The sequence below is a fragment of the Citrobacter telavivensis genome (genome assembly GCA_009363175.1).
Taxonomy (GTDB): Bacteria; Pseudomonadota; Gammaproteobacteria; order Enterobacterales; family Enterobacteriaceae; genus Citrobacter_A; species Citrobacter_A telavivensis.
Genome location: CP045205.1, coordinates 4,429,869 through 4,660,554 on the forward strand (window position 1 = coordinate 4,429,869; position 230,686 = coordinate 4,660,554).

The following is a 230,686-nucleotide window of genomic DNA, read 5'->3' on the forward strand; positions in this document are numbered from 1 at the left end:
GCGGAGAAACGGATACGTTCAGCCAACGAACCGACAATCAGGCCGACGGTAATGCAGGCAAACGATCCCTGGAAAGCAACATGAATATACTGGTAAATGCTGCCCATCACGGCGGTCAGCTCAATGTTTTTCAGCATCACCCAGTTGAAGTTACCGAAGAAGCTGTTCCCTTCGCCGAACGCTAGTGAATAGCCGAACACCACCCACATGATGCACACCAGCGCAAAGGTGACGGTAACCTGCGTCAGCATCGACAGGACGTTCTTCCCGCGGATCAAACCGCCGTAGAACAGGGCGATACCCGGTATGGTCATAAACAGCACCAGCGCGGTACAAATCATCATAAAGGCGTTATCGGCTTTATCTGCCACTGCCGGAGCAGCCATCGCGAGACCTGGCAGCAGCGCCAGCGAAGCAAGGCCCGTTTTCATCGTTGCTATCTTCATTTTGTCGTTTCCCGTTACTGTGTGCCAGGCTTTACAGCGCCGCTTCGTCGGCTTCGCCGGTGCGAATACGAATGACGCGTTGCAGCTCCGCGACGAAAATTTTGCCGTCGCCAATTTTTCCGGTATAGGCCGCCTTGCTGATGACATCGATCACTTCATCCAGTTGGTCGTCGGCAATGGCCACATCAATCTTCACTTTAGGCAGGAAGTTGACGCTGTACTCTGCACCCCGATATAACTCGGCATGACCCTTCTGACGTCCGAACCCTTTTACTTCGGTGACGGTCAGCCCTTGAATACCAATAGAAGAGAGCGCTTCGCGAACGTCTTCCAGTTTGAACGGTTTGATTACCACGGTAACCAGCTTCATAGATCCCCTCCAGTCAGAATTCGGCATGTGGTGCGACTACACGACAGAGGTATTGCAAGGGGTATGCCAGAATTGAAAAAGCGGAGTCAGTGTCTGTTCTACAGGCCGTCTGGCGGGCGATTCAGAAAGGGAAATGGAGCGGGAAAAGAAAAACGCACCATGACAGTGCATGATGCGTTACATTTTTGCACCACCGCCGAAGCGGCCCGGCAACGCCGGTGCATCAGGCGGGAAGCGATTCCTCACGCACGCTTGCCGCCAGCTCTTCGCCGGCAAGCTGGAGCTGATACATCTGCCAGTAGCGCCCCTGCGCCGCAAGCAGCTGTTGATGGGTACCGCGTTCTACGGCCTGTCCACGATGAAGCACCAGAATGGTGTCTGCCTCCACAATGGTCGACAGCCGGTGCGCAATCACCACCAGCGTGGTGTGTTCACGCACGGCCGCCAGCGCGTGCTGAATGGCCTGCTCGGTGCCCGAATCGATGCTGGCGGTCGCTTCGTCGAGGATCAGGATCTGCGGCGTTGCCACCAGCACTCGCGCCAGCGCCAGCAGCTGTTTCTGCCCGACAGAGAGATTATTCCCCTGCTCACCAAGTTGCGTATGAATACCTTCACTCATCCCGCGCGCCAGTTCCGCCAGTTGCACCGTCTCCAGCGCCTGCCACACCTGCTCTTCGGAGATATCTCGCCCCAGCGTCACGTTCGCCAGGAAGGAATCCGCCATTACCACCGGATCCTGCTGCACCATTGCTACACTCTGACGCAGTGCGCTGTGGCTCAGCGAACGTAATGGACGCCCATCAAGGCGAATTTCCCCCTGACTCAGCGGGTAATAGCCCATCAACAGGCTGGCGAGAGTACTTTTACCGCTGCCGGTATGCCCCACCAGCGCGACAAAACTGCGGGACGGCACGGAAAGGCTGACATTTTGCAGCACCAGATTATCGTCGCGATAGGCAAACGACACATCCTCGACGTCAATCTGCCCGGACGCCAGCGGACGCGAGTCCTGCCCATAACGCTGGCGCGGCCCGTCCATCAGTTCAAACACGCGCTCCCCTGCTACCACCGCCTGTTGCAGCATCGACTGTTGAGTGGTCAGTTCGATCAGCGGTTCATTCAGGCGTCCCAGGTAACTGATAAAGGCGTAGAGCACCCCGACTTCAATTGTCCCTGCCGACGTAAAACTGAACAGCATCAACAGGCCACAGAGAATGAGCGCGGAAAACAGGCTCAGCAGAGGCCGCAATAAAAAACCGTCTAAACGCAGCGTCTGCATGCGCGCCAGATAATGTGAGCGGCTGGCTTCTCCCATACGTTCACCAAATCGCGCCTGCTGGCGAAACTGCTGGATCACGCTCATACCGTTGATGACTTCGTTGAAGCCGTCGTTAATATCGGCGAGATAAGCCCGCACGCGGCGGACAATCGGCGTGCTGTAACGCTGATAGATAATCATCACCACCAGCACCGCCGGGAAGATAAGAATTGCCACCAGCGCCATGCGCCAGTCGAGACTGAACATCGCCACCAGCATCGCGCCAATCAGCGCTGCGCTGCGCAGAACCGTCGCCACCACCGTGACATACAAATCGCGGATCACTTCGGTATCGTTCGTCACGCGCGAAATAAGCTGCCCGACGGGCTGAATGTCAAATTCACTCAACGGCTGGCGCAGCGCGGCATCCATCACGTCGGTACGCAATTGCTGCACCACACCGACCGCCGCGCGGTTAAACAGCAGCGACTGAGCATAGTGCAGACTGGCAGCGAGAACCTGCAGCCCAAGATAGGCGGCAATCAGCCCGACCACCATCCCCAGCGGCAGGTTATTTTTTGCCACCATATTGTCGATAAAGTAGCTGATCAGCAGCGGACCACTGACTTCCGCAGCCGCCGCGACCCACAGCATAATCACCGCAATGCCTAACGGTTTTCGCCACACAGAACCATAGGCCAGCAGGCGTTTGAGGGTCGGCCATAACTGCCCAAAACTACGCATTTGCCGCCTCCTCGTCTTTTTCCGGCACATCATCGAGCGCCGCTTCCAGTTGCTGATAGCGGTACATATCGCGATACCAGCCCGTCTGCTGCACCAGCGCTTCGTGATCGCCGCGCTGAGCGATATGCCCATGCTGCATCACGATAATTTCGCTCGCTTCGGTCAGCGCCGAAAGGCGATGCGCGCTGATGATCACCGTTCGCCCTTCTCCCCACTGGCGCAGATTGTGCAGGATCTGGTGCTCCGTTCGCCCGTCCACCGCCGACAGTGCGTCATCCAGGATCAGGATTTCGGCATTCAACAGTAGCGCCCGCGCAATCGAGATACGCTGTTTCTGACCGCCGGAGAGCATCACGCCGCGCTCGCCAACTTCGGTGTCGTATCCCTGCGGCAGGCGGAGAATATCCTCATGCACGCTGGCTAAGCGCGCCACGTGTTCAATATCCTGCTGTGTGGCGCTGGGGCAGCCCAGCGCAATGTTGTTGGCCACGGTATCCGAAAACAGAAATGGCGTTTGACTAACTACCGCCAGCCGGCTGCGCCAGCTGTCCAGTTGCAGGCGTGACAGGGGGATATCATGAAAGCGGATCTCCCCCTGGGTGATATCGAAATGGCGCTGAATCAACGACAACACGGTACTTTTACCCGCGCCGGTTGGCCCGCAGATACCCAGCATCTGTCCGGCTTCAAGTCGAAAGTTGACGTTTTCCAGCGTCGGATGTGTGGTTTGCGGGTAGCTAAACTCACGGATCGCCACCGCCAGTTCCCCCCGCCCTTCCGGCACCGGTTCGCTACCATCGTCCACCACCGGCGCTTCGGCCAGCATCGCGCGAATACGACCGTAAGCCGCACTGCCGCGCTCCACGATGTTAAACATCCACGCCAGCGCCAGCATCGGCCAAATCATCAACCCGAGGTACATCATAAAACTGGTCAACTGTCCCAGCGTCAGCGAACCTTGCACCACCATCCAGCTGCCGCCGCCGATAGCCAGCAGGTTCGCCGTCCCGATGGCGATATAAATCGTCGGATCAAAGCGGGCATCGATGCGCGCCACGCGCATGTTTTTCTTCCCCGTATCTTCCGCGTCAGCGGCAAACAGCGCGGACTGCCGATCCTCCAGACCAAACGCTTTGATCATGCGAATGCTGGTCAGGCTCTCCTGAGTACGATCGTTGAGACTGGAGAATGCCGCCTGCGCTAATCTGAAACGGTCATGCAGACGATCGCCGTAGCGCTTGATCATCAGCGCCATCACCGGCATCGGCAGCAGTGCAAACAGCGTGAGCTGCCAGCTGATCTGCGTGGACATCACGATCAGCACCGCGCAGCCCATCACCAGCGAATCCACCAGCGTTAAAACCCCTTCCCCTGCGGCAAAGACCACGCGGTCGACGTCATTGGTGGCGCGGGCCATTAAATCACCGGTGCGGTGGCGCAGATAAAATTCAGGATGCTGACGACTGAGCTGGCGGTAGTAATCTTCGCGCAACTCTACCGCCAGTTGGTAAGAGGCGCCAAACAGCAGCACGCGCCAGACGTAGCGCAGCAGATAGACCACGACGGCAATCAGAGCGATGGTGCCAATCCACATCATTATCTGTTGCGGCGTAAAGTGTTGCGTGGACACGCCATCCACCACAATACCGACGACTTTTGGCGGAATGAGTTGCAAAATAGCGATGATGATAAGCAAGGCAACCGCCCCGAGGTAGCGACGCCACTCCCGGCGAAAATACCAGCTTAATTGAGCAAATAATCGCACGTAATATGTCCTGACCTGATTTTCCGGCAAATCGTGCCGGGAGAGTTATTCGATTGGCAGTGCAGTTGTGTATTTAATCTGTTCCATGGCAAAGCTCGATGTGACGTCCGACAGACCGGGAACGCTGTTTACCAGACGTTTGTAGAAGTCGTCATAGCGCTTCATGTCGGCAACCTGAACCCGCATCAGGTAGTCGTACTCCCCAGCCATACGCCAGAAGCCCAGCACCTCCGGCATCTCACTGACCACCGTCACGAAGCGGCAATACCAGTCACTGCTATGATGCTGGGTTTTGATGAGCACAAAGGCCGTTAACCCCAGGCCCAGTTTTTCCGGGTCCAGCAGCGCGACTTTGCCAACCAGAATGCCATCATCCTCCAGCCGTTTGAGGCGCTTCCAGCAGGGGGTGGTGGTCAGATTAACGGCATCCGCCAGCGCCTGCAAAGAGAGGGTGCAGTCCTGCTGCAACAAGGAGAGCAGCTTACGGTCAATTTTATCTAGCATACCGGCACCTCAGAGAAGAATTTTCTCCTTCTATTCTATTTTAAAGGCTAAATGGCAACAATTTTTTCCGTGCTTTTCGTTACTCTTGGCACAAAATGACAAATGGATATTAATGATGAACAGCACCTGGGTAAAAAATGCCATCAATGAGATTAACGCGGATTATCAGCGCTCGGCTGACACACATCTCATCCGCCTGCCGTTACCCGCATTTCCGGGTATCCAACTCTATCTGAAAGATGAAAGCACCCACCCGACCGGTAGCCTGAAGCACCGGCTGGCGCGTTCGCTGTTCCTCTATGGGCTGTGCAACGGCTGGATTAAAGAAGGAACAACCATTATCGAATCCTCTTCCGGGTCAACGGCCGTGTCCGAAGCCTATTTTGCCCGCCTGCTGGGACTGCCGTTTATTGCCGTCATGCCCGCCTGCACGGCAAAACGGAAAATCGAACAGATTGAATTTTACGGCGGTCGTTGCCATTTCGTGGACAGCGCCTGCGAGATTTATGCCGCCTCAGAACAGCTGGCGCGCGAGTTGAATGGTCATTATATGGATCAGTTCACCTATGCCGAACGCGCCACCGACTGGCGGGGTAATAACAATATCGCCGACAGCATCTTCCGCCAGATGCAGTGCGAGCCGCATCCCGTCCCGAAACACATTGTCATGAGCGCCGGAACCGGCGGGACCTCTGCGACCATTGGTCGCTACATTCGCTGCCAGGGTTACGATACGCAACTGATGGTGGTGGACCCGGAAAACTCGGTTTTCCTGTCTTTCTGGCAGTCGCGTGACGCCACGCTGCGTAGCCCTGTCGGCAGTAAAATTGAGGGGATTGGGCGTCCGCGTGTTGAACCGTCATTTATTGCCGACGTGGTCGATGAGATGCTGCGCGTACCTGATGCCGCCAGCGTGGCGACCGCGCACTGGCTGGAAACGCAACTGGGCCGCAAAGTGGGGGCCTCAACGGGCACCAACATGTGGGGCATGCTGCAACTCGCCGCCCGTATGCGTGAAGCCGGGCAAACCGGTTCGCTGGTGACGCTGCTGTGCGACAGCGGCGAGCGCTATCTGGACACCTACTACCATGCCGAATGGGTGAGCGCCCATATTGGCGATCTCACAGCGTGGAAAGCGGAGCTGGCCCGGTTGTTGAATGTGAATTAAATCAAATAAAAAAAACCGGGCATACGCCCGGTGCTGGTAGGGTCTCTCATTCGGGGGAATAAGGTAGATTTGGATAGTCCAGCCAATGTGTCAAAAAGTGTGATACCGCCTGATTGCGACAATGACCAATCACCGGTAAATGGGGAAGTTCAGCAATAAGTTGCGGCATGGCATTGCCCATGATCAGGCCACGGCCGACGCTACCGAGCATTTCGCGATCGTTCATGGCGTCGCCAAACGCCATACATTCGGCCAGCGACAGGCCCAGATGTCCGCTCAGTACCTCCAGCGCAGAACCTTTGTTACAGCCTACCGGCAGCACTTCCAGGCAATCGACCGCCGAGAAGCAAAGATGGGCTCGCGCGCCTAACACCTCTTCAAGCTGAATTTTCAACCGCGTCAGATCGTCGTGATCGCCACAGAAGCAGACTTTGGTCACCCGATCAGCCGGGATGCGCGCGACATCCACGATCTGATAGCGAAATCCGCTGTAAACGTGAGCATGTAGCATCTCGGGGATCTCTTGCCCGGTAAACCAGCCATTATCGTTAAAGACATGCATGCTCGCCCGCGTGTCCCAGCGCTGATGCAAGACTATCTCCGCAACCGCTGGATCCAGATCCTGACGATGCAGTACCTCGCCTTCCAGCGAGTGGATGCGCGTCCCGTTACCGGTAATCAGAAAAGCATCGAGTGAAAAGGTGCCGAGAATATGGCGCATTTCCAGCACATGACGCCCGGTGGCAAACGTCAGGGTAATATCGCGTTCGCGTAAACGCGCCAGAGTCGAAAGCGTTTCATCACCCAAAAGGTGATTCGGCATCAGCAGGGTGCCATCCATATCAAATGCAGCCAGGCGTGCCATCTCTTTCTCCACTCTGTGACGGATTAACTTGTGATTGAGTATCACCTGATATATACGGAAGTAATAGTGAATAGATAAAAGGAATTGTTCCGGGTTTATATGCGACTTCTCAATCGGCTTAATCAATACCAGCGACTCTGGCAGCCGTCTAACGGCGAACCGCAGAACGTGACCGTCGGAGAACTGGCTGAACGCTGCTTCTGTAGCGAGCGGCACGTCCGCACGTTGTTACGCCAGGCGCAGGAGTCTGGCTGGCTGATCTGGGAAGCGCAGTCCGGACGCGGAAAGCGCGGACACCTGCGATTTCTGGTGACCCCGGAATCATTGCGCACCGCGATGATGGAACAGGCGCTGGAAAAGGGTCAACAGCTTAGCGTACTGGAACTGGCGCAACTGGCGCCCGGTGAACTGCGGGCGATGCTGCAGCCCTTTATGGGCGGTCAATGGCAAAACGATACGCCAACGCTGCGTATTCCCTATTACCGCCAGCTTGATCCGCTACATCCCGGTTTTCTTCCAGGGCGTGCCGAGCAGCATTTGGCGGGGCAGATTTTCTCCGGTCTGACGCGCTTTGACAGCCAGACGCAGCTTCCCTGCGGGGATTTAGCCCACCATTGGGACATCTCCGCCGACGGCTTGCGCTGGGACTTCTATATTCGCTCGACGCTGTTCTGGCACAATGGCGACGCGGTAGAGACCGCACAATTGCATCAGCGGCTGCTGATGTTGCGCGAACTCCCGGCGTTGAACCGGCTGTTTATCAGCGTAAAGCATATTGAGGTGACGCATCCTCAGTGTCTGACGTTTATCCTGCACCGCCCGGATTTCTGGCTGGCGCATCGGCTGGCAAGCTACGGCAGCCTGCTGGCGCATCCAGAGCACCCCATCATAGGAACAGGTCCTTTTCGCCTGACTCTATTCACGCCTGAGCTGGTACGTCTGGAAAGCCACGACCATTACCATCTCGCACATCCGTTGTTGAAAGCCATTGAGTACTGGATAACCCCCCAGCTTTTTGCGCAGGATCTGGGTACCAGCTGTCGCCATCCGGTGCAGATAACCATTGGCAAACCCGAAGAGCTCGCGACGGTAAGCCCGGTGAGCACCGGCATCAGCCTCGGTTTTTGCTATCTCACGCTGAAAAAGAGCCCTCGTCTGACGCCACTACAGGCTCGTCGGCTGGTAAGCCTCATCCATCGTTCTTCGCTGCTGCAAACGCTGGATGTGAGGGAAAACCTGATTACGCCCTGTAATGAACTGTTGCCTGGTTGGGCCATCCCGCAGTGGGAGGGGCTGGAAGAGGTTGAGCTGCCGAAAAAAATGACGCTGGTTTATCACCTGCCGGTGGAACTGCATACCATGGCAGAACGTCTGCGCCATACGCTGGCAACCCTCGGTTGCGAACTGACGCTGGTTTTTCATAACGCGAAAACCTGGGATGGCTGTCAACAGCTTGCCGAAGCGGATCTGATGATGGGAGACCGACTGATTGGCGAAGCGCCCGAATATACTCTCGAACAGTGGTTGCGTTGCGATTCGCTCTGGCCGCACGTGCTTGATGCACCGACGTTCTCGCATCTTCAGGCCACGCTGGATGCGTTGCAAAACAGACCAGAAGAGGAACATCGTTTTGCCGCACTACAACAAGTTTTCGCCAGCCTGATGAATGACGCCACGCTGACGCCGCTGTTTAACTATCACTATCGCATCAGCGCGCCGCCGGGCGTGAACGGAGTGCGCCTGAACCCGCGTGGCTGGTTTGAGTTCACTGAAGCCTGGCTGCCGCCACCGGCATCGTGAAGAAGCTGGTCGAGGCGCAACTCTGGCGCTACCATAACGTTTTTGTGAATGATCAGGACAAACCATGAAACGTGCCGTCGTAGTATTTAGTGGAGGTCAGGACTCCACCACCTGTCTGGTGCAGGCGCTGCATCAGTATGATGAAGTGCATTGCGTGACCTTTGATTATGGTCAACGCCATCGCGCAGAGATTGATGTTGCACGTGATCTGGCTCTGAATCTGGGCGCGCGCGCGCGCAAAGTACTGGATGTGACGCTGCTGAGTGAACTGGCCGTCAGCAGTCTGACCCGTGACAACATCCCGGTTCCGGATTACGAACCGGATGCCGATGGGATCCCTAACACCTTTGTCCCTGGACGCAATATTCTGTTTCTGACTCTGGCGGCGATTTATGCTTATCAGGTGAAAGCGGAAGCGGTGATTACCGGCGTCTGTGAGACCGACTTTTCTGGTTACCCTGACTGCCGTAATGATTTTGTCGAAGCGCTGAATCATGCGATCAAACTAGGGATGGCGAAGGATATCCGCTTTGAAACGCCGCTGATGTGGCTTGATAAAGCTGAAACCTGGGCGCTGGCAGACTATTGGGGCAAGCTGGATCTGGTGCGTGAACAAACGCTGACCTGCTACAACGGCATTAAGGGTGACGGTTGCGGCCACTGTGCGGCCTGTAATCTGCGTGCAAATGGCCTGAATCATTATCTGGCGGATAAACCGGCCGTGATGGCCGCAATGAAGCAAAAAACCGGGCTGAAGTAGGTGTGGGTTTCGCCGGATGGCGGTGCTGGCACCTTATCCGGCCTACTCGCAACACGCGATGAACATGTCGGCCTGATAAGCGCAGTGCCATCAGGCAATAAGACGTTACTTCACCATCTGTTCCAGTTTTTCGCGTAACTCCCCTTCCAGCGGCAGCGCTTTTTGCGATTTCAGATCGATACAGACGAACGTAATGAGCGCATCGGCCACCACCTGCCCTTCAGGCTCCAGCGTAATCACCTGACTCAAAATACCGCTTTTCCCGTTTAGCTGTTGTACCTGACTGGTGACGGTCAGCAGGTCACTCAGCACCGCCGGGCGACGATAGTTGATATTAATATTGACCACCACGAAGGCGATATTGTGGGCAGTCATCCATTGAAAGCTATCGCTGCTCTCCAGGCCATCCCAGCGCGCTTCCTCCAGGAACTCAAGGTAGCGGGCATTATTCACGTGCTGATAGACATCAAGATGATAACCACGAACTTTAATCTGTGTTTGCATAGCGCAGAAACCTTACGTTTTTTATAAGAATGTACTCTATGGATTTCCAGTTGCAAAAAGGCGGCAAGTCAGTGAGTCCCGATGAGCTTACTAAAGTAAGTGACTCGCGAACGAACGTAGCCAACGCATCTGTAGCTTGAAAGACATGAGTAGAGAGGCCATAACTGGTATGACCTCTCTTATCCTGGCAAATTTTTGCCACTGCGCAAGTTATTAAAGTGTTAAAATTGACAGATTACGTTCTACCAGCGAATTTCCCATCCCCGGCACCTGCTTGAGATCCTCCACCGTTTTAAACGGGCCGTATTCCTCACGGTAGCTGACTATCGCCTGCGCTTTCTTCAGACCAACGCCATTCATCGCCCGTGCCAGCTCCTCTGCCGACGCGGTATTAATACTAACCCTGGTGCCCTCCTCGGCGCCGGCTTTCGCCGGAACAGCGGCTTTGTTTTGCCCTGCGGCCGGTGCTTGCGCGTTAGTCTCCACCACCGCGCTTTTCGCAGCCGCTGTCGATGTCGCCGCCAGCGAGCTTTGCGTCATACCTGCGCAGGCAAATGAAAGAGTGATAAGCAACGCTTTGATTCCATGTTTCATACTGTTTTCTCCTTGTTTGTTAACAGTGGAATCACGATAGCGAGGCGAAACCCAACGAACAAATGGCAAATTTCAGAAATGGAAAAGGCCGCGAAAGCGGCCTTCAGGAGTTGCAACGGTAGTGCAATGATTTGCGAGAAGCCTCGACGATTACGGCTGCTGATCCATTGCATCGCCGATTTTAATTTTCGCCGCTTTGCGCAGGTTACTCATCAGCGCTTCAAAGACAATCTGCGCATTGTTCTGGGTGATCCCCTGAACCATCGCTTTCTTCTGCTCTTCCGGCATCGAACCCGCTTTCACGTCGTCCAGCGCCAACAGAACCACATTGCCCTGCATATCGTTGGCAACGCCATAACTCGGCTTGTCCTTCGCCGGCAGGCTCAGACCAAACGCCGCCTGGCTAACCGGATCCTGACCCGTACGACTCAGCGTTTTAGACTCGCCAAAGCTCAGACCTGCGGCTTTCATTGCTTCAGCGCCTTTACCGGCCTTCAGCTCAACCAACAGTTTTTCCGCATCCAGTTTAGCCTGCTGCTCTGCTTTGTTGTGCTTAACCAGCGCCGTAACCTGATCTTTCACTTCAGACAGCGGCTTCACGGCTTCTGCCTTGTGCTCACTGATACGCAGGACAAACGCGCGGTCACCATCCACGGTGATGATATCGGAGTTTCTGCCCGGCGCGCCGTTTTCCCCCAACAGAGCACCATCAAAAATGGCGTCAGATACCGGTTTGAAATTCAGCTCTTCCGGCAGGTTGTCGTGGCTGAACCAGCCAGTTTGTACCGCTTTCGCACCAGCCGCCTGTTCGGCACCGGCCAGAGATTCCGTGTCATTGTTCGCCGCGTCGCTCACTTTCTGCTGTAAGGCAAAGTAAGCATCCAGCGCTTTTTCCTGTTTCACTTTCGCGGCGATATCATCGCGAACGTCGTTCAGCGGCTTCACAATTGCCGGCTGAATGTCGTCCAGACGTACGACCAGGAAGCCAACAGAGGATTTAATGACGCCAGAAAGCTGACCTTTCTCTTTCAGTCCAGCATTTTTCAGTTCATCCGGGGTGGTGGCTTCTTCCAGCCAGCCCATATCGCCGCCGTTGCGGGCAGAGATGATATCGGCAGATTTTTCTTTCGCCAGAGCAGCAAAGTCACCGCCTTTGTTCAGCGCGTCCAGCACCGCTTTCGCTTCATCTTCCGTTTTGGTCTGGATGATGCTGTAACGGTTACGCTGCGCCTGCGTGAACTGATCCTGGTGCTGATCGTAATAAGACTGAATATCTTCATCACTCACCGGCTTTTGCATCGACGCCGCATCCAGCTTGATGTAGCTGACGCGGAACTGTTCCGGGGTCATGAAGCTATTTTTGTTCTGCTCATAATAGCTGGCCACTTCCTGGTCCGTCACCGACTGCTTTGCAGCAAGCGCGTTAACGTCAATCGTGGCTTCACGGACGATACGCTGCTGAGAGACCAGCGCCGCCAGTTCATCGGTCTCGCCTTTGAGCATGAAATCGGTGCCTGCGACGCCGCTGATGAGTTGTTGAGTGGTCAGTTGATTACGTAGCGCCTGCGCATACTGGTCAGCGGTCATCCCCATCTGATTCACAATCGCGTTGTAGCGGTTGTTATCAAACTTGCCGTCCACCTGGAATGCCGGCGTGGAGAGAATGGCCTGTTTCACCTGTTCGTCGCTGATACTCAGTTTGAGTTCGCGGGCATACTGGTCAAGCAGCGCTTCATCAATCAAACGATTGAGCGTCTGCTGGCGCAGCGTTTTCATGTAACCTTCGTTCGCCGCGAGCTCAGAATACCGATCGCCCAACTGCTGCTGCATGCGATTACGTTCGCTGTTGAACGCATTCTCAAACTGCCCACGGCTGATTTCCTGGTCATTCACTTTAGCGGCGTAGTTGTTGCCTCCGCCAATCAGGTAACCACTCACGCCGGTCAGAATGAACGACACGATAATGATTCCGAAAATAATCTTGAGCACGAGACTGTTTGCAGCCGTGCGTAAGCTGTCCATCATGGTGTAACCACACTCCGCTGTAGGTGACTATACACTGCATCATTCAGGCTGCTTCGTCATGAACTGGCCCGATGCAACGTGAATATCTTTGTGTATATACGCATTACGCAGCATAGCGTTTCCTGAACACTGCGCATAAAGGTCTATTGTGACAAGAAACGGGGGCAATTGTCAGCCCACAACGTGTATAAAATCGCTGCAAAAATAAAAAAGGCACATCAGTTGATGCGCCCTTGTACTGAGTCCTGTCCCCGGAAGGGGATCACGCTTAGTTTACTGCGTCTTTCAGTGCTTTACCTGCACGGAAACCAGGTACTTTGGCGGCAGCAATGGCGATCTCTTTACCTGTTTGCGGGTTGCGACCAGTACGGGCAGCACGCTCTTTAACAGCAAAAGTACCAAAACCTACCAGCGCAACGTCATCCCCTTCTTTCAGAGATTCGGTAACAGAAGCAATAATTGCGTCTAACGCACGCCCAGCCGCAGCTTTGGAGATATCAGCCCCTGCAGCAATTTTGTCGATCAGTTGAGATTTATTCACTCTTCTCTTCCTCATTATAATTTATATCGCACCTGAGTCCTTCAAAGTACGACCGCGCAGCAGTTATATCAGGCCTGCCATGCCCTTACAACACCCGATAATGATGGCAAGCCCAATCCGTCATCTAAATTAGCTATACAAAAAAAGGCTGGCAAGTACGAAATGGCCTGCCAGCCCTGTTTTTATTAGTGCTCTTTGCGCGAGGTCACTATTTTGCCGTCACAACCTGCATTCCAGAGGGTTCATTTTGCAAAGCGAGGGTCAAAACCTCTTCAATGCGTTTCACCGGATGGATGTCCAAATCGGCAATAACATTGTCCGGAATCTCTTCCAGGTCGCGTTTGTTTTCATCTGGAATTAAGACCGTTTTAATACCACCACGGTGTGCAGCCAGAAGTTTTTCTTTTAACCCACCGATCGGCAGTACCTGACCACGCAGGGTGATCTCACCGGTCATCGCCACATCAGCACGCACCGGGTTGCCGGTCAGACAGGAAACCAGCGCGGTACACATCGCAATACCAGCGCTCGGACCGTCTTTCGGCGTCGCCCCTTCTGGTACGTGAACGTGAATATCGCGTTTTTCGTAAAAGTCCGGATTAATACCCAGTTTTTCCGCGCGCGCGCGTACTACGGTCAGCGCTGCCTGGATGGATTCCTGCATCACTTCACCCAGCGAACCGGTGTAGGTCAGCTTGCCTTTGCCCGGTACGCAGGCGGTTTCGATGGTCAACAGGTCGCCGCCCACCTCCGTCCACGCCAGACCGGTCACCTGGCCGACACGGTTTTCATTATCCGCACGACCATAGTCAAAGCGCTGTACGCCCAGGTAGTCGTGCAGGTTATCGCCATTGATCACAATATGTTTCAGTGACTTATCCAGCAGCAACTGCTTAACCGCTTTACGGCACAGTTTGGAGATTTCACGCTCCAGACTACGCACGCCAGCTTCACGGGTGTAGTAACGAATAATGCCGATAATGGCGCTGTCGTCGACCGTCAGTTCACCTTTCTTCAGCGCATTACGTTCGATCTGTTTCGGCAGCAGATGCTGCTTGGCAATGTTCAGCTTCTCGTCTTCGGTATAACCGGACAGACGGATCACTTCCATACGATCCAGCAGCGGTGCCGGAATGTTCATGGAGTTGGAGGTCGCTACAAACATCACGTCGCTGAGATCGTAGTCCACTTCCAGGTAATGATCGCTGAACGCCACGTTCTGCTCAGGATCCAGCACCTCAAGCAGTGCGGATGCCGGATCGCCACGCATGTCAGAAGACATTTTGTCGATCTCATCAAGCAGGAACAGCGGGTTTTTAACGCCCACTTTGGCCATTTTCTGGATCAGTTTACCCGGCATAGAACCGATATACGTCCGACGGTGACCACGAATTTCCGCTTCATCACGCACGCCGCCCAGCGCCATACGGATGTATTTACGCCCGGTCGCTTTAGCGATGGACTGACCCAGAGAGGTTTTACCCACCCCCGGCGGTCCCACCAGGCACAGGATCGGTCCCTTGATTTTGTTTACACGGCTTTGTACCGCGAGATACTCAAGGATGCGGTCTTTCACACGTTCCAGACCGTAATGGTCGGTATCGAGGATTTCCTGCGCCTGACGCAGGTCTTTTTTGACCTTGCTACGCGCATTCCACGGCACCTGTACCATCCAGTCGATATAGCCACGCACGACGGTCGCTTCAGCCGACATCGGAGACATCATTTTCAGCTTCTGTAGTTCAGCTTCGGCTTTCTCTTTCGCCTCTTTCGGCATTTTCGCCGCGTCGATCTTACGCTTCAGCGCTTCGTTTTCGTCCGGCGCGTCGTCCATTTCACCGAGTTCTTTCTGAATCGCCTTCATCTGCTCATTCAGATAGTACTCACGCTGAGATTTCTCCATCTGCTTTTTCACGCGGTTGCGAATACGCTTCTCAACCTGCAACAGATCGATTTCGGACTCCATCATCGCCATCAGATACTCCAGACGCTCGTTCACGTCTGACATTTCCAGCACGGACTGTTTATCCGCTAACTTCAACGGCATATGGGCCGCGATGGTGTCCGCCAGGCGCGCCGGATCGTCGATGCTATTGAGCGACGTCAGCACTTCTGGTGGGATTTTCTTGTTCAGCTTGATATAGCCTTCGAACTGACTAATAGCCGTCCGTACCAGCACTTCCTGTTCGCGCTCATCAATAGCAGGCGAATCAAGATATTCCGCTTTCGCAGAGAAGTGCTCGCCGTTATCAGACAGCGCAGAAATACGCGCACGCTGTAACCCCTCGACCAGCACTTTGACGGTGCCGTCAGGCAATTTCAGCATCTGCAAAATAGAGGCCACGGTCCCGACGGTGAAAAGATCGTTTACACCCGGCTCATCCGTTGATGCTTCTTTCTGGGCGACCAGCATGATTTTTTTATCATGGTCCATAGCCGCTTCCAGACAACGGATAGATTTTTCCCGCCCTACAAACAAGGGTATGACCATGTGCGGATAAACCACCACATCGCGCAACGGCAATACGGGGATTTCAATGCGTTCAGAACGCTCAGGATTCATAGAGCTCTCTCTTAGTTTAGTGTCCGCCAGGTAATCAGATGGCATAGCTGTGCTTCACGCCACCTTTAACATGTATGTCAGTATATGGGGATGTTTCCCACACATTCAACGCCATGTTTACGGAAAAATAAAAGGGGAGATAAAATCCCCCCTTTCTGATTAACTGATTGTATGAATTGGTTAATTATTCACCAGATGCCTGCTGCGCTTCCGGCTTACCGTAAATCAGTAATGGCTTGCTCTGACCGCCGATCACCGACTCATCAATCACCACTTTTTCGACGTCTTCCATTGAAGGCAGATCGTACATGGTATCCAACAGCGCGGCTTCTACGATGGAACGCAGACCACGGGCACCGGTTTTACGCGCCATCGCTTTGCGGGCAATCGCATCCAGCGCTTCGTCGCGGAATTCCAGGTCAACGCCTTCGAGGTTGAACAACGCCTGATACTGCTTGGTCAGGGCGTTTTTCGGCTCTTTCAGGATCTGGATCAGCGCTTCTTCGCTCAGTTCACTCAGCGTCGCCACGACCGGCAGACGACCGATGAACTCAGGAATCAGACCGAACTTGATCAAATCTTCCGGTTCTACCTGCGAGAGCAGTTCGCCTTCGCTGGCCTTGTCGGATTTCGCTTTCACCGTCGCGCCAAAGCCAATGCCGGAGCCGGTTTCAACGCGGTTGGCGATCACTTTATCCAGACCGGCAAATGCGCCGCCACAGATAAACAGGATCTTAGAGGTATCTACCTGCAAGAATTCCTGTTGCGGATGTTTACGTCCACCCTGCGGCGGAACGGCGGCAACCGTCCCTTCGATCAGTTTCAGCAGCGCCTGCTGTACGCCTTCGCCGGAAACGTCACGGGTAATCGACGGGTTGTCAGACTTGCGGGAAATCTTATCAATTTCATCGATATAGACGATACCACGCTGTGCCTTCTGCACATCGTAGTCGCACTTCTGCAACAGTTTCTGAATAATGTTCTCAACGTCTTCACCCACGTAACCCGCTTCGGTCAGCGTGGTGGCATCCGCCATCGTGAACGGGACGTCCAGCAGACGCGCCAGCGTTTCCGCCAACAGCGTTTTACCGGAACCGGTCGGGCCGATCAGCAGAATGTTACTTTTGCCCAATTCGACGCCATTGCTGGTGTCGCCATTGCGCAGACGTTTGTAGTGGTTGTATACCGCGACCGCCAGCACTTTCTTCGCCTGTTCCTGACCAATGACGTAATCGTCAAGGTGGTTACGAATTTCGTGTGGCGTCGGCAGCGCACTGCGTTCACGATGCGGTGCAACTTCCTTAATCTCTTCGCGAATGATGTCGTTACACAAATCGACACATTCATCGCAGATATACACGGATGGACCGGCGATGAGCTTACGCACTTCATGCTGGCTTTTGCCGCAAAAAGAGCAGTACAACAATTTGCCCGAGCCATCTTTGCGTTTATCTGTCATGAGTCAAAACCTCTTCTTTGTTCTTTGTGCCGCACACGACGACGCAAAATGCCATTCTCAGGCGCAACTCGCTTTGTCGCGTTGTGCCGCCCCTGGTAAGTATAGCGGCAGAGTTGCGCCCCGGGCATCAATTACGATGGGTCAAAATCGAGTCGACTAAGCCATACTCAACTGCCTCAGCGGCAGAGAGGAAGCGATCGCGCTCAGTATCACGTTCAATCTGCTCAAGAGATTGACCCGTATGGTGTGCCATAAGTTCGTTCATACGCCCTTTTACTTTCAGGATTTCACGGGCGTGAATTTCAATATCTGTTGCCTGACCCTGGTAACCACCCAACGGCTGGTGAATCATAACGCGGGAGTTCGGCAGGCAGAAACGTTTACCTTTCGCCCCGGCTGTCAGCAAGAACGCGCCCATCGAGGCCGCCTGGCCCATACAGATGGTGCTGACGTCTGGCTTAATAAACTGCATGGTGTCATAAATCGACATGCCTGCGGTGATCACGCCACCCGGAGAGTTAATGTACAGGTAGATATCTTTTTCCGGGTTTTCCGCTTCCAGGAACAGCATCTGCGCCACAATCAGGTTAGCCATATGATCTTCGACCTGGCCGGTCAGAAAAATGACACGTTCCTTAAGTAGACGAGAGTAGATATCAAAAGAGCGCTCACCACGTGAGGTCTGTTCAATGACCATCGGCACCAGCGCCATATGGGGTGCAAAGTTATCTCGTTCGCCGCTGTATGACATTTCCGTCTCCTGGATAAAAAATGAAAAAACCTGCTGTACCGATTGTAACCTTATGGACGGATTATCAGCTAGTCCCTCTGTTATGGGTACGGCATCGCCATAATTCAAGCATAACAATCTTTTGCTTTAACGCTAACACCGAAAAACGCTTTTTCGCACTCTTCCATGCAAAAGTCGTGACAAAAAAAAGACCCGCCACCTGACGGTGACGGGCCTTTGTGCGAATTTCGCGCGATTAAGCGGAATTACGCCTGCTGGTTCATCAGCTCATTGAAGGTCGTGGCTTTTTCAGTCACTTTCGCTTTCGCCAGAACCGCTTCAACAGCCTGTTCTTCCAGAGCGACGTTGCGCATGTTGTCCATCAGCTCTTTATTTTTGCTGTAGAACTCGATCACTTCTTTCGGATCTTCGTAAGCAGAAGCCATCTCTTCGATCAGGCCCTTCACGCGATCTTCATCCGCTTTCAGTTCATTGGTACGAATCACTTCGCCCAGCAGCAAACCAACCACTACGCGACGCTTAGCCTGTTCTTCGAACAGTTCACGCGGCAGTTCCAGAGCTTGTTTCTCGTTACCGCCGAAACGCTGAGCAGCCTGACGACGCAGAACGTCGATTTCGCTGTCGATCAGAGCAGCAGGAACGTCGATGTCGTTCGCTTTCACCAGACCGTCGATGGCCTGAGTTTTAACACGGTTACGCACTGCGCCTTTCAGCTCGCGTTCCATGTTTTTACGCACTTCAGCACGCAGACCGGCAACAGAACCATCTTCAACGCCGAAACGTTTGATGAATTCTTCAGTCAGTTCCGGCAGCTCACGCTCTTCCACTTTCTTCAGGTTAATGGCAAATTTCGCCGCTTTACCTTTCAGGTTTTCAGCGTGGTAGTCTTCCGGGAAGGTCACGTCGATGGTGAACTCTTCGCCTGCTTTGTGACCTTTGATACCGTCTTCAAAGCCCGGGATCATACGACCCTGGCCCATTGCCAGTACGAAATCAGACGCTTTACCGCCTTCGAACTCTTCGCCGTCTACAGAACCAGTAAAGTCGAGGGTGACGCGGTCTTCTGCATCCGCAGCGCCGTCTTTATCTTTCCAGGTCGCCTGCTGCTTACGCAGAGTGTCCAGCATCACGTCAACATCGGCGTCGGTAACGTCAACAACCGGTTTTTCAACTTCGATTGCGTCCAGACCGGTCAGTTCAACTTCCGGATAGACTTCGAATTCAACCGCGTAGGTGAAGTCTTCACCCAGTTTGTATTCGCCCGGAACGTAGTTCGGTGCACCCGCTGGATTGATTTTTTCTTTGATGATGGCATCAACGAAGTTGCGGCTCATCAGGTCACCCAGAACGTCCTGGCGAACAGACGCGCCATAACGCTGAGCAACAACATTCATCGGTACTTTGCCTTTACGGAAGCCGTCAATACGTACTTTCTTCGCTACGTTGACCAGCTCGCTTTTAACAGCGGTCTCGATGCTGTCAGCAGCGATAGTAATCGTTACACGGCGGCCAAGGCCTTGAGTGGTTTCAACTGAAACTTGCATCTTGTTACCTCAAAAAATCACAGTGCTCGGTCAACTCTACTCCGCAAGCACAGATTATTAGCTTCGCGGAACCGGGATGTTCTCTTAATCAATCACATTCCCTGTCGTCAGAATCATCCCGAAGACATTCAAATAAGACGCGGCATTATAGCGGCATCACTTTTATGAGTCGAGAACGGTTATTGCGCGTTGCTGCGGCATTTTTCACAATTCCCGGCTATTTTTGCCCTGAAAAGGGTCTGACCAGTGCAAAATTCAGACAAAACAAAACGGCCCGCAGGCCGTTTTCACATAATCTTTAGCAACATACTGGAAAAACGCCAGCGGTTGCAAATGCGTTTTTAAGCGATGCTTCCCGCTCCACGACACGGTGGCGACGCAAAGATCGTATCCTGCAATCCTTCCCATTCTTTAATGGTATAGGTATGTAGCGCCAGCGCATGGACCGTTGTGGACAGTTCTGCGGTTAACGTACCGTAGATCATCCGATGACGATTCAAAAAACGCTCGCCGGTAAAGCGATCGCTAACCAGAACGACTTTAAAATGGCTTTCTGAACCAGCCGGGACATTGTGACGATAGCTTTCATCCACGACTTCGAGGAACACGGGTTGGAACGCTGCCCTTAATTTTTCTTCTATTTGCTCACGTATCATCATGATATATCTCCTCAAACGGCGCTGAGATGTCACCCATCCCTTTAAATATTAGCCGCTTTTACCGGTTCCATTACACCATTACAACAAAAATTTAGCCTTCGTCTGATTTTCGCTGTCAAAGCGATGAAGTTTACTGATTCAACCCTTTGGTCGATGGCATAAACCCCAAATTTAATCCCTGTCACCTCATTATTCGGACAACATGATGAATTTACATACGTTACCCACTTCCCCTCGCCGTTGGCGATGTTATGATGGCGGAAATTATTCTCTATCCATATGATTCAGAGTTACTGAGAACACGAACATGCTAAAAAAAATCCTCTTCCCGTTAATCGCGCTTTTCATGCTGGCAGGCTGTGCGACACCGCCAACCACGATTGACGTTTCGCCTAAAATCACGCTTCCGCAGCAGGATCCCAGTCTGATGGGTGTGACCGTCAGCATCAACGGCGCCGATCAGCGTCCGGACCAGGCGCTGGCGAAAGTGACCCGCGACAATCAACTGGTCACGCTGACCGCTTCTCGCGATCTGCGCTTCCTGTTACAAGAAGTACTGGAAAAACAGATGACCTCCCGCGGTTATATGGTAGGCCCGAACGGTGCGGTCAACCTGCAGATTATCGTGAACCAGCTGTATGCCGACGTATCTCAGGGCAACGTTCGCTACAACATCGCGACCAAAGCGGATATCGCTATCATCGCCACCGCAGCGAATGGCAACAAGATGACCAAAAACTACCGTGCCAGCTACTCTGTTGAAGGGGCTTTCCAGGCCACCAACAAGAATATCGCTAACGCGGTTAACAGCGTCCTGACCGACACTATCGCTGACATGTCTCAGGACACCAGCGTCCACGATTTCATCAAGCAAAACGCGCGTTAATTCCGTCTACTGACCCGGCACCTCGCCGGGTCAGTTTTCATGCCCATGTCCAATCATTACTTACGCATTTTTCAGCAACCGAAATCAGCCATTTTGCTGATGCTAGGCTTTGCCTCCGGTCTGCCGCTCGCACTCACCTCCGGTACGCTTCAGGCGTGGATGACCGTCGAAAATATCGACCTGAAAACCATCGGTTTCTTTTCGCTGGTCGGTCAGGCCTATGTCTTTAAGTTTCTCTGGTCTCCGGTCATGGACCGTTACACGCCGCCCTTTTTAGGCCGTCGGCGCGGATGGTTACTGACGACACAATGTCTCTTACTGATTTCCATCGCCGCAATGGGCTTTCTGGAACCGGGAACCCAGTTACGCTGGATGGCAGCGCTGGCGGTAGTGATTGCCTTTTGCTCGGCCTCGCAGGACATCGTGTTTGACGCCTGGAAAACGGACGTCTTAACCGCAGAAGAGCGCGGAACCGGTGCGGCAATCAGCGTGCTCGGCTACCGTCTCGGGATGCTGGTGTCCGGCGGACTGGCACTGTGGATGGCCGACCGCTGGCTCGGCTGGCAGGGCATGTACTGGCTGATGGCGGCATTTCTGATCCCCTGCATTATTTCCACGCTGCTCGCTCCCGAACCGACTGACACTATTCCAGTGCCAAAAACGCTGGAACAGGCAGTGGCCGCCCCGCTGCGCGATTTCTTTGGTCGCAACAACGCCTGGCTGATTTTGCTGCTCATCATCCTTTATAAGCTGGGTGATGCCTTCGCGATGACCCTGACCACCACCTTTTTGATTCGTGGCGTTGGCTTCGACGCCGGTGAAGTCGGCGTCGTCAATAAAACGCTGGGATTGATTGCCACCATTATTGGCGCGCTGTACGGCGGGGTATTGATGCAACGTTTGACGCTGTTTCGCGCGTTGCTGCTTTTCGGCATCCTGCAGGGCGTCTCTAACACCGGATACTGGCTCCTTTCGGTGACGGACAAACACATGTTCAGCATGGCTGCCGCCGTGTTTTTCGAAAACCTGTGCGGGGGAATGGGCACGTCGGCGTTTGTCGCGCTGCTGATGACGCTGTGTAATAAGTCGTTTTCCGCCACCCAGTTTGCCCTGTTGTCGGCACTTTCTGCCGTGGGGCGCGTCTATGTTGGTCCGGTTGCCGGCTGGTTTGTCGAAGCCCACGGCTGGTCGACATTTTATCTTTTCTCGGTTGTGGCGGCCGTTCCGGGTCTGCTATTGCTGTTGGTGTGTCGGCAAACGCTGGAGTACACGCGACAGAGCGAAAGTTTCCTGCCGCGCACAGAGTTCCGTTCAGCCTACAGTCTGGCATTATGGATCCTGATGACAGGATGTGCGTTGCTCGCCGTCTGGCTGCTGCTCCTGTCGATGAACGCGCTGGACTTTACTAACTTCTCCTTCCTCGCAGGATTACTGGAAATCGCGTTATCTGTCGCCATTTTCGGCATCGTGTTTGGCGGATTGCTCGACTATCTGGCGCTGCGCAAAACGCGACTGGTGTAAACTGCCGCTCTTATTTAGCCGTTGTAATCACCCTGCGTAATTATATCGACTAAATAAACAGCAACTGAAAAAATTAATATTTGTTGTTTTGTGCGCAATAGAATCTGGAAATTATTGACGCCTTTTATAGGTTTTATTTTCCTTGATCGATTCAGCCTGAACACATTTATATTTTGTATTTAATTTGTCTCTTTATTGATAATCAGTTGTTAAGCAATTGTTTTATTTTCGCATTGGTTATACCAATTGCCCTCCTGTCACCTCCCTGAAGTCTCCTTTCGTTATAACGTGATGTTGCAACAGGTTCTTAATGTAGTGGCGACACATCTTGCAACATATGTGACACGGGCGGCAGAACCCGGTAACACAGATCCAATGATGTTTACAGTAATGTAACCTTCCCGTAAAATGCCCACACACTTTAAACGCCACCAGGTCCCGTGGAATTGAGGTCGTTAAATGAGACTCAGGAAATACAATAAAAGTTTGGGATGGATGTCATTAATTGCAGGCACTGCATTACTCAGTGGCTGTAATTCTGCGCTGTTAGATCCCAAAGGACAGATTGGACTGGAGCAACGTTCACTGATACTGACGGCATTTGGCCTGATGTTGATCGTCGTTATTCCTGCAATCTTGATGGCTGTAGGTTTTGCCTGGAAGTACCGTGCAAGCAATAAAGATGCGAAGTATAGCCCGAACTGGTCACACTCCAATAAAGTGGAAGCTGTGGTCTGGACGGTGCCTATCTTAATCATTATTTTCCTTGCGGTGTTGACCTGGAAAACCACTCACGCTCTTGAGCCAAGCAAGCCGCTGGCGCATGACGAGAAGCCCATTACCATCGAAGTGGTTTCCATGGACTGGAAATGGTTCTTCATCTACCCGGAACAGGGCATTGCTACCGTGAATGAAATCGCCTTCCCGGCGAACACTCCGGTTTACTTCAAAGTGACCTCCAACTCCGTGATGAACTCCTTCTTCATCCCACGTCTGGGTAGCCAGATTTATGCCATGGCCGGTATGCAGACTCGACTGCATCTGATCGCCAATGAAGCCGGTACCTATGATGGTATCTCCGCAAGCTATAGCGGACCTGGCTTCTCCGGTATGAAATTCAAGGCTATCGCTACACAGGACCGCGCCGCATTCGACCAATGGGTTGCTAAAGCGAAACAGTCACCGAACACCATGAGCGACATGGCTGCGTTCGAGAAAGTGGCTGCGCCAAGCGAATACAACCAGGTGGAATACTTCTCCAACGTGAAACCCGATTTGTTTAAAGACGTTATTAACAAATTTATGGCTCACGGTAAGAGCATGGACATGACCCAACCCGAAGGTGAGCACAACGCACACGAAGGCATGGAAGGCATGGACATGAGCCACGCGGAATCCGCTCACTAAGGGGCCGAGGAAGAATACGATGTTCGGAAAATTGACGCTGGATGCAGTGCCGTTCCATGAACCCATTGTCATGGTTACGATCGCTGCCATTATCATCGGTGGTGCGGCCTTACTGGGCCTAATCACTTACTTCGGTAAGTGGACCTACCTGTGGAAAGAGTGGCTGACTTCGGTTGACCACAAACGCCTTGGCATCATGTATGTCATCGTCGCAATCGTCATGTTGATTCGTGGCTTTGCCGACGCCATCATGATGCGTAGCCAGCAGGCGCTGGCTTCTGCAGGTGAAGCGGGCTTCTTGCCACCTCACCATTACGACCAGATCTTCACGGCTCACGGCGTGATCATGATCTTCTTCGTGGCAATGCCGTTCGTTATCGGTCTGATGAACCTGGTGGTTCCGCTGCAGATCGGCGCACGTGACGTTGCGTTCCCATTCCTGAACAACCTGAGCTTCTGGTTCACCGTTGTCGGCGTAATCCTGGTTAACCTGTCTCTGGGCGTAGGTGAATTCGCACAGACCGGTTGGCTGGCGTATCCGCCGCTCTCGGGAATAGAGTACAGTCCCAGCGTCGGGGTCGATTATTGGATATGGGCAGTCCAGCTATCCGGTATTGGTACAACGCTGACCGGTATCAACTTCTTTGTGACCATCATTAAGATGCGTGCGCCAGGAATGACCATGTTCAAGATGCCGGTATTTACCTGGGCATCACTGTGCGCGAACATCCTGATTATCGCTTCTTTCCCAATCCTGACGGTTACCGTCGCGTTGCTGACCCTGGATCGCTATCTGGGTACCCATTTCTTTACCAATGATATGGGCGGCAACATGATGATGTACATCAACCTGATTTGGGCCTGGGGCCATCCGGAAGTGTACATTCTGGTTCTGCCGGTCTTCGGGGTGTTCTCCGAAATCGCGGCAACCTTCTCACGTAAACGTCTGTTTGGTTACACCTCGCTGGTGTGGGCAACCGTGTGTATCACCGTTCTGTCGTTCGTTGTTTGGCTGCACCACTTCTTCACCATGGGTGCAGGCGCTAACGTAAACGCCTTCTTCGGTATTACCACCATGATTATCGCCATCCCGACCGGGGTGAAGATCTTCAACTGGCTGTTCACCATGTATCAGGGCCGTATCGTATTCCACTCAGCAATGCTGTGGACGATTGGCTTTATCGTGACCTTCTCAGTCGGCGGTATGACCGGCGTACTGTTGGCGGTTCCGGGTGCGGACTTCGTACTGCACAACAGTCTGTTCCTGATTGCGCACTTCCATAACGTTATCATCGGCGGCGTCGTATTTGGCTGCTTCGCAGGTATGACCTACTGGTGGCCAAAAGCGTTTGGCTTCACGCTGAACGAAACCTGGGGTAAACGCGCATTCTGGTTCTGGATCATCGGCTTCTTCGTGGCATTTATGCCGCTGTACGTGCTGGGCTTTATGGGTATGACCCGTCGTCTCAGCCAGCAGATTGACCCTCAGTTCCATCCAATGCTGGTCGTTGCCGCCTGCGGTGCCGCGCTGATTGCACTGGGTATCCTGTGCCAGCTGATTCAGATCTACGTCTCTATTCGCGACCGCGAGCAGAACCGTGACCTGACCGGTGACCCATGGGGTGGTCGTACGCTGGAGTGGGCAACCTCTTCTCCACCGCCGTTCTACAACTTTGCCATTGTGCCACACGTTCACGAGCGTGATGCCTTCTGGGAAATGAAAGAAAAAGGTGAAGCGTACAAGCAGCCTGCGCACTATGAAGAAATTCATATGCCGAAGAACAGCGGTGCCGGCATCGTCATTACCGCCTTCGCAACACTGTTTGGTTTCGCCATGATCTGGCATATCTGGTGGCTGGCGATTGCAAGCTTCGCAGGCATGATCATCAGCTGGATTGTGAAAAGCTTTGACGAGGACGTGGACTACTACGTACCAGTCCCGGAAGTCGAAAAACTGGAAAACCAGCATTTCGATGAGATTTCTAAGGCAGGGCTGAAAAATGGCAACTGATACTTTAGCGCACGCGACTGCCCACGCGCACGAACACGGGCACCACGACGCAGGCCAGACCAAAATCTTCGGATTTTGGATCTACCTGATGAGCGACTGCATTCTGTTCTCTATTCTGTTTGCAACCTATGCCGTTCTGGTGAACGGCACCGCAGGTGGCCCGACAGGTAAGGACATTTTTGAACTGCCGTTCGTTCTGGTTGAAACATTCCTGCTGTTGTTCAGCTCCATCACCTACGGCATGGCGGCGATCGCCATGCACAAGAACAACAAAAGCCAGGTGGTTTCCTGGCTGGCGTTGACCTTCTTGTTCGGTGCCGGATTCATCGGGATGGAAATCTATGAATTCCATCACCTGATTGTTAACGGTATGGGTCCGGATCGCAGCGGCTTCCTGTCAGCGTTCTTTGCGCTGGTCGGCACCCACGGTCTGCACGTGACTTCCGGTCTTATCTGGATGGCCGTGCTGATGGTGCAAGTCGCCCGTCGCGGCCTGACCAGCACCAACCGTACCCGCATCATGTGCCTGAGCCTGTTCTGGCACTTCCTGGATGTGGTGTGGATCTGTGTGTTCACTGTTGTTTATCTGATGGGGGCGATGTAATGAGTCATTCTAACGTGAACAGCGGCGCGTCCCATGGCAGCGTAAAAACCTACATGACAGGGTTTATCCTGTCGATCATCCTGACGGTCATTCCGTTCTGGATGGTGATGACGGGTGCTGCCTCTCCGGCCGTAATTCTGGGGACTATCCTGGCAATGGCAGTGGTGCAGATTCTGGTGCATCTGGTGTGCTTCCTGCACATGAATAGCAAATCTGATGAAGGTTGGAACATGACGGCCTTTGTCTTTACCGTGCTGATCATCGCCATCCTGGTTGTCGGTTCCATCTGGATCATGTGGAACCTCAACTACAATATGATGATGCACTAAGAGCGGCGGTTATGATGTTTAAGCAATACCTGCAAGTAACGAAACCAGGCATCATCTTTGGCAACCTGATCTCGGTGATCGGGGGATTCCTGCTGGCCTCGAAGGGCAGCATCGACTATCCCCTGTTCATCTACACGTTGGTCGGAGTGTCACTGGTTGTGGCGTCGGGTTGTGTATTTAACAACTACATCGACAGGGATATCGACAGAAAGATGGAAAGGACCAAAAACCGCGTGCTGGTTAAAGGTCTGATTTCCCCTGCGGTCTCGCTGGTGTACGCCACCCTGCTGGGTATTGCTGGCTTCATGCTGCTGTGGTTTGGCGCGAATCCTCTGGCCTGCTGGCTGGGCGTGATGGGCTTTGTGGTTTATGTGGGCGTTTACAGCCTGTATATGAAGCGCCACTCGGTCTACGGGACGCTGATCGGCTCTCTCTCCGGCGCGGCGCCGCCGGTGATCGGCTACTGCGCGGTAACCGGTGAGTTCGACAGCGGCGCGCTGATTCTGCTGGCGATTTTCAGCCTGTGGCAGATGCCGCACTCTTATGCCATCGCGATTTTCCGCTTTAAGGATTATCAGGCGGCTAACATCCCGGTTCTGCCGGTGGTGAAAGGCATTTCGGTCGCGAAGAACCATATCACGCTGTACATCGTGGCATTTGCTATCGCCACGCTGATGCTAACTCTGGGCGGCTATGCAGGTTATAAATACCTGATTGTTGCTGCGGCGGTGAGCGTCTGGTGGTTGGGCATGGCGCTGCGCGGTTATAAAGTGGAAGATGACAGAGTCTGGGCGCGCAAGCTGTTCGGTTTCTCCATCATCGCCATTACCGCGCTCTCCGTGATGATGTCCGTCGACTTTATGGTCCCGGATTCGCACAATCTGCTGACCTACGTCTGGTAAGTTAATCGTCACATCTTCTATGCCGGATGGCGGCTGACGCCTTATCCGGCCTACAAAAAAGCATATTGCTAGTAGGCCGGATAAGATACGTTAGTATCGTCATCCGGCATTTTCGTCTCTAGCCGACGCCACTCACAACCCCAACATTTGTTAATAAAGCGCATATTTACCCCGCCTGCTTAGCGCTTTACACTAGGCGCGAAATTGAGACAGAGGTGGGAATGAACGATTATAAAATGACGCCGGGTGAGTTGCGCGCCACCTGGGGTTTAGGGACCGTATTTTCTTTGCGCATGCTTGGCATGTTTATGGTCCTGCCGGTTCTGACCACATACGGCATGGCGCTACAGGGTGCCAGCGAAGCCTTAATTGGCCTCGCCATCGGTATCTATGGTCTGGCGCAGGCCATTTTTCAGATCCCTTTTGGGCTACTCTCCGACCGCATCGGTCGCAAACCGCTGATTGTCGGTGGACTTGCCGTGTTTATCCTCGGCAGCATCATTGCCGCGCTGTCGGACTCCATCTGGGGCATTATTCTGGGCCGTGCCTTACAGGGGTCGGGCGCGATTGCCGCCGCGGTGATGGCGCTACTGTCTGACTTAACCCGCGAACAAAACCGCACGAAGGCGATGGCGTTTATTGGCGTGAGCTTTGGCATCACCTTCGCGATAGCGATGGTGCTCGGGCCGATAATCACCCACGCCCTGGGGCTCAACGCCCTCTTCTGGATGATTGCCGTTCTGGCAACGGCAGGGATCGTCCTGACGCTGTGGGTCGTGCCTGACAGTGCCAACCACGTGCTCAATCGCGAATCGGGAATGGTCAAAGGCAGTTTCAGCAAGGTACTGGCGGAACCGAAACTGCTGAAGCTCAACTTCGGCATCATGTGTCTGCACATTTTGCTGATGTCCACCTTCGTTGCCCTGCCCGGCCAACTGGCTGATGCCGGTCTGCCTGCGGCAGAACACTGGAAAGTGTATCTGGTGACCATGCTGATTTCGTTTGGCTCGGTCGTCCCGTTCATTATCTACGCCGAAGTAAAGCGCCGGATGAAACGGGTGTTCCTGTTCTGTGTGGCGCTGATTGTGATTGCCGAGATTGTTCTCTGGGGCGCGGGCGCCCATTTCTGGGAACTGATTATCGGCGTACAACTGTTCTTCCTCGCCTTCAACCTGATGGAAGCGCTCCTCCCGTCGCTAATCAGCAAAGAGTCGCCGGCGGGTTACAAAGGGACGGCCATGGGCGTTTATTCCACCAGCCAGTTCCTCGGCGTCGCGTTGGGGGGATCGCTGGGCGGCTGGGTTGACGGAATGTTTGACGGGCAAACCGTTTTTCTTGCCGGCGCGTTTTTAGCCGTTGTCTGGCTCGCCGTCGCCAGCACCATGAAAGAACCGCCCTATGTCAGCAGCCTGCGAGTGGTCATTCCGCCGGAGATTGCGGCCGATGACGTGCTGAAACAGCGTTTGCTGGCAACAAAAGGCGTCAGTGAAGTGTTGATTGCACAACAGGAACATTCCGCTTACGTGAAGATCGACAGCAAACTGACCAACCGCTTTGAGGTTGAGCAGGCCATCAGTCAGGCGTAAAGGCGTAAAAAGGAAAACGGTCCGGAAAACCGGACCGTGAAAGATTAATCGCGGAAGTTTTTAAACTGGAACGGCTGCCCCAAATCGCCACCGCGTACCAGCGCCATTACGGACTGGAGGTCATCACGGGATTTCCCGGTCACGCGAATCTCTTCGCCCTGAATCTGTGCCTGCACCTTCAGCTTGCTGTCTTTAATCAGCTTAACAATTTTCTTCTGAACCGCACTCTCAATGCCCTGCTTCAGTTTCGCTTCCACAAACCAGGTTTTCCCGCTGTGAACGAACTCTTCTGGCACATCGAGTGACGTCCCTTCAATGCCACGTTTAAGCAGCTTGGCACGCAGAATGTCCAGCAACTGGTTGACCTGGAAATCGGATTCGCTCAGCACTTTGATCGTTTTATTGGCATCGTTGAGCTCAAATGTCGCTTCAACGCCGCGAAAATCAAAGCGTGACTCAACTTCACGAATGGCATTATCTACGCCATTACGCGCTTCCTGAAGATCAACTTCAGAAACAATATCGAAAGATGGCATCTTTTCCTCTCCCTTCATTTTTGATGCGAAGCATAATACCTGCAAAGTCTCTCAACAGACAGCGCTATACTATGTTAGCAAACACCTGGTGCTGTTGCGGGTGAGGAGGAAGAATGAAAATTACCGTACTGGGGTGCGGAGCCTTAGGGCAATTATGGCTTTCAGCACTGTGCAAACAGGGACATGACGTACAGGGTTGGCTACGCGTGCCGCAACCCTATTGCAGTGTGAATGTGATTGAGACGGATGGATCGATATTTAACGAATCCCTGACGGCAAACGATCCGGAGTTTTTAGCCACCAGCGATCTGCTGCTGGTAACGCTGAAAGCGTGGCAGGTTTCCGACGCGGTCAAAGCGCTGGCGTCGACGCTGCCGGAAACAACCCCGATCCTGTTGATTCATAACGGTATGGGAACGATTGAAGAACTGCGAAATATCCACCAACCGCTGTTGATGGGGACAACCACCCACGCCGCACGTCGTGATGGCAACGTCATTATCCATGTTGCGAACGGCACCACGCGCATTGGCCCGGCGCGCGAGCAGGATGGCGATTTCAGCTACCTTGCCGATCTCTTGCAATGCGTACTGCCCGACGTCGCCTGGCATAACAACATTCGCGCCGAAATGTGGCGCAAGCTGGCGGTGAACTGCGTGATCAATCCCCTGACCGCGCTGTGGAACTGCCCGAATGGCGAATTGCGTAACCATCCTGACGAGGTGAATCTGATTTGCCAGGAAGTTGCGGCGGTCATTGAGCGCGAAGGTCACCATACATCGGTCGACGATTTACGTTATTATGTTGAGCAAGTCATTGACAGTACGGCGGAAAATATCTCATCCATGTTGCAGGACATTCAGGCTCTGCGTCATACCGAGATAGACTACATTACCGGATACCTGCTGAAACGCGCCCGTGCCCACGGGATTGCGGTGCCGGAAAACAGCCGTCTGTTTGAGTTAGTAAAGCGAAAGGAGAGTGAGTATGAGCGCTCAGGCACTGGTATGCCTCGCCCCTGGTAGTGAAGAGACCGAAGCGGTCACCACTATCGATCTGCTGGTTCGTGGCGGAATTAACGTAACCACCGCGAGCGTTGCCAGCGACGGCAGTCTGACTATCGTCTGCTCGCGCGGTGTAAAACTGTTGGCGGATGCGCCGCTGGTTGCCGTGGCCGATGGTGATTACGACATCATCATCTTGCCGGGCGGTATTAAAGGCGCCGAGTGTTTTCGCGACAGCACGCTGCTGGTCGAAACCGTTAAGCAGTTTCACCGTTCCGGACGGATTGTCGCTGCCATTTGCGCGGCTGCCGCCACCGTACTCGTTCCGCACAACATTTTCCCGATCGGCAACATGACGGGCTTTCCGGCGCTGAAAGACAAAATTCCCGCTGAACAGTGGCAGGATAAACGCGTGGTATGGGACCCGCGTGTGAAGTTGCTCACCAGTCAGGCCCCGGGCACCTCAATCGATTTTGGTTTAAAGATTATCGACCTGTTGGTTGGGCGCGAGAAAGCCCATGAAGTTGCGTCGCAACTGGTGATGGCGGCAGGCATTTATAACTACTACGAGTAATTTCAAGGCCACTCCAGCGGCCGACTTAATCTTAATAAAGGAATAACAGATGAAGGGATGTCTGACCGGAGTGGCGTTATGGTTATTTTCTGGCTGTGTGATGGGGACGCAGTTAGACATTAAGAACCTTAGCTTCAACTATCCTGAGAGCACGGAAATTCAGTATCGTCTCCCCTGGTTTACCTCAGCGGATAACCCACAAGCCGCAAAACGCATCAACGATTTTATCTTCTCCCGTTTTCTGAACCAGTTGCCGGGTAACGATCCGCAGGCCACGTTGAATAAACTGGCAAAAAGCGGCATTGATGCCACCGCCAATCTGGACTACTCCGTCGAATACCGTGACAGCAAAATACTGACATTAAACCTTTTTGTGGAAGGCTGCGGCGCCTATTGCGAGTCTTACAATGTTCCACTGAGCTTCGATTTAGCGAGCGGCGCGAATATCACCCTCGACGATCTGTTTTCCCCGGCCACCATTGCCCAGTTAAACACCCGCGTCAGAAAAGATATTCGCTCCCAGATAACCACCTTTGTTGATAAGCATAAGTCCGAGTCGTCAGAGCAAATCAAAGCGGAAAAAGGTGAAGATTTTAATTACGAAGAGTTCTATGCCTCATGCGCGACGTATGAGGGCGGGCTGTACTATGTTGATAATTTCTCGCTTCAGAAAGGCGATCTCGTCTTCATTAATGGACGTTGCAGCAACCATGCAAGCCGCGCACTGGATGAGCTCGGTGATTTCACGACGAAAATCACCGCCGCAACGTTACACGACCAACTCACTCCCTACGGGAAGTCACTGATTTCCCCTAACAGCGAAAAGCCCCTCTCCCCTGCCCCCTCGCTTAACGGCAAGTTAGTCTACGGCACGTTGGGGAAAAGTATGCGCATCGTGATGAATATCACCTGTAATGAAGCATCGGCCAGCGGAGCCTACTTTTATGAAAAATACGGCTCACCTATCGAACTTACCGGTAAATGCGGCACGGAGAATCACCCGCACTATGAGTTGAGAACGAGCGTTTCTGCTGAAACCGAAGAGAAGATCACGCTGGATTTAAACGATGGCGTCTATCAGGGTGTCTGGGAATCGAACGGGAAAACGCTCCCCATTCGCTTTGAATAACAGTGTCAGATTGCCGGATGGCGGCGTAGTACTTCGTCATCCGGCCTGCAAAACACGGGGTTTGAAGAGGGAAAAACATACCCGCTTAGAACCATGGCGCTCCGCTCATGACATTACTGTAAAACAGCATTCTGCCCGCCAGTTCTCCCGTGATGATTAATATCACCCATACCCAACTGCGCATCCCGCTGTTCAGACGCGATATCCCCCACACCGCGACGCACACGCTGGCGAACAGTTGCCACCAGAGCAGAGGACTGGAAGCATCGGCACCCGAGACCTGATAGCGGAGAACCAGCGCACCGGCGCTCAACGCAATACCCACCACAATGCCCGCGTTACAGATCGTTGAGGATGGCAGATGCCAGCAAGCTCTGGCGACGGCGACGCTCATAAATCCCGTCAGAAACGCCGTACCCAGAAAAGCGACAGGCGTCGCGACGTTGTGCCAGAGCGGGTGTAGCGGCATCTGGTAATACACCTGAGATGTCACCAGAATGGTGCCCAGCCCCACCAGCGCCGTTACCCCACCCAGCAGTATCACCCCGCGCTGTACGGGTTTGAACCGACACAACAATAGCCAACAAAACATCACGCCATTAAGCACGATAAACGCGACCACTTCCCGGCTGAGCCAGGAGTTCCCCAGCCCGGCAAGGGAGCGGTAAGCGCCTTCAGGCGATCCCAGATGCGCCAGCGACGCACAAGAGCCCAGCACGGTGATGACCCAGAACCGCAGCGCCAGCATACGGTACTGCACGGCACTGAACTTCCGCTTACGACCAGACTGACACACGGTAAGCGCCAGCACGCCGCCAATACCCCACTGGGCGAAGACGGTAAAGAAGACCAATGGCAATTCATAGTGTTCCATTTCGTTCCCCTCAATCCCTCGGCGGAATAATGACAATATTAGGCTGGCTGATCGTGTGATCGGGCAGGTTGTAGCGTTTTTCCAGCACCGCCCACTGCGTCGTATGTTCCTGACGCAGCTCAGCTATCTCGCCAAAACGTAATACGCCTGCCGGACAGGACTCCACGCAGCGCGGCTGTAATCCTTCATCAAGACGTTCAGCACACAGATTGCACTTACTGGTTTTCCCCTCGGCGGGATCGTACACCGGGGCGCTCCACGGACAGGCCATGATGCACATCCGACAGCCAATGCAGCGATCGTGATCCTGAACGACGATGCCGTCCGCGCGTTTGCTATACGTTCCCGCCGGGCAGACTTTCATGCACTGCGGGTCATCACAATGGTTGCACGACATGCTGATGAAGGCCTGCGTGTTGGGTTCATCCGTATGACGTTCGCGTACCCGACGCCAGAGCACGCCCGTCGGCGTCATGTTTTCTGATTTGCAGGCCATGCTACAGGTTTTGCAGCCATAGCAATTTTGCATATCAATAAGAAATCCATACTGTTTCATCGTGATTAAGCCTCCCTTCTCACATCCACCAGCGTACTGTTACAGCAGTGTCCATTCCCCAGCACCTCCACCTGATCGTTAGTGACATGGCTGCTGCTTCCTCCCTGCTGTTCCCACCAGCCGTTATCCAGACTCACCACCCCGCGTTTAATATGGGTAGTCACGTCGGCAATCGCCCGATGCTGGCCGCGATGATTGAACACCACGACCCATTCTCCTGGCTGAATCTGTCGCTGGCGGGCATCTTCCGGGTGGATCATCACGTTCGGACGGTTACGCTGAACCTCAAGGATCCATTCGTTCATGCCATGGCTGGAGTGCACGCTGCGTGCCAGTTTGCGCTGCACCGCCATTAACGGATAGGTCTGCGCCAGTTCAGGCGAGCCTTTGACCGACTCTTTCACCTGCTTCCAGGTCACCACCGGCAGGAACGCTTTTTTGCTCCACTCCTCGATATACAGGTGCGCTTTGCCGGTCGACGTGAGGAACTTACCGTCTTTAAACGGGATCCAGTCATCCTCGACAGGACATACCGGCCCCTTTTTCAGCATGTCGCGGGTGATGCCTGAACCTTTCAGACAGGTGTCAATATAGTGCTCAATCGGCTGATTAAAGACCTCGCCAAAACCAAAGCGCTCGGCCAGACGGGCAAAAATCCAGTAATCGGGTTTGGCTTCTCCCGGCGGTTCCACCGCTTTTTCCATCAGTTGCACATAGTGGCTGCGCACGCCCGCCATAAGGCTGACATCCTCAAAAATGGTCGTGACGGGAAGCACCAGATCGGCATACAGCGCGGACGAGCTCATCAGGTTGTCAGCAACCACCACAAAGGGCACTTTTTTAAAAGCCTCTCTGACCTGGTTGGTATTGGGCAACTGGGTCATCGCGCCCAGCGTCATGTTCCACCAGAACTTAATGGAATGCGGTTTTTCGTGAGCGACCCAGTCGCCGATTTTGGCAATCGGAATGGGTGGGATTTTGGCAACATTCGGCGCGGGAGGAACAATGGGCGAGAATTTTGCCATCTGTCTGACGCCGCCAGCATCGCAAACGCCAGCCCCGGCTTTGCCGATATTGCCGGTGATCAGTGCCTGATAGAACTGGCTCGCGGCAACGTAAGTACCAAACTCGGTTCTCTGTGCCCCGGACATGTTCTGCACAATCATCGCCGGTTGTGTTGAGGCGTAATCTCGCGCCAGACGCAGCACCGTCTGCGCGGGCACGTCGGTCTCTTCCTCCACCTTCTGCGCCGTCCAGGGTTTTGCCTGCGCCCAGACGTTATCCAGCACGGTGGTGAACTCGCTGTTGGCGGGCAACTCATCACCGAGCAGTGCCGGCATCACGCCGGGGGCATCATGCCGTTTCAGGGTCTGGCTTTGGGTATCAAACACCAGGTAACTGTCCGCGTCCTTAGGATCGGCCCGCATCAGTTGCTGCTGTGAATCCACCAGGTAGACCGCCCCGGTATGCGCCCGCAGGAAATCGGCGTCATAGCGTTTTTCCTGCATGATAATGTTGATCATCCCTAGCGCCAGGGCAATGTCGGTGCCGGGTACGATCGGCACCCACTCGTCGGCTTTGGCCGCCGTTTCGTTAAACCGCGGGTCAATCACCACCAGTCGTGCGCCGTTTCTCTGCGCCTGCGAATAGTTTTTAAAATAGGCATGCATAGTGACTGCCGGATTATTCCCCCAGCAGAGGATGTAGCGACTGTCCGCAATGGTGTCGCGGGTATCGGCATAGCGCAGGCCAACCATCGGCATCATAGCAGCGGTCACCGCCGCGCAGCATAGCGAACCTGCGGTTTTGGTACTGCCGCCGAGATAATCGAAGAAGGCTTTGCCCATATCATTCTTGATGGAGTCCATGTTCCCCGACGCAGCGGTGAGCAGTAAGCCTTTATTGCCCTCAGTGGCAATGGTTTCCCGGATGTTCTTTTCAATGAGATCGAGTGCTGCGTCCCAACTAATCGGCTGAAATTTCCCCTCGCCTTTTTCCCCTATGCGCAGCAGCGGTTGCGTCAGGCGTAACGGGTGATAGACCCATTTGGTGCGGCTAATTCCCCGCAAACAGCACTTCACATTGAAGCCCTTCGTCGCTTCAATTTTCATTAAGCGGTCTTTCCAGACGTACGCCGTCAGGTTGCAGTGCAGACACTCCATTGCGCAGGTCGAGCGAAACGTCTGGTAATCCGTTTGCTTAAGACGAACCCGTGGCAACGGTGAACCGTTGGCCTGGCGGAGCGTCAGAAACGTTGGCAGCAGTGACGACAGCCCCACTACGCCGAGCCCTTTTAGCAGGGTTCTTCTTTTTAAATGAATATTGCTCAATGCGTCCATGTTCTTGCCTCTAAAAAAGTTCATTATTAGTTAACCCAGGTTCACCAGTAATTAACTTGAGAGAGGTCAAGATCGCCCCATTTAGGCGTAACGGTCATTTTGAATTGCGAAGACAGTCAGGATTTCTGCCGCAATGGTATAATCGTGGAGAATTATTCAAGAGAACGCATATGGCTGAAACATCACAAGGGGTCAATTCGGTTGATATCGCCGTCAACATTCTGACGTTTGTTGCCAGTCAAAATGGTCAGGCGCGGGCCATCGATATCGCCACGGGATGCAACCTGTCCAAGAGTCGTTTACACAAGTATCTGGTCTCACTGTGTCGAACCGGCATGCTGGGGCAAAACGAAAAAGGACTCTACTGTCTTGGATCGACCCTTTTGCAGATAGCGGGCAATCCAACGGCTGCGCGCGATCCGGTCAGTGAACTCAATGCGGTGCTGATCGCCTTTCGCGATACCTTTAACCATTCCACCGGCGTCGTGGTTGCGACGGACGGCAGACTAGTGCTGAAGCACTACAATCGCAGCTTCCGGAATGTGGATATCGATTTTCTGCCCAATACCCCCGTTCCGCTTCACGCCAGTTCGGCAGGCCAGGTGTTCATGAGTTTTTCCGGCTACCAGCCGCAGAATCAGGCGCAGGAACAACTGATTGCACAGATACAGTCTCAGGGCTATGCGGTGCGCCACAATCCGACGCAAGGGATCCCAGGCGCACAGTCGATTGCCTGTCCACTACGCAATGAAAAAGGAGATCTGGTGGCGATTGCCGTGACGATGGGGTTCTTCAGTACAGACGTCATCCCGCAGATTGCCGGGCAGTTAGTGAGAAGCGTCGCGGCGCTTCATCCACAGGAGTAAGTTTCCCCCAGCGCGGATGGCCGGGGGAAATCGCAGTTACGGGCGATACACCTTCACATTCTCAAAGCCCTGCTCGCGCAGATACAGCGCCTGAAGTCGACTCATCACGCCGCGCTCGCACCACAACAGCCAGGTTTTATTCTGGTCGAGATCGCCGAATTGCGTGCTCAGCTTGTAGAACGGCAGTGAAACCACATCCACACCTTCCACCTTCAGCGGCTTGTCATCCTGCTCGTCGATAGCGCGGATATCCAGAATCACGTCGTTCGGGCCAAAACCGCTGACGGTTTCCACTTCCACCACGTCCTGCTGAGTCTGCTGTGCGATTTCGCGAATATCCACGTTGCTGGCTTCTTCAACCACCTTATCGAGGATGCTGAAGTCAAAATTCTCTTCTTCCGCTTCAATCTTCGCCTTGATAGCTTTCACCGTCGGGCTTTTTGAAATCACGCCGCAGTATTCCGGCATGGTGCGGGCAAAGTCTTCCGTCCCAATCTGGCGCGCCAGGTTGATGATGTGCTCTTTATCGTAAGCAATCAGCGGACGCAAAATCAGCGTATCGGAGACGTTATCGATCAGACGCAGGTTGGTCAGCGTCTGGCTGGAGACCTGACCCAGCGCTTCGCCGGTGACCAGCGCCTGCACGCCGTAGCGTTCCGCCACTTTCGACGCCGCGCGAACCATCATACGTTTGAGCACCACCCCCATCTGGCCGTCATCAACTTTCTCGAGGATCTCACCGACCACCGGCTCAAAGTTGATGGCGACAAAGCGCACGCGATGCGAGCTGCCGAAGCGGTTCCACAGATAGTGCGCTACCTGACGAACGCCGATTTCATGCGCCGCGCCGCCGAGGTTAAAGAAGCAGTAGTGAACGCGGCAGCCGCGACGCATCAGCATGTAGCTGGAAACGCCGGAGTCAAAGCCGCCGGAGATCAGCGATAGCACGTCTTCCTGAGTACCGATCGGGAAACCGCCAATCCCTTCGTAACGCCCTTTAATCAGCAGCAGACGGTCATCTTCCACTTCCAGATGGACAGTGACATCCGGGTTAGTCAGCTTCACGCGCGCCGATTCAATATGCTGGTTTAAACCGCCGCCTACGTAACGTTCTACATCGATAGAGCTAAACTCGTGTTTACCACGACGTTTAACACGCACGCAGAAAGTTTTACCTTCCAGCCGATCGCGGTATTGCACCAACGCCTTCTCGAAAATATCGTGCATGTCGGTAAACGGCACGTCTTCGACTTCGAGAATGTGGTGAATCCCCGGAATACGGGTCAGCGCGTCACGGATCGCCAGACGCTGGTTTTCATCTTTCGCGCGAACTTCGATGTTGTCCCAGTGACGGACAACGGCGAGAGTCTCATCATAGTGCTTTAAAACGTTACGAATGTTCCCGGTCAGCATTTTTATAAAGCGCAAACGCACAGATTGGCTTTTGATGGTGATTTCCGGGAACAATTTAATGATAAACTTCATGGCGGCAATGGTTCTTTAGCAAGCCAGTTACGGCTTGTATTGGAGAAAGAGTACAGCAACCCCGTTAAGCGGTTGCATCCAGGCGCGGGAGTATACCACTATCAGGCGATTCCTGTGCACATTGCGCGTTATACCCTTAATAATTCGCGTGCAGCCAACGTACTGGCCGCCTGAAGTATGATGGGCGAATTTGATAATTGCTCTGAGTCCGTTACCATATCAGGGCTGAAAATACTGAGAGTCAGACATTTATTATGGCGAAGAAAAATGAGGCGCCGGTCAGCTTTGAAACGTCGCTGAACGAGCTGGAGCAAATTGTAACGCGTCTGGAAAGTGGCGATCTGCCGCTGGAAGAGGCGCTGAACGAATTCGAACGTGGCGTGCAGCTGGCACGTCAGGGTCAGGTGAAACTGCAACAGGCTGAACAGCGTGTGCAAATCCTGCTGTCTGACAATGAAGACGCATCCCCTACGCCTTTTACAGCGGATAATGAGTAAATGGATTTTTCGCAGCAGCTTCAGGCCTGCGTTGAGCAGGCCAACCAGGCGCTGAGCCGTTTTATTGCCCCACTGCCCTTTCAGAACACTCCCGTGGTCGAAACCATGCAGTATGGCGCATTATTAGGCGGTAAACGTCTGCGCCCGTTTCTGGTGTATGCAACCGGTCAGATGTTTGGTATCAGCCTGAACACGCTGGATGCCCCGGCAGCCGCCGTTGAGTGCATTCATGCGTACTCGCTGATCCATGACGATCTGCCCGCGATGGACGATGACGATCTGCGTCGTGGCCTGCCGACCTGCCACATCAAGTTTGGTGAGGCCAATGCGATTCTGGCAGGTGATGCCCTGCAAACGCTGGCATTCTCGATTATCAGCGATGCTCCGATGCCAGAAGTCGCTGACCGCGATCGGATCGCGATGATTTCCGAACTGGCGAGCGCCAGCGGAATCGCCGGAATGTGCGGCGGTCAGGCGCTGGATCTCGCAGCCGAAGGTAAACAGGTGCCGCTGGAGGCGCTGGAGAAAATCCATCGTCATAAGACCGGCGCACTGATTCGCGCCGCGGTTCGCCTGGGTGCGTTAACTGCCGGAGAAGACGGCAGAAATGCCCTGCCGATACTCGACAGATACGCAGAAAGTATCGGTCTGGCATTCCAGGTTCAGGATGACATTCTGGATGTGGTGGGCGATACTGCAACGTTGGGTAAACGTCAGGGTGCCGACCAGCAGCTTGGCAAAAGTACCTATCCTGCACTTCTGGGTCTTGAGCAAGCCCGAAATAAAGCCCGGGATTTAATCGCAGAGGCTCGCCAGTCGTTAAACCAACTGGCCGCACAGTCACTCGATACCTCGGCACTGGAAGCGCTAGCGGACTACATAATCCAGCGTAATAAATAATTGACTACCCTGAGCAATAAATTGCAGCGGATACACTGTAATTTGGGTAAACAAACGATGAGTCTCTGATGAGTTTTGATATAGCCAAATACCCTACCCTGGCACTGGTCGATTCCACCCTGGAGTTACGACTGCTGCCAAAAGAGAGTCTGCCGAAACTCTGCGACGAGCTGCGCCGCTATTTACTCGACAGCGTCAGCCGTTCCAGCGGACACTTCGCCTCCGGGCTGGGCACGGTCGAACTGACCGTGGCGCTGCACTATGTCTATAACACCCCGTTTGACCAACTGATCTGGGACGTGGGTCATCAGGCTTATCCGCACAAGATTTTGACCGGTCGTCGCGATAAAATCGGCACCATTCGCCAGAAAGGCGGCCTGCACCCGTTCCCGTGGCGCGGTGAAAGCGAATACGATGTCCTGAGTGTGGGTCACTCCTCAACTTCTATCAGCGCCGGAATCGGAGTGGCGGTTGCCGCCCAGAAAGAGGGTAAAGATCGCCGTACCGTCTGCGTCATTGGCGACGGGGCGATCACCGCCGGGATGGCATTTGAAGCGATGAACCACGCGGGCGATATCAAACCCGACATGCTGGTCATCCTCAACGACAACGAAATGTCGATTTCCGAAAACGTCGGCGCGCTGAACAATCACCTCGCGCAGTTGCTCTCCGGTAAGCTCTACTCTTCCCTGCGCGAAGGCGGCAAGAAGGTGTTCTCTGGCGTACCGCCGATTAAAGAACTGCTCAAGCGCACCGAAGAACATATCAAAGGCATGGTGGTGCCCGGCACGCTGTTTGAAGAGCTGGGCTTTAACTACATCGGCCCGGTCGACGGTCACGATGTGCTGGGGCTTATCACCACGCTGAAGAACATGCGCGACCTGAAAGGCCCGCAGTTCCTGCATATCATGACCAAGAAAGGCCGGGGCTATGAGCCGGCGGAAAAAGATCCGATCACCTTCCATGCGGTGCCAAAATTCGATCCGTCCAGCGGTTGTCTGCCGAAAAGCAGCGGCGGCCTGCCGAGCTATTCGAAAATCTTCGGCGACTGGCTGTGCGAAACGGCGGCGAAAGACAGCAAACTGATGGCAATCACCCCGGCCATGCGCGAAGGGTCTGGTATGGTCGAGTTCTCGCGTAAATTCCCGGACCGCTACTTTGACGTGGCGATTGCCGAGCAGCACGCGGTGACCTTTGCCGCCGGACTGGCGATTGGCGGTTACAAACCGGTGGTGGCTATCTACTCCACCTTCCTGCAACGCGCCTACGATCAGGTGCTGCATGACGTCGCAATTCAAAAGCTGCCGGTCATGTTTGCTATCGACCGTGCGGGGATCGTCGGAGCCGACGGACAAACCCACCAGGGGGCGTTCGATCTCTCCTATCTGCGCTGCATTCCGGAGATGGTCATCATGACGCCGAGCGATGAAAACGAATGCCGCCAGATGCTGTTTACCGGCTATCACTACAGCGATGGCCCAACGGCGGTGCGCTATCCGCGCGGAAATGCCGTCGGCGTTGAGCTGACGCCGCTGGAAAAACTGCCGATCGGGAAAGGCGTGGTGAAGCGTCACGGCGAGAAAGCGGCGATCCTCAACTTCGGTACCTTAATGCCGGAAGCGGCGAAAGTCGCGGAATCCCTCAACGCTACGCTTGTCGATATGCGCTTTGTGAAACCGCTGGATGAGGCGCTGATCCTTGAAATGGCGGCGCGTCATGAGGTGCTGGTGACGCTGGAAGAAAACGCCATTATGGGCGGTGCCGGTAGTGGCGTGAACGAAGTACTGATGGCGCACCGCAAACCGGTTCCGGTGCTTAACATCGGCCTGCCGGACTTCTTCATACCGCAGGGAACTCAGGACGAAGCCCGCGCCGAATTGGGTCTGGATGCCGCAGGCATTGAGGCCAAAATCAAGGCCTGGTTGGCATAATCCCCTCTTCGCTCCTGCTATGCTTAACCGATAACGAGCATAACAGGAGCGAAATAATGCAATACAACATCTTAGGAAAAACGGACCTTCGGGTTTCCCGCCTTTGTCTGGGCTGCATGACGTTCGGCGAACCGAATCGCGGCAACCACGCTTGGACGCTTCCCGAAGAGAGCAGTCGCCCTATCATCCAACGCGCCCTTGAAGGCGGCATTAACTTTTTCGATACCTCGAACAACTACTCAGCCGGCAGCAGCGAAGAGATCGTCGGTCGTGCACTGCGCGATTTCGCCCGCCGTGATGAAGTCGTCGTCGCCACCAAAGTGTTTAACCGGGTGGATGACCTGCCAGAAGGATTATCCCGCGCGCAAATTCTGCGTTCTATTGATGACAGTCTGAGACGACTGGGGATGGACTACGTCGATATCCTGCAAATTCACCGCTGGGATTACAACACGCCGATTGAAGAAACACTTGAAGCGTTAAACGATGTGGTCAAAGCCGGTAAGGCGCGCTATATCGGCGCGTCGTCAATGCATGCGTCGCAGTTTGCCCAGGCGCTGGCACTGCAAAAACAGCACGGCTGGGCGCAGTTTATTAGCATGCAGGACCACTATAACCTGATCTATCGTGAGGAAGAGCGCGAAATGCTGCCGCTGTGCTATCAGGAAGGCGTGGCGGTGATCCCGTGGAGCCCATTGGCCAGAGGACGTCTGACACGTCCGTGGGGAGAAACCACGGCACGTCTGGTCTCTGATGAAGTGGGGAAAAAGCTGTACAGCGAAAGCGACGAAAACGATGCGCAGATTGCCGCACGACTGGCAGGCGTGAGCGAAGAGCTTGGCGCGACGCGTGCTCAGGTGGCGCTGGCGTGGCTGTTAAGCAAACCGGGCATTGCCGCGCCGATTATCGGCTCATCGCGGGAAGAACAGTTGGATGAGTTGCTGAATGCCGTGGATCTCACGCTGAAACCCGAGCACATCGCCGAACTGGAAACGCCGTATAAGCCGCACCCCGTGGCCGGATATAAATAAGGAAATGAGCCCGATGGCGCAACGCTTATCGGGCCTACGAACACTGCAAACGCTGTATAAGCCGCATCCCGTGGCCGGATATAAATAAGAAAACGTGCCGGATGACGGCGTAACCGCCTTATCCGGCCTACAAAATACGGACATCATACCGGGTAGGCCGGATAAGCGCAGCGCCATCCGGCATCGTCATCAAATAACCCCAATCGGCCAGTGATGTCCGATGAAATAGAGGATCCCGGCGGAAATCACCCCGGCGACAATATCGTCCACCATGATCCCCATCCCGCCATGCACATTGCGATCGAACCAGCGGATCGGCCACGGCTTCCACATATCGAGAATACGGAAAATCACAAACCCGGCGGCGACCCACTGCCAGTCGTTGGTCGGCAACGCCATGAGCGTGATCCACATTCCGATGAACTCATCCCAGACGATGCTACCGTGATCGTGCACGCCCATGTCTTTCGCCGTTTGATGGCAAAGATAGACGCCGATACAGATCCCCAGCATCACCACCAGCGAATAGAGCTGCCATGGCAGAAAGGTCATCAGATACCAGAAGGGGATCGCCGCCAGCGATCCCATCGTGCCGGGAACAATCGGGCTGAGGCCGCTGCCAAATCCGGTAGCCAGTAAATGCCACGGGTTGAGCAAATTCAGACGGCTTTTGGCGACATCTTTATGGCGTGGCAAAATGGTCATATCCTTTCCAGTCAACAGTGACAGGCTTTCCGTTGCGCATGAAATGAATCCCTTCTACATCCGCGCTCATCTGCCCGATACAGGTAAAGGGGACGCCAAGCTGGCCCATTGCCACCTCCAGCGCGCCGCGATTCAGTTCCGGTACCGTGAAGCATAACTCGTAGTCTTCGCCGCCAGACAGCGCCCAGCGCAGCGCCTGTTCGGATTCGACGTGACGAGTCATCGCGCCTGACCAGGGTAACGCATCGAGATCGACGCGCGCGCCGCAGGCGCTGGCGTTAACAATGTGCCCAAGATCGGAAATCAGCCCGTCAGAGAGATCGATCGCCGCACTGGCCAGATCGCGCAGCGCCTGGCCCTGTAGAATACGCGGCGTTGGACGCAGATGGCGTTTGAGCAGATATTCGCGGTCGGCCGCATCGGCGACCTGCAAGCGGTTCAGCAAAATTGCCAGACCCGCGGCGCTATCGCCCGGCGTACCGGTCACGTAGATCCAGTCGCCCGGCTTCGCCCCGGCGCGTTTCAGGGCGCGCCCGGCAGGAACAAAACCGTGGATACCCAACGTCATCGACAGTGGACCCCGCGTGGTGTCGCCGCCAATCAGTTGCATACCGTAGTAATTCAGGAGATCAAACAGACTGTCGCTGAAGGTTTCCAGCCAGCGTTCGTCCACCTCAGGCAAGGTGATCGCCAGCGTCAGCCACGCCGGATCGGCACCCATTGCGGCCAGATCGCTTAAGTTCACCGCCAGCGCTTTGTAGGCCAGATCGGCAGGATCAATATCAGCCAGGAAATGGTTACCCGCCACCAGCGTATCGGTGCTGATCGCCAGCGTCTGTTTATCGGGGATGTTCAGAAGTGCACAGTCGTCGCCAATACCGGTTTCGACGTCAAGACGAGAGCTTCTGACACGGTCAAAATAACGGGCAATCAGGGAAAACTCGCCGCATGCCATACGTTATGCCTCAGCAGAAAAAATGAAAAAGCCGCCAGAGGAGAGGAATCGCTTCCACTTCGCTGACGGCCTGGTGATTACTTTTTGTTGGGGCGAATCGCAGGCGCTGCTTTATCCAGAACGCCATTGACGAACTTGTGGCTGTCTTCCGCGCCGAACGTTTTCGCCAGTTCGATCGCTTCGTTAATGGCCACTTTGTATGGCACATCACTGCGTTTAGACAGCTCGAACAGCGCAATACGCAGTACGGCTTTTTCCACCTGACCCAACTCTTCCAGCAGACGAGACAGATAGGGTTTCATTAAACCATCCAGGTACGCGCTGTTAGTCGCCACCCCGGACAGCAGTTCACGGAAGTACATGACGTCAACATCTTTCACGTCCTGTTCTGCCAGGAACTGGTATTCAACATCAGCGATGTCGTTCTGGGACAACTGCCAGGAGTAGAGCGCCTGAACGGCACACTCACGGGCGCGGCGACGAGCAGCAGGTTTCACGGATTTCCCCTTACAAAAATCAGGCCTTAATGGCTTTCAATACATTAATCATTTCAAGTGCGGTCAGTGCAGCTTCCGCGCCTTTGTTGCCAGCTTTGGTGCCAGCACGTTCGATAGCTTGTTCAATGCTTTCGGTGGTCAGGACGCCAAAGGCGACCGGAATTTCGCTGTCCTGAGCGACATGCGCCAGGCCATAGCTTGCACCGCCAGCGACATATTCGAAGTGAGCTGTGCCGCCACGGATTACCGTGCCCAGCGCAATCACCGCGTCATATTTACCGGTTTTCGCCAATGCGCCCGCTGCCAGCGGCAGTTCATAGGCACCAGGAACCCAAACGACGGTAATGTTTTCATCTTTGACCTGACCAATGCGTTTCAGGGCGTCAATCGCACCTTCCAGCAGGCTGTCATTGATAAAGTTGTTGAAACGCGCAATGGTGATGGCGACGCGAGCGTCCGGAGTAGCAACGTTAGCTTCAATAATGTTCATATTCTTCCTTCGGGTTCGATATGGCCCCGTAAGGGGGGCGGATTTTATCATAATATTCTGTGCGCTGCTTCCTCTAATTAGGAAAGCCTCACGCAGGGGTTAAATGCAGGCAAACGTCCGGGCCCACCTGTCGTATCTCATTGAATTTGAAATGGGGGGCGTCAGCCAGTTTCTCAAGCCCTGGCAACACACATAATCCCCTGGCATCACTGCCTAACAGTGTAGGCGCAAGATAAACGATAAGCTCGTCAACCACGCCGGCCTGCAAGAGCGCGCCGGCAAGCGTAGGCCCGGCCTCCACCCACAGACTGTTAATCTGCTGTTTGCCCAGCAGCATCATCAGCACCACCAGATCCAGATGACCGTTATGCTCCGGCACCATAATCGTGCGGACCGAATCGGGCCAGGCGCGCCCGTCTTCTTTCGTGCGCGCAATCCAGGTTTCTCCTGGCTGCTGAACCAAACGGTGTTCCGGCGTCACGCGGTTCTGACTGTCGATAACCATTCGCACCGGCTGGCGCAGGGCATCCTGTGGGTAAACCGACTGCGTCGCCTCGCCCAGTTCCGACCAGCGCACGGTGAGCTGCGGGTCGTCTGCCAGCACCGTCGCGCTGCTGGTCAAAATAGCGTGGCTTTGCGCACGCAGACGCTGAACATCGCGTCGCGCCTGCGGCGACGTTATCCACTGGCTTTCGCCGCTGGCCATCGCCGTGCGACCGTCCAGCGAAGCGCCGAGCTTCAGTTGCACATACGGAAACCCGGTGCGCATCCGTTTAAGAAAACCTTTATTTAACGCTTCGACTTCGCTCATCATCAGCCCGTGGCTGACCTCGATCCCCGCCTGTTGCAGGCGATACAACCCGCGTCCCGCTACTTGCGGATTGGGGTCCTGCATCGCCGCAACCACACGGGAGACACCAGCGGCGATCAGCGCGTCGCAACACGGCGGCGTGCGGCCATGATGGCTGCACGGTTCAAGCGTGACGTACGCGGTGGCCCCTTTGGCCTTTTCGCCAGCCATACGCAGGGCATGTACTTCCGCATGCGGTTCACCGGCACGGTGATGATAGCCTTCGCCGACAACTTCGCCTTGATTGACGATCACACAGCCGACGTTAGGGTTGGGATGGGTGGTAAACCGCCCGCGCTGCGCCAGCTTCAGCGCTCGCGCCATGTATAACTCATCCTGCATGGCTTAATCCTGTAGGCGAGCGATCTCTTCGCCAAATTCTTTGATATCTTCGAAGCTGCGGTAAACTGAGGCAAAGCGGATGTAGGCGACCTTATCGAGTTTTTTCAATTGTTCCATCACCAGATTGCCAATCATTTTACTGGGGACTTCACGCTCGCCGGTGGCGCGCAGCTGCGACTTAATGTGATTCAACGCCATTTCGACGTCGTCGGAACTCACGGGACGCTTTTCCAGCGCGCGTTGCATTCCGCTGCGCAGCTTTTCTTCATTAAACGGTTCGCGCACGTCGTTGCTTTTTACAACGCGTGGCATCACCAGTTCCGCCACTTCAAACGTGGTGAAACGTTCATTACAAACCAGACACTGCCGACGGCGGCGTACTGAAGAGCCCTCGCCCACAAGACGAGAGTCAATTACCTTAGTGTCTACGGCGAAACAGAATGGGCAATGCATACGGCGTCCTGACCAGGTGGTTAACAGAAATCTATTTTAACCTGAACTGACGTGACAACAAAGGCGCAACGCTTTTGAGACAATGGATCGATGTCTTTGTCCCTTTTACGATCTACCATTAGGTCATCGCCACAATTCAGGAAATAAGAGAGATGACAAGACGTTACCTAAGAATTATCCTGGTGGGAAGCCTCTTTAGTTTGAGCGCCTGCGCGCAACAAAGCGAAGTGCGCCAGATGCATCAAAGCGTTTCGACGCTCAATAAAGAGATGAACCAGCTTAATCAGGAAACCGTGAAGATTACCCAGCAAAACAGTCTGAACGTCAAATCAAGCAGCGGCGTTTATCTGCTACCGGGTTCCAATACGCCAGCGCGTCTGAACAGCCAGATCGGTACCCTGCGCATGTCACTTATCAACATTGCGCCAAACGCGGCTGGCACCCGAGTGACGCTGCGTATTCAGGGTGAGTCAAACGATCCGCTGCCAGCGTTTAGCGGCACCGTTGAGTATGGGCAAATTCAGGGAACAACTGACAATTATCAGGAAGTAAATGTCCAGAATCAGTTGATCAATGCCCCGGCCAGCGTGCTGGCGCCTAGCGATGTAGACATCCCGCTACAGTTGAATGGCATAACCCCCGATCGGTTAGGATTCGTTCGTATTCACGACATCCAGCCTGTTACGCAATAAACCTTCCTGCGGAACGTTTTGTGCGTTCCGCAACATCCATCCCCTACCTTTTGTTACTCCTCTGACATCCACGTCGTTTTTTGTCAACGTTGGCAATCGGCATGAAAGTCAGTACAATCGCCGCGCTAAAGTACGCAAACGTGAACGCAATCGATTACGTAAATGATAGAACTGTGAAACAAGACATATTTTTGTGAGCAATGATTTCTATAATAGGCTCGCAGAAACACGAAATATTCAGAAACGCTATTTGCGCCTTTTTCACTCCCGTCAGGGATTTCAAACAGTGGCATACAATATGAAAAAAACATTACTTGCAGCCGGTGCCGTGCTCGCGCTCTCCTCGTCATTCGCCGTCAACGCTGCGGAAAATGACAAACCGCAGTATCTTTCCGACTGGTGGCACCAGAGCGTCAACGTCGTCGGGAGCTACCACACCCGTTTCGGACCGCAGATCCGTAACGATACCTATCTGGAATATGAAGCTTTCGCGAAAAAAGACTGGTTCGACTTCTATGGCTACATGGATGCGCCGGTATTCTTCGGCGGTAACACCGACGCGAAAGGGATCTGGAACCACGGTTCTCCGCTGTTTATGGAAATCGAACCGCGTTTCTCCATCGACAAACTGACCGGTGCTGACCTGAGCTTTGGTCCGTTTAAAGAGTGGTACTTCGCCAACAACTACATCTACGACATGGGTCGTAACAAAGATGGCCGTCAGAGCACCTGGTACATGGGTCTGGGTACGGATATCGATACCGGCCTGCCGATGAGCCTGTCTCTGAACGTGTACGCCAAGTACCAGTGGCAGAACTACGGCGCAGCAAACGAAAACGAATGGGACGGCTACCGTTTCAAAGTGAAATACTTCGTGCCGATTACCGAACTGTGGGGCGGTAACCTGAGCTACATCGGCTTCACCAACTTTGACTGGGGTTCCGATCTGGGCGACAACGACTTCTCCGATCTGAACGGCAATAAAGCGCGTACCAACGACTCCATCGCCTCCAGCCATATTCTGGCGCTGAACTACGACCACTGGCACTACTCGGTTGTGGCGCGTTACTGGCATAACGGTGGTCAATGGAACGACGACGCTGAGCTGAACTTCGGTAAAGGCAACTTCAACGTTCGCTCTACCGGTTGGGGTGGTTACCTGGTTGTCGGTTACAACTTCTGATAACGCCCCTTCCCCTGCAAAAGCCAGCCTGACCGCTGGCTTTTTTATGCGTGCGTTTCGTCGCGGATTTTACGTAAAAAATCACTGAGCGAACGGTCAGCGCGCTCGCAAAATCGCCTGTCGAGCGGCGTGATGCTTAAACAACGATCGACACGAAAACAGCGATAGTCTTCGCGCCGCTCGCACCAGGCCACCAACAGCCAGAACTTCCCTTCGAAGAAGATCCCTAACGGTTGCACATCCCGCCAGGAAAGTTGCCCCGCTTCGTCGCGGTAATGCAGTGCCAGCACCTGCTGAGTGGTCACCGCCCGGTGGATCACATCGAACGCGCTGCGTGAATGCAGTTGTCTGCCAAAGTCCGGCGCGAAGATGCGCGCCTGCTCGGCTTTGCGCCGGCTTTCTTCCGGCAATATCGCCAGCACCTTTTCCTGCGCTGACTCCAGTTCTCTGGAGAGCAAATCGCCGCCCCAGGTGTGCAGCAGACGAATGGCGGCAATCAGCGCTTCAGACTCCCGGTGCGTCAACATCAGCGGCGGAAGATCAAACCCCGCCATCAGACGATAACCGCTCCCCGCCTCCCCTTCGACAGGCACGCCAGAGAGCGAGAGGTCACGGATATCACGATAGATAGTCCGCTCCGAAACCTCCAGCCGCTCCGCCAGCAGCGCTGCCGTTGTCAGCCGCCTGCCACGCAGGATCTGTACTATCTGGAACAAGCGGTCAGCGCGACGGGTCATAATTGCTCTCTGTGATTAAGCCGGTTGATGTAAACCCACACGGTTACCTTCGCTGTCGGTAAACAGCGCAATGGTGCCGATCCCTTTACCGAGATCGTGCGGGCCAAACACGCATTTTCCACCCGCGCTGGCAACGCGATCCAGCGTGGCATTGAGATCCCCGGTATGCAGATAAATAATCGCCCCCTGCAATGAAGGTGTAATGCCGTCAAACTTCGCCAGCGCACCGCCGGTAGCCGGTTCGTCATACGGGAAAACCGCCAGATCGGCGACGTCCATTTTTTCACGACGCAGCGACAGCCCCATGACCGGCTCGTAAAACGCAATCGCGCGTTCCATATCCGTAACGGGAATTTCAAACCAATTGATAATGCTTTTCATCGTTCCTCCTGCCTGTGTGGGTAAATTCAGGAAGAGGATAAAACAGGGCTCCTGACAGCATAGTGTCAGTAGGGTTTGCGGAACAAGAGAAAGGTAGAAAAGAAAAATCCCGATCGAATGACCGGGATTTTACGCATTGGCTGAACGTCAGTTTACGGCAGAATAGACGGCTGGTCCGCCCCTTCTTTCTCGACTTTCTGCTGCAGCATATGCTCACGCTTCATGCCGAGCTTCAGCGCCAGCGCCGATGCTACGTAAATGGATGACGCCGTACCGATGGACACCCCGATCAGCATGGTCAGCGAGAAGCCTTCCAGCACCGGACCACCGAACAGGAACAGCATCAGGATTACCATTAACGTCGTACCAGAGGTAATCAACGTACGATGCAGCGTCTGGGTCAGTGACACGTTAAAGATTTCATAAGGCGTCCCGCGACGAATTTTGCGGAAGTTTTCACGAATACGGTCAGAAACCACGATGCTGTCGTTAAGCGAGTAACCGATAACGGACATCAGCGATGCCACGATTGTCAGGTCGATCTCGATATGGAATAACGACAGGATCCCCAGTGTGATGATGACGTCGTGCGCCAGCGCGATAACAACGCCTGCCGCCAGTCGCCATTCAAAACGGATCCCGACGTAGACCAGGATTGAGATCAGCGCCGCCAGCAGCGCCATCGCACCGGTTTGCGCCAGATCGGCACCCACGCTCGGTCCGACGAATTCAATGCGCTTCACTGCTGCGTTCTGGTTGGTGGATTCGTTAATCACACTCAACACTTTGCTACCCAGCACCTGACCGCCGTTTGCCCCTTCGGTCGGCGGCATACGCACCATGATGTCGTGGCTGCTGCCGAAGTTCTGTAAAAGCGGATCAACAAAGCCCGCTTTTTCCAGTGCGTCGCGCATCACGTCCATCTCAGCCGGTTTTTCCAGCGTGATTTCAATCACCGTACCACCGGTGAAATCGAGACCCCAGTTAAAGCCGCGCACGCCCATCACGATGATGGCCAACACCAGCAGCAGACCTGAGATGCCGAAAGCCCAGTAGTCCCAGCGCATAAAGTCGATGACTTTACGGCCGTGGTTCAATTGTTCAACAGTATATTCCTGTGCCACTTCGCACTCCTCAGATTGACAGCTTTTTGACGCGCTTGCCGCCATACAACAGGTTTACGATGGCACGAGTACCGACGATCGCGGTAAACATCGACGTCGCCACACCGATACCGGTAGTAATCGCGAACCCTTTAATTGCCCCGGTGCCGACGGCGTACAGGATGATGACCTTAATCAGCGTCGTAATGTTCGCATCAAAGATGGAACTGAACGCGCCCGCATACCCTTCGTTGATCGCCTGCTGCACCGAACGTCCGTTACTCAACTCTTCTTTGATACGTTCGTTGATCAGGACGTTCGCATCGACGGCGACGGCAAGGGTTAAGACGATCCCCGCAATCCCCGGCATACTCAGCGTTGCCCCCGGCAGCAGCGACATAATGCCGACAATCAGCACCAGGTTAGCAACCAGCGCGCTGGTCGCAATCAGACCAAATTTCTTGTAGAACAGAATCATGAACAGAATGGATACGGCCAGACCGGCCAGACACGCTTCCAGACCCTGCTTGATGTTCTGCATCCCCAGAGTTGGACCGATGGTCCGTTCTTCAACAATCTGAATCGGCGCAATCAGCGCACCGGCACGCAGCAGCAGAGAGAGCTGACGCGCTTCGTTCGGGTTGTTGATCCCGGTAATACGGAAGCTGTTACCCAGACGAGACTGGATGTTGGCGATGTTAATCACCTCTTCCTGTTTCACCAGTACCGCACGACCGTTCGCATCTTTTTTACCGCTGTCTTTATACTCCACAAACAGGGTCGCCATCGGTTTACCGATGTTGTCCTTAGTGAAGTTAGACATGATGTTGCCACCTGCGCTATCCAGCGAGATGTTCACCTGCGGTTGGTTGTATTCGTCCTGGCTTGAAGTGGAGTCAGTGATATGGTCACCGGTCAGGATCACGCGTTTGTACAGCACGACTGGCTGACCTTCGCGCGACTGTTTCACTTCGGAATCGCCCGGTACGCGACCAGAGGCCGCCGCAGACTGATCAACGTTAGTGTTGACCAGACGGAACTCCAGCGTTGCCGTCGCGCCGAGAATCTCTTTCGCACGCGCCGTGTCCTGAATACCCGGCAGTTCGACCACGATACGATCCGCGCCCTGGCGTTGTACCACCGGTTCGGCAACGCCCAACTGGTTCACACGGTTACGCAGGATGTTGATGTTCTGTTGTACCGCGTATTCACGCGCTTCGCTCAGACGGGCATCGGTCATCACCGCACGCAGCGCATTGCTGCCCTGGCTTGTGATAACCAGATCCTGGTGACGCTTGCTGAGGTAAGCAATCGCTTTATCACGCGCACTGGCATCACGGAAGTTAATGCTCAGACCGTAATTGTCTTCTTTACGAACGGTGGTATACGGGATGCCTTCTGTACGCAGATCGCTGCGCAGGCTGTCGATATTTTGTTCCTGGAGTTTACCCAGCGCGGTATCCATATCCACTTCCATCAGGAAGTGAACGCCGCCACGCAGGTCAAGACCGAGTTTCATCGGTTCTGCTTTGATGGCCGCTAACCAGCGCGGGGTTGCCGGAGCAAGGTTAAGCGCCACGACGTATTTATCACCCAGCACGTCCACCAGCGCTTCACGTGCGCGCAGTTGGGTATCGGTGGTGTCGAAGCGCGCAAGAATCGCGCCCTCTTCCAGTGCCACAGACTTAGCGGTAATTTTTTCTTGTTGTAACGTATTCTGGACCTGGATCAGCGTTTGCTCACTGGCGGCGACACCGCGCGCGCCAGTGATTTGAACGGCCGGATCCTCACCATACAGGTTGGGAAGCGCATACAGCAGACCGACGACAATAACGACGATCAGCATGATGTACTTCCACAAAGGATAACGGTTTAACACGGCAGTTCCCTTAGGGAAAAGTTACTATTACAGCGCCTTCATGGTGCCTTTCGGCAGAACGGCAGCTACGAAGTCACGCTTGATAACCACTTCAGTGGTATCGTTCAGTGCGATAGCGATGTAACCAGATTCTGCAACTTTGGTTACTCGACCTACCAGGCCACCGTTAGTCAGGACTTCATCACCTTTCGCGATGGAGGCCATCAGATTTTTATGCTCTTTGGTGCGCTTCTGCTGTGGGCGCAGGATCATGAAATAGAAAATCAGACCAAACACCACCAGCATCAGAATCAGAGACATCGGGCTGCCCTGCGCCGGAGCACCTGTTGCCGCTACCGCATCAGAAATAAAAAAGCTCATTCAAATTCCCTCATTATTAAAATTAATCAACGTTCAAAGGTGGAACCGGTCGACCCTGACGTTGGTAAAACTCGGTCACGAAGCTCTCTAATTTACCCTCTTCAATAGCCTTGCGTAAACCCGCCATCAAACGCTGGTAGTAACGCAGGTTATGAATCGTGTTGAGTCGCGCGCCCAATATTTCGTTGCAACGATCAAGATGATGCAAGTAGGCACGTGAATAATTGCGACAGGTGTAGCAATCACACTCAGCATCGAGTGGGCCGGTATCGCTCTTATACTTCGCATTGCGAATTTTCACCACGCCATCCGTCACGAACAGGTGACCATTACGGGCATTGCGGGTTGGCATCACACAGTCAAACATGTCGATGCCGCGACGCACGCCTTCAACCAGATCTTCTGGTTTACCGACGCCCATCAGGTAACGCGGTTTATCTGCCGGAATTTGTGGGCAAACATGCTCCAGAATACGGTGCATGTCCTCTTTGGGCTCGCCCACAGCCAAACCGCCGACAGCGTAGCCATCAAAGCCAATCTCTACCAGACCTTTCACCGAGATATCACGTAAATCTTCGTAAACGCTGCCCTGAATGATGCCGAAAAGCGCATTTTTATTGCCCAGGCCGTCAAAACGGTCGCGGCTACGCTTCGCCCAGCGCAGTGACATCTCCATCGATCGTTTAGCATAGTCCCAGTCCGCCGGGTACGGCGTGCATTCGTCAAAAATCATGACAATATCGGAACCGAGATCGTACTGAATCTCCATCGACTTTTCTGGATCGAGGAAAATCGGATCGCCGTTGATCGGGTTGCGGAAGTGCACGCCCTGTTCGGTTATCTTACGAATATCACCCAGGCTGAAGACCTGGAAACCACCGGAGTCGGTCAGAATCGGGCCTTTCCACTGCATAAAGTCATGCAGATCGCCGTGCAGTTTCATGATCTCCTGACCAGGACGCAGCCAGAGATGGAAGGTATTACCGAGGATAATTTGCGCGCCGGTCGCTTCAACTTCTTCCGGCGTCATGCCTTTAACGGTGCCGTAGGTCCCTACGGGCATAAAAGCAGGCGTTTCCACTACGCCACGATCAAACACCAGGCGGCCACGGCGGGCACGTCCGTCGGTGGTATCCAGTTCGAATTTCATTTTTTCTCCAGTACGTCAGAAAAACAGTCCAACGTGTCAACCAGCGCTGCGGATTTATTCCCCAACGCGTTCATTCAAAGCTTGCGGATTGTACGTGATAAACATCGCGTCTCCGTAGCTAAAAAAGCGATAATTTTGTTCTACCGCCGCCTTGTAGGCATTCATCGTATGCTGATAACCAGCAAACGCCGAGACCAGCATAATCAATGTCGACTCAGGCAAATGGAAGTTGGTCACCAATGCATCAATCACGTTGTATTGATAACCTGGGTAGATGAAGATCTGTGTGTCGCCAAAGAACGGTTCAATGAGCGCGTTCTTTGCCGCCTGCGCTGCGCTCTCCAGAGAACGTACCGAGGTTGTGCCCACCGCAATCACCCGATTTCCGCGCGCTTTCGCCGCCAGCACCGCGTCCACCACCTCTTGCGGCACTTCCGCATACTCAGAGTGCATGATGTGGTCTTCAATGGTATCCACACGCACCGGCTGGAACGTCCCCGCGCCGACGTGCAGCGTCACAAACGCCATCTCAACGCCTTTCTCGCGCAGTTTGTCCAGCAGCGGTTCGTCAAAGTGCAGGCCTGCGGTCGGCGCGGCTACGGCGCCGGGTTTTTCGCTGTACACCGTCTGGTAAAGCTCACGGTCGGCGTCTTCATCCGGACGGTCGATGTACGGCGGCAGCGGCATATGACCGATAGCATTGAGAATATCCAGAACCGGACGCGCGTCGTTAAATTCGACTTCAAACAGCGCGCCGTGGCGGGCCGTCATCGTCGCATTGATACTTTCATCATCGCCAAGCAGGAGTTCTGCGCCCGGTTTCGGCGCTTTGGAGGCGCGAATATGCGCGAGGATACGTTTATCATCCAGCATGCGCTCAACGAGGACTTCAATCTTGCCGCCGCTGGCTTTACGACCAAACAGACGTGCCGGGATCACACGGGTATTATTAAAGACCAGCAGATCGCCAGGGTTGAGCTTATCGAGCAGATCGGTGAAAGTACCATGCGTCAGCGCGCCCGTCGGCCCGTCCAGCGACAGCAAACGGCAGCTACTGCGTTCCGGCTGTGGGTAGTGGGCAATCAGGGATTCGGGTAATTCAAAGGAAAAATCGGTAACGCGCATGACACTGACTCGGACTAAAATAAGAGGCGGGTAGTCTAGTGCCGGGGCGCTCTCCCTGCAACCTTTACCCCGCAGTAGAGTTATAATACTCTAAATAATTCATGTTGCAGGAAGGCGGCAACTGAGAGAATGCCCGGGAGCTTAGTAAACTAAGTGACCGGGAAGAACGAAGGAAGCCAACACACCTGCAACCTGAAGTATGACGAGTATTATGAATTTTCTAGCTCACCTACATCTTGCACATCTCGCTGACAGCTCACTTTCCGGCAATCTGCTGGCCGATTTTGTGCGGGGAAATCCGCAATCGAACTTTGCGCCTGATGTGGTGGACGGTATTTTTATGCATCGTCGAATCGATGTGATGACCGACAACCTGCCGGAGGTCCGCGAGGCGCGCGAATGGTTTCGCAGCGAAACGCGTCGCGTCGCACCCATCACGCTCGACGTGATGTGGGATCATTTTCTCTCACGCCACTGGGCGCAACTCTCCCCGGACTTCCCCTTACAGGCTTTTGTGCGTTACGCCCATGCCCAGGTCGAGATTATACTGCCGGAGTCGCCCCCGCGTTTTGTGAATCTGAATAACTACCTGTGGTCGGAAAAGTGGCTGGAGCGTTACCGTGATATGGACTTCATACAGGATGTCCTTAATGGGATGGCCAGTCGCCGCCCCCGCCTTGATGCCCTTCGCGACTCCTGGTACGACCTGGATACCCACTACGATGCCCTGGAAGCGCGCTTCTGGCAGTTTTATCCGCGCATGATGGAGCAGGCGAAAAACAAGCAGCTTTAATTTACACGTCATCCTTCAAACCGCCTCTGCGTTGGCTGCGTCGGCTCACCCCCGTCACTTACTTGAGTAAGCTCCTGGGGGTTCTCAGACTTGCCGCCTTGATGCAACTTGAATGATTTTGTGTAGAGAGGCCAGATTGATAGGCAAAAGCTCACTGAACGATTGTCAGCGCCTCTTTGTCTTATTCGCCATCACCTTCTATACTGGCCCGCGTTGCGTTCCAAAACCCCTTAACTTTGCAGGAGAATAATATGGTACTGGTGACTCGTCAGGCTCCGGATTTCACAGCAGCTGCGGTACTCGGTAGCGGTGAGATTGTTGAAAACTTCAATTTCAAACAGCACACCAACGGCAAAACGACCGTTCTGTTCTTCTGGCCAATGGACTTCACTTTCGTTTGCCCGTCTGAACTGATCGCGTTCGACAAACGTTACGAAGAATTCCAGAAGCGCGGCGTTGAAGTGGTTGGCGTTTCTTTTGACTCCGAATTCGTCCACAACGCATGGCGTAACACCCCTGTCGACAAAGGCGGCATCGGTGCAGTGAAATACGCAATGGTTGCTGACGTTAAGCGTGAAATTCAGAAAGCCTACGGCATCGAGCACCCGGAAGCGGGCGTTGCGCTGCGTGGTTCTTTCCTGATCGACGCAAACGGCGTGGTTCGCCACCAGGTCGTTAACGACCTGCCGCTGGGTCGTAACATCGACGAAATGCTGCGTATGGTTGATGCGCTGCAGTTCCACGAAGAGCACGGCGAAGTTTGCCCGGCACAGTGGGAAAAAGGTAAAGAAGGTATGAACGCGTCTCCGGACGGCGTTGCAAAATACCTGACCGAAAACGTCTCCAACCTGTAATCGATATGAATTAAAGAAAAGGCTCGCCACGGCGAGCCTTTTTTGTTTTCTGACCGCCAGGCCTTACCTTCTCGCAACACCTTTTTAACCCATCGTCCTACAAATATTGATATCGTAAATGACTAAAATCGCCATTCGGCCTGTTTTTTGCCAACTCGTTCAAACTTTGTGAAAAAAACACCTCATTATTTGTGATTAAGGCCACATTACTTCATTTTAAATTCAGACATTTGACGGCTTATCTTTACTTTCCGTTTCTTCCGCGAGAAAAGAAATCAACGCAACTCATTGATATAAAACAATATAAAAAATAATCCGTTTGTCGATAAAATAATTCCAACATTCCTCTGGTGTGATCGACTTCAACATTTAAAAATCCATATGTGATCTGACCCATAATTTTTGTTGATATATTTGGCCATGATCGAGTTCAGAAATATGAACGCATTAAGGATCGGATGATGGACATTATTTTTAACCCTGGACTGATTACGCTTAAGCAGAATATTTCCAGCCCCGAACAGGCTATCGAATTGGCGGGCTCGTTACTGGTCCGGCAAAATATTTGTCGCCCGGAATATGTCGGTGAAATGGTTAAGGTCTACCGGGATTTCGGTTCCGCCATTGTTATCGACTCAGGCCTGGCGATGCCCCATGCCCGGCCAGAAAAAGGCGCATTGCTAACCGGATTTTCTTTAGTCACCAGTCAACAACCGATCGCCTTTGGTCATGAGGAGTTTGATCCGGTTTATGTCATCATCGCCATCGCTGGCGCGGATGCCGATAGTCATATAAGAATGATCCAACTGATAGCCTCGCTGATTGAGTCCGATATCGTGACCTTTCTTCAACAGGAGAATGACATTAATTCAGTATTACATTTCATCCAAAAACAAATGGAGTAGTCATTATGTTAGTTATCAGAACGGTTTGTGGTAACGGTATTGGCAGTTCATTAATGGCTGCGAATAATGTCAAAAAAATATGTGATGAATTAGGCATCAAAGCCGACGTTGCTTCCGTTGATTTCGCAAACGCCGTAGGAGAAAAAGCCGATCTTTATGTCACGATCAAAGAGCTGGCAAACCAGTTTCCTGCGCACTGTAACGTCGCCATTATTCGTAGCTACGTGCACAAAGCGAAAATTGCTGAAGATATTACCGAAGCACTCACCAAAATTGCTGCAACTCACTCTTAATCATTATTGAGGGAACGATCATGCAGGCTATTCTTAGTTTCTTATCAGAAATATTTAGCCAACCCGCATTCCTGATGGGGATTATCGCATTTGTCGGTTTAGTGGCGCTGCGCTCCCCGGGGAATAAATTGCTCACCGGTACCTTAAAGCCTATTTTAGGGTATTTAATGTTAAGTGCAGGTGCTGGTGTTATCGTTGCCAACCTGAACCCGCTTGGCGGAATTATCGAAGCCGGATTTAATATTCGCGGCGTTATCCCCAACAACGAGGCCATTGTTTCCGTCGCGCAGAAGGTGCTGGGTGTGGAAACCATGAGCATTTTGCTGTTAGGCTTTATTTTTAACCTCATTATTGCTCGCTGTACTAAATACAAATATATCTTTTTGACCGGCCACCACTCTTTCTTTCTGGCGTGTCTGTTCTCTGCGGTACTACAGGCAGCAGAATTCCGCGGCTGGATGTTGGTGTTAATTGGTGGTTTCCTGCTCGGCTCATGGTCTGCCATTTCCCCGGCAATCGGTCAGCGGTATACCAAACAGGTGACTGAAGACGGTGGTATTGCGATGGGGCACTTTGGCTCCCTGGGCTATTACATCTCCGCCTGGATCGCCACGAAAACCGGTAACCCGGCAAACTCATTCGCTGATACTGAAATCTCAGAAAAGTGGGGCTTTCTGCGCGATACCACGGTTACTACCGGGATTGTGATGTTCATTATCTACTTTGTATGCAGCGCCGTCGCCGGCACTGAATATCTACGTACGATAACGGACCAGAACATGTTGATCTTCTCTATCCTTACCGGTCTGCAGTTCGCGGTTGGCGTCGCCATCGTCTACAACGGCGTGCGACTGATCCTCGGCGATCTGGTTCCGGCATTCCAGGGGATTAGCCAGAAGCTGATACCTGACTCGATCCCTGCCGTTGACTGCGCGGTCTTCTTCACCTTTAGCCCAACCGCAGTCGTCGTGGGCTTTATCAGCTCATTCGTTGGCGGTCTGGTCGGTATGCTCATGCTGGGCGGACTGGGGATGGCGCTGATTATTCCGGGCATGGTCCCGCACTTCTTCTGCGGCGGGACTTCCGGGGTATTCGCCGACAAGCTTGGCGGTAAACGCGGCTGCATCATCGCTTCCTTTATCGGCGGCATATTCCTTGCATTCCTGCCAGCCATGCTGCTTCCGGCCCTGGGTAACCTGGGTTTTGAAAACAGCACCTTCGCTGACTTTGACTTCGCGGTGTGGGGAATTATTATCGGTAACGCCTTCACCCAGTTTGGACAGATCACTATCTATCTGATTTGTCTGGCGCTTATCATCGCACTGCTGGTGCCATTCTGCTTCCGTTCGGTTCGCGTGGTCGGTGACACACTCAGCTATGAGGAGCTCACTGCGGATAAGAAAAATGAATAAGCAGTTTCATTTTTCCCTGCGGGAAGGGATCTCTTCCCGCAGCTGACAAAATAATCAGGAGTTGTTATGGCTATCTTGTCCATTGGGTTTTCATGTTTTGATCAGTTTTTCTTTTTGAACGAATGGCCGCAGGAAAATACAAAGAATTTCTGCCATGACTTTATTGAAAGTGGCGGCGGTCCGGCAGCAAACGCAGCGTGGCTACTGGGATTATGGGGCGAAGATGTTTATTACATCGGTCATCTGAACCAGGACCTTTACGGCCGGCGTATTATCGATGAGTTTGCTGAAGCGGGCGTCGATACCAGCCAGGTCGTCTTCTCAGATGAAATGATCACGCCGCTGGCATCGGTGTTGGTGAACCGTTTAACGGGGTCGCGGACGATTATTACCCGTAAAATGCAGACGCCACCGTCACTAACCTATGACCAGAAGCTCAAGCTTGACGATCTGGCTGAACGGTTGATTGCATCAGAAGAGCCAGTAACGCTATTAATTGATGGTCATGAAGCAGAAATCAGTGAGTATTTAATTAAGAAACTCCCCTCGGCGCGAGTGGTTATGGATGGCGGTTCATTGCGTGACAGTAATATTAAACTCGCGGCCTGGACCGATTACTTTGTGGTCAGCGAGCATTTTGCCCGTGACTATATGGGATACCACGCGCTGAGTACCGAAGCGGAAATTAAAGCAGCACTTATCGAGTTAAATAAAATTTGTCGCGGGGAAGCATTTATTACGCTCGGGGAAAAGGGTTGTGCACTATTAAAAAATGGGATGCTGCAAATTGTACCTGCCTGGCTGTGCAACGCCGTTGATACCACGGGGGCAGGAGATGTATTCCACGGAGCCTTTACCTACGGTGTTCATTACTCATGGCATATTGATAATATTATTTTATTTGCCAGCCTGACTGCCGCAATTTCAATAGAAAAAAAAGGCGTACGCGAATCAATGCCGGACCTTGCCGTTGTCCACAACTCGTTAAATAGCTACGAAAGAAACTTAAAGCAATATTATGGCGAGTGATTGCTTTTAATTAATATCAAGAGGTGATTATGTTAGTTTCTATGAAGGACATGCTTCAGCATGCCCTACGGGACGGTTATGCCGTAGGGCAATTCAATATCAATAATCTTGAATGGGTCGGTGCCGTATTAAGCACCGGACAACAGCTGCGCTCTCCGGTTATTTTAGGTGTTTCCGGTGGTACGGTTAAACATATGCTGGGATTAAAATGTATTCATGACATCGTGGTTAATGCGATAGATTATTTAAACATTGATATTCCGGTCGCCCTGCACCTGGATCATGGGACCACCCGCGAAGCTTGCGAAGCGGCTATCGACGCTGGATTCAGTTCCATTATGTTTGATGGTTCGCATCTGCCGTTTAACGAGAACCTGGCCATCACCCGTCATCTGGTGGAACTGGCCCACAGCAAAGGTGTTTCGGTTGAGGCTGAACTCGGCACCATCGCCGGCAGCGAAGACGGTATTGTCAATTCCGAGGTGATTTACGCCGATCCCCAGGAGTGCTACACCCTGGTCAAAGAAACCCAGGTTGATTGTCTGGCCGCCGCGCTGGGTTCAACCCATGGGCTGTATAAAGGCAAAGCTAAACTGGGGTTTACGGAGATGAAAACCATTTCCGGGCTGGTACAAGTGCCTCTGGTATTGCATGGCGGCACCGGTATTGCCGACGACGACATGCGTAAAGCCATTGCCTGCGGTACAGCAAAAATTAACGTCAATACCGAAAATATGTACGCCTGGTGCCAGGAAGTGAAAGCGATATTTGCCGCCGATACCGGTCACGACGTGAATGATCCGCGTAAAGTGATCAATCAGGGGCTGAAACCGGTACGGGAGATGATTGCGCGGCGCATCGAGCTTTTTGGCTCGCAAAACCGCTATTAGACACGTGTTGCGTTATAGACTGACGTCCCGTCAGGAAGAAACCCGCCGCCGGTCACCGCCGGGGCGGGCTGATGATGGGCTCGCCATGACGAGCCTTTTAACGACTTACTGCGTGCCATCCTTTTTGACTTCCCGCCAGATGCGCCACGCCATGAGCGCCAGCACGGCGACGCCGAGTATCAGCGCCCCCCACACGAGCACCGTTTTCCACTGGCTTTGCTGCTCAGCGGCCGACGTTGCCGTCAGTCGCGCCTCGCCGCCGAGTGCAACATCCCCCTGGGGCACAGCCCCCGGCAGAGAGTCAATTTCCTGCGTTTTACGCAGCGATGCCGGGATCAGCAGATCAAGACCAATGTCCGCCTTTTGCGCAGCCCGATTTCCCCAGGCCAGCATGTAAGGCCCTTTCCCCTGCGTATTGAACACTAGCTGATAGCTGTCTCGCGCCCCACTCAACGCAGGCATTCTCTCCGGCAGGCGGGCGTTAATGGTCGTCATCCGAACGGCCTCAACCAACTGACCGGAAAGACGAATATCCTCCGAACGCTTGCCGTTCAGGCGGTAAAGCACGGTTTTTGTCAGCGGTTGCCAGGGCGCTTTTTCAGCGCTACGCCATGACAGCGCTACTGGTAAAACCCCTTCATCGTCCAGATCGATTCTGAGCGAGGTCAGCGGCTGCGGCTGCGCCCAGTGCCAGACCGCTTCGTCATTTGACACCTTCTCTTCTTGCGCGCCGATCTCGATACGTGCGGATTCCGGTTCTCTGCTTTCGGCAATAGCGCTCACGCTGTTTATCGTCAGCGCCGGGCTTTGCGAGTCGAGGATCACCAGCAGGTAGCGATTGCCATTGGCAGAAAGCGTCAGGCTGGTGCCAATGGTGTCCATTTTCAGCCGATCGTTATCACGCGTCAGCTCCATCAACGGCGCCTCTTCCTGCACGGTCCGCCAGTAGCGTAGATCACGACTGACATAGACCGAGGCTTTCCCCTGCCAGTTGCCCGTCGGGGTATTCCAGTTCAGACGCAATTGCTCCAGGGAAAAACTGTCTTCCATCTCCTCCGGCAGCATCAGTAAATAGCTCTGTCCGACGGTCTTAACGTCATCACTTTCCAGGTGAATTTCAATGCCTGTCTTCGAGCGTAAGACAAAAGATTCCCCATTACGTCTCCCCTCCTCATGCGGCGGGACGGGTGACATATCCAGAGGAAAAAGGCGCAATGCGACCGTTTGCGGCGTAACGGGCTGGGTTTTCTGCGCCACCAGCGTAAACGGCACCGTCTCGCCGGCATGGTTAAAGACACGAACATCGCGTAAATCCGGCCAGGCGGTCCCCTGATACACGGTTTGCGGGAGTGACACGCGATACCACGGCGATGCGCCGAGGGTTTCCAGCATAACGCCCGTCGCGTAATCCATCGGGGACTCCGTCACGTCATCACTACTGACGGCGGTTCCTGCTACGCCCAGCAGCACGCTACATAATACCGCTTTCATCCATTTCATTTTTCTTCTCCAGCTTTGGGCGGTAACGGTGAAAAATACCCGACAATGAGCACCAGTATAGCCACACCGATAAACGCGACCGCACGCGCCAGGCCACCGCCGCCCGCGCTGTCCACCAGCATCAGTTTCACAATCACAATCCCTAACAATACCGCCCCGCACAGCCATTCGCGACGAGAGCGATAGCGGGTCGCGCGCAGCATCACCACCAGTGCAACCAGCATCCAGAACAGAGCAAAGCAGGTCTGAATCAGCCGTGAATCCCACAGTGATTCCATGCTCCACGCCACGTCGCCATACCAGGCCAACGCGCGCAGCAGCATACCATTCAGCCACCAGAAGCCGAGGGCCATCAGCGCAACCACAGGCCATGGGCGACATACCGAGAGTTGCACCGGGAAAAAGCGCAGGGAAGCGCGATAAAACACCATCAATCCCAGCAGCGCAAAAGCCGCCCCTTCTTCCAGCGGGTTGATCAGCGGCAGATATGTCTGACGATAGACCACGCCGTCCTGCAAATTCGTCAACACTAACAGACCGGCCAGCGTTGCTGCGACGGGAATCAGCGCCTGACAGGCATACAACGCGGGCCAGACCCGGAACGGCCAGAACTGACGACGAACGGCCATCGCGACGAGGAAAATCAGTCCCCCGCCGGCCGCCATTGCTACACCGCTTCCCCAGGCTGCCATTCCCCACGGTAGATCGCGGGCAAACCAGAACAGTTCCGCCGACAGCGCAAACAGAATTGTCCAGAAGAACGAGAGATGCACCAGTCTGGAAAGACGCGGTGGTAACGCCTCAGCATCGCGCCAGAGCAACGCCACCGCAGCCGGTAATGCCAGACACCAGGCCAGATTCTGCCAGCCTGCGGCAAAAATCTGCTGCTGGGAAATCTGATACAGCAGAGCCACCAGCATCATCGGCCACAGGAGCCATTTGCTGACATCCAGTGCCTGCCACGTCAGGCGCGCGGCGGCAAATCGCCAGCACCAGACCGACACGGCCATCAGCGCCAGCACGCCCGCCATCACCTGCGAATCGGTGGTCAACAGCCACTGCGCTGCGCCAACGAGCGCCACGATCCAGAAGATCACGCCCCCCGCCAGCAGTCCCATGCTGCCGCGCAGATCAATCTTGCGCCACAGCCACGCACCCGCCAACCAGCAGACGCTGAGTACGGCAAAGATAAGCATCAGCGAAAGCGCAGTAGTGTTGTTCGCCTGCGCCCACAGTGCGCTGCCGAGCGCCAGCACCAGCAGCGCGGTGCCGCTGTAACTCATGCGGCGCTGCTGCTGTTGCACACCCAGCCACAAAATCCCCAATCCTTCCAGCGCCCAGGCCATGGCCGTCCACTGCGCCGACAGCGCCAGCGGGATAGCAAGGGTGGTAAACGCGCCGCCCAGCGCCAGCGCGGCCAGCACCAGCGGACGCCCCAGTGACGGATAGCGGCGTAATGCCAGCCATGACAGCACCAGATAAAAACCGCCGTAGCCCAGCGCGCTGAGCGCCGGACCATATTCCCAATGGCGAGTGATGGCGTACTGCATGCCAAAACCAATGAGCGGCGGCGCAAACAGCAGCACTCCATCAATAATCTGTTTGCCCTTCGCCTGCGAGCGCAGCGACAGCGCCACGCTCAGCACGCCAAAAAGCAGAATATTGGCAATCAGGAACAGCTGGCAGTTCAGGTAAAACGCCGGCTGATAGTCATTCAGCCCCCAGAGACCGCCCACGCCGAAGGTAAAGATCAGCCCGAGCAGATTAAGCTCACGCCAGTGTTGCCAGACGCTGATCGCCAGAATGCCGACCGACAGCAACAGATAAAAGGAGAACAGCGCCACGTAGTTGCCGCTTCCCGTCGAAAGCAGTAATGGCGCAAGATAGCCACCGAGGCTCGCCAGCATCGCCAGACTGAGCGCTTTTTGCAAAATCGCCAGCCCAACGCTCGCCGCGCAGATGACCACCAGCAGCACAAAGGCCAGCGTCATTGGCAGCATCTGCCAGAGGCGAAACGCGCCAAAGACGGTGAGGTAGAGCGCGCCCGTTGCCCCGCCCTGCAAAATGAGGGCATAGACCGGCTGTTTATGCCGCAGACGCCAGCCTATCGCCAGCAGGACAATCGCAAACAGCGCCGCCGCAACCAGGCGCAGTTCAAGCGGGAACAGGGAGTGCTCAACCGTATAGCGCAGCAGGAAAGAGAGGCCGAGGAAGAGAAGCAGGATCCCCAGTTTTGCCAGCGGGTTGCCCTGCATAAACCAGCGCACCAGCGACGACATCACGCCGCCAAAGGCAGAAGGTTGCACGCCCGCTTCAGGGGATGCTTTTTCGACGATAGTCTCTGCTTCGACAATAGTCTCGGCGATTGCCGCGTCCTGCGGCGTATGCGAGCGCCAGGGGTTAGCGGGAGTCGGCTTCGGTTTGGGTTCTGGCACCGCCACCGGGATCGGGGCCGGTTTAGCCTCCATGACCGTCTCTGCGGGCTGAACCGCTGCCGTCGGTGTTATCGCGGGCGCAACGACGCCGCGTTGTTCCAGGTCTTCGACCCGTTGGCGTAACCGGGCAAGCTCACCGCGCATCGCCGAACTGCGATTGAAAGCGACAATCGACAGGATCGGCACCACCACCAGCGCGAAGAACAAAAAGACGCAGCCAAGGATTAAAAGGTCGTCCATGTATCCACCTTCACTGTATTAGGACAGTCCAGAATGACATAAATTGTTGCATTTGCGCCATATCTGTTAGCAGAGTGAACCCCTTTTCAGACAATATATTCAGCCTCTGCACATAAGCAGAGGCCGTAAGACAGGATTAAAACGCGAAGCACGAGCAGCCGAGTGCGCCCCAGAAGGCGCGATCGTCAGACACCGGGATCCCCGACTGACGGGCGATATCATGCTGATGGCCGTGCACGCCACAGCTACCGCAGCACTGGTGCATCTGCACCACCGCGCCCACTTTCGCCGCGGTCGGCGGTGCCGGGCGGTAGTGTCCCGGAACGTTCACTACCGGAGACCAGTCCGGTACGACCGGAATCGACGGCGGCGCCAGCGGCGTGAACTGACCGGCGGCATACACCACTTTGCCATCGACAACCGTCATCACCGACTCAATGCCTTTGATCTCCTCTTCCGGCACGCTGAAGTAGTCTTTTGACAGCACCACCAGGTCGGCCAGTTGATCTTTGGCAATGCGCCCTTTTTTACCCTGCTCGCTGGAAAACCACGCGCTTCCTGCCGTCCACAGTTCCAGCGCCACGTCGCGCGGCAGACGGTTGTTGTCGTCATACATCGCCATCCCGCCGACCGTCCGCCCGGAAACCAGCCAGTACAGCGCCATCCACGGGTTATAGCTGGCGACGCGAGTGGCATCGGTTCCAAGCCCCACCGGCACTCCGGCGGCCAGCATTTTCGCCACCGGCGGCGTATGTTTCACGGCCTCTTTCCCGTAGCGGTCGATAAAATATTCGCCCTGGAACGCCATGCGATGCTGTACCGCAATGCCGCCGCCCAGCGCTTTCACGCGATCGATATTGCGCTCGCTGATGGTTTCGGCGTGATCGAAGAACCAGTGCAGGCCATTGAACGGAATATCACGGTTCACTTTCTCGAACACATCCAGCATCCGGCTGATGGACTCATCGTAAGTGGCATGCAGACGGAATGGCCAGCGGTGTTCCACCAGATGGCGCACTACGCGCTCCAGCTCATCCTCCATCCCTTCCGGCAAATCCGGGCGCGGTTGCAGGAAATCTTCGAAGTCCGCGGCGGAGAAGACCAGCATCTCACCGGCACCGTTCGCACGATAGAAATCGGTTCCCTGGCCCGGCTTGAGCATATCGGTCCAGCGTTCGAAATCGTCCAGTTCCTGCTTCGGTCGCTGAGTAAACAGGTTATAGGCAATACGCACCGTCATCTGGTGATTAGCATGCAACTGCTCGATGATCTCGTAATCTTCCGGGTAGTTCTGAAAACCACCGCCTGCGTCAATGGCGCTGGTCAGCCCGAGACGATTCAGTTCGCGCATAAACTGGCGGGTGGAGTTCACCTGCATCTCCAGCGGTAGCTTCGGCCCTTTGGCCAGCGTCGAATAAAGGATCATGGCATTCGGTTTGGCGATCAGCATCCCGGTGGGATTACCGTTGCCATCGCGGACGATCTCGCCGCCCGCCGGATCGGGCGTTGCTTTGGTGTATCCCACGGCTTTCAGCGCCGCGCGGTTTAACAGCGCGCGATCGTACAGATGCAGAACGAAAACGGGGGTATCCGGCGCGGCGTCATTGAGCTCTTCCAGCGTCGGCATCCGTCGTTCGGCAAACTGAAATTCGCTCCAGCCACCCACCACGCGAACCCACTGCGGCGACGGGGTGCGGTCAGCCTGTTCTTTCAGCATACGCAGCGCATCGGCCACGGACGGTACGCCTTCCCAGCGCAGCTCAAGGTTGTAATTCAACCCACCACGGATCAGATGCAGGTGGGAATCATTAAGTCCCGGAATCACAGTGTGACCTTTCAGATCAACCACCTGCGTACCGTCAGCGGCAAAACGCATTACCTGATCGTGCGTTCCCGTGGCGAGAATTTTTCCATCCTTGATGGCCACGGCGTCAGCCTGTGGGCTGTGACTGTCGAGGGTATGTATTTTTCCGTGGGTCAGAATCAATGAGGCAGTTTGAGACATAACACTCTCCTGACGAACCGATCAGGCTTTTTTCAGCCAGCCGGCAAACAAACGGGTCACGATGGGCATCCACAACCAGACCACCAGCGCAACCACACAGGCATCGTTAATCAGATGCAGTAACAGCGTTCCCTTCAGCGAGGGCAATAGCATGCCGGTCAGCCACGGCACCAGATTGGTGCTGGGGAAGATAACCAACAGGGTGATCAGAAACTGCTTCCAGCGCAGCGGTTGACGAACATGCGGGGCGGGAGGCGTAAACCAGAACGCCGCTTCGGTGTGGATCTCGGTTTTATCGCCTTCCGCCAGCAGCGGGGCTATCTCCTCGACCAGAAGTCGCCGCGTATCCGACTGCGTCCAGTTGTAGAGATGCTCAAGCGTGTCGAAACGAATAATGATGTTCCACAGATTTTGCCCGTCCGTCGGACGAATCACATTCGCCCCGAGATGACCGGGAAACGAGGCGGCAATGGGCATAATTTTCCCTAGCCATAGCTCATAGCGCGCTGCCTGGTCAGGCTGCAGCGTATGCGTAATCACCAACGTCACATGTGTATTTTGCGCCATGACAGATTCCTTGCTGAAGGTTAATGACGGGTTGCCCCGCCATAAGCCATACGTTCACTACACAAAATCATTCATGATGCGTCGAGGCGGCAAGGTTGCGCATCCTCGGGAGCTCACATAAGTGAGTGACCGGGGTGCGCAAACAAAGCCAACAAAGAGGCAGCGTGAAGGATGAAGTGTATTTATGCTTTGCGTTCCGGTGCGCCATGTACCATGGTGTAGGCATAATCCACGCCCATACCGTAGGCGCCGCTGTGTTCACGAACCAGACTCATCACCGCGTCATAGGTCTCTTTACGCGACCAGTCACGCTGGTACTCCAGCAGAACCTGCTGCCAGGTCACCGGTACGGCACCGGCCTGCACCATACGGTCGATGGCGCGTTCATGCGCATCAACAGAGGTGCCGCCGGAAGTGTCTGTTACGACATACACTTCGTAACCGGCTTCCAGCGCCATCAGCGCCGGGAAGGTCAGGCACACTTCGGTCCATAGCGCAGAGATAATCAGTTTTTTACGTCCGGTCGCCGCCACGGCTTTCACAAATGCCGCGTCTTCCCAGGAGTTCATGGAGGTACGTTCGATAGGTTTCACATCCGGGTGCACAGCCAGTAACTCAGGCCAGATGTAACCACTAAAACTTTTTGTTTCGACTGAAGTATAAATGACCGGCACATTAAATATTTTGCCTGCCTTCGCCAACGCAACGGTATTATTTTTCAACGTCTGGCGATCAATATTAGCCACCCCAAATGCCATTTGCGGCTGATGGTCAATAAAAATGAGCGTCGAGTTTGATGGATTAATCAGTTCCCGAATAGACATAATATACTTCCTTAATTAATCAGTTAGAAATTAATGTTTGTATCTGTCGTCAACCATCAAATCCTGAATCAGAAAGCCTGTTTAGTATAGTTGGAAATTTCTAACAACTTATTAAAGAAAACTTACCGTCGTGTGAAATAAGCCTTGTCCGGACGATATATCTTTACACTTTCAAAAAAATGCGCATCTTCCATCTAATTTCTTCACTGGTTTTGTTTCTCGCCATTCGGTACAACAGAGGGGTTTACTTTCAGGGATATTTTCAGCCATGCGCATAAATCTGGACGTTCTGCTTATCCTGGACGCCATCGACAAATACGGTACTTTTGCCGCCGCAGCCGAATCGTTGTTTAAAACGCCTGCAGCACTCAGCTATATGATTCAGAAGCTGGAAAAAGACCTGAACATCGAACTGCTTGACCGCTCCGGGCATCGGGCCAAATTCACCGATACCGGGCTGATGATGCTGGAAAAGGGGCGCTTGCTGCTCAGTGCGGCAAAAGATCTGGAAAAGCAGGCGCTGCAGTTGAGCTCCGGCTGGGAGAAAGAGCTGGTCATTGCGCTGGATGTCTCCTTTCCCTTTGAGGTGCTGTTACCCCTCATCGACGCCTTTCACGCGCAGAACAAACAGACGCAGCTTAAATTTTCGTACCACACGCTGGCAGGGTCATGGGAAGAGTTAACGCATAATGGCGCGGATATCATTCTTGGCGCGATTAACGAACCGCCGACCTCCGCCGCGTGGTCCTACAAAATGTTAGGCACTCTGGATAATGTCTTTGTGGTGGCGCCCGATCATCCGTTGGCCGCAATCTCTGACAAATTGACGAATGAACAACTCTGCCTGCACCGCGCCATTGTCATTAGCGACAGCGCACGCTTTTGCCACCCGATACAAACCAACCTGATGGAAGAACAGCCGCAGATTCATGTCGATGATTTTCACAGCAAAGTGGCGCTACTGCGCGCCGGGATGGGCTGCGGGTTTCTGCCGCGGCATATCGCCAGCCCGTGGCTTGCCACGGGCGAACTGGTCGAAAAAAGCGTCATCTCTTTTCGTGAAAAAGATGTCGCCTATATGGCATGGCGCGATGGGCGAAACGGGCTGGCGCATCGTTGGTGGCGGGAAACGCTGCTTGCCAGCCACGACATCGCGCGGCTGTATCAGTGATTCAGCCAGAGCGTGGCGGAAATGGCCGGCAGCGTCAGTATGTCGTCAGACAACTGCCCTTTCCCTTCTTTACAGCCCCATTCTGTCACGTTCAGCAGCGGTGAGGCCGGGAGCACCACTTCACAGGCCTCGCCGCGGTTAATGGCCACCAGCACGCGCTGCTGCTGGTAGACGCGCAAAAACACCACCACGTTATCTTCTGCATAGATAACCTGACATCCGCCGTAACGCAGCGCCGGGATGCGATGTCTCAACTTCGCCATCCGCTGATACAGGGCAAGCAATGCGGCATCCTGTTTTTCCGCCTGCCAGGGAAACGTCTTGCGGCAGAACGGATCGTTATCGCCATCCAGCCCCACCTCATCACCGTAATAGATACAGGGCACACCGGGCCAGCTAAATAGCCAGACTACCGCCAGCGGCAGGCGGGCGGCATCTTTGCCCAACAGCGATTTGAAACGCGCGGTATCGTGGCTGTCGAGCTGATTGAACATCCGCAACTGCTGTTGATGAGAGAGACCGGCGCGGTAGTTATCCATCCACGCCATACAGGTTTGCGCGTCAATCTGCTGGGGATCGTAAGAGATATCGGTATTGGCAAGAAAGCCCCATAGCGGGAAGGTGAAGCCACGGTAGTTCATGGCGGCATCTTCAGCATCCGCCTGTAGCCACTGTCGCGCATCGCCAAAGTGTTCACCAAAGACGTAAGCTTCCGGCTGCGTTTCCTTTGCCGCCTGGGCGATCCCCGCGACGTGCTGAAGGTTATTACGCGCGCCGCCCGCTTCTCCCAGCATATGCACGACGTCAAGACGCCAGCCGTCCATGTTCCACGGCGCTTTCAACCAGTGACGAACGATGCTGTCTTCACCGCGATACATTTCATTGACCAGACTTTCGGACTGATAATCCAGCTTCGGCAGACTGGGGTAGCCCAGCCAGTCCAGCGCGACGCCGTCCGGCGAGAAGCTGTACCAGTCGCGCCAGGGGGAATCCGGATGGTGGCACGCGCCGCCAGAGCCACGATGATGACGATCGAACCACGCGTGGGAATCACCGCTGTGGTTAAACACGCCGTCCAGCACCAGGCGCATCCCCTGCTGTTGCGTTTTCAGCCGCAGTCGCATCAGCGCCGGGTCGCCGCCAAACTGCGGGTCAACGTGACGGTAATCCTCGGTATCATATTTATGCACGCTCGGGGCGGTGAATACCGGGTTCAGGTACAGCGCGGTGACGCCCAGCTTTTTCAGATACGGCAACTTTTCGCTGATACCGTCGAGATCGCCGCCATAAAACGTGGATCCGCCGGCCTGCGCGGTCAACGGTTCGTCCCACTCTCGCAGCACAATCTCCTGCCCGGCCGCGTGATGGTAATAGACCTTATCCTGCTGGGCGTCGCGTGACGAACTACGAGCAAAACGGTCAGGAAAGATCTGGTAGAAAACCTGATCGGCAACCCACTGCGGTCCACTGTCCGGCGCATCCACGGCAAATTGCTCCAGACGGGCAGGTGGAAAGCGGCTGAACCCTTGCGGCGTGAACCACAGCTGACGATCGAGCCAGAGCAGCTTGAAGCTGTAGCGTCGACGCGGCTGTCCGCTGCGAAGATCGATCGCCGCACGCCAGGCGGTCACGCCCGGAGACGGCGGCGTGCGCAGTTTGTGCATCGCCAGCGCGGTTTCTTCGTTGTCATTTTCCGCACGTAGCGTAACGCGCTGCGGCAGGTTCTCCCCCGTCAACCAGAGCGTAATGGTCAGTTGGTCTTTGTTTTGCTTAACAAATGGGGCAACCGGTAGGTGCCAGGCGTTCAACATCACGTATCCCCTTTGATGAAAATGAGCTCACCTTGCCATAGCGATTTACAGGATAACTCATCATCTGAAGGTTTATTGGGGGAGGAGTTCGGGGGAGGAGAAATGACCGGATGGCATTCATGCCACCCGGCACAACATTACTGCGCTTCGGCGACCTGACGGTCACGACGGCGCTTGAACATCCAGCCAATCATCAGCAGAACAATCCAGCCACAGCCAACGTACAGCGAAATGCGGGTGTCCGGATGATAGCCAATCAGCCCAATGATAAATACGAGGAAAATCAGGCCCACAATGGTCGTTGCCACACCGCCCGGCACTTTAAACTTCAGCGCCTTCACCTCTTCCGGCGGCAGACGACGACGGAAAGCAATTTGCGACAGCAGGATCATAATCCACACCCACACCGTCGCGAAGGTCGCCAGCGACGCAATCACCAGGAAGACGTTTTCCGGCATGATGTAGTTCAGATACACCGCGAACAGCAGGGCGATAGTCATCACCATCACGGTGACCCATGGGATCCCCCGGCGCGAGGTTTTAGCGAACACTTTTGGCGCACTGCCCTGCTCTGCCATCCCGTGCAACATGCGACCGACGCCAAAGACGTCAGAGTTGATCGCCGATAGTGACGCGGTGAGCACCACAAAGTTGAGAATGCTGGCAGCAAACGTAATGCCAAGATGCTGAAAGGTCAGCACAAACGGGCTGCCGTCGGTTCCCACCTGATTCCACGGGTAGATAGACATAATGACGAACAGCGTCCCCACGTAGAACACCAGAATACGCATCGGCACCGAGTTAATGGCGCGCGGAATGGATTTCTCCGGGTCCTTCGCTTCCCCGGCGGTGATACCGATGATTTCAATACCGCCGTAGGCGAACATCACCATCTGTAGCGACATCACCATCCCCAGCCAGCCATTGCTGAAGAAACCACCGTTGCTCCACAGGTTATGGATCCCGGTCGGTTGTCCGCCGTTGCCAATCCCCCAGATGATGATGCCGAAGCCGGCCACAATCATGATGATGATGGTGGCGACTTTAAAGAAGGAGAACCAGAACTCCAGTTCGCCAAACACTTTTACGCTCATCAGGTTGATGGCGCAGATGATCAGCACCACGCTAAGCACCCAGATCCAGTGCGGAACCGTCGGAAACCAGACGCCCATATAGATACCGAATGCGGTCACATCGGCAATGGCGACAATCAGAATTTCAAAGCAGTAGGTCCAGCCGGTAATGTAACCCGCGAGTGGGCCGAGGTTTTCCTGCGCATAGCGTGAAAATGAACTGGCAGAGGGATTGTGTACGGACATTTCCCCCAACGCGCGCATAATGATATAGGCCGCCACCCCGCCGATAATGTAGGCCAGCAGCACGCTCGGCCCGGCCATTTTGATGGCGTCCGCAGAGCCATAAAACAGCCCGGTGCCGATTGCTGAGCCCAGGGCCATAAAGCGAATGTGTCGGGTGCTTAGCCCACGCTTCAGCTTGTTATTACTTTCCATCGATTCCTAACCCATCAACACAATAAAAAACCACGGGGCCAGTAATAGCCCCGTGGTTAAAACAGATTTTCCGCAATCTTAGTGTGCGCTGGAGGTCACCTGCCGACCCGCCGCGCGATCCCAGACAACCGCCAGGACCACCATCACAACAGTGGGCATTAACCACGCCAGACCTTGTTCCGCCAGCGGTAAGCGCTGGGTCCAGGCCGGTAACACGTCGCCGATTGCCGATGCTTTAATACCATCAAGGATACCAAAAATCAGGCTGATAAACATTGCCGGTGCAATGACGCGGGTCGAATTATGCCACCATGAGCGGGTAAAACTTAACACAACGAGTGCGATACACGGGGGATAAATCGCCGTCAGCACCGGAATAGAGATCTGGATCAGATGGCTGAGCCCCAGGTTGGAAACCACCATCGAGAACCCACCAAGAATGAACACCAGCGTGCGGTAAGACAGCGGCACATACTGAGCGAAGAACTCTGCACAGGCGCAGGTCAGGCCGACCGCCGTCACCAGACAGGCGATAAAGATCAGCGCCGCCAGCAGCAGGCTACCCGCACCGCCAAAGGTGTGCTGGACATAAGCGTGCAGAATCGCTGCGCCGTTCGCCGACTGATCGACCAGCGTAGCGCTGTCTGACCCGAGGCGGAACAGCGCCAGGTACAGCAGCGTTAATCCGACGCCCGCCATCAGTCCCGCCCAGACGGTATAGCGGGTCAGCAGACGCGCTTCGGTCACACCGCGAGAGCGCGCCGCGTTAACAATAACGATACCAAAGACCATCGCGCCCAGCGTATCCATCGTCAGGTAGCCGTTAACGAAGCCATTGGAAAATGCCGCCGTCTGATAAGCTTCCATCGCATGACTGATCGGGCCAGCAGGCCAGATGATTGCCGCAACGGAAAGCACAATCAACGCCAGAATCTTCAGCGGCGCCAGGAAGTTCCCCACGGTATCCAGCAGTTTACCCGGATACAGCGACACCAGAATTACAATTGAAAAATAGACTACGCTGTAGATAAACAGCGGCAGAGTCGAGTCGCCGGTCAGTGGGGCAATGCCCACTTCAAAAGAGACCGTTGCGGTGCGCGGCGTAGCGAATAACGGACCGACGGCCAGATAGCAGACGGTCGCCAGCAGAACGCCAGCCACTTTGCCGATAGGCGTGCTCAGACTGTCAACACCACCACCGACTTTCGCCAGCGCGACAACCGTCAGCACCGGTAGCCCCACGGCCGTGATCAAAAAGCCGACAGCCGCCATCCAGACGTTTTCGCCAGCCTGCAAACCAACCATTGGAGGAAAGATGATGTTCCCTGCGCCGACGAACAGCGCAAAAGTCATAAAGCCCAGCGCAATAATATCGCGCGATTTTAACTGATGGGTCATAAAGCTTACGGCCTGTGGATGTGGTGTTGATTAAATTAACGTAATGTCTTTCCCTGTGGGAAGAAACAGCGGTTTTTTTAAGCAATTCCAGCGGGATATGCTCCTGGGCTGGGACTGCGAAGAATAGTTTTTCGATTTACCGCCTGAATGCAGTCAGTCTGACAGCATCTGGGGCGCAATTTAAACGCTTATAACGTTTTAAAGCAAGGAGGGATCTAAAAACTGGAAGATTATAGTGGTATCAAATAAAGAACCAGTGCAAAACACTATGTTAAAGAAAAAGTCATGGCTTATCATTCGAACAAAAAACAACCAGGCGCGGATAAATTCAGCAGACTTATCTTAGCCGCAAAGAAAATAAGCCAGCATTGGCTGGCTTATGGAAAGAAAACCTTACGATTGTACTTTAAGCACTTTTTTTGGCAATTAATCGTTCCGGCAGCACAAAACTAAAGCGCGTGCCTTTGCCCAGTTGACTCTCGATATTCAGGCGACTTTCATGATGATTCAGCGCATGTTTTACGATAGCCAGTCCCAGTCCACTGCCGCCCGTTTGCCGCGATCGCGCTTTATCAACGCGATAAAACCGCTCCGTTAACCGCGGGATATGTTCCGGCGCAATGCCTGGCCCGTTATCTTCCACGCTAAACTCCGCGCCGTACGGCGCCGCGTGCCAGCGGACGGTGATATGGGTTCCCGCTGGCGTATGATTCACTGCGTTATACACCAGGTTGGACATTGCGCTACGCAGTTGTTCTTCATTCCCCAGCACTTTGAGCTGGTTATCCACCTCAAAGCTGAACGTGTGCTTCTGCTGGCTGAGCGTCTGCGCTTCACGTTCGACCATACGCAGCATCATCGGCACATCGACCTGTTCATTGAGCAGAAGCGTCGGTGCGGCTTCAATTTTCGACAGCGTAAGCAACTGTTTCACCAGTCCTTCCATGCGCGAGGTTTGTTCACGCATTGTCAATAGCGCTTTTTCGCGCGTTGCCCCTTCCAGCGTCTGTTCGTGCATCATCTCGAGATAGCCCTGCAACACCGTTAGCGGGGTGCGCAGTTCATGGCTCACGTTGGCAAAGAAATTGCGTCTCGCGCCTTCAAGCTGGTGCATCTGTGTCATGTCGCGCGCCACCATCAGCAGTTGCTTATCGGTGTACGGCATGACGCGAATTTCCAGGTGTCGACCGGTATTGAGTACCAGATTTAACGGTCGGCTAAAATCCCGCAGCTTAAGGTACTGCGTAAACTCCGGGTAGCGCAGCAGGTTCAGGATGTTTTGTCCGCTATCGTCCGGCCAGCGTAAGCCCAGCACCTGTTGCGCGAGGCCATTACACCAGAAGATCCCACCCTCTTCAGTGGTCAACACCACCGCATCGGGCAGTGACTCTGCCCCGCTGCGAAAGCGTTTAATCAGATTGCCCAGCTCGCGACGGCGCTTTTTATTGCGCAGTTGCATCTGATGCAAACCGTACAGCAGCGGTTCCCAACTGCCTCGTCCCGGCGGCGGCGTCATGCTTCTGTCGACCCACAGCCACCATGAGAGGCGTAATAAATTCCAGAAATGCCAGATCAGCAGTCCTGTTACCGATGCCAGTAAAAACCACGGCAGGTAACCAAAAAATGCACTTAGGATCAAGGCCGGGATACAGCAAAGTATCAGTTCCAGCACCAGCCTTTTCCATGACAGCCGTTCCAGCACGGGTCACTCTCCCTTCAGAGCCAGGCTCTTATTTATTCTTGTCTTTCAAAAACGGGTCGAAAAACGATACCCTGTCCCGCGAACCGTTTGTACCATCCGATCGTGGCCGCTGGTTTCCAGCGCCTTGCGCAGACGGCGAATGTGCACATCGACCGTACGATCCTCAACGTAGACGTTGGTGCCCCAGACGTGGTTCAGCAGCTGTTCGCGGCTGTATACCCGTTCGGGGTGGGTCATGAAGAAATGCAGGAGTTTAAATTCCGTCGGCCCCATATCAAGCGGATTTTCGCCGGTCATCACGCGGTGCGATGTGGGATCCAGGCTTAGCCCCTGCATCTCGATGACTTCTTCCACCGCCATCGGCGAAATCCGGCGCATCACCGCTTTGATACGGGCAACCAGTTCTTTCGGGGAGAACGGTTTAGTAATGTAGTCGTCCGCACCGGTTTCCAGGCCACGTACGCGATCCTCTTCTTCCCCTCTGGCGGTCAACATCATGACCGGAATATCCCGGGTCATCGCTTCACGCTTGAGGTGTTTAATAAACTGTAGACCAGAACCGCCGGGCAACATCCAGTCAAGAAGGATCAAATCCGGCCAGGGTTCATTAAGCTGGTTCACCGCACTGTCATAATCTTCAGCTTCAACGGGCTGAAAACCATTTTGCTCAAGCACGAAACAGACCATTTCGCGAATTGGAGCTTCATCTTCTACGACCAGAATACGTCTCGCCATGATTTGCCCTGTTATATAAGTTGCTTATCATCATCTGTCTTAATGCGGCGTCATTATGCGTCAGTTTTATGACAGATTTATGAAAATGCGTGCTGACGTTAACCTTAGGTTGTTGATTTATGACACCCGAGAAACGAGATATTACAGCCCACGAATGGTTATAATCCCCTTTATGCTTTTTTGCCATGGAACCGTTATGCGCATCCTTCACACCTCTGACTGGCATCTGGGACAAAATTTTTACAGCAAAAGCCGCGCCGCTGAACATCAGGCCTTTCTCGACTGGCTGCTGGAAACGGCGGTCGAACAGCAGGTGGATGCGATAGTCGTTGCAGGCGATATCTTCGATACCGGCTCACCGCCAAGCTATGCCCGTGAGATCTACAACCGTTTTGTGGTCAACCTGCAGCAAACGGGCTGTCATCTGGTGGTATTAGCAGGAAACCATGACTCCGTCGCTACGCTGAATGAATCCCGCGAGATTCTGGCGTTTCTCAATACCACGGTTGTGGCCAGCGCTGGCTGCGCGCCGCAAATACTGAATCGTCGCGACGGTCAACCTGGCGCAGTGCTGTGTCCGGTGCCGTTTCTACGCCCGCGCGACATTATCAGCAGCCAGGCGGGCCTGTCCGGTCAAGAAAAACAGCAGCATCTGCTGGGTGCCATCACCGACTATTACCAACAGCAATACGAGGCTGCCTGCGCATTGCGCGGCGATCTCGCCCTGCCGATTATTGCCACCGGCCACCTGACCACCGTCGGCGCCAGTAAAAGTGACGCCGTTCGTGACATTTATATTGGCACGCTGGATGCTTTTCCGGCACAGAACTTCCCGCCCGCCGATTACATCGCGCTGGGCCACATCCATCGGGCGCAGAAGATTGGCGGCACAGAGCATATCCGCTACTGCGGCTCCCCCATCGCGCTGAGTTTTGACGAATGCGGCAAAAACAAATACGTGCATCGGGTGGACTTCCTGGACGGCAAGTTAGCCAGCGTCGAAGAACTCACCGTTCCGGTCACACAACCGCTGGCGGTGTTGAAAGGCGATCTCGCCGCGATTACCGAACAGCTGGAGCAGTGGCGCGATAGCGAGCAAAGCCCTCCGGTCTGGCTGGATATCGAAATCACCACCGATGAATACCTGCATGATATGCAGCGTAAAATTCAGGCGCTGACGGAAACGCTGCCCGTTGAGGTGCTGTTAGTCCGCCGCAGCCGGGAGCAGCGCGAGCGCATGTTGAGTAACGAACGCCGGGAAACGCTGAGCGAACTGAGCGTGGACGAGGTATTTTCACGCCGCCTGGCGCTGGAAGAACTTGAGCCGCCTCAGTGCGAACGTTTGACATCACTTTTTCACCGCACGTTACAGACACTTTCCGGGGAGCATGAGGCATGAAGATTCTCAGTCTACGCCTGAAAAACCTCAACTCACTGAAAGGGGAATGGAAGGTCGATTTCACAGCAGAGCCGTTTGCCAGCAACGGTCTGTTTGCCATTACCGGTCCCACCGGGGCCGGCAAAACCACGCTGCTCGATGCGATTTGCCTGGCGTTGTACCACGAGACGCCTCGCCTGAATACCGTGTCGCAATCGCAAAACGATCTGATGACCCGCGATACGGCGGAATGTCTGGCGGAAGTGGAGTTTGAAGTCAAAGGCGAAGCTTATCGTGCGTTCTGGAGCCAGAACCGCGCGCGCAACCAGCCCGACGGCAATTTACAGGTTCCGCGCGTTGAACTGGCGCGCTGCGCCGATGGGAAAATCCTTGCCGATAAGGTGAAGGACAAACTGGAGATGACGGCGGATCTGACCGGGCTGGATTATGGTCGCTTTACCCGCTCAATGCTGCTCTCGCAGGGGCAGTTTGCTGCGTTCCTCAACGCTAAACCGAAGGAGCGTGCGGAACTGCTGGAAGAACTGACCGGCACGGAAATTTATGGCCAGATCTCCGCCCAGGTTTTTGAGCAGCACAAAACCGCGCGCACCGAACTGGAAAAATTACAGGCGCAGGCCAGCGGCGTTACGCTGTTAGCGCCAGAGGCGTTGCAGACGCTGACAGAAAGTTTGCAGGCGCTCACTGACGAAGAGAAACAGCTGGTCGCCCAACAGCAGACCGGACAGCAGCAGTTAAACTGGCTGACGCGTCAACACGAACTACAGGCCGACGCAAACCAGCGTCAGCAGGCGCAGCGGGTTGCGCAGGAGGCGCTGGAAAACGCCCAGCCACAGCTGGCGACGCTCAGCCTGGCACAACCTGCCAGAGCGTTACGCCCACTGTGGGAGCGCATTCAGGAACAATCGGCTACCGTCACCCGCACCCGCCAGCAGATAAACGAAGTGAATGCTCGCTTACAAAGCAGATTCTCGCTGCGCGACCGCATGCGCCGCCAGGCTGAGCGGCAGTCCACCGCCCTGCTCGCCACGCAACAGACGCTGAACGAATGGCTAATCGCGCACGATCGCTTTCGCTTATGGAGCAACGAGTTAGGAGGATGGCGAGCCCTGTTTGCTCAGCAGGCCAGCGATAAGATTCAACTGGCAAAATGGCAGCAACAGCAGGTAAACGATAGCCGTAAGCTGGAAGCACTGCCGCCGGTGACGCTCAATATGACGGCAGATGAGGTTGCGACGGCGCTGGCGCAGCATGCGCAGCAGCGTCCTCTGCGCCAGCAATTGCTTTCGCTACACGGTCAGCTCGTTCCCCGGCTGGCGCGTCTGAGTCAACTTCAGGCAGCGATTGCGCACAACAAGCAAGAGCTGGCCCGGCGCAATACCCTGCTGGAGGCAAAGCGTCAGCAGTATAAAGACAAATATCAGCAGTATCAGGATGTTAAAACCCTTTGCGAACAGGAAGCGCGGATCAAAAACCTGGAAAGCCAGCGTGCGCTGCTACAGTCCGGTCAGCCCTGCCCGCTTTGCGGTTCAACCGCCCATCCCGCAGTCTCGGCGTATCAGGCGCTCGAGCCAGTCGTTAATCAGGCGCGACGCGACGCGCTGGAAAAAGAGGTTAAAGTGCTGGCTGACGAAGGTGCCGCCCTGCGTGGACAGTCAGAAGCGCTAAACCAGCAGCTACAGCGTGACGAAAGCGAAGCGCAGACGCTGGCTAAAGAGGAGCAAGCGCTCACTCAACAGTGGCAAACCGCGATCGGCGCACTGAACGTCACGTTACAGCCGCATGAGGATATTCAGCCCTGGCTGACGGTACAGGACGAGCACGAGCAGCAGCTCTATCAGCTCAGCCAACGCCATGAGCTACAGGCACAAATCACCGCCCATGCGCAACAGGTGGAGCAGTTCCGTCAGCAAATCGATCGGCGCCAGGCAACGCTGTCGGCGCAGTTAAGCCACTATACGTTGTCACTTCCTGAAGAAGGCAGCGAAGAAGCGTGGTTAAACGCCCGTGCGGCAGATGCACAAACGTGGCAGCAGCGGCAGACGGAGTTGACGGCGTTGCAGGCGCGCATCGCGCAGCTCACCCCGCTGCTCGAGACGCTGCCTGCCGCCGGTACCGACGCAGAAGATGATGAGAGCGTGACGCTGGAAAACTGGCGTCAGGTTCACGATGAGTGTGTATCGCTGCACAGTCAGTTACAGACGTTACAACAGCAGGAGCAGCAGGAGACTCAGCGCGCCGCCGATGCGCAGGCGCAGTTCGATACCGCGCTTGCGCACAGCCTGTTTGCCGATCGGGCGGCATTTCTTGCCGCGCTGCTGGATGACGAAGCGATCGCGCGTCTGGAACAGCTTAAGCAGTCGCTGGAAAACCAGCTTCAGCAGGCACAGACCCTCGCCGCGCAGTCAGCCCAGGCGCTGGCGGCGCATCAGCAACAGCCGCCTGCGGGACTGGATCTCACGCAGTCGATTGAACACATTCAGCAAGCCGTGGCGCAGCTAAATGACCGGGTGCGAGACAATGCCACACGTCAGGGTGAAATACGCCAACAGCTAAAACAAGATAGCGATAATCGCCAACAGCAGCAGACGTTGATGCAAAAAATCGACAACGCGATGCAACAGGTTGAGGACTGGGGCTATCTGAATGCGCTGATCGGCTCTAAAGAGGGCGATAAATTCCGCAAATTCGCCCAGGGGCTGACCCTGGATAACCTGGTGTGGCTGGCGAACAATCAGTTGACCCGCCTCCATGGACGCTATCTGCTGCAGCGCAAAGCCAGTGAAGCGCTGGAACTGGAGGTGGTCGACACCTGGCAGGCCGACGCCGTGCGTGATACCCGTACCCTTTCCGGTGGCGAGAGCTTCCTGGTCAGCCTGGCGCTGGCGCTGGCACTCTCCGATCTGGTCAGCCACAAAACGCGCATTGACTCGCTGTTCCTTGACGAAGGCTTCGGCACGCTCGACAGTGAAACGCTGGATACCGCCCTCGATGCGCTGGATGCGCTCAATGCCAGCGGAAAAACCATCGGCGTGATTAGCCATGTGGAAGCGATGAAAGAACGTATTCCGGTGCAGATTAAGGTGAAGAAAATCAACGGGCTGGGCTACAGCAAACTCGACAAAATGTTTGCAGTGGAATAGTGGGTGACGTCATGTCTGCGGGTGCCGCAGGCCGGATAAGGCGCACTGGCGTCGCCCTCCGGCCTCCCCCTGCCACTATTTCTGTGGCCACAGCCACGCGGCGCCACGCACGCCGCTGGAGTCGCCGTGCAGGGCTTTGCGCACCGGCGTTTCGCACTCCCCGCCGAACACAAACTGTTTAATCAGCGGCGGAATCGTTTTGTACAGGCGATCAATGTTGCTCATCCCGCCGCCGAGGACGAAAACATCGGGGTCGAGAATATTCACCACATGGGCCAGCGATTTCGCCAGACGCCGTTCATAGCGGCTGAGCGCCAGTTCAGCCAGCGCGTTTTGCGCCTCCACCAGGCGGATAATCTCACTGCCTTTAAGCGGATTGCCGCTCAGGCGATGGTAATCGGTGGCGAACCCGGTGCCGGAAATAAACGTCTCAATGCATCCCTGTTTTCCACAGTAACAGGGGACTTCTTCACGATAGCGAAGCTCATCCTCATCCATCCACGGCAAAGGATTGTGCCCCCACTCGCCCGCCGTACCGTTGCCGCCGATGTGCGCCCGACCGTTAAGCGCCACGCCCGCGCCGCAACCGGTACCAATGATCACCGCAAAAACCGTCTGCGCCCCGGCAGCGGCGCCATCGACCGCCTCAGAAACCGCCAGACAGTTCGCGTCATTCGCCAGACGTACGTCACGTTGCAGACGTGCGCTGAGGTCTTTATCAAACGGCTGACCGTTCAGCCACGTGGAGTTGGCATTCTTCACCACACCGGTATAGGGCGAAATGGAACCGGGGATGCCGATCCCCACCGTGCCCGTTTGCCCGGTGGCTTTTTCCGCCATCGCCACCAGCGTGGCAATGGTTTCGATGGTTTGCTGATAGTCGTTTCGCGGCGTCGGCAGACGATGGCGGAACCGTTGCTCCCCGGCCTCACTGAGCGCGATGACTTCCGTTTTGGTGCCGCCTAAATCAATCCCAATACGCACACGGTGTTCCTCATTTTTTAGGGAATATCAACAGAGTAGAGCGAGGCATTGGGAATGGCAATGCAAGCCCGCCGACAATTCGTTACTATACGCGCTGAATTTAACGACAAGGCCGTGGAAATTATCATGCTGTGGTTCAAAAATTTAATGGTTTACCGTCTTAGCCGCGATATTTCATTGCGTGCCGAGGAGATGGAAAAACAGCTAGCCTCGATGACGTTTACCCCTTGCGGTAGCCAGGATATGGCAAAAACGGGCTGGGTGCCGCCAATGGGATCGCACAGCGATGCGTTGACGCATACCAACAACGGCCAGATTTTGATTTGCGCGCGTAAAGAAGAGAAGATCCTGCCCTCTCCGGTGATCAAACAGGCGCTGGAAGCGAAGATCGCCAAACTGGAAGCCGAGCAGGCGCGCAAACTGAAGAAAACCGAGAAAGACTCGCTGAAGGATGAAGTGCTGCATTCGCTGCTGCCACGCGCCTTTAGCCGCTTTAGTCAGACCATGATGTGGATCGACACCGTGAACGGGTTGATCATGGTGGACTGCGCAAGCGCGAAAAAAGCGGAAGATACGCTGGCGCTGCTGCGTAAGAGCCTCGGTTCTCTGCCAGTGGTTCCGCTGGCGCTGGAAAACCCGATTGAGCTGACGCTTACCGAATGGGTGCGTTCCGGCACCGTGGCTCAGGGCTTCCAGTTACTCGACGAAGCCGAACTGAAAGCGATGCTGGAAGACGGCGGCGTGATCCGGGCGAAAAAACAGGATCTGGTGAGCGACGAAATAGCCGTCCACATTGAAGCCGGTAAAGTGGTGACCAAGCTGGCGCTCGACTGGCAGCAGCGTATTCAGTTTATGATCTGCGATGACGGTTCGATCAAGCGTCTGAAATTCAGCGACGAACTGCGCGATCAAAACGAAGATATCGACCGGGAAGATTTCGCCCAGCGTTTTGACGCGGACTTTATCCTGATGACCGGTGAACTGGCGGCGTTGATTCAGAATCTGGTAGAAGGGTTAGGCGGCGAAGCGCAGCGCTAAACAATATTCCCTCTCCACACGGAGAGGGAAAATCATTACAGATAGCGGCAAAGATATGAGGTCGGTTCGGCGACCTGTAAGTGAAACTCGCTATGACCCGGGACGTTGAACACCTCTCCTGCGGCATACACCTTCCATTCGGTAGCATCCGGCAACAACACATTCAACGCGCCGCTCACCACCGTCATCTCTTCAGGCTCTGCGGTGCCGAAGGTGTATTCCCCTTCCAGCATCACGCCCACACTGGCACGGCCAGTACTGCTGCTGGTAAAGCCGATTGATTTTACTTTGCCGGAAAAGTATTCGTTACTTTGAAGCATAAACGGGCCCTGTCTCGTTGGTAAATTGACAACCAATATAGGGGCCAGCCCTTTGGCCTGTCACGTAAAATTAAACCAGCAGTTCTGAAGCCAGCCGCGCGATCAGCACATTAGAGAGCAGCACCGGAACATCCAGCGATTTTTGCAGGACATCGCGGTGGTGCTGATGAAAACCAAGGCAGTCGAGCATAATGACATCCGCCCCTTGCTCCAGCAGCGCTTTGCCGGCATCAATCAACTGCTGCGTGCTTCCATGTACCGGATTTGCCAAAGAATAGACAGGAGGAGACTGCAAAACCTGCCATTTCTCCGTCTGGGCCGCCATCAGCTCTTCCACCGGCACAATCACCCCCACCTGATGCCCATCGACAATCGAGGCCACCAGCGGCGGAATAATGCGCAGCGGCTCCAGCAGAATACTGTTACGCGCCGTCATGCTGTTAATTGAAGCTGTACTCATCAACAGAATGACATCGTAGCCCTGGTTATCCAGCACTTCGACGACGCTTTGCAGGTCGCGTTCCACTTTCTGGCGCGAGACATAAGCCAGTTGATTATCGTTAAGCAGAGTGAGCAGCGGCTCCTCGCCGGAATCGATTGCGTACTCAGCCAGAACGTCATCACGGCTCATTTTTCCCAGCAGGCTGTGATGGGTGATATGTTGTTCGTCGATGTACTCGGTCAGAAGCGGTAAAACTTCACTCATGGGTACAACACCGATGGTGAGGATAGCCAACGACGCACTCATTTTTTCCACCTTCTTTTTTACTTCGTCGTTTATTCCCGGGTAAATGCGCTGCACCACTGCCGACACTTACCTTTGCAAATGCAAAAAAGCGTAGCAGGTGCAGCACAAATCGCTGTGTAAAGATTCCAGATAATTCCAGTAATAGATTGTTATTGTTTGATGTTAGTTTTCAGGTACAACGATTCTTCGGTGAAAAATGTGATGCTGGTAGGGTTTGCACTCACTCAGATTCCATTCCGAGCCGTTCAGTCATCAGGTTTTATCGGGATCTTCGTAACGGGCTTTCGCATCCATCGCTTCCTGCGCGCTGGGATGCTCGCTGATTAACGAATCCGGTTTCGGGTGATCGGCGCGCAGCTGATACCAGGTGACCGTCTGCCCCGGCGTCCCTTTCTCAATGGTGACAATATACGCTTTACGTGGATAAGGCGGTTTGGTTGGCATAGTGCTTCCTTCTGTCGAATGAAGTTTAAGTATAGACCCCGCCTTGTCTGCGCAGCGCGCACTGCGCCAGCCTGCGCTGAATTTCAGAAATCACCTGGCTGGGTGATTTCGCTGCATCAATGATGAAATGGGCCGCCTCGCGATACAACATGTCCCGCTGTTGCAGCACCTCCTGCACCTCTTCGCTCAGGGGTTTACCGGTCAGCGTGGGACGCAGCTCCTCTTCAGGCGACGCCTCAAGACGATTAACCAGCGTTGGGACCGGCGCGCTTAAATAAATGACGATGCCGTTATCACGCATAAAATGGCGGTTATAGTCGGTGAGAATAATTCCTCCCCCCGTCGCGACGACCGTCGACGGCGCGGTCACCGCCTCCAATGCGGCCGTTTCTCTGGCGCGAAATCCCGGCCAGCCTTCACGCTCGACGATTTCCGCCACGGTCATTTGTACCTGCGACTGCAGCCATTGATCGGTATCCACAAACCGACAGCCAATTGCCGTAGCCAGCGCCATGCCAACCGTTGTTTTTCCACAGCCGCGTGGGCCAACAAGATAAAGCGGTTGCGTCATAGTGGGCGTTCCCCAGAAAGCCGCAAAGCTGCGGGATCAGATGTCATTAAAGGAATAATCATACCATCAAACTAGTACAGCGTTAAGTGTAAAGAATTTATTCCACTCAAAGTAGAAACATCAATGCATGCCCTACTATATCAAGAAATGGCGCTGAGGAAAGTGTAAAAAATAAATTACATTCACGCTTTTCTGCGCTGAACTTCCAGCCACCACTTTTCCAGCTCCGCCGCAAAATGCTGGCGATCGCGCGCAGAGAGGCTATCCGGCCCACCCGTCTGGATCCCGCTGGCGCGCAACGTATCCATAAAATCGCGCATCGTCAAACGTTCACGAATGGTCGATTCGGTGTAGCGTTCACCACGCGGATTGAGCGCAGATGCGCCTTTCGCCAGCACCTCAGCGGCCAGCGGGATATCGGCAGTGATGACCAGATCGCCTGCCGCGCACTGACGCACAATCTCGTTGTCCGCCACGTCAAAGCCCGCAGGAACGCGCAGCGTACGGATATACGGTGACGGTGGCACGCGCAGGCTCTGGTTCGCTACCAGAGTCAGCGACATTTGCATGCGCCCGGCAGCACGATAGAGGATCTCTTTAATTACGTTCGGACACGCATCCGCATCCACCCATATGGTCATACTGTCTCCCGTTTCTTGTGCAATCGGCTATTGTCTCGTGCTTTTGCGCTGCGGCAAAGTGCTGTTTATCCTTCATGCGTCTTTCAATCCGCGCTAAGCTAGGCTTTATCAAACAAAACAACAACTATCACCCATAGGGAGTGACGAGATGGAGAAGAAAATCGGTTTTATCGGCTGCGGTAATATGGGGAAAGCGATCCTCGGCGGCCTGATTGCCAGCGGTCAGGTGCTTCCCGGCCAGATCTGGGTCTACACCCCTTCCCCCGATAAAGTCGCCGCGCTGCATGACCAGTACGGTATCAACGCCGCGCAGTCCGCTCAGGAAGTGGCCCAGGTGGCGGATATTGTTTTCGGCGCCGTGAAGCCGGGCATCATGATCAAAGTACTCAGCGAAGTCACCTCCAGTCTCAATAAAGAGTCGCTGGTGGTCTCTATTGCAGCAGGCGTAACCCTCGATCAACTCGCCCGCGCGCTGGGGCATGACCGGAAAATCGTACGTGCGATGCCGAATACGCCATCATTGGTTAATGCCGGGATGACGTCGGTGACGCCAAACGCGCTGGTTACCCCGGAAGATACCGCTGACGTGTTGAATATTTTCCGCTGCTTTGGCGAAGCCGAAGTCATTGCCGAGCCGATGATTCACCCGGTGGTTGGCGTCAGCGGCTCCGCCCCGGCGTATGTTTTTATGTTTATCGAAGCAATGGCCGATGCCGCTGTACTGGGCGGGATGCCGCGCGCGCAGGCTTACAAATTTGCCGCTCAGGCGGTCATGGGTTCGGCAAAGATGGTGCTGGAAACCGGCGAGCATCCTGGCGTACTGAAAGATATGGTCTGTTCGCCTGGCGGCACGACGATTGAAGCAGTCCGCGTACTGGAAGAGCGAGGATTTCGCGCGGCAGTGATTGAAGCGATGGCGAAGTGTATGGAGAAGTCAGAGAAACTCAGTAAGTCCTGAGTGAACAACCGGACGTCAGGCCGCCACTTCGGTGCGGTTACGTCCGGCATTCTTTGCTTTGTAGAGTGCCAGATCGGCTGATTTCAGCCATTCCCGATAGTGACCGAACTGCGGGGTTAACGGTGCAACGCCGACGCTGATATGCAAAATAACCTGCGGCGCGCAGGCCAGGCGTAGCCCTTGTAACCCCTCATGAACCCGCGACATCGCCGCTATGGCGCTCTCCGCTGGCGTACCGCACATGATCACCGCAAATTCATCACCACCAAAACGCCCGATCACATCGCTCCCGCGCAGGGTCATTCTCAACTGCTGGGTCAGCGCCAGAATGGCTTCGTCGCCAACGTCATGTCCCCAGGTATCGTTAATGCTCTTAAAGTGGTCGATATCGATGATCAGCAGCGTGGCATCCCGATGCTGGCGACGACTGTGCTCAAATTCATTGCGCAGTAATATTTCCCAGTGCCGCCGGTTGTAGACCCCCGTCATGCCGTCACAGGTGCTCATCACCTGCAACCGACGCTTGTGCTGCGCCAGTTTTGTCGCGGCCTGATAGCTGACCCAGGAGAATAACAGCGGGTATATCACCATGACCGGCAGCGTCAGCCCTCCTTCCAGTGGTGCGCTTCTTAAGGCCAGAGAGACGCCCGTCAGCTGCAGCGTGACCAGACAAGCGATCACCATCAGGGCAAGCCCGGTGATAAACAGTCGCGCGCCGCCTGCGCCCATCAGATTCATGCACATGATCATCAACAGCGCGGTGGAGGGCAGTGCATTGGCCCCCATCAGACCTATCCACATTCCGGCGAGGACCGCATCCGTTTTTAAATTGGCAAATTCCCGACTCAGCGGATCGACGGCCCTGCTGGCGATTTGCCAGGCCAGGTGCGGCCAGACGAACGCCCATCCCACCAGCAACAGCCACCAGACGCCGGATACGGGATTCGCGACCAGCGCTGCGGCGACAGGGAAAAACATCCCCCCCAACGCCACTGCACGCGGCACTCTCACTCGCCGGGCGAATCGCAGTCCAGAGCGTTGATGGTCATTTTGCTGCGATGAAAAAGACTCTTCATCCAGGTCGACCGCTTTTTTGTAAAAGTTTTCGTCATTCATTATTTTTTGGGAACATTCTGAAACAATTTTCCCAAATTATAGAGACGGGTCTGGCGGGGAAAGTATGATATTTCGGGTGAGCGTTTTTCTTTGCTCACCCGTTAGCACTACGTCGGGGCTACGCCGCTTTCTTCAGGCAGGCACTCATAAACTTACTGCGGTCGTCACCTTTCAGCGATTGTTCCGTCGCCTTGACGTTGCATTCGCGCATTTTTTGCTGTTGCGGCGTCAGGCTTTTTTCACCGGGAGCTGACTGACTGTTTTTAAGGCAATCGCTCATGTATGTCTTACGGGCATCGCCTTTCAACGTCTTCGCCGTCGCCTGTTGATTACAGGTGGTCATGCGCTGCTGCTGCGGCGTTAATGTTTTCTCCGCCGCACCAACGGTCGTTAAAAAGATCAACCCAAACAATAGGGTAACCAGTAATGTTATTTTCATAGCACCATCCTTTTTGAGTATTCACTCGACTATCTCCCGCAGGTAAACGCGGGGATATTCAGATAAGTCTGGCTGCTAACAATAAAAAAACCACCCGACAGCAAACGTTATCCTGCCGGGGGCTGGATTATTTCAGGCCTAACGCCGCTTTCATGGTATAGAACAGATCGGTTTGATCGGTCAGCCCGACCACGTTGGCCGCATGAGGACCGTAGGCCGCAATGCGCAGCTGGCTGCCCGTATGCTCCTGAGATTCCTCTTCGGAGTTACCGTAGCTGATTACCATCACGGCGCCATCTTTGGTGTTTAACGCCTGGGTCAGACCCGGCGCTTTTGTCTCCGGCGCGACGATCTGGCTGGCGTGGGCGTGATCGGCGGTGACGATCACCAGCGTGTTACCCTCTTTCTTCGCAAAGGCCAGCGCGCGCTGTACGGCTTCGTCCAGATCCACCGTCTCGCCAATCTGTCCGCAAGGATTGGCGGCGTGATCCTGTTTATCGATAGAGGCCCCTTCCACCTGCAGGAAGAATCCTTTCTCATTTTTACTGAGCAACTCAATGGCTTTGTCGGTCATTTGCGCCAGCGTCGGCACGGTATCGTCGCGTTTTGGATTCGGCGTACAGGTCACGGCGGGCTTATCAATATTGCCGTGATAAGACGCTTTAGGGCCTTCCCAGCGCACAGGCATGTTGCCGTCAGAGAACAGTCCCAGCAGCGGTTTGTCCTGGCTGGCTTCGCCGATTGCCGCCAGTGAGGCCGCGTCGCCGACCAGTTGGTAACCCCGGGCCAGAGCCTGTTCACGCAGCGTTTTCCCCTGCCACTCGCCCGCCGTCGCGGTTTCGGCGAACGTTTTCGCGCCGCCGCCCAGCGTCACATCCGCACGGGCATTCAGCAGTTGTTCGGTTATTGAGCCTTTGCCACCTTTTTCCAGCGCATTCGTCGGGCATTTCTCGCTCGTTACGCTCGGGCCATAGCATTTACGTGACGTGACGTGCGCCACCAGCGCGGCAGGCGTGGCATCCTGCAACTCTGCGGTTGAGACGTTACCCGTCGCCAGCCCCGCCGCTTTCGCCATTTCCAGCAGCGTCGTGTGATCTTTTTCGTGAATATCGACGCCCAGCGCGCCGTTATAAGTTTTCACGCCGGTTGTCCATGCGGTTGCCGACGCAGCAGAATCTGTCACGTAATCCGGCTTACCGGTTTTTTTATTCAGCGCATAATGGGTGTATTGACCGGTCAGCGGTAAGGCATCAATCCCTTTAAAATAACCACCTGCACCTTCAGCATAATTTCGCGCAGCGGTAATTTCTGAATCACCCATACCATCGCCAATCAATAAAATAATATTTTTTGCTGGTTTATCATTCAGTGATTCGCGCAATGCTTGTGTTTGATCGGCCGATAATCGGCGTGCTCCGCCTGGCGTTGTAATATCACCCTGCGCGGCACGGTTTTCCAGTACCGACATTGATGATGTTTCAGAATGACTAACGGGGATATACAGCAGCGGTAACAATGCAAGAGCGATAGCGCTTTGTTTCACTTTATTTTCTCCATGTACTTAATACACTTAAAATAAAAAACAAAGCGACTATAGGTCTCTGACATGACAGGTATATGACAGCGTAGAAGCTGAATAAAACTAGTAACGAGGATGCCTCAACAACTTCTGTACATACTGGCGCAGCAGCTCCGTATCGTTATCCGGAACGCTGGCATCGGGCTTTACGCCATCAAGTGCGCCCTCAACCTGATGAATCAACAGTTGCTGCTCGTTCTGAGCCATATTGCGCAGCATCGCTGTAACGATAATCTCTAATGCTTCTACCTGAGCAACCAGTTCTTTTGACTCTTCCTCTTTCTGGGCAAGCTTAAGCAACAACTCAGCTATTAGATTTTTCATGACCGCATTTCCTTATCTAAAGAAGGCTGACGGTATCACTATGAATCCATGCTGCCTAGAGGCTGAAAGTAGTATTTTTATAAGAAAGGAAAGACTTTGCGTAAATAATCACAGAATACGGTGAGCGAAACGTTTCTCGCAGAAAAACAGAACCCGAAATTAAAAGTCATGAATAAAATAGTCACCCCCGGCCATAAGTTAAAGTTATGATAAAAAAAATGACCAGTTTTACTTAAGTCATTTTTTAATCGTTTTACACCTGCTTACGGATATTTCGCCGCTGGCGCAGGACAAGGGCTAACTGACAAATGTTAATCATCACAATGACCGCAGTGGCAATAAATACCCAACGAAATCCCGCCATTGCCGACACCGTTGCCCCCATTAGCGGACCCGCGACATTACCAAGATACATAAACGATTGGTTATAACCAAAAATACGCCCGGTTATTTGGTCGCTGGAGTATTTGACCAGCAGCGTCTGGACGGCAGGCAGCATTGCGCCATCGGCAAAACCGAGCAGAAAACGTAAAACCCCAAGCTGGAAAGGCGTCGTGACCCACGACATGGCAAAGAACAGCACGACCGCACAAATCAGCGTCGCCATCAGGATCCTTTCGGTGCCGATGCGATCCCCAAGCTTACCAAGCCGGGGCGCAGAAATCAGTGCCGACACCCCAGGCACCGAGGCGATTAACCCACTCAAAAAGGCAATATTGTTACTGTCCGGGGCCATCGACTTAATAAATAGCGCCAGAATCGGGCTGATTGAACCATTGCACAACTGAATCACCAGCGTGGTGAAAAACAGACTGACAACCAACGCCGGATATGGCAGAGAAGCAAATACGGCTTTCCCGCTCAACCGCTCGCTCTTTTTCAGCGTCGGGCGGACACCTTCTTTAATCAAAAAGAGGGTGACCAGAAAGCTGACGACCAGCAGTATTGCGGTGATAAAAAAGACCGGGCGTAAGCCCACATGATCGGCAATAAAACCGCCCATCAGCGGGCCGCCAATCACACCGCTGATTTGCGCAGTCGCCAGAGTACTGAGTGCCCATCCGCTACGTTCACGAGGCACCTGAGACGCCACCAGCGCCATCGCATTTGGAATATAACCGGACGTTAAGCCCATGATGCCGCGCAGCAGAAAAAGCTGCCAGACGTTGGTGGCAAAGGCTTGCAGCAGTATCGCAATGGCCATGCCAAGCGAAGCGCGCAGCAGCATCAGCTTGCGACCTTTGCGGTCTGCCAGGCTCCCCCAGAGCGGAGAGACTATCGCGGAGATTAAGAATGTGACACTGAAAGTCAGACCAGACCACATCGAGAGCGCTTCATGGGAGGTCACCCCGAGCTGCGAAATATACAGCGGCAAAAATGGCAGGATTTGACTGATTGCCAGACCGGTAAAAAAGCAGCCGAACCAGACGGAAATGAGATTAACTTTCCAGGATTCCATAAACGCTCATCGTGATAAATAGCAGAAAACGCCGGTTAGTTTAACAATCTCCGCGTCTGTCAGGGGATCCAGAGGTGCGCTGTCGCGCAATTTACTATTTTATCTTCCCGTTCACCATTTTTGTGAAATACATCACATTAAAACCCAACAAACCACAGGGCTTTATGCTTAGCGACAGAGGCCAACTCCCCGCATTCCCAGATGAAAATGGTTGGCGTGGGCGGCGTTGTAGTCCGGTCCTAAGCCGTTGCCATAGTACTGACAGCTCACGCTGAGCAGTGCCCGCAGCCACGGTGCGCTTTCCTCCTGCTTCCAGCCGCGCAGAACGGTGAAGTGCCGGCCGTCGGCAAGGCTAAAACCGCTGATATCCAGGGCCTGCGCGCTGGCGTGCTCGCTACGACGCGCGTCAGGGCGATGGTAAATATTACGACAGGCGAAGCTGCCGAGATGCTCGATCCGGGTCAGTCGGCTCATCATCAGACGTTCCGTCAACGGCACAGCCTGTTGCCCGACATACAGCGCAGAACTCAGCGCTAACGAACAGGAAGCAAGGAAGCTGCTGCTCAGTTTGACGGCGCCGAAATCCCGCACCCGTACCACGTCGGTTAAGGGGCATTCGCCGGTACTGTCGGCCACGGGCTGTGACGTAATCAGCTTCTGCTGGTTTGCCTGCAGCAACAGCGCCTGGCAACGCGCTGGCGTCAGACGCTTAAGCTTAAATTGAGTGAGCCAGTTTGGCGGGTCAGATAACTCAAGAGGGGTGAGCGGGTTGTAATAAGACGGCAGATAGCGATATCCCACGCCGCACGCCACGCCCAGAAGCATCATCAACAGCCAGCCTTTTCCTTTCACGCACCCTCCCGTGCAATTCTCCCTAACATTATGGCAGAAGCCCGCGAATCCCTCGTTTTGTCGTGGTAATGTATACGCTTTGCGTTCGGGGGAATGGGTTTAAGATGGCAAAGTTGCGGGTAGGAATCGTATTTGGTGGTAAATCAGCGGAACATGAAGTGTCATTGCAATCGGCAAAAAATATTGTCGATGCCATCGACAAGACCCGCTTTGATGTCGTGTTGTTAGGCATTGATAAACAAGGGCAGTGGCACGTCAGCGATGCCAACAATTACCTGCTCAATGCAAACGATCCGGCGCATATTGCGCTGCGTCCTTCTGCGACCAGCCTGGCACAGGTTCCAGGCAGACACGAGCAGCAGTTGATTGATGCGCAGAATGGCCAGCCGCTGCCAACCGTGGACGTGATTTTCCCGATTGTGCACGGCACGCTGGGTGAAGATGGTTCATTACAGGGGATGCTGCGCGTGGCGAATCTGCCCTTCGTCGGTTCCGACGTACTGGGCTCTGCGGCGTGCATGGATAAAGACGTCACCAAACGTTTGTTGCGGGATGCCGGACTGAGTATCGCGCCGTTTATTACGCTGACGCGCGCCAACCGCAATACGATAAGTTTTGCAGAGGTGGAAGCCCGTCTTGGTCTGCCGCTGTTCGTTAAGCCGGCTAATCAGGGATCGTCCGTCGGCGTCAGTAAGGTCACCAGCGAAGCGCAGTACGCGCAGGCTGTCGCTCTGGCGTTCGAGTTCGATCACAAAGTGGTGGTAGAACAAGGGATCAAAGGGCGTGAGATCGAGTGCGCGGTATTGGGCAACGATCATCCGCAGGCCAGCACCTGTGGCGAGATCGTGCTCAACAGTGATTTCTATGCCTACGACACCAAATACATTGATGATAACGGCGCGAAAGTGGTGGTCCCTGCGGCGATTGAGCCTCAGATCAACGACAAAATCCGTGAGATTGCCATTCAGGCGTATCAGACGCTGGGCTGTGCCGGCATGGCGCGCGTCGATGTCTTCTTAACTGCCGATAATGAGGTGGTGATTAATGAGATCAACACCCTGCCAGGTTTTACCAACATCAGTATGTATCCGAAACTCTGGCAGGCCAGCGGTTTAGGTTACACCGATTTGATCACCCGTTTGATCGAACTGGCGCTGGAACGCCACGCTGCAGATAATGCGCTGAAAACGACGATGTAATCAGCGCTGTCCCGGTAAGCCTGATGGCGACTTTACTCATCAGGCTTATGCCGCTTCATCCTCCACGCGACGACGAATAATCAATCCTGCCAACCAGAAGCTGATGACCCAGGTCACCAGACCCACGGCATAGGTTTGCCAGCCTTTGGCTTCAAAGCCCAGCAGCCCAACAACACCGTTCAGAATGAAAATCAGTCCGATAGCAAAGGCATAGTAATGCCAGTCACGGCGTATTTTTACAGGCAGGTTCATGGCAACTCCCGAGCGAAAAAAAGCATCATTGCATATTACGGGAAACCGGTCTGTGTCGTATGCGGAATTTCTTAAATGTTGCAAAATTTAATTTAAGGTAACCAATTTGTGACAACCAACAAGAATCTGCAATCCAGGATTCATCCCAGACTGAAATTACCATCATTCTGATATTGACAAACGCGATGACCTGTCAGACTCACGGTAAGTTACTGGCATGGTGTCAGAGATGCAGAATTACTCGCGGAGGTCATTTATGGCTGATTTCACTCTCTCAAAATCCTTGTTTAACGGGAAACATCGAGAAACCGCCTCTACGCCAGGCAACATTGCTTACGCCGTGTTTGTTCTGTTCTGTTTTTGGGTCGGGGCGCAGATCCTGAACCTGCTGGTTCATGCACCGGGCGTATATGAGCACCTGATGCAGGTACAAGAGACGGGACGCCCGCGCGTGGAGATTGGGCTGGGCGTCGGGACCATCTTTGGTCTGGTGCCGTTTCTGGTCGGCAGTCTGATTTTCGGTGTCATCGCCGCCATCCTGCGCTGGCGCTACCGCCGCCAGTAATGGCCCGGCGATTACTGCCCCATACACGTCGCCCGACGATCGTCGACCCGTTTTGCAAACCAGGCCGTGGTGAGATTACGGGTGATTTTCGGGCTTTCCAGCTGAATACCTGGCAGCATTTCACGCGGTAACGCTTTCCCCGTTTTTGTCTCAGCAAGCTTAAACACGTTTTCGTAAAGCGCCGTTTCTTCAAATGCGAGACTGTCGCCTTTCTCCAGCTGCCGGCGGATCTCGCTCTCACTGAGACTCAGTTTGCCCGCCAGTTTACGCACCGCCAGCTCCGTTTTACCGGCTTCTTTACTGCCGTAAGCAATCAGATCACCATCCAGCGCCAGTTTGACGCCGCTGGCTTTACTGACCGCATTCTGAAATGCGGCGTTACGACTGGCATACCATCCGGCGTTAAAGTCGGCAAAGCGGAAAATCGGCGCGCTGTAGTTGGCCGGGTAATTGAGCAGATGATAGGTTCCGAACCAGAGTCCACCGCGACGGCTGAACACTTCCTGGCGTACCGTTCCCTCCATTTTCCACGGATACCCTTTGCTGTGCTGCTCGGCAAACGCAATGCTGACCTGCATCGGGCCGCCGGTGTGTACCGGATTGAGTGAACCAAACAGCGTCTGCCCCATTGGCACCATATTGATAAAATCATCAAAAATGGCACTGAGCTGTTTTTCCGTTTTTACCGTATCCAGCCGCTCGCTGTAGCTTTTCCCGTTCGGGGACGTGATTTTCAGCGCGGTATGCACGAGGAAAACCGGGATGTGCATCCGCTCGGCTCGTCGGTCTATTTCCCGCCAGGCAATTTTGCTCAATCCCGGAACGGCCGGATCGGCCTGATAGTTGGACTCCTGCTGCGCGACCGCCAGCACCGAACAGATATTTTCCACCGTGGGCGCCAGCTTCTGGCTTTCAAAGGTTTTGGCAATATCCTGCGCCCAGCCGTCCCGATCCTTCACGCTGGCCGGCATTTTCTGGCGCACCACGCTCGCGACGTCTACCGGTTTCTCGCCTTTCTTCAGCGGTTGCGAGGGCTGACTGCTACATCCGGCCAGCACCAGCCCGGCCAGCAATGACAATGGGAAAAGACGAGACACCGCCGACATAACGTTTCCTTTTGTTAACCAAGAGTGTGGGTGACAGCCTGAATATCCTGCTCGTCCAGTTCGCGCTCAAAGCTGCGCAGACGTTTATAGATAGACATCAGTTCGACCAGCGTCGTCCACGAGTTGATCAGGTACTGGAACGCGCCCCGCACCTGGCTAAAGACGTTGTTAATTTGCGTCATCAGACCCAGGGTAATCGTACCGGCAACAATCGACGGAAACAGCAGGAACAAACCGAAAACGTTGTCCACCTGCAGGTAGAGAATGCGCGCGATATTAAAATACATGTAGTGAAAATAGAGGCGGAAATAGTTCTGGCGCACCGCACTGAACAGCTCACGAACCGTCGGCGGGGTGGCGCGGTTGGCATCGTCTTCCCCGTATACCAGCTCTTTACGATAGGCCGCTTCCACTCGCTGATTTTTAAATTCCAGCCCCGGAAGTTTGAACCCGACCGCCGCCAGCATACCGGTGCCCATCAGCGACCAGACGATCGCCGCAATCACCAGGCCGTAAGGCACATGGCCGACAATCGGCAGCTCAGGCACGTGCGGAGAAAGCGCAACCAGCACCGGCAGGAAGGCGATCAGCGTCATGATGGCATTGATAAAGCCCACGCCCATGCTTTCCAGCGTTGAAGCAAAACGCATGGTGTCTTCCTGCACACGCTGCGCTGCCCCCTCGATATGGCGCAGATGCTGCCACTGCGCCATGTAATATTCGTTCATCGCCGTACGCCAGCGGAACACATAGTGGCTGACAAAAAAGTTGTTCAGCACGCTAATCACCACGGCAATCAGCGCGATGCCAAGGAAGATCCCCAGTTCGTTATAGAACTGGCTCATGGTGACTTTATGCGGCGCGCTGAGGGCGGTCTGGATCAGATCGTAGAACGGCGCGTACCAGGCGTTGACGGCCACCCCCACTTCAACCAGAAACCAGGTGACAAAGATAATCAGCGAGGTGCCAAGAATCGACCAGTACTGCCAGCGATGCGGACTGTAGAGAAACCAGAACAGCGCAAATAACCCGACACAAAGCACATAGTAGGCATAAAAAATCAGGTAGCTCAGCGACCAGAAGCGGGCAGCGCTAATAGGTACAGTGCCTGCGGCGCCAGTCAGTCGTGCAATCCAGTCACCCCCTCCAGCCTGCCAGAAAATAACCGCAACTAATGCCCAAATAAAAGCCGAAAGGAAAAAAGGACCCGGCTTTGGGAAAAAAGACTTAAACATGATGCTCTCCTGCTAACTTCTTATCGTTATGACAACTGCTGTGTTTTTCCACCGCGCGGGTTGAAAATAAACGGTCACAACAGGCGAAACCGCCCATTGTGACCAACATGGTGGCGCTTAGTTCGTTTTCCAGTCCTGAATAATTGTTTCGACGGGTTTCACCCACACCGGATTGTCCGGTACGATCAGATTGCGCCAGACATCATTATGGTGCGCAATCAGCGTCTGGGCCGGTGCGGCCGGACGATGGGCGGTGGTATGGGCATCTTCCGCAACCGTAATACGATAACCCCGACTGGCACCGTTTCTGATGGTGGTATCGACGCAATAGTCCGTCGCACAGCCGCAGATGACAAAGTGCGAAATCGCCTCATCGTGCAGTAACTGTTCGAGGGCCGTTTTGTAAAAGGAATCGCACGCGGTTTTCGTGACATATTTTGCATTCGCTGGCGTGTTCAGTTCTGGCAGCAGTGCGAACCCCACACTCCCCTCTTCCAGCCCTCCCGCCTCGGTATGCTGAATAAAAATCGTGAGATCTGCCGCCTGCGTGAGCTGATTAATGCGTTCCACGCACGCTTCCCGGCGAATACGCGGCGTGGCAAACACGCCGATTTGCATATCAACAACCATCACAACCCGTTTTTCAGACATCGTCAGCCCCATCAAAGAGTGGTAATGAAAGATTATTGCACGCCCAGGATCACAAAAGCGGACTTTCTTTCGCGGCAAAAATGGCGCGTTTACGTGCCGTTACGTTTTTCTCACTATCCTTGCTCTAATTAGCGCTTTGCAATGTGCCGTTGCGTAGTATAAATACGCATACACATCATCCTTCAGGCTGTCTCTTTGTTGGCAATGCTCATAACCCCCAGTCACATAGTTTACTATGCTGCTGGAGATTTACTCGCTTGCCGCCTCGAAGCATCCCGAATGATTTCGTGTAAAGGTTTTCACTTCATCTCATTCATGGACATCACCGTTGAAACGTAGTCTGCTTTTTTCTGCCGCGCTGTGTGCGGCGTCATTGACCTCAGTCCAGGCGGCTCAACCTGTCGCCGACCCAGTTTTTGCGTCTGATATTGTCGAGCGTTATGCCGATCATATTTTTTATGGCAGCGGTGCGACGGGGATGGCGCTCGTCGTGATCGACGGCAACCAGCGCGTCTTTCGCAGTTTCGGCGAAACCCGACCGGGCAATAACGTGCGCCCACAACTGGATTCGGTCATTCGTATTGCGTCACTCACCAAGCTGATGACCAGTGAAATGCTGGTGAAACTGCTCGATCAGGGTACGGTTAAACTGGACGATCCGCTGAGTAAGTATGCCCCCGTCGGCGCGCGCGTACCGTCATATGAGGGAAAACCGATCACGCTGGTCAATCTGGCGACGCACACCAGCGCGCTGCCCCGTGAACAACCTGGCGGCGCGGCAAAGCGTCCGGTGTTTGTCTGGCCGACGCGGGAGCAACGCTGGAGTTACCTCTCCACCGCGACCCTGAAAGCCGCACCGGGGTCGCAGGCGGCCTATTCCAACCTGGCGTTCGATCTGTTGGCCGATGCGCTGGCAAATGCCTCCGGCAAACCTTATACCCAACTGTTTGAAGAGAAGATCACCCGCCCGCTGGGCATGAAAGACACCACCTATACCCCTTCTCCCGATCAGTGCAAACGTCTGATGGTAGCGGAAAAAGGGGCCAGCCCGTGTAATAACACGCTGGCAGCCATCGGCAGCGGCGGCGTTTACTCAACGCCGGGTGACATGATGCGCTGGATGCAGCAGTATCTGTCCTCTGATTTTTACCAGCGCAGTAATCAGGCCGACAGAATGCAGACGCTGATTTATCAGCGCGCGCAGTTAACGCGGGTAACGGGCATGGATGTTCCCGGCAAAGCCGATGCGTTGGGATTAGGCTGGGTCTATATGGCACCGAAGAATGGACGCCCGGGAATTATTCAAAAGACCGGCGGTGGCGGTGGGTTCATCACCTATATGGCGATGATTCCGCAAAAAAATGTGGGCGCGTTTGTCGTCGTCACTCGCTCTCCGCTCACCCGTTTTACCAATATGAGTAACGGTATTAACGATCTGGTCGTCGAACTGAGCGAAAATACACCGCGCGTGGTTCCGGCATCTTAATCAATATTCAGAAGGCAAACGGTTGATACCCATCAGTTTGCCTTTATTCATTTCGATATAGCCGCCTTTACGCAATGCAGCCAACACCTCAGCCACCACGGAACGAGAAATGCATGTGCGCTGGTGAATATAATTCATGACGCCAATGCGGGAACGTAATCCGTCCTCCCATTCAATCATTGAAATCAGTGTCGAACGGATCTGTTCATAAGAGTTTTTACCGATTAACTGCCAATCTCGTTGTTCCATCATACGGTTCTGCCATGTCAACCAGTAGAATGCTTCACGCCACAACTGGCATTCTTCAATAATTGCAACGGTTTGTGAGGAAGAGAGGTGATATCCCGAACATATCCCCTCGCTAACGAGATCGTACTGAACATCATTTTTCATCACCCCATTGGTCAGTCCCATAATGAAAGGAGCCTGCCCAATACCAACCAGAATATGTTCATTACGTCTTAACGAGATAATCCCTTCCAGAATCACTAATGTCGTATCAGGGTTCTTTTCCGTGGAATAAAGAAGATGCTTTTCATTAGCATATGAAAAACGGGTGCCATATTTAGACAAGGACTTATCGAGCTGACCAAATTCTTTTAACGGTTTATTCAGAGATAACATCTGCGCGTTCCTTGCATTAATGCCCGTCAAATCCTTGACGGGCATTTTTTAGATTAACTACGCTATATCCATTTCCGTAAGGGAATGATTACCAGGTATATTTAACGCCCGCGTTGGCCGCCCAATTCTGATCAACATCGCCACCACCGAGGTAGTTCGCATCGGTATAGGCACTGAAGTTCTTGGTAAAGCTGAACTGCGTACCCAGACCAACACGAACCGCTGAACCTTCGGTGCCGTTGTCGATAGAGTCGCCGTTGACATCAGCATTGTTGTTCGCATCGTCATACACATAGGCCAGTTTGAAGTAAGGCGTCAGCGCCTGATCCTGGCTGTAGGTGAAGGTATAACCGGTATCTACACCCAGTTCATAGCGCATGCTGTCGTAAGACTGACCATCAGCCTGCATGTTGTTGCTCAGGCGATAACCATCGTCAGACTGGAACAAGCCAGACACGCTGCCGTATGGAGTAACATAACCCGCATCACCCACTTTCCAGTCGTAACCCAGTTTCAGACCGAAGCCCCACGCATCCGCAGAGGTGCTGCCATCAACATACTGACCGTCGCTCATATTGGCAGACAGATCGTTGTTAAAGTGAGAGTAGCTCAGGTTGCCATCTACAAAGATGTCATTGGCAAAGCGAGCTGAAGAGTAGAGGTAGGCAGACTGGCTGTCCTGATCCACTTGACCGGTATGGTCGCTCATGTCGCCTTTCGCGAAGCCCGCCGCTGCACCGACAATCCACTTCGCGTTATTACCATCAACTTTGGTATCCACACCCACCATGATGCCGTTGACATCCTGATCGTAGTTAATGGTGCCGTTATCGCCGTTGAAGTTGCCGCCAAAGTAACTGACCCATGCGCCGCCGTTATCCGCCAGACCATGACGAGAGTTGGTCAGACGCGTCCCAACCGTATCTTGCTCCAGGTTCCAGGTATTGGTATTCGCAGACGGAATGCTCAACGCCATGTTAGCGTAGTCGGTCAACTCCATCTGTTGCATAACAACGGTGTTGCCCTGCTGCTGGGCCTGATAGGTGTACGCGCCCAGGTCTGCTTTGTTCGCGGCAGAGAAGGTAGCGGTGCTGTTCTTATCGTTAACGTAGATCAGCTCTTTGTCTTTGTAATCTGCGATAGCGCCTTCACCGGTGGCGTTGTTGATACGCACTTTGTAGTTGCCGGTTGCCGCAGCAACATTGTCGCCCGCATTGTCCACTTCAGACTGGTCAGCGCTGTATGCATCACCGTTACCGTTAATGGTCAGGTGACCATCGGAATTCATGGCGATCACACCGTAACCATAGTTAGACTTCGTGGTGTCTGCGGTACGATCGTTGGTCAGATCGGCATCCAGCACATAGTTGTTACTGTGAATATCAAATACACCGGCATGCACATTGCCATTCGTATCGGTCGTGCTGGTCAGATTCAGGGTATCCGTCTGCAGCGCATAGTCCGCACTGTTACCGACATCCAGAACACCGTCATTTGTGACCTTAATGGTGTTGGCATACAGTGCAGCATCACCTACGCTCCAGCCTGCAGCCACATCATCAGCGATGGTGACAGTACTGTTGTCGACAGTCAGAGTATCCGTTGCCACATGACCGTCCTCGCTGATGTTCAGCGCTGCGCCACCGGTCAACGCAATGGTGTCAGAAACCAGTGAAGAATCGGCAACATTCACCACAGAACCGCTGTTGATGCTCAGAGTATCAATCAGAGAGGCTTTAGTGGTATCCCACTCAGAACCGCCGTTCAGCGTAACATTGAACAGGCCGCTTTGATAAACCTCGTTGCCAACAACGTGGCCATCTTCATCATAAGCGGTGTCGCCATTGTCAATACCATAGGTAGACGATGGCCACAGGCTATTCGCGGTAATGTCGATCAACGTAGCGGTAGCATCGGTACCCGCTGCAACACCGTCGTAAACGCCGTCACCATCGGTGTCCACCTGATGCACAGACATCGCCGCACCAACCCATTTGCTACCGTTATTCAGGGTAACATCCATGCGGTCAGTACCATCCCAGCCGTTAGTATCGACAGCAGAGTCGGTATCACGATAGCTGTCCGCGCCGTTCGGGAAGAAGTTTTCATCGAAGTTGCTGGAGAAAACCACATCGCCCATCAGGGTCGAATTACTGAGATTAACCGTCGTCTGCATTGCATTATCTGCAGACGGATTCGCAATGGCGGAAATCGCAACGTCATCAGCCGTCGCAGTATTGCTGTAGTCGCTTGCGTTACCGTTATTGCCAAACCAGCCTGAAGTCCCTTCATCTGACCATGAACCAGAGGTCACGGTAGAGTCCTTCACCGTAATGGTGTTATTGAACACTTCATTGCTGTTTACGCCCGTGCTAACGGTGTTGTCGTCAACATCACTCCACTCGTAACCCTGAGTCAGCGTAATGCCTGCCACGTGAGAGTTGTTAGTGATAGACAGGTCAACTTCCTGATCCAGGGTGATCGCGGTGCCCATGTTGTAGACATCAACAACGTGCGTATCTGCGGTGCCGTCAGTATTGGTACCGTTGTAGGTATAATGTTCGTAGTTATCGTCGATCGTTGAGTTATCAACGGTGAGCGCCAGACGATCGTAAACATAGCCCGTATCACGACCATCAGCACATTCGCTCGTCATGCACTCAGACGTAATCATTCCGTGTACAGTGCTGTTTTTAATCGTCAGACTGTTGCTATTGGTGTTGGTAGAAAGACCATCATCCAGATAGTAAGTTGAAATCACACCGTTTACGGTTGCGTTATTGATTACCGGATAGATATCTCCGTTATACACGCTGTCGGTGCCGTAGTTATTCCAGCCGACGTAACCATCGTAGTACACACCATCGGGGTTCGTCGCATCGTTATAGTGGTCAAATGTGGTGTAAGTCTTGCCAGAAATATCCGTTGAAGCATTCGCCTGAGAAGTGATTGCCAAAGTGCAGGCTAATGCTAATTGTGAGACTACAAGTTTCTTTTTCCAGGAGTGCATTTGTCATCCCTCCTCAGGGACGTAATAGTGTTGATCCATCAAATATCAATGCATAGAAAACATTATGTTTCGCAAGGAGGATTATGCGGTGTCTCCAGTGAAAGGTTCAATTATTCTTTCCCTTCAGTCCGAAACCGGACAATAATAAAAACCAGGAAAACGCTTAATTGAAAAACACATAAAACCATATAAATCAATGCAGTAGATTAAAAATAAAAGTAGAACTCATATAGTAAATCAATACTTAACACAGCGATAGATAACAATAATTAATAAATAAACACTCAATAAATTTAAATGCCAGCACATTTAAATAAATAGATATTTCAAATAAACAAAAAAAATGAATAAAATATCAAAATATAAATATCTAGCTATTCATATCAAAAAATTGCCAGGTCATCCCATTTATTTATCAATAAAACAAAATCATAAGGCCCATTTTCGTAAAACACTCGCACACGGCTTCAGGTATACTATGGCCTTCAATTTCACAAACATCAGGCATCTCATGACAGACTTAATCCATCGCCCTCGCCGTCTGCGCAAATCTGCAGCGCTGCGCGCCATGTTTGAAGAGACAACACTCAGCTTGAACGATCTGGTGTTGCCGATCTTTGTTGAAGAAGAACTCGACGACTACAAAGCAATTGAGGCCATGCCCGGCGTCATGCGCATCCCGGAGAAACACCTGGCGCGCGAGATCGAACGTATTGCCAACGCCGGCATCCGCTCCATCATGACCTTTGGCATCTCTCACCATACTGATGACACCGGTAGCGACGCCTGGAAGGAAGACGGTCTGGTGGCGCGGATGTCGCGCATTTGCAAGCAGACCGTACCGGAAATGATCGTGATGTCAGATACCTGCTTCTGCGAATATACCTCCCACGGTCACTGCGGCGTGCTCTGCGAGCACGGCGTGGATAACGATGCAACACTGGCAAACCTCGGTAAGCAAGCCGTTGTCGCAGCAGCAGCAGGCGCAGACTTCATCGCCCCTTCCGCCGCAATGGATGGACAGGTGCAGGCGATTCGTCAGGCGCTGGATGCGGCAGGCTTTACCGACACGGCCATCATGTCCTACTCCACCAAATTTGCCTCTTCGTTCTATGGTCCGTTCCGTGAAGCGGCAGGCACCGCGCTGAAAGGCGATCGCAAAACCTATCAGATGAACCCGATGAACCGTCGTGAAGCGATTCGTGAATCGCTGCTTGATGAAGCGCAGGGCGCGGACTGCCTGATGGTAAAACCGGCGGGTGCCTATCTGGACGTGCTGCGTGATATCCGCGAGCGCACGGAACTGCCGCTCGGCGCGTATCAGGTCAGCGGCGAGTACGCGATGATCAAATTTGCCGCCATGGCGGGCGCCATTGATGAAGAAAAAGTGGTTCTGGAAAGTTTAGGTGCCATCAAACGCGCTGGCGCGGATCTGATCTTCAGCTACTTCGCGCTGGATCTGGCAGAGAAGAAACTCCTGCGTTAATTTTTCCGTTACCTTGCCGGATGGTCTCGCCATCCGGCCCTTCCCCAAAACGTCACCCAAACGTCATACAAGCGACACTTGCCGCTTCTACTGTCAGCACAGAACAGAAGGAGATGCGGCTATGTTTAGTCTCGATAACGTACTCAACGACCTTTGGCCTGAGGCGAGGACCGCGCCCTGGCAAAAAAAGATGCTTCAGCGCGTATTGTATGAAAAAGAGTTCCAGCAGTTTGCCGCCCGCCACCGTCATCTGAAAGGCGTCGATATGGTGGAGCAGGTCCTGGAGCATCTGCAAATACGCTGTGAAATCCCCGAGCATCACATCGAAAACATCCCCGAAAATGGCCCCCTGGTGATTATCGCCAACCACCCCACCGGCGCGCTGGACGGACTGGCGCTCATCTATGCCCTCTCCCGCGTGCGTCGTGATATCAAAGTGGTGACCAACCGACTGCTTTCTCATCTGGAACCCCTGCGCTCGCTGTTCATCCCGGTAGACAATATTCAGGGACGGACGCCGAAATCGTCGTTACAGCAAATGGATAGCCACCTGCAGGCTGGCGGCGCGCTGGTTTTCTTCCCGGCGGGTGAAGTCTCACGGCTGACGCTGCAAGGGATCGCCGAGCGCCGCTGGCATTCCGGGTTTATCCGCATGGCGGAAAAGTACCGGACGCCGCTGCTACCGGTGCATATCCAGGCTTACAACAGTCCGCTGTTCTATGCCTGCGGGCTGGTTTCTTCCAGCGCCACGCTGCTGCTGTTAATGCAGCAAATGTTTCGCCGTCGCGATAGCACGCTGCCCGTACGCATCGGTCAACAGATTGCCTGGACACAGTGGTCCGCGAGCAAAAGCAACGTTCGCGAACAGGCGGAAAAGTGTCGAAAGCATGTAATTGCGTTGGGCAAAGGCCGACCTGGCGTTTTTCGCACCGAATCGACGATCGCCCCACCGGAAAACAGAGCCCGACTGAAACGCGAACTGGCACGAACGGAATGTCTGGGGCAAACCGCCGATGGCAAGCAGATTTACCTCTGGCAGCGCAACGGGCAGGAGGAAGCGACGATCCTGCGCGAGTTGGGGCGACTGCGTGAAATCGCTTTTCGCGCCGTTGGTGAGGGTAGCGGCAAACGCAGGGATATCGATCGCTACGATGATGACTATCTGCATCTGATCTTATGGGACGAGGAAGACCTTGAGATCGTCGGTGCTTACCGGTTCATTCCCTGTGCGCAGCAGCAGAAAAAGCAGGGGCTGGAGGGACTCTACAGCCACAGTCTGTTTGATTACGACGAGCGGATGTCGGACATCATGCAGTACGGTATTGAACTGGGACGCAGCTTTATTCAGCCGCGCTATTGGGGACGTCGCGGGCTGGATTATCTCTGGTCCGGAATCGGTGCCTGGCTGGCACGTAACCCGCAGTATCGTTACCTGTTCGGGCCGGTGTCTATCTCCGGGGGATTGCCGCCGGATGCGCGCGATCTGCTGGTGGCCTTCTATCGACTATGGTTCCCGCCGACGCATCCGCTGGCCGTTTCGCGCCAGCCGTATCCCGCTTCGCTGCCAGATGTGCTGGCACAGTTTGCGGGCAACGATTATCACGACGATCTGACGCGGCTGAAGTCGCTGCTGGGCAATCTCGGCTGCGGCATTCCACCGCTCTATAAACAATACTCAGAGCTCTGCGAACCCGGCGGCGTGCAGTTTATCGATTTCGGCAGCGATCCGGATTTTAACCACTGTGTAGATGGTCTGGTGCTGGTGGATTTAACGTATCTGAAGGCTAACCGCTATCAGCGCTATATTGGTGAGCACCTGTGATTTTTGCCGGGTGGCGGCTTCGCCTTACCCGGCCTACAGTTCGTAAGTCTGATAAGCAAAGCACCATCAGGCAATCAGCCCTACCGTTTCACAGGCCTGATAAGCAAAGCGCCATCAGGCAATCAGCGCTACAATTTCGTAGGCCTGATAAGCAAAGCGCCATCAGGCAATCAACGCTACAATTTCACAGGCCTGATAAGCAAAGCGCCATCAGGCAATCAGCCCGCGCGAAAATAAGGTTTGTCCCCCAGGATCGTCGCCCGGTGCATGATGCGCCGCTGTGGCAGGTAATCCGCATTTGCATAATGCTGCGTCACGCGGTTATCCCAGATAGCCACGTCATTTGGCTGCCAGCGCCAGCGCACCTGAAACTCTGGTTTCGTAATATGCGCAAACAGGAAGCCGAGCAGCGCCTCACTTTCTTTTTCCGTCACATCGACAATGCGTGTGGTGAAACCTTCGTTGACAAACAGCGCCTGCTTACCACTCACCGGATGGGTTCGAACCACCGGATGCAACAGCGGCGGATGCTTCGCCACCGCTTCACGCCAGCGCTGATGCTCCTCTTCTGTCTTACGGTACTTGTATTCCTGGAAGGATTTACGGAAGTCATGTTCCGCCCGCAGACCGCTCAACAGTTGGCGAAACGGTTCCGACAGCGCCTCATACGCCGCAATGCCGCTGGTCCATAACGTATCGCCGCCGGTTGACGGTAACGCCTTTGCCGCCAGGATCGCCCCGGCAGGCGGTGTCTCAATAAAGGTGACATCGGTGTGCCAGTTATCGTTATCCGGTGGATTATCGTTGTGCGTATCCAGCACGATAATCTCCTCCACGCCTTCGGCATGGGGATAGACCGGATGAATGTGCAGATCGCCAAAGCGCTGAGCCAGCGCGCGCTGCTGCTGTGGCGTGATAGCCTGTTCGCGCAGGAACACCACCTGATGTCGCAGTACCGCATGGTAAAGCTGCTCAAACTGATTGTCGCTCAGCGGACGGGTCAAATCCGCCCCCGCGATCTGCGCGCCGATGTACGGCCCCAGCGGGGTAATGCTCAGACGTTCACTCATTGGACTTCTCCATGCCAGGGCGTCAGGCGGCGCTGAAGCGCGCGCAGACCCAGTTCTAAAATAAAAGCGATAATCGCAATCACCGCGATCCCTGCCAGTACCACATCGGTCGCCAGAAACTCACCGGCCGACTGCACCATAAAGCCTAACCCTCTCGTTGCCGCAATCAGCTCCGCCGCCACCAGCGTTGACCAGCCCACACCGAGTCCAATGCGTAATCCTGTGAGGATCTCCGGCAGCGCGCCCGGCAGGATAACCAGCCACAGCACCTGCGCCCGGCTCGCGCCCAGCGATCGGGCGGCGCGGATCCGCACCTGCTGGGCGCTCTTCACGCCGGCCAGCGCAGACATCGCGACCGGGGCAAAAATTGCCAGGTAGATCAGCAGGATCTTGGACGTTTCACCAATCCCGAACCAGATCACCATCAACGGCAAATAGGCCAGCGGGGGTACCGGACGATAAAGCTCAATTATCGGATCGAGAATGCCGCGTAGCGTCGGGCTGAGCCCCATCGCAATCCCGACCGGAATGCCGAAAGCCACCGCGGCCAGCAGCGCCAGCACGATGCGGGTCAGACTGGCGGCCAAATGCTGCCACAGCGTGGCATCCATAAATCCTTGCGGTCCGGCGATGGTGATAAGCTTTTGCAGCACCTGGTCCGGCGGCGGCAAAAACAGGGGGCTTATCAGTTGCAGCGCCGCAACCGTCCACCACACCGCCAGAATCACCGTCAGCGTCGCAAGGCTCAGGGTTATCTGGCGCGAGAACGGCCAGCGCCACTTCAGCGGCCGTTGGCGCGGTTTGTCGTTGATCACCACACTCATGAGAAGGCCTCCCGTTGTTCAAAGACACGGCTTAAGACGTATTCGCGGGTCGCGATAAACTGTGGATCGGACTTAATGCTGCGGCTCGCTTCACCTGCCACAAAACGGCGGGCAAAGGTCAGCGGCAAACGCTCCAGTACCCGGCCAGGTCCTGGGGACAGCAGCACGAGTTCGGTCGCCATAAACACCGCTTCTTCAATATCATGCGTAATCAGCAGCACCTGCTTGCCGGTCTCATGCCAGAGTTTCAGCAGCAGGGTTTGCATCTGTTCGCGGGTAAAGGCATCCAGCGCGCCAAAAGGTTCATCCAGTAACAACAGCTGCGGATTCGCCGCCAGCGCGCGGGCAATACCAACGCGCTGGCGCTGACCGCCGGAAAGCTGCCAGATAAAACGTTTTCCCGCCCCCTCCAGCCCCACTTTTTTCAACATTTCCTGCGCGATGCTGACACGCTGCGCTTTCCCGATGCCGGCCAGTTGCAAGCCCAACGCGACGTTATCCTGCACGTTGCGCCACGGCAGCAGCCCTTCATGCTGAAACACCACGCCGCGCTCCGCCCCCGGTCCGTCGACGCGTTTACCTGCCAGTTGAATACTGCCGTGCTGATACGGCACAAATCCGGCAATCAGGTTCAATAGCGTCGTTTTGCCACATCCCGACGGCCCCAATACCACCAGCAGTTCACCGCTGTCGAGCGTCAGATTAATATCTTCCAGCGCCGGTTTACCGCCGTAATCGGCATACAGATGAGAGAGTTGCAGCATCAGCGCCTCCTTTATTGCACGAAGCGATCGGTGACGTACTGGCTGTAATCGCTTGCCACCGCAGGCACCTTGCCCTGCTCTTTCAGAAACTGCGCGGTGTCGATAATCGCTTTGTTCACCGGGCCGGTCAGTTCAGCCGTCTGCTGCTGAGGTGTGAGATAGGTATTACCTTTCACCAGCCCCGGCACATCGGCTTCCGGCACGCCGCTCAGGCGCGACAGCTTGCTGATGTTCTCCGGCTGTTTCAGCCATTCGTCGGGATTCGCAATATAGGGCTGCTGCGCGTCGATGGCGCTTTTCGCGAAGGCTTTCACCACCTCCGGATGCTTCTCGGCAAAGTCTTTGCGCACCACCCACACATCAAGGGTTGGAGCTCCCCACTCGCCAACTTTTTCCGAGTCGGTCAGCACCTTGCCGTCTTTTTCCAGAGCGTTAACAGCGGGAGCCCAGACATAAGCCCCGTCAATATCCCCGTGCTGCCAGGCGGCGATAATCGCCGGCGGCTGCAGGTTCACAATCTCCACCTGACCGGGTTTGATCCCCCAGTGTTTCAGTGCCGCCAACAGGCTGTAGTGGGTGGTGGAGATAAACGGCACGGCGATGCGTTTGCCGATCAGGTCCTCGGGTTTGCTGATACTTTTCTTCACCACCAGCGCTTCGGAGTTACCAAGTTTTGATGCCAGCAGGAAAACCTCGATCGGCACCTGCTGACTGGCGGCAACCGCCAGCGGACTGGAGCCGAGATTGCCGATCTGCACATCGCCGGAGGCCAGGGCGCGCACAATGCTCGCGCCGCTGTCGAATTTACGCCAGTCGACGGTAGCCCCGCTCTCTTTGGCGAAGGTGTTATCCGCCTGCGCCACTTTCGCTGGCTCGGCGGAGGTTTGATACGCGACGGTGACGTTCACCGCCTGCGCCTGAAAGGTGATGAATGCCAGTGCGGCAAGAAGTGTATTACGCGATGAACGTGCCATATTGTCTGCTCCCTTGTCTTGTTATGGAGGCAGTATTTCGTTGCGGTCGGATTTGATAAAGGAATTAAAAATTCTTGCTAAGAACAAAGCGTTTTTAGAAAAAAAGCGGGAATGGTTAGCGATTTTGCGCATGTTGAGACAGATGTAGTGTCGTAGGCCGGATAAGCGTAGCGCCATCCGGCATGGGCTGTTGACATGCGTCATGTCGTTTCTGGGAAGTGTTCCGTTCGTCTTATGTTTCTTACCGTGGGTCAGGTGTTTTCATGTCACTTCATCAAAGGGTTCCGTTCGCCCTACGAACCGTGATTCTCTGGACGTAAATTTCCCGCGAACGTGTTAAGGAGGCTCGTCGCCGCCTCCTTAACAATCCTGGCTCCCGGCAGGAAAATTGTCGCTTCGCGATACCCTCCGCTTATTCCTTCAGGCTACCGGGCCGGGCACGACTCAGCATCCCTGCTTCGCGCGCCCTGAACCCGCATCCTTGCGGGTTCTCCCGGCCTTACGGAAACGCGTCGGCAATTTTCAGCCGGCCCCATCCACACCTGTCCCTCTCTGCGGTTTGCTTTTTTTACAGCGAAATGAATTTTCCTGAAAGGCAGAGAATCGAAGCGATGCCGTTGGTCCGGCGTGAAAATCGATGAGCCGTTGACGGCTGACCGGGTCCGCCCGCAGGGAAGCGGGCGGAGGGGACGGCCTGCAGGGATGCAGGCTCGGCACCGACCCGAAAGGCAGACGGCATAAGGCGAATGGACCACAACGTGGCGATTTTCCTCGCCGGGAGCCGGGATTGTTAAGGGCGTGGCGGAGAACGCCCTTAACACGTTCGCGGGTGAGTGAGTTCCAAAGAAACAATGAACACAAGGCGAACGAAACCCTTTGATGAAGTGACATGAAAACGCCTGCCCCCTGCGCCCCCAAATATTGCCATTTTGTTACATTCATTCCATAACTGTACCTGATTGATTGCCAGCGCAGCGGCGCCAGGCATCATAGAGTCATTATCCGGCAAGAGAGCAAAATCATGATACGTGTGGTGCTGGTGGACGACCATGTGGTGGTGCGTTCTGGCTTTGCGCAATTACTCAGTCTCGAAGAAGACCTCGACGTCGCAGGCCAGTTCAGCAGCGCAGCGGAAGCCTGGCCTGCTTTACTGCGCGACGACGTTAACGTTGCGGTGATGGATATCGCCATGCCGGACGAAAACGGTCTGAGCTTACTGAAACGCTTGCGGGCACAGAGGCCGCAGTTTCGCGCCATTATTCTCAGTATCTATGACACGCCGACCTTCGTGCAGAGCGCGCTGGATGCGGGTGCCAGCGGCTATCTGACCAAACGCTGCGGGCCGGAAGAGTTAGTGCAGGCCGTTCGTTCCGTTGGCCTGGGCGGGCATTATCTCTGCGCCGATGCGCTGCGGGCGTTGCGCGGCGGCGAGCCATCATCACCCGTGCTGGCGGAACTGACCCCGCGCGAACGGGAAGTGTTTGATTTACTGATCAAAGGCGACAGCGTTAAGGAAATCGCCTTTAAACTCGATCTCAGCCATAAAACGGTGCATGTCCATCGTGCCAACGTGCTGGGCAAACTGAACTGCCACAGCACCATTGAGCTGGTCCATTTCGCCCTCGACCACCAACTGCTGGCGGGACATTGATGTCACGCAACCTCCGCCACGCCGTCATCTCGCTGTTTATTGTGCTGGCATGGGGCACCGGCTGGCTGATGCTGTGGACGCTCGGTTTTTATCTGACCCATAACGGCCAGCAGGCGGCGCTGTTCCTGCCGCACGGTGTCTATCTGGCGCTGTTGATCCTGCTTTCACGCCGCTATTGGCCCGCGCTGGTGCTGCCGCCGATGCTGATGCTGCTCTGGCTGCACAGTGAGCAACTGCTCAATGGCTATATTCTGCTGGCCACGCCGCTCATCAGCGTGATCCCTGCCAGTCTCGCGCAGACCTTCTGGTACCGTTTCCCCCTTTACTGGCAGCGGCTGACGCTGCTGCTGGCCACGGTAACGGCGGCCTCATTGCTCAACGCCGCCCTGCTGTCACCGTTTGTCAAAAGTCCGGCGATGCTGCTCGGCCTGGCGTCATTTACCGGTGGGGTACTGCTGACGCCGTTTGTCTATCTGATCTTCGAGTTTCTGCGCCAGCAGCATCGCTATCACCTGCTGGGGCTGGACACCAATAATCCGCCGTTGCGTACCTCGTTAATCATCTGGTGCAGTCTGTTTTTTATCATTGGCATTGGTACCCAGATGGTGCTGTCGCCAGAGATTGAGCGCCTGCTGCTGATCGTGGTGTTTCTGCCCAATGTAGTCATGGCGTGGAAGTTCGGCTGGCAGGGCGGCGTGCTCTCAGGGCTGCTGGGCAGCATGATGATCACCATCGCCCGCCAGGTCGGCGTGGGGTTCAGCAACCTGGTTGAACTGGAGATCTTTCTCGCGACGCAGTCGCTGCTCGGCATTGGTCTGGGGATCGCTATCAGTCGTCAGCAACATCTGGCGCAAAACCTGCACCATTACCGCCAGCGCCTGGAGGCGGAACTGGCGGCGCGGCGGGCGCTGGCCGAGAAGCTGGTGCATACCGAAGAAGATACGCGCAAGAGCCTGGCGCGCGAGCTGCATGACGAGATTGGACAGAACATCACCGCCATTCAGATCCAGTCGCAGCTGGTGAAACGGGCGCACGATCCGGCGCAAGCCCAGGCCGCCGCCAGCCAGATCAACGATCTCGCCCGACGGATCCACCACTCTACCCGCCAGTTGTTGCGCCAGCTTCGCCCCCCCGCGCTGGACGAACTGTCGTTCAAAGAGGCGTTGCTCCATCTGCTCAACGAGTTTGCCTTTACAGAGCGCGGTATTCGCTGCCAGTTTGATTATCAACTCACCGCCACGCCCGAAAATGAAACGGTGCGCTTCACTCTCTACCGGTTGTTACAGGAGTTGCTCAACAACGTCTGTAAACACGCCAGAGCCAGCGAGGTGCGGATTGTCCTGCGTCAGCAGGGAGATGTGCTGCATCTGGACGTGACCGACAACGGTGTGGGGATCAGTGCCGACAAAATGGCCGGTTTTGGCATTCAGGGGATGCGCGAGCGGGTCAGCGCCCTCGGGGGCGAACTGGCGCTGGAGTCGCGGCACGGTACGCGGGTAAGTGTTAACTTGCCCACAAATTTGCAACAAATCGCCTTCTGACCAGGAAAAAGTCCTAGTCACTCCGGACTTTCTCTCATCCCCTTTTGATTTCTCTTTCTTATAGTCAGCAAAACGGAGACGGCTATGCACGCAGGCGCAGCATCTGAAATCAATCAACGGTACCGCACGCTGCGTCCGCGACTGCTGATGTGCATGGTCATCGGTTACGCCGCGTTTTATCTGACGCGTAAAAGCGTGAACTACGTGCTGCCAGCGCTGCAAACCGATCTCGGGCTGGATAAAAGCGACATTGGGCTACTGGGTTCCCTGTTTTATCTGACCTACGGCCTGTCGAAATTTACCGCCGGACTATGGCATGACAGCCACGGACAGCGTGGGTTTATGGGCGTAGGCCTGTTCGCCACCGGCCTGCTGAACGTGGTGTTTGCCTTTGGTGAGTCGCTGACGCTACTGCTGGCGGTCTGGACGCTCAACGGATTTTTTCAGGGCTGGGGATGGCCCCCCTGCGCTCGCCTGCTGACCCACTGGTACTCGCGCAACGAACGCGGCTTCTGGTGGGGCTGCTGGAATATGTCTATCAACATTGGCGGGGCGATTATCCCGCTAATCAGCGCCTTCGCCGCTCACTGGTGGGGCTGGCAGGCCGCGATGCTGATGCCAGGGATAATCAGCATGGCTCTGGGAATCTGGTTAACGCTGCAACTAAAGGGCACGCCCCAGGAAGAGGGGTTACCGTCCGTCGGCAACTGGCGTAACGATCCGCTGGAATTGCGCCAGGAGCAGCAAAGTCCGCCGATGGGGCTGTGGCAAATGCTGCGTACCACGATGCTGAAAAACCCGATGATCTGGCTGTTGGGCGTTTCGTATGTGCTGGTCTATCTGATCCGCATTGCCCTCAACGACTGGGGCAACATCTGGCTGACGGAAAGTCACGGCGTCAACCTGCTCAGCGCCAACGCCACGGTGATGCTGTTTGAAGTAGGCGGTCTTCTCGGCGCGCTGTTTGCCGGCTGGGGTTCGGACCTGCTGTTTAGCGGTCAGCGGGCGCCAATGATTTTGCTGTTTACGTTGGGACTGATGGTCTCCGTCGCCGCGCTATGGTTGGCGCCGGTTCATCATTACGCCCTGCTGGCAGTCTGTTTCTTTACGGTGGGCTTTTTTGTCTTTGGCCCACAAATGTTGATTGGCCTGGCGGCGGTGGAATGTGGACACAAAGCGGCGGCAGGTTCAATCACGGGTTTTCTCGGCCTGTTCGCCTATCTGGGGGCAGCGCTGGCGGGCTGGCCTCTGTCGCTGGTCATTGAACGCTACGGCTGGTCGGGAATGTTCAGTTTGCTCTCGGTCGTCGCGGTACTTATGGGTTTACTGCTGATGCCGCTGCTGATGGCGGGCATCACCACCACTCTCAGTCAAAGGATAAAACAATGAAAATGACCCTTACCTCTACTCTGATTGCCTCCGCCGTTGCGCTGGCGACCTTATCGGGCGCGGCGCACGCCAAAGGTCGTCTGGTGGTCTATTGCAGCGCCACCAACGAGATGTGCGAAGCAGAAACCAAAGCCTTTGGCGATAAATATGACGTGAAAACGTCGTTTATCCGTAACGGCTCCGGCAGCACGCTGGCGAAGGTCGATGCCGAGAAGAAAAACCCACAGGCTGACGTCTGGTACGGCGGCACGCTGGACCCGCAGTCGCAGGCCGGTGAAATGGGTCTGCTGCAGCCGTACAAATCCCCGAACCTGGAACAGGTGATGGAGAAATTCCGCGATCCGGCGAAAGTGAAGGGCAACCTCTCGTCGGCGGTCTACGTGGGGATCCTCGGTTTCGGCGTCAACACCCAGCGCCTGAAAGAGAAAAATCTGCCGGTGCCGAAATGCTGGAAAGATCTGACCAAACCGGAATACAAAGGCGAAATTCAGATTGCCGACCCGCAAAGCTCCGGCACTGCCTACACCGCGCTGGCGACGTTTGCCCAGCTGTGGGGGGAAGATCAGGCCTTTGATTACCTGAAACAGCTGAACGCCAACGTCTCGCAGTACACCAAATCCGGTATTGCCCCGGCGCGTAACGCCGCCCGCGGTGAAACGGCCATCGGCATCGGCTTCCTGCACGACTACTCGCTGGAAAAAGAACAGGGCGCGCCGCTGGAGCTGATTTCTCCGTGTGAAGGTACTGGCTATGAGATCGGCGGCGTCAGCATCCTGAAAGGGGCACGCAACCTCGACAATGCCAAACTGTTCGTCGACTGGGTACTGTCGAAAGACGCACAGGAACTGGCATGGAAGAAAGGTAAGTCCTATCAGATCCTGACCAACACCACCGCCGAAACCTCGCCGAACTCGCTGAAACTCGACGACCTGAAGCTTATCAACTACGACATGGATAAATACGGCTCAACAGACGTCCGTAAGGCGCTGATCAATAAGTGGGTCAGCGAAGTGAAGATGGGTAAATAAGCTCACACGATGACTTCCTGACGTTAAGGTTACGCAGGCCGGGTAAGGCAACGCCGCCACCCGGCAATCATCGTCACCCTGAATGCCGGATAGCGCTCACGCTTATCCGGCCTGTTCGGGATTGAACAGCGGAAAACGTATGTCACACACACTTGCACTCCATCCCGTGAAAAAGCGGGATGCGATATTCCTTTGGGTCTTACTCGGCTGGCTGGCCTTCGTCCTGCTGCCGAGCTGGAGCCTGGATTACGGTCTGCTGGAGTCCACGGGCGATGAAATCCTCGAGGCCTACGGTTGGTCACAGTTCAATATCAGCTGGCTATGGTATCTGCTGCCAGGCCTGCTGCTGGTGCGCCCGGTCCACGAAGCCAGACGCGAACAGCGTAGCCGCCACTACTTCGATGCCAGTTGGGCCTTTTTGTGCATCGCTTTTATCGTCATCAGCGCGACCGTTGAAGGGCGCGGTTTAGGCTACGCCACCATCGTGCTGTTTGTCGCACTGGGCGCAATCATGACCCTGGCGCTGACCCGTCTCGAATGGCTGGGCGGCGACCGGTTTGTGATTGGTTCGCTGGTCACCATCGTGGCGCTCATCGGTATCTTTATCGTCTGGCCGAGCATCGCCATTTTCATCCCGATGTTCACCAATGACGCGGGGGCGTTCGCGCCGCTGGCGTTTATGAATGTGCTATCGCAGGCGCATATCATTCAGGTGATCCTCAACTCTATCGCCCTGTCGATTGCCGTGGGCGTCGGCTGTACCTTCTTCGGCCTGGTGCTGGCCATTTACACCACCCGTATCGCCCAACGCAGCGCCGTTATTGGCCGTATCTTCTCAATCCTGCCGATCGTCACGCCGCCGTTTGTCGTGGGGCTGGGCGTTACGCTGATGATGGGCCGTTCTGGCTACGTGACCGAATTGATGGTGGAGTGGTTCGGGCTGACCAATACCAACTGGCTGTACGGGTTTACCGGCATCTGGCTGGCGCAGGTGCTGGCGTTTACCCCAATGGCGTTTATGATCCTCGACGGCGCGATCAAAACCATTCACCCGTCGCTGGAAGAGGCGTCATACACCCTGCGCGCCAGTCGCTGGCAGACGTTTAACGGCGTGTTTGTCCCCCTGCTGAAACCGGCGCTGGCGAATGCGTTCTTAATTGTTATTGTCCAGTCGCTGGCCGACTTCAGTAACCCGCTGGTGCTCGGCGGCAACTTCGATGTGCTGGCGACGCAAATTTACTTCTACATCACCGGTTCACAGCTCGATTACCAGGCTGCCAGTACCCTCGGTGCCTTCCTGCTGCTGTTCTCGCTGTTGGTGTTCTGCGTACAGTACATGTGGATTGGCAAGCGCTCTTACGTCACCGTCTCCGGGAAATCATACCGTGGCGACGTGCAGCCGCTGCCGGTCACCCTGGTCTGGAGCGTGGTCGCTATCCTGGCGATATGGATTGCCTTTAACGCCCTGCTCTACGGCAGTATTTTCTACGGCAGTTTCACCGTGAACTGGGGCGTGGACTACACCCTGACGCTGGATAACTTTATCAAGCTGTTTGGTCAGGGGATGAGCGACGGCGCATGGCCTTCGCTGCTCGATACCCTGTTGTATGCCGGAATTGCCGCGCCGATCACCGCCGCCTTCGGCCTGCTGATCGCCTGGGTTGTGGTGCGCCAGCAGTTCAAAGGCAAAAAGACCATCGAGTTCACCACCATGCTGTGCTTTGCCGTACCGGGCACCGTGGCGGGCGTCTCTTACATCCTTGCCTTTAACAGCGCCCCGGTGTACCTCACCGGCACCGCGGCCATTGTCATTATCTCGATGGTGATGCGTAACGTGCCGGTCGGCATTCGCGCCGGGATCGCCGGACTCGGCCAGATCGATAAATCACTGGATGAAGCCTCGCTCAGTCTGCGTGCCGGGAGCTTACGCACCATTACGCACATTCTGCTGCCGCTACTGCGTCCGGCTATTCTCTCGGCGCTGATCTACAGCTTCGTGCGCGCCATCACGACCGTCAGCGCCATTGTCTTCCTCGTCACGCCAGACACCCGCGTGGCAACGGCCTACATCCTGAACCGCGTGGAAGACGGCGAATACGGCGTGGCGATAGCCTACGGGTCGATTCTGATCGTGGTGATGCTGGCGATTATTTTCATCTTTGACTGGCTGATTGGGGAAGCACGTATCTCCCGGTCTAAAGCCAAAAACCAGGCGTAATGGAGCGCACTATGAGTCAGAAAAATTTCGTTGAACTGCGCAACGTCACCAAACGATTCGGCAGTAACACGGTCATCGACAATATCAATCTCACCATCCCGCAAGGGCAGATGGTGACGCTGCTTGGTCCGTCCGGCTGTGGCAAGACCACGATTCTGCGCCTGGTCGCCGGTCTGGAAAAACCAAGCGAAGGGCAGATTTTTATTGATGGCGAGGACGTCACCCATCGCTCTATTCAGCAGCGTGATATCTGTATGGTGTTCCAGTCGTATGCCCTGTTCCCACATATGTCGCTGGGAGAAAACGTCGGCTACGGTCTGAAGATGCTGGGCGTGTCGCGCGCCGATGTGAAGACGCGGGTGAAAGAAGCGCTGGCGATGGTCGATCTGGAAGGATTCGAGGACCGCTATGTGGATCAGATTTCCGGCGGCCAACAGCAGCGCGTGGCGCTGGCGCGCGCGCTGATCCTCAAACCGAAGGTGCTGCTGTTTGACGAACCGCTGAGTAACCTCGACGCCAACCTGCGCCGCAGCATGCGCGATAAGATCCGTGAGCTGCAAAAGCAGTTTGATATCACCTCGCTGTACGTTACCCACGATCAAAGCGAAGCCTTTGCGGTTTCCGACACCGTGCTGGTGATGAACAAGGGACATATCATGCAGATCGGGTCGCCGCAGGATCTTTATCGTCAGCCTGCGTCCCGCTTTATGGCCAGCTTCATGGGCGACGCTAACCTATTCCCGGCCCATTTTAGCGATGACGCGGTCGATATCTACGGCTATCGCCTGCCCCGCCCCGCGCACTTTGCGGCCCAGGGTAAGGGTACCGTGGGCGTACGCCCGGAAGCGATTACCTTAAGCGATCGCGGCGAGGAGAGTCAGCGCTGTGTGATTCGGCATGTGGCCTATATGGGACCGCAGTATGAGGTGACGGTGGAGTGGCATGGGCAGGAAATTCTGTTACAGGTCAACGCCACTCGTCTGCAACCGGATATTGGCGAGCAGTATTTCCTCGAAATCCATCCGTACGGGATGTTTGTGTTAGCGGACGCCGCGTAGGTTTTCGATGTTTTCGATGCCGGAGAAGCGTAAGCGCCATCCGGCAACCGCTGTATATGTTTACCAGGGAGATCTTTCCGTTCACCTTATGTGCGTCGCCTCTCTGGAATTATCGTGTACGTGAACGGGCAAGGGAGGCTCGCCGCCGCCTCCCTTGCAACCCAGGCTCCCGGCCGGGAAAATTGTCGCTTCGCGATACCCTCCGCTTATTCCTCCGGGCTACCGGGTCGGGCGCGACTCAGCATCCCTGCTTCGCGCGCCCTGAACCCGCATCCCTGCGGGTTTCCCCGGCCCTCCGGAAACACGTCGGCAATTTTCAGCCGGACCAATCCACACCTGACCACCTGAGCGGTTTACTGGTGCTCAAAGCGAAAAGAACTTGTTTGTAGAGCAGAGAATTGAAGCGATGCCGTTGGTCCGGCGTGAAAATCGATGAGCCGTTGACGGCTGACCGGGTCCGCCCGCAGGGAAGCGGGCGGAGGGGACGGCCTGCAGGGATGCAGGCTCGGCCCCGACCCGAAAGGCAGACGGCATAAGGCGAATGGACCACAACGTGGCGATTTTCCTCGCCGGGAGCCGGGATTGTTAAGGGCGTGGCGGAGAACGCCCTTAACACGTTCGCGGGTGAGTTGTTTCCAGAGAAGCAATGAACATAAGGCGAACGGAACCCTTCTTTGAAAGGGCATAAAACATGTCTGATGGCGCTACGCTTATCAGGCCTACGTTGATCCCGTTAACCCTGAACCAGCCGCAGCCGTCCGCGCGGCGCGCTTAATAGCGGGAATGGGTTAACAATAAGGAACAGAATAGGTCGCCAGCTCATAACGCCTCCAGATCAGGGGGTTATCTATACTCTGGCAGTGGCAAAGCAGAGCGACACTAAGACGAAAGTAGGAATGCCGCGCAATTGTTCATACAACGGAGTGATAACAGAAAGGTATTCGCAAATTTCAGTGAATATTTACCGCGCAACGTGGCGGTAAGAATAAAACGTCAACCCGGCTTCTCAGCCGGGTTGACGGGAGGCATATCGGACGGTTAGAACTGGTATTTTATCCCCAGCACACCGCTCGTGTCGTGAAAGCCGTTATTACCCATTTGTTGAGCCACGTTGCCCCACACGCTGAGATCCCGGGTCAACCGCCCCTCGACGCCCACTTTCACCTCAGCGACGTTTCGACTTCCCTGCAGGGAAGTACTCGTGTCATTCATCCTGACGCCGTACTGCTTCGTGTTGTGTATCCAGTTCGCCTCGATAAAGGGTTCAAACTCGCGTACGGTTCCTTTTTCCGCGGCGCTTTTTCCATTAGCGTAAAGGCGCATGCCCAGACGGGTCTGAATATTATTGTCACCCTGGCCCTGAACCCGCGTACCATTTTTCTCGGTATGGTCGTTAGCCTTCACCCCCATCCAGGTGACCTGCGCCTGTGGGCGAAGATAGACGCTACTTTCTATGTCGCCTGCCGTCGTGAATGACCCCATGTGGAAAGCGTAACCCGACTCCAGCGACGCCGTCAGCCCCTTGCTTTTATAGCGCTCCTGAGCAATCTCATCGCCTTTAACCGTATTATCAAACCAGTTATAGAGTACCCAGGAATCGACATACAGCCCGGTTTTATCCACGGCGTTCTGGTACCAGGTTCCGTACAGACCGGCGCTGTAGCCGCTCACCTCGCCACGAGAACCGTAGCCTGAGAGCCTGTTATGGGTGTCGTTATCCTGCTTACCATAGCCCGCCATTGCGCCCAGTTGATAGCTATCGGTACCGTTCGCGCTGCCCTGGAGCAACGCGCCGCCGACCTGCACGACAACGCGGTTGGACGAGGATGTGTTCTGATCGTCAGACATCCGGCTCTTGTTGCGCCCGCCTGCCGTGCGCAGCCACAAGCTGGTCATATGGCGTTCCCCGGTAGCGGGGTCGGTATACCATGCTCCTCCCTGACGGTCCTGCAGCCGGGTGTTAAACAGCGTATTCGCTGCCGCCAGGTTGCTGGCATAGCTTCCTGCCTCAGGGCGATAGATGTGGACTGCATCAGAAGAATCGCCTGGTGCAGGCCGATCGTTGTTAACAACCTCAGAGGAGTCGTCAGGATCAGGAGTGTCCGTCAGACTGGTTAAATACCAGTTATTCCTGTCACTACCGGAAGCCGTTCCCTGCTTCACGTGATATTCATAGCTTCCCGCCACGATACGACCTCGTTGTACAAAGGCATCTGCCGTAGAACTCCCGGTCTCAATGATTTTAATCCCTTCATGTAGCAACGCCCCTGAGCCATTCTCATTGCTAACCTGCACATAGGTCGTACCGGTCGCGTTGCCGGTAACCACCAGCTTATCCGTCAGGCTACTGTCGCCGCCGAGAACGGTGCCCAGCGAAAGGTTACCGCCGTTACCCGTATAGTCGCCATCGATGGTCAGCGTATTCCCGGCGCTGGTTGCGCTGTTGTTGAGAATAATATTGCCGCTGTTAGTCACGTCGCCAGTCAGCATGACGCTAAGAGGGGAAGAAGGCGGAACACCATCATCATCAATCAGCAGAGTTCCACGGTTATCCAACGCGTTGACGGTCTGGCTGTTGCCGTTCAGGTTAAGCGTCCCTTCCTCACCGACGGTTACGCCGGAGGTATTGGCGAATGCATTCGACGTCGTCGTCTTCAGCATGCCTTCGCTGACATAGGTCGACCCCGTATAGGTATTTTCCGCTGACAGTATCAGCGTGCCTTCTCCTGCTTTGGTCAGGCTTTTACCGTCCCAGGCCGGGTTGACGTGCGCCGTATTGTCAGCCAGGGCAACGCCGAGATCGAAGGTTCTGCCCTCATCAAGCGTGAACGTCCCGTGCGCATCGGCGTCCAGACCGTTCCAGTACAGGGAGTATTGAATGATCCGAGAACCGGCGTTGATATAGGCAAAGTCAGGTTGGCTCATGCCCGCGACGAGGGCATTACTGTAAGAAAACGCGCCCGTAATACCGTTCGTGGTTTCAACCAGAAGAATGTCGTGCATATCCCAGTGGGTGATATTGGCATTAAGCGACGCGTTATCGCCAACCGAGAGAGACGCCGCCTTGAGGCTGACGCCTTCGCCAAGGGTGAGCGACGACTCGTCGGCAAACGACGCGTTACCGGAAAATTCAATCGGTTGTTCTGCCAGCGTTACGCTTGCCGCCTGACCCACCGTCAGATTACCGTTGATGGCCCGGTTTGCCGCATCATTACTGACTACCTGCAACGTTGTCGCGCTGTCGCTTGTACCGTCGGCCAGCCGGATATCACCAGTGATAATCGAGCCGGTATTCAGCGTCAGCGTGTTGCTGCCGCCGGTAAGACTGAGAGCCGCCCCCGCTTCGCCACCGCTCCGGTAGGGAGCACCGCCGGTGATAACGCTGTTATTAATGAGCCAGATTACTGCCGGATATCGCTGCGCCACCTGCACCGTTAGCGCCGCCGTTGCTGCCGAAACTGCCTCTGCCCCCAACGACAGAACCGCTGTTGTTAATCCTCAGGCTGTCACCGAATATTCCGACGCCGCCGTTGCCGCCGTCGCTGGTGTTAGTATTATCTCTGCTGCCGCTGTAATTGCCCTCTCCGCCAGTGATGACGCCGCCAGCCAGATTGCTGATGGTCAGGTTGTGACCGGATATAGCCGTGCCGCCGTCTGCGCCGTCCGGGCTTGTCGTATCGCCGCCGGCATAGGCGCCTTCGCCACCGGTGATGGAACCACCGTTGGTGATGGTCAGATTATCGCCAAGTATTCCCGTGCCGCCTGCGGTAGGCATTCCGGCGCCACCGAGGCCGTCCGAACCGCCACTGCCGCCTTCACCGCCGGTAATAGAACCTCCGGCTAAATTATCAAGGATGATCTCGCTACCAGATATTGCAGCGCCAGCATTTCCGCCATTGCCTCCATTGCCTCCGCCGCTAAACCCCCCTTCGCCACCGACAATGGATCCGCCGTTGGTGATTCTCAGACTGGTACCCGATATTCCCGCCCCGGCATTGCCACCGAGCGCTCCATAGCCATATCCCCCTTCGCCGCCGACAATGGATCCGCCGTTGGTTATGGTCAGAGCGGAACCCGATATGGCATCGCCCCCTAAGCTTCCGGAATTGCCTCGGCCACCCGTAATTGACCCACGGGCAATATTGTCAATGACCATATTGCTGCCGGTAATTCCGGCACCGGCATTGCCACCTTCAGCTCCATCGTAACCATATCCCCCTCCGCCGCCGAGAATAGCGCCGCTGTTGGTGATGGTCAGCGCGGAACCCGATATGGCATCGCCTCCCTCGCCACTGGAATCACCGTCACCACCGGTAATACGGTAAGTATTAATAATTGTGAGATCGGTACCTGATATTCCAGCGCCGCCAATGCCGCCCGTACCACCGTTGCCATCAAATCCGAAACTGCCATCGCCTCCGGTAATCGCACCATCGTTGGTTATCATGAGACGGTCACCAGAGATACCCGCACCGCTAGCGGAATATCTATCCCCTTCGCCACCGGTGATGGAGCCGGTACGAGAATTGGTTATCGACAGGTCAGTACCCGATATTCCCACACCACCGGCACCAATGCCGCTAACGCCATAGCTACCTTCACCACCAATAATCTTTCCGCCGTTAGTGATTGTTGCATTGTTACCGGACATTCCGTCGCCGCCGTCGCCGCCCGCGTCACCATCACCGCCGGTTATTGTGATGCCACTACCGACGCTTACGCTGTTATCCGCTGCGGTAGTTTCCGGGTTCGGCGATAAGACATACCCAGCTCCGGCGCCTTCACTGCCCCCACTAGTCCCGTGAGTCCCTGTGTTGGATTGCGCCGCATAAGGAAATGAACCATCAACATGAATCGTGGCCCCTGTTGCTGGTCCGGAGGATATGAAGATCGATGCGATCAATAACGCTATTTGGTTTCTGCGAAAATATTGCATTAATAACTCCCTTGCTAATTTTCACAAAATTCAGTTAATTTCTTACTTTTGTTAAGTCAGTAAACAAAGTAGAAAAAAACAGGAAACAAAAAATTAGCAATAAAAATTAAATTAAATTCAAAAGGAAATAAAGATTGTATTGAAAGCTATCAAAACCATATCGAAGAGTAAACGCAGTAAATCATTTCAAAAAAAATCTTAAATTGTTCACCTCTAACCATTTCACATTATTAAATGAATAAAAACAATAACATAAAAGACACTCATACAACGATGTATTTAATATAAACGTGGCTATTTAAAAAACAGATAAATTAATTTATGATGAAAACAAGGCGTTACCCTCGTCGTCAACGAGATAAATCCGTCAATGTTTAAACTTTTATATTTTTCTTTATTTCATCTTAAAACTGCTTAATAAGATGAGATATTTAAGAGTGATGTTCAGATTTTTATTATCATATCGTAAAGGATGCTCAATTACGGTTCCTGACTAAAGATATGCCGTCTCCTGGCTATCGCGCGGTAAATATCTCTGCGACGCCACGGAAAAGCCACATTGCACTCTTCTGTTTTACTGCGGGGTCTGGTCTACCCTGTTGGCCCAATCCCATCGTTATTCGCCCATTTGCCCCTATTCAGTTTCTGGTCAACACTCCAGGATGAGACCACTGGCCCCTCACGTGGAGTATCACCATGAACATCACCCATATTCGCAACGCCACCCAGTTGATTACCTTTGGTGGTAAAACCTTTCTCGTCGATCCGATGCTTGCCCCGAAAGGTGCGTATCCCGGCTTTCCCGGCACGGCGCGGGCGGAGATCCGTAATCCAACGGTTGAACTCCCCTGCGATCTCAACACCCTGTTGCAGGCCGATGCGCTGATCGTCACCCATCTCCATGCGGACCACTGGGACGACGTCGCCGCAAAGGTCGTGCCGAAAGAGAAGCCGATTTATGTACAGAACGAACAGGATGTACAAATCCTGCGGGCGCAGGGTTTTAGTCAACTCACGGTGCTGACGGACAATACCCGGCTGGGTGAGATCACGTTGCGTAAAACAGGCGGCCAGCACGGATCCGACCGGCTGTACGCCATTCCTGCCATGGCTGAGCGAATGGGCGATGCCTGCGGGATTGTGTTCCAGCATCCACAGGAAAAAACGCTGTATTTGGTCGGCGATACTATCTGGCGCGATGAGGTCGAAGCCAACATGGTCACATTCCAGCCTGATGTGGTAGTACTGAACGCCGGGTTTGCACACGTGATCGGTTTTGGTGCCATCATCATGGGGGCAGAAGATGTGCTGAAAACCCACTTCGTACTGCCCGATGCGCAAATTGTGGCGATTCACATGGAAGCGATAAACCACTGCCTGTTGACGCGTACCGCGCTCAGGGAATACGCCCGCGATAACCAGATTGCAGAATGTGTCCGGGTACCGGAAGATGGGGAAACCCTGACGTTCTAACCCCCAGCCGAGGAAAAGTATGCGCCCTGTCACCGTCGCGATCGTCGCCGTTGAAGATTTCAGTCCGTTTCACTTCTCGGTGCCGTGCATCATGTTCAGTGAAAAAGCGGCTGCAAAGAAACGCTTTGAGGTGCAGATTTGCGCTGAAATCCCAGGTGTTGTCGCCTCCCGGGAAGGCTTTTCCGTCACCGCACCCCAGGGACTGGAGGCGGTGACCGCAGCCGATATCGTGATTGTCCCCTGGTGGGGAACGACCGACCGCCGCCCGCCGCAGTCGCTGCTCGATGCGCTGGTTCAGGCCCGACAAAACGGCGCGCAGGTGGTTGGATTGTGCCTGGGGGCATTTGTCCTCGGCTATGCAGGACTGCTGGACGGCAGGCGCGCCGCCACCCACTGGGAGTTTGAAGCCGATTTTCAGGCGCGTTTTCCGGACGCGCACCTGGATATCAACGCCCTGTATGTCGACGATGACGGTATCATCACCTCGGCAGGCACCGCCGCCGCGCTCGACTGCTGTCTGTATCTCATCCGCCAGCGGTTTGGCAGCACGGTGGCGAATCAGATTGCGCGCCGGATGATTGTGCCGCCGCATCGCGAGGGCGGTCAGGCGCAGTTTATTGCCCAGCCGGTGGCGAAAAACACCCAGGATCAACGGATTAACAGCCTGCTGGACTATCTGCGCCAGCATAGCCATGAACAGCACGACCTGGATTCGCTGGCGAAAAAAGTGATGATGAGTCGCCGCACGCTGAGCCGTCATTTTATGCAAGCAACCGGCTCAGGCGTCGCCCAATGGTTGATCAATGAACGCCTGCGCCGTAGCCAGGAACTGCTGGAATCCACCTCGCTTCCCGTTGAGCGTATCGCCGGGGAGGTCGGTTTTCTGTCCCCGGTGACCTGGCGTCAGCATTTTAAGTCTCGCTTTGGCGTCAGCCCGGCTGAATGGCGAAAAACCTTTCAGGGTGTGGCATCATAGCGCGCAGAACATATTGAATTCAGGGGAAAGGATTGTGAAACCGGTAACGCTATACGATGTTGCAGACCACGCTGGCGTCTCCTATCAGACGGTATCCCGCGTGGTAAATCAGGCGAGCCACGTTTCCGCGAAAACCCGGCAAAAAGTTGAAGCCGCCATGGCGGAGCTGAATTACATCCCCAACCGCGTCGCCCAACAACTGGCCGGAAAACACACGCCGCTTATTGGCGTAGCAACGTCCAATCTGGCACTGCATGCCCCTTCGCAGATTGTCGCGTCCATCAAGTCGCGCGCCGACCAGTCCGGCGCCAGCGTGGTGATTGCGATGGTTGAACGCAGCGGTGTCGACGCCTGCAAAGCGGCAGTACATAACCTGCTGGCGCAGCGGGTAACGGGGCTGATTATTAACTACCCCCTTGATGAAGAAGATGCCATCGCCGTCGCCGCCTCCTGCGGTACGGTACCCGTTTTGTTCCTCGACGTGTCTGATCTTTCCCCGATCAACAGTATTATTTTCTCGCACGATGATGGTGCCCGACTGGGTGTTGAACATCTGGTCCAGCACGGACACCAGCGCATTGCTTTGTTAGCGGGCCCCCGCACTTCCGTTTCGGCGCGCCTGCGCCTGGCGGGCTGGCATAAATACCTTGCTCGCCACCAGTTGCAACCGGTCGCAGAACAAGAAGGCGACTGGAGCGCGATGTCCGGTTTTTTGCAGACGCAGCAAATGCTCAGTGCAGGCATCATCCCCGGCGCAATGCTGGTGGCAAACGATCAAATGGCGCTGGGCGCGATGCGGGCCATCAGCGAATTTGGCCTGCGCGTGGCAAGTGACATTTCGGTAGTGGGTTATGACGATACCGAGGACAGCGCCTGCTACATCCCGCCGCTCACGACCATCAGGCAAGATTTTGCCCTTCTCGGCCAGACCAGCGTCGATCGCCTGCTGCAACTTTCCCGCGGCGAATCGACCCTCGGAAATCAACTGCTGCCGGTCACGCTGGTGGAGCGAAAAACCGTTCTGCCCCCTGAAAAACAGCACACCTCCCCGCAGGCGCTGGCCGACTCGCTGATTCAACTGGCGCGTCAGGTCGCGTTGTTAAATCGGCCGTAATAATGTGAGTCAGTTCACTCATTAGGCTCCTCAGGCTTTACAGCTTTCTGGCTTCCCTCGTATGTTGAATAAAATTGTGAGCGAATAACAATTATCAACAGGATACAGCCATGACATTCACTACGGACTCACTCGCCGCCGTACTGGCTCGACGCGACTGGGAAAATCCCGGCGTCACACAGCTTAACCGTCTGGAGGCACATCCTCCTTTTGCCAGTTGGCGCGACGCGACTGAGGCGCGAGACAATCATCCCTCATCATCGGTTCGTAGCCTGAACGGTGCGTGGAAATTTAACTGGTTCGCCTCGCCGGAAGCGGTGCCGGAAAGTTGGCGACTGAGCGATCTGGATACTGCCGATACGATCGTTGTGCCATCAAACTGGCAGATGCACGGCTATGACGCGCCAGTTTATACCAACGTAACCTATCCGATCCCGGTCAATCCGCCGTACGTGCCTCATGAAAATGCAACGGGTTGTTATTCGCTCACATTCAATATCAACGAAGCCGAACGTCGCGATGGACAGACGCGAATTATCTTTGATGGCGTGAATTCCGCCTTTCATCTCTGGTGCAACGGGCGTTGGGTGGGCTACGGTCAGGACAGTCGCCTGCCGTCCGAATTTGATCTCAGCGCGTTTCTGGTCAGCGGTGAGAACCGTCTGGCGGTGATGGTGCTGCGCTGGAGCGATGGCAGCTATCTGGAAGATCAGGATATGTGGCGGATGAGCGGCATCTTTCGCGATGTCTCCCTGTTAAATAAACCCGCCACCCAAATCAGCGATCTACGCATCACCACCCACCTCAACGAAGATTTCAGCCGGGCAATATTGGCAGCCGACGTCAGCATGCGCGGTGAGCCGCGTGACTGTCTGCGGGTGACCGTTCAACTATGGGATGGCGACGTGCTGATGGGCGAAAGCACCGCGCCTTTTGGCAGTGAGATTATTGATGAGCGCGGTGCCTACGGCGATCGCACGACTCTGCGTCTGAATGTTGACAATCCTTCACTGTGGAGCGCCGAAACGCCGCATCTTTATCGCGCGGTCGTACAACTGCATACCGCTGACGGCACACTTATTGAAGCCGAGGCCTGCGATGTCGGCTTCCGCCGGGTGAGCATTGAAAACGGCCTGCTGTTGTTGAACGGTAAACCTCTGCTGATTCGCGGTACCAACCGGCATGAACATCACCCTGAAAACGGCCAGGTGATGGACGAAGAAACGATGGTGCAGGACATCATTCTGATGAAACAGAATAACTTTAATGCCGTGCGCTGCTCCCACTATCCGAACCACCCGCGATGGTACACGCTCTGCGATCGCTATGGTCTGTACGTGGTGGATGAGGCCAACATCGAGACCCACGGCATGGTGCCGATGAATCGCCTGAGCGACGACCCGACCTGGCTGCCCGCGATGAGCCAGCGTGTGACGCGAATGGTACAGCGCGATCGCAACCATCCGAGCATTATCATCTGGTCACTGGGGAACGAATCGGGTCACGGCGCCAACCATGACGCACTGTACCGCTGGCTGAAATCAGAAGACCCGTCACGCCCGGTGCAGTATGAAGGCGGCGGCGCGGACACTGCGGCGACGGATATCATTTGCCCGATGTATGCCCGTGTCGATCAGGATCAGCCGTTCCCGGCGGTACCGAAGTGGTCAATCAAAAAATGGCTGTCGCTGCCCGGTGAGCAGCGCCCGCTCATCTTGTGCGAATACGCTCACGCGATGGGCAACAGTCTGGGAGGGTTCGCCAAATACTGGCAGGCGTTCCGTCAGTATCCACGCTTGCAGGGAGGTTTCGTCTGGGACTGGGTCGATCAGTCGCTGATTAAATACGATGACAAAGGCAACCCCTGGTCCGCGTACGGCGGCGACTTTGGCGACACGCCTAACGATCGCCAGTTCTGTATGGATGGACTGGTGTTTGCCGACCGGACACCGCATCCGTCGCTGTATGAAGCGAAGCACGCGCAGCAGTTTTTCCAGTTTACGCTTCTACCGGGTGCCGAACGTAAGATTGAGGTCACCAGCGAATACCTGTTCCGCCATAGCGATAATGAGATCCTGCACTGGTCGATTGCGCTGGAAGGCAACCCAATAGCCACCGGGGAGATCCCGCTTGATATCGCTGCGCAGGGCCGTCAGGTTATCACCCTCCCCGACATCGCGCAGCCTGACAGCGCGGGTCAGCTCTGGCTAACGGTGCGCGTGGAGCAACCGCAGGCAACCGCATGGTCGCCCGCCGGTCATGTCAGCGCCTGGCAACAGTGGCCGCTGGAGGAAAAACTGAACATCATCTGCTCGCCGCGAGCCCGTACTGCGCCGCAACTCAGCGTCACTGATGCGGCCTTTCACGTGGCACTTCACACGACGCGTTGGGAATTCTGCCGTCAGCAGGGCACGTTAACGCAATACTGGATTGGCGATGAAGCCCAGTTACTGACACCGCTGAGCGATCGGTTCACCCGTGCGCCACTGGATAACGATATTGGCGTCAGTGAAGCGACCCGCATTGACCCCAATGCCTGGGTCGAGCGCTGGAAAGCCGCCGGGCATTATCAGCTCCAGGCGGTACTGCTGCAGTGCGATGCCGACGCCCTTGCCGACGCGGTACAGATCGCCACCGTCCACGCCTGGCAGTATCAGGGCAACACTTTGTTTATTAGCCGTAAAATCTGGCGTATTGACGGCCACGGCGAAATGCAGATTGCCGTTGATGTCGATGTCGCCAGCGGTACGCCGCATCCGGCACGTATCGGCCTGACCTGCCAACTGGCGCAGGTAGCAGAACGGGTCAACTGGCTGGGGCTCGGTCCACATGAAAACTACCCGGACCGCCTGTCTGCCGCCTGTTTTGACCGTTGGGATTTGTCACTGGATGAGATGTATACGCCGTATGTCTTCCCGAGCGAAAACGGCCTGCGCTGTGGTACGCGGGAACTGAAGTACGGTGCGCACGTCTGGCGTGGCGACTTCCAGTTCAACATTAGTCGCTACAGCCAGAAGCAACTGATGGAAACCAGCCACCGTCACCTGCTGCAACCGGAAGCCGGGAGCTGGCTGAATGTTGATGGTTTCCATATGGGCGTCGGTGGAGACGACTCCTGGAGCCCATCGGTGTCGCCGGAATTCCAGTTGAGCGCCGGGCGTTATCACTACCAGATTGTCTGGGGCCAAAAATAATAAAAGCCGGGCAGGTCAGCGCCTGCCCGTTAGTCGCGTAAGGAAGTCCACATGTATTATTTGAAAAATACTAATTTCTGGATGTTCGGCTTTTTCTTCTTCTTTTATTTTTTCATTATGGGAGCCTACTTCCCGTTTTTCCCGATCTGGTTACACGATATCAACCATATCAGCAAAGGTGACACCGGCGTCATTTTCGCCTGCATCTCACTGTTTTCACTTCTGTTTCAGCCCATCTTTGGCCTGCTCTCGGATAAGCTCGGTCTGCGTAAACATCTGTTGTGGATCATTACCGGGATGCTGGTAATGTTCGCACCTTTTTTCATTTACGTTTTTGGTCCGTTACTTCAGTTCAATATATTACTCGGCTCGATCGTCGGCGGGATTTATCTTGGTTTTATCTACAACGCCGGGGCCCCTGCTATTGAGGCTTATATTGAAAAAGCCAGCCGCCGCAGCCATTTTGAATTTGGCCGCGCACGTATGTTTGGCTGCGTAGGCTGGGCGCTATGCGCCTCTATTACCGGGATTATGTTCACCATCAATAACCAGTTCGTTTTTTGGTTGGGTTCCGGCTGTGCGGTGATTCTGGCGATACTGTTGTTTTTCTCAAAAGCGGATGCGCCCTCTTCTGCAAAGGTTGCAGATGCAGTAGGCGCCAACCAGTCCGCCTTCAGCCTGAAGCTGGCGCTGGAACTGTTTAAGCAACCGAAGCTGTGGTTCCTTTCGCTGTACGTGGTCGGTGTATCCTGTACTTACGATGTGTTTGACCAACAGTTCGCCAACTTCTTCACCTCATTCTTTACGACGGGCGAACAAGGTACACGCGTTTTTGGCTACGTCACCACGCTGGGAGAACTGCTGAACGCTTCCATCATGTTCTTTGCGCCGCTGATTGTTAACCGAATTGGCGGAAAGAACGCGCTGCTGCTGGCGGGTACCATTATGTCAGTACGGATCATCGGTTCCTCGTTTGCCACCAGCGCGCTGGAAGTCGTCATCCTGAAAACGCTGCATATGTTTGAGATCCCCTTCCTGATCGTCGGCTGCTTCAAATACATCACCAGCCAGTTTGAGGTGCGTTTCTCGGCCACAATTTATCTGGTGTGCTTCTGTTTCTTCAAACAGTTGGCGATGATTTTCATGTCCGTCTTTGCCGGCAACATGTATGAAAGCGTGGGTTTCCAGGGGACGTATCTGATACTGGGGCTGATCGCACTGAGCTTTACGCTCATTTCGGTCTTTACCCTGAGTGGGCCGGGGCCATTTTCCCGCGTCTTCGCACAGGCGAGTAAACAAGTTTGAATATAAATAACAAGGATGGAATATCTTCAATGAACGTTTCGATAAGAGACCGAATAAAAGCTGGAAAACTGTTTACCGATATGTCCGAAGGTCTGCCACAGGAGAGGCTGTGCGGAAAAGAGTTAATGTACGAATTTAACCATTCGCGCCCCTCCGAGATTGAAAAGAGGGAAAAACTGATTCGTGAAATGTTTGGCACCGTGGGGGAACACGCGTGGATAGAGCCACCGATGTATTTCTCTTACGGTACCAATATTCATGTTGGCGATAATTTTTACGCTAATTTTAACTTTACCATCGTGGATGATTACACGGTCACTATCGGTAATAATGTCCTGATTGCGCCAAACGTCACGATATCGGTAACAGGACATCCCATTCACCATGAATTGAGAAAATCCGGGGAAATGTTCTCTTTCCCGGTAACCATAGGTAATAACGTATGGATTGGCAGTCACGTGGTTATCAATCCTGGCGTCACGATTGGCGATAATTCGGTTATCGGCGCAGGTAGCGTAGTAACAAAGGACATTCCATCTGATGTGGTTGCCGTGGGGGTTCCCTGTCGGGTTATCAGAACGATTAACGAAAGAGATAAAGAATATTATTACAAGAATTATAAAGTAGAGCCGTCAGCTAAGCCGTAATGCCGGATGCATCGCTCGCGCGGTACATCCGGCTACGGTTACGATGCCCGGTTACTCTTCCATCGCCTGGCGTATTTGCTGCAGCGCCGCCGGATCGTCAAGGGTAGTGAGATCGCCCGGATCGCGGCCTTCACAAATCGCCTGGATCGTGCGGCGGAGCATCTTGCCGGATCGGGTTTTCGGCAGTTGCGAAACAAACCAGACGTGAGCGGGACGTCCAAAGTTGCCAATCTGACTGTCCACCAGCGCCATGATTGCCTTCTCTTCCGAATGCGCCACGTCCGGATCTTCGAGGCTATCGCTCTGTTTGGGAATGACAAACGCCACCGCCACCTGCCCTTTCAGCGCATCTTTCACCCCCACTACCGCCACTTCCGCCACGTTCGGATAGCTGGAGATACTCTCCTCGATTTCCCGCGTGCCCAGTCGATGCCCGGCGACATTAATCACATCATCCGTACGTCCGAGGATGAAGTAGTAGCCGTCGGCGTCGCGAATCCCCCAGTCAAACGTGGCATACACCTGACGGTTAAACAGCGACCAGTAGGTATTCACAAACCGCGCGTCGTCGCCCCAGATGGTCTGAATACAACCGGGTGGCAACGGCCCTTCGATGACCACCATCCCCTTCTCGTTGGCACCGCAAGGTTCGCCGGTTACCTCATTGAGCAACTGCACGTTATAGCCGTACATCGGCACGCCGGGGCTGCCGAGGCGCGATGGACGGTCATCCAGCGCACGGGCCAGCGCCATAATTGGCCAGCCGGATTCGGTCTGCCAGTAGTTATCGACCACCGGCACACCCAGCGTTTCGGTCACCCAACTTGCGGTCGGTTCATCCAGCGGTTCACCCGCCAGATAGAGCACCTCCAGTGAAGAGAGATCGTGATTGCGGATCTGCGCGGTTGGAAACTTCTTCAGCACGCGAATGGCGGTCGGTGCCGAGAACATCCGGTTGACCTGATATTTTTCGACGATTTTCCACCACACGCCGCAGTCCGGATACGTCGGCAGCCCTTCATACACAATCGTTGCCATCCCCGCTAACAGCGGCGCATAAACGATGTAGGAGTGCCCCACAACCCAACCGATATCCGACGCGCAAAAAAACACGCCGCCCGCTTTGCCGCCAAAAATGGTGTCCATTGAGGTCGCCAGTGCCACCGCATAGCCACCGACGTCTCGCTGCACGCCTTTAGGTTTGCCGGTGGTGCCAGAGGTATAGAGAATGCAGGAGGTTTCGTTGGACTCCAGCCACGTCACCGGCACCGTGGCGCCGAGATGCTGCTGGCGCAGAGTGGCAAAATCGAGATCGCGACCGGTCACGCGCGCCATTTTCGCCAGTCCCCGGTCCACCAACAGCACTTGTTTCGGCTGATGCTGCGCCTGATCGATAGCCTCATCGAGCAGCTTTTTGTAGGGCAACACTTTACCGCCGCGCGCTCCCGCATCGGCGGAGACAATCAGCACCGGCTTCGCGTCATCGATCCGCGCCGCCACGCTATGCGAGGCAAAACCGCCGAACACCACCGAGTGGATCGCGCCAATCCGTGCGCAGGCCAGCAGCGTGATATGCGCCTCGGCAATCATCGGCATGTAGACCAGCACCCGATCGCCGCGCTGCACGCCAAGCGATTGCAGCATCGACGCCACCACGTTCACTTCGTCATATAACTGACTGAAGGTGAAGGTGCGCTCCTCTTCGGTCTCGGATGAGACGGCGATCAGCGCCAGCGCATCCGGTTGTCTATCCAGCCAGCGGTCAATGGCGTTATGACACAGGTTGGTGGTACCGCCGCAAAACCAGCGGGCAAACGGCGGATTGCTGTGGTCCAGCGTGCGGGTAAACGGCTGCTGCCAGTCGATGCGCCGGGCCTGCTCGGCCCAGAACGCCTCCGGTTGCGTAATGGAACGCTGATAAAATTCGCTAAAAGACATAACGCTCTCCTGTTGAACTTACGCCTGATGAGGTGGGCTCTAGATGACATAAAGGTCCATATATTCATTGACCGGCATCTGCTCCAGGCGAGTTCTGTCCAGGGAGACATCCAGGATGCGCTGCTGTTGGCGGGCCGGGAACTGACGCGCCAGGTTAATTTTGAATTTTTCGATAAGTTTAGGGATCCCATCGGTACGGCGACGCGCGTGACCAATCGGATACTCCACCGCCACCTCGTCAAAACGCGTGCCGTCGGTAAATTCAAGAGTAATGGCGTTGGCGATGGCGCGTTTTTCCGGGTCGTGATAGTCCGCGGTAAACGTCGGATCTTCAAAGCAGTTCATCTTCTCGCGCAGGGAATCGATACGTTTGTCCTGCGCCACATCGTCCTCATAGTCTGCCGCCGTTAAGCGTCCGAACAGCAGCGGGATCGCCACCATGTACTGAATACAGTGGTCGCGATCGGCCGGGTTATTCAGCGGCCCCTGCTTGTCGATGATGCGAATGCAGGCTTCGTGCGTGCGAATGGTCACCTTCTCGATATCCGCGGCGCACTTACCTGCCGCCTGCATCTGTGCGTACAGGGTCATTGCCGCTTCGACCGCCGTCTGAGAGTGGAACTCCGCCGGGAAAGAGATTTTGAACAACACGTTTTCCATCACGTAGGAGCCGTACGGACGCTGGAAGCGGAACGACGCCCCTTTGAACGAGACATCATAAAAGCCCCAGGTTTTCGCCGTCAGCGCCGAGGGATAGCCCATCTCACCGGTTTTGGCCATCAGCGCCAGACGCACCGCGCGCGAGGTCGCATCGCCTGCCGCCCAGGATTTACGCGTGCCGGTATTCGGCGCATGGCGATAGGTGCGCAACGACTGCCCGTCGACCCACGCCAGCGAAACCGCATTGAGGATCTCATCACGCGTCAGTCCCAGCAGTTCGGCGACCACGGCGGTGGAGGCCACTTTGACCAGCAGAACGTGGTCAAGCCCCACGCGGTTAAAGGCGTTTTCCAGCGCGATACAGCCCTGAATTTCGTGAGCCTTGATCATCCCGGTCAGCACCTGTTTCATCGTCAGCGGCGCTTTACCCGCCGCGACCGCGTTGCGCGACAGCCAGTCCGCAGTCGCCAGGATCCCGCCGAGGTTATCGGAAGGATGGCCCCATTCCGCCGCCAGCCAGGTGTCATTGAAGTCGAGCCAGCGGATCATCGCGCCGATGTTAAACGCGGCCTGTACCGGGTCGAGCTGAAATTGGGTACCCGGCACGCGCACGCCGTTGGGTACGACGGTTCCCGGTACAATCGGGCCCATCAGTTTTTTACAGGCCGGATACTCCAGCGCTTCCAGACCGCAGCCCAGCGTATCGAGCAGACAGTAGTGCGCGGTGTCATATGCCACCTTCGAGGTGACTTCGTAGTTCATCACGTAATCAACGATATCAACGATTTCACGATCGAATTCCGGGCGAACATTCATTACTTGAGCTGACATTAGCGATATTCCTGTTTTTTATCGTTTGAAGGAGAATTAGTTACGCTGATCCAACGCGACAAATGCGCGGTCTTCCGGGCCGGTGTAATTGGCGGAAGGACGGATAATTTTGTTGTCCTGGCGCTGCTCGATGATGTGCGCCGCCCAACCGGTGACGCGGGCGATAACAAACAGCGGGGTAAACATTTCGGTGGGAACACCCATCATGTTGTAGGAAACCGCCGAGAACCAGTCGAGATTCGGGAACATCTTTTTCGTTTCCCACATTACCGTTTCCAGACGATCGGCAATGTTGTACATCTTCAGCGACCCGCCTTCTTCGGAAAGCTGTCTCGCCACCTTCTTAATGACCTGATGGCGCGGATCGGCAAGGGTGTAGACCGGATGACCGAAACCAATCACCACCTCTTTGTTTTCCACGCGTTTACGAATATCGGCCTCGGCTTCGTCCGGCGTTTCATAGCGCTGTTGAATTTCCAGCGACACTTCGTTCGCCCCGCCGTGCTTCGGGCCACGCAGTGCGCCAATCGCGCCAATAATCGCCGAATAGACGTCGGAGCCAGTCCCGGCAATCACGCGGCTGGTAAAGGTGGATGCATTGAACTCGTGCTCGGCGTACAGCACCAGCGAAATGTGCATCGCTTTTTCCCAGCTCTGCGACGGCTTTTCGCCGTGCAGCAGATGCAGAAAATGGCCGCCGATGGAGTCGTCATCGGTTTCTGGCTGGATACGCTCGCCGTTGTGGCTGTAGTGATACCAGTAAAGAAGAATGGAACTGAGCGAGGCCAGCAGCTTGTCGGCGATATCACGCGCGCCGGAAACGGTATGCCCCTCTTTTTCCGGCAGCGTACAGCCCAGGGCCGATACGCCAGTGCGCATGACGTCCATCGGATGCGACGCCGCCGGCAGCGCTTCCAGCACGGTACGGACATTGGCCGGTAATCCACGCAGCGCTTTGAGTTTGATTTTGTATGCCTGAAGTTCGTCACGGGTCGGGAGTTTTCCGTGAATCAGCAGATGCGCCACTTCTTCAAATTCGCACTGTTGGGCGAGATCGAGAATATCGTAGCCGCGATAGTGGAGATCGTTACCGCTTTTGCCAACGGTGCATAGCGCGGTGTTGCCCGCCGGTACGCCGGACAGCGCGACGGATTTTTTAGGCTTAATGACATGGGTATTATTTTGCAGGATCGTTGTGTCGCTCATGTTGTCCTCGTCATTATTATCATGTGTAGGGTATTGAGGGTTTTCGTCCAGGCCTGATAAGGCGTAGCCGCCATCAGGCACTGCCGGATGGCACTGCGTTTATCCGGCCTACGGTTTCAGGTTCAGGGCATCCCGTTGTGTAGGCCAGATAAGGCGCAGCCGCCATCAGGCACTGCCGGATGGCACTGCGTTTATCTGGCCTACGGTTTCAGGTTCAGGGCATCCAGCTTCTCTTCGTACTGGTAGTAATTGATGCTTTCGTACAGTTCGTTGCGGGTCTGCATAATGTCGATAACGCTCTTTTGCGTCCCTTCCTGGCGCAGCACGTTGTAGACCTTTTCGGCGGCCCGGTTCATGGCGCGGAATGCCGAGAGCGGATAGAGCGCCATTGCCACGTTAGCGCTGCGCAGTTCGTCGGTCGTGAACAGCGGCGTGGCGCCAAATTCGGTGATATTAGCGAGAATGGGAACCTGGACCGCATCGGCAAACTGGCGGTACATCGAAAGCTCCGTGATCGCTTCCGGGAACAGCATATCGGCGCCCGCTTCGACATAGGCCTGCGCACGATCGATCGCCGCCGCTAAACCTTCTACGGCCAGGGCATCGGTACGCGCCATGACAACAAAGTTGGGATCGGTACGGGCATCCACCGCCGCACGAATGCGATCGACCATCTCTTCTTTCGACACGATCGCTTTATTCGGACGATGGCCGCAGCGCTTGGCACCGATCTGATCTTCGATGTGTAGCGCCGCCGCCCCGGCTTTGATCATCGACTTCACGGTGCGCGCGACGTTAAACGCCGAAGCGCCAAAGCCGATATCGGCATCCACCAGCAGCGGCAGCGGACACACGTCGGTGATGCGGCGAATGTCGGTCAATACGTCATCCAGGGTGGAGATCCCCAGATCCGGCAGTCCCAGCGAACCGGCCGCGACGCCGCCGCCAGAAAGATAAATCGCCTGATACCCGGCACGCTGGGCCAGCAGCGCATGGTTGGCGTTGATGGTGCCGACAATTTGTAAGGGGTTTTCTTTGGTGAGTGCAGCGCGAAACGCCTGACCCGGAGAATCCAGAGACATAGTCCATCCTCGTGTTATCAACTTGTTACTTACCGTTGATTCACATAAAGCAAGGGCTATGCCAAAGGCTGTTTGCGACTGGTTATTTTCAATAATCTTATATATAACAACAATATAAGATGTTTTATGTCGCGATGCGCAAAAATAAACGTGTCAGCTAACGTTTCATGAAACGCGTGCTGTTGTTTCATTGCAACATTTATGAAACAAGGCTACACCCAATACTCTGTCCTTTTATTTTGGGTTGGCTATGGCGACGACAAATCTTCCTCCGCGGGTGAATGATGACAAACCGGTTATCTGGACGGTCTCGGTAACGCGACTGTTCGATCTGTTTCGCGACATCAGCCTCGAGTTCGATAACCAGGCGACCATCACCCCAATCCAGCTCGGTTTTGAAAAGGCGGTCGCCTATATTCGTAAAAAGCTGGCGACCGAACGCTGTGACGCGATCATCGCCGCAGGATCTAACGGCGCGTATCTGAAAAGCCGTCTGTCGATTCCGGTGATCCTGATCAAGCCCAGCGGTTTTGACGTCCTGCACGCGCTGGCAAAGGCTGGCAAACTGACCGCTTCCATTGGCGTGGTCACCTATCAGGAGACACTGCCGGCGCTGATGGCCTTTCAAAAAACCTTTAACCTGCAACTGGAACAGCGCAGCTATATCACCGAAGAAGATGCACGGGGACAGATCAACGAACTGAAAGCCAGCGGCATTGAGGCGGTGGTCGGCGCGGGGCTGATAACCGATCTGGCGGAAGAGGCTGGCATGACGGGTATCTTTATCTATTCCGCCGCCACGGTGCGCCAGGCCTTCAGCGATGCGCTGGACATGACTCGCCACACCCAGCGCCGTCACGGTCATTACGCGTCCGATCAGGCGCTGCGTACCCGCTATGAACTGGGAGATATTCGCGGCGAGTCCGCGCAGATGGAGCAGGTGCGCCATACCATTATGCTGTATGCCCGTTCACCTGCCTCTGTCCTGATACAGGGGGAAACCGGCACCGGGAAGGAACTGGCGGCCCAGGCCATCCACCGGGAGTTTAGTACGCGTGCAGGCACGCGTGGCGACAAGTCTGCACATCCGTTCGTCGCGGTAAACTGTGGGGCGATTACCGAATCTTTACTTGAAGCGGAGTTGTTCGGCTATGAGGAAGGTGCCTTCACCGGGTCGCGACGCGGCGGCCGTGCCGGGCTGTTTGAAATCGCCCACGGAGGGACGCTGTTTCTCGATGAGATCGGTGAAATGCCGCTGCCGCTGCAAACCCGGCTGCTGCGCGTACTGGAAGAAAAAGAGGTCACTCGGGTGGGTGGACATCACCCCATTCCGGTGACGGTGCGGGTGATTAGCGCCACCCACTGCAATCTGGAAGAGGAGATGAAACGAGGGCTGTTTCGTCGCGATCTGTTTTATCGCCTGAGTATTTTGCGTCTGTCGCTGCCGGCTCTGCGCGAGCGCCCCGCAGATATCCTGTCGCTGGCGGAAGGTTTTTTAAAACAGTCGCTGGCCGCGCTCTGTGTGCCGTTTACCGAGTCGGTGCGCGCCGGACTGGCGCAGAGAGCCTGCGTTCTGTTGCACTATCACTGGCCGGGGAATATTCGCGAGTTACGTAATATGATGGAACGGCTGGCGCTGTTTTTAAGCGTTGAACCTATGCCACAGCTGGATGAGCACTTACTACAGCGGCTGCTGCCGGAACTGGCAGAGATTGAAACGCCGTCATTCCCGGTATCTTCAGCCACACCGCAGCAGGTACTGGTGCAGTTCAACGGTGATAAACGTGCCGCAGCTCGCTATCTGGGGATCAGCAGAACCACCTTCTGGCGACGCCTGAAGGAATAAATTGTCGGGTGGCGACGCACAGCGTCCTGTCCAGCCTACCACCCAGAACAGACCGGAACCACCCGACAACCTTACGAATTACTTCTTCTTGTAAATATTGGCAGTGCCATGAATTTTGTTGTCGGTTTGACCGGAGGTCAGCACAACCACATCAGCACCTTTTTCCTCTGCTTTTTTCAGCAGATCTTCTTTCGCATCCTGAGTTGATGTTTCATTGCTGGTATTGATGTTACCAATCAGGGTGTACTGCGACTCTACCTTCTCAAACTCAGCCTTTGTTAACAGCTCCGCTGCAAACGCATTTGTCGCCACAAAAGCCAACGCAGCAATCAAGACTTTATATCCAGTTTTCATAGTAAAGCTCCAGGTTATGTTATGACGCTATCATCACCCCTGAATCCATGCAGCGGTTCAAGGATGATTAATAACTAGTTCAGCTTCCAGGAAAAATCCAGGCCCTTTCCAGGATATATTGCTTTTGTGGTTTCAACCTGCTCAGTACGCTTTTCACGTTCGACGGTAAAGTTAAGTCAGTCTGTTTACTATAAATACGCAGACAACGCTGCCCTCTGTTTTTAATCAATCAAAAGATGCTAACTCAGTATGAATAATCCTGTTCAGACCCCTTTCAATTAAGATTATTATTAAAAAATCTCAGAATTATTGGTAATAATCTTAATATCAACAGAAAACTCCTCAGATAAATACCAATATAAAAATTGATATTCATCAAGCCAATGATAATTAGCCAGTATAAGAATCCGAAAAAAAATTATTACCGCACGTGATTAACAACGTTAAATAGATAACCAGATTGACGTTAAACCTACGCATCCATTAAGCCCGTCTTATCGAATACCTCATCTATCTTATTGTTTTTTGCTTTAAATTCGCACAATTCCTGGGCGGAGGGTAAAAAACAATAAATATTGATAATCAAACAATTAGCAACCATTTGCACATTTTCAGCCCATTAACGACAGTTAATAGCCTCAGCCTATCGATACTTCATGCAAGTCGGTGGCAAAACGATTACGCCATTTCCCTCGCGACAAATAACATTAATAATCATCAGCTCCTTATTAACATGAGCAAATCCACGAATGGCCTAATATTCAAGGTTGGCCTTTTTGCCCCTCCATTTAATTAATATTCGAATCTTAAGGAAGAGTCAATATATGAAAATAAATACAATACACCCCCCTGGATCACTATTAGCCATTGCTATTTCAATTGCCTTAACACCCACAGCAATGGCTGATAATAGTATTTCTCCACCAACGGGTGTGGGTGATACCGTCATTATTAATAACGGCCAAAGTATTACGCTTTCCGCGACGGAAAATACCGATCCCGCATGGGATAACTTCAGCAGTCTCTGGGTCGGTAATAACTCTGACGGCTCGCTGCTGATCGATGGTCGGGATATCGCCACTTCCGCCGGTATGATAGGTAATGGCGCGAACGGCAGCGTGACGCTGACGAATGGCGCAACCTGGACGCTGGACAATCTGAATCTGGTGCTCGGGACCCATGATGGTTCAGGAACACTGCTGGTGAGTAACGGCAGTAAAATCAGCGGCATTGATGAACTGCGCATTGGAGAATATGCCGCAAATGCACAGGGGACGGTCACCATCGACGGTGCAAATTCGTCTGTCTCATCCGCCTGGAGCGTGGTCGGCGATCAGGGGCGCGGCAACCTGGTGATTACCCGCGGCGGCACCCTCTCCTTAAGCGAACACATGAACATCGGCTACGTCGGCAATACGAGCAGTACCAGTCGTAATGGCTATGGAGTAACCCTGGTCGACGGTGAAAACTCGCGACTGGATGTGACAAAGGGCATTTATCTCGGCGGCTTCGACAGCACGGCATCCAATGACGCCACCGGTATTCTGACCGTCAGCAATGGCGCAACGGTCAGCTCAGGTAGCTTTATCTGGCTGGCGGTGGGGCAAGGCAGCACCGGTATCCTGAATATCGGCGGGGCGAAGGGAGAAGCGCAACAGGCCGCGGGAGCGTTGGATCTGCCGTGGATTTACCTTGGCAACACCAGCGGTATGAGCACGGCAGAACTCAACTTTAACCACAACAGCGATGACTTCGTGCTCTCGGCCAGAATCACGGGCGTTGGCGAAGTGAACCATTTCGGCTCGGGGACAACGACGCTTACAGGTGCCAACACCTACCAGGGCCCGACCCACGTCGCGAACGGCACGCTGCGCGCTGGGGTAGAAAATACCCTGAGTGCAAGATCGGATTACCGCGTGGACAACGGCGCGCAACTGGATCTTAATGGCTATTCGCAGACGCTGAACTCGCTGGAGCTGGCAGGCACGGCGACGCTCTCTTCCCCGTCGCGGGTGAAAGCGGCCTTTAGCCCAACCACGTTAACGATTAACGGCGATTATACCGGTAACAACGGCCTGCTGGCCTTACGCACCGTGCTGGGTGATGACCTTTCGCCGACCGATAAGCTGGTTGTGAAGGGTGATACCCACGGCACCACGCGCGTCAGCGTCAGCAACGCCGGCGGTAGCGGTGCCCCGACGATTGAAGGCATCCGCATTGTCGACGTTGAAGGCGCATCTAACGGAACCTTTGTGAAAGAAGGTCGTATTGTGGCGGGCGCATATGACTACGATATAGTGAAACGAGATAACCAAAACTGGTCTCTGACCAGTGTGGCATTGCCAGGACCGGTCCCCCCAACCCCGCCGGGCAACCCGAAAGAGCCCGTCGAACCCATGCCTCCAACAGCGGAAGGCCCGCATCAGTATCGCCCGGAAACCGGCAGCTATCTGGCAAACACCCTTGCCGCCAACACGCTGTTCACCACCCGCCTCCACGATCGTCTGGGTGAAACCCAGTACACCGACGCGTTAACCGGCGAGCAGAAGGTGACCAGCCTGTGGATGCGCCACATCGGCGGACATAACCGCTTCAAGGACGGTTCCGGGCAGATAAGCACCCAGAGCAACCGCTATGTGCTGCAACTGGGCGGCGACATTGCGCAATGGAGCACCGACGGTCTGGATCGCTGGCATCTGGGTCTGATGGCCGGTTACGCCAACAGCAAGAGCCGCAGCCATTCCAGTCTGACCGGATACACCTCTCGTGGGGAAATCAGCGGCTACAGCGCCGGTCTGTACGGCACCTGGTATGCCAACGACACCGATAAAACCGGGGCTTATGTTGATGGCTGGATGCTCTACAACTGGTTTGACAACACCGTCTCCGGACAGGGACTGGCGTCTGAAAAGTATGACTCAGACGGTATCACCGCGTCTGTCGAGACGGGCTACACCTGGAAACTGGCCGAATTCAGCGAACGTAACGCGCTGTATGTTCAGCCTAAAGCCCAGGTCACCTGGATGGACGTGCAGGCCGATACGCACGTTGAGAAAAATGGTACCCGCGTAGTGGATAAAACCGACGGTAATCTGCAAACGCGCCTGGGTGTGAAAGCGTACCTGCAGGGGCATAACGCGATAGATGACGGCAAAGACCGCACCTTCCAGCCGTTTGTCGAAGCCAACTGGATCCACAACACGCAGAATTACAGCGTACAGATGGATGACATCAGCAACGACGTGAAAGGCACCCGCAACATAGGTGAACTAAAAGTGGGCGTTGAAGGCCAGCTTAGCCAGCGTCTGCAACTGTGGGGCAACGTTGCCCAACAGATTGGCGACAACGGTTACAGCGATACGCAAGGCATGTTAGGGCTGAAATACAGCTTCTGACCCTCTACCACCCGTGGCAACGCGGGTGGTTTTCTTCCCCCGCCTCTCCCTTTGTGATCCCATTCGCATCCCCCAGGTTTTGTGATAAATAAGATGAGGTTACTTTATCTGATTCAGGGAAATGTGGTTTATGGAACCTCTGCACGCGGTTTTCCTCACCGTCAGCCTGTTCGTCTTAACCTTCTTTAACCCAGGCGCCAATCTGTTTGTGGTTGTGCAAACCAGTCTGGCCTCCGGACGACGCGCAGGCGTATTAACCGGTCTGGGTGTGGCGTTAGGTGACGCAATCTATTCCGGGCTGGGACTGTTCGGCATGGCGACGCTGATTACCCAGTGCGAAGCGGTATTCTCGGTGATCAAAATTGGCGGCGGCGCGTATCTGCTGTGGTTTGCCTGGAACAGCATTCGCCACCAGGCCACGCCGCAAATGCCGACGCTTCAGCAACCCGTTAGCGCGCCGTGGACGGTGTTCTTTCGTCGCGGCTTATTGACCGATCTGTCGAATCCACAAACCGTTCTGTTTTTTATCAGTATCTTCTCCGTGACGCTGAGTGCCGACACGCCCATGTGGGCGCGGATGATGGCCTGGGCCGGGATTGTGCTCTCTTCAGTTATCTGGCGCGTCTTTCTGAGTCAGGCCTTTTCATTGCCAGCCGTGCGTCGGGCATACGGCAGAATACAGCGCGTCGCCAGTCGAATCATCGGGGCAATTATTGGCCTGCTGGCATTACGCTTAATCTATGAAGGAATTACCCATCGCTAACCCCCCTCCCCCTGAAATAAAGTAGTTTCAGGGGACAGTATTTGCCTTCGTCATTCCCTTTGCTGTAAAACATTATTAATCAAAAAAAACAACCACGCTCTTTTAAATAAATTTAATACAGAGAGAAATGGGGTTTATTATTTATCAAATAGCAAAATGGGAACAATCCGATGTTAAAAAATAAATCACTCCTTTTATTACCGCTTATTCTTACCGGCTGCACAATGAGTGACAGCGACATGCGTAAAGCCTATAGCAACCACTACCAGCAGCCGGCGGGCTACGTGGCGGTCTATAAGGAAAAAATCGCCGGGATGGACAGTGACGCGCTGGCAAAATATGCAGCAGCAGAAGAAAAGAAAAAAATGCGTGGCCAGTCCAGCGTGAAAATTGATGATTACATTACGGCGCAAAACATTCAGGCCAAAGGTCAGCGCGTGGTCTTCGATTATTCGCTTTCAGAGAAATGGTTAGCGCTTTCTCCGGCACAACAACGCGAAAAACAGAAGCTGATGGAAAAAGATTTAATATACCGTACCTGTTCACTGGAGACGGTAAAACTGGCACAGGAAAAAGGACTGGCAGAAGAACATAACTATTACAGCCACTATCCCGAGACGATCGCCTTTACCCTGCGTACCAGCGGGCAGATCTGTATCAATAATGGTTTTGCACGATAATCTCCCTCACCCTGACAACCATGACAGGGCGAAGGACCAGACGCATTATTCTTCAGCCGAGTGAGGGGACAGGGCATCAGTAGCGTCTCCATACGTGCGGATTACTGGGGGCTTACACCTGTCTGCCGCAACCGAACTTTACCGGGGATGAAGTTGAGTCGTTGTTTTAGTGTTATTGATTGCCGGATGGTGCTGGCGCTTATCCGGCCTACACTTACCACTTGTAGGCCGGATAAGGCACAGCCGCCATCCGGCAATTCACATCAGAACGACGCTTTAATTCCGATCATCGCGGAGGTATCGCTGTAGCCCTTATCGCCCATCTGCTGACCGATGTTGCCCCACAGAGCGATGTTCTTCGTCAACTGGCCTTCAACACCGGCTTTCACTTCGCCAATATTGCGCGCACCCTGCAGATCCACGTTTTCACCATTCATTGAGACGCCAAAGTCTTTGCTGTTGTGGATCCAGTTGGCTTCCACAAACGGCTGGAAGGTGCGGCCTTTACCGTCGTCGAGCGGGTTATGACCCTTGCCGAACAGACGCACGCCGACGCGGGTCTGGATGTTGCCATCACCGTTACCTTCCACGCGGGTACCGTTAACTTCTTTGTGCTCGTCGGCCTTCACGCCCATCCAGGTGACCTGGGCTTTAGGCTGGATGTACAGCGCGTTACGCTCGCTGATGTCCGCCAGTTTCCAGGTGTAGCCGGATTCCACAGAGGCGGTGAAACCTTTAGCGTCATACTCTTCTGACTCCACACCGTCGCCGGAAAGGGTGTTATCAAACCAGCTGTACTGTGCCCAGGTATCGACATACGCGCCTTCACGGGTCGCGTTGTCCTGAAGCCAGGTGCCGTACAGGCCAATGCTGTAACCGTCGATGGCGCTGCGCGCACGGTTGCCGTTACGCTGATTTTCAGCACGGGCTTTCTGGTTGGCATAGCCCGCCATCACCCCCAGATGGTAGCGGTCGGTGTTGTCGGAAGACCACTGCGCAATATCGCCGCCGAGTTGCATGACATAGCGGTTGGCCTGCAGGTTCAACTGGGCGCTGCTGTCGTGCTGACGGGTATGCCCGCCCACGTTGCGCAGCCACAGGCTGGTGACCGCGTCTTCGCCGGTCAGTGCGTCAACGTAATGGGTTTCACCCAGACGATCCTGCAACCGGGTGTTGAACATCGTATTCGCCGCCTGCAGGTTCATACCGTACAGACCGGCTTCCGGACGCACCGCGTGTTCACGCGGCGTCGGGGTCGGAGACTGCGGCTGAACCGGAGCTTGCGGTTCGACCGGATCCTGCGGGTCTACGGGATCAACCGGGTCAACAGGCGTTACCGGAACCACCGGATCTGGCTGCTCTGGCGGTTCCGGAGACAGCGCACTGCTCAGGAACCAGTTTTTCGCCTGCGTGCCTTCGCCACGTTGCAGGGTGTAATCATACGCACCCGCAATAATACGCCCGCTCTGTGTGAACTCACCGTCGGAGTTGCCGCCTACGCTAATCAGTTCAATACCCTCCGTCGTGAGACCACCTGCCCCACCCGCGTTCAATACCTTCACGTTAGTGGTGCCGGAGGTGTTACCCGCAATAACCAGGCGGTCAGTTGGAGAAGTATCATCGCCCAGTTGGCTGTTCATCACGATGTTACCGTTAGTCCCGGTATAATCACCGCTCACGGTCAGGGTTTTGAACGTTGTGGCAGCACGCGTCAGCTGACTGGTACTCGTGACTGGCGCCATAAAGTTCAGCGTCGCGTTGTTCAGCGTCAGATTTGTCAGGCTGGAGTCGCCAGTCATATCCCAACGACTGTGGCTGCCGTTGAATGCCAGATCGATAATGCCGCTGGATACCTTCTTCGTGCTGCCGTAAAGGTAGGAGTTATCGCCGGTGTTAATATTGACGATGTGATTGCTCTCGGACTGAATATCCCCCCACGCCTGGAATTTATTGTTGTTGCTGATATCGATGGAACCATAGATAGCGAGTAAGTTACCCTGCGCACTCTGCACACCCTGCAAACTTCCCAGCGTGACATCACCGAGGATTTTAGCATTCGCATTACGCACAAGTTCAACCCGGTTACCGCCCTCTGACTGCACATTCAGCGTATTGAAGGTCATGTCCTCCACGCTCACGCCCTGAATACCGTACAGATTGGTTGTATCATCCCCGGAAACCGCGATATTCAGGTTGTTGATTCTGACGCTGGCCTCTTCGCTTCCGTGAAACAGTGCGCCAATGACGGTCGCATCACCTTTCGCCCGCGCCTTAATGTTAAGGTTATCCATCGTAATATCCGACAGTGCCCCCAACGACGACAGCCCGGTAATCAAGCCAAAATCGTAATCCGTTGCGTTATCAGTGACATCAATATTGACATCATTAAAGTTGATTATATTCGCTCTGGCTGGCAGCGATACGGAGTCACGATGATCCTCCAGCACCAGGCCTTTAACACCATCTTCCGCTGCGTCCGTCGTAATCTTGATTTGGGTTGTACCCATAATATCGGCATTGCTGCTGACGTTCATCCCTTCCAGGTAAACCGCCGAGGTGGACTGCAAATCAACATTCACATTCCCCGTGATCCTGGTGCTCAGCCCCTTTAGTTCCAGCGCTTCCACGGTGGTCGTCCCCACGTCGCTGGAAGATTTGTTATCCGCGTATTTCACGGTGATGTTTTCCGCAGTGAGGGTCGAGTCTCTATACGCGACAATAGCTGAAGACATAATGCTGGATGAAACAGTGACCGGGGTGGTAATCGTTAAATCAAACAGGGTGTCGCCGGTTAACACAACATTCGCCGCGTCATTGACGTAAAGACCAATCGTCGGTACGCCAGACTGTTTAATCGTTAAATCTTCAGCCTTAAGGCTACCACCGTAAACTCTGACGGCATCGGCGACAGAACTGGATAACGTAGAATAATCGATAGATGAACCTTTACCTAAATCCAGATCCCCAACGGAAACATACACGCTCGATCCGGTATTGCCTGCCGGGCTGACCATGTCAATTTTACCGTTGACCGTGACGCTGGCACCTGTCGCCCCGACGCCAATGTAAGAGACATCAGCACCATCGGCGACCTGCACGGTTCGTTTGTCGACAGGAACCGAATCAGTAATCGAAATGCGTTCCGCTTCCGCATAAACAGGAAGCGATGACGCAGAAAGAATAGTACTTAACAATAATGCGATTTTATTCGGTTTAAACCCGAAAGACAGAGAGTATTTCATAATAAGCCGTTCCCTACTTAAAAGAATATATTTGTTTTTTTAGACTTTACAGACACAGACAAACGCCACTTAAATTAAAAAGGCTGAAATAATCCCGTCAGTAGCATTTAATAAACAAATGATTTCCGATTTGGCTATTTTCCCTCCAATATATAATCTTCTCAAATGAAATAGTCTTAAGCGTGACTCAGATAGCTAATCTAATAAATAACGCAAGTGCAGCATATAACGCTTTAAATAATCTTAAATTTAGAATATTACACCACAAAAAGAGCAAGCGATGAGATCCTTAAATAATATAAGAAATAATCACATGGATTATTGAGGATGGCGAGGGTGAATGTTTACTTATTGTGAAAAAAACCGGCGTATTTAACGCCGGCGGAGTGAGAGACGGATAATTATCGATCAGCCATTGATGGCGGGTTTCTGCTCAGTTTTCACCTGCGCATTTTCCAGCATGCGACGAACCGGAACAATTAATACGATAAGCACAGCGGCACAAATCAGCAGCGCTATGGAGCAGCGGGCGAAAAGGTCGGGCAGCATATCCAATTGGTCAGCCTTGACGTGCCCACCAATCAGACCCGCCGCCAGGTTACCCAATGCGCTGGCGCAGAACCACAGGCCCATCATCTGACCCCGCATTCTTTCTGGCGCTAACAGCGTCATGGTCGCCAGACCAATCGGGCTCAGACACAGCTCACCCAACGTCAGCATCAGAATGCTGCCTACCAGCCAGAACGGCGACACGCCCGCCCCACCGTTGCTCAGCACGTTCTGCGCCGCCATCATCATCAGGCCAAAGCCCGCCGCCGCGCACAGAATACCGATAACAAACTTGGTGATACTGCTCAGGCGCACGTTTTTGCGCGCCAGCGCCGGCCATGCCCAGCTGAAGACCGGTGCCAGCAGGATAATGAACAGGGCGTTGATCGACTGGAACCAGACGGCAGGAATTTCGAAATCACCGATCATGCGGTTGGTATAGTCGTTCGCGAACAGGTTGAACGAGGTCGGTTTCTGTTCAAATGCAGACCAGAAGAAAGCCGCAGAAACCAGCAGAATAAAGCAAACCAGCAGTCTGGCGCGCTCTTTGCGTGTCAGACCCGCAAACACGAACAGGTAGATAAAGTAAAGCGCCACAGAAGCGGCAATGACGTAGACCAGCATGCTGGCAACGGCGACCGGATTAATGACGATCACCCCCTGGGCTATCAGCGTCACGATAATAGCCACGCCGACGCTCAGCGCCAGCAACCAGCCACCCACGCCGTTTTTCTTCGCCACCGGACTGTTCCAGGTCGAATCAAGCCCCACTTCGCTGTCGTAGCGTTTCATGGAAGGTACGGCAAACACGCGGAAGATAACCAGCGCGACCAACATCCCGATCCCGCCGATACCAAAGCCCCAGTGCCAACCGTGAGATTTGATCAACCAGCCGGAGATCAGCGGGGCGATGAATGACCCCATGTTAATGCCCATGTAGAACAGCGAGAAACCGCCGTCGCGGCGGGCATCGCCTTTCTTGTAAAGAGTGCCCACCATGACGGAGATACAGGTTTTGAACAGACCCGACCCCAGTACGATAAACATCAGGCCGATGAAGAACAGGTTGTCACCCATCCAGGCCGACAGGGCAATAGACAGATGGCCGAGCGCGATCAGGATCGAACCGTACCACACCGCGCGCTGTTGCCCGAGCCAGTTATCCGCCAGCCAGCCACCCGGAAGCGCCGCCAGGTACATGCTGCCAGCAAAAATACCGACAATCGCGGACGCATTTTCACGCGCCAGTCCCATGCCGCCATCGTAGACGGTCGCGGCCATGAACAGGATCAGTAACGGACGAATACCGTAAAATGAAAACCGCTCCCACATCTCCGTGAAGAACAGTGAACCCAGCGGATAAGGATGGCCGAAGAACGTTCGGCTTTCGTTTTTATTAACAGAGGAATGCATAATTTCTCCCGAAATGGTGTGTTGTCTTGCTTGTAGCCACTGAATTACCCGCCGACCATTCATATATCTGGCCGATCATTCACATCCAGTGAAATATTATTTAACCATTTGATAACCATAAGACAGTTTTGTCTAGTGCCAGCCCCGGGACTTTAAGATGAAAACTCGATAGATGTCTAGTTTTGTAGATTTTATGTTTGATCGGAAAGGATAATGATTGACTTTAAAAGCCTGCAAATTATCCCTTATCAATTCATTAATAAACAATGCGTTACCTTTAAATACCATCCCCAAAAGCACGAAAATGATCGCCCCATATCTTTCTGTCTTTTTTTCCTGACTGAGATTTATGAATGATATTCATAGCGGTTATCCCGCTGGCGACCATTATCTCCGGGTGAGAAAACGCTACACTGCATCTCATTCTTCCTGTCCCAACGGATGACGATGATTACCGTTGTCAGCGCCGTAATGGCGCTGACCGCCAACCTGATAACCCCGGAGAAATCATGAACGCACCATTTGAAGGTAATGGCATTTTCCCGAAAGGGCCGAAAAACGAAGCGTATGCGCAATATTTTCAGGGGACCAGCTACCTGAATATGCTGTCCACGCAGGGTGTCAATATTGGCAACGTGGTGTTTGAACCCGGCTGTCGCAATCACTGGCATATCCACCACAAGGGGGGACAAATTCTGCTGGTGACCGGCGGGCGAGGCTGGTATCAGGAGTGGGATAAACCGGCACAGCCTCTGGTCGCCGGAGACGTCGTGAATATTCCGCCCGGCGTAAAACACTGGCATGGCGCGGCGGCAGACAGTTGGTTTGCCCATCTTGCCGTCGAGGTGCCCGCACAAGGGTCTTCAAACGAATGGCTGGAGCCGGTCAGTGAGGAAGCGTACGCCCAGCTCCCCTGACGACTCAGGGGTAGCGCAATGCCTCGATCAGGCGCGCAAAGGCGGGTGGATGCTGTTTGCGGCTGGGGTAGTAAAGATAGTAGCCCGGAAATTCAGGACACCATGACTGCAAAACCTGCACCAGCGCGCCGGATTTGACGTACTCTTCGACAGAATCCTCCGGCACGCAGGTGAGGCCAAACCCGGACAGTGCGGCATCGACGCGTTCGGTGAGCAGGTTTAACGTCAACTGTCCGTCCACCCTGACTCGCAGCGGCTTGCCGTCCCGCTCAAATTCCCAGTGGTACAGACCGCCCGCGGTAGGCAGACGCATATTGATACACCGGTGGTTCTGCAATTCATGCGGCGTTTCAGGCACGGGACGCTCAGCAAAATAGTCTGGCGACCCCACTACCGCCATGCGCATATCCGGGCCGATTTTTACCGCGACCATATCTTTATCAACGCTTTCGCCCAGACGCACCCCGGCGTCAAAACGACCTTCTACGATATCCACAAAACCGTTATCGACCACCAGCTCGACGCTGATTTGCGGCCAGGCTTTGAGAAAAGGTTTCAGCCTCGGCCACAGCAAACTGCGCGTCGCGTGTTCCCCGGCTGACAAACGGATATGACCCGAGGTCGTCCCGTTTAGCTGAATGAGTGCTTCCAGTTCCTGTTCAAGGTCTGCGATACGGGGTTCAAGACAGGCGATGATTCTCTCGCCAGCAGCGGTTGGTGCCACGCTGCGGGTGGTACGGGTCAAAAGCCGCAGGTTCAAACGCTCCTCCAGCGCTTTTATGGCATGGCTGAGGGCCGATTGTGAAACACCAATCTTCGCAGCGGCTTTGGTAAAACTCCGCTCTCTGGCTACAACCAGAAAGATCTGCAGTTCGTTGAAGTTTTCTTTAAGCATGGGCGGATCCTGACAGGTAGCGGGATTCAGGCATGATAGTGAATCACTCCCCGCATTGTAAGGCTCCCCGGTCTAAAAAAAGCCCGACAGCGTAAGCCATCGGGCATCCGATTTCTCTGGTCGCAGAACGGATAAATTACCGTTTACGCCATTTCGCGACGGGCCATCAAAGCATAGAGCTTCCCGGCAAAGGTTTCACTGACCGGCCAGTCGTCAGCGGCAATGCGGGTTGTGGTGTGAAAACCGCACTGCGCCAGCAACTGCAGATACTCTTCGTCCCGCCAGGCACGCGTCTGGCTGCTAAAATGCACGACGCTGGCGTCGGCCTTGAGTGCCCAGAACGTCGTGGTGCTGGTTTGCATTTCCTCATTCCAGCTATTTTCGCTCAGCAACAGATGTGGTTCGGCGAGAAACAGCCCCTGCGAACAGCGCTGCCAGGACGGTTGTGCCGTCCCCTGCCTTTTGACTTCGTCAAAAGTATGTACTTCAATCAGCAGAGCGCCTCCCGGCTTCAGCCAGGCCGCGCAGCGTGCCACCAGTCGTTGCGCATCCTCGATGCTAAAGACATTGATTTCACCGAAAGTCATCATGATAAAATCAAAAGCATCACCCGGCAGGTAATCGCGGACGTCCTGTTCCTGATAATCAATGTTCAGTCCTGCGCTTTGCGCCTGTTCCCGCGCCCACTGAACAGAGGCCGGAGAAAAGTCAACGCCGGTGCAATCAAACCCGCGCTGTGCGAGACGTTGGGTGTAAAAGCCGGGTCCACATCCCAGATCAAGGATCTTTGCGCCCACGGGAAGTTGACGGGCGATCCAGTCGACCTGTTGCTCGATGACCGAAAGTTTACGACTGGCCCAGTCGTGCTCCTGAGACAAGTGGTTTTCCAGCATTCTGCGACTGAAGTCTGGATCGTTCCACGGGATCTTGCCGCCCGTTTCATGACCGTCGTATTGTCCACTCAGGAGAGTCAGTTCAAGAAGATTCATCCGTTGATCTCATCGTAATGTGTATATTGGCTGAAATAGCATTCCAGCCTTCCTTCACAGCGAGAGCATTATCTCATGCTTTCGGGAATATGTTCCCCAGTCCCGGTTCAGATTTTGTCGGCAGGAAAATCGGATAAGCGGACAGGATTGATAATCCTCAGGGATTTATTTTTGTATTGGATAATCTCCTGCTGCGCAAGTTTTATCAGCGCGCGATTGAGTTGTCTGACAGAAACGCCCAACATGGCGGCGAGCGACTCCCTGTTCTCCAACTGAATCATTACGCCTTCGCTTTGCGTTTTGAATAATAAGAATTGACGCAATTTAGATTCCACCGAAATCGCACCAACCGAATGCAGCAGTGAAGTATTAAGTAACTTATGACTTAAATTCTGACACATAAAAAGAAGAAAAGCGGGATCGCGCATCGCGTTCTCTCTTACTGCCTCAACCGGAAGGGAAAGTAACAGAGAGTCCGATAATGCCTGGACGGCACTGAGGACTTTACTTTGTTTTGTTGAGAAAAGTTCGAGTTCACCGATCACCGAAAAAGCGGTTTCAAAAGAATAGACCCCATGAGTCCCGTTTGAATTCTGGCGTTCGACTTGCAGCTTACCGTCAACCAGGAAAAAGAGATGTGTCAAATACGTACTTTGCGTCGTCAGATATTCCCCGGCGTCAATTTTAATCAGACGCAATGCGGCTAACAGCGAAGCGTTGAGTACAGCAGATAACCCGTGCGCTAAAATAAATCGCTCTTTTAAGGCACTGTCGCTGATATTTTTCATCTTCCCCTCCGCCCTTTTCCTGTCTCCCTTTCATGGGATAGCACAATAAAATGAACGCGGCGATAACAAAAAGGACATATGTCCTTTTTGTTATCGCCAACTCTGCGCATTTTAACGTTACTGGACATAATAAACGGAGTAACTGCGATGAGACATTTTCTGATAGATACCGACACCGCTTCTGACGATGCGGTAGCCCTTTTGATGGCATTAAGAGCCTCTCATATTCAGGTTGAAGCGATTACCACCGTTGCGGGTAATTGCCCCTTACCCCAGTGTGTCAAAAATGCACTGATCTGCGTGGAGAAAAGCGATACTTACTTTCCTCCTGTTTACGCGGGCATGACAAAACCTCTGTTCCGGGAACGTTATTACTCGCACCATATTCATGGTGAGGATGGGATGGGTGATATGGCACTCCCCGAGCCCTCTTTGAGGGTTGAAAAAATGCATGCCGTCGATGCGATCATTGAATTTGCCTCCCGCTTTGATGGTCAGTTGGAAATTGTCACGCTGGGCCCTTTGACCAATCTCGCTATGGCGATTTTAAAAGAGCCTGAACTGGTGCAGAAAATAAAACATGTTTATGTGATGGGCGGTGCCGGACTCACCCCTGGCAATATCACCCCTTTAGCGGAGTTTAATTTCTACGTGGATGCCGAAGCGGTACACCTGGTGCTTGAATCGGGACTGCCGTTAACCGTGGTAGGCTGGGAAATTGGTATGGGCGAGGCTTTTATCAATCAGGAAGATATTGTGTTTTTAAATGAGCTCAGCGAGTTAGGCCGATTTTCCGTTCGCTGCAACAAGACGCTAATGGCGTTCAATGCAAGTCGTATGAACAAAATCGGCTTCGATTTGCCCGATCCCACCACGATGGCAGTGGCGCTGTACCCGGAAATTATTGATTCCTCTTTTGAGGCTCATACGTGGATCGAATACAAAAATGATAAATCCTACGGACACTTCGTTATCGATTCGACGCAACTGACCGGTCTGCCCGTCAATGCCACAATTATCACCCGCATAAAATCGGGCATGTTCAAGCAAAAGCTTTATTCCTTATTGTCGTAATGGATGCGAGGTATTCTGATGACATTCTCCCCGAAAAATATTAAGAAGGTCGAACTTCATGTTCACCTGGATACCTGCCTGAGCTTTCATTATATAAAACAAATTTGCCCAGGAATCACGCTGGATGACTTTACCAGGATCTTTATTGCCACGACGAAGTGCGGCGATCTTGCTCATTTCTTACGCAAGGTGGCTCCCCAGGCGAATTTCTATCGCTGTAACGAACACGCACTGGAAGCCAGCTTTATTGACAATGAAACCCGACAACGACTGATGCGTCGATCAACGGCGTGAATAATCAAACAGGCGGTACCGCGTACCGCCATTTTTGTCACGCGTTCAGCGAGGCGATATCAATAACGAAGCGATATTTCACATCGCTCTTCAGCATTCGCTGCCAGGCGACGTTAATATCCTGGATAGCAATGAGTTCAATATCCGACGTGATCTGGTGCTCGGCACAGAAATCGATCATCTCCTGCGTTTCGGCAATGCCGCCGATGACCGATCCTGCCACCGATTTCCGACCCAGGATCAGCGGCGTACTGTTCAATACCGGATCCAAATCACCCAGATACCCCACCAGTACGAGGGTGCCATTCAGCGCCAGCGTAGGGATATAGGGTTTAAGATCGTGAACATACGGAACGGTATCAATAATTAAATCAAACTGGTTATAGACGCCCTGCATTTGCTTTTCATCGGTTGAAATCACAATATGCGCAGCGCCCAGCCGACGGGCATCCGCCTCTTTGTTTGGGGAGCGGCTGAACAAGGTCACCTCCGCCCCCAGCGCTTTCGCCAGTTTAATCGCCATATGGCCCAGACCGCCCAATCCCACCACCGCAACCTGACTGCCCGGCCCCACCTTCCAGTGGCGAAGCGGCGACCAGGTAGTAATTCCGGCACAAAGCAGCGGCGCTGCGCCTTTCAGATCCAACGTTTCGGGAATTTTGATGACGAACTTTTCCGTCACCACGATCTTATCGGAATAGCCGCCGTAGGTCGGCATATGATCGTGCCGATCAATATCGTTGTAGGTCAGCGTGCTTCCTTCTTCGCAATACTGTTCCAGCCCTTGCGCACAAGGTTTGCAATGCTGACAGGAATCAACCATACAGCCCACGCCGGCGTAATCGCCGACGCGGAATTTCGTCACGGCTTTGCCCACATGCGTAATGCGACCAATGATCTCATGGCCCGGCACCATCGGGTATTTTGCGCCGCCCCAGTCGTTGAACGCATTATGAATGTCCGAGTGACAGACACCGCTATACAAAATCTCGATAACCACATCGTTGTCACGCGGATCGCGGCGAACAAAATGATGAGGAGCTAAATCTTCTTTCGCAGCAAACGCGGCGTAACCTTTTACATTAAGCGTCATGAATTTTCTCCGGATGATGGGTCATGTGGCGTGAAGGGAAATGAAACAGTGCGTGAGCCTCGTTTTCATCACGCGCCGATGAGTTAGCGCAGAATAACGCTAAGACGAAGAGACGTTAAGGATATCCACTGGCATGGCCTTATGAGCCTGATTCATGAATCCAGAAGCCGTCAGGAATGCAGACTCGCTTAAGTGTAGTCAACACATCCTGGACGGTGGAAAAGACTTCAGCGCTGCGCAGCCCACTCTGGAATATATTTATGATGCAAATAAGATGTGGCGCTCATTTTTTGAGCATGACCAGACCTATTCTATGAACCGTTTTCAGGAGGTCAAAAACATGAAAAAGCTTCTGATATGTTGTTTGTTCGGGAATACGGCAAATTCACTTGCCAAAAAGATGCATGTACTGGCAGAAAGCAGCGGCAATCCTCTCATGATTAGCGCAGTGGGACTGGATAATTTCGCCAGTGTCGCTCCCGCTTTCGACGGTTTTCTCATTGCGCCGCATATTCAATACAAGCTTTCTGAGATTTATGACATTGTCGGAAACACGCGTCCAATCGCCATTATTGAAAGTTTGCCCTATGCGTCGCTGGACGCAGAGAAAGTTTTAAATTTTGTGAAGGAGAAAATGCCTGAGCTGGCAGCCTGACACCCGGGGCCGCAGCGTTTTTGCGGCCTTCTCTTATGCATGAGATCGGTTAGTACGGCAATCAAAAAAGAGAAACACCGGGCTTGTCCGTCGCTAATAAAGCGTCACCTTGTCAAGAATTTCAAGGGTTTTCGGCAGTGCTTCAGCCCATGGCTGGCTGCTGCCCATTTTGATGTTGGGTTTGTTTTTACCGTGGAAATCGCTACCGCTGGTTGCCAACAGCGTTTTATCCAGCGTGAACTGATAAAGTTCGCGACAAAGCGCCTCATCATGATAGCTGGAGAATACCTCCACGCCCTGCACACCGAGCGGCAGCATTTGCTCAATCACCGACAGATGCTTTTCCTTTACGTTGGCACCGATATGCGCAATCACCGGAATGCCTCCGTTATCGATAATGATCGACGCCATCTCTGCCATTGGTGGCAGATCAACCTTCACATGGCACGGTTTGTCGCGGCCAAAAAAATCCCAGAAGAAATTAATCAGCGGCATGTCGCTGCGAGGGTTTCCGGCCCGGTACGGCACCAGCAGCTCATGATTCGCATTGCGCGCATCCTCTAAAATCAACTCTGCCATCTGCTCTTCCTGCGGAACGCGATCGCCCGCCATGATATACAGGCGATTGACGTCAAGCTGGAACCCGAGCGCCCGAAGCTTCGCCAGTTTCAGCGGCGTCGCGACACTTTCCAGATGGTGAAAATTCTGCTCGATGGCGTCAAAATCCCGGCTATCACGACGAAAACCGTAGCCCAGCAGATGATAGTTATTGCCCGCAAACGAGCAATCAATTTCAATGCCCGTCATCACGCTAACACCGTTTTCATTGCCATAGCGAATGGCCTCTTCAACGGATCGCGCTGAGTTGTGATCGGTGATTGCCACCGCCGCCAGGTTCGCCGCTTTCGCCATGCTCAGCAGGTCGCTAACGGGGAAATCCGCATCATCGCTGTATTGCGAATGCATGTGCAAATCGATACGTTTCATCATCTTCTCCTTAAGCTGATAAACATGTACTGCATGGCACTATATGATTAGACGTGAGATTAATACAGTGTGGCGTGCGCGATAATTCTGAATCTAATAATGCGTAGAAATATCGGTGCCGGTTAATCCGTTTCTCATGAGGGATAATCCGAGGGGATCATCACTTTCATCCCCTCAATGTGCTAATGATTAATTTGCCGAATAGAGGAAATAATCAAAATCGGCATAAATGCGCTCACCGGTGAAATCCTGGCAGCACATCCCGACAAAAGCCCCAGTGAAGCGTTCAATGCCTCTTTCTTTAAAATACTCATCAGAGAGCTTACTGTATTCCACATGATCACCCACGGGAAACCACGTGCGCTCATCTAACGAATAATAGAAGTTGGCGGCATCGTCTCTCACACAGACTTTAAGATACACCACGCCATCACGGGGAATGTTAATCCCTTCCCCGGTCGGTAGTGAGAATCTGTTAAGGTCGTTAATCATCAAATTAACCGTCCTCTCCCCCTTTTCACTGCAGGAAATATGTAAATAAATATAATTTGTCGTGTCGTAAAAACAGACTAATCCCGCCATTTGCTGAAATGAATGTGGATGAAAATCTACGCAGGTCTGTGCGGTGAAGACGAAATCGGTTTGTCTTCTTGCCAGTAAACTCTGATAGTGATGTGAACTGAGCGATTCACGACCGCGCAGTCGTAACCAACCTCTTCTTTCTTTCAGCGTACACATCTCTTCACTTAAAGGGATGCGCAACGACTGATATTGAAGCGGCAGAATGGGCGTATCAAAATCATCTTTTTCAGGGAGCGCAGGCCAGGGGAATTCTCTCAGTGACGTTTGTACCGTCAAATCAGGCGCAACGGTATTATTTGCCAACCGCAGCCAGCCCTCGTCATTCCAGTAAACCTGCTGAATCGCCGTTTCACGCCCCATCGGACTGCGGCCTTTGGAGGGTAATGGCCGACCGCATAAATGCACGATAAACCATTCACCCAGGCTGTTTTCAATGAGATCGGCATGTCCGACGCGCTGTAACGGCAGGCGACAATCGAAACGTGATGTCATCATTTGACCGATAGGATCGGTTTCATAGGGGCCAAACAGATGTTTTGAACGTGCCACGGTCACGCTATGGTTATAAAAGGTGCCGCCTTCCGCAACCAGCAGATAGTACCAGCCGTTATATTCATACAGATGCGGTCCTTCGGTGATCCCAAGCGAGGTTCCGGCGTATATTTTCCGGCATTCTCCCGTTAGCGTATTATTCTTTTCGTCATACTGCTGAATAATAATACCATTCCATTTGGGAAACCCGGCCTCCCCACCATCCATATAGCTCATTTCCATACTCACTAGCCACTTGGTCCCATCGCTATGATGAAAGAGAGAAGGATCAATTCCCCGGCTATTGAGATACGTTGGCTCAGACCACTCGCCCTCAATATCTTCAGTGGTCACCATATAGTTATTGGTATCCCAAAAACGTCCGCTCACATTTTTAACGTCGGTGTAGATAAGATAGAATCTGTCAGCATCGTAGCTCAAACAGGGTGCATATATTCCGCCAGAGTCCGGGTTACCTATCATGTCGAGCTGGCTTCTCCGATTCAACGGATAAGAAATAAGACGCCAGTTCTTGAGATCCCAGGATTTATACAGACAGACGCCGGGGAACCATTCAAAGGTTGACGTCGCTAAATAATAGGCATCGCCAACTCTGATGATGGAAGGATCAGGATTAAAGCCTGGAATAATCGGGTTGGTCATTGTGGTCATAGACACGTCCTGAAAGACAAAAATGAATTTACGTTATACTGACTGAATGATGTCACGGTGCTTACACATCATATGAACGATAGCGCTGCATAATAAAAAACATGATCAAGACAAAAACTGCCGGGATAATCGTAAAAATGAGGCGCACCGTCATAATGGCGGGGTCTGTTTGCATCGCGGCGTTCCCGACATAGCCCCCAAAGGTCAACAGCCAGCCGATAATGGCTCCGCCAACGGCAATACCAATTTTAATGGCAAAGAGATTGGTGGAAAAAACCAGCCCACTTAATGAATTATTTGATTTTTTTTCAACATTATCAATAATGTCGCTCAACAGACTCCATTGCAAAGGGGCTGAGCTTGAGTCAATAAAATGGATCAGGCAGATGACGCTGCAAATCAACGCGACAGACTCCGCAGGGACGGCAAAAAGTGCGGTCAGAATGACAGCCTGTATCACTAATGTCAGTTTGTAGGCGAGTACCCGATCAAAATTTTTATACAGTAAGGTGGTGGACATGGCCCCCACAAACCGTGTGCAAAGAATAATAACCAGTACCGTGCTGACTAAATCAGGCCTTTTCATATAGTAACTGACAAAATAGATCGCCCCACCCGTTTTTAAAATACCTGCAATCAGACTGGCGATATTAAGCGAAAAGATACAGCGCCAGTTGAAATCGTTAATAATAATAAGCAGCTCCTGATATATTCCCCGCAGGTTATGACTTTTATCCACTTCTTTAACATAGTGCTCTTTGGTCATCGCAAAGCAGAGAAAGAACATGAGGGTACTCATTCCTCCCATGATGACCATGGCAAGAAAATAACCTTTCTGTAGATCGCCTGCGCCCAGTATCTTGGTTAACGGTAGCGCGACAACCGACACAATAATGCCGCCTAACGCCGCAAAGGCAAAACGGTACGATTGCATTGAAACACGCTCTTTTGCATCCTTTGAAATATTGTTGATTAATGCACAGTAAGGAACATTGACGAGAGAGTAAAAAAGGGATAATGCAGTATAAGAAACATATGCATAAATAATCCTGCCCGTCTCACCAAAATCAGGCGTATAAAATGTCAATGCACCAAAAATACCGAACGGAAGCGAAAACCAAAGCAAGTAAGGTCTGAACTGACCATACTTTGTTTTGGTATGATCGGCAAGATAACCAATATAAACATCAGCAACGGCATCAAAAGCCCGGACAACGAGAAACATTGTCCCCATATGAAAAGCGCTTAATCCATAGATATCTGTATAAAAATAGGCCATAAACAGCATAATGGTTTGCCAGATAATATTGGACGCACCATCGCCTAATCCGTAACCTATTTTTTCTTTGACGCCTGACTTATTCATAGAAATACCTTTTACCTGAGAGGATCAAGAATTTTAAAAATTCAGGGCCGGCCTCAATATAAAAGATAAGTGCAACAGGGGATAAAAAATGTAGATAAACTGGCCATTTATATAATTTTTTTGCGCCAGGCGCTACGTGTCGATCACATTTTCAGCAAGAACTGTCTGCGATTGACTCGTCGCATGATTTATTTAGAAGCGTGCAGAGCCAAAGAATCGTTATCAATGATAATCATTCGCCGTGTTAATCCGGTCGTCAACGGACAAGGGGCTAGATGGAGATATTTTCGTTGATTTTAAGCTGCTCAGAGGTGAGGTTGCTGGTTCTGAATTTTTTCGGCGTAACGCCGATAAATCGCCGAAACTGATAGCAATAGTAAGCGGCATCCGTAAATTCACATTTATAAGCAATGTCAGTGATACTCAGGTCGGTATTACGCAACAGCTGGACCGACATCGCGATTTTCTTGCGCAGTAAATACTCTTTAAAACTGACCTGCATGACCTTTTTAAACACTCTGGAGAAATGGCCAGGCGACAGCCCAACAGCACCAGCCGCCTCGCTCAGACTGATATTAAAGGATGTCCCTGTTTCTATCGCAATGACAAAGTTAATTATCATGCTAAATATTGACTGACTATCCGTTTCAGATGAAATTTTCTCAGATGTTATCGCGTGCTGAAGTACCGTATTCAACAAGAGAATAAGCAGCGGCCTAATCTCATTTTCCGTGTGCTCGTCTTCATTAACGTCTGAAAACCATCTGAAAATGAAATCCAGCCTGTCAGCAGCCTTTCCGTTAAGACCAGTGACAACACCGATATGGGGTTCCAGCACCGGGAGGGGATATTTTAGATTACTGAGCATCGCCCGATCGTACTGTAAGATATAACGCTCATGGTCACCTGTAAATTCCAGCTCCATGTCATGCAGGACCAACGGGCTTACATAAATCAAGGTGTTATTCTCGATCCTGAACTTCTCCCGACCAATGCTATAACTGCCCTTCGCTTTGCGAAACCACATAATTTCGTGTTCGAAATGGACATGGGGTTTTATGTACATCCCCTTTTCTGGCACTTTTTCCCGTGCCCGCAGGATATAATCGAGACCTGTTTTGGTCTCTAATTTCTCAAAAAAATAATCGGCATTAATCGGCGTTGGCATAATTAAAAAAAATAGAGAAGTGTTCGCGATGTGATAACACATGAACGAGGCTAGGTACAACCGATTTTGATTTCGCGCCTCGCCTTATTCACTTCGGCGACGAGGTGCTTTTCGATAAGATTTTCACGCGCATACTGTAAGCATTCCGTACGATCGTGACGCCAACACCGCAGACCTGTCTCTTGCAATGTGAGCGTCACCTGGATAATAGATATTAGCTATTCAGACGGGATAACCTCAAAATATCTTCATGCTGTAACCGACGATAAACTTCACGTCGTTACGGTCGGTTTTATAGTTACTGTCCGTCGCGCGGAACAGCGCCGGTAGAAGGGTAAAGGAGAGCCCTTTTGCGATACCGTCGGTCACCTGATAGCGTGCGGAGAGGTCGAACGACGTCATCTTCCCGTCATACTTTCTCGCCGATCCGGTCTTGCTGACATCGGTGACGACGTGCCAGCCGTAGGTTCCGGCACCGCCGAGGGTCAGTTCCGGCAAATTAAAGTCAGCGAAGTTATAGCTCACTCCCACACGGATCGCTCGGGCACCCGACACGTTGAAATCTTCAAGTTGCGACAGCGTCGGCTGATAGTCACGCTTATCTGAGTTCGCCCACGGGGTTAAACGGAAGTTGTAATCTCCGGTATTTGGCGCGTAGTTCTGGCTGTAACCGAGAGACCATACGGTGTTGTTGTGGCTCAGGTTAAAACCAATCCCTACGTAGTATTCCGTCGAAGGATCCTTAATCTTCGACAACTCTTCGATATAGCGCGCCCCCTGGTAGAAGAGCTTACTTTGTAGTGAGACGTCTTCCGCCAGGGTGTCGTTACGTTCAACCAGCGCCTGCCAGTTGCGGCGATAGTCTTTACCTTCACCATATCCCACATCGAGAACGGTATTGCTGAAGTTGTAGACCACTCCCACCGTATGAATGTAATCGATGATCTTACCGGCCTTGATGGTAGTGCCGTTGTCATTAAGACCATCGGCGTTATTCTGGTGCCAGGTCGTGGTCATCGGTTTAAAATTACGACTCCAGTCGTTCTTGAAGCGGTCAGCCCAGGCATAGGTCAGTTTCAGCTTGTCGAGGGTTAAGGCACTGTCAAAGCCACGGAACGCGTGAGGGTTAAGTCCCCAACTGCTTTTGACGGTACCGGAATTGATAGGGGTATAGCCCGCCGCCAGCTTAAAGTTTGTGCCTTCCTCGCCAAGATTCAGCTTCAGCGCCGCAACCGACACGCTCATGTAGGACTTTTCACACGGGCTGAACTCACCTGTCTGGCCGCATTCATAATCGTAATAGAGAATTTCAGACTGTCCGACGGTATGTCCGAGTTTGATGTTGGCATTGCCCCAGAAGTCAAAACCAATCACATCCTTGTAATAGCCAGAAATGTAGCTAATCGCAACGTTCCCGGTCTGGTTTTGGATCCCGGCCGGACCGAGTCCGTATTTCCCGGAATTCGGGTTTTTCACTGCACGGTGACGAATATATAACGAGGTATTGAGGTTTAATTTGCCTTCATCATAAAACGCTTTCTCAAACTGAGAAGGCGCTTCATAATCGGTTTCCTCTTCCGCAAAGGCATGGGGGGTAATAAAAAGCAACAGCGGTGCACACAGAGATATTCTGAGTTTATGACTTGTCATTATTATATACCTTATTAAACTCTATTTTGTAGGGTGAGGGATGTACTACTTATTTAAAATCATTATTATTCGTGAGTTCCGGAATTTGTGTGCCGTATTTCTCCAGCAGTCTTTCATTATGCTGAGCAGCGTTAGCAATATTCCCGCTTAAAAATACCGGTAGACATTTTTCTTCGCGCCCAAGGTTCGCGATAACTTCGGCAAACAGGGTGTGCATAATAAAGAGTCCAGTCATTGACGACACCGGCGCAAACGGTGTTGCGTGACCGGGGATCGACAGCACCGCGTCCCCAATCGGCACCTCGTTGTCTATTGCCATCTCTACGCAATCCCGCAGTTTAAGGCCGGCTTTGTGCTTCGACGGCTGGGTTTCAGCATACAGGAAACTGGTCAGCGCCAAGGTAAATGCACCACACTGTTTCGCCCAAAGCGCCGCATCTACCGGGGCTGGATTAATCCCGGACGTAGAGATAATAATTAATGCGTCTTTATCCGTCAGGTCATATTTTTCAAGATACTCGGCAATATAGTCATTCTGTTTTTCATAATACGATGAAGCCGCCGCGCCCTCATGCAACATTAATGGCTCGATAAATATAGGGCGGACGGGGGCAATACCACCGGCGCGATAAAATACATCCTCAGCAAATATATGGGAGTGACCACACCCGAAAATATAAATCACGCCGCCTTGGTTAATTACCTTTGCCAGTTTTTCGGCGGCGACGGTGATTTTATGGCTTTGCTGTTGGGCGATGTTATTAAGTTTTTTTTGGACAATATCCAGATAACTATCAATCATTGTCATAACCAGTATCCTGACCATTGCGGTTGGTAGATTCGGTATAACGCTTCCATATAAAAGTAATCTCCCCAGAGAGTACATTCATCAATGCCTTTACCGAGGGCATACGCGTAAACACCGTGTTTGAGTAATCCTTCGCAGGCGTCATCACCCTGAGCAGAAGCACCAGTCATGAGTGCCTGTAACAATTGACGCGCCAGTTTCTCGTAGCCAGCATCCGGGAAGTGTTTGTGCGCTTCCAGCAGGCCGCAGATGGCGATCGCCAGCGCCGAACTGTCTTTTGGCGCATCCGGATCCCCGGCGAGCAGTAAATCCCAGGCGGGAACGCCGTCTTCGGGTAGATGGCGGAAGAAGTAGTCGCAGGCCTGCTGCCACAGCGCATAGTGGTCGGTTTCTCCGGTTGCTGACCAGTGAAGAGGGATCCCGAGGATTGCCCACGCCTGACCGCGCGCCCAGCAGGAGTGATCGCTATAGCCCTGGAAGGTTTTCCCGTGCGAAGGGGCTCCGCTCTTCGGATCAAAATAGAAGGTATGGAAGGTGGAGCCGTCTTCGCGAAAGATATTATTGATAACCGCCGCATAGTGGCGCTCCGCTACCTCACGGTAACGTGACTCACCGCTGATCCGCGCCGCCACGTGCAGCAAGGGGAGATTAATCAGGGAATCGATGATAAGGCGATACTCCTGCGGATCGTTAAGCGTCCCCCAGGCTTGAATAAAACCCGCGCTATCGTGAAAACGGTTCACCAGCAGGTCTGCTGCTGCCAGGATAAGCGGCGTTAACTCGTCGCGCGTCGTCAGCTTCCAGTAGGCAACCGCTGACAGGCTGTAGAGGAAGCCGATATCGTGGTGATCCAGAACATGGTGCGCCGCCAGACGCGCCTTGAAACTCGCCACGTTACGTTCAACGCCCTCAAGATTCGCCGTTTCACCGCTGAACTCCCAGGCGATAGCCTGCATTCCGGTCCAGAAACCGTTGGTCCAGTCGTTGTTCTCTTTCAGCACATAGCGGTTATTCTGGGTGCAGGCGGAGGGGAACTTCTCGCCATATACCGCGATATTGCGCGTAATGCGATGCGCGCACACTATCAGTTCGTCGCGACAGGCGTCGAGAGTAAGGGCAGGAAAGGATAGCGATGCGCTGCGCGTCGATAGAGTGTCTTTCATGATTTCCTCCTAGAGCGTAAACACGCGCTCTTTGTACTGGCGCATCAGTGAATCGTTGTATTCTTTGCCGCCCGGCAGATTGATGCTGCGCATCACCGGCGGTGCAATGCCCTGCTCCAGCAGTATTTCGATGCAGCGGATCACCACGTTATTAATGATGAAGGCCGCAGATAGCGATGACACCGGACCAGTCATAATATTGTCGTTATTCATGCTCAGCGTGCAGTCACCCGCCGGGCAGGCGTTATCGAGCACAACATCGGCAAAGTCACGAATGCTTTCGCGGGTTGACGGCGATTCACCGTTGTTGCTGGTGATAACCACCAGCTTCAGTCCCTGCTCTTTCACCTTGCGCGCCAGTTCAACGTGCAGCGGCTTGGTGCCGGAGTTGGAGATAATCACAAAGCAGTCTGACTCACGCAGATCCAGTAACCCGGAGAAAACATCGCCAATCCCCTTAAGCGAATCGAACCAGCCGGTTGGGCCATAGAACTGGTCGATAGCTTTGGTGTTAACCAGACCGCCAGCGCGACCGGCAAGTTCGACTGCAGCGGCAAACGAGTGGCCGGAGCCAAAACCGTGAATAATGCCATTGGCTTTGACGCACCCGGCGAATAACGCCGCGGCCTCCTCAATAGCGGTACTCTGGGTCTGAAATACCTGGTCCAGAGTCGCTAACACGTGCTGATAATACTGCTGCTGATGTGGCGACATTCCTTATCCCTTATCGGCTTTTAAAAACTCGGTGATACTGGTATTCGACTCTTCCGGCGTCATCTGCGCCGTAACCGCCACACCTTTTGCCAACAGGGTATTGATGGCGGCAATCTCAACATCATTGACGCTGACCGAGCGCTTAATCTGTCGGCGATCGTCTTTGTTCGACATATTACCGATGTTGAGTTGGGTGACCGCGATGCCACAGTTCACCAGCTTTAGCGCCAGCTCTGGTGTTTTCAGCAGTACCAGCACACGCTGGCCGTCATAGTTACCGGCGAGGATATTTGCGCTGGCTTTCTCAAAAGAAAGAATGGAGGTGTTACAGCCTTCCGGCGCGGCGCTACGAAGCAGCATTTTCTCAACGTCATTCGCGGCCACGGCATCGTCGATCACCATAATGCGGTTGGCGTTGAAATGGCTTACCCAACGGGTAGCCACCTGGCCGTGAATCAGTCGGTCATCGACGCGGATGTGAACAATGCCTTTCATAATAACTTCCTTAAATCAATGTGTTACTTAACCGAGAATATTCAGGTTGTAGCCAACGATGCCTAACGCGATCAGCACAAAAATGACCCGCGTTGAGTTCATCTTTTTTAGCCCCAGCAGCCAGTAGGTGAATGCCACGACCAGCAGGGGGATAAGCCCCGGCATAATCTGGTTGGCAATATCCTGTAACTTGAGCGACACCTCGCCATAGCTGAATTCGAAATTGAGATTTGCCTTCACTACCGCGGGAATCAACGCCCCGATGACCGTCAGCCCAAGAATATTAGCGGCGCGGGTAATTTTGTTGAGGCTGTTGGTCAGCGACCCCAGCAGGTTTACCCCTTCCTGATACCCTTTGCTGATGCTAAAGCGCATAAACAGCATGCGGACCAGAGAAAACAGCAGCCAGAGGATAAGTCCTACCGGATTGCCTTGCAGCGCGAGGTAAGAGGCCACAGAGCCAATGATCGTGGTCGGAATGACAAAGAACAGCGTGTCGCCGATGCCCGCCAGCGGCCCCATCAGGCCAGTTTTAATCCCGGCAACCGCATCTTTACCCGCGAGCCCGGTCTGTTCTTCCAGCGCGATATTCACCCCGAGGATCCCCGGCGCCATGGTGTTATTGGTATTAAAGAACTGGCTATGTACCCTAGCGGCCTCTTTCTGCTCTTCAGGCTTTGTATACTTCTTCTCAAGGAACGGGTAGATGCTATACAGATAGCCCAGGCCCTGCATTTTTTCGTAGTTCCAGCCAGACTGACCGAACAAGAACCAGCGCCAGAACACGCGTTTTAAGACTTTATTCATCACCCATTGCTCCATTTGCAGGGGATTCGGTAGGTTGCGCAGCCTGCTTTTCTGAATTGAAGACATAGAGCGCAATCGCCAGACCCAGTAGCGCGGCACCCAATACCGGCACTTTCAGATAGGCCGCCAAAAAGAAGCCCAGAATCAGGAAAGAGATGTTCTTTTTAATCGGTAAATAACGCAGCAGGATGGCGATCCCCAGTGCAGGCAGTACTCCGCCAGCCACTTTCAAACCGTTCATAATGGATTCCGGGATCCAGGTCACCACGTCATTAACGAAGGTGGCCCCGAGGATCAGCGCCAGCAGCACCGGCAGCATACGAGACAGCGAAATCGGCACCTGGCCCAGCAGGTTCATTCTTGCCGCCGCCTTCACCTGCCCTGCCTCAATCAGCGCATCTGCCTTATGGTGAATAAAGGTGTTAGTGAAGCGGGCGAGAATATCCAACTGCACCATTAAGAGGCCAATTGGCACCGCGATGGTGGCGCCAAACGCCGCCCCCTGGCCGCTAATGATGGCGAAAGTGGTACCCAGCACCGCGCCGGTCATGTAGTCCGGGATGGATGCGCCGCCGAAGTTACCGACGCCCAGTACCAGCAGATTCAGGGTGCCGCCGACGATAAGACCTGTGGTCATATCGCCCATAATGAGCCCGGCAAAAAAACCGGCCATGCTTGGTTTGACTAACCCTAGCGTGGTGTTATTGCCATCGTAAATCGCCAGCCCTGAATAGAGCGTCAGTAACGCTATCTGCCAGACTGCAATATGCTCCATTTTTTACTCGTCTCCATCGTCTGTTGGCGCGGTAAGCGCCGCTTGCTGTAAATGGTAAATACCATCACGCGCCGTGGTTATTATTTCATTCAGCGAGGCTGAATTATGTTGTTCATCGATGGTCATTGCTATTTCAAGAATTAAATTTAAATTCATCCCTGACAATAGAGTAACGTTATCCCAGAGGTCGTTACGGACAATAATTTCCATCACCGAGTTATACGGTGAGCCACTTTTTAAATCAGAGAGAATAATAATTTTTGAGTCTATTGCGTTGAGCGAGGCTATTTTATCGAAAAGCTCCTGTTTAAATATCGTTATCCCTTTCTCACCCTCTAACTCAACAACATGGAGGTTAGGCTGCACTCCGAGAATCAATTCAGTGGCTTGTCTGGCACCGCTGGCGAATCTCCCATGAGAGATTAATAATAGTTGATTCATCCTGCTCCCTTATCTGGCGTTCTTATTTCAATATAAAATGACTCGAGTCGTTTCCAGGTTTCAATATATTCAATGACCAGACCTTGCTCATCAAAGGTAAAGCGCTTCATCAAGATAACGGGCTGATGAGTTCCAAGCTTAAGAGCCTCCAGCACCTCTGGCGCGGCCACACTCGGAGCGCAGATCGTCTGTCGATAGGGCATCGTATACATATCAAGACCATTGTTAACCTTAAAGGCCTCATAGATAGAACTGAGTGCCGAATTTTTCACTGTCAACTTACTGGAAAAATAGCGGGCCGGTATATGGGAAATTTGCAACGCATAAGGTATGTTACTGTCAAATTTCAACCGGGCAATACGGTAATATCTTTCTTCCTGGCCCAATCCGAGTTTTTCTTTAATGCTTGGGTCATCTTCCAGAACACAGTCAATGACTTTAACCGACTGTATCCCTTTTAAATCATTATCTGATTCTGAGAAAATAATCGTCTCATTGCGCTTGGCTTTTGAAACAAAAGTCCCTTTACCCTGATAGCGAATTAAATAACCTTCATTGACCATTTCGTGAATAGCACGAATTACAGTGGCAGAACTGACAGAGTAGCGCTCTTTTAATTCTGATTCGCTATAGAATTTCTCGCCAGGTTTAAAAACGCCATTCCTGATTTCATCTAACAATGCCGACTTTATCACCTGATATTTCGCTGACTGTACTGTTGCTTTCATCGTTTGGCCAGTTTCTGTTGTCATTAATTTTATTTCGTAGGCTTACGATACCTGCACCTGATTACGCGATCAACTGCTCAAAGCAACTTAACCGGTTAACCTGTTAAGTTGTGTTCAGGATTGTGATGGACTTCGCAATTCAGCGCTGCGTTTCAAAACACAGCGCCTTGTACCTTCCCTGAGAATCGTCTCAACCTGTGGCACGCATCTATAAAACAGCGCGTTATTTTAACCAGGCCCATGCTCCATTTTTATGCTGTCAGGCAGTACGATAAGTCCAGCAAATGACCCCGTTTGGGTTGTGTGAACTCACCACTCCTTTATCCGCCACGGTTACTGGACCAAAAACGTAACAGGGATAAGCATGAAAAAGTTAATCTGTATGGCGTTATTGCTGCTCTGTGACACCTGTTTTGCACAAAATACGGATGAAAGCCGTCAATGATGCAGTAAAATATGCACCTGGCCATGCACTGTGGTGAAAAAGCGAGCCTGGAGAAAATGGACAACTAAACCTGCAACTTGATGCAGTATCGTGGACGAAGCTCTATCCGGGGATTTTGGCAGAGGAGTAAGTTGATCTTTGTTGAGGAAACTTACTTACATCAGCAGTTACATGGGAACATTCTCTTGGTGTGACAATAGGTAAACCAGAGATTAACTGCTTGATTTGATGGGATAATAGGAACATAACACACCGCATATTCTCTTTGATAAATATATATATTTTCTTGTTTCATCTTTATAAATGCCCCCTTTTGTGCCCCCACCTTGTTTTTCATGCGACTCGATGAGACTTTCATCGAGTCGTTAATCTCATCAAATTCTTCACGTATCGTGGAAACCTTTGCAGATTTCCATCCCCTCACAACCGTGATCGGCTAAGAACAATATTACTTACCTCCCTGTAAGAACACCGGCTCATCAGCCCGCACGCTTTCCTGGCTTGAAGAATGTCTGTCGCAGTCAAATATGGTGCTTGTACCTGAGAGGTAAATCCATTGCGATCGATACGAACTAACTCATATTTCTCTACCAGAAAGTTAACGGCATTAGCCAGAGTGATACCGGCATCGATATGCTCCTTTATAACGGTTTCATCATTAAAAGGTGTGTCGCTTAGCATCAGACCATAGTGCTGTTCAAGCAGACGAGTAAGTAACATTTGCCAGATAGTCACGGGCGTCAGGCATGGCTTCGCCGCCCGCATATTTGTTGCAGGTAGAAATTTCATTTTTTCTCTCGTGAAAATAATTAACGTTGAGTGGGATAAACGGCGATGTATACGTAGCCACAACTACCAAGCGTATCGGCTTCGCAGGTGAGTCCGTTGTGGTAAAGCATGACGCTGTGTTGATAGCGGGGATTGAGCTCGCCACTGATGAGCATTAGTTCCAGTTGTTTGAGTATTAATGGAAACGCCTGGTCGAGGCTCAACGCATCCTCGTCGCTGAAAGCACCATTAAACCCGGCGCGGTCAGCGAGAAAATGCACCCGGCTGCCTTCCTGTACCAGACGAGCTCCAAAACAGGGTGTAATAGCGCGTTTAAGTCCCCACGGCTGGCTGGCTGGATTCTCCGGCTTGGTACCGGAGTCTGAGTGAATGCTCATTATTGTTCCTGATTAAAGGGAAGGATTAATTGAGAGTGACGCTTCGAAGAATGACATAGGGACCATTGCGATCATGACGGCGCTCAGCAAACACGGCCAGAACGCCGCGTATGTCCTGAACTTCCCGGCCAGCATAATGGCAGATACTGCCAGACCATTTATATTTACCGGTACAGAAGCGAAACAGTCGGGAGCCAGGATGTTGCCGATATAGAGCCATGGCCTGGCGCTTACTGATGATTTTCATATCCAGCCTCGCTCCGCAAACGACACAATGCCATCCTGACCGACAACCAGATGATCGAGCGTTTTCACATCAACCAATCCCAGCACCTCCTTCAGTTTGTCAGTCATATGGCGATCGGCTTTGCTAGGCTCCGGATCGCCGGATGGATGGTTATGCGCCAGTACGACAGCTGCAGCATTGAAGCGAAGCGCTGACTTCACTACCTCACGGGGATGGACCTGGACATGGTTGATCGAACCAGCAAATAGCATTTCGCTCTCCAGTAAACGATGCTGATTATCGAGATAGAGAACCATAAACACTTCCCGTTCTTGTCCTGCCAGCTGTAACCGAAGCCAGTCACGTGCTGCAGTGCTTGAGGTAAAAGATATGCCGGGCTGGTGCAGATATTTATCCAGCAGGTTGATAGCGCGGCGAATGGTCCGTTGGGCATAGGGTGTCAATCCGGAAGTCGCTGGGAGCAGGCAACCATGCTGGGCTATAACCGTCAGCGGAAAGAGTTCAGGCTGCGATGACACCGGGGATAATGCGGTATTCATGTTCGGCATTCCTCAGTTGATGAGAGGCATAATGGCACTGCGCTCTGGATGGTTCAACGCGAAGTCACGTAAGCGATAATAATGCTCGGTCATCGCGTCACACTCGGTACGACAGGCGTGGTGGCTGTATGCCATCAGGCAGGCGACTATCCCTGCCGCTTCAGGAGTAAGTTCCGCACCGTTGCCATTCATGTTGTTAAACAATGCCCACTTTTCATCGTGCTCTGACTCAGGAGCCATAAAAGCACCGCCGTTACTGAGCGTCAAAAAGTTCCAGATACCACCGTGGTAATCGGCACACAGGCGGTCCATCCAGGCAAAGATTCGGGGCTCAAGGGTTATCCATTGCTGGATGGAGCCAAAGTGCTTCGGCCAGAAGCCGGTGCGTAACTCGTCAGGGACCACTGAAGCAGTAATTGCTGTCTGCTCAGCGAACTGAGGGTGTTGTGTATCCATTAAACTATCTCCTTATGCCGGAACTGTTATTTAGCACCCGAAAAACTCGAGCATGTTTTCTGCCATAACCCAAAGAGCGCGGTTGAGCTTCACATCGCCATCAATACCGGTAACGGCCCGGGTGCGGCTGCTTTTCCCCTGAGCGGTTCGCCCTGACAATCCCCCTTTCATCAGGTTCTCCTGTACCCGCTGATAGACGGTCCACAGGTCATCGCTGTAGTCTTCCCGACGACGAGGGGTCAGCAACTGCGATACCGTGACCGGCTGGTGATCCTCACCAAAGCGATACTTCAGTGCGGCATTCGCCAGCGCGTGACGGGCCGGAGCTGGCAACGCCAGTGACTGCATTGCATCGCGTTTCTCCTCTACCCGGTCAAATACGCCGAGCACTTCGTAAGCCCCTTCAATCACCTTCTCAACAACATTCCCTTTATGCGGTACCCGCACTTCTCCAAATGACTGACCGCAGACCAGACCGTTGGTGCAGACACCACGAAACAGCCCTGGTAGCATCTGGTAGCTTGATGACCCGTCATGGCTATTAAGTAGAATAATTTCCGGCACCTGATGCCCACTCAATTGCCCGGCACGACGCAGGCGCAGCATGTGTTTGGTGTGCTCCCGCTTACTCAGGTCACGAACCTTTGTCTGGCAGGCAAAGAACGGCTCAAAGCCTTCACGCTGCAGGCTTTCGAGGATGGTGATGGTCGGGATGTAGGTATAACGGTCTGAACGAGATTCATGCTTGTCACTCCCGAACACGCTGGGGACATGACTCATCAGCTCTTCGTGGGTCAGAGGCCGGTCACGGCGTATCTGGTTAATACGGCCAAAGCGGCTGGCTAATCGCATGGCTAACTCCTTATCTGATAATGAAATAAAAACAAAAAAGGCCATGTTCCCGAAGGAGCATGGCCTGTTGCTATCTGGTGTTGGTACGTAGCGGGCTGGAGAGGTCTGAAACGTGAGTAATTAATCGCTGTAGTGTGTGGTCCGGCACTCACTGAGGTCAGACAGCTCTTTTTGCGTATTCTTTAGACCCGAGCTGAAGGAGCCAACTTTGTTATTGTTGACATAAACATCGAAATTAGACGACTGACCCAGCGCGTCAATAAATGACACCCAGGCATTATCGCCATTCCTCCAGCCCAGGGATGACGGTAACGGATACTGGCTGTCATTCATCACCACGGTGATGTCGGTTCCGTCATCGTGAGAATTCAGCAAGGTACCGTCGGGCAGGGTCAGGTATACGCTGTGCTGCAGCACATTCTGCTCATCAGGGCTGGTGGTGCAGTTAAGATTGAAGACCACCTTCTCCGGACTGGTGATGATGTATTCGGTCACGCCCTGGGCGAATCCGCTGCTCCACATATTGGGGACGGCCTGTACAACGGAGGCTGAGGCCAGCATAACCACCGCCAGAGAGGTGTGAGATAAACGCATAAGTGATTTCCTTTCATTAACATCAGAGGGAGGGGCATCCGTCAGGGCGCGCTGAAGCGCTCCGGGAACCCGGGCGACCTTAGTTCACTTCATCAACGCTCTTATCTGTCTGTCGTTTTGTCCTTCCATTTTGGCCGGTTGCTACCCGAAAAGGATTTCACCAGCGACCAGTATTCCACCGGGAATCGTTTTACCAGTTCCCCGTTGAGACGGACATCAATAGTCCGGTACTGCCCGTTGTTCATGGTCCCCTGACTGAAGTAAGCATTGCTACTGCAGGTCCCCGTGTCGTACTGGTTCCAGGCTTTTTCGGGTTTGCCCACCACGTAAAAATCCCCCAGGGCGCAGCCGTTAGTGGATTTACGATTAACAATGGCCACCCTGTTCGTTGCCGCCAGCACGATGGTGCAGGTGCTGTGTTTTCCGCCACAGACATCCCATAACACTCGACCGCCGGGGTCCTTAAACGACCAGATGGTATTCGCCGGAATATCGGTACGTTCCTGGGCCGCGGTACTGAGACTGACGCTGAAAACCAGCGCAAAAACTGCAAACCTTCTTTTCATTTTCATTCCTTAGCCATTTCAGAAAATCCGCAGTCAGCACCCGCAGCGGTGACCATATCGCACTGCAGGCTGAGCGGATGGATTTATTTATCGATCGATAATAACGATCGATAAAATAGATATCGATCGTTACATTCTATTAATAAGGGTGAAAGTTGTCATCCCTTTCGGAGAAAATGTGTGACAGAACAGGGACTCAGGTATCCGGTGCCACGAAGCGGGAGCAACGAGTGTTCTGATTAAAAGAAGTGGGTCTGTGAATGAGGCTCATGCCCACGGATGAGCGGAGGAGGATAAAGTCCGGTTTCAGAAGAAAATCCAGTCCCAGACGGCACGGGCCACCGACACCACAGCGTCCCGCACCGTGCGGATCACCGCTCGCACGGAGGCAGGAAGAAAAGAGGAGGACGCTGCCATATCAAACACGTCCCCCACCGCACTACCGAAACCATCACGGGCCTGCTTTTTTACCGGTGCCGTGCAGAGCTTACCGTGCAGCTGTGTTGCCAGCGGGCTGGAGGCCCGGTCAGGCAGGCAGCACATCATGGTCTCCACCATTGTGTCCATCCCCCACCCGGTTCTGGCTGACACCACACAGACAGGATGATGTGGCAGGAACAGGTGCTGTACAGCGCGTCGTTTCGCCTCAATTGTCAGCTGCTGGTCCGGAGAAGGCGTGTTGTCGGCGAGATCCCATGTGTGGCAGGGTTCGGCCTTGTCAGCCTGATTGATGACGAACAGTACCCGATGCTGGTACGCCAGCATGACCTTTCGATAAAAATGCTCATCCACCGACAGTGCGCGATCATCAGCTTTGATTACCCACAGTACTAGGTCCAGTTCAGGCAGGATGCGGCGGTACAGTGCGGTATATTCCTCGTCGCGTTGCGCGCTTTCACCCACACCGGGTAAATCGACCATCATCAGGCTGTGACTGCCATTGCGGAGTCTGAAGCGCAGCGCGTCGCGGGTACAGGCATTCACGTCGCTGACTGGCGTGACTTCCCCCTGAAACAGGGCATTGCAGAGGCTGGATTTACCGGCCCCCGTTTTGCCCATAATGCCTATCACAGGCTCGTACCGGGTAAGACTGCGAAGGCGTTCAAGAATGTGGCTGCGGATAGCGTGGGGCAGAGAAGCCAGGGGTTTCTCAATGGCCTGAAGGCCGTCAGATTTTTGCATACGGAAGTCTCAGCGTGAAAAACAAAAAGCCCCGCGATCTGAGAAGGATGCGGGGAGATTCACGGAGATAATATCTGTCTGAAAATTTTTGGAATGCGGGCAATTAATATACGACTCGTCTACAACAACATGTCGGTATCAGACCTCACGTTGTGAATATGCTGACTGATCCCGACAGGATGAGTACTGCCGCGTTAAGGTCAGAACTTTACCTTTTTGTACCTCTGGTATTCTTCAAGTATGAGTTCCTTCAGCATTTCACCATTATTCAGACGCCTTGATCTCGACAACGCCCTGAGTTTCTCTCTTGTGTTAACATCGAGATAAAACTGAATATTAATGTTTTCCTCCTGTGATTTTTTATATTTCCGGCTGGCTTTTTTCTTGTTAAATGTTTGTCTGAAAGTTTTAACATCTTCATCGGAAGTCATAAGTCTGGTTATCCAGACATCAAACGAGAGAAATATTGCGTGATAAATATCAGCAGAATCAGGAAAATCAATAAGCTCACCACAGGCAATATTTCTGTCCTTCAGATACTGCCAGGTCCAGATGCAGTCATCACTGTTCTCCGGCCTGAGGTAACTGAATGGACTCCGGCTTTTAAAGGCTTTTATCCATTCTGATTTTACTCTCTCCAGCCAGATATGAATTAATTCTTCATCCGAGAGTAAGTCTATGATTTTCAGGGTCTGAATGATCTGAGCTCTTGAATCAGAGGGAAAACATTGAGTTTGTAAGTAATCATCCCGGATAACAAGTTTATTTTTACTATAAAGCTTCTGTAAAACTGAGTTTTGATTCTCCCTGATAAATATCATGAGCTGATACCATGTAAAAAGACAGGCCCTTTCACTGCTACCTATCCATGATATTCTCTCTGTCGCTATCAGTTCTCTTTTAGATCTTATGATCATATTCCCGATTAATTCGTTAAGTTCCAGGGCTGTCCGGGTGCCAGCAATATCCTCGCGATGTTTTTTAATGTAGGCAATGTAATTTTCGGGTTTATCAAAAGGATCTGATGGCATGATTCTGATGCCGTATCTGGACAGAAAAGAAGAATAATACGCATTCAATCTTTCATTCAACACTTCGCGCGACAGGATTTCACCACTCATTTTCTTTATTTTCAGCTCGTTTTTTAAACAAAATAAGGATATAAAAACTATACAACATTGAAATAACAACGAATAAATAAGGCGATGAATCTGTGATTTGGCGCATAGAAAACCACTGAAAACGCCTGCTACGCAGAGGTAAAACGATTCCTTTCTCCTGCCACACACACGGATGGGTGAGACAGCAATGCAATGCTGGCTCAGTACTGATTATTGATGCAACGCCTTACGTCAACGAATGTGGTCACGCCGCTAAACTTTACGTCATTACCGGTTACTATATTTAAGCAGGAAGCATGATAAACACCTCCCGATGCTTACTGAAAATTATAAGGCCAGCACATCCAGGAACCCGATAAAAGACGCCTTATCAGGCCCGGCATCTGAAAAAGAGATGTAATGCATGCTGGCTATCAGCAAGGGACTGTTTGTCTGGAAATTAATAATTAAGGTTAATTGGTATTATAGGGAAGTGGATCTCAGCATATACTCGTGATACCTCAGGCTTCAGATTACTCGTGCCCTCTCAGTCTCACCAGACCTGGTCTGTGCTGCCATCCCGGCATGTATCTTCACGTTTATCGTGTATATAACTACTGTCCCTCCTGGGGAGGCCACATTACTGACAGTAACAAATTGAATATGGCAGGCAGGTAACACGTCCTGCGACAGTGCAAAAAAAACAGCACCCGCTGTTCCTTTGAACTCAACTAAAGGAACAGCACAATGAAAAGACATTACCCACACTTTAAAAAAATCACTCCCGATGATTTCCTGCTGAATCTGATTAATCACCATCTTAATCAGCTCCTAGCATGTCACGCTAAGATACTGGCATTTCGAATGGATTTTGATTACCAGCGAGGTACCAGCCGGTTCATTCGTAATTCCTCCGCAGAAATACAGGATGATCTCAGAGAGCTCACTCAGGCGATGATGAACCTTCCAGGCGTTATCGGTTGTTTCTGGGTGCTGGAATGGACATCAGAAGGAGAGGTACATGCCCATGCGATTTTTTATCTTAATGGTCAGGAGCATCAGAAATCATTCCCATTTATTTTACAGGCGGGAGTGCTGTGGCAACAGATTACCCATGGTGAGGGCAAATACCAGAGATGCAGGCCACAGGAATATCATCAGGACAATATTAACAATGTTGTTGAATATCACAACAACGAAGCCATCGACAGCCTGAGACGTATAGCCAGCTATCTGGCAAAAGAAGACCAGAAATACGGATTACCAATCTGGGGATACAACGACATTCCTTCGCCAGCCAGGCAGGGCAGACCGAGGAAGTTTAGTTAGTTTTTTACAGCAGCACCGGTTGCTATGCCGGAGCGGGCAGCAACGTTTAATCACCCGACTCCGGTACCCATTCAGCTACCGGAGAATCAAACCATGACCAGTAAACCTTCCCTGTCTGAAGACCAGTTCGTCGATATGGCTTTTATCACCCGCCTGCTGGGGGTCAGTGATAAATGGATTTACCGACTCATCAAGGATGGCCTCTATCCAAAACCCATCAAACTTGGACGAAGTTCACGCTGGTTGCAAAGCGAAGTCGAAGCCTGGCTGCAGGCCCGTATTGATGCATCCCGTCCTCAGCGCTAAACCCCTTCCCGTTCGTTAACCCAAAACCAGTGCGTCATCTCGTATCCGCCTCTTGCGGAGTCTTACGGCTGCATGTCAGTTACTCATTTAAGGAATATCAGAAATGAACAATTCACCCTTACTCAACCATTACCAGGTCTGGCTGGATGATTTTACCCGCGTCAGTCTGTTCCATGGTTTATGCCAGCAGCACATCTCGCAGTGGCACAGGCTGGCGATAACCGCCTGCCCGATGCCAGGCAGTAGCGTAACAGAAGTCGTCATTCCACAGTGTCTGCTGCCGGTCACCCGCACCGGTCGACTGGGATCATGTACTGCCGCCCCCGGTCTGACTAAACACACCGATTATGCCCTTCTGCCCGGTGTGCTGCTTAGCGAATGTTATCGACTGGGGAAAAGTCGGCTGGCAGACCAGTTACAGATGTTATTCCGGCTTAATGTACAGCCCGGTATGCGCCAAGCGCTGACCCTGCTGTGCTGGTGTGAGCTGGCAACAGGTAAGGATATGGAGGAATGGTATGCGCTGCATCTGCCACTGCCTGACACGCTGACGCAATGGTTGGCAGTAAAACAGCGGGCATACCGGGGACTGAAGACGCTGACTGACGGTTACATTCGTGCCACCCAGCCGATGTGAGGGACGGATAATGCTGATACCAAAATGCTATATTGCACAGCGTAAAACCGGTGAGATTTTCGCTGTCAGCCAACTGAATTCAGGCGATGAAGAGTGGTTCTGCCATCACTGCCAGTGCCCGTTGATTTTCCATCCCCCCACCATAACGTCACCGCCCTGGTTCGAACACGACATACTTCAGGGACAACCAGAAGCACTGCTGCAATGCCCCTATCTGGCCCCCGTCAATGGAAAGCCTTCAGCAGTGGCTAAGCTACAGCGCCTTCTGGCACAACTCCCACCGGTCATCACGACCACACAATGGCAATGTACCATGTGCGGCCTGTCATATGGCGGTGAGAAGTGCTGCCCTCAATGTAGAAAAGGGATATACAGTCGGGAGATACGAATTTAGCGATACGTACCAGGCAATCATGGGATTGATTGGTACACCAGAAAGTTATTATATGCGGGGATATAACTTCGGAGTAAAAATCAATCACTTTCCATCACCCTGCCACTGGTGCTGGTGGATTGAGCATTAGTACTCCACGACGGGTTGGTAATATTAATTGATTAACCAACTGATATATAAACAATACTACCCCAGCACCACACCCTATACGCTCACTCATACACGACAGCCTTAATGGCTGGTATCACCCTTTAAATCCTTAATCCCTTTAACAGCCCATTACGGGTAAGGCTTTGCCCTGCCCGTAATTCATTACCCAAGGAAAATTATATGTTTGACAATATCTGTCTCGATAGACGGCATGCACCATTCAACACTACTTACCTGCAGCGTATTCTACGCGTTATAGATAACGCGACTACAGAGCACGCACGCACGATGGCAGTTCGGGTAGATCTGCGTCTTCCTGACGATATTCCCACTAACCGGCAGGGTCTGATATCTCGATTCATTGAATCCCTTGATGCAAAGATTGCAGCGCGCTACAGAAGTAAGTTGAAGCAGGGTAAACGAACATATCCATGCCACCTTCGCGATGCCTGGGTTCGGGAGGTAGGTGAGATTAATCAGAAATCGCATTACCACATGGTGTTGTTCGTGAATAACGATACGTTCAATGGACTGGGGAGTTACAAAGAAGACGGGACGGGCCTGGCGTCTCTGATACGAGAGGCCTGGTTGAGTGCTTTACAGCTTAGTCACTGCCCAGAGCACTGGACGCTAGCCCGCTTTCCCGATAATCCACTTTATTACCTGGACGTTAATTCCGCTGGTTGCAACGAGGTTTATGATCAACTGACGTTTCGGTTAAGTTATTTTGCGAAAGAACGCACCAAAGATTACAGCAGGGAAGAACGGTCCTTTGGATGTAGCCAAAACTAATTGTTAATCAAAGAAAAATTGTTTTTAAAATCTTTACCCCGCTGACTTCTAACCACTTATATCGATTGGTGAGGCCTTGGAAACCTCCAAATAATACGCTATATTTCCATTTTTCCAGAAATATAGAAATGAAATGCAAGTGGAGCTTTCAAAAGCAGCAGATACCCTGAAAGAGCTGGGTCATCCCACGCGCCTTAGCGTTTACAGAGAGCTGGTTAAAGCCGGGCATGAGGGGTTACCGGTTGGCGAACTGCAGAAGCGGCTCGAAATCCCTGCGTCTACGTTGAGCCATCATCTCTCATCGCTGATATCAGTCTCTCTGGTACGCCAGGAGCGCAAGGGTAGAACGCTCTATTGCCATGCTCGATATGAGAACCTTGAGGCTCTCATTACCTTCCTGACAGAAGAATGCTGCTCAGGGACTGACGACTGCCTCACCCTGCCCCAGAAGACGGAGAAGTAAAATGACAGGCGATCTTAAGAATGTTGATTCAGGTTTGTTTGACACCTCAATCACAGAGGCAAGATTCGGTATTCCTGCCATTCCCCATCCTCCTCGTATCCTGATGCTGTACGGATCTGTACGTGAACGCTCTTACAGCCGATTAGCAACGGAAGAAGCAGCAAGACTGCTGACTGCGATGGGTGCAGAGGTGCGGATCTTCAATCCCTCTGGTTTGCCTCTTCCTGATGATGCACCAGATTCGCATCCCAAAGTCATGGAGTTGCGTGAGCTGGTTCGTTGGGCCGAAGGCATGGTGTGGTGCTCACCTGAACGCCATGGTGCAATGACCGGCATAATGAAGGCTCAAATCGACTGGATACCTCTATCGGAAGGGGCCGTTCGCCCGTCGCAGGGGAAGACGCTTGCCGTCATGCAGGTCTGCGGTGGCTCCCAGTCTTTCAACGCCGTAAACCAGATGCGCATTCTTGGCCGTTGGATGCGGATGATCACCATCCCGAATCAGTCCTCTGTGGCAAAAGCCTGGCAGGAGTTTGATGAAGATGGACGCATGAAGCCGTCGTCTTATTACGATCGCATCGTGGATGTGATGGAAGAACTGGTGAAATTTACTCTGCTGACCAGAGGTAGCTCAGCTTATCTCGTCGATCGCTACAGCGAACGAAAAGAGTCTGCAGAAGAACTTTCCCGGCGGGTTAATCAGAGCAAAATCTGAGGGCTGGTATGAGTGATGTAACGGCATTCAACAACTGCATGAGCGTGTTCTGGCGACAACATGAAGCCGAACTCTCTCGCTTCCTGACATCGAAGACAGGTGATAGCGAAAAAGCAGCAGACCTGCTGCAGGAGCTATTCCTGCGTGCCCGCGCTCATTCAGACAGTTTCTGCGAGATGGAGAATCCACGAGCCTGGCTATATCGGGCGGCGAGGAATCTACTGATTGATGAGTACCGCACCACCAGGGAGTTTGTTGAGCTGGAAGAAGATGCCCCATTAACAGACGCATCCCCTGATGCAATCTCAACGCTGGATATTTGCCTGCCTGAAACATTACAGGCTTTACCCGAAGATGAGCGGTGGTTGATTGAAGAGTCCGACCTTAACCGGCGTCCCCAGCAGTCTCTGGCCGATGAACTGGGAATCACGCTTACGGCGTTTAAATCCCGTCTTCTTCGGGCCAGAAAGCACCTGAAAGAAACGATGACAGAACTTTGTCAGATTGAGGCGGATGACACGTCTCCCGTCTGCTGCCACAAAAAAATGAATTAAGCGCACATCTTTTTCCCATTACCTTCGTTTACCTCAGTGTAAAGCCAAATGACTAAACACTGAGGTAAACAGTCCATGTCAAAAATTGAGATCTTTGAAGCAGCAGGTTGCTGCGCAACCAGTAGCGTTGTGGTCAGCGACGAAGCAGTCAAATGGAACGCCAGCGCCGAATGGGCGAAAAAGAATGGCGTTGATATTCAGCGCTACAGCCTTGCGAAAAACCCGCAGCAGTTCCTGAATACCCCTGTCATCAAAGAGTTTCTGAACACATCAGGAATGGAATCCCTCCCTGTCACCTTGCTTGACGGCAAACTCGTAATGGCAGGAAAACTCCCGACCCGTGAAGATATCGCCCGTTGGGCAGGTATTCCGCTGACTCAGGACTGGAGTGAAGACAGCACGCAACCACGCTGCTGCAGCATTCCACGTATGCCTTAATTCCAGAGGAAATATCACCGATGAATATGCCATTTTTAAAAGACATTCCCCCGTTCATCTTCTTCACCGGTAAAGGAGGCGTGGGTAAAACATCTCTGGCCTGTGCTACTGCGGTATGGCTGGCCGATCAGGGTAAGAGAACGCTTCTGGTGAGTACCGATCCGGCTTCCAATGTCGGCCAGGTATTTAGCCAGACTATCGGCCACCGAATCACCGATATCACCACCGTAGAAAACCTAGCCGCGATGGAAGTTGATCCGATGGCTGCAGCGCAAGCTTATCGTGACCGCGTGCTCGACCCGGTTCGCGGGTTGATGCCAGCCGATGTAGTCAGCAGCATTGAAGAGCAGCTTTCAGGTTCATGTACCACGGAAATCGCTGCGTTTGATGAGTTTACTGGTCTGCTCACCAATCATGAGCTGCGGGAAAAATATGACCATATCGTATTTGATACCGCGCCAACCGGCCACACCATCCGCATGCTTGAACTGCCGGGAGCCTGGAGCGGTTATCTCGAAGCGAACCCTGATGCCGCTGCAAACCTCGGACCTCTGGTAGGACTGGAGAAACAACAGCACCAGTACTCTGATGCGGTTAAAGCGCTGTCTGATGCAGCACTCACGCGCTTAGTGCTGGTTGCCCGTGCCCAGGCTTCAACACTGAAAGAGGTTTCCCATACGCACGATGAGCTGTCTGTTATCGGTTTGCAGCATCAGCACCTTGCCATTAATGGTGTGCTGCCGCCGTTTGCGGGTGAAAATGATCCACTGGCGCAAAGTATTCTGGCTCGGGAAGAAAAAGCATTACAGGCAATGCCTGATAATCTGGCTAATCTTCCCCGCTCACAGCTGTATCTGAAGCCATTTAACCTGGTCGGTCTGGAAGCCCTGCGGGAGCTATTTACCCAGAGCAACGCCGCACCGGCTCTTCCTGCTACCACGCTGAATGCTCTGGATTTACCGAAACTTGCTTCACTGGTTGATGAACTGAGCCAGACAGGCAAAGGGCTGGTCATGACGATGGGTAAAGGCGGTGTAGGTAAAACGACCATTGCAGCATCGGTCGCGGTATCGCTGGCGAAGCGTGGTCATAAGGTCCACCTGACTACATCCGACCCGGCGGCACATCTGTCTTACACGCTGGATGGTTCGCTGCCAAATCTTCAGGTTAGCCGTATCGACCCGAAGGTAGAGACAGAGCGTTATCGCCGTTTTGTACTGGAAAACCAGGGCAAAGGGTTAGATGCAGAAGGACTGGCGGTGCTGGAGGAAGATCTCCGCTCGCCATGTACTGAAGAGATCGCCGTCTTCCAGGCATTCTCGCGGATCATCAAAGAGGCCGACGACCATTTTGTCATTATGGACACCGCGCCAACGGGTCACACGCTTCTGCTACTGGATGCAACTGGAGCCTATCACCGGGAAATGGTGCGCCAGATGGGGCAAACACATGACCATGTGATGACGCCAATGATGCAATTGCAGGACCCGGAGAAGACAAAAGTGATTATCGTGACGCTTGCCGAAACGACACCTGTACTGGAAGCAGCAAACCTGCAGCAGGATTTGCGTCGCGCTGGCATTGAGCCGTGGGCATGGGTTGTTAATAACAGCCTGGCGGCAGCTGAACCGTCTTCACCTTTCCTGAAGACCAGGGCGAACCGCGAGCTCCCTCTCATATCTGATGTGGAAGAGCAGTATGCAGAACGCATTGCATTAACAGCGCTACAGAGCGAAGAGCCTGTCGGTATTGACCTGCTGGAAGATATGGCGAAGTAACAATAAAGGGGGCATTAGCCCCCTTCATGCTTTGCTGTCGCTCTATTTTCCCGATGGATAATAAAGACCTCTGTCATTTTCCAAAAAGTATCTTTTCAAGTTCAATTAACTGTTGCTGAGATTGCTCATTGAGGTGGGCCTCGGCCTGGTCATACCAGGTCAGCAGGCTACGCCCCAATGGCGTCAGAACTGTCCCACCACCTTTGTTACCACCAGTGGAAGTGATTACAACTGGCTGACCAATTCCCTTATTCAAAGTGTCAATTAAGAGCCATGCTCTTTTATAAGGTATCCCCAAATCTTTAGCTGCCGCCGAGAGAGAGTGAAAACCATCAATTGCTCTTAAAAGGTCAATCTTCCCCGGCCCCAGAGAAATGTTGTCATTAATATAGATCCGTGGTCTGACTAATATTAAGTTCGATTTAAGGGGCTTACTTTTCATTCTGATACCTTTTTCAAAATCATTTTCTCTGTGATGCGGAATAGTCCAAAGCGTAAACCACCATCATCTTTGCCGGGTATGCTTAAAGGTTTTGATTGCGGAAATAAGCAGTACCACGCCCAACAGAGTCATAAGTACTCTTACCGGGAACATACCGAGCATAAGGCCCCCAACAGCGGCCCCTATAACGGAACCGATGACCATCCACACAAAAAGTTTTTTCTCTTTTCTCAGGATCTGGAAAGCATCAGCATTAGTGTAGCGAGAAAAACCCACAATCATCGTCGGTAAACTGATCATTAATGACAAACTGCCAGCCAGTTTAATATCAGCCCCAAAAAGGATAACAATGGTTGGTATAAGGAGCTCTCCCCCTGCAACACCCAGCAGAGCAGCAACATTCCCGATGAAGAAACCCGCAATAACACCCGCAATAATGGTCGCGATTCCGGGCTGGAATAATCCAGCGGAGCTATCATGCAAAGGCATCCATGTTTCTGAAAGCATGACGAATGACAGGATAACAAGCAGGAGCAGAATGGTTCTGTCCAGCCAAATACGGGACATTTTTATGGCTCTTCCTGCTGCCCACCATGCACCGATAAGGCTCCCGGCCAGCAAATTGATGACAATATCAAGATGAGCAAACAGCTGGTCGATGGCGATGGATTTTGTGCGGAATATCAAAGCAACAGCGACAACAGTAAGGCTCATTGCTTTGTTAAAAATAACCGCTTCCAGCGTCGGCATTTTGAAACTACCCATCAGGACGGGAAGGCGGAACTCAGCACCACCAAGACCAATCAAGCCGCCTAAAGCACCTATTAACGTGCCTGATAAAAAACCTTTTCCATTCCGTTTCGAATCTGATGACATGTATTTACCTTTCCCGTTATGTCATTTTTGACATAACGGGAAAGGTAACATAAAAAATGTGGACTCTGGAAGCGTATATTTGACTTTCTGGAGGGAAGAAAAAAGATGATATGAAAGGGCCGGGGAATCAGCCCTTTCATTAAATGAAATTACTTGTTGTCGATTCGTTTTCCGCTAGCGTCAACCACCTTCTCACCGTCTTCCTTGGTGAAAGCCGCTTTCTGGGCATCTGGAAGGATATCCAGAACCACCTCCGAAGGACGGCAAAGTTTAGTTCCCAGTGGTGTTACCACAATCGGACGGTTAATAAGGATCGGATGTTGCAACATAAAGTCGATGAGCTGATCGTCAGTAAATTTATCTTCTGCAAGACCCAGTTCCTCATACGGCTCGACGTTCTTACGCAGCAAAGCACGGACGGAAATGCCCATATCCGCAATGAGTTTGACCAGCTCATCGCGTGAAGGTGGAGTCTCAAGGTAAAGAATAACGGTCGGCTCGATACCGCTGTTGCGGATCATCTCCAGCGTATTACGCGACGTGCCGCAGGCCGGGTTGTGATAAATAGTGATATTGCTCATATCAGTATCTCATTACAAAGTGAAAGAGAGACGTAGCGCCAGCGCTGCCAGCGTTACAAACAGCACAGGCAGAGTCATGACGATCCCGGTGCGGAAATAGTATCCCCAGGTGATGGTCATATTCTTCTGTGAAAGGACATGCAACCAGAGCAGCGTTGCCAGGCTACCAATAGGTGTAATTTTAGGTCCCAGATCGCAGCCAATCACGTTGGCATAAATCATCGCTTCTTTGATAACGCCTGTTGCGGTGCTGCCATCAATAGAGAGAGCGCCAACCAGCACGGTAGGCATGTTGTTCATTATGGAAGACAGGAAAGCCGTCAGGAAGCCAGTACCTAGCGTCGCGGCCCAGAGTCCTTTATCCGCCAGTACATTCAGCACACCAGAAAGGTATTCGGTTAGCCCGGCGTTGCGCAGACCGTAGACCACCAGATACATCCCCAGCGAGAAAATAACGATCTGCCAGGGTGCCCCACGCAGCACTTTACCGGTGTTAATGGCATGGCCTCGTTTAGCTACTGCAAACAGGATCACAGCTCCAACAGCAGCAATCGCGCTTACCGGGATACCCAACGGCTCAAGGACGAAAAAACCAACCAGAAGAAGGATCAACACTATCCAGCCGGTTCTGAAAGTTGCCAGATCTTTAATCGCTTTTGCCGGTGCTTTCAGGAGAGCCAGGTCGTAAGTCGATGGAATATCTTTTCGGAAGAACAGATGCAGCATAACCAGCGTGGCAACAATGGCTGCAATATCAACCGGCACCATTACCGACGCATACTCGGTGAAGCCCAGTCCAAAGAAGTCTGCAGAAACGATGTTAACCAGGTTGGACACGATAAGCGGCAGGCTGGCTGTATCGGCAATAAACCCGGCAGCCATGACGAATGCCAGTGTCGTGCCTTTGCTGAACCCTAATGCCAGCAGCATGGCGATGACTATCGGCGTCAGAATAAGTGCCGCACCGTCGTTGGCAAACAGTGCCGCCACCGCCGCACCGAGCAGAACGATATACGTAAAGAGCAAACGTCCACGACCGTTACCCCAGCGGGAAACGTGCAGCGCTGCCCATTCGAAAAAGCCGGACTCATCAAGCAGCAGGCTGATAATAATTACGGCAATAAAGGTCGCCGTCGCGTTCCAGACGATATTCCACACCACCGGAATATCGCCCACATGCACAACGCCAGATATCAGAGCCAGTCCCGCGCCCAGCATTGCACTCCAGCCGATCCCTAATCCCTTTGGTTGCCAGATAACCAAAACAATGGTCAGGACAAAAATAGCGCCTGCCAGTAACATAAAACCTCCTGACAGGGCGACTTTGCCGCCCTGTATATGCAAAAAAATTAACTCATCAACTCTCTGAGCTTTTCAATACCAGCGGGCTCTGACGCCAGCACCGGAACAAGCGCTATACGGTTAGAGTGCTGATTCTTAACAGCCTCAATCTGAGGCAGTTCCTGCCGAGCGCGCTGGCAAAGCAACGGAGAACGCGTATCCGCAGTGGAAAGGCTGTTATTGATAATCCAGCCCCACGGATGAATCCCCGCTCTTTCAAGGTCAGCCTGCAGGTTTGCCGCTTCCAGTACCGGTGTGGTTTCGGGCAGAGTGACCAGCAGGACTTTGGTGCGTTCCGGGTCCTGAAGCTGCATCATCGGAGTGGTAAAATGACCTTTATCCCCCATCTTCCTGGCAATCTCACGGTGATAAGCCCCGGTAGCATCAAGCAGTAATAGCGTATGCCCGGTAGGTGCCGTATCCATGACCACAAACCGTTTGCCTGCTTCACGGATTACGCGTGAGAACGCCTGGAACACCGCAATCTCTTCCGTGCAAGGAGAACGTAAATCCTCTTCGAGCAGCCGTTTCCCTGCTTCGTCTAGATCTCTTCCCTTCGTCTCAAGGACATGCTGGCGATAACGTTCGGTTTCATCGTGAGGGTTGATTCGGCTGACCTGAAGGTTTTTGAGGCTGCCGTTCAGCGTTGTACTCAGGTGCGCAGCAGGATCAGAGGTCGTGAGATGCACGTCAAATCCCATGTCTGCCAGCCTGACGGCGATAGCCGCTGCCATCGTGGTTTTACCTACGCCACCTTTGCCCATCAACATAATCAGGCCGTGCTCACTGCGAGCGATATCATCGACCAGGACAGACAGCGACATATTCTCTGGCTTGTTCTGTGTGCTTTGTTCAGGAAGCGATGTTATCTCAGCGTGTTCGTTGAGCAGGCCTTTCAATGCGGACACACCAACCATGTTCAGCGGCTGAAGGTATAAGTTGTCTGTCGGCAAATCAGATAACCCGGCAGGAAGATTTGCCAGTACCTCCTGCTCACGTTGCCATATCGCAGCGGCCAGGGCGTCATGTTCAGCTTCGGTTTTAGGCAGCACACCATTAATAACCAGGTACTGGTTTTTCAGGCCAATTGCAGCCAGTTCTTCATGGGTGCGGGCGACTTCCTGCAGCGTAGATTTTTGCAGTCGTGCAACCAGAACCAGGCGGGTACGTTCAGGATCGGACAACGCCTCTACTGCATGAGCATACTGCTCACGCTGCTTTTCCAGCCCGGCCATTGGGCCAAGACAGGAAGCACCATCTGGATTACTTTCAATGAAGCTACTCCAGGCACCGGGAAGCTGGAGAAGGCGAATCGTGTGGCCCGTCGGCGCTGTATCAAAAATGATGTGATCGAAACGGGTCAGCAGGGAAGCGTCTGTCAATAAGCCGGTGAACTCATCAAACGCCGCAATCTCAGTGGTACAGGCTCCTGAAAGCTGCTCGCTGATACTGTTAACAACATCATCAGGCAGAAGACCTTTGATAGGATCAACGATTCTGGCGCGGTATTGCTGGGCGGCTTCCTGCGGGTCAATCTCCAGAGCAGAAAGCCCAGGAACTGCCGTCACAGGGCGAATGGTATTACCGATAGCCTGATCGAATACCTGACCGACATTGGAGGCCGGATCGGTACTGACCAGCAAAACCCGCTTACCCTGTTCAGCAAGGCGGATTGCCGTCGCGCAGGAAATAGAAGTTTTACCTACACCTCCCTTACCGGCAAAAAACAGGTAAGGCGGGATATTCTGTAAGAATTTCATATGTCCTCCTGACATATTCAGCAACAGGAAGTATTACCACCACAGCAGTTGGTGGGAGTTAACCCTACCTTCTCCAGCGGAATACCGAACCAGCGAGCCAGCTCAGCACGTTTTGGGTATCGCCCTGCCATCACCGTTTCACCGTCCAACAGCAGTAGCGGAAGACCTTCTGCTCCAGATGCTTCGAGGAATGCTTTCGCTTTCTCATTCTGCACAAAGCTCATGGGCTGCTGCGCCAGGTTGTAACGTTCAACCTGTACACCACGTCCTTTCAGCCACTGCACATCAGCAGAAAAATCAACCAGAACCTGATCGACATCTGAGCCACATACGCCGGTACTGCAGCACATTGCCGGGTCAAACACCGTTAACGTCTTCATTCTGAATACCTCACATTTGGAAAAACATATATGTTCAGGCAAATTTTTTAGATGCAAACAGCCTTACCGCTACCAGAGCAGTTTGCCGATGCCAGCTTACGGGCGATGGCCTGTACGTCGTCCTGTTGGCTTAACCAGGCCTGCTCAATCACCTGAGCAGCCCAGGAAGGAATATGCGGGGATAAGCGGTAGTGAACCCACTTGCCCTGCTTGCGATCCAGCAATAGACCACTTTCCCGGAGCATTGCCAGGTGGCGGGAGATCTTGGGCTGTGACTGTTCTAGCGCAGTACAAAGGTCGCACACGCACAACTCTCCCATCTCTCTAAGCAGCAACACAATGCCCAAACGGGTTTCATCGGAGAGGTTTTTGAAGAGTTGTAATGCTGTAAAAATCATAGTCGTTCCCCTACCTATCTGGCTCTATGATACTCGGCGAAAGATTCCTTGCAAGATCACATATGGTAAATCAAATGTATAGCATAAATAGCGAACGCACAAGTTTGTGCGTTCGCTATTAACTAAAGGAATCATTCAGTAAGCCGACAAGTATCGACAAAAATATCGAGGTTTAAATCCAAAGGTTTTGATAAAAATGTTCTCTCATGCTTCCCATCACCAATAAAGAATAAATTCGTACCATCAGGGAAGTAACGATTTTTAATATCTTTAACCTTGGCTCTTCGGAATGCACTTATCTCTTTACCATCTTTCAAGAGGTTATCTTCAGCATACTCAGACATTGATATAAATGATTGAGTATCAGTCGGAAGATTTTTTCCCACAAACGACAGTATGAGATCAAAATTTCTGTCATCGATATCTTCCTTAAGAATTGCGTCAAGCATAAATGGAAGTCGATGTATATTGTCTGTTTTTCTTATTAAAGAATTTAATGCAAAATGATATGACATTACAGTTTTATGAAGTTCAACCCCTTGAAAAGGAAATGAATTTATTTTATAAAGATCTGTATATCTAGGTTCTGTTACATTGAACAACTGCATATCATTAAGATATTTTTTAAATATTTCCTTGAAATCTTTTTCTTTGTTAAACCGCTCGACAAAAAGAGACTGCTCCTCTCCCATCCCATCAATTAATCCTTTAATTTCATCAGACCTTTTTGTATGTTCTTCTATCTCTTCATGAATATTGCCTAACAGACGTATATTTGCTTTATTATCGATCCATGTGTTAACAGATAAATTTTGTGATTTTTTCTCAAGAAAATATGAATACTTTGAAGATATATCAATTTCTAACTTTTTAATCTTCGCAAGTGAACTATTAATATCAGACTGTATTTTTTGTACTTTATTATTTATTTGCTCCGATAGTTTATCAGTATCATTGATGTTTTGATAATAACCATATAACCCTTCTAAGGAATAAGGAAGTATTTGCGTACATGCAGGACAACGATCAATACTGTTATAGTTTTGGTTTTTAATATTTCTTTTAGTTCTTCTTAGTATCTTGACATGATTTTTAGTTAAGGATAACTTATTACACAAACCAGTATATACATCACGTTCTTCGTCTAATGATGCTACTAATTTTATATAACCATCTATATACTTCTGAGCCTCATCACCAAACTCTTCATCCAGTAATTTAGAAACAACAAAGTGAGGCTCGGCGCTATATTTACTCAATGAGGAGATCTTCGACTGAAGTTGTGTCCGCTCTTTTGTTAATTTATAAAAATATTCTTTATCAAAAGAATTTTCTATGCCAAGATAATAATCAAGATACGTATCTTTAAAGTCTTTATAAAAACCAAGATTAGAGAATGACTCTCTTAAATAAACCCACCCTACAGATTGAGAAATATAATAAGGCAGGAACATGCATTCTATCGATGCTTTTTTTAGCTCACCCTTCTGTTCTAAAAGCATGTTAAAATCAAATAATTGAGATAACATCTCCTTAAGCTTCACATGTTCAACTCGACCATCAGAGTCAATTCCATGAAAACTAAAAACATTTCCCCCATCCTCTTTTAAATATATGCTACCAAGCTCTCTTACTATTATATATTTTTTATCTACGCCTCCTTTAGTGATGCTGAAATCCAATCTGAACGTAGGGTTGTATCGAATAATTTCGCTCAAGCCATCTTTAACATCGTTAATTCCAAAGGTAAATAAAATACTTTGTATTAAAGTACTTTTACCTGAGGTATTACACCCACTTATTATGTTTATTTTATTTGAAAACTTTTGGTCGAAATATAAATTATGACTTTCAGAGACAACAAACAATCTATCAAACTTTATAATTGTCTTCATGGTTTACCTTAATCGTAGCACTCAACGTATGAACACAGAACTGCAAAAAATGTATCAATATTATCTAGGTTTATAGAATGAGATTTTCTAACATTATCAACATATGCAGTTAATGCGTCTTGAAGAGAAAAATATTGAGTTGTGTAATCATTATTTCTAACAAAGTCTTTAATGATTTGATAATCGTAATTACTCATATCCTTGAGTAGTTCAAAAGAGTTAAGTATATAGTTTTCATGATTTTTCTGTATGCTAAGTGGTATTCTGAATTTCATTGAGAATTGCTGTGCTTCGTCACGCCAATAGTCGAATGCCTTTTGCTGTGAATCAATTATATTCATAACTTTCTTAACATCTTCGCCTTCAACCCTTTTTGTTGGATCGAGTAGACATATTTCCTGTCCTTGATTATATACAGTTTCCACATTTCTAAATAGAGCAAGTATTACCTCGATGGCTGCTTTCGAGTCAGCTATATGAGAAAACTTTCTAGACATAAGTCCAATAAGCGATTCTTTTTGTTTTGCAGCTGTTCTTGGAAAATCTACCCACTGAATTTTTAGGTTACTTAGTTCTTTACGATGGAAAACAGAAGATTCTTCATTACAAATATCTGTAACTTTCTCTTCAATTTTATTCTGAATGTTTTTATGTAATTCATCATAAGCACAGATAGAGTTTTGCTCATTAATCCTTAATATCTGCTCAGTAATACCTTCTTTTTTTAACGCCTTTGACGGTGAATATTTTAATTCTATTTCTGTATTTGATATAAATGTTAGCTGGTGTTTATAATCTTCACTTTTTTCAAAAGCATCATTTCTTAAGTTTTCGCCCACCAATAGTATTTTAGATACCATCTCAGAAAACCTAGAATCGATAGTCCATATTTTCCCGCTAAGTTTCTTTGCTTGATAGGCATGTATCTCGTTTATATAACTTAAGCAATCAGTTTTATAACAAAATAGAAAATCATCGTGATGTTCGATACAAATAAAGAACTCTTTATTGATAAAAGAATTGAAATTATCTAACAAAAGATACAATGCACAGTTTCTTTGAAACTCAAAACCAGTTAACGCATCAACCCCGGCGTTTGCCGCTTTATTTTTAGCCACCCTGCTCTCCTACAACAGCTAAAAATTTCCATCGTCATCCAGTGATGGATGTGGATGCAAATTAAACCATTTAAGGCGATGTGTATCACGAAAATCAAAAAAAATAAATTTGTAAGATCACTTTTAGTGATCTAATGCACTGTTTTAAATACTGTTTTTTTATACAGTTGAAAGATGGCACCTCTAGGGAAAACTTTAAAAACTCGTTTTCCCTATTTACAGGCTTATATAACCTTAGTTAAAGATGCTTCAATATAATCCGCATACCACTGCATCATCTCCCTCCGCCCTTCCAGATATAACGCATGGTTATACGTCCCGCGAATCGCATTCTTATCAACGTGAGCCAGCTGGGTTTCAATCCATGCTGTATTGAACCCTTCCTCATGCAAAATCGTACTCATCGTGTGCCTAAAACCATGTCCCGTAACCTTTCCTGTATATCCAATCCGTTTGAATACCTGATTAATGCTCGCTTCACTCATCGTCTTACGGGGATCATTACGCCCTGGGAATACCAGATGATATTGTCCAGACATCACTTTGAGCCGCTGTATGATTTCCAGCGCTTGGGTAGAGAGGGGGACAAGGTGAGGCCGTTTCATCTTCATTCGCTCTGCAGGTATTTCCCACACCGCTTTCTCAAGATCAAACTCACTCCAGAAAGCCCCCCGAAGCTCGCCGGTACGAACTCCCGTAAGGATTAGCAAACGTGCGGCAAGAACAACTAACGGGCTGCCTGTATAGCTAGAGAGAGCTTTAAAGAAGTCTGGTAGCTCCTCAACGGTAAGGAAGGGATAATGCTTCGATTCATGTCCTGACATCGCGCTGGTTAGATCCGCCGCAGGATTGTATTCCGCGCGGCCGGTAACGATGGCATAACGAAAAACTTCGCTGCAGCGCTGGCGAACCTTCTTGGCCTTCTCTGTTGCGCCACGGCTTTCCATTCGACGTAGCACATTCAGCAGGACCAAAGGCTTGATGTCATTCACCGGCAGTTGGCCAATATAAGGGAAAATATCTTTATTGAAGGCTTCGATAATGTCGGAGGCATAGCCTTCTGACCACCGGCTCACCTTCGTTCCGTGCCATTCAAGTGCCACAGCCTGAAACGTATTATTGAGCTGCACATCGCGAACCAACTTTTCTTCTTTCTTGGCAAACGATGGATCGATACCTTCGGCCAGCTTTTTCTTGGCTTCATCACGTAGTGCCCTCGCTTGTGCAAGGGACACTGCCGGATAGACACCAAAAGCCATACGCTTCTCTTTTCCATTGAAGCGATATTTCATCCGCCAGTATCGAGAACCAGAAGGAACTACTTCGAGATACAAGCCTGCACCATCTGCTAGCTTATAGGCTTTCTCTCTGGGTTTAGCAGCATCTACCTGTCGTGCATTAAGCTTCATTGGGGGCATCTCCCTAGACCGAACACAGAATGCCCCCACTTATGCCCCCAACTGCGACTTGATTTCGGTTGAGTCCAGTTGATAACAGGAGATAAGATACGGGCCAGAAACCGCAGTATACGGGCTTTTAGTTGATTTCGGTAGACTTGGGAAGAGTTTGAAATGGTGCCGATAATAGGAGTCGAACCTACGACCTTCGCATTACGAATGCGCTGCTCTACCAACTGAGCTATATCGGCCCTGATGAGGACATGCCCACGAGTGTGAACACGGGGTAGAAGGTTAAAACTAACCGAGTGATGCGTCAATAGCCTTGCGAATCAAGTGGCTGATTTTGCATCACCCGGCGTTAATTAGGCACGAATCGTGTCGTCGCCAAAGCCGATCCACTTGTAGGTGGTTAGCGCTTCCAGCCCCATTGGACCACGGGCATGTAATTTTTGCGTGCTGACGGCGACTTCCGCCCCGAGACCGAACTGACCACCGTCAGTGAAGCGCGTGGAGGCATTCACGTACACCGCAGACGAATCCACTTCATTCACAAAACGGTTCGCGTTGTGCATGGTGCGCGTCAGGATGGCGTCGGAGTGCTGGGTGCCGTGCGCGCGAATATGCGCGATGGCGTCATCCAGGTCAGCGACAATTTTGACGTTCAAATCCAGCGACAGGAACTCGTCGTCAAATTCTTCCGCTTTAACCGCCACCACGTTCGCTGGCCCCGCGCTCAACGTGGCAAACGAGCGCTCATCCGCATGTAGCGTCACGCCGCTCTCAGCCATCTGCTGACTCAGCGCGGGCAGGAAACGCGCAGCGATGTCCTGATGTACCAACAGCGTCTCTACCGTGTTACAGGTACTCGGACGTTGCGTTTTCGCATTGACGATAATCTTCAACGCCGGAGCAATCTCTGCGCTATCGTCGACAACGATGTGGCAAACGCCAATCCCGCCGGTAATCACCGGAATGGTCGACTGCTCGCGGCACAACTTATGCAGACCCGCGCCACCACGAGGAATCAGCATGTCGATGTATTTATCCATGCGCAGCATCTCATTCACCAGCGCACGGTCGGGGCTTTCAATTGCCTGAACCGCCGCTTCCGGTAAACCGCAGGAGATTAACGCCTGCTGGATCACGCGTACGGTGGCCGCATTGGTGCGGTATGTCTCTTTACCACCGCGCAGAATTGCCGCATTACCCGTTTTCAGGCACAGGGAGGCGACATCAACAGTGACATTCGGTCTCGCTTCATAAATGACGCCAATCACGCCCAGTGGCACGCGGCGACGCTCCAGACGCAGCCCGCTGTCCAGCAGTCCCCCGTCAATCACCTGACCGACCGGATCCGCCAGATTACAGACCTGACGGACATCATCAGCAATTGCTTTCAGCCGCGCAGGCGTTAGCGCCAGGCGATCGAGCATCGCCTCACTCAGACCGTTCGCGCGCGCTTCGGTTACGTCCTGCGCATTCGCGTTCAGGATAGTTTCCGTTTGTGCTTCAAGCTCATCAGCTATTTTTTCCAGTACGCGATTTTTTTCGCGGCTGGAGAGCAGCGCCAGTTTGTACGACGCCGCTTTGGCAGCAATGCCCATTTTTTCCAGCATTTATCTGCTCCTTAACGGGTAATCATGTCATCGCGATGGACGGCGACAGGGCCATATTCATAACCCAGAATCGCGTCGATCTGTTGGGAGTGGTGTCCGGCAATTCGGCGCAGCGCGTCGCTGTTGTAGCGGCTCACGCCGTGGGCGATGTCGCGCCCTTCCTGGTTACAGATACGGATCACTTCACCACGTGAGAAGTTGCCTGTCACGCTTTTAATGCCTTTTGGCAACAGGGAGCTGCCGCGTTCCAGAATAGCCGCCGTCGCCCCTTCGTCCACGGTGATTTCACCGGCAGGCGGCGCGCCGAAGATCCAGCGCTTGCGGTTCTCCAGCGGAGAAGCCTGCGCGTGGAAGCGGGTCCCGACAGAGATGCCTTCCATCACGTCACCAATCACGCCCGGCTTGCTGCCAGCGGCAATGATGGTGTCGATACCGGCGCGACAGGCGACGTCAGCGGCTTGCAGCTTGGTACCCATACCGCCCGTTCCCAGCCCCGACACGCTGTCGCCGGCAATAGCGCGCAGCGCATCATCAATCCCGTAGACATCTTTAATCAGCTCAGCTTGTGGATCGGTACGCGGATCGGCGGTGAACAGCCCCTGTTGGTCGGTTAACAGCAGCAGTTTGTCTGCGCCGGCGAGGATCGCCGCCAGCGCGGAGAGATTGTCGTTATCCCCCACTTTAATTTCCGCCGTGGCAACCGCATCGTTCTCATTGATTACCGGAACAATATTGTTATCCAGCAGCGCACGCAGGGTGTCGCGCGCATTCAAAAAGCGTTCCCGGTCTTCCATATCCGCCCGCGTCAGCAGCATCTGCCCGACGTGAATGCCGTAAATCGAAAACAGCTGTTCCCACAGTTGAATCAGTCGGCTCTGCCCAACCGCAGCCAGCAGTTGCTTGGTGGCAATGGTCGCAGGCAGTTCCGGGTATCCCAGGTGTTCACGCCCGGCAGCGATAGCGCCCGACGTGACGATAACAATACGATGTCCTGCGGCATGCAGCTGCGCACACTGACGAACAAGTTCTACGATGTGGGCACGGTTAAGGCGGCGCGATCCGCCCGTTAGTACACTGGTGCCGAGTTTTACCACCAGCGTCTGGCTGTCACTCATGATTCTCTGCCGTTCAAAATAGGGAAAATGATAGTAAACGAACGTTTTAGCAGGACTGGCCCCGGTTGCCAACAAGCAGCGCACAAAGCATAGAATTTTGTTGTGCTGGATCAGCAAGCGTAGCGGTAGTTTTTGACGTTTGTATTACCGAAACAGAAAAACATCCTTTTTTAAAATTATTCTTACTTTGTCATAAAAACTTCACCCCAGAGCGATAAAAACCCTCCTGTCTTTCAACGGGGATCACACCCAGTAAATATTAGCGCGTACTTTAAATCAGGACTGAAAATGAAAAAGAGCACTCTGGCATTAGTGGTGATGGGTATTGTGGCATCGGCATCCGTGCAGGCAGCGGAAGTGTTTAACAAAGACGGTAATAAACTGGATGTGTATGGCAAAGTCAAAGCGATGCACTATTTCAGCGATAATGATGACAAAGACGGCGACCAGACTTATGTCCGCTTTGGTTTTAAAGGCGAAACGCAGATTAACGATCAACTGACCGGCTACGGTCGCTGGGAAGCGGAATTTGCGGGCAACAAAACCGAGAGCGAAACCGGTCAGAAAACGCGTCTGGCGTTTGCCGGGGTTAAACTGAAAGATATCGGTTCTTTTGATTATGGTCGTAACCTGGGCGCGCTGTATGACGTTGCCGCCTGGACCGATATGTTCCCGGAATTTGGTGGTGACGGCCTGGCGCAGACCGATAACTTTATGACCAAACGCGCCAGCGGCCTGGCGACATACCGTAACACCGACTTCTTCGGCATGATCGACGGTCTGAACATGACCCTGCAATATCAGGGTAAAAACGAAAACCGTGACGTGAAGAAACAGAACGGTGACGGGTTCGGGACCTCATTGAGCTATGACTTCGGCGGCAGTGATTTCGCTGTCATTGGCGCCTACGCCAACTCTGACCGTACTAATGAGCAAAACCTGCAAACACGCGGCCATGGCCAGAATGCTGAAGGTTGGGCGACCGGTCTGAAATACGATGGCAACGACATCTATCTGGCAACCATCTATTCTGAAACCCGCAACATGGCGCCTATTTCCGGTGGTTTTGCCAACAAAGCGCAAAACTTCGAAGCAGTTGCCCAGTATCAGTTTGATTTTGGCCTGCGTCCGTCCATCGGTTATGTTCAATCGAAAGGCAAAGATATTGAAGGTGTCGGTGATGAAGATATCGTGAAATATATCGACGTCGGCGCGACCTATTATTTCAACAAAAATATGTCGGCGTTTGTTGATTATAAAATCAACCAGATTGATGACAACAACAAACTGGGCGTCAACAGCGATGACATCGTGGCGCTGGGTATGACGTATCAGTTCTGATTCCGTGAAGGTATCGGATGACGATGCTCTGGCGTCGTATCCGGTCTGAGGACGGAGAAAACAGAGAGGCCGGATGAATCATCCGGCCTCTTTTTTGGATTACGCCGTTAACTTCACCGGCTCATCACGGAAATTGTCAGCCGGCTCCAGCGACAAATGCAGCGTGTTCAGCAGCCCACGCAACTTCTCGTGAAACTCGCGCAGGGTATATTCCAGCCGCTCTACCACTTCTTTATCTTTGATCGGAGCCGTCGTCCAGTTCCCCGCTTTGTCGAACAGACCAAATTTATAGCTATAGGTGAAACGCTTTTCCTGCGCTTCCAGTTCCATCCACCAGCCCCAGAATTCGCGCAGTTCAGGCGCGGGTTTCACGTTGACGCAAACGGCCAGACAATCGAAAAAGAATCGATTATCTTCGCACTTTCCTTCCCGGATATAGGGGCCAAGCGCGGTGAATTTCTTGATCAATCTGCTCTTCGGGTGTCCACTCGGTAACGTCATTGCGATCTCCTGTTGTGAAGCAACTGTTTTACCAAAACAGTAGAATTTAGCAAATTATTAACACAATCTCTTTTCAATCCAGCGGGTGATTTCCTGTAACGCGTTGTCAAAATTGCGATACACCGGATTGAATGGAATCTCCAGCAGCTTACCGTCAGAAGATGAAGACGTGATTAAGCGCGACTCCTCTTCCGGACTGAAGGGATCGTTCTTCCAGAAGCCCGACAGCATTGGCGTTGGGCAACGTCTGCCGAGCAGTCCCTGCACCTTCAGCGAATAGCGATTGAGCTCCACGCGCAGCGCTTCATCGGACGCATCGTGCATTCCCAGTCGGCTCGCCAGAACGTCAAGATACATTTCCGGTACCGCCCCCTGACGCAATGGATCGCTTAGCAACGCATGGACAACCGGACCAAGACAGGCCACCGCCTTCAGACGCGGTGATTCAAGATAAGCCAGCCGTACCGCCACATTGGCACCAAAACGGAATCCGAACGCCGCCACTCGGGTATGATCCACCCACGGCACATTCGGCAGCGCTTTCAGCACATGCTGATGCAGCAGGCTGGAGTCCTGTGAGAGCTTCCACTTTGAAGAGAAACCGACGGAAGGCATGTCCAGCGTGAGCATGGCAATGCCACGCGGCGCGAAATAGCGCTCATACAGGGTGTAGTAATCGGTTTGCATCGAATCCAGACCGCCGCACATAAGTACCGTCGGGAATGGGCCGTCGCCTTTTGGCATATGCAAGAACCCGGTGATGGGGGAACCACCGGGCACCGTAAACTCCATCTCACGCAGTGAACCAGGTAGTCGCTGCGCGGCTTCCTCATAGGCTCGGTTAGATAATGCCTGTGCCTGTTCCGCCAGATCGTCCCCTTTCAGGTGTGGATAGGCGGCGATGTTGTACAACGTCGAGGCATGCAGCCAGTGGCGACCGCTGCGTTCAGGATCCGTTTCCTGGCAGGCTTTTTGCTGCCAGTCCATTGCCTGTTTTGCCCATTCATAAATCCAGTTACCGCCACGATAACCGATCACCGTATCGTAAAGCTCGGCATCGGTGCGCTCGGCGTCGCTCATCACGATGCGCGCCTGGACATCAAGAATTTCTCGCGGATCCACCCCGCGCCAGATCCACATCAGGCGGTTAATCATGCGATACCAGTGGGGAACGTTCTTGCCATCCAGCGCCGATTGCACAGGCGGCTGCGTCCCGGCATTAAAACGGCGGACAAGGGTCGACGTTTCGGGATGTTTAAAACGGGGTTTGAACAGGATTTCGCTAAGATTAGCCTGTGACATGCGTACAGCCTCCTGAAGTACTGACTGAGGCACATTGTAACCCGACACCGGCTAAATAGAACAACGCCCGGCAGTGCCAGGCGTTGAAAAAGTCAGAGATTAGCGGCCAGAAATCGGCGGAATAAAGGTCACGCCCATATCCCACGGCTGCTCAATCCAGGTATCCTGCGGGATATCAATCACATAATCATCGACTAACGGACGACCCGCCGGTTTCGCGAAGATGGTGACAAAGTGCGCTTTTGGATACATTTCACGGATAGCCACGGCGGTACCGCCGGTATCCACCAGATCGTCGATGACGATAAAACCTTCACCGTCGCCTTCTGCGCGCTTGAGAATTTTCAGCTCACGCTGGTTGTCGTGATCGTAGCTGGAAATGCATACGGTATCGACATGACGAATGCCCAGTTCACGTGCCAGCAATGCGCCCGGCACCAGACCGCCACGGCTAACGGCAATAATGCCTTTCCACTGTTCTGAAGGCATCAGGCGGTTTGCCAGTTTGCGTGCATGAATCTGCAGCATGTCCCAGGTGACGACGTATTTTTCGCTCATGTGAAGTGTCCCAGCCTGTTTATCTACGGCTTAAAAAGTGTTCAAGGGGGAAATGGGTTGCGCGAGATTATAGAGATCTGAGCCACCAAAAACCAGTGTTTCGCGGAATCGGGCCCTCTTTTTACGTGCTTTATACTCGCAGCGGGCGCAGAAAGTGGTATTCTCAAGCGCATCTCGCAAGCCTGACTTGTGGTAATAATTAACCTGCTAACCCTGTGACCTGCAAGCTTGTTTGCAGAGCATCTATACCTTAAATAATTCGCGTTGCAGGCAAGCCAACACACATGCAACCTGAAATATGACGGGTATACAAGGAGAATGATCGTGTCTGAATTATCTCAACTCTCCCCGCAACCGCTGTGGGATATTTTTGCAAAAATCTGTTCTATTCCTCACCCGTCCTATCATGAAGAGCAACTCGCTGAACACATCATCGGCTGGGCAAACGAGAAAGGTTTCCACGTTGAGCGCGACCAGGTGGGCAATATCCTGATTCGCAAACCGGCCAGCGCGGGAATGGAAAACCGTAAACCGGTGGTCCTGCAAGCGCACCTGGATATGGTGCCGCAGAAAAACAACGACACCGTACACGATTTCACTAAAGATCCGATTCAACCTTATATTGATGGCGAATGGGTGAAAGCGCGTGGCACCACGCTGGGTGCCGATAACGGCATCGGGATGGCTTCCGCACTGGCCGTTCTGGCTGACGACAGCGTCGTTCACGGCCCGCTGGAAGTGCTGCTGACCATGACGGAAGAAGCGGGTATGGACGGTGCATTTGGTCTGCAGGCTAACTGGCTGCAGGCGGATATCCTGATCAACACCGACTCTGAAGAAGAAGGTGAAATCTACATGGGTTGCGCGGGGGGGATCGACTTCACCTCTAACCTGCCGCTAACCCGCGAAGCTGTTCCGGCAGGTTTCCAGACCTTTAAGCTGACCCTGAAAGGGCTGAAAGGCGGCCACTCCGGTGGCGAAATCCACGTTGGTCTCGGCAACGCAAACAAACTGTTGGTTCGTTTCCTGGCCGGTCATGCTGAAGAGCTGGATCTGCGTCTGGTTGATTTCAACGGCGGTACGCTACGTAACGCGATTCCGCGTGAAGCCTTTGCGACCGTCGCCGTCGCGGCGGACAACGTTGATGCGCTGAAAGCGCAGGTCAACGCTTATCAGGACATCCTGAAAAACGAACTGGCCGAAAAAGAGAAAAATCTCGTGGTTCTGCTGGAAAGCACGGCGAACGATAAAGCGGCACTGACGGCGCAGTCTCGTGACGGCTTCATCCGTCTGTTGAACGCGACGCCAAACGGTGTGATCCGCAATTCCGACGTCGCAAAAGGCGTGGTTGAAACCTCACTGAACGTGGGTGTCGTCACCATGACCGATGACAACGTCGAAATCCATTGCCTGATCCGTTCGCTGATCGACACCGGTAAAGACTATGTCGTTAGCATGCTGGACTCACTGGGCAAACTGGCGGGCGCGAAAACCGAAGCCAAAGGGAGCTACCCTGGCTGGCAGCCGGATGCGAACTCGCCGGTGATGCATCTGGTACGCGAAACCTATCAGCGTCTGTTCAACAAGACGCCGAACATCCAGATTATCCACGCGGGTCTGGAGTGCGGTCTGTTTAAAAAACCGTACCCGGATATGGATATGGTCTCTATCGGGCCAACCATCACCGGTCCGCACTCACCGGATGAGCAGGTGCATATCGAAAGTGTCAGTCATTACTGGCGGCTTCTGACCGAACTGCTGAAAGCGATTCCAACGAAGTAAGCCTCAGTTCCAATCTGCCGGATAGCACGTTGCTATCCGGCAATTTTCTTACCGATTACAGCGCTGTAAACGCCAATCCTTTAAACGTTCTTTGCGGATCCCCGCGCGCTATCTGATGGTGAAACATTCTTCGTTGGGATTTCAGCGCCGCGCTGTCATTCTGTCGTTGTTGCTCAAGACGCCAGGCAATCCACAGTCGCGCCAGTCGCTTATTGGCATGCTGACTGCGCTCCGACTGTACCTTGACACTGATTCCACTCGCCAGATGCGTGGCGCGAACGGCGGAATCCGTCTTGTTGACATGTTGTCCCCCAGGCCCCGAAGACCGCAGCGTCTCAAAATGAATCTCATCAGATTGCGCCTCTTCATGAGCATAAAAGCGACCTACGCCGATATACCAGTTTTTACGTCCATGATTCGGACGGTAGGGACTGGCACAAATCCACTGTAGCGTGCCGCACCAGGTGTCGCTTAATGCTTGCGCGTGACGACCATCCAGCGACACCAGTGCAGAGCGCAGCGTATCAGAATGCTTGCCTGGCTCCGTTTCCAGCAGCGTGAGCGCAACATCCTGCTGGGCCGCTTCTTTTACCAGTCGATCCAGCGCTTTTTTAACCGCCAGACAGCACTCTTCTGGTCCCTGTGCGGAGGAGAGTTGCAACAATATCATGCGTTTTTTCCTCCACGGGTTTTCAGCGTCAGAACCGGGCGTAGTCGTGCGACCGGCTCCACCAACCCTGCCTGAACCAGACAATGGATCACGCTGTCGACGGATTTGTAGGCCTGCGGCGCTTCTTCGTAAATCAGTTGCTTATCACGGCAAATCACCCGACTTCCCAGATCAGTGCGGGAGAGTTGCGCCGGACTGAATTTCCCGGACAGTCGCCCTTTGCACTCCGTGCGCATCCATTTACGTCCTGCGCCATGCGCCAGTGAGCACAATGACGATTCACCCGGCACTGGCTGAACCAGCCAACTGTAATCCCCCCGGGAACCAGGAACGATCGCTAATCCACGGTTATCCGGTGTTGCGCCCTTACGGTGCAGCCATCCGTGATGTCCGCCAATATTGCAGGCTTCCACAAAGTTATGCGCAATATCCAGCACGGCGTCTCCACTCGCTTTGACCTGTTGCAGAATACGACGGGCAATCAACTGACGGTTTACGCAGGCAAACGTCAGTGCGTCATCATGTGCCGCCAGATAATCTGTCGCATCGCCGCCCCCTTCTGTCAGACCATCATGAGAGAATGAGGCAATATGCCGTTGCAGGATGGACTGCCCCAGACCTCGTGAACCGCTGTGCGTCAGCAGCAAAAGATGTTGAGTATCAAGACCTGCCAGCGTAAAGCGCGCGTTATCGAAGACCTGATCCACTTGCTGCAATTCCGCAAAGTGATTGCCGCCGCCAATGGAACCCAGCGCACTGCGCCAGGGATGCGTGGCCAGACTGTCTGGCAGATGTTCATCCAGCCATGCCTCTGTCGCCGCATCATCCAGCGCCGCCAGGCGCTTTTCAAATTTATCTGCGTTATATCTGCGGCTCAGGATATCCGTTTGCCACAGCGCCATGCCGCAACCGATGTCATTACCCACGAGTGCAGGATAAAAACGGCCAAGAGAAAAGAAGGCTGCGCCAATAGGATAACCACGCCCAGGGTGTAAATCTGGCATACCCACTACGCGATGCATACCGGGTAAATTTGCCGTTGTGTGTAATTGTTGGATCGCTGAACCTTCGATCCAAAGTTCGTCTGAAGCGATATACGCGATCGCATCAGAGAGTTCATGAACATTATTGCCCATATACCATTCCTGAAAAAAATAAATACGGAAATGGCAGACGTTACCAGGGCAAAAAAGAGAGGTTATTCCTGGAAAGGTCTGCAAATTGAGTTTTTAGAATTTGTCATCATGATTAACCCCCTTTGCAGTAAATATGAATAAAAAGTGCGCGTATACTAATCGGTGCCCCAGAATCTTGCAAGATGAATTTACGGGACGTTATTATATTGCATCCGATAATTAATAAACCATTCCCCCCGACATTCCACTTTTTGCTGCGCAACCACCTGGAAGCCCTGACGCTCAAAAAAGGGTTTGGCGGTAATGCTGGCCTCAACGGTTAACCCATCACCCCGCGCAATCCACGGTTTCAGTAAGCGACCGGCAATACCCTGACCATTGAATTCTGGTGCGACAAATAATAAATCAATGTCGTTTCCAGCCACGCTAATAAACCCAACGGGTTGCTCATCAACGACAGCAACCTGTACCTCAGAAGTGGCAAGCTTCTGCCGCCAGGTCGCTTCATCGATTTGCGCCCAGGCAGCCACTTGCTGCGCGGAATAATCACGACGCGCTGTTTCCTTAACGGCCCGCAGGAATATTTCACATAATGCCAAAAAATCACGCTCTTTATATTCTCTGATGATCATCGCGGTTATAACCCCAGTAATAACTGTCGTTCCAGTTGCGGGTCCAGCAGAGTAACATGAAGTCCCACCAGACGAACGCCCCGCCCTCCCCGGCGTTCTTCCCAGGTTTTACGCGCGGTAGAAATCAGATCTTCTTTATTCAGTCGCGGCCAGACGTGTTCCTGGGTGGTTTGCTGAAAGTCATTAAACTTTAGCTTCACCCCCTGACGGGCGATGAGCAGATCGGGTTTCACTTTCGCCAGTCTTCGTTCAAGTTCCGGATATAACCGTTCAATAATCGCTTCACAGTCAGACCATTCATGAATGTCTTCCGCCATTGTGCGTTCAACGCCGACCGATTTGCGTAAGCGTTCATTATTGACGTCCCGTTCGTCGATTCCCTGACTGCGCTCCCACAGTACCCGCCCAAACTTACCGAAGCGCTTGAGTAATGTCGCCAGGTCGAACTGTTGCACATCACCGCAGGTGCGTAGCCCCATACTTTCCAGCTTTGCCGCAGACACTTTACCGACGCCGGGAATTTTACCCAGCGGCAACGTGCTGAGGAACGCCGGGACATCATCCGGCGTAATGACATATTGCCCGTTGGGTTTATTCAGATCGGAGGCGATCTTGGCCAGAAACTTCACCGGTGCCACGCCCGCCGAGGCGGTAAGTTGCAGTTCGTTGAAGATAGTCTGGCGGATCTCCTGGGCGATGAGCGTTGCTGAACCATGACAGTGCGTGCTGTTTGTGACATCCAGGTATGCTTCATCCAGAGACAGCGGTTCAATTAACGAGGTGTAGCGTGAAAAGATGTCCTGAATCTGGCGGGAGGCTTCTTTATAGGCTTCGTAGCGGCCGGGTAACAGCGTGAGGTGTGGGCACAACTTCAACGCCATTCCAGTCGGCATCGCGCTGCGCACGCCAAATTTACGGGCGGGATAGTTGGCGGTACTGATGACGCCTCTGCGCTCGCGGCTGCCGCCAATCGCAATAGGAATATCGCGCAGCGCCGGGTTGTCACGCATCTCAACCGCTGCGAAAAAACAGTCCATATCAATATGTATGATTTTACGCATCACTCACCTCCACAACACTGTTTAAGTATACAGTGTTTTTCTGCAATGGGAAGTCGATGAGAACGCACTAAAGTAAAACGCGGCGAGTTGCAACAAAAGAAATATCTGAGATCGTTTTAGTATAAATTGTAAACGCACCACGAGGGGCTTGCGAAAAAATGTCGTGGTGTTAATGTGAGCGCTCCAAATCCAGATTAGTCCGATTTGGGGATCTTATTATTTGCCGTTCTGGCGTGTGCAATCGTTTTATCAAGGAACAAGCAGTATGCGTAAAATCGCATTATTTATTGCGATGCTTTTGATCCCGTGCGTGTCATTCGCCGGCTTGCTGAGTAGCAATAGCTCCACGACGCCGATCAGCAAAGAGTATAAGCAGCAATTGATGGGATCGCCGGTCTATATACAGATCTTCAAGGAAGAGCGCGCGCTCGATCTCTACGTCAAGATGGGCGAACAGTATCAACTTCTCGATAGCTACAAGATTTGTAATTACTCCGGCGGCTTAGGTCCAAAACAGCGCCAGGGGGATTTTAAAAGTCCGGAAGGTTTTTATAACGTCCAGCGTAGCCAGCTCAAACCCGATAGCCGCTTTTATAAAGCCATTAACATTGGCTTCCCGAACGCCTATGACCGTGCTCACGGTTATGAAGGCAAATACCTGATGATTCACGGTGCCTGTGTCTCCGTTGGCTGCTATGCCATGACCGACAGCGGCATTGATGAGATTTTCCAGTTTGTCACTGGCGCGCTGGTCTTTGGTCAGTCGAGTGTTCAGGTCAGTATTTATCCTTTCCGCATGACCGATGCCAACATGCAGCGCCACAAGTATTCCTATTACAAAGAGTTCTGGTCGCAGTTAAAGCCGGGATACGATTACTTTGAGCAAACTCGCAAGCCACCGACCGTTTCTGTTGTCGATGGCCGCTATGTCGTCAGCAAGCCGTTGAGTCACGAAGTGGTTCAGCCGCAACTGGCGTCAAACTACGCGCTCCCCGAGACAAAATAACGCCCACTCGCCTGGCATAATTTTTTGCCAGGTTTCGTTTCCTGTCAGCGGTTGCGTCGCAATCACGGTGACCACATCGTTAGGTGTGGTCTCTGAGCTGAAGTCAATTTCCACATCCTGATCCAGTAGCGTTGCCACACCAAACGGCGCGCGGCGGGTGATCCAGAAAAGATTGGTTGAGCAGAATGCCATCACATAGCGGCCATCTGACAACAACATGTTAAAGACCCCTTTCTCACGCAGTACCCCCGCCAGCGTCGCGATATACCTGAATACCGCCGTCATATTGCCCGGCATGCGCGGGTAGCGCTGAGTCAGTTTGTGCAGCAGCCAGCAGAAGGCCTTTTCGCTGTCGGTTTCACCGACGGGGCGAAAATTGCCGGTTTCCAGCGATTTATAGCCTGAGAGTTGCCCGTTGTGCGCATAGGTCCAGTTACGGCCCCACAGCTCACGCGTGAAGGGATGCGTGTTCTCCAGCGCCACTTCACCCCGGTTCGCCTGGCGAATATGGGCAACCACGGAGCAGGATTTGATCGGGTAGTCCTGTACCAGCCTGGCGATGGGAGAATTAAAGCTGGGTTGCGGATCTTTGAACGTCCGACAGCCTTTGCCTTCATAGAAGGTGATGCCCCAGCCGTCTTTGTGCGGCCCGGTTCCACCCCCCCGCTGAACCAGCCCGGTGAAACTAAAGCAGATATCGGTAGGCACATTGGCGCTCATCCCGAGCAGTTCGCACATACATCACCTCCACGAAACGCCACAATGAAGCGGAAGGCGTAATTGTTACAGCCAATCAGGACTCAAAATGGCAGATAAAATAATATGCTATACCCTAAATAATTCGAGTTGCAGGAAGGCGGCAAGGGAAGAAATCCCCAGGAGCATAGATAACTATGTGACTGGGGTTTCTGAGTACAGCCAACGCACCTGCAGCTTGAAGTATGACGGGTATAGTTATTTAACCATCTCTTTTTCGATCAGCTGAATCAGGATATGAATCACTTTAATATGAATTTCCTGAATACGGTCAGCATAGCCGAAATGCGGAACGCGGATTTCGATATCGGCGGTACCGGCCATTTTGCCGCCGTCTTTACCGGTCAGGGTGATCACTTTCATCCCCTTCTCGCGCGCCGCAGCGATGGCTTTGATCACGTTCCCCGAATTGCCGGACGTCGAGATGCCTAACAGCACATCGCCTTCGCGCCCTACCGCTTCCACATAACGGGAAAAGACGTAGTCGTAACCGAAATCATTGCTGACGCAGGAGAGATGGCTGACGTCGGAAATCGCAATGGCCGGATAGCCCGGACGGTTTTCGCGATAGCGCCCCGTCAACTCTTCTGCAAAGTGCATAGCATCACAATGAGAGCCGCCGTTACCGCAGGACAGTACCTTACCACCTGCTTTAAAACTGTCTGCCAGCAGGACCGCCGCGCGCTGAATGGCGTGAATATTGGCGTCATCTTTTAAAAAATTAGCCAGCGTTTCCGCCGCTTCGTTCAGTTCGTTACGAATAAGATCCTGGTACATGAGGATATCCTTCAGCATGAATGTAAATGACAGGATGCAGTGTACCGGATAGCTCTGGCAGCGAGAAGCATAAGCCACATCAATGGCGACGGCTTTTGATTTTTCGTGCCGCGGAAAACAGCAACAATGTGAGCTTTGTTGTAATTATTTTGTAAACACATTGATAAAAGATTTTACATCCACTACAACCATAACATCACAAGTGGTCAGACCTCCTACAAGCAAGGGAGCTTTTCGTTATGATGATTTTGAGTATTCTCGCTACGATCGTTCTGCTCGGCGCGCTGTTCTATCACCGCGTGAGCTTATTTATCAGCAGCCTGATTTTGCTCGTCTGGACGGCGGCGCTTGGTGTTGCCGGACTGTGGTCCGTCTGGCTGCTGATTCCGCTGGCCATTATCCTCGTGCCGTTCAACTTTACGCCAATGCGTAAGTCGATGATCTCCGCGCCGGTGTTCCGCGGCTTCCGTAAGGTCATGCCGCCAATGTCGCGTACGGAGAAAGAAGCGATTGATGCCGGTACCACCTGGTGGGAAGGCGATCTGTTCCAGGGCAAACCGGACTGGAAAAAACTGCACAACTACCCGCAACCGCGTCTGACCGCCGAAGAGCAGGCGTTCATCGACGGCCCGGTAGAAGAAGCGTGTCGCATGGCGAATGACTTCCAGATAACCCATGAGCTGGCCGATCTGCCGCCGGAGCTGTGGGCATTCCTGAAAGAGCATCGCTTCTTCGCGATGATCATTAAGAAAGAGTACGGCGGGCTGGAATTCTCGGCTTACGCACAGTCTCGCGTACTGCAAAAATTGTCCGGCGTCTCCGGGATCCTGGCGATCACCGTGGGCGTGCCAAACTCTTTAGGTCCTGGCGAACTGTTGCAGCATTACGGTACGCAAGAGCAAAAAGACCATTACCTGCCCCGCCTGGCGCGTGGTCAGGAAATCCCTTGCTTTGCACTGACCAGCCCGGAAGCGGGTTCCGATGCGGGCGCCATTCCGGATACCGGCATCGTCTGCATGGGTGAGTGGCAAGGACAGCAGGTGCTGGGGATGCGCCTGACCTGGAACAAGCGTTATATCACCCTTGCGCCTATCGCTACCGTTCTGGGGCTGGCGTTTAAACTTTCCGACCCGGATAAACTGTTAGGCGGCGATGAAGAATTGGGGATCACCTGTGCGTTGATCCCGACCTCAACGCCGGGTGTGGAAATTGGTCGTCGTCACTTCCCGCTGAACGTCCCGTTCCAGAACGGTCCGACGCTCGGTAAAGACGTGTTTGTGCCGATCGATTACATCATCGGCGGCCCGAAAATGGCCGGTCAGGGCTGGCGTATGCTGGTGGAATGTTTGTCGGTAGGTCGCGGCATTACGCTGCCGTCAAACTCTACCGGCGGGGTGAAATCTGTCGCGATGGCGACCGGGGCCTACGCCCATATTCGTCGTCAATTCAAAATCTCCATCGGTAAGATGGAAGGGATCGAAGAACCGCTGGCACGCATTGCCGGTAACGCCTACGTGATGGATGCTGCCGCGTCCCTCATCACCTACGGCATTATGCTGGGTGAGAAGCCAGCAGTGTTGTCGGCTATCGTGAAGTATCATTGTACCCATCGTGGCCAGCAGTCGATTATCGACGCAATGGATATTACCGGCGGCAAGGGCATTATGCTCGGCGAAGGTAACTTCCTCGCGCGGGCCTACCAGGGCGCACCGATTGCTATCACCGTGGAAGGCGCCAACATCCTGACCCGTAGCATGATGATCTTCGGCCAGGGGGCGATTCGTTGCCATCCGTATGTGCTGGAAGAAATGGCGGCGGCGCAGAACAACGATGTGAATGCGTTCGACAAACTGCTGTTCAAACATATCGGTCACGTCGGTAGTAACAAGATACGCAGCTTCTGGCTGGGTCTGACGCGCGGCTTAACCAGCCAAACACCCACCCGCGATGCGACAAAACGGTATTATCAGCACCTTAACCGTCTGAGCGCTAACCTCGCGCTGCTCTCCGACGTTTCGATGGCGGTATTGGGCGGCAGTCTGAAACGCCGTGAGCGCATCTCCGCCCGTCTGGGCGATGTGTTGAGTCAGCTGTATCTGGCCTCTGCGGTACTGAAGCGTTATGACGATGAAGGCCGCCATGAAGCCGATCTACCTCTGGTTCACTGGGGCGTTCAGGATGCACTCTATAAGGCGGAGCAGGCGATCGACGATCTGCTGCAAAACTTCCCGAACCGTCTGGTTGCCGGGCTGCTGAAGGTCGTGATCTTCCCAACCGGTCGTCACTATCTGGCCCCGTCGGACAAGCTGGATCACAAAGTCGCGAAGATTTTGCAGGTTCCGAGCGCCACCCGTGACCGCATTGGTCGTGGTCAATACCTGACGCCGAGCGAGCATAACCCAGTGGGATTACTGGAAGAGGCGCTGCTGGACGTGATGGCCGCCGACCCTATCCACCAGCGTATTTGCAAAGAAATTGGCAAAAACCTGCCGTTCACCCGTCTGGACGAGCTGGCGCAAAACGCCCTGGCAAAAGGCTTAATCGACAAAGAGGAAGCGGCCATTCTGGTTAAGGCGGAAGAAAGCCGTCTGCGCAGCATCAACGTGGATGATTTTGCCCCAGAGGAGCTGGCGACGAAGCCGGTAAAGCTGCCAGAGAAAGTGCGTAAAGTCGAAGCCGCATAACGCTTACACATGACCTTTTAGCCTCGCTTCGGCGGGGCTTTTTATCGCCCACGTTTCCTGAAAGCACGTGCTACAGTGTCAGAGTGCTGTTCAACAAGGAGAGCCCTACCGTGCCTGGTTTGAAAATTACGCTGCTGCAACAACCGCTGGTCTGGATGGATGGTCCGGCCAATTTGCGCCACTTTGACCGTCAACTGGAAACCGTGACCGGACGCGACCTGATTGTTTTACCGGAGATGTTCACCACCGGCTTTGCGATGGAAGCCGCCGGGCAGTCGCTCGCGGAAGAAACGCTTATCGCCTGGCTGCGCGATAAAGCGCAACAGACCGATGCGCTGGTGGCCGGGAGTGCTGTCATCTCCAGTGAGCAGAGGGCGGTAAACCGCTTTTTCCTGGTTGAGCCGCGAGGGACAGTTCATTTTTATGACAAGCGTCATCTGTTTCGCATGGCGGACGAACATCATCATTACCAGCCGGGTAACCGTCGCACGATCGTGGAATGGCGCGGATGGCGCATTCTCCCACTGGTGTGTTATGACCTGCGTTTCCCGGTGTGGTCACGCAATCTGAATGATTACGATCTGGCGCTGTATGTCGCCAACTGGCCGGCTCCCCGTTCTCTGCACTGGCAGACACTGCTGGCGGCGCGCGCTATCGAAAATCAGGCATATGTTGCCGGGTGCAACCGCGTCGGTACGGACGGTAACGGCCATCATTATCGTGGAGACAGTCGGGTCATTAATCCCCAGGGGGAAGTGATCGCCACGGCGGAAGCCCACCAGGCCACGCGCATTGATGCGGAACTGTCGTTGAGTGCGTTAAAAGAGTACCGGGAAACCTTCCCGGCCTGGCAGGATGCCGACCCGTTTACCCTGCGCTGATCCCCTCCCCCTATGGGAACCAGACAAAAAATGTCTACTGCTGTGGGGACGGTTCAGCATCAGGTTCCCTGATAAACAGGCTGACAAAGATGATCACCACGCCAACCCACTGCAGCCAGGCGATTTTCTCCCCCAGAATCAGCATAGCGACAATGACGGCCATCGGGAGTTCGCACGCGCAAAGAATCGAACTGATGCCACTGCCAATACGCGGAATGCCAATCGCAAAGAAAACGATCGGGATGGCGTAACCGAGTACGGCCATTAATCCGCCATACAGCATTGCAGCGCCGAATGTTTCTTCTGACAGCGTTAATTCGAGGTTTGGTAATATCAAAACCAGCGTCGAGGCTAAACACCCCACCATGATATAGAACGTGCGCTGTGACCAGTGCGCATCAGAGACGACATGCGCATTGAAAAAGAGGAAAAAAGAATAACAAATCGCGCAAAGCAGGCCAAATGCCACGCCGCTCCAGGTGAGGTAAAAATGGTCAAAATCACTGAGTACCCCTGCCGCCAGCACCGTTGCTGATAATATCAGTGCAATCATCAGCCAGCGACGCCCGCCGGGCCACTGTTTGCGGTACACCGCGTCCAGAAGCACGCCTATCCAGACGAACTGGAACTGCAGCACAACGGCGACCGATGCGGGTAAACATTCCACCGTTTTAGTAAACGTCCAGGCCGTCAGCCCCATGGTTAATCCCACGAGGAAAAGTTGAATGCGTTTCGTCTTGTCGATTGAATATTGCCGAAACGAAACCAGGATGATGGCAAAAATCACAAAACTGATGCTGACCGACGCGAGCATTAAATGACTCAGGGTCACCCCCGCAGATAATCCAAGTTTTATCATTGTGGGCAACATGCCTGTCGTCATTGCCCCCAATGCCACCATCACACTGTATTTGGCTTTAGTTGACATGAGTTCACTCGTTAAGGGTATTAACAGTTGTATTATTCTGTCGAACAGAGTTGTCGTAGAGTAAAATGTTCATCTGCCCGTTTCCATTATTCGCACAATGTATCCGCACAATGCGCGAATTTTCTGAATTATCGTTGCCTGGCGCAGGCATAAGGTAATATATGGCACTTACTCTTCAGGAACCAGACCTGTGATATTCGTATTCATTACCTGTAATGTAATGAAGTAACATAAAAGCTACTCAAATAAACCCTGCGTTATCTTTCGGAATACTACCAGATTTTGTTATCATCCTTTTACCAGGATTAAACATATTATCAACAGCATTATTTCAGGATGTCTTCCACTTTTTAAAAACGCGGTTAGGACTATTAGAAGGTGAGCGTTAATTTCTCCTAAAATAACTTACGTGCAGCACTTCACAAAATTACATATCCTTAGTCTGAACAACCTGATGAGATGATATATGTAATGTTAAAACGCATGTAATGGCAGAATTCATCACCAGAAGGAAACCAGTTATGTTTAATGGGATCACCTTAAGAAAATTAGAGATTTTTCTTTCTTACATGCAAAACCGGAATGTGACGAAGACGGCTGAAACACTCAATATCAGTAAAGTCAGCGTTCACCGTACGCTTCATGCACTGGAAGAAGACCTGCGCTGTGCCCTTTTTATCCACCAGGGCCGATCGCTGTTTCCGCTCGACAGTGCGAATGTGCTTGAGGAGCAATCCACCCTTCTGCTGGAACAGTTTCAACGCTGTGTTCGTCTTACGCAGGCCGCCTCGAAGGAAAAAGCCAGTAAGTTAAAAATTGGCATGCTGTATTCTTTGTCTCTCGAAACCATCCCTCATTTAATCATGGGGCTAAAACAACGAAGACCCAATCTTGATGTCGAACTCTTAATGGCGTCGAACCAGAAGTTATTAGGCTTACTCAATACCCAAATGGTTGATGCTATTTTAATTTCCGTTCCGGAACACTACGATACGGCAAGATTTGAAACCTTACCGATTTTTGATGATGATATTTTTCTTGCCACGCCGGTTGATGTTCCTGCGCCACCCCAGGTTCCTGTTGATTTAACCCTGTACAGCAATCAAAAATTTATCAGCCTTACCGAAGGTTTTGCCACCTACAATGGTTTTCAGGAGGCATTTAAAATTGCTGGCTTCAAACCTGACGTTATTGTTCAGGTACAGGATGTCTTCTCTCTGATGAGCCTTATCAGCTCCAACATGGGTTGCGGTCTGTTGCCGGGGAGAATGAGAAGTTTATTCTCTGATAAAGTCAGACTTTTACCCCTGGAAACGCGTTTTCAGATGAAGCAGCATATCGCATTAGTTTTCCCCCGTAATAGTGAATACAACCTACTACCCTTAATTGCGGAATGTCGGATGTACGCCCGCAGTTATAATAAAAAACAGAGTCAGACTCCCGCCTCTTAAAAAAATAACGGCACTATAATTGGGATGTGATAATTTCCGGATAGCGCCGCCCGCCGTTTTTTTTCACTCATTACCTTTTACGTAACGATAGAACCCGGTGTGTAATTGACTGTGTTTACCACAGATTTATACTGATTTTCAAATACAGTACCTTTTCCAATTATTCTAATTCTTAACGTATTCATCGCATCGTAAACGGCAAATGACCGATTGTGGTGTTCGCCTGGTATTGGAAAAAATCAGAATAAACGTGCTTAAAGGAAGAGAATAATGCAGGCACTCGCGAACGTAACTCAGATAACCTTTTCTCCATCATTGCCTGATGACAGAACAGTTAACTATTTTCAGTCTCAGCCAGCGATGGTGGGTGAAGTGCTGCTGCAAGCCATCTTGCTTGAAGTCTGCAGTTTCCCAAAACCAGGACTGGTCACCCCGGTATCAACCGGCTCGCACAGCGATATGAATCTGCAAACTTTCCTGCTCAGTTCTTCCGCGATTGCCCCCTGTTTCACGCTGTGCGCCGAGGCCGGGTTCACGCATCGCAAACCTTTGTCACGGCTGTTAAAAAAGATTAGACCGATTGGCATTGATTATGAAAACCGCCTGCTTGAAGTGACCCGGGGAATCAACACGCAGCGCGGGATCCTGTTTTCTGGTTCGGTTCTGGCCTGTGCTGCAGGTTATTTATCTGGCCTGAATCAACCCATTAACAGCATTTCACTGGCCCATTGCATCCGCCAACTCTGCCAGGGGTTATGCGAATCTGATTTTGCCGTTTTAAAGACCCGTCCAGCACAGACGGCCGGTGAAATCTTGTTTACGAAATACGGCGTCACCGGGATCCGAGGCGAGGCTGAACAGGGCTTCCCCACGATCGCTCAAATTGGCTACCCGGCGTTAATCGCGGCATTCAACAAGAGGCTGCCTTTACGTCATGCATTAGTCGATTGTCTCCTGATGCTGATGACACAGTGTGAAGACACGAACGTATTGTGGCGGACAGGGCCGCAACAACTGGCTGAACTGAAACTCCGCGCATCAGAAATTGTTCATCGCGGCGGGATAAGTGCTCCGGGAGGTGAGGCGCGTATTCACCAGCTTAACGAATGGTGCTGTCAGCACAGAATTAGCCCAGGCGGTTCAGCGGATCTCTTAGCCCTGAGCATCGCAATGTATCTGCTATGCCATTCACATTTTCCCAACGACGTTACCCAGGAGAGAATATGAGCATCTATCAATATGCGTTTATTTGTTATTGCATCACTATCGCCATTTCATTTGCCGTTATGGGGATCGTCGTTGGATTAAACAAAGCCATGAATAAATTAAATATTCGTGATGACGACTAATAATAAAATAAGGAATTAATCATGGAGATATTATTACGCCTCTTCTCGGGTATCGGGACTTTTTTTACTGAAGATCCGCTGATCGCCCTGGTCCGTTTCCTGCTCATTGTGTGCGGCTTCGCCCTCGCTTACCTCGGCTTTAAACGGAAACTGGATCCGTTAATCATGGTACCTATGGGCCTGGGAATGATCGCCATTAACGCCGGCGTATTGTTTCTGAATAATGGCACCATCGGCACCATCATGCTGGATCCCATGGTGAGTGAAACCAACGAGTTAATGTCGTTGATGCAGGTGAACTTCCTGCAACCGATTTACGCCCTGACGTTCAGTAATGGTCTGATCGGCTGTTTAATCTATCTTGGCATCGGCACCATGAGTGATGTCAGTTTTCTGCTTGCCAGACCCTGGGCCAGCATTATCGTCGCGCTGTTTGCCGAACTCGGTACGTTTGTCATGTTGGTTATCGGCTATCAGTTCTTTGGTCTGCCGCTTAATGAAGCCGCCGCTATTGCCACAATCGGCGGTGCAGATGGTCCGTTAGTGATGTTCTCGGCACTGATTATGTCGCCGAATCTGTTTGTTCCGATTGCGATTATCGCCTATTTGTACCTGACGCTGGCCTACGCAGGTTTCCCTTATCTGGTACGCCTGATGGTGCCGAAAAAATTCCGCGGCGTTGACACGGAAATGGAATACCCGCAGGTGTCCAAAAAGGCGAAATTCATTTTCATCATCTCCATGTGTACCCTGCTTTGTTTGTTGCTGCCTGCGGCCGCGCCATTATTGCTGTCATTCTTCGTCGGGATGGCTATTAAAGAGGCGGATATTCTCCCTTATCACAAGCTGCTGGAAAGTACGATCACCTACAGCGCCACCTTCTTCCTGAGTCTTCTGCTGGGAACATTGTGCAGCGCGCAGACCCTGATGGATCCGAAGGTTGGTATTATTCTGGTATTGGGCGTCGGCGCATTGGTTATTTCGGGTATTGGCGCATTAGCCGGCGGCTGGTTTATTTATTTCCTGTCACGGCGGAAAAATTACAGCTATAACCCGGTGGTCGGTATTTCCGGCGTCTCTTGTATGCCGACCTGTGCCAAAATTGCGCAGTATGAAGTCACAGCGGAAAACCCCTATAGCGTTATTTTACCGGTTGCCATCGGCACAACGATCAGCGGAATTATTGTCTCCGCCGTCGCCGCCGGGATATTCATGACCACATTCTCAGTGGTCACTATTTTACCGTAACGTTTTTATCAATATCCAACACCTGATTCACCAATGAGACTATTTATAAACTGGAGATATTGGTATGTCTGAAGTAAAAAAATGGAATAAATTACAGGAAGACACCCGGCAGCGTATGGCGCAGATACAGTCGCTATTCAGGCAAGGGAAAGAAATTGATGCGGCGGACACCGTTACATTGCTGGAAGGCGTTATCCGTGCAGGCGACAGAATTAACATTGAGGGGAACAACCAGAAACAGGCCGATTTTCTGGCCGAATGCTTGTGCAAGGTTGATAAAGAAAAAATAAATCATCTGCATATGGTGCAATCAGCCGTTCCTCTGGCCGCACATCTGGAACTCTTTGAACGGGGGATCGCCGAAAAACTCGACTTTGCTTACGCGGGACCGCAATCAGAGCACCTCGCCACCGCCATCCGGGAAGGCAAGATCAAGCTCGGCGCTATTCATACGTATCTGGAGCTGTTTGCCCGCTACTTTATTGATTTGTACCCACGCGTCTCGCTGGTCACGGCGTATGAAGCTGACCGCGAAGGCAACCTGTACACCGGTTTTAATACCGAAGATACCCCCGCCATCGTTGAAGCGACGAAATTCCGCCAGGGCATCGTCATTGCTCAGGCGAATAAGATCGTCGATAAAGTCCCGCGCGTAGATATTCCCGGCGACTGGGTCGATGTGGTGATTGAGTCGCCGCGTCCTTTTTATATCGAGCCGCTGTTTACCCGCGATCCGGCATTAATTACCGACACGCATGTCCTGATGGCAATGATGGCGCTGAAGGGGATCTATGCCGAATATGGCGTCAAACGCATCAACCACGGCATTGGTTTTTTCACCGCCGCCATTGAGCTTTTACTCCCCACCTATGGCGAGGAGTTGGGTCTGAAGGGAAAAGTCTGTACCCATATGGTGCTGAACCCGCACCCGACGCTGATCCCGGCGATAGAAAGCGGCTGGCTTGAGGCGATCCATTGCTTCGGCGGCGAACTGGGCATGGAAAATTACGTGAGCCAGCGCCCGGACATTTTCACCATCGGTCCCGATGGCTCGCTGCGTTCTAACCGGGCCTTTGCCCAGACGGCCGGACACTACGCCCTCGACATGTTCATCGGCGGCACGCTGCAAATCGACAAATACGGCAACAGTAGCACCGCGACGGCTGACAGGGTCGCCGGCTTTGGCGGCGCGCCCAACATGGGATGCGACGCCAAAGGACGCCGTCACACCACAGAGGCCTGGCTGAAGTGCGGTGAGGAGTTCTCTGCTACTCAACAGGAGTTGCTGGGTGATATGCCGCGTGGCAAGCGCCTGGTCGTGCAGATCCAGGAAACCTTCCGTGAAAAAAGAGCGCCAGCGTTTGTCGATCGCCTCGATGCCTGGCAACTGGCAGAAAATGCCAACCTGCCGTTACCGCCGGTGATGGTTTACGCCGATGATGTCACGCATATCCTCAGCGAAGAAGGCATTGCCTATCTGCATCGCTGTGTCGGTCAGGAGCAGCGGATGGCGGCCATTCGCGCCGTTGCTGGTTACACAGAACTCGGTCTGCAGGCAGATCCGGCCGAAACGGCACGGTTGCGCGAACGTGGTCTGGTTAAAACGCCGGAAGATCTGGGTATCGACCGTCGACGCGCGAACCGTTCGCTGCTGGCAGCCAAAAATATCAAGGAATTGATGGACTGGTCAGGTGGCTTGTACAACCCACCATCACGGTTCCGTAACTGGTAATTCAGGAGAAGAAGAAATGGCGTTAAACCAACTGAATATGTGGTGTAGTGCGGCGACTCCGCGCCCGTTATCCCGGCCAATGGTGCATTTTGGCGTCGTGGGTTCTGGCGATCTGGAGGTATTGATTGAGAGCCAGAACCTGAATGGCAAAGCGAACATCTGCATCAACACCCCCATCACCGGATTCGATGATATCTGGCGCCGGGTCATGACACGTTTTATCGACGAGAGCCAACTGGGCGATGTGCTCATCAGCATTAATGACAATAACGCACCGCCCGCCGTCGTTGCCCTACGTTTACAGCAAGCGCTGGCTGAACTGGAGCCCGCGAATGGCTCCTCCGGCGCCAAAAGCTTTCTCGAGGCTAACGCTCGCACCCGGGCTTACGGTTTAGTCGATGAGGGGACCTTTACCGAGTTAGCCGGTCCGGCGGACAGATGTACCAGTCCGCATCTTCCGGTGCTGGGCGAAGCTGTCGAATTTGATGATGGGATCGTAACCGGAATTGGACTGCTGGGTCGTCGTCCGACCCTCGTTATCTCCCAGGAAGGCCGCTTTATCGGTGGTTCGATTGGCGAAGTAGGCGGTGCCAAAATGGCCGGCGCGTTGAAGCTGGCGCTTGAGCTGTACCAGCGGTTAAGCCACAACGATGCGCCACCGCAGGCTGAAAAATGCCCCCTGGTGCTGATCTCTTTTGAAACCGGCGGCGTGCGGTTGCATGAGGCGAACGCGGGTTTGCTGGCCCACGCCGAGGTGATGGACTTGCTTCAGGATCTTCGCCACAAAATCCCGGTCGTGGCACTGGTGGGCAGTAAGCTGGGATGTTTCGGCGGCATGGGCTTCGTTGCCGCCGCCACCGACGTCATCGTCATGAGCCAGTTCAGTCGCATTGGGCTAACCGGCCCGGAAGTCATTGAGCAAGAAATGGGGCGCGACGAATTTGACGCCTCAGATCGCGCCCTGGTGTTCCGCACTACCGGTGGGAAACATAAATACATCATGGGCGACTGTAATTTCCTTGTTGAAGACAGCATTGACGCTTTCCGCGCCCAGGTGCAGAAGATTGCCGGAATGACCATGGCGGAGATCGAAGCATTAAGGCGGATCGGCAGCCCTGAACTGGTTTCCAGGCAGATGGCCACGGTCGCGGCGGTCAGTGAACTCCAGCCAACGGATTCAGTCGATGTCTGGCGGGCGGCAGGCAATGAACCACCGCAGGCACTGGTGGATATGTCGCTGGACGCGTTTTTAGCCACGACCCGACGTTTCACCCCTTCTACATCCGATCGCTAAGGAGAAAACAATGGAGACTTTAATGGGTCAGGGACGCGCCGCTATCGACATGCTGGTCGATCCCGACAGTTTTCAGGAAAATCAGTTACCGGCGTTTACCCTCCCTTGCGAAGACTACGGTCCAGGTGCGGTGGTGGGTTCTGCGCAACTGGGGGGACGTACCTGCACGGTCATCGCCAATGACGCAATGGCTTTCAATCCGCGCTTTCCGGTGGTCTATGCCGGCATTATCGGCCTGGAAGAGGCGTACAAAATGGCCCGCGCCGTGTATTGCTCGATTGCCGCCGACGCCAACAAACCCATCGCTGACAAACGGACATTGCTGCTGATCGTCGATACCCCGGGGAACGGGCCGGGCAAAGTCGAAGAAATTATTGGTATGAATAAGGCTACGGGGGCTTATCAGCTGGCGCTGGCTGAGGCCCGTAAAGCAGGACATCCCGTCATTGCGCTGGTGATCGGTCGTGCCATCAGTGGCGCATTCCTGTGCCACGGCTTACAGGCAGATCGCATTCTGAGTCTCAGCAGCAAATTCAACACGATGATCCACGTTATGCCGCTTACCAGTATTGCGCGCATCACCCGGCAAAGTCTGGAGCGGCTGAGCGAGTTGGCGACCAGTAATCCGGTTTTTGCCGCAGGTCCGCAGTTCTTTTACCATCTCGGCGGTATAGAACAGCAGATCGATGAGCTCGACCAGATGCGCGATGCGCTGCTTCAGCACATGACAGAAATTCGGGCGTTAAAATGCGAAGGGCAGCAACATCTGCTTGGCCCTGAAGGTCGCGGAAGACTCGGTTTCCATCGCGGGGGACGTAAGATTCGTACTGCGGTACAAGCGTTGATGCAGCAGCAGTTCGAGGATGTCGCGGAGCGTTATATCCAGGCGTAAAGCCTGACGGTTTCGCACCAAGGAAAGTGAGCAAGATCTTCGGGGGAATGTGTCAGCCGCGTTCCCCCGAGGTAACGCAGGATTCACGGGCTGTCGGTTCACACCGTAGGGAGGTTGCGAATGCAGGATAAACTCAGGATGCTGGAAATGATGGTACAGGAGATCAGTACCGTGCCCACACTAGCGCAGATGCCTCAGCGAACCTTAGGTAGCAAGGGCATCGACGGTCCCACCAGCGCGCATGTGATTGAACAGATCCATACGCCGTTAAACCTGGCCTGCGTGACCTTTACCACGGGCTCCAGCGCATTTCAGAACATTGTCGGCATCACGCATGAGGAGATGCCACAGCGGATTGCGGCAGGCTGCAAAGCACTTCAGCTTGCGGGCATTATACCTGGCGATCGGATGCTGGTGACCTATGCCCCGCTGAACAACGTCTTTACGCCGGATTCGCTGGTTGAAGCAGGCGTTAGCCACGGCTTTTTGTTGCGTTCCTGCCAGGATGCCCTGCTGCTGGCGCTGATCAAAGAAAATTACCAGGTCGTACTGGGAGAGTCTTCGTTTCTGCGCGCCACGCTAAAGCAGGCAAAAACGATGGATCTCGCCGGGTTATTGCCTGAAAAACTGTGTCTGCTTGCTGCCGGAACGCCTCTGGATCCGGAATTGCTGGAACTCGCCAGCGAGTTTAATTTTACCGTCCACGATCTCTATGGCAGCCAGGAATTCGGTTGGCTGACGCTGGATGGCCAGTTTCTGCGCGATGATCTGAGTCTGGTGGCGTCTCCGTATGGTCAGGAGTATGTCGAGATGATCGTAGGGGGATTACCGACTGGCGACAGCTTCCCGGTCAGTCCTCAGGGGCATATCTGCAACACACAGGGAAAATTACTGACTTATAAAAGACAACGTACGCAGCCAAATTACGAAGTGGTGATCGCAGCCACCCCGTGCCATTCTCGCGAACTGATGGAAAGAACCGCTCGCACGCTGCTTCGCATTAAGGGATGTATTGTCAAAGTCGCCACAAATCTGGTGCTCACCGCCGATGTCACCGAATTAAAACTGGTTCCCGGTCAGCCACCGGATGAAACACCGGCTCCAGCGTGCGTGGCGACGATTCGCGGTCCGGTTGCCACCGGACTGTTTGATACGCTGGTACAGGCGCAGCTCACTTATGAAAGGCAATCCAAGAGCGATCCGGCGTGGCTAAAACGCCGCTAGCAATTCTGTTGCCAGTGTTAATAAATGCAGGTCGCAATATCGTTACCTTTTAGGTAACCAAGCATCATTTATGTTGGCGAAAACCAGGCCGCCTGTCATTGAAATTATTCTTTGAACAGGTAATTATCATCGTAACGATAATAATAAATCGTTTTCAGGATACCAGGTTTTTTGCCTCGTAAATTATTTAATTATTTCTCATAAAAAAAGGATGTCGTTATGTCTGAAATGAAATCAAAAGTACCTGGCATTGTTGAAGAAATCCTGTGTGCTGTGGGTGATAGCGTTGCCAAAGGTCAACAGGTTCTGGTAATGGAAGCCATGAAAATGAAAATGCCCATCCCTGCACATGAAGCCGGTACCATTAAATCTATTTCGGTGAACGTGGGTGACCGTGTTAACCCGGGTTCGCCATTATTTGAGATTGAATCCTAAAATTTAAGCCACGCCGCTTTTCTCACACGCCACTGTTTTCAGTGGCGTAACTTTTTTATTCCGTAATTTCCTGTCTGCGTCCCCTGCTGGCCTTTATTTCTGGTTGTGATATTCATTACTTAATTCAGCGCAAAAAAACCGGGATAAGCATCCCGGTAAGAGGCAAATGGTTAATTATCAATAATTATGGCTGTAGCAGTTTCGGCCGATAATCCAGATTCCAGCGTGTTTCTTGTTCGTAGATCTGACCAATGCTCAACACTTCCATATCATGGGCATGAGGCCCAATCAGTTGCATCCCCATCGGCAATCCCTGTGCATTGAAGCCTACTGGAACGCTAAGGGATGGACTACCAATCAGGGTTGCAGGAACCACCACTTCCATATAGCGGTGATACGTATCCATTTGTTTTCCTGCCACTTCCAGCGGTGAGTGTTGAGAAGGATCGAAGGGGAAGATTTGCGCCGTCGGCAGAACAACAATGTCATATTCCGCGAACAGCTTATTGAACGCCTGGTAGATAGTGCTCCGCTGCACGGAGGCGAGGTAGGCATCACGAGCCGTCAATTCCAGTCCACCCTCAACTTCCCAGACCGCCTGCGGTTTCAGCAACGCGCGGGTTTCAGGTTTGTCATACAGTGGACGTAAACCGTTGGAGACAATCCAGTGACGCCAGATCAGCCAGGTCTCCCACATCTGTTCAGCCGTGACATCCAGTTTTACAGGTTCGACACTGTGGCCAAGTTTCTCAAAGACTTTTAAGGCGTTTTCGCAAAGACTCAGCACGCCCTCTTCCATCGGCAGCGCGCCGTTTAAATCGCCAAGCCAGCCAATGCGCAGTTTGCGCTCAGGCGGGGTGAATGGTGCCAGAGGTTGACCTAACGACAGTGGAACTCGCGCATCATAGCCCGACTGGGTTTGCAGCAAACGAGCCGTATCCGCGACGTTACGCCCCATTGGCCCTTCAAGCCCCAACTGGCTCACAAAAACCTCTGGTGTCGGCCCAAAGGGTACGCGTCCCTGACTCGGTCTGAAACCAATGATGTTGTTCCAGGCCGCAGGATTACGCAGCGAACCCATCATGTCACTGCCGTCCGCCACCGGTAGCATCTGCAATGCCAGCGCAACCGCCGCGCCGCCACTGCTGCCTCCCGAAGATTTCGTCTGATCCCAGGCGTTCCAAGTCGTGCCAAAAACGTTATTTATCGTGTTCGAACCCAGCCCAAACTCCGGCGTGTTCGTTTTACCGATAAAAATGGCCCCTTTGTTTCTGATGCGTTCAACCATAACCGAATCGTTAGGCGCGATGAAATCTTTAAAAATAGGAGAACCGTTTGTCAGAGTAATCCCTTTTACCGCAGATAAATCCTTAACGGCATGAGGAAATCCGTGCATCCACCCCATATACTGACCATTGGCCAGTTGTTTATCCTTATTTCTGGCCTGCTCCACTAAATCATCCCGGTCCTGTAAGGAGACAATGGCATTGACTTTTGGGTTAAGGATTTCAATTTTATCCAAATAAGCATTCATGACTTCAACACATGATACCTCCCTGGATTTGATGCTGTCGGAAAGCGCCAGGGCGCTCATTTCCGTAATCGGATTATTGATTTTATTCATGTTGCCCTCTGAAATTGATTTTTCCTGCAAACGCATTCGCGTTTATTTAAGAATATCCATACAACTCCATTCGTTGCAGCAGGATAAGTTGTAGGACAACATTTATTATCAAATTAATCCCATGACGTATTGTGACTGATCTCAACATTAGCATCATGATATTTTCAATCCCGTTACTTTAAATGTAACGCCATTACCTTAAAAGCAACGTTGTAATATTTGTGATTCTCATAACATTTTAGGTAAGTTCGTTTCGATATACATTAAATGACACTTTTAGAAAAAATGCCAGCCCCTGACAGAACCGAATGTATTTAACGTTCTATATACATTTATTGTATTTTTCTCACTCGTGAATTATTTCATAGGTGATGTTAATAAAGGAGTGTTCGTGAATGAAGATCGATGAAGCCGACATCATTGCTATCGTTAATGATCCGATACTTTGGTGGATCGCAATGCCCCTGGGCGCCATTATCCTGGTAATGGCTTCGTTATATATCAGATTGTCTTATAAAAACGCACCAAACGTAGGCTTAACACAGGCCCAATGTACCAAAGGTCTCAGAAGCGGAATTTTCAGTTCCATTGGCCCTTCTATCTCGGTTTTCGTGGTCGTGTTCAGTATGACCGCAATTATCGGTGGCCCTTTAACCTGGATGCGCTTCGTCGGGATTGGAGCGGCACCGGTGGAGCTGGCAGCCATCAATCTGGGAGCCGAAACCTATGGCGCGCCGGTCGGTTCAGAGAATTATAACTTAACCGCGATGGTCTCCGGACTTTACACCGCAATCATCAACAGCTGCGGCTGGATTGTCGTTGGATACTTCTTCATCCACCGGATGGAAAAGGTCAGAGAAAAAATGGGCGGAGGAGACAAAGTCTGGCTGGGGCTCATCTCCGTCACGGCGATGCTGGGACTTTTCGGCTTCCTCTCAACCCCCTTCATCCTCGCCATGAACGATAAAACGGTGGCATGCCTTGCCGGTTTCTTCGCAATGGGCGGGCTGGCGATCCTCGGCAAAAAGATAAGCTGGCTAAAAGAGTATGCCTTAGGAATTGCACTTATCATTGGCATGGTCGCGGCCAGCCTTTATTCATAACGAAGGAAATAAACGATGCAACAGACTAATGATGGTCTCAACTGGACGGCAACATCGATAAGGATAGGACGGATCTGCTTCCTTCTGGCAACGATAACCAGCTTTGCGCCGCTCTTTTACTTTTACATCGTGTATGACGTTTATCCCCCTCTGGAGGTCGCCTTAACCTCCTGGCTGTCGATTGCGATGGTATTCGGCGCATTCTATTTTGTTGAACCTTTTTCCTATTATCCCATCCTGGGATTGACAGGCAGTTATCTGGGGATTCTGTCAGGCAATATCTCTAACGTTCGACTCCCGGCCTCGGCAGCAGCCCAAATGGCCGTCGGTGTAGAAAATGGTTCTAAGCAGGCGGAAATTATCTCCACGCTGGGTATCGCCGGCTCGATTTTTACCAACCTGTTCTTTCTGACCCTTGCCGTTTTAATGGGAGACTGGATATTGTCCGTTTCGCCGCCAGCACTGATTGCTGCGGTTAAAAACTATATTCTGCCAACTATTTTCGGTTGTCTGTACGGGCAGTTTACCGTGATGAAACCAAGGATTGCGCTGTATGCATTACCGGTCACAGCGATCGTCTATATCTTATTCCCGACCCTGCCGGCCTATGTTTACATTATTGTAGCTATCTTCGGCAACATGTTGTTAACCAGAGTGCTCTATAAGAAAAATATTGTTAAGTAATGCCGCGCCGTAAAATATGTGCCTGATAATTATTAGCGCACTATTATAATAACGGCCCATTTTTAAATTACAGAAACGAAACAATCACAACACATTATTTATCGCATTATTTTGCGAGGGACTCTCTATGTTTAAAAAACTTGCACTCCTTCTTTCATCCCTGATGATAGTACCTGCCAGTGCCGTTGAGATATATAACAAAGACGGTAACAGACTGGGGGTTTATGGGAAAATTCAGGCTTCGCATCTGATTTCTGATTATGCGAACGAAAATGGGGATAATACCTATGTCCGATTCGGTTTGCGTGGCGAAACTCAAATTTCCCCGCAGCTCACCGGATATGGTAATTTCCAGATGCAGTTCCAGGCCAATAAATATGAAGGGGAAGATAAACATTCCTGGACGCGCCTGGCCTTTGCCGGTCTTAATTATTCGTCATTAGGTTCTCTCGACTATGGTCGCAACTGGGGGATTATGTACGACCTTGGTGCCTGGACCGATGTTTTACCTGAGTTTGGTGCCGCCACTATTTTCCATACCGATACCTATATGGCACAACGCGCCACGAACCTGGCAACATGGCGTAATCGGGATTTCTTCGGTCTGGTTGATGGGCTCGATGTTGCCCTGCAATATCAGGGGAAAAATAGCGGTACCGAAGGTGAAAACACGACCAATAATAGCCGTATTCTCCAGAAGCAAAACGGCGATGGCTACGGGATGTCGATGACCTATGATTTTGATTTCGGTTTGTCGCTGGGCGGCGTCTATACTCATGCAAACAGAACCGGGGAACAACGACATTATGGCAACCATGTGGCGACCGGCCCTTATGCCGAATCGTTTGTGGTCAGCACAAAATACCGTTTAGATGGGCTTTATCTGGCCGCGCTGTACGGTGAAACCTCGAATATGACCTCCTTTGGTAGCGGGGTAAATATCGCGAATAAAGTGCATGCCACAGAACTGGTCGCCAAATACCGTTTCAGTAACGGATTCGAACCCTCTATCGGTTACCTGCAGAGTAAAGGAAAAGATCTGAGCGGCTATCGCGGGGATCACGATCTTCTGCAGTTTATCAACCTGGGCACAATGTATTATTTCAATGATACGCTTGCCGCCTACGCAAACTATAAAATCAATTTACTGGACCGGGATGACTTTACGATGGCGACGAAGCTGAACACCGACGATACCATCGTGTTCGGCTTTGTTTACCAGCTCTAATCCCTTTCTTGCGCGATTAACGTCACATCGTCCCCGCAAGCAAAGCCTGCTTATCGAAGAGCCTGACGTCGTTCAGGCTCTTCCCCAATATTTGTCCCTGCGTCGTCATGAACTCTTTCAAATTAATGCCGTATCCCGTCGGCCATCGCACCTCAACGTCAATCCGCGTGTGATGTGTTTGCTCCAGTTGCAGCAGGCACTGATACACATCGTGCAACTGCTCGACAGGATAAATATCAATCACAATATCCAGATCGGATTGACAATCCGTATAGTGAAAACCACTGACAATTTCTAATGCCGTCGATCCCCATACCCCCGCTACACACGCCAGGAGAGTAAAGCGCTCCCGCAGATCGGCCAGCGCCATGAGCGCGGGTGTTCGGGGGGCAAAGGCTCTTTGCGCTATCTCAAATGGCGTCAGGCGGCAGATCACCTCGTCCGGCATGACGGTGCTGGCGAGGCGTTGGCGCTGACCATTCACGCGTTCAGGGAAACTAAAACCCAGCGCAATTTCGTTTTGCGATTCCCCTTCGACAGGACGGCGCACAATGCCAGGCAGTTCTCCCGCCACAAACGCCTGCTGCCAGGCAACCCGTGATGTCTGCCACCGCGAAAAAATGCGCTGAGCCGCCGGAACGCTAATGTGCAGTAAATCATGACGCTGGAGCATGTATCCCTCCTCTGGCTTTTTGAAATATACCCAAAATCTATCCCATAGCCGGGAATCGTCAATAACGCGTCGGGTGCTTTCATTACGCAAAAGGTAAACGAGAAAAAGAGGATGGAAGGGACAGCGATCGCGGGATCGCACAGACCTTTTCGCAGGCCTGTTAACGCCGGATAGCCTGACAGGCAGGTAAGCAATTTCAGACGAAAAAAAACCGCATCACCTCAACAGTGATACGGTTTCTTATCTTCACAGAATGTATTTAAACACCCCATGAACAGAATTTGGCGGAACGGACGGGACTCGAACCCGCGACCCCCTGCGTGACAGGCAGGTATTCTAACCAACTGAACTACCGCTCCGCGTTGTTCCACTTGGGAACGAAGCGAATATTACGGATTGCCTCGCACCTCGTCAACGCTTTTTCTCGCGTTTTTAATCGTTTGCTGTAAAAATCGCCCGGACGACGATTTTTACCTCATAAACAGGCTTTCTACGCCCGCCATAGGCAACTTCCCCCTTTCTTTTCCACCAGGTCGAGGCGCGATTCATGGGCCGCAACTTCCTCATCAGTGGCGAAAACGACGCGTAACTTGCTGGCCTGACGCACAAGGCGCTGGATCCCCGTATTGCCCTGCTGCTGGGCTTCACCTTCCATCGAAAACGCCATCGTCGTCTGACCACCG

The 230,686-nt window shown here is 52.9% G+C and carries 213 protein-coding genes, 2 tRNA genes and 2 pseudogenes (2 of these 217 only partly in view); 88 read left to right on the top strand and 129 right to left on the bottom strand.

Annotated features, from left to right (window positions below; translation table 11 throughout):
• The 5 genes from amtB to GBC03_23685 form a co-directional block, all read right to left on the bottom strand.
• Positions 1–446: the 5' end (the start) of an ammonium transporter AmtB gene (gene amtB, locus GBC03_23665; protein ID QFS72982.1), read on the bottom strand. Its footprint begins 841 nt before the window's first position; 446 of the gene's 1,287 nt are visible here — the first part of the coding sequence; its start codon is at positions 444–446; its stop codon lies off the left edge, out of view.
• Between the two features lie 31 nt (positions 447–477).
• Positions 478–816 (bottom strand): P-II family nitrogen regulator, encoded by a 339-nt coding sequence (gene glnK / locus GBC03_23670; GenBank protein QFS72983.1) that lies wholly within the window; start codon positions 814–816, stop codon positions 478–480.
• A 223-nt stretch (positions 817–1,039) separates the two neighbouring features.
• Entirely contained in the window at positions 1,040–2,818 is a 1,779-nt protein-coding gene (locus GBC03_23675; GenBank protein QFS72984.1) for a SmdB family multidrug efflux ABC transporter permease/ATP-binding protein, read from the bottom strand.
• Entirely contained in the window at positions 2,811–4,583 is a 1,773-nt protein-coding gene (locus GBC03_23680; GenBank protein ID QFS72985.1) for a SmdA family multidrug ABC transporter permease/ATP-binding protein, read from the bottom strand. Before GBC03_23680 ends, GBC03_23675 begins: the two co-directional genes overlap by 8 nt.
• 45 nt (positions 4,584–4,628) lie before the next feature.
• Positions 4,629–5,087, bottom strand: coding sequence for a winged helix-turn-helix transcriptional regulator (locus tag GBC03_23685; GenBank protein ID QFS72986.1), 459 nt, complete (start codon positions 5,085–5,087; stop codon positions 4,629–4,631).
• 112 nt (positions 5,088–5,199) lie between these two features.
• Between GBC03_23685 and GBC03_23690 the strand changes: the two genes are divergently transcribed.
• Positions 5,200–6,255, top strand: coding sequence for a pyridoxal-phosphate dependent enzyme (locus tag GBC03_23690; protein ID QFS72987.1), 1,056 nt, complete (start codon positions 5,200–5,202; stop codon positions 6,253–6,255).
• A gap of 46 nt (positions 6,256–6,301) precedes the next feature.
• On the opposite strand, the gene cof is transcribed toward GBC03_23690, so the two are convergent.
• A complete protein-coding gene (cof, locus tag GBC03_23695; protein ID QFS72988.1) occupies positions 6,302–7,120 on the bottom strand; it encodes an HMP-PP phosphatase in 819 nt (272 codons plus the stop codon).
• Positions 7,121–7,219: 99 nt separating this feature from the next.
• Here cof and GBC03_23700 point away from each other — a divergent pair, with 99 nt between their 5' ends.
• Both GBC03_23700 and queC read left to right on the top strand, forming a co-directional pair.
• A complete protein-coding gene (locus GBC03_23700) occupies positions 7,220–8,920 on the top strand; it encodes an SgrR family transcriptional regulator (GenBank protein ID QFS72989.1) in 1,701 nt (566 codons plus the stop codon).
• Positions 8,921–8,984: 64 nt separating this feature from the next.
• On the top strand, positions 8,985–9,680 hold the full coding sequence (gene queC, locus GBC03_23705; protein ID QFS72990.1) for a 7-cyano-7-deazaguanine synthase QueC: 696 nt from the start codon (positions 8,985–8,987) through the stop codon (positions 9,678–9,680).
• Between the two features lie 105 nt (positions 9,681–9,785).
• Here queC and GBC03_23710 read toward each other — a convergent pair whose 3' ends face one another.
• From GBC03_23710 to bolA, 9 genes are all read right to left on the bottom strand, one after another.
• Positions 9,786–10,184, bottom strand: coding sequence for a YbgC/FadM family acyl-CoA thioesterase (locus tag GBC03_23710; protein QFS72991.1), 399 nt, complete (start codon positions 10,182–10,184; stop codon positions 9,786–9,788).
• A 213-nt stretch (positions 10,185–10,397) separates the two neighbouring features.
• Positions 10,398–10,778, bottom strand: coding sequence for a hypothetical protein (locus tag GBC03_23715; protein ID QFS72992.1), 381 nt, complete (start codon positions 10,776–10,778; stop codon positions 10,398–10,400).
• 150 nt (positions 10,779–10,928) lie between these two features.
• Entirely contained in the window at positions 10,929–12,803 is a 1,875-nt protein-coding gene (gene ppiD / locus GBC03_23720; protein ID QFS72993.1) for a peptidylprolyl isomerase, read from the bottom strand.
• A 268-nt stretch (positions 12,804–13,071) separates the two neighbouring features.
• A complete protein-coding gene (gene hupB / locus GBC03_23725; GenBank protein QFS72994.1) occupies positions 13,072–13,344 on the bottom strand; it encodes a DNA-binding protein HU-beta in 273 nt (90 codons plus the stop codon).
• A gap of 208 nt (positions 13,345–13,552) precedes the next feature.
• Complete coding sequence (locus GBC03_23730) at positions 13,553–15,907, bottom strand: endopeptidase La (protein QFS72995.1); 2,355 nt, start codon at positions 15,905–15,907, stop codon at positions 13,553–13,555.
• Between the two features lie 184 nt (positions 15,908–16,091).
• Positions 16,092–17,366: an ATP-dependent protease ATP-binding subunit ClpX gene (gene clpX, locus GBC03_23735; protein ID QFS72996.1), complete on the bottom strand. Its 1,275-nt coding sequence runs from the start codon at positions 17,364–17,366 to the stop codon at positions 16,092–16,094.
• A gap of 127 nt (positions 17,367–17,493) precedes the next feature.
• Positions 17,494–18,117, bottom strand: coding sequence for an ATP-dependent Clp endopeptidase proteolytic subunit ClpP (gene clpP / locus GBC03_23740; protein QFS72997.1), 624 nt, complete (start codon positions 18,115–18,117; stop codon positions 17,494–17,496).
• Positions 18,118–18,362: 245 nt separating this feature from the next.
• The gene (locus GBC03_23745) at positions 18,363–19,661 is read right to left on the bottom strand and encodes a trigger factor (GenBank protein QFS72998.1); all 1,299 of its coding nucleotides are present in this window, start codon (positions 19,659–19,661) and stop codon (positions 18,363–18,365) included.
• 341 nt (positions 19,662–20,002) lie between these two features.
• Positions 20,003–20,320 (bottom strand): transcriptional regulator BolA, encoded by a 318-nt coding sequence (bolA, locus tag GBC03_23750; GenBank protein QFS72999.1) that lies wholly within the window; start codon positions 20,318–20,320, stop codon positions 20,003–20,005.
• A gap of 307 nt (positions 20,321–20,627) precedes the next feature.
• Between bolA and GBC03_23755 the strand changes: the two genes are divergently transcribed.
• The 8 genes from GBC03_23755 (at position 20,628) to GBC03_23790 (ending at position 29,566) form a co-directional block, all read left to right on the top strand.
• Positions 20,628–21,206 (top strand): hypothetical protein, encoded by a 579-nt coding sequence (locus GBC03_23755; GenBank protein ID QFS73000.1) that lies wholly within the window; start codon positions 20,628–20,630, stop codon positions 21,204–21,206.
• Positions 21,207–21,251: 45 nt separating this feature from the next.
• Positions 21,252–22,727 (top strand): muropeptide MFS transporter AmpG, encoded by a 1,476-nt coding sequence (gene ampG, locus GBC03_23760; protein ID QFS74113.1) that lies wholly within the window; start codon positions 21,252–21,254, stop codon positions 22,725–22,727.
• 459 nt (positions 22,728–23,186) lie between these two features.
• On the top strand, positions 23,187–24,134 hold the full coding sequence (locus GBC03_23765; protein QFS73001.1) for a cytochrome o ubiquinol oxidase subunit II: 948 nt from the start codon (positions 23,187–23,189) through the stop codon (positions 24,132–24,134).
• Positions 24,135–24,153: 19 nt separating this feature from the next.
• Positions 24,154–26,145, top strand: a complete 1,992-nt coding sequence (locus GBC03_23770; protein ID QFS73002.1) for a cytochrome o ubiquinol oxidase subunit I — start codon at positions 24,154–24,156, stop codon at positions 26,143–26,145.
• Entirely contained in the window at positions 26,135–26,749 is a 615-nt protein-coding gene (locus GBC03_23775) for a cytochrome o ubiquinol oxidase subunit III (GenBank protein ID QFS73003.1), read from the top strand. The genes GBC03_23770 and GBC03_23775 overlap by 11 nt, the downstream gene beginning before the upstream one ends.
• Complete coding sequence (locus tag GBC03_23780) at positions 26,749–27,078, top strand: cytochrome o ubiquinol oxidase subunit IV (protein QFS73004.1); 330 nt, start codon at positions 26,749–26,751, stop codon at positions 27,076–27,078. Before GBC03_23775 ends, GBC03_23780 begins: the two co-directional genes overlap by 1 nt.
• Before the next feature lie 11 nt (positions 27,079–27,089).
• Positions 27,090–27,980, top strand: coding sequence for a protoheme IX farnesyltransferase (gene cyoE / locus GBC03_23785; GenBank protein ID QFS73005.1), 891 nt, complete (start codon positions 27,090–27,092; stop codon positions 27,978–27,980).
• Positions 27,981–28,201: 221 nt separating this feature from the next.
• The gene (locus tag GBC03_23790) at positions 28,202–29,566 is read left to right on the top strand and encodes an MFS transporter (GenBank protein ID QFS73006.1); all 1,365 of its coding nucleotides are present in this window, start codon (positions 28,202–28,204) and stop codon (positions 29,564–29,566) included.
• Between the two features lie 44 nt (positions 29,567–29,610).
• On the opposite strand, the gene GBC03_23795 is transcribed toward GBC03_23790, so the two are convergent.
• The gene (locus GBC03_23795) at positions 29,611–30,102 is read right to left on the bottom strand and encodes a YajQ family cyclic di-GMP-binding protein (GenBank protein ID QFS73007.1); all 492 of its coding nucleotides are present in this window, start codon (positions 30,100–30,102) and stop codon (positions 29,611–29,613) included.
• 113 nt (positions 30,103–30,215) lie between these two features.
• On the opposite strand from GBC03_23795, the gene panE reads away from it, so the two are divergent.
• The 3 genes from panE to GBC03_23810 are packed head-to-tail and all read left to right on the top strand — an operon-like array spanning position 30,216 to position 32,809.
• The gene (gene panE, locus GBC03_23800; GenBank protein QFS73008.1) at positions 30,216–31,127 is read left to right on the top strand and encodes a 2-dehydropantoate 2-reductase; all 912 of its coding nucleotides are present in this window, start codon (positions 30,216–30,218) and stop codon (positions 31,125–31,127) included.
• Positions 31,090–31,680 carry a protein deglycase YajL gene (gene yajL / locus GBC03_23805; GenBank protein ID QFS73009.1) on the top strand — a complete coding sequence of 197 codons (591 nt, stop codon included), beginning with the start codon at positions 31,090–31,092 and terminating at the stop codon, positions 31,678–31,680. Before panE ends, yajL begins: the two co-directional genes overlap by 38 nt.
• Positions 31,681–31,729: 49 nt before the next feature.
• On the top strand, positions 31,730–32,809 hold the full coding sequence (locus GBC03_23810) for a hypothetical protein (protein ID QFS73010.1): 1,080 nt from the start codon (positions 31,730–31,732) through the stop codon (positions 32,807–32,809).
• 85 nt (positions 32,810–32,894) lie between these two features.
• On the opposite strand, the gene GBC03_23815 is transcribed toward GBC03_23810, so the two are convergent.
• Genes GBC03_23815 through GBC03_23825 form a run of 3 tightly spaced genes read right to left on the bottom strand, consistent with a single transcriptional unit; the run spans position 32,895 to position 36,578 of the window.
• A complete protein-coding gene (locus GBC03_23815) occupies positions 32,895–33,683 on the bottom strand; it encodes a dimethyl sulfoxide reductase (protein QFS73011.1) in 789 nt (262 codons plus the stop codon).
• A 10-nt stretch (positions 33,684–33,693) separates the two neighbouring features.
• A complete protein-coding gene (locus GBC03_23820; protein QFS74114.1) occupies positions 33,694–34,212 on the bottom strand; it encodes a 4Fe-4S dicluster domain-containing protein in 519 nt (172 codons plus the stop codon).
• 32 nt (positions 34,213–34,244) lie between these two features.
• Positions 34,245–36,578 (bottom strand): molybdopterin-dependent oxidoreductase, encoded by a 2,334-nt coding sequence (locus GBC03_23825; protein QFS73012.1) that lies wholly within the window; start codon positions 36,576–36,578, stop codon positions 34,245–34,247.
• Between the two features lie 170 nt (positions 36,579–36,748).
• On the opposite strand from GBC03_23825, the gene GBC03_23830 reads away from it, so the two are divergent.
• A complete protein-coding gene (locus tag GBC03_23830; GenBank protein QFS73013.1) occupies positions 36,749–37,444 on the top strand; it encodes a helix-turn-helix domain-containing protein in 696 nt (231 codons plus the stop codon).
• Between the two features lie 36 nt (positions 37,445–37,480).
• Here the strand turns inward: GBC03_23830 and thiI are convergent, their stop codons facing one another.
• Entirely contained in the window at positions 37,481–38,929 is a 1,449-nt protein-coding gene (gene thiI / locus GBC03_23835) for a tRNA 4-thiouridine(8) synthase ThiI (GenBank protein QFS73014.1), read from the bottom strand.
• A 254-nt stretch (positions 38,930–39,183) separates the two neighbouring features.
• On the opposite strand from thiI, the gene xseB reads away from it, so the two are divergent.
• From xseB to GBC03_23855, 4 genes are all read left to right on the top strand, one after another.
• A complete protein-coding gene (gene xseB, locus GBC03_23840; GenBank protein ID QFS73015.1) occupies positions 39,184–39,426 on the top strand; it encodes an exodeoxyribonuclease VII small subunit in 243 nt (80 codons plus the stop codon).
• Positions 39,427–40,326 carry a (2E,6E)-farnesyl diphosphate synthase gene (gene ispA / locus GBC03_23845; protein ID QFS73016.1) on the top strand — a complete coding sequence of 300 codons (900 nt, stop codon included), beginning with the start codon at positions 39,427–39,429 and terminating at the stop codon, positions 40,324–40,326.
• A 68-nt stretch (positions 40,327–40,394) separates the two neighbouring features.
• Positions 40,395–42,257, top strand: a complete 1,863-nt coding sequence (locus GBC03_23850; GenBank protein ID QFS73017.1) for a 1-deoxy-D-xylulose-5-phosphate synthase — start codon at positions 40,395–40,397, stop codon at positions 42,255–42,257.
• A gap of 56 nt (positions 42,258–42,313) precedes the next feature.
• Complete coding sequence (locus GBC03_23855) at positions 42,314–43,288, top strand: aldo/keto reductase (GenBank protein ID QFS73018.1); 975 nt, start codon at positions 42,314–42,316, stop codon at positions 43,286–43,288.
• A 189-nt stretch (positions 43,289–43,477) separates the two neighbouring features.
• On the opposite strand, the gene pgpA is transcribed toward GBC03_23855, so the two are convergent.
• The 6 genes from pgpA to nrdR form a co-directional block, all read right to left on the bottom strand.
• Positions 43,478–43,993 carry a phosphatidylglycerophosphatase A gene (gene pgpA, locus GBC03_23860; GenBank protein ID QFS73019.1) on the bottom strand — a complete coding sequence of 172 codons (516 nt, stop codon included), beginning with the start codon at positions 43,991–43,993 and terminating at the stop codon, positions 43,478–43,480.
• Positions 43,971–44,948 carry a thiamine-phosphate kinase gene (gene thiL / locus GBC03_23865; GenBank protein QFS73020.1) on the bottom strand — a complete coding sequence of 326 codons (978 nt, stop codon included), beginning with the start codon at positions 44,946–44,948 and terminating at the stop codon, positions 43,971–43,973. Before thiL ends, pgpA begins: the two co-directional genes overlap by 23 nt.
• 77 nt (positions 44,949–45,025) lie before the next feature.
• Positions 45,026–45,445: a transcription antitermination factor NusB gene (gene nusB, locus GBC03_23870; protein ID QFS73021.1), complete on the bottom strand. Its 420-nt coding sequence runs from the start codon at positions 45,443–45,445 to the stop codon at positions 45,026–45,028.
• A gap of 19 nt (positions 45,446–45,464) precedes the next feature.
• Positions 45,465–45,935: a 6,7-dimethyl-8-ribityllumazine synthase gene (ribE, locus tag GBC03_23875; protein ID QFS73022.1), complete on the bottom strand. Its 471-nt coding sequence runs from the start codon at positions 45,933–45,935 to the stop codon at positions 45,465–45,467.
• 88 nt (positions 45,936–46,023) lie between these two features.
• Positions 46,024–47,127 (bottom strand): bifunctional diaminohydroxyphosphoribosylaminopyrimidine deaminase/5-amino-6-(5-phosphoribosylamino)uracil reductase RibD, encoded by a 1,104-nt coding sequence (gene ribD / locus GBC03_23880; GenBank protein QFS73023.1) that lies wholly within the window; start codon positions 47,125–47,127, stop codon positions 46,024–46,026.
• Positions 47,128–47,130: 3 nt separating this feature from the next.
• A complete protein-coding gene (nrdR, locus tag GBC03_23885) occupies positions 47,131–47,580 on the bottom strand; it encodes a transcriptional regulator NrdR (GenBank protein ID QFS73024.1) in 450 nt (149 codons plus the stop codon).
• 152 nt (positions 47,581–47,732) lie between these two features.
• On the opposite strand from nrdR, the gene GBC03_23890 reads away from it, so the two are divergent.
• Positions 47,733–48,272 carry a DUF3251 domain-containing protein gene (locus tag GBC03_23890; GenBank protein QFS73025.1) on the top strand — a complete coding sequence of 180 codons (540 nt, stop codon included), beginning with the start codon at positions 47,733–47,735 and terminating at the stop codon, positions 48,270–48,272.
• A gap of 298 nt (positions 48,273–48,570) precedes the next feature.
• Positions 48,571–49,455, top strand: coding sequence for a nucleoside-specific channel-forming protein Tsx (locus tag GBC03_23895; GenBank protein QFS73026.1), 885 nt, complete (start codon positions 48,571–48,573; stop codon positions 49,453–49,455).
• 44 nt (positions 49,456–49,499) lie between these two features.
• Here GBC03_23895 and GBC03_23900 read toward each other — a convergent pair whose 3' ends face one another.
• From GBC03_23900 to queA, 7 genes are all read right to left on the bottom strand, one after another.
• Positions 49,500–50,192 (bottom strand): WYL domain-containing protein, encoded by a 693-nt coding sequence (locus GBC03_23900; GenBank protein ID QFS73027.1) that lies wholly within the window; start codon positions 50,190–50,192, stop codon positions 49,500–49,502.
• Positions 50,193–50,207: 15 nt separating this feature from the next.
• Positions 50,208–50,573, bottom strand: coding sequence for a VOC family protein (locus GBC03_23905; GenBank protein ID QFS73028.1), 366 nt, complete (start codon positions 50,571–50,573; stop codon positions 50,208–50,210).
• A gap of 152 nt (positions 50,574–50,725) precedes the next feature.
• The gene (secF, locus tag GBC03_23910) at positions 50,726–51,697 is read right to left on the bottom strand and encodes a protein translocase subunit SecF (protein QFS73029.1); all 972 of its coding nucleotides are present in this window, start codon (positions 51,695–51,697) and stop codon (positions 50,726–50,728) included.
• Between the two features lie 10 nt (positions 51,698–51,707).
• Complete coding sequence (gene secD / locus GBC03_23915) at positions 51,708–53,555, bottom strand: protein translocase subunit SecD (protein ID QFS73030.1); 1,848 nt, start codon at positions 53,553–53,555, stop codon at positions 51,708–51,710.
• A 27-nt stretch (positions 53,556–53,582) separates the two neighbouring features.
• Positions 53,583–53,915 carry a preprotein translocase subunit YajC gene (yajC, locus tag GBC03_23920; protein ID QFS73031.1) on the bottom strand — a complete coding sequence of 111 codons (333 nt, stop codon included), beginning with the start codon at positions 53,913–53,915 and terminating at the stop codon, positions 53,583–53,585.
• Between the two features lie 22 nt (positions 53,916–53,937).
• The gene (gene tgt, locus GBC03_23925; protein ID QFS73032.1) at positions 53,938–55,065 is read right to left on the bottom strand and encodes a tRNA guanosine(34) transglycosylase Tgt; all 1,128 of its coding nucleotides are present in this window, start codon (positions 55,063–55,065) and stop codon (positions 53,938–53,940) included.
• A gap of 54 nt (positions 55,066–55,119) precedes the next feature.
• Positions 55,120–56,190 carry a tRNA preQ1(34) S-adenosylmethionine ribosyltransferase-isomerase QueA gene (gene queA / locus GBC03_23930; GenBank protein ID QFS73033.1) on the bottom strand — a complete coding sequence of 357 codons (1,071 nt, stop codon included), beginning with the start codon at positions 56,188–56,190 and terminating at the stop codon, positions 55,120–55,122.
• Positions 56,191–56,401: 211 nt separating this feature from the next.
• Between queA and acpH the strand changes: the two genes are divergently transcribed.
• The 7 genes from acpH to fba all read left to right on the top strand — a co-directional run bounded on the left by acpH (position 56,402) and on the right by fba (position 62,366).
• Positions 56,402–56,983, top strand: a complete 582-nt coding sequence (gene acpH / locus GBC03_23935) for an ACP phosphodiesterase (GenBank protein QFS73034.1) — start codon at positions 56,402–56,404, stop codon at positions 56,981–56,983.
• A 251-nt stretch (positions 56,984–57,234) separates the two neighbouring features.
• Positions 57,235–57,837 (top strand): peroxiredoxin C, encoded by a 603-nt coding sequence (locus tag GBC03_23940; protein ID QFS73035.1) that lies wholly within the window; start codon positions 57,235–57,237, stop codon positions 57,835–57,837.
• Positions 57,838–58,298: 461 nt separating this feature from the next.
• Positions 58,299–58,742, top strand: coding sequence for a PTS sugar transporter subunit IIA (locus tag GBC03_23945; protein ID QFS74115.1), 444 nt, complete (start codon positions 58,299–58,301; stop codon positions 58,740–58,742).
• Positions 58,743–58,747: 5 nt separating this feature from the next.
• Positions 58,748–59,035 (top strand): PTS mannose transporter subunit IIA, encoded by a 288-nt coding sequence (locus GBC03_23950; protein QFS73036.1) that lies wholly within the window; start codon positions 58,748–58,750, stop codon positions 59,033–59,035.
• A gap of 20 nt (positions 59,036–59,055) precedes the next feature.
• A complete protein-coding gene (locus GBC03_23955) occupies positions 59,056–60,447 on the top strand; it encodes a PTS ascorbate transporter subunit IIC (protein QFS73037.1) in 1,392 nt (463 codons plus the stop codon).
• Positions 60,448–60,513: 66 nt separating this feature from the next.
• A complete protein-coding gene (locus GBC03_23960; protein ID QFS73038.1) occupies positions 60,514–61,476 on the top strand; it encodes a kinase in 963 nt (320 codons plus the stop codon).
• Between the two features lie 29 nt (positions 61,477–61,505).
• On the top strand, positions 61,506–62,366 hold the full coding sequence (fba, locus tag GBC03_23965) for a class II fructose-1,6-bisphosphate aldolase (GenBank protein ID QFS73039.1): 861 nt from the start codon (positions 61,506–61,508) through the stop codon (positions 62,364–62,366).
• 105 nt (positions 62,367–62,471) lie between these two features.
• Here fba and GBC03_23970 read toward each other — a convergent pair whose 3' ends face one another.
• The 5 genes from GBC03_23970 to GBC03_23990 all read right to left on the bottom strand — a co-directional run bounded on the left by GBC03_23970 (position 62,472) and on the right by GBC03_23990 (position 69,937).
• Positions 62,472–63,866 carry a DUF3999 family protein gene (locus GBC03_23970; GenBank protein ID QFS73040.1) on the bottom strand — a complete coding sequence of 465 codons (1,395 nt, stop codon included), beginning with the start codon at positions 63,864–63,866 and terminating at the stop codon, positions 62,472–62,474.
• Entirely contained in the window at positions 63,863–66,541 is a 2,679-nt protein-coding gene (locus GBC03_23975; protein QFS73041.1) for a DUF2339 domain-containing protein, read from the bottom strand. Before GBC03_23975 ends, GBC03_23970 begins: the two co-directional genes overlap by 4 nt.
• A gap of 136 nt (positions 66,542–66,677) precedes the next feature.
• Complete coding sequence (locus GBC03_23980; protein QFS73042.1) at positions 66,678–68,546, bottom strand: amidohydrolase family protein; 1,869 nt, start codon at positions 68,544–68,546, stop codon at positions 66,678–66,680.
• 21 nt (positions 68,547–68,567) lie between these two features.
• Positions 68,568–69,113 carry an antibiotic biosynthesis monooxygenase gene (locus tag GBC03_23985; protein ID QFS73043.1) on the bottom strand — a complete coding sequence of 182 codons (546 nt, stop codon included), beginning with the start codon at positions 69,111–69,113 and terminating at the stop codon, positions 68,568–68,570.
• Between the two features lie 182 nt (positions 69,114–69,295).
• A complete protein-coding gene (locus tag GBC03_23990; GenBank protein QFS73044.1) occupies positions 69,296–69,937 on the bottom strand; it encodes an isochorismatase family protein in 642 nt (213 codons plus the stop codon).
• Positions 69,938–70,205: 268 nt separating this feature from the next.
• On the opposite strand from GBC03_23990, the gene GBC03_23995 reads away from it, so the two are divergent.
• A complete protein-coding gene (locus tag GBC03_23995) occupies positions 70,206–71,108 on the top strand; it encodes a LysR family transcriptional regulator (protein QFS73045.1) in 903 nt (300 codons plus the stop codon).
• Here the strand turns inward: GBC03_23995 and malZ are convergent.
• The 5 genes from malZ to phoB form a co-directional block, all read right to left on the bottom strand.
• On the bottom strand, positions 71,102–72,919 hold the full coding sequence (gene malZ, locus GBC03_24000) for a maltodextrin glucosidase (protein ID QFS73046.1): 1,818 nt from the start codon (positions 72,917–72,919) through the stop codon (positions 71,102–71,104). The two genes, GBC03_23995 and malZ, sit on opposite strands and share 7 nt — an antisense overlap.
• Positions 72,920–73,056: 137 nt before the next feature.
• Positions 73,057–74,430, bottom strand: a complete 1,374-nt coding sequence (gene proY / locus GBC03_24005; protein ID QFS73047.1) for a proline-specific permease ProY — start codon at positions 74,428–74,430, stop codon at positions 73,057–73,059.
• A gap of 78 nt (positions 74,431–74,508) precedes the next feature.
• Complete coding sequence (gene brnQ, locus GBC03_24010; GenBank protein ID QFS73048.1) at positions 74,509–75,828, bottom strand: branched-chain amino acid transporter carrier protein BrnQ; 1,320 nt, start codon at positions 75,826–75,828, stop codon at positions 74,509–74,511.
• A 406-nt stretch (positions 75,829–76,234) separates the two neighbouring features.
• Positions 76,235–77,530: a phosphate regulon sensor histidine kinase PhoR gene (phoR, locus tag GBC03_24015; GenBank protein QFS73049.1), complete on the bottom strand. Its 1,296-nt coding sequence runs from the start codon at positions 77,528–77,530 to the stop codon at positions 76,235–76,237.
• A gap of 45 nt (positions 77,531–77,575) precedes the next feature.
• A complete protein-coding gene (gene phoB / locus GBC03_24020) occupies positions 77,576–78,265 on the bottom strand; it encodes a phosphate response regulator transcription factor PhoB (protein ID QFS73050.1) in 690 nt (229 codons plus the stop codon).
• Between the two features lie 196 nt (positions 78,266–78,461).
• Between phoB and sbcD the strand changes: the two genes are divergently transcribed.
• Complete coding sequence (sbcD, locus tag GBC03_24025; protein ID QFS73051.1) at positions 78,462–79,664, top strand: exonuclease subunit SbcD; 1,203 nt, start codon at positions 78,462–78,464, stop codon at positions 79,662–79,664.
• Positions 79,661–82,804, top strand: coding sequence for an exonuclease subunit SbcC (gene sbcC, locus GBC03_24030; GenBank protein QFS73052.1), 3,144 nt, complete (start codon positions 79,661–79,663; stop codon positions 82,802–82,804). The genes sbcD and sbcC overlap by 4 nt, the downstream gene beginning before the upstream one ends.
• Positions 82,805–82,879: 75 nt before the next feature.
• Here the strand turns inward: sbcC and GBC03_24035 are convergent, their stop codons facing one another.
• The gene (locus GBC03_24035; GenBank protein ID QFS73053.1) at positions 82,880–83,788 is read right to left on the bottom strand and encodes a fructokinase; all 909 of its coding nucleotides are present in this window, start codon (positions 83,786–83,788) and stop codon (positions 82,880–82,882) included.
• Between the two features lie 126 nt (positions 83,789–83,914).
• On the opposite strand from GBC03_24035, the gene rdgC reads away from it, so the two are divergent.
• On the top strand, positions 83,915–84,826 hold the full coding sequence (gene rdgC, locus GBC03_24040; protein QFS73054.1) for a recombination-associated protein RdgC: 912 nt from the start codon (positions 83,915–83,917) through the stop codon (positions 84,824–84,826).
• A gap of 35 nt (positions 84,827–84,861) precedes the next feature.
• On the opposite strand, the gene ppnP is transcribed toward rdgC, so the two are convergent.
• The 5 genes from ppnP to GBC03_24065 form a co-directional block, all read right to left on the bottom strand.
• Positions 84,862–85,146 carry a pyrimidine/purine nucleoside phosphorylase gene (gene ppnP, locus GBC03_24045; protein QFS73055.1) on the bottom strand — a complete coding sequence of 95 codons (285 nt, stop codon included), beginning with the start codon at positions 85,144–85,146 and terminating at the stop codon, positions 84,862–84,864.
• A 70-nt stretch (positions 85,147–85,216) separates the two neighbouring features.
• Entirely contained in the window at positions 85,217–85,894 is a 678-nt protein-coding gene (locus tag GBC03_24050) for an AroM protein (protein ID QFS73056.1), read from the bottom strand.
• A gap of 252 nt (positions 85,895–86,146) precedes the next feature.
• Positions 86,147–86,338, bottom strand: coding sequence for a hypothetical protein (locus tag GBC03_24055; GenBank protein ID QFS73057.1), 192 nt, complete (start codon positions 86,336–86,338; stop codon positions 86,147–86,149).
• Positions 86,339–86,363: 25 nt separating this feature from the next.
• Positions 86,364–86,909, bottom strand: coding sequence for a shikimate kinase AroL (aroL, locus tag GBC03_24060; GenBank protein ID QFS73058.1), 546 nt, complete (start codon positions 86,907–86,909; stop codon positions 86,364–86,366).
• Positions 86,910–87,091: 182 nt separating this feature from the next.
• Positions 87,092–87,550, bottom strand: coding sequence for a YaiI/YqxD family protein (locus GBC03_24065; GenBank protein QFS73059.1), 459 nt, complete (start codon positions 87,548–87,550; stop codon positions 87,092–87,094).
• A gap of 148 nt (positions 87,551–87,698) precedes the next feature.
• Between GBC03_24065 and proC the strand changes: the two genes are divergently transcribed.
• Positions 87,699–88,508 carry a pyrroline-5-carboxylate reductase gene (gene proC / locus GBC03_24070; GenBank protein QFS73060.1) on the top strand — a complete coding sequence of 270 codons (810 nt, stop codon included), beginning with the start codon at positions 87,699–87,701 and terminating at the stop codon, positions 88,506–88,508.
• Between the two features lie 15 nt (positions 88,509–88,523).
• On the opposite strand, the gene adrA is transcribed toward proC, so the two are convergent.
• The 6 genes from adrA to GBC03_24100 form a co-directional block, all read right to left on the bottom strand.
• Positions 88,524–89,624, bottom strand: coding sequence for a diguanylate cyclase AdrA (gene adrA, locus GBC03_24075; protein QFS73061.1), 1,101 nt, complete (start codon positions 89,622–89,624; stop codon positions 88,524–88,526).
• A gap of 118 nt (positions 89,625–89,742) precedes the next feature.
• Positions 89,743–90,063: a phosphate starvation-inducible protein PsiF gene (psiF, locus tag GBC03_24080; GenBank protein ID QFS73062.1), complete on the bottom strand. Its 321-nt coding sequence runs from the start codon at positions 90,061–90,063 to the stop codon at positions 89,743–89,745.
• A gap of 127 nt (positions 90,064–90,190) precedes the next feature.
• Complete coding sequence (phoA, locus tag GBC03_24085) at positions 90,191–91,606, bottom strand: alkaline phosphatase (GenBank protein ID QFS73063.1); 1,416 nt, start codon at positions 91,604–91,606, stop codon at positions 90,191–90,193.
• A gap of 99 nt (positions 91,607–91,705) precedes the next feature.
• Positions 91,706–91,966: an anti-adapter protein IraP gene (gene iraP, locus GBC03_24090; GenBank protein QFS73064.1), complete on the bottom strand. Its 261-nt coding sequence runs from the start codon at positions 91,964–91,966 to the stop codon at positions 91,706–91,708.
• A 253-nt stretch (positions 91,967–92,219) separates the two neighbouring features.
• Positions 92,220–93,425, bottom strand: coding sequence for an MFS transporter (locus GBC03_24095; GenBank protein QFS73065.1), 1,206 nt, complete (start codon positions 93,423–93,425; stop codon positions 92,220–92,222).
• Between the two features lie 168 nt (positions 93,426–93,593).
• Entirely contained in the window at positions 93,594–94,253 is a 660-nt protein-coding gene (locus GBC03_24100; protein ID QFS74116.1) for an extensin, read from the bottom strand.
• 128 nt (positions 94,254–94,381) lie between these two features.
• On the opposite strand from GBC03_24100, the gene ddlA reads away from it, so the two are divergent.
• On the top strand, positions 94,382–95,476 hold the full coding sequence (ddlA, locus tag GBC03_24105) for a D-alanine--D-alanine ligase (GenBank protein ID QFS73066.1): 1,095 nt from the start codon (positions 94,382–94,384) through the stop codon (positions 95,474–95,476).
• 45 nt (positions 95,477–95,521) lie between these two features.
• On the opposite strand, the gene GBC03_24110 is transcribed toward ddlA, so the two are convergent.
• Positions 95,522–95,728, bottom strand: a complete 207-nt coding sequence (locus GBC03_24110) for a DUF2754 family protein (GenBank protein QFS73067.1) — start codon at positions 95,726–95,728, stop codon at positions 95,522–95,524.
• 256 nt (positions 95,729–95,984) lie between these two features.
• On the opposite strand from GBC03_24110, the gene GBC03_24115 reads away from it, so the two are divergent.
• On the top strand, positions 95,985–96,293 hold the full coding sequence (locus GBC03_24115) for a DUF2755 family protein (GenBank protein ID QFS73068.1): 309 nt from the start codon (positions 95,985–95,987) through the stop codon (positions 96,291–96,293).
• Between the two features lie 11 nt (positions 96,294–96,304).
• Here GBC03_24115 and GBC03_24120 read toward each other — a convergent pair whose 3' ends face one another.
• From GBC03_24120 to GBC03_24130, 3 genes are all read right to left on the bottom strand, one after another.
• Positions 96,305–97,399, bottom strand: a complete 1,095-nt coding sequence (locus tag GBC03_24120) for a DUF1615 family protein (GenBank protein ID QFS73069.1) — start codon at positions 97,397–97,399, stop codon at positions 96,305–96,307.
• A 14-nt stretch (positions 97,400–97,413) separates the two neighbouring features.
• On the bottom strand, positions 97,414–98,634 hold the full coding sequence (sbmA, locus tag GBC03_24125) for a peptide antibiotic transporter SbmA (GenBank protein ID QFS73070.1): 1,221 nt from the start codon (positions 98,632–98,634) through the stop codon (positions 97,414–97,416).
• A 117-nt stretch (positions 98,635–98,751) separates the two neighbouring features.
• Entirely contained in the window at positions 98,752–99,285 is a 534-nt protein-coding gene (locus tag GBC03_24130) for an isochorismatase family protein (GenBank protein QFS73071.1), read from the bottom strand.
• Between the two features lie 328 nt (positions 99,286–99,613).
• On the opposite strand from GBC03_24130, the gene ampH reads away from it, so the two are divergent.
• Positions 99,614–100,771 carry a D-alanyl-D-alanine-carboxypeptidase/endopeptidase AmpH gene (gene ampH / locus GBC03_24135; protein ID QFS73072.1) on the top strand — a complete coding sequence of 386 codons (1,158 nt, stop codon included), beginning with the start codon at positions 99,614–99,616 and terminating at the stop codon, positions 100,769–100,771.
• On the opposite strand, the gene iprA is transcribed toward ampH, so the two are convergent.
• Together iprA and ehaB are read right to left on the bottom strand one after the other, a co-directional pair.
• On the bottom strand, positions 100,772–101,395 hold the full coding sequence (gene iprA, locus GBC03_24140) for a hydrogen peroxide resistance inhibitor IprA (GenBank protein QFS73073.1): 624 nt from the start codon (positions 101,393–101,395) through the stop codon (positions 100,772–100,774).
• 88 nt (positions 101,396–101,483) lie between these two features.
• Positions 101,484–104,405, bottom strand: coding sequence for an autotransporter adhesin EhaB (ehaB, locus tag GBC03_24145; protein QFS73074.1), 2,922 nt, complete (start codon positions 104,403–104,405; stop codon positions 101,484–101,486).
• Positions 104,406–104,916: 511 nt separating this feature from the next.
• Between ehaB and hemB the strand changes: the two genes are divergently transcribed.
• The gene (gene hemB, locus GBC03_24150) at positions 104,917–105,891 is read left to right on the top strand and encodes a porphobilinogen synthase (GenBank protein ID QFS73075.1); all 975 of its coding nucleotides are present in this window, start codon (positions 104,917–104,919) and stop codon (positions 105,889–105,891) included.
• A gap of 121 nt (positions 105,892–106,012) precedes the next feature.
• The gene (locus GBC03_24155; protein ID QFS73076.1) at positions 106,013–107,713 is read left to right on the top strand and encodes a GNAT family N-acetyltransferase; all 1,701 of its coding nucleotides are present in this window, start codon (positions 106,013–106,015) and stop codon (positions 107,711–107,713) included.
• Between the two features lie 218 nt (positions 107,714–107,931).
• Here GBC03_24155 and tauD read toward each other — a convergent pair whose 3' ends face one another.
• Genes tauD through tauA form a run of 4 tightly spaced genes read right to left on the bottom strand, consistent with a single transcriptional unit; the run spans position 107,932 to position 111,345 of the window.
• A complete protein-coding gene (tauD, locus tag GBC03_24160; GenBank protein ID QFS73077.1) occupies positions 107,932–108,783 on the bottom strand; it encodes a taurine dioxygenase in 852 nt (283 codons plus the stop codon).
• A complete protein-coding gene (gene tauC / locus GBC03_24165) occupies positions 108,780–109,607 on the bottom strand; it encodes a taurine ABC transporter permease TauC (protein QFS73078.1) in 828 nt (275 codons plus the stop codon). The genes tauD and tauC overlap by 4 nt, the downstream gene beginning before the upstream one ends.
• Positions 109,604–110,371, bottom strand: coding sequence for a taurine ABC transporter ATP-binding subunit (gene tauB, locus GBC03_24170; GenBank protein ID QFS73079.1), 768 nt, complete (start codon positions 110,369–110,371; stop codon positions 109,604–109,606). Before tauB ends, tauC begins: the two co-directional genes overlap by 4 nt.
• An 11-nt stretch (positions 110,372–110,382) precedes the next feature.
• A complete protein-coding gene (gene tauA, locus GBC03_24175; GenBank protein ID QFS73080.1) occupies positions 110,383–111,345 on the bottom strand; it encodes a taurine ABC transporter substrate-binding protein in 963 nt (320 codons plus the stop codon).
• A 388-nt stretch (positions 111,346–111,733) separates the two neighbouring features.
• On the opposite strand from tauA, the gene GBC03_24180 reads away from it, so the two are divergent.
• The 10 genes and pseudogenes from GBC03_24180 to GBC03_24225 all read left to right on the top strand — a co-directional run bounded on the left by GBC03_24180 (position 111,734) and on the right by GBC03_24225 (position 120,819).
• A complete protein-coding gene (locus tag GBC03_24180; GenBank protein QFS73081.1) occupies positions 111,734–111,937 on the top strand; it encodes a hypothetical protein in 204 nt (67 codons plus the stop codon).
• A gap of 85 nt (positions 111,938–112,022) precedes the next feature.
• A pseudogene (locus tag GBC03_24185) lies at positions 112,023–112,139 on the top strand (transcriptional regulator).
• Positions 112,140–112,366: 227 nt separating this feature from the next.
• A complete protein-coding gene (locus GBC03_24190; protein QFS73082.1) occupies positions 112,367–112,996 on the top strand; it encodes a response regulator in 630 nt (209 codons plus the stop codon).
• Entirely contained in the window at positions 112,996–114,537 is a 1,542-nt protein-coding gene (locus tag GBC03_24195) for an MASE1 sensor histidine kinase (protein ID QFS73083.1), read from the top strand. The genes GBC03_24190 and GBC03_24195 overlap by 1 nt, the downstream gene beginning before the upstream one ends.
• Positions 114,538–114,621: 84 nt before the next feature.
• Positions 114,622–115,926, top strand: a complete 1,305-nt coding sequence (locus tag GBC03_24200; GenBank protein QFS73084.1) for an MFS transporter — start codon at positions 114,622–114,624, stop codon at positions 115,924–115,926.
• Complete coding sequence (locus GBC03_24205; GenBank protein QFS73085.1) at positions 115,923–116,954, top strand: extracellular solute-binding protein; 1,032 nt, start codon at positions 115,923–115,925, stop codon at positions 116,952–116,954. The genes GBC03_24200 and GBC03_24205 overlap by 4 nt, the downstream gene beginning before the upstream one ends.
• A 139-nt stretch (positions 116,955–117,093) precedes the next feature.
• On the top strand, positions 117,094–119,172 hold the full coding sequence (locus tag GBC03_24210) for an ABC transporter permease subunit (GenBank protein ID QFS73086.1): 2,079 nt from the start codon (positions 117,094–117,096) through the stop codon (positions 119,170–119,172).
• Positions 119,173–119,183: 11 nt separating this feature from the next.
• Positions 119,184–120,230, top strand: a complete 1,047-nt coding sequence (locus tag GBC03_24215) for a ferric ABC transporter ATP-binding protein (protein ID QFS73087.1) — start codon at positions 119,184–119,186, stop codon at positions 120,228–120,230.
• A gap of 182 nt (positions 120,231–120,412) precedes the next feature.
• Entirely contained in the window at positions 120,413–120,619 is a 207-nt protein-coding gene (locus GBC03_24220; protein QFS73088.1) for a hypothetical protein, read from the top strand.
• Positions 120,620–120,702: 83 nt separating this feature from the next.
• A pseudogene (locus tag GBC03_24225) lies at positions 120,703–120,819 on the top strand (transcriptional regulator).
• Between the two features lie 449 nt (positions 120,820–121,268).
• On the opposite strand, the gene GBC03_24230 reads toward GBC03_24225, so the two are convergent.
• Both GBC03_24230 and GBC03_24235 read right to left on the bottom strand, forming a co-directional pair.
• Complete coding sequence (locus GBC03_24230; GenBank protein ID QFS73089.1) at positions 121,269–123,704, bottom strand: autotransporter outer membrane beta-barrel domain-containing protein; 2,436 nt, start codon at positions 123,702–123,704, stop codon at positions 121,269–121,271.
• Entirely contained in the window at positions 123,619–125,166 is a 1,548-nt protein-coding gene (locus GBC03_24235; protein QFS73090.1) for a hypothetical protein, read from the bottom strand. The genes GBC03_24230 and GBC03_24235 overlap by 86 nt, the downstream gene beginning before the upstream one ends.
• Positions 125,167–125,862: 696 nt before the next feature.
• Here GBC03_24235 and GBC03_24240 point away from each other — a divergent pair.
• From GBC03_24240 to lacA, 6 genes are all read left to right on the top strand, one after another.
• A complete protein-coding gene (locus GBC03_24240; protein ID QFS73091.1) occupies positions 125,863–126,639 on the top strand; it encodes an MBL fold metallo-hydrolase in 777 nt (258 codons plus the stop codon).
• Between the two features lie 19 nt (positions 126,640–126,658).
• Positions 126,659–127,615 carry a helix-turn-helix domain-containing protein gene (locus GBC03_24245; protein ID QFS73092.1) on the top strand — a complete coding sequence of 319 codons (957 nt, stop codon included), beginning with the start codon at positions 126,659–126,661 and terminating at the stop codon, positions 127,613–127,615.
• 34 nt (positions 127,616–127,649) lie between these two features.
• A complete protein-coding gene (locus tag GBC03_24250) occupies positions 127,650–128,729 on the top strand; it encodes a LacI family DNA-binding transcriptional regulator (GenBank protein QFS73093.1) in 1,080 nt (359 codons plus the stop codon).
• A 110-nt stretch (positions 128,730–128,839) separates the two neighbouring features.
• Positions 128,840–131,923 (top strand): beta-galactosidase, encoded by a 3,084-nt coding sequence (locus GBC03_24255; protein ID QFS73094.1) that lies wholly within the window; start codon positions 128,840–128,842, stop codon positions 131,921–131,923.
• Between the two features lie 51 nt (positions 131,924–131,974).
• Entirely contained in the window at positions 131,975–133,228 is a 1,254-nt protein-coding gene (locus GBC03_24260) for an MFS transporter (GenBank protein QFS73095.1), read from the top strand.
• Positions 133,229–133,257: 29 nt separating this feature from the next.
• Entirely contained in the window at positions 133,258–133,875 is a 618-nt protein-coding gene (gene lacA / locus GBC03_24265) for a galactoside O-acetyltransferase (protein ID QFS73096.1), read from the top strand.
• 51 nt (positions 133,876–133,926) lie between these two features.
• Here lacA and prpE read toward each other — a convergent pair whose 3' ends face one another.
• The 4 genes from prpE to prpB all read right to left on the bottom strand — a co-directional run bounded on the left by prpE (position 133,927) and on the right by prpB (position 139,592).
• Positions 133,927–135,813 carry a propionate--CoA ligase gene (prpE, locus tag GBC03_24270; protein QFS73097.1) on the bottom strand — a complete coding sequence of 629 codons (1,887 nt, stop codon included), beginning with the start codon at positions 135,811–135,813 and terminating at the stop codon, positions 133,927–133,929.
• A gap of 39 nt (positions 135,814–135,852) precedes the next feature.
• Positions 135,853–137,304, bottom strand: a complete 1,452-nt coding sequence (locus GBC03_24275) for a bifunctional 2-methylcitrate dehydratase/aconitate hydratase (GenBank protein ID QFS73098.1) — start codon at positions 137,302–137,304, stop codon at positions 135,853–135,855.
• Positions 137,305–137,340: 36 nt separating this feature from the next.
• Positions 137,341–138,510 carry a 2-methylcitrate synthase gene (gene prpC, locus GBC03_24280; protein QFS73099.1) on the bottom strand — a complete coding sequence of 390 codons (1,170 nt, stop codon included), beginning with the start codon at positions 138,508–138,510 and terminating at the stop codon, positions 137,341–137,343.
• A 200-nt stretch (positions 138,511–138,710) separates the two neighbouring features.
• Positions 138,711–139,592 carry a methylisocitrate lyase gene (gene prpB / locus GBC03_24285; protein QFS73100.1) on the bottom strand — a complete coding sequence of 294 codons (882 nt, stop codon included), beginning with the start codon at positions 139,590–139,592 and terminating at the stop codon, positions 138,711–138,713.
• 250 nt (positions 139,593–139,842) lie between these two features.
• Here prpB and prpR point away from each other — a divergent pair, with 250 nt between their 5' ends.
• Positions 139,843–141,438 carry a propionate catabolism operon regulatory protein PrpR gene (prpR, locus tag GBC03_24290; GenBank protein QFS73101.1) on the top strand — a complete coding sequence of 532 codons (1,596 nt, stop codon included), beginning with the start codon at positions 139,843–139,845 and terminating at the stop codon, positions 141,436–141,438.
• Positions 141,439–141,516: 78 nt separating this feature from the next.
• Here prpR and GBC03_24295 read toward each other — a convergent pair whose 3' ends face one another.
• Positions 141,517–141,792 carry a DUF1471 domain-containing protein gene (locus tag GBC03_24295; protein ID QFS73102.1) on the bottom strand — a complete coding sequence of 92 codons (276 nt, stop codon included), beginning with the start codon at positions 141,790–141,792 and terminating at the stop codon, positions 141,517–141,519.
• Between the two features lie 899 nt (positions 141,793–142,691).
• Here GBC03_24295 and GBC03_24300 point away from each other — a divergent pair.
• The 3 genes from GBC03_24300 (at position 142,692) to GBC03_24310 (ending at position 146,630) form a co-directional block, all read left to right on the top strand.
• Complete coding sequence (locus GBC03_24300) at positions 142,692–145,187, top strand: autotransporter outer membrane beta-barrel domain-containing protein (GenBank protein ID QFS73103.1); 2,496 nt, start codon at positions 142,692–142,694, stop codon at positions 145,185–145,187.
• A 130-nt stretch (positions 145,188–145,317) separates the two neighbouring features.
• A complete protein-coding gene (locus GBC03_24305) occupies positions 145,318–145,950 on the top strand; it encodes a hypothetical protein (GenBank protein ID QFS73104.1) in 633 nt (210 codons plus the stop codon).
• A 170-nt stretch (positions 145,951–146,120) separates the two neighbouring features.
• Positions 146,121–146,630 carry a hypothetical protein gene (locus GBC03_24310; protein QFS73105.1) on the top strand — a complete coding sequence of 170 codons (510 nt, stop codon included), beginning with the start codon at positions 146,121–146,123 and terminating at the stop codon, positions 146,628–146,630.
• Between the two features lie 263 nt (positions 146,631–146,893).
• On the opposite strand, the gene GBC03_24315 is transcribed toward GBC03_24310, so the two are convergent.
• On the bottom strand, positions 146,894–149,872 hold the full coding sequence (locus GBC03_24315; GenBank protein QFS73106.1) for an autotransporter outer membrane beta-barrel domain-containing protein: 2,979 nt from the start codon (positions 149,870–149,872) through the stop codon (positions 146,894–146,896).
• Between the two features lie 408 nt (positions 149,873–150,280).
• The gene (locus tag GBC03_24320) at positions 150,281–151,834 is read right to left on the bottom strand and encodes an MFS transporter (protein QFS73107.1); all 1,554 of its coding nucleotides are present in this window, start codon (positions 151,832–151,834) and stop codon (positions 150,281–150,283) included.
• Between the two features lie 509 nt (positions 151,835–152,343).
• On the opposite strand from GBC03_24320, the gene GBC03_24325 reads away from it, so the two are divergent.
• Positions 152,344–152,751, top strand: a complete 408-nt coding sequence (locus GBC03_24325) for a cupin domain-containing protein (protein ID QFS73108.1) — start codon at positions 152,344–152,346, stop codon at positions 152,749–152,751.
• Between the two features lie 4 nt (positions 152,752–152,755).
• Here the strand turns inward: GBC03_24325 and GBC03_24330 are convergent, their stop codons facing one another.
• The 3 genes from GBC03_24330 to GBC03_24340 all read right to left on the bottom strand — a co-directional run bounded on the left by GBC03_24330 (position 152,756) and on the right by GBC03_24340 (position 155,423).
• Positions 152,756–153,646, bottom strand: coding sequence for a LysR family transcriptional regulator (locus GBC03_24330; GenBank protein QFS73109.1), 891 nt, complete (start codon positions 153,644–153,646; stop codon positions 152,756–152,758).
• A gap of 143 nt (positions 153,647–153,789) precedes the next feature.
• On the bottom strand, positions 153,790–154,635 hold the full coding sequence (locus GBC03_24335; GenBank protein QFS73110.1) for a methyltransferase domain-containing protein: 846 nt from the start codon (positions 154,633–154,635) through the stop codon (positions 153,790–153,792).
• 107 nt (positions 154,636–154,742) lie between these two features.
• The gene (locus tag GBC03_24340) at positions 154,743–155,423 is read right to left on the bottom strand and encodes a cyclic nucleotide-binding domain-containing protein (GenBank protein QFS73111.1); all 681 of its coding nucleotides are present in this window, start codon (positions 155,421–155,423) and stop codon (positions 154,743–154,745) included.
• Positions 155,424–155,570: 147 nt separating this feature from the next.
• Here GBC03_24340 and GBC03_24345 point away from each other — a divergent pair, with 147 nt between their 5' ends.
• Together GBC03_24345 and GBC03_24350 are read left to right on the top strand one after the other, a co-directional pair.
• Complete coding sequence (locus tag GBC03_24345; GenBank protein QFS73112.1) at positions 155,571–156,497, top strand: ribonucleoside hydrolase; 927 nt, start codon at positions 155,571–155,573, stop codon at positions 156,495–156,497.
• Positions 156,498–156,515: 18 nt separating this feature from the next.
• A complete protein-coding gene (locus tag GBC03_24350; protein QFS73113.1) occupies positions 156,516–156,791 on the top strand; it encodes a hypothetical protein in 276 nt (91 codons plus the stop codon).
• 37 nt (positions 156,792–156,828) lie between these two features.
• On the opposite strand, the gene GBC03_24355 is transcribed toward GBC03_24350, so the two are convergent.
• The gene (locus tag GBC03_24355) at positions 156,829–157,884 is read right to left on the bottom strand and encodes an alcohol dehydrogenase catalytic domain-containing protein (GenBank protein ID QFS73114.1); all 1,056 of its coding nucleotides are present in this window, start codon (positions 157,882–157,884) and stop codon (positions 156,829–156,831) included.
• Positions 157,885–158,224: 340 nt separating this feature from the next.
• Here GBC03_24355 and GBC03_24360 point away from each other — a divergent pair, with 340 nt between their 5' ends.
• The gene (locus GBC03_24360) at positions 158,225–158,539 is read left to right on the top strand and encodes a PTS cellobiose transporter subunit IIB (protein ID QFS74117.1); all 315 of its coding nucleotides are present in this window, start codon (positions 158,225–158,227) and stop codon (positions 158,537–158,539) included.
• A 93-nt stretch (positions 158,540–158,632) separates the two neighbouring features.
• On the opposite strand, the gene GBC03_24365 is transcribed toward GBC03_24360, so the two are convergent.
• From GBC03_24365 to GBC03_24480, 24 genes are all read right to left on the bottom strand, one after another.
• Positions 158,633–159,526, bottom strand: coding sequence for a PHP domain-containing protein (locus GBC03_24365; GenBank protein QFS74118.1), 894 nt, complete (start codon positions 159,524–159,526; stop codon positions 158,633–158,635).
• A 189-nt stretch (positions 159,527–159,715) separates the two neighbouring features.
• On the bottom strand, positions 159,716–161,311 hold the full coding sequence (locus tag GBC03_24370) for a family 43 glycosylhydrolase (GenBank protein ID QFS73115.1): 1,596 nt from the start codon (positions 161,309–161,311) through the stop codon (positions 159,716–159,718).
• Positions 161,312–161,372: 61 nt separating this feature from the next.
• On the bottom strand, positions 161,373–162,677 hold the full coding sequence (locus GBC03_24375) for an MFS transporter (GenBank protein ID QFS73116.1): 1,305 nt from the start codon (positions 162,675–162,677) through the stop codon (positions 161,373–161,375).
• A 271-nt stretch (positions 162,678–162,948) separates the two neighbouring features.
• On the bottom strand, positions 162,949–163,845 hold the full coding sequence (locus tag GBC03_24380) for an AraC family transcriptional regulator (GenBank protein ID QFS73117.1): 897 nt from the start codon (positions 163,843–163,845) through the stop codon (positions 162,949–162,951).
• Between the two features lie 237 nt (positions 163,846–164,082).
• The gene (locus GBC03_24385) at positions 164,083–165,495 is read right to left on the bottom strand and encodes an outer membrane porin, OprD family (GenBank protein ID QFS73118.1); all 1,413 of its coding nucleotides are present in this window, start codon (positions 165,493–165,495) and stop codon (positions 164,083–164,085) included.
• Positions 165,496–165,544: 49 nt separating this feature from the next.
• Positions 165,545–166,303, bottom strand: a complete 759-nt coding sequence (locus GBC03_24390) for a sugar isomerase domain-containing protein (protein QFS73119.1) — start codon at positions 166,301–166,303, stop codon at positions 165,545–165,547.
• The gene (locus tag GBC03_24395; GenBank protein ID QFS73120.1) at positions 166,300–167,466 is read right to left on the bottom strand and encodes a glucuronyl hydrolase; all 1,167 of its coding nucleotides are present in this window, start codon (positions 167,464–167,466) and stop codon (positions 166,300–166,302) included. The genes GBC03_24390 and GBC03_24395 overlap by 4 nt, the downstream gene beginning before the upstream one ends.
• Before the next feature lie 9 nt (positions 167,467–167,475).
• A complete protein-coding gene (locus GBC03_24400) occupies positions 167,476–168,180 on the bottom strand; it encodes a sugar isomerase domain-containing protein (GenBank protein QFS73121.1) in 705 nt (234 codons plus the stop codon).
• Positions 168,181–168,183: 3 nt separating this feature from the next.
• The gene (locus tag GBC03_24405; GenBank protein QFS73122.1) at positions 168,184–168,675 is read right to left on the bottom strand and encodes a PTS mannose/fructose/sorbose transporter subunit IIB; all 492 of its coding nucleotides are present in this window, start codon (positions 168,673–168,675) and stop codon (positions 168,184–168,186) included.
• Positions 168,676–168,702: 27 nt separating this feature from the next.
• Positions 168,703–169,482, bottom strand: coding sequence for a PTS fructose transporter subunit IID (locus tag GBC03_24410; protein QFS73123.1), 780 nt, complete (start codon positions 169,480–169,482; stop codon positions 168,703–168,705).
• Positions 169,475–170,257 carry a PTS sorbose transporter subunit IIC gene (locus tag GBC03_24415; GenBank protein QFS73124.1) on the bottom strand — a complete coding sequence of 261 codons (783 nt, stop codon included), beginning with the start codon at positions 170,255–170,257 and terminating at the stop codon, positions 169,475–169,477. The genes GBC03_24410 and GBC03_24415 overlap by 8 nt, the downstream gene beginning before the upstream one ends.
• Positions 170,258–170,260: 3 nt before the next feature.
• Positions 170,261–170,698, bottom strand: coding sequence for a PTS fructose transporter subunit IIA (locus GBC03_24420; GenBank protein QFS73125.1), 438 nt, complete (start codon positions 170,696–170,698; stop codon positions 170,261–170,263).
• Positions 170,695–171,426, bottom strand: a complete 732-nt coding sequence (locus GBC03_24425; GenBank protein QFS74119.1) for a UTRA domain-containing protein — start codon at positions 171,424–171,426, stop codon at positions 170,695–170,697. Before GBC03_24425 ends, GBC03_24420 begins: the two co-directional genes overlap by 4 nt.
• Positions 171,427–172,031: 605 nt before the next feature.
• The gene (locus tag GBC03_24430; GenBank protein ID QFS73126.1) at positions 172,032–172,295 is read right to left on the bottom strand and encodes a hypothetical protein; all 264 of its coding nucleotides are present in this window, start codon (positions 172,293–172,295) and stop codon (positions 172,032–172,034) included.
• The gene (locus tag GBC03_24435) at positions 172,292–172,660 is read right to left on the bottom strand and encodes a toxin (protein ID QFS73127.1); all 369 of its coding nucleotides are present in this window, start codon (positions 172,658–172,660) and stop codon (positions 172,292–172,294) included. Before GBC03_24435 ends, GBC03_24430 begins: the two co-directional genes overlap by 4 nt.
• A gap of 20 nt (positions 172,661–172,680) precedes the next feature.
• Positions 172,681–173,037 (bottom strand): type IV toxin-antitoxin system YeeU family antitoxin, encoded by a 357-nt coding sequence (locus GBC03_24440; GenBank protein ID QFS73128.1) that lies wholly within the window; start codon positions 173,035–173,037, stop codon positions 172,681–172,683.
• Positions 173,038–173,062: 25 nt separating this feature from the next.
• The gene (locus GBC03_24445; protein QFS73129.1) at positions 173,063–173,284 is read right to left on the bottom strand and encodes a DUF987 family protein; all 222 of its coding nucleotides are present in this window, start codon (positions 173,282–173,284) and stop codon (positions 173,063–173,065) included.
• Positions 173,281–173,823 (bottom strand): DNA repair protein RadC, encoded by a 543-nt coding sequence (radC, locus tag GBC03_24450; protein QFS73130.1) that lies wholly within the window; start codon positions 173,821–173,823, stop codon positions 173,281–173,283. The genes GBC03_24445 and radC overlap by 4 nt, the downstream gene beginning before the upstream one ends.
• A gap of 12 nt (positions 173,824–173,835) precedes the next feature.
• Complete coding sequence (locus GBC03_24455; protein ID QFS73131.1) at positions 173,836–174,279, bottom strand: antirestriction protein; 444 nt, start codon at positions 174,277–174,279, stop codon at positions 173,836–173,838.
• A gap of 30 nt (positions 174,280–174,309) precedes the next feature.
• Positions 174,310–175,131, bottom strand: a complete 822-nt coding sequence (locus GBC03_24460) for a DUF932 domain-containing protein (GenBank protein ID QFS73132.1) — start codon at positions 175,129–175,131, stop codon at positions 174,310–174,312.
• Between the two features lie 120 nt (positions 175,132–175,251).
• On the bottom strand, positions 175,252–175,692 hold the full coding sequence (locus GBC03_24465) for a hypothetical protein (GenBank protein QFS74120.1): 441 nt from the start codon (positions 175,690–175,692) through the stop codon (positions 175,252–175,254).
• A 134-nt stretch (positions 175,693–175,826) separates the two neighbouring features.
• Entirely contained in the window at positions 175,827–176,291 is a 465-nt protein-coding gene (locus tag GBC03_24470; protein QFS73133.1) for a hypothetical protein, read from the bottom strand.
• A gap of 306 nt (positions 176,292–176,597) precedes the next feature.
• Entirely contained in the window at positions 176,598–177,473 is an 876-nt protein-coding gene (locus GBC03_24475) for a GTP-binding protein (protein ID QFS73134.1), read from the bottom strand.
• A gap of 200 nt (positions 177,474–177,673) precedes the next feature.
• A complete protein-coding gene (locus GBC03_24480; protein ID QFS73135.1) occupies positions 177,674–178,594 on the bottom strand; it encodes a hypothetical protein in 921 nt (306 codons plus the stop codon).
• 726 nt (positions 178,595–179,320) lie between these two features.
• On the opposite strand from GBC03_24480, the gene GBC03_24485 reads away from it, so the two are divergent.
• The 10 genes from GBC03_24485 (at position 179,321) to arsA (GBC03_24530) (ending at position 186,129) form a co-directional block, all read left to right on the top strand.
• On the top strand, positions 179,321–179,902 hold the full coding sequence (locus GBC03_24485; GenBank protein QFS73136.1) for an inovirus Gp2 family protein: 582 nt from the start codon (positions 179,321–179,323) through the stop codon (positions 179,900–179,902).
• A 93-nt stretch (positions 179,903–179,995) separates the two neighbouring features.
• Positions 179,996–180,208: a helix-turn-helix domain-containing protein gene (locus GBC03_24490; GenBank protein QFS73137.1), complete on the top strand. Its 213-nt coding sequence runs from the start codon at positions 179,996–179,998 to the stop codon at positions 180,206–180,208.
• 103 nt (positions 180,209–180,311) lie between these two features.
• A complete protein-coding gene (locus GBC03_24495; GenBank protein QFS73138.1) occupies positions 180,312–180,845 on the top strand; it encodes a secretoglobin family protein in 534 nt (177 codons plus the stop codon).
• A 10-nt stretch (positions 180,846–180,855) separates the two neighbouring features.
• Entirely contained in the window at positions 180,856–181,239 is a 384-nt protein-coding gene (locus GBC03_24500) for a hypothetical protein (protein ID QFS73139.1), read from the top strand.
• 330 nt (positions 181,240–181,569) lie between these two features.
• Positions 181,570–182,181, top strand: a complete 612-nt coding sequence (locus GBC03_24505; GenBank protein ID QFS73140.1) for an inovirus Gp2 family protein — start codon at positions 181,570–181,572, stop codon at positions 182,179–182,181.
• 139 nt (positions 182,182–182,320) lie between these two features.
• Complete coding sequence (locus GBC03_24510) at positions 182,321–182,644, top strand: metalloregulator ArsR/SmtB family transcription factor (GenBank protein QFS73141.1); 324 nt, start codon at positions 182,321–182,323, stop codon at positions 182,642–182,644.
• A 1-nt stretch (position 182,645) separates the two neighbouring features.
• The gene (gene arsH / locus GBC03_24515) at positions 182,646–183,359 is read left to right on the top strand and encodes an arsenical resistance protein ArsH (GenBank protein QFS73142.1); all 714 of its coding nucleotides are present in this window, start codon (positions 182,646–182,648) and stop codon (positions 183,357–183,359) included.
• Between the two features lie 8 nt (positions 183,360–183,367).
• Positions 183,368–183,913, top strand: a complete 546-nt coding sequence (locus tag GBC03_24520) for a sigma-70 family RNA polymerase sigma factor (GenBank protein QFS73143.1) — start codon at positions 183,368–183,370, stop codon at positions 183,911–183,913.
• Positions 183,914–183,988: 75 nt separating this feature from the next.
• Positions 183,989–184,351, top strand: coding sequence for an arsenic metallochaperone ArsD family protein (locus GBC03_24525; protein ID QFS73144.1), 363 nt, complete (start codon positions 183,989–183,991; stop codon positions 184,349–184,351).
• Between the two features lie 20 nt (positions 184,352–184,371).
• Positions 184,372–186,129: an arsenical pump-driving ATPase gene (arsA, locus tag GBC03_24530; GenBank protein ID QFS73145.1), complete on the top strand. Its 1,758-nt coding sequence runs from the start codon at positions 184,372–184,374 to the stop codon at positions 186,127–186,129.
• 73 nt (positions 186,130–186,202) lie between these two features.
• On the opposite strand, the gene GBC03_24535 is transcribed toward arsA (GBC03_24530), so the two are convergent.
• The 13 genes from GBC03_24535 to proB form a co-directional block, all read right to left on the bottom strand.
• Complete coding sequence (locus tag GBC03_24535; GenBank protein ID QFS73146.1) at positions 186,203–186,571, bottom strand: LysR family transcriptional regulator; 369 nt, start codon at positions 186,569–186,571, stop codon at positions 186,203–186,205.
• A gap of 63 nt (positions 186,572–186,634) precedes the next feature.
• Positions 186,635–187,447: a TSUP family transporter gene (locus GBC03_24540; GenBank protein QFS73147.1), complete on the bottom strand. Its 813-nt coding sequence runs from the start codon at positions 187,445–187,447 to the stop codon at positions 186,635–186,637.
• 149 nt (positions 187,448–187,596) lie between these two features.
• Positions 187,597–188,028 carry an arsenate reductase (glutaredoxin) gene (gene arsC / locus GBC03_24545; protein ID QFS73148.1) on the bottom strand — a complete coding sequence of 144 codons (432 nt, stop codon included), beginning with the start codon at positions 188,026–188,028 and terminating at the stop codon, positions 187,597–187,599.
• Positions 188,029–188,040: 12 nt separating this feature from the next.
• The gene (arsB, locus tag GBC03_24550; GenBank protein ID QFS73149.1) at positions 188,041–189,330 is read right to left on the bottom strand and encodes an arsenite efflux transporter membrane subunit ArsB; all 1,290 of its coding nucleotides are present in this window, start codon (positions 189,328–189,330) and stop codon (positions 188,041–188,043) included.
• Positions 189,331–189,377: 47 nt separating this feature from the next.
• The gene (gene arsA, locus GBC03_24555) at positions 189,378–191,129 is read right to left on the bottom strand and encodes an arsenite efflux transporter ATPase subunit ArsA (protein QFS73150.1); all 1,752 of its coding nucleotides are present in this window, start codon (positions 191,127–191,129) and stop codon (positions 189,378–189,380) included.
• Positions 191,130–191,146: 17 nt separating this feature from the next.
• Positions 191,147–191,509: an arsenite efflux transporter metallochaperone ArsD gene (gene arsD / locus GBC03_24560; protein QFS73151.1), complete on the bottom strand. Its 363-nt coding sequence runs from the start codon at positions 191,507–191,509 to the stop codon at positions 191,147–191,149.
• A gap of 47 nt (positions 191,510–191,556) precedes the next feature.
• Positions 191,557–191,907: an As(III)-sensing metalloregulatory transcriptional repressor ArsR gene (gene arsR / locus GBC03_24565; GenBank protein ID QFS73152.1), complete on the bottom strand. Its 351-nt coding sequence runs from the start codon at positions 191,905–191,907 to the stop codon at positions 191,557–191,559.
• 131 nt (positions 191,908–192,038) lie between these two features.
• Entirely contained in the window at positions 192,039–193,802 is a 1,764-nt protein-coding gene (locus GBC03_24570) for a hypothetical protein (protein QFS73153.1), read from the bottom strand.
• 8 nt (positions 193,803–193,810) lie between these two features.
• Positions 193,811–194,920: a hypothetical protein gene (locus GBC03_24575; GenBank protein ID QFS73154.1), complete on the bottom strand. Its 1,110-nt coding sequence runs from the start codon at positions 194,918–194,920 to the stop codon at positions 193,811–193,813.
• A gap of 224 nt (positions 194,921–195,144) precedes the next feature.
• Positions 195,145–196,329, bottom strand: a complete 1,185-nt coding sequence (locus tag GBC03_24580) for a tyrosine-type recombinase/integrase (protein ID QFS73155.1) — start codon at positions 196,327–196,329, stop codon at positions 195,145–195,147.
• 163 nt (positions 196,330–196,492) lie between these two features.
• Positions 196,493–196,568: transfer RNA gene (locus GBC03_24585), tRNA-Thr, on the bottom strand.
• 114 nt (positions 196,569–196,682) lie between these two features.
• The gene (gene proA / locus GBC03_24590) at positions 196,683–197,936 is read right to left on the bottom strand and encodes a glutamate-5-semialdehyde dehydrogenase (protein ID QFS73156.1); all 1,254 of its coding nucleotides are present in this window, start codon (positions 197,934–197,936) and stop codon (positions 196,683–196,685) included.
• Positions 197,937–197,947: 11 nt separating this feature from the next.
• Positions 197,948–199,051 (bottom strand): glutamate 5-kinase, encoded by a 1,104-nt coding sequence (proB, locus tag GBC03_24595; protein QFS73157.1) that lies wholly within the window; start codon positions 199,049–199,051, stop codon positions 197,948–197,950.
• Between the two features lie 288 nt (positions 199,052–199,339).
• On the opposite strand from proB, the gene phoE reads away from it, so the two are divergent.
• On the top strand, positions 199,340–200,392 hold the full coding sequence (gene phoE / locus GBC03_24600) for a phosphoporin PhoE (protein QFS73158.1): 1,053 nt from the start codon (positions 199,340–199,342) through the stop codon (positions 200,390–200,392).
• 99 nt (positions 200,393–200,491) lie between these two features.
• On the opposite strand, the gene GBC03_24605 is transcribed toward phoE, so the two are convergent.
• The 3 genes from GBC03_24605 to GBC03_24615 form a co-directional block, all read right to left on the bottom strand.
• Entirely contained in the window at positions 200,492–200,893 is a 402-nt protein-coding gene (locus GBC03_24605) for a sigma factor-binding protein Crl (GenBank protein ID QFS73159.1), read from the bottom strand.
• 57 nt (positions 200,894–200,950) lie between these two features.
• Positions 200,951–202,195 (bottom strand): esterase FrsA, encoded by a 1,245-nt coding sequence (frsA, locus tag GBC03_24610; protein ID QFS73160.1) that lies wholly within the window; start codon positions 202,193–202,195, stop codon positions 200,951–200,953.
• Positions 202,196–202,294: 99 nt separating this feature from the next.
• A complete protein-coding gene (locus GBC03_24615) occupies positions 202,295–202,753 on the bottom strand; it encodes a xanthine phosphoribosyltransferase (protein QFS73161.1) in 459 nt (152 codons plus the stop codon).
• Positions 202,754–203,077: 324 nt separating this feature from the next.
• Here GBC03_24615 and pepD point away from each other — a divergent pair, with 324 nt between their 5' ends.
• Complete coding sequence (gene pepD, locus GBC03_24620; GenBank protein ID QFS73162.1) at positions 203,078–204,535, top strand: cytosol nonspecific dipeptidase; 1,458 nt, start codon at positions 203,078–203,080, stop codon at positions 204,533–204,535.
• A gap of 55 nt (positions 204,536–204,590) precedes the next feature.
• On the opposite strand, the gene GBC03_24625 is transcribed toward pepD, so the two are convergent.
• The 4 genes from GBC03_24625 to dinB all read right to left on the bottom strand — a co-directional run bounded on the left by GBC03_24625 (position 204,591) and on the right by dinB (position 208,034).
• Entirely contained in the window at positions 204,591–205,205 is a 615-nt protein-coding gene (locus GBC03_24625; protein QFS73163.1) for a peptide chain release factor H, read from the bottom strand.
• On the bottom strand, positions 205,202–206,341 hold the full coding sequence (locus GBC03_24630; protein ID QFS73164.1) for an RNA ligase RtcB family protein: 1,140 nt from the start codon (positions 206,339–206,341) through the stop codon (positions 205,202–205,204). Before GBC03_24630 ends, GBC03_24625 begins: the two co-directional genes overlap by 4 nt.
• A 188-nt stretch (positions 206,342–206,529) precedes the next feature.
• Positions 206,530–206,982: a GNAT family N-acetyltransferase gene (locus tag GBC03_24635; GenBank protein QFS73165.1), complete on the bottom strand. Its 453-nt coding sequence runs from the start codon at positions 206,980–206,982 to the stop codon at positions 206,530–206,532.
• Positions 206,979–208,034, bottom strand: coding sequence for a DNA polymerase IV (dinB, locus tag GBC03_24640; protein ID QFS73166.1), 1,056 nt, complete (start codon positions 208,032–208,034; stop codon positions 206,979–206,981). The genes GBC03_24635 and dinB overlap by 4 nt, the downstream gene beginning before the upstream one ends.
• Before the next feature lie 265 nt (positions 208,035–208,299).
• Between dinB and GBC03_24645 the strand changes: the two genes are divergently transcribed.
• On the top strand, positions 208,300–209,040 hold the full coding sequence (locus tag GBC03_24645; protein QFS73167.1) for a L,D-transpeptidase family protein: 741 nt from the start codon (positions 208,300–208,302) through the stop codon (positions 209,038–209,040).
• Here the strand turns inward: GBC03_24645 and GBC03_24650 are convergent.
• A complete protein-coding gene (locus tag GBC03_24650) occupies positions 209,011–209,778 on the bottom strand; it encodes a class II glutamine amidotransferase (protein QFS73168.1) in 768 nt (255 codons plus the stop codon). The two genes, GBC03_24645 and GBC03_24650, sit on opposite strands and share 30 nt — an antisense overlap.
• 216 nt (positions 209,779–209,994) lie before the next feature.
• Positions 209,995–210,573 (bottom strand): D-sedoheptulose 7-phosphate isomerase, encoded by a 579-nt coding sequence (gene lpcA / locus GBC03_24655; GenBank protein ID QFS73169.1) that lies wholly within the window; start codon positions 210,571–210,573, stop codon positions 209,995–209,997.
• 239 nt (positions 210,574–210,812) lie between these two features.
• On the opposite strand from lpcA, the gene GBC03_24660 reads away from it, so the two are divergent.
• Together GBC03_24660 and GBC03_24665 are read left to right on the top strand one after the other, a co-directional pair.
• On the top strand, positions 210,813–213,257 hold the full coding sequence (locus GBC03_24660) for an acyl-CoA dehydrogenase (GenBank protein QFS73170.1): 2,445 nt from the start codon (positions 210,813–210,815) through the stop codon (positions 213,255–213,257).
• Positions 213,258–213,367: 110 nt separating this feature from the next.
• The gene (locus GBC03_24665; protein QFS73171.1) at positions 213,368–214,138 is read left to right on the top strand and encodes an amidohydrolase; all 771 of its coding nucleotides are present in this window, start codon (positions 213,368–213,370) and stop codon (positions 214,136–214,138) included.
• Positions 214,139–214,172: 34 nt separating this feature from the next.
• On the opposite strand, the gene GBC03_24670 is transcribed toward GBC03_24665, so the two are convergent.
• The gene (locus GBC03_24670) at positions 214,173–215,066 is read right to left on the bottom strand and encodes an EamA family transporter (GenBank protein ID QFS73172.1); all 894 of its coding nucleotides are present in this window, start codon (positions 215,064–215,066) and stop codon (positions 214,173–214,175) included.
• A gap of 488 nt (positions 215,067–215,554) precedes the next feature.
• Between GBC03_24670 and GBC03_24675 the strand changes: the two genes are divergently transcribed.
• From GBC03_24675 to GBC03_24710, 8 genes are all read left to right on the top strand, one after another.
• Complete coding sequence (locus GBC03_24675; GenBank protein ID QFS73173.1) at positions 215,555–216,517, top strand: LysR family transcriptional regulator; 963 nt, start codon at positions 215,555–215,557, stop codon at positions 216,515–216,517.
• 360 nt (positions 216,518–216,877) lie between these two features.
• Complete coding sequence (locus tag GBC03_24680; protein ID QFS74121.1) at positions 216,878–217,744, top strand: triphosphoribosyl-dephospho-CoA synthase; 867 nt, start codon at positions 216,878–216,880, stop codon at positions 217,742–217,744.
• Positions 217,745–217,887: 143 nt separating this feature from the next.
• On the top strand, positions 217,888–219,114 hold the full coding sequence (gene madB / locus GBC03_24685) for a Na+-transporting malonate decarboxylase, carboxybiotin decarboxylase subunit (protein QFS73174.1): 1,227 nt from the start codon (positions 217,888–217,890) through the stop codon (positions 219,112–219,114).
• A gap of 64 nt (positions 219,115–219,178) precedes the next feature.
• Entirely contained in the window at positions 219,179–220,846 is a 1,668-nt protein-coding gene (gene mdcA / locus GBC03_24690; GenBank protein ID QFS73175.1) for a malonate decarboxylase subunit alpha, read from the top strand.
• 16 nt (positions 220,847–220,862) lie between these two features.
• A complete protein-coding gene (locus GBC03_24695) occupies positions 220,863–222,140 on the top strand; it encodes a biotin-independent malonate decarboxylase subunit beta (protein ID QFS73176.1) in 1,278 nt (425 codons plus the stop codon).
• Positions 222,141–222,150: 10 nt separating this feature from the next.
• Positions 222,151–223,032 carry a biotin-independent malonate decarboxylase subunit gamma gene (gene mdcE, locus GBC03_24700; GenBank protein QFS73177.1) on the top strand — a complete coding sequence of 294 codons (882 nt, stop codon included), beginning with the start codon at positions 222,151–222,153 and terminating at the stop codon, positions 223,030–223,032.
• A gap of 120 nt (positions 223,033–223,152) precedes the next feature.
• Entirely contained in the window at positions 223,153–224,256 is a 1,104-nt protein-coding gene (locus GBC03_24705) for an acyl carrier protein (GenBank protein ID QFS73178.1), read from the top strand.
• Between the two features lie 219 nt (positions 224,257–224,475).
• Positions 224,476–224,691 carry an acetyl-CoA carboxylase biotin carboxyl carrier protein subunit gene (locus tag GBC03_24710; protein QFS73179.1) on the top strand — a complete coding sequence of 72 codons (216 nt, stop codon included), beginning with the start codon at positions 224,476–224,478 and terminating at the stop codon, positions 224,689–224,691.
• Between the two features lie 184 nt (positions 224,692–224,875).
• Here GBC03_24710 and GBC03_24715 read toward each other — a convergent pair whose 3' ends face one another.
• On the bottom strand, positions 224,876–226,315 hold the full coding sequence (locus tag GBC03_24715) for an amidase (GenBank protein ID QFS73180.1): 1,440 nt from the start codon (positions 226,313–226,315) through the stop codon (positions 224,876–224,878).
• Positions 226,316–226,710: 395 nt separating this feature from the next.
• Between GBC03_24715 and GBC03_24720 the strand changes: the two genes are divergently transcribed.
• From GBC03_24720 to GBC03_24730, 3 genes are all read left to right on the top strand, one after another.
• Positions 226,711–227,418 carry a DUF5058 family protein gene (locus GBC03_24720; protein ID QFS73181.1) on the top strand — a complete coding sequence of 236 codons (708 nt, stop codon included), beginning with the start codon at positions 226,711–226,713 and terminating at the stop codon, positions 227,416–227,418.
• Positions 227,419–227,433: 15 nt separating this feature from the next.
• Positions 227,434–228,102 (top strand): hypothetical protein, encoded by a 669-nt coding sequence (locus GBC03_24725; GenBank protein QFS73182.1) that lies wholly within the window; start codon positions 227,434–227,436, stop codon positions 228,100–228,102.
• 127 nt (positions 228,103–228,229) lie between these two features.
• Positions 228,230–229,330: a porin OmpC gene (locus GBC03_24730; GenBank protein QFS73183.1), complete on the top strand. Its 1,101-nt coding sequence runs from the start codon at positions 228,230–228,232 to the stop codon at positions 229,328–229,330.
• Positions 229,331–229,352: 22 nt separating this feature from the next.
• Here the strand turns inward: GBC03_24730 and mdcG are convergent, their stop codons facing one another.
• The 3 genes from mdcG to dnaQ all read right to left on the bottom strand — a co-directional run.
• On the bottom strand, positions 229,353–230,003 hold the full coding sequence (gene mdcG, locus GBC03_24735) for a malonate decarboxylase holo-[acyl-carrier-protein] synthase (protein QFS73184.1): 651 nt from the start codon (positions 230,001–230,003) through the stop codon (positions 229,353–229,355).
• Positions 230,004–230,285: 282 nt separating this feature from the next.
• Positions 230,286–230,362 (bottom strand) — tRNA-Asp (locus GBC03_24740).
• Between the two features lie 131 nt (positions 230,363–230,493).
• Positions 230,494–230,686: the 3' portion of a DNA polymerase III subunit epsilon gene (gene dnaQ / locus GBC03_24745; protein QFS73185.1), read on the bottom strand. The gene runs 536 nt beyond the window's last position; only the last 193 of its 729 coding nucleotides appear in the window; the start codon falls outside the window, past its right edge — the gene reads right to left on this strand; its stop codon occupies positions 230,494–230,496.

Bases quoted from the DNA above. Each gene is read 5' to 3' on its own strand.
- GBC03_24050 (QFS73056.1), bottom strand. From the start codon at position 85,894: ATGAGTGCGTCGTTGGCTATCCTCACCATCGGTGTTGTACCCATGAGT.
- GBC03_24365 (QFS74118.1), bottom strand. From the start codon at position 159,526: ATGAAACGTATCGATTTGCACATGCATTCGCAATACAGCGATGATGCG.
- GBC03_23780 (QFS73004.1), top strand. From the start codon at position 26,749: ATGAGTCATTCTAACGTGAACAGCGGCGCGTCCCATGGCAGCGTAAAA.
- GBC03_23830 (QFS73013.1), top strand. From the start codon at position 36,749: ATGGCTGAAACATCACAAGGGGTCAATTCGGTTGATATCGCCGTCAAC.
- GBC03_23770 (QFS73002.1), top strand. From the start codon at position 24,154: ATGTTCGGAAAATTGACGCTGGATGCAGTGCCGTTCCATGAACCCATT.
- GBC03_23940 (QFS73035.1), top strand. From the start codon at position 57,235: ATGGTACTGGTGACTCGTCAGGCTCCGGATTTCACAGCAGCTGCGGTA.
- GBC03_23775 (QFS73003.1), top strand. From the start codon at position 26,135: ATGGCAACTGATACTTTAGCGCACGCGACTGCCCACGCGCACGAACAC.
- sbcC (QFS73052.1), top strand. From the start codon at position 79,661: ATGAAGATTCTCAGTCTACGCCTGAAAAACCTCAACTCACTGAAAGGG.
- GBC03_24675 (QFS73173.1), top strand. From the start codon at position 215,555: ATGGCAGAATTCATCACCAGAAGGAAACCAGTTATGTTTAATGGGATC.
- GBC03_24335 (QFS73110.1), bottom strand. From the start codon at position 154,635: ATGAATCTTCTTGAACTGACTCTCCTGAGTGGACAATACGACGGTCAT.
- GBC03_23795 (QFS73007.1), bottom strand. From the start codon at position 30,102: ATGCCATCTTTCGATATTGTTTCTGAAGTTGATCTTCAGGAAGCGCGT.
- nrdR (QFS73024.1), bottom strand. From the start codon at position 47,580: ATGCATTGCCCATTCTGTTTCGCCGTAGACACTAAGGTAATTGACTCT.
- mdcA (QFS73175.1), top strand. From the start codon at position 219,179: ATGTCTGAAGTAAAAAAATGGAATAAATTACAGGAAGACACCCGGCAG.
- GBC03_24110 (QFS73067.1), bottom strand. From the start codon at position 95,728: ATGAACCTGCCTGTAAAAATACGCCGTGACTGGCATTACTATGCCTTT.
- GBC03_24350 (QFS73113.1), top strand. From the start codon at position 156,516: ATGACATTCTCCCCGAAAAATATTAAGAAGGTCGAACTTCATGTTCAC.
- GBC03_24100 (QFS74116.1), bottom strand. From the start codon at position 94,253: ATGATGCTTCTGGGCGTGGCGTGCGGCGTGGGATATCGCTATCTGCCG.
- ampG (QFS74113.1), top strand. From the start codon at position 21,252: ATGTCCAATCATTACTTACGCATTTTTCAGCAACCGAAATCAGCCATT.
- GBC03_24300 (QFS73103.1), top strand. From the start codon at position 142,692: ATGGCTGATAATAGTATTTCTCCACCAACGGGTGTGGGTGATACCGTC.
- GBC03_24360 (QFS74117.1), top strand. From the start codon at position 158,225: ATGAAAAAGCTTCTGATATGTTGTTTGTTCGGGAATACGGCAAATTCA.
- GBC03_24240 (QFS73091.1), top strand. From the start codon at position 125,863: ATGAACATCACCCATATTCGCAACGCCACCCAGTTGATTACCTTTGGT.
- ddlA (QFS73066.1), top strand. From the start codon at position 94,382: ATGGCAAAGTTGCGGGTAGGAATCGTATTTGGTGGTAAATCAGCGGAA.
- GBC03_24460 (QFS73132.1), bottom strand. From the start codon at position 175,131: ATGCGATTAGCCAGCCGCTTTGGCCGTATTAACCAGATACGCCGTGAC.
- GBC03_24195 (QFS73083.1), top strand. From the start codon at position 112,996: ATGTCACGCAACCTCCGCCACGCCGTCATCTCGCTGTTTATTGTGCTG.
- brnQ (QFS73048.1), bottom strand. From the start codon at position 75,828: ATGACCCATCAGTTAAAATCGCGCGATATTATTGCGCTGGGCTTTATG.
- GBC03_24200 (QFS73084.1), top strand. From the start codon at position 114,622: ATGCACGCAGGCGCAGCATCTGAAATCAATCAACGGTACCGCACGCTG.
- GBC03_24520 (QFS73143.1), top strand. From the start codon at position 183,368: ATGAGTGATGTAACGGCATTCAACAACTGCATGAGCGTGTTCTGGCGA.
- thiI (QFS73014.1), bottom strand. From the start codon at position 38,929: ATGAAGTTTATCATTAAATTGTTCCCGGAAATCACCATCAAAAGCCAA.
- cof (QFS72988.1), bottom strand. From the start codon at position 7,120: ATGGCACGCCTGGCTGCATTTGATATGGATGGCACCCTGCTGATGCCG.
- prpB (QFS73100.1), bottom strand. From the start codon at position 139,592: ATGTCTCTGGATTCTCCGGGTCAGGCGTTTCGCGCTGCACTCACCAAA.
- GBC03_24370 (QFS73115.1), bottom strand. From the start codon at position 161,311: ATGACCACAATGACCAACCCGATTATTCCAGGCTTTAATCCTGATCCT.
- GBC03_24725 (QFS73182.1), top strand. From the start codon at position 227,434: ATGCAACAGACTAATGATGGTCTCAACTGGACGGCAACATCGATAAGG.
- phoE (QFS73158.1), top strand. From the start codon at position 199,340: ATGAAAAAGAGCACTCTGGCATTAGTGGTGATGGGTATTGTGGCATCG.
- malZ (QFS73046.1), bottom strand. From the start codon at position 72,919: ATGTTGAACGCCTGGCACCTACCGGTTGCCCCATTTGTTAAGCAAAAC.
- proC (QFS73060.1), top strand. From the start codon at position 87,699: ATGGAGAAGAAAATCGGTTTTATCGGCTGCGGTAATATGGGGAAAGCG.
- tauD (QFS73077.1), bottom strand. From the start codon at position 108,783: ATGAGTGAACGTCTGAGCATTACCCCGCTGGGGCCGTACATCGGCGCG.
- GBC03_23905 (QFS73028.1), bottom strand. From the start codon at position 50,573: ATGAAAAGCATTATCAATTGGTTTGAAATTCCCGTTACGGATATGGAA.
- GBC03_24405 (QFS73122.1), bottom strand. From the start codon at position 168,675: ATGAAAGGCATTGTTCACATCCGCGTCGATGACCGACTGATTCACGGC.
- GBC03_24730 (QFS73183.1), top strand. From the start codon at position 228,230: ATGTTTAAAAAACTTGCACTCCTTCTTTCATCCCTGATGATAGTACCT.
- GBC03_23810 (QFS73010.1), top strand. From the start codon at position 31,730: ATGAAGGGATGTCTGACCGGAGTGGCGTTATGGTTATTTTCTGGCTGT.
- mdcE (QFS73177.1), top strand. From the start codon at position 222,151: ATGGAGACTTTAATGGGTCAGGGACGCGCCGCTATCGACATGCTGGTC.
- GBC03_23730 (QFS72995.1), bottom strand. From the start codon at position 15,907: ATGAATCCTGAGCGTTCTGAACGCATTGAAATCCCCGTATTGCCGTTG.
- GBC03_24295 (QFS73102.1), bottom strand. From the start codon at position 141,792: ATGAAAACTGGATATAAAGTCTTGATTGCTGCGTTGGCTTTTGTGGCG.
- yajC (QFS73031.1), bottom strand. From the start codon at position 53,915: ATGAGCTTTTTTATTTCTGATGCGGTAGCGGCAACAGGTGCTCCGGCG.
- lpcA (QFS73169.1), bottom strand. From the start codon at position 210,573: ATGTACCAGGATCTTATTCGTAACGAACTGAACGAAGCGGCGGAAACG.
- GBC03_24120 (QFS73069.1), bottom strand. From the start codon at position 97,399: ATGTCGGCGGTGTCTCGTCTTTTCCCATTGTCATTGCTGGCCGGGCTG.
- arsR (QFS73152.1), bottom strand. From the start codon at position 191,907: ATGATTTTTACAGCATTACAACTCTTCAAAAACCTCTCCGATGAAACC.
- GBC03_24480 (QFS73135.1), bottom strand. From the start codon at position 178,594: ATGAGTGGTGAAATCCTGTCGCGCGAAGTGTTGAATGAAAGATTGAAT.
- GBC03_24190 (QFS73082.1), top strand. From the start codon at position 112,367: ATGATACGTGTGGTGCTGGTGGACGACCATGTGGTGGTGCGTTCTGGC.
- GBC03_24310 (QFS73105.1), top strand. From the start codon at position 146,121: ATGTTAAAAAATAAATCACTCCTTTTATTACCGCTTATTCTTACCGGC.
- GBC03_24115 (QFS73068.1), top strand. From the start codon at position 95,985: ATGGCTGATTTCACTCTCTCAAAATCCTTGTTTAACGGGAAACATCGA.
- queA (QFS73033.1), bottom strand. From the start codon at position 56,190: ATGCGCGTTACCGATTTTTCCTTTGAATTACCCGAATCCCTGATTGCC.
- GBC03_23995 (QFS73045.1), top strand. From the start codon at position 70,206: ATGCGCATAAATCTGGACGTTCTGCTTATCCTGGACGCCATCGACAAA.
- GBC03_24210 (QFS73086.1), top strand. From the start codon at position 117,094: ATGTCACACACACTTGCACTCCATCCCGTGAAAAAGCGGGATGCGATA.
- proB (QFS73157.1), bottom strand. From the start codon at position 199,051: ATGAGTGACAGCCAGACGCTGGTGGTAAAACTCGGCACCAGTGTACTA.
- tgt (QFS73032.1), bottom strand. From the start codon at position 55,065: ATGAAATTCGAACTGGATACCACCGACGGACGTGCCCGCCGTGGCCGC.
- GBC03_23755 (QFS73000.1), top strand. From the start codon at position 20,628: ATGCTAAAAAAAATCCTCTTCCCGTTAATCGCGCTTTTCATGCTGGCA.
- GBC03_24570 (QFS73153.1), bottom strand. From the start codon at position 193,802: ATGAAGACAATTATAAAGTTTGATAGATTGTTTGTTGTCTCTGAAAGT.
- GBC03_24490 (QFS73137.1), top strand. From the start codon at position 179,996: ATGACCAGTAAACCTTCCCTGTCTGAAGACCAGTTCGTCGATATGGCT.
- GBC03_24710 (QFS73179.1), top strand. From the start codon at position 224,476: ATGTCTGAAATGAAATCAAAAGTACCTGGCATTGTTGAAGAAATCCTG.
- GBC03_24065 (QFS73059.1), bottom strand. From the start codon at position 87,550: ATGACCATATGGGTGGATGCGGATGCGTGTCCGAACGTAATTAAAGAG.
- GBC03_24420 (QFS73125.1), bottom strand. From the start codon at position 170,698: ATGAATCAACTATTATTAATCTCTCATGGGAGATTCGCCAGCGGTGCC.
- GBC03_23950 (QFS73036.1), top strand. From the start codon at position 58,748: ATGTTAGTTATCAGAACGGTTTGTGGTAACGGTATTGGCAGTTCATTA.
- frsA (QFS73160.1), bottom strand. From the start codon at position 202,195: ATGTCACAGGCTAATCTTAGCGAAATCCTGTTCAAACCCCGTTTTAAA.
- GBC03_24500 (QFS73139.1), top strand. From the start codon at position 180,856: ATGCTGATACCAAAATGCTATATTGCACAGCGTAAAACCGGTGAGATT.
- iprA (QFS73073.1), bottom strand. From the start codon at position 101,395: ATGTTATCTCTGAATAAACCGTTAAAAGAATTTGGTCAGCTCGATAAG.
- GBC03_24720 (QFS73181.1), top strand. From the start codon at position 226,711: ATGAAGATCGATGAAGCCGACATCATTGCTATCGTTAATGATCCGATA.
- rdgC (QFS73054.1), top strand. From the start codon at position 83,915: ATGCTGTGGTTCAAAAATTTAATGGTTTACCGTCTTAGCCGCGATATT.
- ribE (QFS73022.1), bottom strand. From the start codon at position 45,935: ATGAACATTATTGAAGCTAACGTTGCTACTCCGGACGCTCGCGTCGCC.
- GBC03_24275 (QFS73098.1), bottom strand. From the start codon at position 137,304: ATGTCAGCTCAAGTAATGAATGTTCGCCCGGAATTCGATCGTGAAATC.
- GBC03_24130 (QFS73071.1), bottom strand. From the start codon at position 99,285: ATGTCTGAAAAACGGGTTGTGATGGTTGTTGATATGCAAATCGGCGTG.
- GBC03_23715 (QFS72992.1), bottom strand. From the start codon at position 10,778: ATGAAACATGGAATCAAAGCGTTGCTTATCACTCTTTCATTTGCCTGC.
- panE (QFS73008.1), top strand. From the start codon at position 30,216: ATGAAAATTACCGTACTGGGGTGCGGAGCCTTAGGGCAATTATGGCTT.
- GBC03_24445 (QFS73129.1), bottom strand. From the start codon at position 173,284: ATGAAAATCATCAGTAAGCGCCAGGCCATGGCTCTATATCGGCAACAT.
- GBC03_24715 (QFS73180.1), bottom strand. From the start codon at position 226,315: ATGAATAAAATCAATAATCCGATTACGGAAATGAGCGCCCTGGCGCTT.
- ppiD (QFS72993.1), bottom strand. From the start codon at position 12,803: ATGATGGACAGCTTACGCACGGCTGCAAACAGTCTCGTGCTCAAGATT.
- GBC03_24330 (QFS73109.1), bottom strand. From the start codon at position 153,646: ATGCTTAAAGAAAACTTCAACGAACTGCAGATCTTTCTGGTTGTAGCC.
- GBC03_24645 (QFS73167.1), top strand. From the start codon at position 208,300: ATGCGTAAAATCGCATTATTTATTGCGATGCTTTTGATCCCGTGCGTG.
- GBC03_23975 (QFS73041.1), bottom strand. From the start codon at position 66,541: ATGGACGACCTTTTAATCCTTGGCTGCGTCTTTTTGTTCTTCGCGCTG.
- cyoE (QFS73005.1), top strand. From the start codon at position 27,090: ATGATGTTTAAGCAATACCTGCAAGTAACGAAACCAGGCATCATCTTT.
- arsB (QFS73149.1), bottom strand. From the start codon at position 189,330: ATGTTACTGGCAGGCGCTATTTTTGTCCTGACCATTGTTTTGGTTATC.
- GBC03_24355 (QFS73114.1), bottom strand. From the start codon at position 157,884: ATGACGCTTAATGTAAAAGGTTACGCCGCGTTTGCTGCGAAAGAAGAT.
- radC (QFS73130.1), bottom strand. From the start codon at position 173,823: ATGAATACCGCATTATCCCCGGTGTCATCGCAGCCTGAACTCTTTCCG.
- GBC03_23985 (QFS73043.1), bottom strand. From the start codon at position 69,113: ATGGCGCAAAATACACATGTGACGTTGGTGATTACGCATACGCTGCAG.
- GBC03_24630 (QFS73164.1), bottom strand. From the start codon at position 206,341: ATGGGCAATAATGTTCATGAACTCTCTGATGCGATCGCGTATATCGCT.
- GBC03_24540 (QFS73147.1), bottom strand. From the start codon at position 187,447: ATGTCATCAGATTCGAAACGGAATGGAAAAGGTTTTTTATCAGGCACG.
- GBC03_24305 (QFS73104.1), top strand. From the start codon at position 145,318: ATGGAACCTCTGCACGCGGTTTTCCTCACCGTCAGCCTGTTCGTCTTA.
- GBC03_24375 (QFS73116.1), bottom strand. From the start codon at position 162,677: ATGAATAAGTCAGGCGTCAAAGAAAAAATAGGTTACGGATTAGGCGAT.
- GBC03_24155 (QFS73076.1), top strand. From the start codon at position 106,013: ATGTTTAGTCTCGATAACGTACTCAACGACCTTTGGCCTGAGGCGAGG.
- GBC03_24095 (QFS73065.1), bottom strand. From the start codon at position 93,425: ATGGAATCCTGGAAAGTTAATCTCATTTCCGTCTGGTTCGGCTGCTTT.
- tauA (QFS73080.1), bottom strand. From the start codon at position 111,345: ATGGCACGTTCATCGCGTAATACACTTCTTGCCGCACTGGCATTCATC.
- GBC03_24390 (QFS73119.1), bottom strand. From the start codon at position 166,303: ATGACAATGATTGATAGTTATCTGGATATTGTCCAAAAAAAACTTAAT.
- proA (QFS73156.1), bottom strand. From the start codon at position 197,936: ATGCTGGAAAAAATGGGCATTGCTGCCAAAGCGGCGTCGTACAAACTG.
- arsH (QFS73142.1), top strand. From the start codon at position 182,646: ATGACAGGCGATCTTAAGAATGTTGATTCAGGTTTGTTTGACACCTCA.
- arsA (QFS73150.1), bottom strand. From the start codon at position 191,129: ATGAAATTCTTACAGAATATCCCGCCTTACCTGTTTTTTGCCGGTAAG.
- bolA (QFS72999.1), bottom strand. From the start codon at position 20,320: ATGATGATACGTGAGCAAATAGAAGAAAAATTAAGGGCAGCGTTCCAA.
- GBC03_23710 (QFS72991.1), bottom strand. From the start codon at position 10,184: ATGCAAACACAGATTAAAGTTCGTGGTTATCATCTTGATGTCTATCAG.
- acpH (QFS73034.1), top strand. From the start codon at position 56,402: ATGAATTTTCTAGCTCACCTACATCTTGCACATCTCGCTGACAGCTCA.
- GBC03_23765 (QFS73001.1), top strand. From the start codon at position 23,187: ATGAGACTCAGGAAATACAATAAAAGTTTGGGATGGATGTCATTAATT.
- GBC03_23890 (QFS73025.1), top strand. From the start codon at position 47,733: ATGACAAGACGTTACCTAAGAATTATCCTGGTGGGAAGCCTCTTTAGT.
- GBC03_24315 (QFS73106.1), bottom strand. From the start codon at position 149,872: ATGAAATACTCTCTGTCTTTCGGGTTTAAACCGAATAAAATCGCATTA.
- GBC03_23850 (QFS73017.1), top strand. From the start codon at position 40,395: ATGAGTTTTGATATAGCCAAATACCCTACCCTGGCACTGGTCGATTCC.
- GBC03_23900 (QFS73027.1), bottom strand. From the start codon at position 50,192: ATGACCCGTCGCGCTGACCGCTTGTTCCAGATAGTACAGATCCTGCGT.
- GBC03_23820 (QFS74114.1), bottom strand. From the start codon at position 34,212: ATGCAAAATTGCTATGGCTGCAAAACCTGTAGCATGGCCTGCAAATCA.
- arsD (QFS73151.1), bottom strand. From the start codon at position 191,509: ATGAAGACGTTAACGGTGTTTGACCCGGCAATGTGCTGCAGTACCGGC.
- GBC03_23825 (QFS73012.1), bottom strand. From the start codon at position 36,578: ATGGACGCATTGAGCAATATTCATTTAAAAAGAAGAACCCTGCTAAAA.
- prpE (QFS73097.1), bottom strand. From the start codon at position 135,813: ATGTCTTTTAGCGAATTTTATCAGCGTTCCATTACGCAACCGGAGGCG.
- GBC03_23685 (QFS72986.1), bottom strand. From the start codon at position 5,087: ATGCTAGATAAAATTGACCGTAAGCTGCTCTCCTTGTTGCAGCAGGAC.
- hemB (QFS73075.1), top strand. From the start codon at position 104,917: ATGACAGACTTAATCCATCGCCCTCGCCGTCTGCGCAAATCTGCAGCG.
- ppnP (QFS73055.1), bottom strand. From the start codon at position 85,146: ATGCTTCAAAGTAACGAATACTTTTCCGGCAAAGTAAAATCAATCGGC.
- GBC03_24535 (QFS73146.1), bottom strand. From the start codon at position 186,571: ATGAAAAGTAAGCCCCTTAAATCGAACTTAATATTAGTCAGACCACGG.
- GBC03_24475 (QFS73134.1), bottom strand. From the start codon at position 177,473: ATGCAAAAATCTGACGGCCTTCAGGCCATTGAGAAACCCCTGGCTTCT.
- GBC03_24605 (QFS73159.1), bottom strand. From the start codon at position 200,893: ATGACGTTACCGAGTGGACACCCGAAGAGCAGATTGATCAAGAAATTC.
- tauB (QFS73079.1), bottom strand. From the start codon at position 110,371: ATGCTGCAACTCTCTCATCTGTATGCCGATTACGGCGGTAAACCGGCG.
- GBC03_24705 (QFS73178.1), top strand. From the start codon at position 223,153: ATGCAGGATAAACTCAGGATGCTGGAAATGATGGTACAGGAGATCAGT.
- ehaB (QFS73074.1), bottom strand. From the start codon at position 104,405: ATGCACTCCTGGAAAAAGAAACTTGTAGTCTCACAATTAGCATTAGCC.
- GBC03_23960 (QFS73038.1), top strand. From the start codon at position 60,514: ATGGCTATCTTGTCCATTGGGTTTTCATGTTTTGATCAGTTTTTCTTT.
- GBC03_24400 (QFS73121.1), bottom strand. From the start codon at position 168,180: ATGTCGCCACATCAGCAGCAGTATTATCAGCACGTGTTAGCGACTCTG.
- aroL (QFS73058.1), bottom strand. From the start codon at position 86,909: ATGACGCAACCGCTTTATCTTGTTGGCCCACGCGGCTGTGGAAAAACA.
- GBC03_24505 (QFS73140.1), top strand. From the start codon at position 181,570: ATGTTTGACAATATCTGTCTCGATAGACGGCATGCACCATTCAACACT.
- xseB (QFS73015.1), top strand. From the start codon at position 39,184: ATGGCGAAGAAAAATGAGGCGCCGGTCAGCTTTGAAACGTCGCTGAAC.
- psiF (QFS73062.1), bottom strand. From the start codon at position 90,063: ATGAAAATAACATTACTGGTTACCCTATTGTTTGGGTTGATCTTTTTA.
- madB (QFS73174.1), top strand. From the start codon at position 217,888: ATGGAGATATTATTACGCCTCTTCTCGGGTATCGGGACTTTTTTTACT.
- GBC03_24670 (QFS73172.1), bottom strand. From the start codon at position 215,066: ATGTCAACTAAAGCCAAATACAGTGTGATGGTGGCATTGGGGGCAATG.
- arsC (QFS73148.1), bottom strand. From the start codon at position 188,028: ATGAGCAATATCACTATTTATCACAACCCGGCCTGCGGCACGTCGCGT.
- tauC (QFS73078.1), bottom strand. From the start codon at position 109,607: ATGAGTGTGGTGATCAACGACAAACCGCGCCAACGGCCGCTGAAGTGG.
- ispA (QFS73016.1), top strand. From the start codon at position 39,427: ATGGATTTTTCGCAGCAGCTTCAGGCCTGCGTTGAGCAGGCCAACCAG.
- dinB (QFS73166.1), bottom strand. From the start codon at position 208,034: ATGCGTAAAATCATACATATTGATATGGACTGTTTTTTCGCAGCGGTT.
- sbcD (QFS73051.1), top strand. From the start codon at position 78,462: ATGCGCATCCTTCACACCTCTGACTGGCATCTGGGACAAAATTTTTAC.
- GBC03_24345 (QFS73112.1), top strand. From the start codon at position 155,571: ATGAGACATTTTCTGATAGATACCGACACCGCTTCTGACGATGCGGTA.
- GBC03_23745 (QFS72998.1), bottom strand. From the start codon at position 19,661: ATGCAAGTTTCAGTTGAAACCACTCAAGGCCTTGGCCGCCGTGTAACG.
- prpR (QFS73101.1), top strand. From the start codon at position 139,843: ATGGCGACGACAAATCTTCCTCCGCGGGTGAATGATGACAAACCGGTT.
- ribD (QFS73023.1), bottom strand. From the start codon at position 47,127: ATGCAGGATGAGTTATACATGGCGCGAGCGCTGAAGCTGGCGCAGCGC.
- yajL (QFS73009.1), top strand. From the start codon at position 31,090: ATGAGCGCTCAGGCACTGGTATGCCTCGCCCCTGGTAGTGAAGAGACC.
- prpC (QFS73099.1), bottom strand. From the start codon at position 138,510: ATGAGCGACACAACGATCCTGCAAAATAATACCCATGTCATTAAGCCT.
- GBC03_23980 (QFS73042.1), bottom strand. From the start codon at position 68,546: ATGTCTCAAACTGCCTCATTGATTCTGACCCACGGAAAAATACATACC.
- glnK (QFS72983.1), bottom strand. From the start codon at position 816: ATGAAGCTGGTTACCGTGGTAATCAAACCGTTCAAACTGGAAGACGTT.
- GBC03_23815 (QFS73011.1), bottom strand. From the start codon at position 33,683: ATGGAACACTATGAATTGCCATTGGTCTTCTTTACCGTCTTCGCCCAG.
- lacA (QFS73096.1), top strand. From the start codon at position 133,258: ATGAACGTTTCGATAAGAGACCGAATAAAAGCTGGAAAACTGTTTACC.
- GBC03_24325 (QFS73108.1), top strand. From the start codon at position 152,344: ATGAACGCACCATTTGAAGGTAATGGCATTTTCCCGAAAGGGCCGAAA.
- clpP (QFS72997.1), bottom strand. From the start codon at position 18,117: ATGTCATACAGCGGCGAACGAGATAACTTTGCACCCCATATGGCGCTG.
- GBC03_24055 (QFS73057.1), bottom strand. From the start codon at position 86,338: ATGCCAACCAAACCGCCTTATCCACGTAAAGCGTATATTGTCACCATT.
- GBC03_24695 (QFS73176.1), top strand. From the start codon at position 220,863: ATGGCGTTAAACCAACTGAATATGTGGTGTAGTGCGGCGACTCCGCGC.
- GBC03_24245 (QFS73092.1), top strand. From the start codon at position 126,659: ATGCGCCCTGTCACCGTCGCGATCGTCGCCGTTGAAGATTTCAGTCCG.
- GBC03_24340 (QFS73111.1), bottom strand. From the start codon at position 155,423: ATGAAAAATATCAGCGACAGTGCCTTAAAAGAGCGATTTATTTTAGCG.
- pgpA (QFS73019.1), bottom strand. From the start codon at position 43,993: ATGACCATTTTGCCACGCCATAAAGATGTCGCCAAAAGCCGTCTGAAT.
- GBC03_24205 (QFS73085.1), top strand. From the start codon at position 115,923: ATGAAAATGACCCTTACCTCTACTCTGATTGCCTCCGCCGTTGCGCTG.
- GBC03_24680 (QFS74121.1), top strand. From the start codon at position 216,878: ATGGTGGGTGAAGTGCTGCTGCAAGCCATCTTGCTTGAAGTCTGCAGT.
- adrA (QFS73061.1), bottom strand. From the start codon at position 89,624: ATGAATGACGAAAACTTTTACAAAAAAGCGGTCGACCTGGATGAAGAG.
- GBC03_24425 (QFS74119.1), bottom strand. From the start codon at position 171,426: ATGAAAGCAACAGTACAGTCAGCGAAATATCAGGTGATAAAGTCGGCA.
- GBC03_24415 (QFS73124.1), bottom strand. From the start codon at position 170,257: ATGGAGCATATTGCAGTCTGGCAGATAGCGTTACTGACGCTCTATTCA.
- GBC03_24470 (QFS73133.1), bottom strand. From the start codon at position 176,291: ATGAAAAGAAGGTTTGCAGTTTTTGCGCTGGTTTTCAGCGTCAGTCTC.
- GBC03_24235 (QFS73090.1), bottom strand. From the start codon at position 125,166: ATGCAATATTTTCGCAGAAACCAAATAGCGTTATTGATCGCATCGATC.
- thiL (QFS73020.1), bottom strand. From the start codon at position 44,948: ATGGCATGCGGCGAGTTTTCCCTGATTGCCCGTTATTTTGACCGTGTC.
- GBC03_23855 (QFS73018.1), top strand. From the start codon at position 42,314: ATGCAATACAACATCTTAGGAAAAACGGACCTTCGGGTTTCCCGCCTT.
- GBC03_23955 (QFS73037.1), top strand. From the start codon at position 59,056: ATGCAGGCTATTCTTAGTTTCTTATCAGAAATATTTAGCCAACCCGCA.
- GBC03_24385 (QFS73118.1), bottom strand. From the start codon at position 165,495: ATGACAAGTCATAAACTCAGAATATCTCTGTGTGCACCGCTGTTGCTT.
- GBC03_24320 (QFS73107.1), bottom strand. From the start codon at position 151,834: ATGCATTCCTCTGTTAATAAAAACGAAAGCCGAACGTTCTTCGGCCAT.
- GBC03_24215 (QFS73087.1), top strand. From the start codon at position 119,184: ATGAGTCAGAAAAATTTCGTTGAACTGCGCAACGTCACCAAACGATTC.
- arsA (QFS73145.1), top strand. From the start codon at position 184,372: ATGAATATGCCATTTTTAAAAGACATTCCCCCGTTCATCTTCTTCACC.
- GBC03_24625 (QFS73163.1), bottom strand. From the start codon at position 205,205: ATGATATTGTTGCAACTCTCCTCCGCACAGGGACCAGAAGAGTGCTGT.
- GBC03_24455 (QFS73131.1), bottom strand. From the start codon at position 174,279: ATGGATACACAACACCCTCAGTTCGCTGAGCAGACAGCAATTACTGCT.
- GBC03_23790 (QFS73006.1), top strand. From the start codon at position 28,202: ATGAACGATTATAAAATGACGCCGGGTGAGTTGCGCGCCACCTGGGGT.
- GBC03_24615 (QFS73161.1), bottom strand. From the start codon at position 202,753: ATGAGCGAAAAATACGTCGTCACCTGGGACATGCTGCAGATTCATGCA.
- sbmA (QFS73070.1), bottom strand. From the start codon at position 98,634: ATGTTTAAGTCTTTTTTCCCAAAGCCGGGTCCTTTTTTCCTTTCGGCT.
- GBC03_23675 (QFS72984.1), bottom strand. From the start codon at position 2,818: ATGCGTAGTTTTGGGCAGTTATGGCCGACCCTCAAACGCCTGCTGGCC.
- GBC03_24255 (QFS73094.1), top strand. From the start codon at position 128,840: ATGACATTCACTACGGACTCACTCGCCGCCGTACTGGCTCGACGCGAC.
- GBC03_24495 (QFS73138.1), top strand. From the start codon at position 180,312: ATGAACAATTCACCCTTACTCAACCATTACCAGGTCTGGCTGGATGAT.
- GBC03_24525 (QFS73144.1), top strand. From the start codon at position 183,989: ATGTCAAAAATTGAGATCTTTGAAGCAGCAGGTTGCTGCGCAACCAGT.
- mdcG (QFS73184.1), bottom strand. From the start codon at position 230,003: ATGCTCCAGCGTCATGATTTACTGCACATTAGCGTTCCGGCGGCTCAG.
- GBC03_24380 (QFS73117.1), bottom strand. From the start codon at position 163,845: ATGCCAACGCCGATTAATGCCGATTATTTTTTTGAGAAATTAGAGACC.
- GBC03_23700 (QFS72989.1), top strand. From the start codon at position 7,220: ATGCGACTTCTCAATCGGCTTAATCAATACCAGCGACTCTGGCAGCCG.
- GBC03_23690 (QFS72987.1), top strand. From the start codon at position 5,200: ATGATGAACAGCACCTGGGTAAAAAATGCCATCAATGAGATTAACGCG.
- proY (QFS73047.1), bottom strand. From the start codon at position 74,430: ATGGAAAGTAATAACAAGCTGAAGCGTGGGCTAAGCACCCGACACATT.
- phoB (QFS73050.1), bottom strand. From the start codon at position 78,265: ATGGCGAGACGTATTCTGGTCGTAGAAGATGAAGCTCCAATTCGCGAA.
- GBC03_23990 (QFS73044.1), bottom strand. From the start codon at position 69,937: ATGTCTATTCGGGAACTGATTAATCCATCAAACTCGACGCTCATTTTT.
- clpX (QFS72996.1), bottom strand. From the start codon at position 17,366: ATGACAGATAAACGCAAAGATGGCTCGGGCAAATTGTTGTACTGCTCT.
- GBC03_24440 (QFS73128.1), bottom strand. From the start codon at position 173,037: ATGAGCATTCACTCAGACTCCGGTACCAAGCCGGAGAATCCAGCCAGC.
- GBC03_24410 (QFS73123.1), bottom strand. From the start codon at position 169,482: ATGAATAAAGTCTTAAAACGCGTGTTCTGGCGCTGGTTCTTGTTCGGT.
- GBC03_24260 (QFS73095.1), top strand. From the start codon at position 131,975: ATGTATTATTTGAAAAATACTAATTTCTGGATGTTCGGCTTTTTCTTC.
- GBC03_23895 (QFS73026.1), top strand. From the start codon at position 48,571: ATGAAAAAAACATTACTTGCAGCCGGTGCCGTGCTCGCGCTCTCCTCG.
- GBC03_24485 (QFS73136.1), top strand. From the start codon at position 179,321: ATGAAAAGACATTACCCACACTTTAAAAAAATCACTCCCGATGATTTC.
- GBC03_24580 (QFS73155.1), bottom strand. From the start codon at position 196,329: ATGAAGCTTAATGCACGACAGGTAGATGCTGCTAAACCCAGAGAGAAA.
- GBC03_24395 (QFS73120.1), bottom strand. From the start codon at position 167,466: ATGAAAGACACTCTATCGACGCGCAGCGCATCGCTATCCTTTCCTGCC.
- queC (QFS72990.1), top strand. From the start codon at position 8,985: ATGAAACGTGCCGTCGTAGTATTTAGTGGAGGTCAGGACTCCACCACC.
- GBC03_24660 (QFS73170.1), top strand. From the start codon at position 210,813: ATGATGATTTTGAGTATTCTCGCTACGATCGTTCTGCTCGGCGCGCTG.
- GBC03_24435 (QFS73127.1), bottom strand. From the start codon at position 172,660: ATGAAATTTCTACCTGCAACAAATATGCGGGCGGCGAAGCCATGCCTG.
- GBC03_24650 (QFS73168.1), bottom strand. From the start codon at position 209,778: ATGTGCGAACTGCTCGGGATGAGCGCCAATGTGCCTACCGATATCTGC.
- iraP (QFS73064.1), bottom strand. From the start codon at position 91,966: ATGAAAAATCTAATAGCTGAGTTGTTGCTTAAGCTTGCCCAGAAAGAG.
- GBC03_23970 (QFS73040.1), bottom strand. From the start codon at position 63,866: ATGAAATGGATGAAAGCGGTATTATGTAGCGTGCTGCTGGGCGTAGCA.
- GBC03_23945 (QFS74115.1), top strand. From the start codon at position 58,299: ATGGACATTATTTTTAACCCTGGACTGATTACGCTTAAGCAGAATATT.
- GBC03_24465 (QFS74120.1), bottom strand. From the start codon at position 175,692: ATGCTGGCCTCAGCCTCCGTTGTACAGGCCGTCCCCAATATGTGGAGC.
- fba (QFS73039.1), top strand. From the start codon at position 61,506: ATGTTAGTTTCTATGAAGGACATGCTTCAGCATGCCCTACGGGACGGT.